The sequence below is a fragment of the Ramlibacter sp. bp-362 genome (assembly GCF_054956735.1).
In genome coordinates this window covers 218021-383571 of the sequence record NZ_JBUDXE010000003.1, presented here as the reverse complement: position 1 = coordinate 383571, position 165551 = coordinate 218021, and the positions used below count along the sequence as shown (strand labels likewise).

The window sequence follows — 165551 nt, the reverse complement described above, 5'->3', positions numbered from 1 at the left end:
CCCCCCCCCCCCCCCCCCCCCCCCCCCCCCCCCCCCCCCCCCCCCTCCCCCCCCCCCCCCCCCCCCCCCCCCCCCCCACCCCAGCAACTCAAAGATCCTCGTCCGCCGGCTCCACCGCCAGATCCGCATGCATCGCGATCATCTTCTTCAGCATCTGCTTCAGATCCTGCGACCGCGCCAGCCCGAACGGCTCCAGCACCCTGCGCTCGTGCTCCTGCGCCAGCTCGATCAGCCCCGACACCAGCTTGTCCCCTGAAGGCGTGATCGCGATCAGCGTGATGCGCCGGTCGCTGTCGTGCGGGATGCGCTTCACGTGGCCGCGCGCCTGCATGCGGTCGAGCACGCGCGTCACCGTCGGCTGCTTGAGCACCGCCAGCCGCGCCAGCGCGCCGATGCTCATCGGCTCCGCGCCCGCCAGGCTCGCCAGCACGCGCCATTCCGACACGGTGAAGCCCTTGGCCGTGACGATGCGGTGGAACTCGCCCGAGATCAGGTGGCTGGCCTGCGCCAGCAGCGCCGGCAGGTAGTCGTCGACGAATTGCCCGTCCGCGTTCTTGCCGCCCTTGGCCATGCTGTTCCTTCCCCCGGGACCCGCGCCCTGATTCTTGACAAATCAATATATGAAAAGTAATGTACCGGCGCAAGAGCGCGAACCCCCATGTAGCCGCGCCAGCCAAGGAGACAAGACCCCCATGAAGATCGCCATCCTGGGCGGCGGGCACGGCTGTTACGCCGCCGCCGCGGACCTGTCCGAAGCCGGCCACGAGGTCCGCCTCTGGCGCCGCGACGGCGCCGCCCTGCAGCCCGTCGTGGACACGGGCAGCATCATCCTGAAGGACGCCGACGGTCCGCGCGAGGTGCGCATCGCCCGCGCCACGGCCGACATCGCGCAGGCGCTCTCCGGCGCCCAGCTCATCGTGATTCCCTCGCCGGCGGTCGCGCAGGAAGACATCGCGCGCGCGATGGCGCCGCACCTGGTGGACGGGCAGGTGGTCTTCCTGCCGCCCGGCACCTTCGGCAGCTTCGTCATGGCGCGCATCGTGCGCCAGTCGGGCAACCGCGCCGACGTGGCCTGGGCCGAGACGGGCACGCTCCCCTATCTTGCCCGCAAGCACGGCGAGCGCGAGGTCAACGTCACGATCCGCGCCGTGCGCCTGCCCACCGGCGTGTACCCGGCGCGCAAGACCGACCATGCGCTGGCCGTGATCCGCCTCGCGTACCCCAGCGTGCACGGCTGCGGCGACGCGCTCTCGGGCGCGCTGATGAACGCGGGCCCCGTCATCCACCCGCCGCTGATGGTGATGAACGCGGCGCCGCTGCAGAACTTCGAGCGCTGGGACATCCACAACGAGGGCACGCAGCCGGCGGTGCGCGCCGTCACCGACCGCCTGGACCAGGAGCGCATCGCCGTGCGCGAATCCCTGGGCTACGCCGGCCCGCACTACCCGCTGGCCGACCACTACAACAACGACCGGTGGATGTACGGCGACGCCCACAAGAAGCTGGTGAAGTCGGGCGACTGGCGCGAGCACATCGACCTGCGCACGCACCGCTACATCACCGAGGACACGGAGCTGGGCCTCGCCTTCCTCGCCTCGGTCGCGCGCTGGTCGCAGTGCGACGCGCCGATCGCGCAGGGCCTGCTCGCCATCGTCGGCGGCTTCCTCGGGCGCGACCTGCGGCAGGGCCCCCGCACGCTGGAAGGCCTGGGCCTCGCGGGCCTCTCGCGCGCCCAGCTTCAGCAACTGCTGCACGAGGGGGAGTGACCATGGCGCGCTTCGCCGCCGTCGGCGCCGGCCGCATGGGACGCGGCATCGCGATCAGCTTCGCCTATGCCGGCCACCGCATCGCGCTCGTCGACCTGCGCCAGCGCACGCCGCAGGCCTGGCAGGAGCTGCGCGAACAGGCGATGGCCGAGATCCGGGGCGCGCTGCAGGGCCTCGCGCGCCTGGGCGCGCTGGACGAACGGCAGATCCCGGACATCGCCGCGCGCGTCGAGCTGGTCGATGCGGCCGGCGCGCCCGCCGCACTGGCGGAGGCCGAACTCGTGTTCGAGGGCGTGCCGGAAACCATGGAGGCCAAGCGCGACGCCTTCGCGCAGATCAACCGCCATTGCCGGCCCGACGCCATCCTGACCTCCACCACCAGCAGCATCCTCGTGACGCAGCTGGCGGAGATCGTGGAGAAGCCCGAGCGCTTCCTCAACATGCACTGGCTGAACCCCGCCTACGTCATCCCGGTGGTGGAGCTCAGCACGCACCCGGGCACCAGTCCCGAGGTGCTGGCGCGCACGCGCACGCTGATGGAGGGCATCGGCAAGCTGCCGGTCGTGTGCGGACCGGCGCCGGGCTACATCGTGCCGCGCCTGCAGGCGCTGGTCATGAACGAGGCGGCGCGCATGGTGGAAGAGGGCGTGGCCACCGCCGAGGAGATCGACAAGGCCACGCGCTACGGCATGGGCCTGCGCTTCGCCGCGCTGGGCGTGGTGGAGTTCATCGACTTCGGCGGCTGCGACATCCTCTTCCACGCCAGCCGCGAGATGGGCGGCAGCATCGACAAGGCGCGCTACGAGACGCCGAAGATCGTCGCGCGGATGATGGAAGACAACCGGCTCGGCCTGAAGACCGGCAGCGGCTTCTACGACTACGAAGGCCGCGACGTCGGCGCCTACCGCCTGGACGTGCTGTCGCGCACGCTCGGCATGCTGCGCCACGCCGGGCTGTGGAAGCCGCCGGCGGAACGGACGCTGTCATGAAGATCCGCAAGGCGTATGCCGATCTGCCGCACGGACAGGTGCACTACGCCGAATGTGGCGCGGCGGACGCGCCCGCGGTGCTGATGCTGCACCAGACGCCGCGCAGCTGGCGGGAGTACGAGCAGGTGCTGCCGCTGCTGGGCGCGCGCTGGCGCGCGATCGCGATGGACACGGCGGGCTTCGGCGCATCGGATCCGCCGGCCGGCGCGCCCTCGATCGAGTCCTGGGCCGCGATCGCCGCGCAGTTGCTCGATGCGCTGGGCATCGCTTCCGCGCACGTCGTCGGCCACCACACCGGCGGCGTGATCGCGATCGAGCTGGCGGCGCGGCACGGCCGCCTCGTGCGCTCGCTGGTGCTGTCCTCCACGCCCTACACGGATGCCGCCTTCCGCAAGGCGCGCGGCGAGCGGCCGCCCATCGACGAAGTGGAGCCGTCGCCCGACGGCGCCCACCTGGCGGCGCTGTGGCGCAAGCGCCAGGGCTTCTATCCCCCGGACCGGCCCGAGCTGCTGGAGGCCTTCGTGGCCGACGCGCTGAAGGTGCGCGGCGACGTCGAGGGCGGCCACCGCGCCGTCGCCTCCTATCGCATGGAGGAGCGCATCGCCGCCGTCACGCAGCCGGTGCTGGTGATCCGCGCCAGCCTCGACCCTTACGCCGGGCCGCATGCGGCCGAGTGGCTGCGCCACCTGCCGCAGGCGCAGCTCACCGGGATCGAAGGCGGCATGGTGCCGCTGCCCGACCAGATGCCCGAGGCTTTCGCGCAGGCGGTGCAGCGCTTCCTGGAGGCGCAGCCATGAAGGCCGTGCGCGTGCATGCCTGGAACGAGCCGCCGCGCGTCGATGAGGTGCCGGAGCCGGTCGCGGCGCCCGGCTTCAGCCTCGTGCGCATGCATGCGGCGACCGTCGGCCACATCGACCGCACGGTGTGGAGCGGCCAGTTCCTGCGCCATCCGCCGCTGCCCTACGTGCCGGGCGTGGAGGGCGCGGGGGTCGTCGTCGCGAGCGAGCGCTTCGCGCCGGGACAGCGTGTGTGGCTGCGCGGCGCCGGGCTGGGCATCCTGCGCGACGGCACCTGGCGCGAAGTGATCGCCGCGCCGGACGACGCGCTGGGCGTGCTGCCCGAGGGCGTGCCGATGGCGCTGGGCTCGGCGTTCTTCTCGCCGTGCACGTCGGCGTGGGTCGCGCTGCACGATGTCGGGCAGTTGCAGGCGGGTGAAGAGGTGCTGGTCTGCGGTGCGTCGGGCGCGGTGGGGTCCATCGCGTGCCAGTTGGCGCGCGAGGCGGGCGCGCGGGTGCGGGCGGTGGTGTTCGACGCGGCGCAGGCCGCGCGCTTGCCGGCCGGCGTGGACGCGGTCGCGGCGGAGGCGCTGAAGCCCGAAGCGCAACTGCTGCTGGACACGGTGGGCGGCACGGCCTTGCCGGCGGCGCTGCGCGGCGTCGCGCCGGGCGGGCGCGCCGTGCTGGTGGGCTATGCCGGCGGGACCGAGACGCAGCTCAGCTTGCCGGAGCTGCTGCAGAGGGATGTCGCGCTGCTGCCGTTGAACATGCTGCGGCGGGAGGCGGCGGGGCGCACGGCGGCGCCGGGGTTGCTGGAGCGGATCGCGCAGGGGAAGCTCGAGCTTGGCGTACGGGAGTTCGCGTTGGCACAGGCGGGCGAGGCGCTCGAGTGGATCGCGACCCGCGGACACGGTGGGCGGGCGGTGTTGACGGCCTGAGGCTCCGTGCTGGGGTTCGCTTCGCTCACCGCCAGCCTACGAGCGCGGTTGAATGCGAATTCGTAGGCTGGCGGTGAGCGCAGCGAACCCCAGCTTCATCGTAGGGTGGCGCGGCGCAGCCGCGGACGGTGAGCGACAGCGAACCCCACCGCTCCCACTTCCTTCCCCCTAGGGTATTCCCGCCCCCGAATAACCCATGACTTTTCATATGTTTCTGCTTAAACTAATCGCGCACCGGAGACCCCCATGGCCGAGAGATCATTCGTCGAGGAAGTGAAGAAGCTGCGCCTGGGCGCCGGCGAGCCGTTCCGCGGCGAAGGCATCCTGGCGGTGACCAAGGCGCTGCTGGAATCGGGCGTCTCCTACGTCGCCGGCTACCAGGGCGCGCCGATCTCGCACCTGATGGACGTGCTGGCCGATGCGCAGGACATCCTGGCCGAACAGGGCATCCGCTTCGAGAACAGCGCCAGCGAGGCCACCGCCGCCGCGACGCTCGCCGCGTCCGTCAACTACCCGCTGCGCGGCGCCGTCACCTTCAAGTCCACCGTCGGCACCAACGTCGCGTCCGACGCACTGGCCAACCTGGCTTCCGGCGGCGTCACCGGCGGCGCGCTGATCGTCGTCGGCGAGGACTACGGCGAAGGCTCCTCGATCATGCAGGAGCGCAGCCACGCCTTCGCGATGAAGTCGCAGATCTGGCTGCTGGACCCCAGGCCCAACCTGCCCAGCATCGTGCAGGCGGTCAAGCAGGGCTTCGAACTCTCCGAGGCCAGCCACACCCCGGTGATGCTGCAGCTGCGCATCCGCGCCTGCCACGTGCACGGCGAGTTCATCGCCGGCGAGAACCGCCGCCCCGACTTCACCATCGCGCAGGCGCTCGAGAATCCGCGGCGCGACGTGAGCCGCATCGTGCTGCCGCCGGCCAGCTTCGTGCACGAGCAGGAGAAGGTGCGCGAGCGCTGGCCCGCCGCCGTGCGCTTCATCGAGGAGCACCGGCTCAACGAATTCTTCGCCGAGGGCGCCGACGACATCGGCATCGTGGTGCAGGGCGGCAGCTACAACACCACCGTGCGGGTGCTGGAGCGCCTGGGCTTCGCCGACGTCTACGGCAACAGCCGCATCCCGCTGTACTGCATGAACGTGGCCTACCCCGTCATCGACAGCGAGGTGCTGCGCTTCTGCGAAGGCAAGCGCGCCGTGCTGATGGTGGAGGAGGGCCAGCCCAACTACATCGAGCAGAACATCGCGACCATCCTGCGCCAGGCCGGCTCGACGACGGCGCTGCACGGCAAGGACCTGCTGCCGGTGGCCGGCGAGTACACCGCCGCCGAGACGCTCAAGGGCGTGCGCGCCTTCCTGGAGCGCTACGGCCGCCTGCAGCCCGCGCCGGCCGCCACCGCGCCCAAGGTGATCCCGCTCAAGCCGCTGGCCGAGAGCGTGGCCGCACGCCCGCCCGGCTTCTGCACCGGCTGCCCGGAGCGCCCGATCTTCACCGCGATGAAGCTGGTCGAACGCGAGCTGGGCCCGCACCACGTCAGCGCCGACATCGGCTGCCACCTGTTCTCCATCCTGCCGCCCTTCAACATCGGCAACACGACGATGGGCTACGGCCTGGGCAGCGCCGGCGCCTCCGCGCTGAACGCGCCGGCCGGCAAGCGCGCGATCAGCGTGATGGGCGACGGCGGCTTCTGGCACAACGGCCTCACCAGCGGCGTCGCCAACGCGGTGTTCAACCAGAGCGACAACCTCACCATCGTCGTCGACAACAGCTACACCTCGGCCACCGGCGGCCAGGACATCCTGTCCTCGACGGCGCACAACAAGACGCGCAGCACCGGCCACGCGATCGAGAAGGCGGTCAAGGGCGTCGGCGTCAAGTGGGTCAAGACGATGCGACGCACCTACGACGTCGCCGGCATGCGCGACGCGCTGCGCGAGGCGCTCACCACCAAGGCCAAGGGCCCCAAGGTCCTGATCGCCCAGTCCGAGTGCATGCTGAACAAGCAGCGGCGCGAGAAACCCATCGTGCGCAAGAAGGCCGCCGCCGGCGAGCGCGTGGTGCGCGAGCGCTTCGGCATCGATGCCGACACCTGCACCGGCGACCACTCGTGCATCCGCCTCTCCGGCTGCCCGTCGCTTTCCATCAAGCCCAATCCCGATCCGCTGCGCACCGACCCCATCGCCACCGTGCTCGACTCCTGCGTCGGCTGCGGCCTGTGCGGCGAGGTCTCGCACGCCGCGGTGCTGTGCCCGTCCTTCTACAAGGCGCAGATCGTCACCAACCCGAGCCGCTGGGACCGCCTGCGCCAGCGCGTGCGCGGCGCCGTCATCGGCCACCTGCAGCGCCGCGACGCCCGCGCCCGCGAGCGCTACGCCTTCTGAGGACCCGCATGAACACGGTGCAGCCGATCAAGATCGCCATCCTCGCCATGGGCGGGGAGGGCGGCGGCGTGCTGGCCGACTGGATCGTCGACCTCGGCGAAGCCAACGGCTACATCGCGCAGACCACTTCCGTGCCGGGCGTCGCCCAGCGCACCGGCGCGACGATCTACTACGTCGAGATGTTCCCCCGCGCGCAGGCGGAGCAGGACGGCGGCCACCCGGTGCTGGCGCTGATGCCGCTGCCGGGCGACGTGGACGTGGTGCTGGCCTCCGAGCTGATGGAAGCCGGCCGCGCCGTGCAGCGGGGGCTGGTGACGCCGGACCGCACCACGCTGATCGCGTCGACCCACCGCGTGTACGCCATCGCGGAGAAGACGGCGATGGGCGACGGCCGCGCCGATAGCAACAACCTGCTCGCGCATGCGGAAGCGGCCGCGCGCCGCTTCGTGCGCTTCGACATGGCGCAGGCGGCGGAAGAGGCGGGCAGCGTGATCAGCGCCGTGCTGTTCGGCGCGCTCGCCGGCACCGGGGTGCTGCCCTTCAGCCGCGCGCAGTTCGAAGCGACCATCGAGCGCGGCGGCGTGGGCGTGAAGGCGAGCCTCGCCGCCTTCGGCGCCGCCTACGCCCGCGCCAGCGGACCGCAAACCAGCGAAGCACCCGCGCCGACGCCGGTGCAGCCCGTGGGCACGCCGCGCGACCCGCAGGTGCGCGCGCTGCTGGAGCGCGTGGCGAAGGAGTTCCCGGAGGCGGCGCGGCACGTGCTGGTCGAAGGCGTGCGCCGCCTGGTCGACTATCAGGACCCGGCCTACGCCGGCCTGTACCTGGACCGCCTCGCACGCGTGCAGCAGCTGCCGCAGGACGGCGAGGCGCACCTGCTGGTGGAGACCGCGCGCCACCTGGCGCTGTGGATGTCCTACGAGGACACGGTGCGCGTGGCCGAGCTGAAGACGCGCGAGGGCCGCTTCCGGCGCGTCGGGGAGGAAGTGCACCTGAAGCAGGACCAGCTGGTCGCGATCAGCGAATACATGCACCCGCGGGTGGAGGAGATCTGCGACACGCTGCCGGCCGGCCTGGGCCGCTGGCTGGCGGGTTCCGGTGCCCCGCGGCGCCTGCTGGAGCGCTTCACGCGCAAGGGCCGGGTCGTGAAGACCAGCTCGCTGGGCGGCTTCCTGCTGCTGTACACGCTGGCGGGCCTCAAGCGCTGGCGGCGCGGGTCGCTGCGCTACCAGGTCGAGAACGCCCGCATCGAGGACTGGCTGGCCCGCATCGCCGCGGCCGCCACCATCAACCCGCAGCTCGCGACCGAACTCGCCCAGTGCCAGCGCCTGGTCAAGGGCTACAGCGACACGCACGCGCGCGGCCTGCGCAATTACGAGACGCTGGTCGACGCCGTGCAGCGCGCCGGCGCCCGCATCGCGCCGGCGACCGTGCGCGAGCTGCGCGACGCGGCGCTGGCCGACGAGCACGGCGACAAGCTGCGCATCCTGCTGCAGCGGCATGCGCTCGCCGCGGCGGCCCAGCCCGCGCCGGCGGCGCAGCCGGCCCGCATCGAGGAAGCCGTCCAATGACGTTCGCGCTGCGGGTCGCCGAGGCGCGCGACCTGAATCCCCTCATCCGCCTGCTGCGCCTGCGCGCGCAAGACGGCGCCGTGCTGCCGGGCTACACCGCCGGCGCCCACGTGCGGGTGCAGGTGCGACTGCCGGAAGGCAAGACGGACTGGCGCCACTACTCGCTCGTGAGCCTCGCCACGGATGCCGACCTGGCCGCCCCGCGCGAGTACGTCATCGCCGTGCGGCGCGAGGATGAGGGCCGCGGCGGTTCGCGCTTCATGCACCAGGTGCAGGCGGGCGACACGCTCACCGTGGAGCCGCCGAAGAACGAATTCCCCCTGCACGCGGGTGGCGGCTGCGCCGTGCTGGTCGCCGGGGGCATCGGCATCACGCCGCTGGCCACGATGGCCGCGCGATGCAAGGCGGCCGGGCAGGCCGTGCGCCTGCACTACGCGGGCCGCAGCCGCGAGCTGATGGCCTTCCTGCCGGAACTGCAGGCGCTCCTGGGCGAGGACCTGCGCGTGCACGCCGACGCGGAAGCCGGCGCCCCGCTGGACGTCGACGCGCTGCTCGCCGGCTGCGGCGAAGCCGACCAGCTCCACGTCTGCGGCCCCAAGCCGCTGCTGGACGCGGTGCTGGCGAAGACGCAGGCGCGCGGCTGGACGCACGAGCGCGTGCACTTCGAGCTGTTCACCACCCCCGTGGCCGAGGCCGGCGACCGTCCGTTCGAGGTGGTGCTGTCGCAGTCCGGCCAGAGCTTCGAGGTGCCGGCGGACCAGACCCTGCTGGACTGCCTGATCGCGCACGGCTGCGACCCGATGTTCGACTGCAAGCGCGGCGAATGCGGCGTCTGCACCGCCACCGTGCTGGAAGGCGAGGTGGACCACCGCGACTACTTCCTGAGCGACGCCGAGAAGGCTTCCGGGAAGGTGATGCAGGTCTGCGTCTCGCGCGCGCGCGGGCCGCGGCTGGTCCTGGACATGTAAGGAGCGAATGGTGACGACGAACTACCGCGGCAATCCCGAGGCGGTGCGCGCCCTGGTCCAGCCGGACCGCGTGCACCGCGACCTGTACATCAGCCAGGAAGTGTTCGAGCTGGAGCAGGAGCACTTCTTCGCCAACACCTGGAACTACGTCGGCCACGACAGCCAGATCCCGAAGAACGGCGACTACATCACCAACGAGATCGGCGGCCGCCCGCTGATCATCGTGCGCCACACCGACGGCAGCGTGCGCGTCATGATGAACCGCTGCGCGCACAAGGGCTCGCGGCTGGTGAGCGACGCCTGCGGCAACACCGGCAAGTTCTTCCGCTGCCCCTACCACGCCTGGACCTTCAAGACCGACGGCGCGCTGCTGGCGATCCCGCTGAAGAACGGCTACGAGGGCACGCGCCTGTCGGAATGCGAGAGCGCCAAGGGCCTCGTGACCGTGCCCAACGTGCGCGTGTACCGCGGCTTCATCTTCGTGAAGCTCAACGACGCCGGCCCCGGCTTCGAGGAGTACTTCGGCGAGTCGCTCAGCTCCATCGACAACATGGCCGACCGCTCGCCCGAGGGCGAGCTGGAGATCGCCGGCGGTTGCCTGCGCTTCGTGCACCAGTGCAACTGGAAGATGTTCGTCGAGAACCTGAACGACACCATGCACCCCATGGTGGCGCACGAGTCCTCGGCAGGCACGGCCAAGAAGATGTGGGCCGACAAGCCCGCCGACCTGCCCAAGCCGATGGCGATCGAGCAGTTCGTCCCCTTCATGTCCGACTACAAGTTCTTCGAGGACATGGGCGTGCGGGTCTACGACAACGGCCACAGCTTCTCGGGCGTGAACTTCAGCATCCACAGCAAGTACTCCGGCATCCCGGCGTACGAGGAGGCGATGCTCAAGGCCTACGGCGAGGAACGCACGAAGCAGATCCTGGGCCTCACGCGCCACAACACGGTCTACTACCCCAACCTGACCATCAAGGGCGCGATCCAGGCCATCCGCGTGGTGAAGCCGATCGCGGCCGACAAGTGCGTGGTGGAAAGCTGGACCTTCCGCCTCAAGGGCGCGCCGCCGGAGCTGCTGCAGCGCACCACCATGTACAGCCGCCTGATCAACTCGCCGTTCTCGGTGGTGGGTCACGACGACCTGCAGGCCTATCGCGGCATCCAGGCCGGACTGCACGGCAGCGGCAACGACTGGATCAGCCTGCACCGCAACTACGACGAGAGCGAGATCGGCAAGGCGGAGGTGACCACCAACGGCACCAGCGAGATCTCCATGCGCAACCAGTACCGCGCCTGGGCGAAGTACATGACGCTGACGATGTGAGGATGGCCATGGAACCGACCCGCCAGGACCTGATCGACTTCGTGGTGCGCGAGGCGCGCCTGCTGGACGCCAAGAACTACGAGGCGTGGAACGCGCTGTTCACCGAGGACGGCATCTACTGGGTGCCGCTGGTGCCCGACCAGCCGGACGGCATCAACCACACCTCGCACCTGTACGAGGACAAGCTGCTGCGCGACCTGCGCGTCGAGCGCCTGAAGAGCCCGCGCGCCTTCTCGCAGCAGCCGCCCAGCCGCTGCCATCACCTGCTGCAAACCCCTACGGTCGAAACCTTCGACCCGGCGGCCAATCAGTACGTGGTGCGCACCGAGTTCCACTACACCGAGGCCCAGGGCGACGAACTGCAGTTCCTGGTGGGCCACTGCCTGCACCACCTGGTGGTGCAGGACGGCGCGCTGCGCATCCGGCTGAAGCGGGTGAACCTGCTCAACCCCGACGCCGCCCTGCAGGCGGTGCAGCTGTTCATCTGATGACGACCGTCCACCAGCGCTTCGCCGCCACCGCCGCGCGCGCGCCGGCGAGCGAGTTCCTGTTCGTCGACACGGTGACGGCGCAGGCCTACGGCATCGCCGCGAGACCCGTCACCTGGGGCGAAGCGGCGGCGGAAGTGGAGCGCCTGCGCGCAGGCTATGCGGCCGCCGGCTATGGCCATGGCCACCGCGTCGGCCTGCTGCTGGAGAACCGTCCGGCTTTCCTGTTCCACTGGTTCGCCCTCAACGCGCTGGGCGTGAGCGTGGTGCCGGTGAACGCGGAGATGCGCTCGGCCGAACTGGAATACCTGGTGGGGCACAGCGAAATCTGCCTGGCCGTGACGCTGCCGCAGCGGGCGGGGGATCTGCAGGCGGCCGCAAGGACCGCGGGCGTGGCGATGGGCACCTGGGATGCGGCGGAGATCGCTGCCTTGCCGAAGGCGCCGACCACGCCGCCGGTGGAGGGCCACCCCGGCCTCGCGACCGAGTGCGCGCTGCTCTACACCTCCGGCACCACCGGCCGGCCCAAGGGCTGCATCCTCTCCAACGAATACTTCCTCCGTGCGGGCGACTGGTACGCGGGCCTCGACGGCGTCTGCTCGGTGCGTCCCGATGCCGAGCGCATCATCACGCCGCTGCCGCTGAACCACGTGAACGCGATGGCCTTCTCCACCATGGTGGTGCTGACGGCGGGCGGCTGCCTGGTGCAGCTGGATCGCTTCCATCCCAGGAGCTGGTGGCAGAGCGTGCGCGACAGCCGCGCGACCATCGTGCATTACCTGGGCGTGATGCCGGCGATGCTGCTGTCCGCGCCCGCCTCGGAGGCCGACCGCGCGCACGCCGTGCGCTGGGGTTTCGGCGCCGGCGTGGACCGCAAGAACCATGGTGTCTTCGAGGAGCGCTTCGGCTTCCCCCTGGTGGAGGCCTGGGCGATGACCGAGACCGGCGCCGCCGCCTGCGTGATGGCCAACCACGAGCCGCGCCACATCGGCCAGAGCTGCTTCGGCAAGGCGGAGTCCTTCGTGGAGATCCGGCTGCTGGACGAGGCCGGCAACGAAGCCGCGCCCGGCGTCCCCGGCGAACTGCTGGTGCGCTCCAGCGGCCCCGATCCGCGCCGCTACTTCTTTTCCGGCTACCTGAAGGACGAAGCCGCGACGGCCGAGGCCTGGGCCGGCGGCTGGTTCCACACGGGCGACATGGTGAAGCGCGACGCGGCGGGCCACCTGTACTTCATCGACCGCAAGAAGAACGTGATCCGCCGCAGCGGCGAGAACATCTCCGCCGTGGAAGTCGAGAGCGTGCTGAACCAGCACCCGGCGGTCAAGAGCGCCGCCGTCGCCGCGACACCGGACGAACTGCGCGGCGACGAGGTGCTGGCCTGCATCATCCCGCGCGACCCGGTGCCCGCGGCCGAGCGCGAGGCGCTGGCCGCCAGCATCGTGCGGCACGCGCTGGCGCAGCTGGCCTACTACAAGGCGCCGGGATATGTCGCCTTCGTGCCCGAGGTGCCGCTCACGCCCTCGCAGAAGATCCAGCGCGGCCAGCTGCGCGAGCTCGCACGGGCGCTGCCCGGGCAGCCGCACTGCGTCGACACGCGCGGCCTGAAGAAGAGGGCGCCATGAGCCGACGCCAGTCCTACGAAGGCGTCGCCGTCGCCGTGCCGGTGACGGTGCCCTACGTGCGCTACTCCACGCACAACGCCCACTGGTTCATCGGCCAGGCACTGCAAGCGCTGGTCCGCGAGTCCGGCATCGCCAAGGAACAGATCGACGGCCTCACCATCAGCAGCTTCTCGCTGGTGCCCGACACGGCCGTCGGCGTGACGCAGCACATGGGCGTCTCGCCGCGCTGGCTGGACCACATCCCCACCGGCGGCGCCTCCGGCGTGATGTCGCTGCGCCGCGCCGCCCGCGCCGTGCAGGCGGGCGACGCCGACATCGTCGCCTGCGTGTCGGCGGACACCAACCACGTCGATTCCTTCCGGCTCACGCTGGGTTCCTTCAGCAACTTCGCGCGCGACGCCAGCTACCCCTACGGCTCGGGGGGCCCCAACTCGATCTTCGCCATGATCACGGCGAACTACATGCGCACCTACGGCGCGCGGCGCGAGGACTTCGGCCGCATCGCCGTGGCCCAGCGCCGCAACGCGCTGCTCAATCCCAATGCCCTGTTCAAGAAGCCGCTGACGCTGGAGGAGTACATGGGCGCGCGGCCGATCTCCGACCCGATCCACCTGTTCGACTGCGTGATGCCCTGCGCCGGCGCCGAGGCCTTCCTGGTCATGCGCGAGGAGCGCGCCCGCGAGCTGGGCTTGCCGCACGTGCTGGTGCGCGGCGCGATCGAGCGGCACAACGCCTACTCGGACGACCCGATCATGGTGCGCGGCGGCTGGCGCATGGACCGCGAGGACCTCTACGCGCAGGCCGGGGCGAAGCCGGACGACGTCGACTTCGTCCAGACCTACGACGACTACCCGGTCATCGTGATGATGCAGTTCGAGGACCTGGGCTTCTGCGAGAAGGGCGAGGGCCCGGCCTTCGTGCGCGCGAAGAGCACCACCTTCGACGGCGACTTCCCCAACAACACCAGCGGCGGCCAGCTCTCCTGCGGCCAGGCCGGCGCGGCCGGCGGCTTCCTGGGCATGACCGAGGCGATCCGCCAGCTCACCGGCCAGGCCGGCGAGCGCGCGGTGAAGGATGCCCGGCTGGGCCTGGTCACCGGCTTCGGCATGGTGACCTACGACCGGTGCCTGTGCACGGGCGCCGTGCTGCTCGGGAGATCGTCATGACCATGCCGCTGATGAAGCCGAAGCGCAAGAACCCGGTCCTGCGCACCCGGCAGATGAACCTGCCGCCCTGGGCGCGCGGCCGCGTCGCGCAGGGCATGACGGCGGCGGCCGCCGAGGGCCGCTTCGAGCTGCAGGTCTGCAAGGACTGCAGCGCCGTGCAGTACCCGCCGCGCGAGGCCTGCCACCAGTGCCTGTCGCCGCGGCTGCAGTGGAAGCCGCAGTCCGGCGCGGGCCAGCTGCTGGCGAGCACGACCCTGCACCACAGCAACGACCTGTTCTTCCGCGAGCGCCTGCCCTGGCGCCTGGGGCTGGTGCAGCTGGATGCGGGCCCTTCCATCATGGTGCACCTGCACGGCGAGGTGGGCGACGCGCCCACGCGCGTGCACGTCGGCGCCCGCCTGGACCGCGCCGGCCAGGCGGTGCTGATCGGATTTCCCCCCGACGGGAGCGAACACATGGCAGACGACAGGATGCTGCGAGAAATGACGAGCGACCCCAAGTTCCGCAAGGTGCTGGTCACAGACGGCAAGACCGCCGTGGGCCAGGCCATCGTGCAGGCGATGGTGAAGGCCGGCGCCGAGATCGTCTGGGTGGGCCACGCCGAGCCGTGGAAGAAGCTGCCCGGCTTCGACGACATCACCGCCCTGCCGCAGGTCACGCTGGTGCCGCTGGACCTCACCAACGGCAAGTCGGTGACCGAGCTGGCCGGCTCCATCGGCGGCAAGGTGGACATCGTGATCAACAACGCCGAGGTGCACCGCGCCTTCGGCATCTCCGGCCGCCGCGGCACCGACGTCGCGCGGATGGAGATGGACATCAACTACTTCGGCCTGCTGCGCCTGGCGCAGGAGTTCGGCCCGGCGCTGCGCGGGCGTTCGGCCGACGGCGTGACGCATGCGGCGGCCTGGGTGAACCTGCTGTCGATCTACGCGCTGTCGAACTTCCCGCCGCACGGCACCTTCTCCGCCTCCAAGGCCGCGGCGCTGTCGCTCGCGCAGTGCCTGCGCGCGGAGATGCGCCCGGCCGGCATCCGCGTGATCAACCTGTTCCCGGGCCCGATCGACGACGAGTGGAACCAGAACCTGCCGCCGCCCAAGGTGGCGCCGGCGGCGCTGGCCAGTGCCATCGTCAAGGCGCTGAAGGAAGGCATCGAGGACGTCTACCCCGGCGACGTCGCCCAGGAATGGCTGGAGCGCTGGCGCGACAACCCCAAGGTGCTGGAGCGCGAACTCGCTTCGGGCGGGAGCTGAACATGACACAGGCAACGAACACCGTGCTGGGCGCCGTCGCGATGGCGCTCGCCAGCGGCCGCATCCGCGTGGTGGACCTCACGCAGACGCTCACGCCGGAATTCCCGCAGATCGCGCTGCCGCCCGAGATGGGCCAGTGCTGGCCGTTCCGCATCGAGGAGGTTTCGAAGTACGACGACCGCGGCCCGGGCTGGTACTGGAACAACTTCTCCTGCGGCGAGCACACGGGCACGCACTTCGACGCGCCCATCCACTGGATCTCCGGCCGCGACCTGCCGAACAACTCGGTGGACACGATCCCCGTGCAGAACTTCGTGGCGCCGGCCTTCGTGATCGACTGCTCCGAGGAAGTGAAGAAGGACCCGGACTACCTGCTCACCGTGGAGGACATCGAGCGCTTCGAGCAGGCGCACGGCCGCATCACCCCCGGCGCCTGGGTGCTGATGCGCACCGACTGGTCCAAGCGCACCGACCCCGAGGCCTACCAGAACTTCGACGAGACCGGTCAGCACACGCCCGGCCCCAGCACCGAAGCCGTGCAGTTCCTGGTCGAACAGCGCCAGGTGCTGGGCTTCGGCTCCGAGGCGATCGGCACGGACGCGGGGCAGGGCTACCACCTGCGGCCGCCTTACCCCTGTCACTACTTCATGCACGGCGCCAACCGCTACGGGCTGCAGTGTTTGACGAACCTGGATCTGTTGCCGCCCACGGGGACGCTGCTGATCTGCCCGCCGCTCAAGATCGAAAAGGGTAGCGGCAGCCCCCTGCGGGTGCTGGCGCTGGTGGAGGACAAGCCATGAAGGTCAACAAGGTGGCCGCCGTCACGGGCGGCAGCGCGGGCATCGGCAAGGCGATCTGCGAATCGCTGCTGGCGCAGGACTACGAGGTGATCTCGCTGGCGCGGCGCAAGAGCGAAACGAGCCATCCGCGCCTGCACAGCATCGAAGTGGACCTGTCCGACCGCGCGGCGACGGCGCAGGCCGCGCGCGAGATGGCGCAGCGCTTCGAGGTGACGACGATCGTGCACAACGCCGGCGTGATCCGCCCGGCGCTGCTGCCGGAGGTCGAACTGGAAGACCTCGACGCGCTGATGAACCTGCACCTGGGCTCGGCCGTGCTGCTGGTGCAGGCGGCCCTGCCGACCATGCGCGCGCGCCAGTTCGGCCGCATCCTGCTGATGTCCTCGCGCGCGGCCCTCGGCGCCCAGACGCGCACGAGCTATTCCGCCACGAAGGCCGGCATGCTGGGCATGGCCCGCACCTGGGCGCTGGAACTCGCGCGCGACGGCATCACCGTCAACGTAGTGGCCCCCGGGCCCGTTCACACGGAGATGTTCTACGACGTGATCCCGGCCGGCAGCGAGCGCGAGCAGAAGCTCGCCGCCTCCATCCCGGTGGGCCGCGTCGGCGAACCGGGCGACGTCGCCCGCGCCGTGTCCTTCTTCATCCATCCCGAGGCCGGCTTCATCACCGGCCAGACCCTGTATGTCTGCGGAGGCGCGAGCCTCGGCAGCATCGCCCTCTGACCCGCAGGAGAACCATGCAAGCCGTGAAGACCATCGCCGCCGCCGTCCTGGGCGCGGGCCTCGCACTGAACGCGTTCGCCGCCGACCTCAAGGTCGGCTTCATCACCTCGCTGTCCGGGCCCGTGTCCTCGCTGGGCATCCCGTACGCGAAAGGCATCCAGGCCGGCGCCGCCCACCTGCCCACGGTGGCCGGCCGCAAGGTGCAGCTGATCCAGCTGGACGACGCCTCCGATCCTTCGACGGCCGCGCGCAACGCGCGCAAGCTGATCGCCGAGGACAAGGTGGACGTGATCATCGGCACGGCCGGCTCGCCCGGCGCGCTGGCGATCGCCGCCGTCGCCCGCGAGACGAAGACGCCGCTGATCTCCATCGCCAATGCCAACCTTCCCGGCCCCGACGGCGAGTGGATGGTGACGCTGCCGCAGCCCGCGCCGCTGATGATCAACGCCGTCGTCGAGCGCATGAAGGCGAGCGGCGTCAAGACCGTGGGCTACATCGGCTTCTCCGACGCCTGGGGCGACCTGGTGTACGACTCGCTGGTGCCCGCCGCCAAGGCCGCCGGCATCCAGGTGGTCGCGAACGAACGCTACGCCCGCGCCGACAGCTCGGTGACGGGGCAGGTGCTGAAGATCGTCGCGGCGCACCCGGACGCCGTGCTGACCGGCACCTCCGGCACGCCGGGCGCGCTGCCCTACCGTGCGCTCGCCGAGCGCGGCTGGAAGGGCCAGATCTACGGCACGCACGCGCTGATCAATCCCGACTTCGTGCGCGTGGGCGGTTCCTCCGTCGACGGCCTGCTGGCGCCCACCGGCCCGGTGATCGTCGCCGAGCAGCTGCCCGCATCGAACCCGATCCGCAAGGTGTCGATGGACTTCCGGGCCGCCTACCAGAAGGTCCACGGCGCCGTGCCGACGGACGCTTTCTCCGCCTACTCCTATGACGCCTGGCTGCTGTTCGCCGACGCGGCGCAGCGCGCGGCCGCCAAGACCGAACCGGGCACGCCGGCTTTCCGTACCGCGCTGCGCGACGCGATCGTGAACACCAAGGAGCTGGTGGGCACGCACGGCGTCTACAACTTCAAGCCCGACAACCGCTACGGCTCCGACGAGCGCTCGCGCGTGATCGTCAAGCTGGACAAGGGCCAATGGAAGCTGGTGCCCTGAGGAGCAGCCGGTGAAGCCCACGCGCAAGCAGATCCTGGCCCTGGTGCAGGAGGATCGCGTCCACCGCGACCTGTACCTGAGCGAGGAGCTGTTCGCGCTGGAGCAGCGCCATTTCTTCGCCAACACCTGGAACTTCGTCGGCCACGCGAGCCAGGTCCCCGAGCCGGGCGACTGGATCACCGTCGAGATCGCCGGCCAGCCGCTGCTGATGGTGCGGCAGGCCGACGGCGGCATCCGCGTGCTGAACAACCGCTGCGCGCACAAGGGCATGCCGCTCGCCACCGACGCGAGCGGCCACGCCGGCAAGTTCCTGCGCTGCCCCTACCACGCCTGGACCTACAAGCTGGACGGCTCGCCGCTGGCCGTCCCCATCAAGAACGGCTACGAGGGCACGCGCCTCGCGGACTGCGAGTCGGGCCAGGGCCTGGGCGCGCCGGCGCACGTGGCGGTCTACCGCGACTTCGTGTTCTGCAAGATCAACGAAGGCGGTCCGGATTTCCGCGCCTACTTCGGCGAGGTGCTGGGCGCGATCGACAACCTGGTGGACCGCTCGCCGGTCGGCCGGCTGAAGGTGGAAGGCGGCGTGCTGCGCAACGTCATCCACTGCAACTGGAAGATGTACCTGGAGAACATCAACGACACCGTGCACCCGCAGTCGGCGCACGAGTCCGCGACCCAGGCCGCCAACCGCCTGTGGCAGGGGAAACCGGCCGATGCGCCCAAGCCGATGGCAATGGAGCAGATCCTGCCCTTCGGCGCCGGCTACGACTTCTTCGATCGCATGGGCGGCCGCGTCTACCCCAACGGCCACAGCATGCTGGGGGTGAACTTCAGCATCCACTCGGGCTACGCCCAGGTGCCGGAATACGAGGCGGCGCTGGTCGCCGCGCACGGGGCGGAGCGCACGGCCGAGATCCTGCAGCGCTCGCCGCAGAACTCGGTGTGCTTCCCCAGCCTGTCGGTGAAGAGCTCGCCGCAGGCGATCCGCGTCATCCGGCCGCTGGCGGCGGACCGCACGCTGGTGGAGGCCTGGAGCCTGCGGGCCGAGGGTGCGCCCGACTTGCTGTTCGATCGTTCCCTGACGTACAACCGCCTGGTGTTCTCGCCGATGTCGGTGGTGGCGCACGACGACGTGCACCTGTTCGAGAGCATCCAGCAGGGCCTGAAGGCCGGACGCAACGACTGGGTGAGCCTGCACCGCGACTTCGACCGTGCCGAACTGGAAGGCGGCACACGGGAAGTGAACGGCACCAACGAGCTGCTGATGCGCAACCAGTTCCGCGCCTGGGCGCAGTACATGACCGCCGACCTGCCGGAGTAGCGCCACCATGTCACCGCAGGACTTCATCGCGCACGAGGCGCGCCTGATCGACGAGCAGCGCTTCGACGAATGGCTGGCGCTGTTCGCCGAGGACGGCCGCTACTGGGTGCCGCTGGCGGGCGCCGCGCAGGAAGAGGGCGCGGCGTACAACGCGCTCGCCGACGAGGACCGCCTGCTGCTGTCGCTGCGCGTCGAGCGGCTGAAGAACCCGAAGGCGCATTCGCAGCATCCGCGCAGCCGCTGCCAGCACGTGCTGCAGGCCTCGCGGCAGGTGGCCGGCGACGCGGATACGTGCGAGCTGCGCACGCCCTTCCTCTACATCGAATCGCGCGGCGCGCGCCAGCTGCTGCTGGCGGGCTCCGCGACCCACCGCCTCGTGCGGGTGGGCGACCAATGGCGCATCCGTCTCAAGCGGGTCGACCTGCTGGACGCCGGCGAACCCTTGCCGGCGATCCAGCTTTTTCCTTGAGTCTTTCCCGTGCACCAGACCAAACCAACAGGAGACACACGATGAATGCTCTCACCCGCCGCGCCCTCTTCGGCGCCGCCCTTGCCTTCGGCCTCGCGGCCGGGGCCGCCGCCGCCGACCTGAAGGTGGGCCTCAGCGTCTCGCTGTCCGGCCCGAACTCCTCGCTCGGCGTCCCGTATGCCAAGGGCATGCAGGCCGCCGTGGCCTACAAGCCCGAGATCAACGGCCGCAAGGTGCAGCTGATCGTGCTGGACGACAACTCCGACCCGACCACCGCCGGCCGCAACGCCCGCAAGCTGATCGAGGAGGACAAGGTCGACGTGATCATGGGCACGTCCGGCGTGCCCGCCGCCATCGCGATGGCGCAGGTCGCGCGCGAGCTGAAGACGCCCATGATCGGGCTCACGCCCATCATCCTGAAGGGCGCCGACCTCGACTGGACGGTCACCGTCGCCCAGCCCACGCAGCTGATGGTGGACGCGGTCGTCGAGCGCATGAAGAAGAACGGCGTCAAGACCGTCGCCTACATCGGCTTCTCCGACGGCTGGGGCGACCTGGTGTACGACGCGCTGATGAAGGCGACGGCGCCGGCCGGCATCAAGGTGCTGACCAACGAGCGCTATGCCCGCGCCGATTCCTCGGTGACGGGCCAGGTGCTGAAGATCATCGCCGCGCATCCCGACGCCGTGATGACCGGCGGCGCCGGCACGCCGGGCGCGCTGCCCTACCTGGCGCTGGCCGCGCGCGGCTACAAGGGCCCGATCTACGGCCAGCACGGCCTGATCAACTCGGACTTCATTCGCGTCGGCGGCGCCGCCGTCGAAGGCACGCAGGTGCCCACCGGCCCGATCATCGTCGCCGAGCAGCTGCCGGCGAACTATCCGACCAAGAAGGTGGCGCTGGACTTCCGCAACATCTTCCAGAAGGTGAACAACGCGCCGACCACCGACGCCTTCTCCGCCTATTCCTTCGACGGCTACCTGGTGTTCGCCGACGCCGCCGCCCGCGCGATGCAGGCGACCAAGGCCGAATCGGGCACGCCCGAGTTCCGCGCCGCGCTGCGCGACGCGATCATGTCCACCAAGGAAGTGGTGGGCACGCACGGCGTCTACAACTTCAAGCAAGGCCAGCTCTATGGAGTGGACGAACGCGCCCGCGTGATCGTCACGCTGGACAAGGGCCACTGGAAGCTGGTTCCGTAAATGAGCTGGGACGTCGCACTCATCCTGGGCATCGACGGCCTGGCCAACGGGGCGGTGTACCTGCTGGCCGGCCTGGGCCTGGTGCTCATCTTCTCGGTGACCCGGGTGGTGTTCGTCCCCTTCGGCGACGTCGCCGCGTTCTCGGCGTTGAGCCTGGCCGCGTTCGAAACCCATCGCGTGCCGCCCACGATCGGCCTGGTGCTGACGCTGGCGGTGCTCGCGGTCGCCGCCGAGAGCTACGCGCTGTGGCGGCGTGGCGAGGCCGCGGCCATTCCGCGCGCGGTGCTGGGCTGGGGCGTGCTGCCGGCCTTGCCCTGCGCGCTGGCCTGGGCCGTCTCGGGCCAGCAGCTGCCGCATGCCGTCTTCATCATCGTCGCGATCCTGCTGGTGGTGCCGATCACGCCGCTGGTGGCGCGGCTGGCGCTGCAGCCCATCGCCGATGCCTCGGTGCTGGTGCTGCTGATCGCCTCGCTGGCGCTGCACTTCCTGCTGTCCGGGCTGGGCCTGCTGTTCTTCGGGCCGGAAGGCTCGCGCACGGCGCCGCTCGCCGAGGGCGCGCTGGCGCTGGCCGGCGGCTTCTCGGTCAGCGCGCAGGTCCTGCTGATGCTGGCGGCGGCCGTGGTGCTGAGCGCCTTGTTCTTCCTCGCCTTCGAGCGCACCGTGGTCGGCAAGGCGCTGCGCGCCACCGCCGTCAACCGCGTGGGCGCGCGCCTCGTGGGCATCCGGCCGGCGCGCACGGCGCTGCTGGCCTACACCTTCGCCTCGCTGCTGGCCGGCCTGATCGGCGTGCTGGTGGCGCCGGTGACGACCATGTACTACGACTCCGGCTTCCTGATCGGCCTGAAGGCCTTCGTGGCGGCCATCATCGGCGGCCTCGTGAGCTATCCGCTCACCGCGCTGGGCGCGCTGGCCGTCGGCATCGTGGAGAGCTTCGGCTCCTTCTGGAGCGGCGCGCTGAAGGACGTGATCGTGTTCAGCCTGCTGATCCCGGTGCTGATGCTGCGCTCGGCCATGATGCGGCACCCCGAGGAAGAAGCCGAGGAGCTGGACCAATGACGCAGCGCCGCCGTCATTTTGCGCTGGTGGGTGCCGTGGTCGCACTGGTGGCCGTCGCGCCGGCCTTGCTGGGGAACTTCGGTGTCAGCCTCTTGAACGACATCGGCATCGGCGCGCTCGTCGCGCTCGGCCTGGTGCTGCTGACGGGCGTGGGCGGCGCGACGTCCTTCGGGCAGGCGGCCTTCGTCGGCATCGCGGCCTACGCGAGCGCCTGGCTCACCACCGTGCATGGCGCCTCGCCGTGGCTGGGCTTGCCCTTCGCCCTGCTGCTCACGGGCGGCGCCGCGCTCTGCATCGGCCTGCTGACGCTGCGCCTGGGCGGGCACTTCCTGCCGCTGTCCACCATCGCCTGGGGCCTGTCGATCGCCATGCTGTTCGGCAACATCGATGCGCTGGGCCGCCACACGGGCATGTCCAACGTGCCGGCGCTGAGCATCGGGCCGTGGTCGCTGGTCGATCCGCGCGCGATGTACTTCCTGATCTGGGCGATCGTGGGCTTGGCCTGCTGGTTCAGCTACAACGTGCTGGCTTCCCGCAGCGGCCGCGCGATCCGCAGCCTGCGCGGCGGCAACACGCTGCTGGCGAGCGTGGGCGCGGACGCCTTCCGCGTGCGCCTGTGGCTGTTCGTGCTGGCGGCGCTGCTGGCCGGCATCGCCGGCTGGCTGTACGCGCACAAGAACCGCTTCGTCAGTCCCTCGCCCTTCGACGTGCGCGCCAGCATCGAATACCTGCTGATGGTGGTGGCGGGCGGCCTGGGGCAGTTGAGCGGCGCTCTGGTGGGATCGGCTCTCGTGCTGATCATGAAGAACGCGCTGCAGGACGTGCTGCCGCTGCTGTCGCAGCGCGGCGGCCAGCTGGAGGCGGTGGGCTTCGCGCTGCTGTTCATCCTGCTGCTGCACCATGCGCGCGGCGGCCTCATGGGCTTCGTGACGCGCTGGACGCGCGGGCGCTTCGCGCCGGCGGTGGCGGTGCGCCCGCCGGAAGCGCCGCCGCTGCCGCGGCGCACGCTGCCGCCACGCGGCGAGAAGCTGCTGGCAGTGCGCAACGCGGTCAAGCGTTTCGGCGGCCTGGTGGCGGTGAACGACGTCAGCTTCGAGGTGCGCGCGGGCGAGATCGTCGGCCTGATCGGCCCGAACGGCGCCGGCAAGTCCACGATGTTCAACCTGCTCACGGGCACGCTGGCGATGACCAGCGGCCACGTGGAGTTCCTGGGCCAGGACGTCACCGGGCTGGCCCAGCGCACGATCGCCAACCGCGGCATGGCGCGCACCTTCCAGCACGTGAAGCTGCGCCCGCACATGAGCCTGCTGGACAACGTGGCGCTCGGCGCCCACGGCCGCACCCGCGCCGGCTTGCTGGCCGCGGGCCTGCGCCTGGACCGGCGCGAGGAAGCGCAGATCCTGGCCGAGGCCTGGCGGCAGCTGGAACGCATCGGCCTGGCCGGGCGCGCGCACGAACTCGCGGGCAGCCTGCCGCTGGGCACGCAGCGCATCCTGGAGATCGCCCGCGCGCTGGCGGCCGACCCGGTGTTGCTGGTGCTGGACGAGCCGGCCGCGGGCCTGCGCCGCAAGGAGAAGCAGGAACTGGGCGAGCTGCTGCGCAAGCTGCGCGCCGAGGGCGTGACCATCCTGATCGTCGAGCACGACATGGACTTCGTGATGAAACTGGTGGACCGCCTGGTGGTCATGAACTTCGGCTCCAAGCTGACCGAGGGCGAGCCGGCGATGGTGCGGGCGGATCCGGCGGTGCAGGCCGCTTACCTGGGCGGCGCCGTCGCCGCGCCGGCGGCGCCTGCGGAGCCGGCGCGCAAGGTCGCGGGGGCGCCGGCATGAGCGCGGCGATGCTGGAGATCCAGGACCTGCACGTTTCGTACGGGCAGGTCGATGCGGTGCGGGGCGTGTCGCTCACCTTGCAGCCGGGACAGATCGTCTCGGTGATCGGCCCCAACGGCGCCGGCAAGACGACGCTGCTGGCCGCCGCCATGGGCCTGCTGCCGTCCAAGGGGGGATTGCGCTTCGAGGGCGAGAGCCTCGATGGGCTCGACGTGGAAGCGCGCGTCGAGCGCGGCCTGTGCCTGGTGCCGGAGAAGCGCGAGCTGTTCGGCGAACTGACCGTGCTGGACAACCTGATGCTGGGCGCCTTCTCGAGGAAGCTGCGCGGCTCGGCGCTGAAGAGCCGGCTCGACTTCGTCTACGAGCGCTTCCCGCGCCTGGGTGAGCGCCGCGCGCAGCGCGCCGATACGCTCTCGGGCGGCGAGCGGCAGATGCTGGCGCTGGGGCGCGCGCTGATGTCCTCGCCGCGCCTGCTGATGCTGGACGAGCCGAGCCTGGGCCTCGCGCCGCTGATCGTGCAGGAGATCCTGGCGATCGTGCGCGGCCTGCGCGGCGAGGGCGTGTCCATCCTGCTCGTGGAGCAGAACGCGCGCGCGGCGCTGGACAGCTCGGACCATGGCTACGTGCTGGAGACCGGCGAGGTCGCCCTGAGCGGCGCCTCGGCCGACCTCGCGGGCGACCCGCGGGTGCAGGCCACCTACCTCGGCGGGGCCACCGATGAAGACTGAGTGGCTGCTGCCGCCGGGCGAGCGCACGGTGCCCGCCTTGCTGCAGCGGCAGGCGCAGCGGTTCGGCGACCGGCCCTTCCTGGAGATGCCGGGAGCGCAGTGGCGGCACAAGGATGCGGCGGAAGTGGCGGCGCGCCGCGGCGGCGCGTTGCGGGCCGCGGGCGTGGGGCGCGGGGATCGCGTGGCGATCATGTGCTCCAACCGCGTGGAGTTCCTCGAGACGGTGCTGGGGTGCGGGTGGATCGGCGCGGTGGCCGTGCCGGTGAACAGTGCGTCCATGGGGCCGCAGATCGGGTACCTGCTGGCGGACAGCGCGGCGCGGTTCATGGTGATCGAGGAGGGGTTTCTTCCGAGGTTGGAGACGGCGGAGCTGGGGCGGACGGCGTTGGAATGCATGTGGGTGGTCGGTGGGGTTCGCTTCGCTCACCGCCACCCTACGGGCGCCGCATTCGTAGGGCGGGGTGAGCGCAGCGAACCCCACCGACCGGCACCGCGCATCGAACCCTGGCCCGCTGCCGGCGAACCCATCCCCGCCGAACCCGTCCTGCCCTCCGACCCGCTCGCCATCCTCTACACCTCCGGCACCACCGGCCCGTCCAAGGGCGTGCTGTGCCCGCACGCGCAGTACTTCTGGTGGGGCGCCAACACGGCGAGCGTGCTGGGATTGCGCGAGGACGACGTGCTGTGCACGACGCTGCCGCTGTTCCACATCAACGCGCTCAACACCTTCGCGCAGGCCGCCGTCGTCGGCTGCCGCGTCACGTTCCTGGAGAAGTTCTCCGCCTCCGGCTTCTGGCCGGCGATGGCGCGCAGCGGCGCGACGGTGGTGTATCTCCTCGGCGCGATGGTCCCCATCCTGCTGGCGCAGCCGCCAGGCCCCGCGGAGCGCGACCACCGCGTGCGCATCGGCCTGGGCCCCGGCGTCCCCGCGTCGGCCGGCGCGGCGTTCCATGAGCGCACCGGCGTCACGCTGCTGGAAGGCTACGGTTCCACCGAGACGAACTTCGTGATCGCCACCGCGCCCGATGCGCCGCGGCGCGGCGTCATGGGCTGGCTGCGGCCCGGCTTCCATGCGCGCGTGGTGGACGAGGCCGACAACGAGCTGCCCGCCGGCGAGGCCGGCGAGCTGGTGCTGCGCGCCGACGAGCCCTTCGCCTTCGCGTCCGGCTACTTCGGCAAGCCGCAGCAGACGGTGGACGCCTGGCGCAACCTGTGGTTCCACACCGGCGACCGCGTGGTGCGCGAGGCCGACGGCGCCTTCCGCTTCGTCGACCGCATCAAGGACGCGATCCGCCGCCGCGGCGAGAACATCTCGTCCTGGGAAGTGGAGCAGGTGCTGCTGGCGCATCCCGCCGTCGCCGCCGTCGCGGTGTTCCCCGTGCGCTCCGAACTCGCGGAAGACGAGGTCATGGCCGCCGTGGTGCTGCGCGAGGGCGCCGTGCTGCAGGCGGCCGAACTCGCCGCCTTCTGCGACGCGCGCCTGCCGAAGTTCGCCGTGCCGCGCTACGTCGCCTTCGAGACCGAGCTGCCCCGCACCGAGAACGGCAAGGTGCAGAAATTCCGGCTGCGCGAGCGCGGCGTCCCGCCCGGGTGCTGGGACCGCGCCGCCGCGGCCCACTGAAAGGGATCATGCTGCTGAAGGGAAGACACGCCCTGGTGACCGGCGCCGCGCGCGGCATCGGCGCCGCCATCGCGCGCACGCTGGCCGAAGAGGGCGCCACGCTCACGCTGCTGGGGCGCCGGCGCGAGACGCTCGCCGCGCTGGCGCGCGAGCTGCCCGGCGCGCATGGCCTCGTCGTGGCCGACATCGCCGATCCGGCGCAGGTGCAGGCCGCCTTCGCCGAGGCGCGCGCGGCGCGCGGGCCGATCACCGTCCTCGTGAACAACGCCGGCCAGGCGGAGAGCGCGCCGTTCGCCAGAACCTCGCTGGAGCTGTGGCAGCGCATGCTGGGCGTCAACCTCACCGGCAGCTTCCTGTGCGCGCAGGCGGCGCTGCCCGACATGCTGGCGGCAGGGCAGGGCCGCATCGTCAACGTTGCCAGCACGGCGGCGCAGAAGGGCTACGCCTACGTGAGCGCCTATGTCGCGGCCAAGCACGGCGTGCTGGGGCTCACGCGTTCGCTCGCGCTGGAGGTGGCGCGCAAGGGCATCACGGTCAACGCCGTGTGCCCCGGCTACACCGAGACCGACATCCTGCGCGAGAGCATCGCGAACGTGGTGGCGAAGACGGGACGCAGCGAGGAAGAGGCCCGCGCCGGGTTCGCCTCGGGCAACCCGCAGCAGCGCATCGTGCAGCCGCAGGAAGTGGCCGACGCCGTGCGCTGGCTGTGCGGTTACGGCGCCGCGGCGATCACCGGGCAGGCGATCTCGGTTTCGGGCGGGGAGGTCATGTGAGCTTCCGCGTCGGATGGGCTGGCACTTGAGTGTTGCGCTTCCGCGGCGAGCCTCCATAATGGTCCGCGGAAGGAGGCAGCGGCCGTGCGCCTGAACGAGGAGTCCGCTTCGTGGTGGCCGAGCTCGGATCCGCGGGAGCACGCCGACGGCTTCGTCGAGGCGCACCGGCAGCGCATCTTCATGGGCCTGTCGGTGGCCGGCACGGTGCTGCTGGGCCCCTTCGCCGTCAACAACTTCTTCCAGGACCGCCCGATCCTCGGCGTGGTCACCAGCGCGTTCGTGATCGGGCTGCTGGTCAACGCCTTCGCCATCGCGCGCTCGGGCCGGCCGGTGGTCCCGGCCACCGCGATCTTCCTCGCCTCGCTGTTCGGGCTCGCCTTCGCGATGTACCACAACGGCCTGATCGGCGTGCTGTGGGTCTACCCGGGCATCCTGCTGTTCCACTTCATGCTGCCCCGGCGGCGGGCCAACCTGTTCAACGTGACGCTGATCCTGGTCACGATCCCGCTCGCCTGGATGCACCTGGGCGCTGCCCTCACGACGCGCGTGGCGGTCACGCTGCTGCTGCTGGTCGTCTTCGCCAACCTCTTCTCCCACATCGCCAACACCCAGCACGCCCGCGAGGCGAAGCAGCGCGACCGGCTGGACAACCTCGTGCGCCAGCTGGAGGACCAGAACACGGCCCTGCGCGAAGCCTTCCGCCTGCGCGAGGAAGTGGAGCGCATCGCCCGGCATGACCTGAAGACGCCGCTGGCCAGCATCGCCTCGGTCCCGCGGCTGCTGCGCGAGCGCCATCCGCTCTCGCCCGAGGACGACGAGCTGCTCGGCACGGTGGAGCGTGCCGCCCTGCGCGTGCTGAGCATGGTCAACCTCTCGCTGGACCTGTTCCGCATGGAGGAGGGCACCTACCGGCTGCGCGCGCAGGCGGTGGACCTGGCGGCGCTCGCGCACACGGTGCGGCGCGAGCTGCTGGCGCACGCGCGCTCCAAGGGCGTGCGGCTCGCGCTGGACCTGCCCGACGAACCCGTGTACGCGCAGGGCGAGGACCTGCTTTGCTACGCGATCCTCGCCAACCTGCTGAAGAACGCGCTGGAGGCCTCGCCCGAGGGCGCGGAGGTGAAGCTCACGCTGCGCCGGCAGTTCGACGGCAACGGCGACTGCGTCGCGCTGGACATCCACAACGAGGGCGAGGTGCCGCCGGGCGCGCGCGAACGCTTCTTCGAGAAGTACAACACGGCGGGCAAGCCGGACGGCAGCGGCCTGGGCGCGTACTCGGCGCGGCTGATGGCGCGGGTGCAGCGCGGCGCGCTGCGCATGGCATCGGGCCCGGAGGGCACCACGCTGTCCCTGCGCCTGCCGATCTGGCACGCGGCACCGCCGCTGCAGGTGACCGCGCCGGCGGTCCCGCGCGGCGTGCAGGCGCCGAGCCTGCCGCCGCTGTCGGTGCTGGTCGTGGACGACGACGAATACAACATCGTCGTGCTGAAGAGCCTGCTGCCCAGCCCGCCGCTCACCGTGCGCACCGCCGTCAACGGGCGCGCGGCGTTGCAGCTCGTGGAGCAGTCCCGGCCCGACGTGATCTTCCTGGACGTGGAGATGCCCGTCATGGGCGGGCTGGAAGCGGTGCGGCAGGTCCGCGCGCTGCAGGCGCAGCGCGGCGAGGCGCCCAGCCGCATCGCCGCCTTCTCCGCCCACGATGACGAAGGGACGCGCCGCCAGTGCCTGGACGCCGGCTTCGACCTCTACCTCGCCAAGCCCGCCTCGCGCGAGGAAGTCTTCGCCGTGCTCACGGGCCAGGACCCGGCCACCGTGGCCCCGGCCGCAGCGCCGGCCGACGACCGCATCTGGATCGATCCCGGCCTGCTGCCGCTGATGGACGAATTCCTCGCCTCCCGCCGGCAGATGGCGGAGGACCTCGCCGCGGCCGTCGCCGCCGGCGAGCGCGAGACCATCCGCGCCACGGCGCACAAGCTCGCGGGCAGCCTGGCCATGTACGGCTTCCGCGACGCGAGCCGGGCCAGCCGCGCGCTGGAGCAGGCGGCCGGCAGCGAGGACCTGGAAGCGCTGCGGCGGCGCTGCGACGCGCTCGGGACCCTGCTCGCCAGGGCGAAGCCGGCCGCCCGGCCGCTCGCGGCCTGAGCTGTTGGCGACATCGGCGCAAGCCCCGGCTTGCGCCCGCGCAACACCCCCGTGCCACCTGCACGCATCCCGCGCGCGGCCGGGAAGTTCCGAAACATTGCGTCGCTAGAATCGCGCCTTGCCGAAGAAGGAGTGGGAGTGACGATGACTGCAACGGCCACCGCGCGGGAGCCTGATTTTTCCTGCGACGTCCTGGTCATCGGGGGCGGCCCCGCCGGCGCCACGCTGGCGACGCTGCTGGCGCGCCGCGGACGCGCCGTCCACGTGCTGGAGAAGGCGCGCCACCCGCGCTTCCACATCGGCGAATCCCTGCTGCCGGCCAACGTGCCGCTGTTCGACGAACTGGGCGTGCGCGCCGAGGTGGAACGCATCGGCATGCCCAAGTGGGGCGTGGAGTTCATCTCGCCCGACCACGACCACCGCAGCCACGTCGAATTCCAGGACGCGATGGACAAGTCGCTGCCCTACGCCTGGCAGGTCCGCCGCTCCGAGCTGGACGAAGTCCTGTTCCGCAACGCCGCCGCGGCCGGCGCCCGCACCTTCGAGGGCCACCGCGTGCGCGACGTGGCGTTCGACGCAGAGGGTGCCACGGCCGAAGTCGAGCGCGAGGACGGCAGCCGGGCCCGCTGGCGCTGCCGCTACGTGGTGGACGCGAGCGGGCGCGACACGCTGCTGGCCAACAAGTTCAAGAGCAAGCTGAAGCACCCGGACCACAACAGCTCCGCGCTCTTCGGCCACTACCTGGGCGCCCGCCGCCTGGAGGGCAGGCAGGAAGGCAACATCACCATCTTCTGGTTCGCGCACGGCTGGTTCTGGTTCATCCCGCTGTCGGACGGCAGCACCAGCGTCGGCGCGGTGGTCTGGCCCTACTACCTGAAGTCGCGCGACAAGCCGGTCGTGGAGTTCTTCCGCGACACCATCGCCATGTGCCCCGAGCTGGCCGAGCGCCTGGAAGGCGCGACGCTGATCGGCGACCAGGTGCACGCCACCGGGAACTACGCCTACCTGGGCACCCACTGCACGGGCGAGCGCTTCGTGCTGCTGGGCGACGCCTTCGCCTTCGTCGACCCGGTGTTCTCCTCGGGCGTGTACCTCGCCATGAGCAGCGCCTTCGGCGCGGTGTCGCTGGTGGAGGCGACGCTGGAGCAGGGCCCGGCGCGCGCCGCCGGCGCGCGTGCCGCCTTCGAGCGCTTCACGCGCTCGGCGCCCAGGGAATTCAGCTGGTTCATCTACCGCATGACCAACCCGACGATGCGGGGCTTCTTCATGGAGCCGCGCAACCCGCTGCGGGTGAAGGAGGCGGTTCTGACGGTGCTGGCCGGCGACGTGCACCGCGGCACGCCCTTCCGGCTGCCCCTGAGCCTGTTCAAGGGCTTGTACTACGCCGTCTCGCTGGCGCATCCGCTGCGCACCTGGCGCGCGTGGCGCCGGCGCCGCCGCCACGTCCGCGAGATCGACCCGGCGCTGTCGTGAGCTCGCACTACGTCGACCTGTCCCAGGACGGCGCGCAGGAAGCGCCGCCCGCGGTCGCCGTGCGGCCGGCCCTGCTGCTGCGGCCGCTGCTGAGCGCCTGGCTGTTCGTGCTGCTCGCCTGGCTGGGCGTGATCTCGCTCACCTGGAACGCGATCGCCTTCCTGCTGCGCTTCGTGCTGCGCGGCGAGCGCGCCCAGCGCGTGGGCCGTGCGGGCATCGCCTACGGCTACCGCTTCTACTGGGCCTGCGCCCGCGCCAGCGGCCTCATGCGGCTGGAGGCCGAGTCGCTCGACGCGCTGCGCGACGTGCCCGGCGGCCTGGTGATCGCCGCCAACCATCCGAGCCTGCTGGACGCGCTGATGATCGTCGCGCGGCTGCCGCGCGGCACCTGCGTGATGAAGGGCTCGCTGATGCGCAATCCCTTCCTCGGCGCCGGCGCGCGGCTGGCGGGCTATGTCGTGAACGACTCGACGCGCACCATGATCCGCACGGGCGTGGAGCGGCTGGACGCGGGCTGCCAGCTGGTCGTGTTCCCCGAGGGCACGCGCAGCCCGTCGCCGCGCCAGATCCATCCCTTCAGCCGCAGCATCGCGCTGATCGCGCAGCGGGCGGGCGTGCCGGTGCAGACCGTCGTGATCGAGACCGACTCGCCCTACCTCGCCAAGGGCTGGCCGCTGTGGAAGCTGCCGCCGGTGCCGATCGTGTTCCGGGCGCGCCTGGGCGAGCGCTTCGAGATCGATGGCGACGTGGAGCAGGCCTCCGCGCGCATGGAGGAGTACTTCCGCCGGGAGCTGCGCCCGTGACGCCGCCCTCGCGCACGCACCTGGTCCTGATCCCCAGCTACGACACGGGTCCCCGGGTGTACGACACGGTGCGGGAAGCGCGCGCGCGCTGGGCGCCCGTGTGGGTCGTCGTGGACGGCAGCACCGACGGCACGGCCCAGGGCCTGCTGGCGATGGCGGCGGAGGATCCGCAGCTGAAGGTGATCGTGCTGCCGGTCAACCGCGGCAAGGGCAGCGCGGTGCTGAAGGGCCTGGAGGCCGCGGCGGACGCCGGCTTCACGCACGCGCTCACCATGGATTCCGACGGGCAGCATCCTGCCGGGCTCATCCCCGCCTTCATGCAGGCGTCGCAGGAGCGGCCGGACGCGATGATCCTGGGCAAGCCGGTGTTCGACGCCTCCGCGCCGCTGCTGCGCGTGCGCGGCCGGCGCGTGTCCAACGGCTGGACCGACCTGGAGACGCTGGGCGCGGGCGTCGGCGATTCGCTGTTCGGCTTCCGCGTGTACCCGATCGCCGAGCTGCTCGCCGTGATGCGGCGCCAGCCCTGGATGCGGCGCTTCGACTTCGACACCGAGGCCGCCGTGCGCCTCGCCTGGCGCGGCGTCGCGCCGGTCAACCTCGACGCGCCGGTGAAGTACCTGCGGCCGGAAGAGGGCGGCGTGTCGCACTTCCATTACGTGCGCGACAACGCGCTGCTCACGTGGATGCACACGAGGCTGGTGCTGGAGTTCGTGGTGCGGTTGCCGGGGCTGGCCTGGCGGCGCAGGAAGCGGAAGCCGCCGTTCCAGTATCTCCAGGGCCCTCACCCCGGCCCTCTCCCGCCAGCGGGAGAGGGGGAAAAACGCTAGGCCATTCCGCCGTTGATCGAGATCACCTGGCCGGAGATGTAGCCGGCTTCCTCGCCGGCGAGGAAGGCCACCAGCGCCGCCACTTCGTCGGCCTTGCCGGCACGCCTGGCGGGCACCATCTGCGCGATGGTCGCCGCGTCGAACACCTTGTCCGCCATCGCCGAGGCGATGATGCCCGGGGCGACGACGTTGACCGTGATGCCGCGGCTGGCGAGTTCCAGCGACAAGGCCTTGCTGGCCGAGTGCAGCGCGCCTTTCGCGGCGGCGTAGTTCACCTGGCCGCGGTTGCCCGCGACGGCCGCCACCGAGCTGATGCTGATGATGCGGCCCCAGCGCGTGCGCGCCATGGGCAGCGACAGCGGCTGCGTCACGTTGTAGAAGCCGTGCAGCGACACGTCGATGACGCGGTGCCACTGCTGCGGCCGCATGCCGGGGAAGACGGCGTCGTCGTGGATGCCTGCGTTGTTCACCAGCACCTGGACGGGGCCGACCTCGAGCAGCTTCGCCAGCGCCGCGCCGCAGGCTTCGCCATCGGTCACGTCGAAGGCCACCGCCTCGGCCGAGCCGCCGTCGGCGCGGATGCGCGCGGCCAGTTCCTCGGCGGCGGCGAGGCGCCCGTTGGCATGCACGATCACGTGCAGGCCGTCGCGTGCGAGGCGCCTGGCGATGGCGCTGCCCAGATCGCCGCTGCCGCCGGTGACGAGCGCGCGCTTCATGCGGCCAGCGGCGTGTCGAGCACGACGGCGAGGCGGCCGTCGGCGACGGGGGCGTCCTGGTGGGTCACGGTGAAGGCGTAGAGCAGCTGGCGGCCTTCGCCGGCCAGGTGCTCGGCTTCCACCGCCAGCTCGCCGGGCAGGTCATCCAGGCGCAGGCGGTGCAGCTGCACGCCGCGCGCGCTGGCGAGGAAGCCGGGGGCGGCGCTGCCGCCGGCGGCCCGCGCCTTCAGCGCGCCGTGCACGGCGGCGGCCTGGGCCGCGTATTCGATCGCCGCGCCGGCGAGCAGGCCGCTGCGGCTGCGAAGGGGATGGTCGGCGTCCGTGTGGCTCGTCGCGGTGCAGCGGATGCGCGTGCCGTCCCAGGAGCGCACGGTGTCCAGCAGGCACATGCGGCCGGCATGCGGGACCAGGGCCGCGATCGCTTCGTGGCCGAGCACGGTGCTCATTGCGGGAATTCCAGTTCGATGCGCAGCGCCAGCTGTGGCGAACCGGCCAGCACGACGCACGCTCCCTCGCGGCGCGCGACGGCTTCCAGCAGCGGCAGCGCGCGCGCGGCGGGAATGCGCTCGCGCAGGTCCTCCAGCGCGGCGTCGCGGCAGCGCGTGGGCGGGCCGGCTTCGGACTGCGGCAGCAGGCGCGCCGTCAGGCGCACCGCGCCCGCCGCGTGGCCGGGTGCCAGCACCAGCGCCACGCCCATCGTGTCGGGCAGCGGCCGCGTCGCGTGCAGCGGCTCGGGGTAGGGCGTGTCGCTCGCCACGAGCAGCAGGGGGGCGCGCAGCGCGGGCAGCTGCACGAGCGCGGCGACGAGGCCGGCGCTGAAGCTGTCGTCGTGCGCGCAGACGCTGGTGGACGCCTGCTGGCTCGCCACCGCGATGTGCCAGTAGCCGGCGGCGGCGTTGTGCACGGAGTTGGTGAAGCGCGTGGGCGAGACCAGCCGGTCGGCGCCGGGCGGATGCGCGAGCGTCTCGCACAGCGCGTGGCAGTTGGCGCCGTCGCCGCTGGAGGACGTGAACACCGTGGCCAGGCCGGCGGGGTCGAGCGCCGCGTCGGCGCAGGCGGCGTCGGCGACGGTCAGCGCCGCCTTGACCGAGGTGCCGGCGCGGCGCCGCTCCGCCGCGGGCAGGCGCTGCGGCGGCGGAACCACGGCAGGCGCGGGCACGTAGGACGCCTCGCCGCGCAGCACCGGCAGCGCCGCTTCCCAGGAAGCGAAGCCGGGCGCCAGCAGGCCCACGCCGAGCAGGTGCAGCTGCATGGCGGACATCAGGCGGCTCCCAGCACGAGGCTGGCGTTGGAACCGCCGAAGCCGAAGGAGTTGCTGATCGCGTGCGCGAAGCGCGCGACGCGGTTGGACGCGAGGTAGTTGACGCCCAGCGACGGGTCGCGCTCGCGCAGGTTCAGGCCGCCGGGCATCAGGCCGTGGCGCAGGCCGAGCAGGCTGATCACCGCTTCCACGCCGCCGGCCGCGCCCAGCGTGTGGCCGGTCGCGCCCTTGGTGGAACTGCAGGGGATGTCCTGGCCGAAGACGGACTGCACGGCGCGGTCTTCCGCCGCGTCGTTGCTGGGCGTGCCGGTGCCGTGCAGGTTGACGTAGCCGACCTGCGCCGGCTCCAGGCCCGCCTCGGCCAGCGCCTGGCGCATGGCCACGGCGGCGAGCGCGCCTTCCGGATGCGGCGAACTCATGTGGTAGCCGTCGCTGCTCTCGCCGTAGCCGAGCAGCGTGCCGAAGGGCGCTTCGCCCGCGACGGGCTCGCGCTGCAGCAGGGCGAAGGCCGCGCCTTCGCCGAGCGACACGCCGCTGCGCTGCGCGTCCCAGGGCCGGCACACGTCGGCGGCGAACAGCTGCAGCGAATGGAAGCCGTACAAGGTGGTGAGGCACAGGCTGTCGACGCCGCCGACCACGGCGGCATCGACCCAGCCGGAGGCGAGCAGGCGCGCGGCGTCGCCGTAGACCTTGGCGCTGGACGAGCAGGCGGTGGACACGACCCAGCGCGGGCCGCCCGCGCCGGTCGCCTCGGCCACGAAGCTGGCGAGCGAGGCCGTGCTGTGCGTCTGCGCGTAGCGAAAGTCCGCCGGCAGCGCTCCGTCGGGGCCGCGGCGGCGGTACGCGTGCTCGCTCTCGAGGATGCCCGAGGTGCTCGTGCCGAGCAGCACCGCGACGCGGTGCGCGCCCCAGCGGGCGCAGGCGGCGCGCACGGCCTCCAGGAAGCCGTCCTGTTGCAGCGCCTGCCAGGCGAGGCGGTTGTTGCGGCAGTCGTAGCCCCGCAGTCCGGACGGGAGGGCGACGGACTCCAGGCCTTCGGCCAGGCCGATCCAGCCGGGCAGGTCCACGTCGTCGAAGGCGCAGGGCCGCAGGCCGCTGCGTCGCGACTGCAGCGCAGCGACGTGCGCGGCGAGGCCGCTGCCGAGCGCGGTGGTCAGCGTGGCGTGCGTGATGGGCAGCGGGTTCATGCGGAAGGCAGCCTCGTTCAGGCGCGCTGGGCGACCAGCAGGACGTTGGCGAAGGGCGTGCCCTCGCTCATGGGGCGCGCGTCGACGTGCAGGCCCAGGGCCTGCAGCTGCGCGATCCAGGCGGCCAGCGGCCGGCCGTAGGTGGGCGGCACGGCGTGGCCGCGCACGCGCGTGACCAGCCGGTCGACCCACTGGCTGATGGCGAAGCCGCGGCGCGCGCCGGCGTCGCCCACGCGCAGCAGCAGGCGGCCCTCGGGGGCCAGCGCGTCGCGCACGCGGCGCAGCACCTGTTCCTGCTCGGCGTGGGTCACGTAGTGCAGCACGTCGAGGATCACCACGGCGTCGGATTCGGGGAAGGCGGCGCTGCGCATGTCGGCGCAGACGAAGCGCGCATCGGGCGCGTCGCCCAGGGCCGCGCGGGCGCGGTCCACGTCGCGCGGCATCAGCTCGATGCCGGTCACGCGCGCGCCGGCGGGAGGCGGCGGCCAGCAGCCGGGCCAGGCGCTGGCACCGTGCATGTCGCCGCAGGCGCGCAGCAGGCTCGCGAGCAGGCCCTGGCCGCAGCCGATGTCGAGGACGCGGGCGCCGGGCGCGATGAGGCCGCTGCCCAGGAGGTGGCGGAACACCGGGTCCATGCCCAGCTTGCCGCGCGCGAAGTGCCACGCGAAGCGGCCCGCGCGGCGATAGGGCGCGCTGGCGCGTTCCAGCAGCTCGCGCCAGGCAGCGGGATCGCGGGCGATCACGGCGCTCATGCCGCAGCTCCGGCGCGCAGCGCCTGCGGCAGCGTGACCGGGCGCAGTCCCTGCGCGCGCAGGCGTTCCAGCAGCGGCGGCAGCACGGCGAGGATCACGGGCCGGCCCTGCGCATCGCGGGCCGCGTTGCCGTCGTGCAGCAGCACGATGTCGCCGGCGGCGAGACCGCGCACGAGGCGCGCCAGCACGCGCCCCGGATCGCGTTCGCGCGTGTCGTAGCCGCGGCGCGTCCAGCTGGCGAGGGTGAGGCCCAGGCGGTGCAGCACCGGCGCCAGGAAGGGATTGCGCAGGCCCGCCGGCGCGCGGAAGAAGGCCGGCGCCTCGCCGGCGAGGGGCGCCAGCGCCGCCTGCGCGCGCCCGATCTCGCGGGCGAAGCCGCGCGGGCCCAGCAGCGAGAAGTCGTGGCGGTGCACGTGGGTGTGGTTCTGCACGCTGTGGCCGCGGCGCACGATCTCGCGCACCAGTTCCGGGTAGCGCAGCGCCCGTTCGGCGATGCAGAAGAAGGTGGCGCGCGCGCCGTGCGCATCCAGCAGGTCCAGCACCGCGGGCGTGACCTCCGGGTCGGGTCCGTCGTCGATCGTGAGCGCCACTTCGGCGCGCGCGGCCGCCGCGGCCGGCAGGCGCACGAGGTTCTCGCCCAGCCAGCGCGAACGCGGCCAGAGCCCGGCGAAGGTGAGCGCCGCGTGATTGAGCACCAGCGCGGCCAGCGGCCACGGCCACTGCGACGGCGAGGCGGCCAGGGCCAGCGCCGCACCCGCGTGCACGGCGGCCGTCGCGCGCAGCAGCGGCGGCAGCGGCCAGGGGCGGGCGGTCGGGGGGGAAACGGCGGCGGTCACGGGCGGTACGGCGGTGGCATGGGCCGCGGCGGGCGCAGCTCATGCATGCGTATTCATTGTGACACGCGCCCGCCCGTTCCCTGGAGGCCACGCCGGGAAAAAGCCGCAGCCAGCAGCAGCGAAAACAACGCTCCCGGCGCCACGGTCTGGCCGACGGCCGCCAGGGCGGGCACGTCCGCCGTCGCCAGCAGCCCGAAGGAGACCACCGTGGTGACGTTGGCGAACAGCAGCGAGGCCAGCGTGTCATGGTCGGCCGCGCCGCGCAGCTGCAGGTGCTCGAAGAAGAGCGCGTAGTTGGAGCCGATCGCCGCCACCAGCAGCAGGCCCACGAGGTGCAGCACGCCCAGCGCCGCGCCGGAGGCGGTCAGCCCCGCGAGCACCAGCAGCACGCTGGCGGCGAGCGGCACCAGCACGCGCACCAGGCGGCGCGCCGAGCGCAGGTGCGCCGCCAGCAGGGCGAGCACGGCCAGCGCGCCCAGCAGCGCCTGCCAGCGCGCCTGCCGCAGGTAGCCCGCGTAGATCGCATCGAGCTCGGGCTGGATCTGCACGATGCGGGCGCCGGGCACCTCGGCGATCGCGCGGCGCAGGGCGTCCAGCGGCAGCTCGCCGCCGGCGGCGGGCTGCAGCGACAGCAGCGCCGTCCAGGGTTCGCCGTCGTGGCCGGGCAGCAGTTGCGCGTCGACGGCGCTCGCGAGCGGCGTGCCCTGCAGGTCGGCCCGCGTGAGCACGGGGGCGCTGCGCTGCGCCTGCACGTCGGCCACGAAGGGCTCCAGCTTCGCGAGCGGCAGCGGGCCGTCGCGGGTGGCCTCGGCCAGCCGCGCGCGCAGCACGCCGGCCTCGGGCAGGATGGCGCGCCGGGCCAGCTGCGCCTGCGGGCTGGGCAGGATGCGCGCTGGCGACTGGTAGCCGGGCAGGCGCCCGTCGGCCACCAGCGCGTCGAGGCGCTCGCCGACCTGTTCGGCGGCCGCGAGCGCCGCGGCTTCGCTGCGCGCTTCCAGCGCCACCAGCACGCCCCCGTCGGCGGCGCCGAGGTCGGCACGCAGCGACGCGTCGAGTGCGAGCGCCTGCGGCGGCACGGGGCTGAGCGAGGCCAGCGTGCCGCGCCAGGGCGAGGGCAGCGCCAGCACCGCGATGGCCGCCGCGACGCTCAACGCGGCGAGCGGCCAGCGCGCGCGCTGCAACAGCGCCAGCAGCACGCCGGTGAAGCGGCCCAGGCGGTCGCGCAGGCCCGTGCCCGCCGCGCCCTGCGGCGCCAGCACCGGCAGCAGGTAGCGCGTCGTGAGGGCCGCGGCGAACAGCCCGCTGATCGCGAACACGCCCAGCTGCGCGAGCCCGCCGAAGCCGGAGAAGGCGAGCGCGGCGAATCCGGCCACCGAGGTCCACAGGCCCAGGCGCACCGTGGGCCAGTGCTCGCGCAGCCAGCCTTCGCGCCGCAGGCCGCGCGCCTGCACGAGGTAGTAGATGCCGTAGTCCACCGCCTCGCCGATCAGCGTGGTGCCGAAGCCCAGGGTGAGGCCGTGCACGCTGCCGGCCGTGAGGCTGACCGCCACGATGCCGGCGACCACGCCGCTCGCGACCGGCAGCACGGCGAGCCCGAGCGGCCGCAGCGAGCCGAAGGCCACCAGCAGCAACAGGACCATCGCGATCGTGCCCAGGGTCGCCAGCCGCTCCACTTCGGACTTGATCGTGGCGCGCGATTCGACCGAGAACACGCCGGGGCCGGAGAGCTCCAGCTGCATCCCCGGCGCGGCGACGGCCGCGAACTGCTGGCGCACGACGTCCTGCGCGGCCGCTTGGCCGTCGAGGTCGCCGCCGTCGGCGTGCGTCGTCGCGACCAGCACGGCGCGCGGCTGCGTGCGCGAGACCCACACCCCGTCTTCGGTGCGCGGCGCGGCGGCCGGGATCATGGCTTCGGCCATGCGCACCGTCTCGCCAGTGGGGTCGCGCCACAGGATGGGCTTGATGCGGCTGCCGACCGGCGTGCCCAGCAGGCTCACCGTTTCATCGATCGCGGCGCGCAGGCCTTCGGCCGTGAAGCGCTGCGCATCGACGCCGGGGCTCAGGAGATAGCGGCGGTCGAACAGCACGCGGCCCAGCGCCGCGTCCTCCTCGCCGGCGCCGTTGTGCACGGACTCGAAGGCGCCGCTCGCGCGCAGCGCCTCGCCCAGCTTGCGCGAGGCTTCCGTGCGCTGCGCGGGCTCGCCGCCGCGGAGGCCGATCATCAGCACGCGCGCCGTCGCGCCGTTCTTCAGCTGCGCGAGCAGCACGCGCTGTTCGGCCGTCGGCGCGGACGGCAGGAAGGCGGAGAGGTCGGCGACGTAGCTGGCGCGCGCGCACAGCCACAGGCCGATCGCCATGGCGACGAGCCACAGCCACGGCGCCGGCTGGCGCCACGCGGCGCGCCAGGGAGCCGTCAAGGCCGCGCGCCGGCGGCCACCGGCTCGATGCGCATCACCGAGGAGTCGCCGTCGGCCAGCGAGATGCGCACCTCGCGCACCTGGCCCTGGCGGCCGGACAGGCGCACCTGCGTGACCTGGCCGCGCAGGCGCGGGTCGCGCGGCATCAGCTGCAGCTGCCACTGCTCGGGGCTGCCCTGCAGGTTCATGTCGAAGTAGCGCTCCAGGATCGCGCGGTTGCCGGTGAGCGTGCCGCGGATCGCCTCGACGATCACCGCCGCCTCGGGCACCGCGTCGAGCAGCGCCGTGTGCGTGCGGTTGCCGCGGCTGACGGTGAGCTGGTTGCCCTGCACCGCGAGCTTCTCCTGCGTGGGCCGCAGCGTCTCGCGCACGAACACGTCGGGCGCGGCGAAGCGCAGGCGGCCGCTGGAGCGGATCGTGCGATCGAGCTGCAGCACCTGCCGGTCTTCCGTGAACACCGCTTCGCCGGAGCGCACCTGGGCCAGGCGCGCCATCAGCGCGTCGAGGTCGAATCCGGCGGCGCCGGCGGGCGCGGCGCAGGCCAGCGCCAGCAGCAGCAGGGCGCGGCGCGGCAGGAAGCGGGTGTGCGTCATGGCGCCCAGAAGTCGTAGAAGTTGAACCAGTTGGCGGGCGTTGCGCGGCACTGCTGCTCCAGCAGGCGGACGTAGGTGTGCAGCGCCGCCTCGGCCGCGGCTTCCTGCGCCGCGCGGTCGCCGCCGGCGCTGAAGTCCGCGATGGGGGCGAAGCGCAGCCGATAGCGGTTGCCACCCAGGTACAGGCCGGCCATGAAGACGGCCGGCCGGCGCAGCAGGCCCGCGAGCCGGAACGCGCCGTCCGAGAACGTCGCAGGCGCGCCGAGGAAGTCGATCGCGTGCGTGCGCGAGCGGCCGGCATTCGCGCCCGCGCCCTGCAGCGTGCGGTCCGCCAGCAGGCCGGCGACGCCGCCGTCCTCCAGCCAGTCGCGCAGTTCCAGCATCGCCTCCATGCGGCCCAGGCCGATCACGTGCAGTTCCGCCTCGGGCGCGATCGCGCGCAGCGTCTCGCCCACCAGCTTCGCGTTCTGTTCGTACATCAGCATCGCCACGCGCAGGCCGCGGCGCGCCTGGCCCAGCGCGCGCAGCGCCTCGAAGCTGCCCAGGTGGGCGCCGACCAGGAAGGCCCCGCGACCGGCCTGCAGCACCGCGTCCAGGTGCTCGACGCCCTCGAGCTCCACCTCGAACAGTTCGAAGTCGCCGCGCAGCAGGTACACGCGGTCGAGGATGGTCGCGGCGAAGTGGTGGATGTGCGCGTAGCGCTCGCGCCAGCGCGCCGGACGCCCGTGCACGCGGGCGAGGTAGTCGCGGGAGGCGCGCGCGGCGGCCCCGCCGAACAGCAGGAAGTACAGCGTGATCGGGTGCAGCACCCAGCGGGCGATGCGGCGCCCCAGCGTGACGGCGATCCAGCGCATCAGGCGCAGCACGCCCGCGGTGCTGCGCTCGCGCTGCGTCGCCCAGGCGGCGGAGGCTTGCTGCGCGGCGCTCATGCGGAGGCCTCGAACTGGCCGCTGGCCGCGAGCTGTCCCCGCGGCGCGTCGCCTTCGGCATGGCGCCACACCTCGAAGCGCACGCGCGGGGCCCCGGCGCTCCAGCGCACCTCGATGGCGGCGCCGGGGCGGACCGGGGCGAGGAACTTCACGCTGGCCAGGCGCGGCCGCGGGCCGAGCGTCGTGGCGGCCTCCGCATCCTCCAGCAGCGCCTCCATCGCTTCGGCCAGCAGCACCACGCCGGGCAGCAGCGGCTGCCCGGGGAAGTGTCCGGCGAACGAAGGATGCGTGGCCGGCACATCGATGGTCTTGCTGCGCATCTCAGGCATCGCCTGCCTCCGCCAGCAGCCGCGTCGCGAGTTCGGCGAGGCGGCGCGCCGGCAGCTTGCCGGTGGGATCGCGCGGCAGGGTGTCCACGCGCAGGATGCGGCGCGGCAGGAAGGCCGCGTCCACGCGCTCGCGCAGCGCGGCGAGCAGCTGTTCGCGGCTGACCTCCGGCGCGGCGACGACGGCGACCAGCCGCACGACCGAGGCATCGCCTTCGTCCGGCGGCAGCCAGAAGGCGCCGTCGCGCACGCCGGCGATGCTGTTCAGGTGGTGGTTGAGGTGGGCCAGCGAGCTGCGTTTGCCGGCGACGTTGATCAGGTCGTTGCTGCGTCCCAGCAGGCGGAAGCGCGTGGGCGAGAGAACCTCCAGCACGTCGGCGAGCGGCGTCGGCGTCGCGACATGGCCGCCGCTCACGCGCACCTGCTCGCCGTCGCCCGCGAGCACCAGGCCCGGGAAGGCCTCCCATTCGGGGCCCTCGGTCGTGCGGCGCGTCGCCACCTGGCCGGCTTCGGTGCAGCCGTAGATCTCCACCAGCGGCGCGCCCAGCTCCTTTTCGCTCCGGTCGGCCAGCTGCGGCGGCAGCGGCGCGGTGGCGCTCACGACCAGGTCCAGCGGCGGGACTGCGATGCCGGCGTCGAGCAGCGTCTTCAGGTGCAGCGGCGTCGTGACCAGCACGCGCGGCCGCGGCACGGCGGCGAGTGTCGCGGCGATGTCCTGCGCGAAGAAGGGGCGCTCCGCCGCGAAGGCCGCGCCGCCCAGCGCGGCGATCAGCACCGTGGACTCGAAGCCGTACATGTGGTGGGCCGGCACGGTGCCGACCACGGTGACGCCCGTGAGGTCCGGCCGCTGCAGGTACTCGGCGATGCGGGCGGCGGCGCCGCGCACGTTGGCCACCAGCAGGTCCCAGCGCTTGCCGTGCGGCATGGGGTCGCCGGTGGAGCCGGAGGTGAGCACGTGGGCGACCTCGCGGTCGGCTTCGATCATGGGCAGCGGCGCGGGGTCGGAGGGCGCCGGCCGCAGGTCCGGAAAGGGCAGGGTGGGCAGGGCGAGCGCCGGCTGGCCCTCGTCGGACAGCACGTAGGCGGAAGGAAACAGCGTGCGCAGCCGCCGCACCATGTCCGGCGTGTGGTTGGGCGGCATCAGCGCGGCCTGTCCGCGCACGGCGGCCGCCGCCAGCGCCAGCGTGAACAGGTAGCGGTCGGCGGTCATCGCCAGCACCGGGCCGCCCTGGGGCAGCGTCGCCGCCAGGGCCTGCACTTCCTGCAGGAAACGCTGGCGCGAGACCGGCCGGCCGCCACGCCAGCACAGGGGACTGTCCAGGGCGGCGCCGCCCTGGAGGAAGGCCAGGCGGGCGTCGCTCACGGCTCGACCACGCCTGCCGCGCCATGGGCGCGGTATGCGCGCACGGCCTGGACCAGGCCCACGCGCTCGAATTCGGGGTGCAGGCGGTAGCGCACGAGGTATTCGCCGATGAACATCGCCGCGGTCAGCAGCGGCGTCAGCAGGTTGGCCAGCAGCGACCAGGCGGCGAAGTCCCCGGCGAGGAACAGCGACACCGACGTGGCCGCCATGGCGACGAAGTAGAGCGTCCAGGCGCGGGTGACGTTGCGGGTGTAGGCCGCCATCGCCGGCGTCAGGCCGCCGTGCACGCGCCGCGCGAGCGTGCTCACGAGCGGCTCGGCGCCTGCGCGCAGCGTGCCGCCGAACCAGGCGCCCAGCGCCAGGTGGACGCCGGCATGCTGCGCCAGGTAGAGCCAGCGGCTGGAGAAACCGGCGCCCGCCGCCCGCAGCGCCAGCAGCAGCACCGCGGCCAGGGCCGCGAGCGCCAGCGCGCGCTGGCGGGCGCGCCAGAGCGACGCGATGCCGACGACGGCCAGCGGGCCCAGCACGAAGCCGAGCGTCCAGGCCGAGTCCTGGGCGTGCGTCATCATCCAGTGGGAGCCCAGCGCGTACGCCAGGGCCGCGGCGGCACCCGCCAGGAAGCGCATGCGGCGGGCGGCAGGGCCGGCGGGCATCAGGTGGTCCGGTGGGCGGCGATGTGGTCGGCCAGGCTGGCCAGGGAGCCGAAGATCTTCTCGTTGTTGTCGTCGTCGGCGCGCAGCTGCACGCCATAGCGCCTGGACACGACCAGCGACACCTCCAGCATGTCGATCGAGTCCAGCCCGAGGCCGTCGCCGTACAGGGGCTCGTTCGGGTCGATCGCCTCGGGCGCGACCTCCAGGTGGAGAGCTTCGACCAGCAGGCTGGCCACTTCCTGAAGCAGTTGTTTGTCGGCAGTCATCGTGTTGCCCGGGGGCAGCGGCGGCTTGAAAAGCGTGGATTTTATGCGACGGCCATGCGCGACAATGGAGCCGTGTGCCGGCGCGAGGACATCATCACGCCGGCGTGCATCGTCCGCCACGACCCGCAGTCCCCATGCCGTCCACGCCTCCCGCACCTTCACCGGCCTCCGTGCGCCTGCCGCACGCGCCCCTGCCGTCCTACTACCGCGGCGACGACCCCGCCGCGCGCGAAGCCTTCCTGCGCCGCACCTTCGACGACACCGCCGTCGACTACGACCGGCTCGAGAAGATCCTGGGCCTGGGCACCGGCTCCTGGTACCGGCGCCAGGCGCTGCTGCGCGCCGGCCTCGCGCCGGGCATGCAGGTGGTGGACGTGGGGATGGGCACGGGCCTCGTGAGCAAGGAGATCCTGAGGATCACCGGCGAGCCCCGGTGCCTGGTCGGCGTCGATCCCAGCGCGGGGATGATGAAGGAAGCGCACCTGCCCGCGGGCGTGGCGTGCCGCCTGGGCCGCGCCGAGGACATCCCGGTGGCGACGGCCAGCGCGGACTTCCTGGTGATGGGGTACGCGCTGCGCCACATCGCGGACTTCGGCGCCGCGGCGGCGGAATTCCGCCGCGTGCTGAAGCCGGGCGGCCGCCTGCTGGTGCTGGAGATCACGCGGGCGCGGACGCGCTGGGGCAACCGGCTGCTGAAGGCCTACATGCGGGGCGCGGTGCCTCTGCTGGCGCGCTTCGTGGCGAAGTCGGCGACGACGCCCATGCTGTGGCGCTACTACTGGGACACGATCGAGGCCTGCGTGCCGCCGGCGCAGGTGCTGGAGACGCTCGCGAACGCGGGGCTGGCCGACGTGGAACGGCACGTGGAGCTGGGCATCTTTTCCGAATACCGCGCGCGGGGAGTGGCGCGATGAGGCTGCGGAGGACTCTTCGTCGCTGCGCGCTCGTCGCGGCGGCCGTGCTGTGGGGCGCTTCGGCGCAGGCGCAACTGCGGCATCCGGCGGACCAGTGGGAGTTCGCGTTTGAGGGCGGCTACCTGGCGAAGGTGCGCGACAACTCGCCGCACGACTACCGGATCGCACCGCTGCAACTGGCGTGGCGCAGCCCGGCGATGTTCAACCTGTGGGAAGGCCGGGGCGGTGCGCGCCTGACGGTGCGCAACCGCGTCGCCCTGGTGGGCGAGGCGATCGTGCGCGGGCCGGAGGACCACTACTTCGCCGTGGCGGGCGCGCCTTCCTTCGAGCTTTGGTCGGCGGATCGCCGCACGGCGGGCTTTTTCGAGGTCGGCGGGGGCGCCGGATTCATCAACTCCAAGGGCGTGGAAGGCGGCCAGGGGCAGGACCTGGCCTTCAACTGGTTCACGCAGCTGGGCCTGCGCCGGCAGATCGGCGAGGGCATCGGCCTCACCGCCGCGGCGTACTTCACCCACCACTCCAACCTGGGCATGACCCGGCCGAACCCCGGCATCGACGTGCTGGGGTTGAACTTCGGAGTGGTCTGGACGCTGGATTAGGGCAAGGCTCCCTCTCCCGCTTGCGGGAGAGGGCTGGGGTGAGGGCCTAAGCCGCCAGCAGCATCGCCTCCGGCGTGTCGTTCACCGTCGTGCGGCGCAGCTCGCGGCGCTCGCTCACGTCGTAGCGGCGGCCGCGGTGCAGGGTGCTGCGGTTGTCCCACATCACCAGGTCGCCGGGCGTCCACTCGTGGCGGTACACGCGCTCGCGCTGCGTCGCGTGTTCCAGCAGGTCCTGCAGGTACATGCGGCTTTCCGCCGTGGGCCAGCCGAGGATCTGCCGCGCGTGCACGCCGACGAACAGCACCTTGCGGCCGGAGCCCGGGTGCGTGTCGGCCAGCGGCCAGACGGCGGGCGGGATCTCCTTCTTCTGTTCGTCCGTGTACGCGTCGTCGCCGAGCAGCAGGCGCGTGTGCAGCGCGAAGTGCTCCGCCTTCAGGTCCTGGATCTCCACCTTGGTGCGCTCGTCCAGCGTGTCGTAGGCGTCGCGCAGGTCGGCGAACTCGGTGTTGCCGCCCCAGCTGGGCGTGATCACGCAATGCAGCATCGAGTAGGCCGCGCGCGGGTTCATGAAGGAGCTGTCGGAGTGCCACAGCTGGTTGGCGAAGTTCGACAGGTTCTTCGGCGAGTCGCGCCGGGCGACGTTGCCCTGCGCGTCGACGTTGGAGATGTCGATCAGGCGCTCGTCCTCCAGGCGCTCGGGGCGCTTGAACACGCGCTTGAGGCCGATGTCCAGCGGGCCGAAGGACTTCGCGAAGTCCAGCTGCTGCTGCGCGGTGAGCGGCTGGCCGCGCCACACGAGCACGGCGTACTGGTTCATCGCGGCGTTGATGGCGCGCACGTCGGCCGGCGCCAGCGGGCGGGTCAGGTCGATGCCGCTCGCCTCGGCGACGAAGACGGGATGGAGGGGCTTGAGTTGCAGGCTCATGTCTGTGCTGTGGAGGTCAGTCGATGCGGATGTGCGCCTCGGTGACCACGCGGCCCCAGCGCTTCATCTCCCTGGCGAGGAAGGCGTCGAATTCCTCGGGCTTGCTGCCCACGATCGCGAGGCCGTACTCCTGGGCGCGCTTCTTCACCTCGGGGCTGGCCAGCGCCTTGGCGGTGTCGGCCTGGATCTTCTGCAGCACCGGCTTGGGCGTGCCGGCGGGGGCGACGAAGCCGAGCAGGGCACCGACGTCGAAGCCGGGGATGACCTCGGCCACGGTCGGGTAGTCGTGGCCGGCGACGCGCTTGGCGCCGAGGGTCGCGATCATCTTCATCTTGCCGGCCTGCACGTAGGGCAGGATGGACAGGAAGGGATCGACCACGAGGTCCAGTCGCCCGCCCATCAGCTCGGTGTGCGCCGGGGCGCTGCCCTTCATGGCGATGTGCTGCATCTCGAAGCCGGCTTCGCGCTTGAGCAGCTCGGCGCCCAGATGCGTGGTGCTGCCGGCGCCCGGCGTGCCGTAATTGAGCTTGCCGGGGTTCTTTCGGGCGTAGGCGATCAGCTCCTTCAGGTTGTTGAAGGGCGCATCGGGACGGGCGACCAGGGCCAGCTGCATGTCGAACAGCTGCGTGATGCCGGCGAGGTCCTTCTGCGTATCGTAGGGGAGCTTGCCGCGCAGCGTCGGGTTGACGGCCAGCGAGGAGTTCACCATCCCGATGGTCAGGCCGTCCGGCGCGGACTTGGCGACGTAGTCGGCCCCGATCACCGTGCCGGCGCCCGGCTTGTAGTCGATGATCACCGGCTGGCCCCAGGTCTCCTGCAGCTTCTGCGCCAGGATGCGGCCGATGGTGTCGGTCGGGCCCCCCGGCGGGAAGGGGATGATGATCTTCACGGGGCCGGTGGGATAGGTTTCGGCAGTCGGCGTGGCGGCGGGGGCGGCGAAAGCCATCGTGCCGGCCAGCAGGCCGGCACAGAGATTGATCCAGCGCAAGCTTTGTCTCCTCAGTTGGGGATAAAATGAAACGGCGTTCCGGAATGTTATCCGAAACTCTAGAAAAAATGAAACTGGGTTCCATGAATATGGCGGATGCGATCGGTGGCGGGTCGGAAGCGGGCCCCAGGGACGAGGTCAGCGCCCTCGCGCGCGGGCTGAGCCTGCTGCGCATCGTCGCGGACGCGAACGAGCCGCTGTCCAACCGCGACCTGGCGGAACGCGCCGGCATTCCCAAGGCGACGGTGTCGCGGCTGGTCGCCACGCTGCAGTCGGCCGGCTTCCTGCGCCTGGCGCCGGGCGAGCGTTATGCGCTCGGCCCGGCCGCCCTGCACCTGGGTGAGGCCTACCTGCGCAGCTTCGATTTCCGCCAGCAGGCGCGCGTGCACCTGGCCGAACTCGCGGAGGCGTCGGGCGCCAACGTCCACCTGGGCGTGCGCGACGGCCTGGACCTCGTGCTCATCGACACGCTGCGTCCGCGCACGGCGCTGATCCTCTCGCGCATGGACGTCGGATCGCGCATGCGCATCGCGACGTCGTCCATGGGACGCGCCTACTACGCGGCGCTGCCGCCGGAGCAGCGCGCCTCGCTGCTGCAGGAGGTGGTGGCGGCCGCGGGCGATGCCGCGCCGCAGGTACAGGAGAAGATGCATGCGGCTCTCGCCGACTACGCCCGCGACGGCTTCTGCACGTCCTTCGGCGAGTGGCATCCCGACATCAACGCGCTGGGCTTCGCGCTGCACGGGCCGCGCGGGGAGTTGTATGGCGTGAGCGTGGGCGGCCCGGCCTACGTGCTGCCGCCGCAGATGATGCTGGAGAAGATCGCGCCGCTGCTGCTGGCGGCGAAGGGAGCGATCGAGCGGGAATCCGGGGTCCGCTAGGCGGCCGCTTCCAGCCCGTTGCGGAAGTGCTCCTGCATCCGCTCGCGCGCGCGCTCGGCGTCTCGCTTCGCCAGCGCCTCCATCACGCGCGCGTGTTCGTCCAGCGACTCCTGGATGCGTCCGGACTTCAGCAGCGAGTTGTGGCGGTGCAGCTTCATCACCTTGCGCAGGTCGGCCACCATCTGGTTGCGCCACTTGTTGCCGGCGATCTCCAGCAGTCGCATGTGGAAGCGCTCGTTCAGCGCGAAGAAGCGCTCGCGGTCCTTCACGGCCGCCTCCAGGTCCTTGTGCAGCTTCTGCAGTTCCTTGAGCTGTGGCGCCGTCGCGCGCTCGGCGACCACCGCGGCGGCATCGCTTTCCAGCAGCGCGAGCAGGTGGTAGACCTCGGCGAGGTCCTGCTCGGAGACCTCGGTGACGTAGGCGCCGCGCCGCACCTTCATGGTCACCAGGCCCTCGGCCGCGAGCACCTTCAGCGCCTCGCGCAGGGGCGTGCGGCTGATGCCGTACTCCTGCGCCAGCTTCACCTCGTCGATCCAGCTGCCGGGCTCCAGCTCGCGGCGGAAGATCCGCTGGCGCAGCAGCTCCGCCACCTCCTCGTAGAGGGCGCGCGGGGCGAGGGACAGGGCGGACATGGAGCGGATTCTAGGCCGTCATGCATTCTTTATCAATAATTATGAATCATGTAAGATCGGCGTCCGCCGCCGGCAAGCCGCCCGCGGCACGACAGGAAGACGCCATGAGCACGACGCCCAAGCCCGCACCGAACGCCTCGCTCGAGGACTGGAAGAAAGCCGCCGCCAGGTCCGCCCCCGGCGGCAACCTGCAAGCGCTGGAGTGGGTCACGCCCGACGGCATCACGGTCAAGCCCCTGTACACGGCCGCCGACCTGCAGGGCCTGCAACACGCCGACACGCTGCCCGGCTTCGCGCCCTTCCTGCGCGGGCCGCAGGCGACCATGTATGCGTCGCGCCCCTGGACGATCCGCCAGTACGCCGGCTTCTCCACCGCGGAGGAATCCAACGCCTTCTACCGCAAGGGCCTGGCCGGCGGCGGCCAGGGCGTCAGCGTCGCCTTCGACCTGGCCACGCACCGCGGCTACGACAGCGACCATCCGCGCGTGGTGGGCGATGTCGGCAAGGCGGGGGTGGCGATCGACTCCGTCGAGGACATGAAGATCCTGTTCGACGGCATCCCGCTCGACAAGGTGTCGGTGTCCATGACCATGAACGGCGCCGTGCTGCCGGTGCTGGCCGGCTACGTGGTGGCGGCCGAGGAACAGGGCGTGAAGCAGGAGCAGCTGTCGGGGACCATCCAGAACGACATCCTCAAGGAGTTCATGGTCCGCAACACCTACATCTATCCGCCGGAGCCCTCGATGCGGATCGTGGGCGACATCATCGAGTACACGGCGAAGCACATGCCGAAGTTCAACTCGATCTCGATCTCCGGCTACCACATGCAGGAGGCGGGCGCGAACCAGGCGCTGGAGCTGGCCTTCACGCTGGCCGACGGCAAGGAGTACGTGAAGACGGCGCTGGCCAAGGGGCTGGACGTCGACGCGTTCGCGGGGCGCCTGTCCTTCTTCTGGGCGATCGGGATGAACTTCTATCTCGAGATCGCCAAGATGCGGGCGGCGCGGCTGCTGTGGTCGCGCATCATGCAGGGCTTCGGCGCGAAGAACCCCAAGAGCCTGATGCTGCGCACGCACTGCCAGACCTCGGGCTGGTCGCTCACCGAGCAGGACCCGTACAACAACATCGTGCGCACGACGATCGAGGCGATGGCCGCGGTGTTCGGCGGCACGCAGTCGCTGCACACCAACAGCTTCGACGAGGCCATCGCGCTGCCCACGGAGTTCAGCTCGCGCATCGCGCGCAACACGCAGCTGATCCTGCAGGAAGAGACGCACATCACGAACGTGATCGACCCCTGGGCCGGCAGCTACATGATGGAGAAGCTGACGCAGGACATGGCCGATGCCGCCTGGAAGATCATCGAGGAGGTCGAGGCGCTGGGCGGCATGACGCGCGCCGTCGATTCGGGCTGGGCCAAGCTGAAGATCGAGGCGGCCGCGGCGGAGAAGCAGGCGCGCATCGACTCGGGGCGCGACGTGATCGTCGGCGTCAACAAGTACCGGCTGGAGAAGGAAGAGCCGGTCGAGATCCTGGAAGTGGACAATGTGCGCGTGCGCGAGCAGCAGATCGCGCGCCTGCAGAAGATCCGCGCGTCGCGCGACGGCGCCAGGGTGCAGGCGGCACTGGAGGCGCTGACCACCGCCGCGCGCACGGGGCAGGGCAACCTGCTGGACCTGAGCATCCAGGCGATCCGCCTGCGGGCCACCGTGGGCGAGGTCAGCGATGCGCTGGAGAAGGTGTTCGGGCGCCACCGCGCCGATACGCAGAAGGTGACCGGTGTGTACGCAGCTGCCTACGACTCGGCCGAGGGCTGGGAAAGACTGAAGGGCGAGATCGCGCAGTTCGCGCAGGAGCAGGGCCGCCGCCCGCGCGTGATGATCGCCAAGCTGGGCCAGGACGGCCACGACCGCGGCGCCAAGGTGGTGGCCACCGCCTATGCCGACCTGGGCTTCGACGTCGACATCGGCCCGCTGTTCCAGACGCCGGAAGAGTGCGCCCGCCAGGCGATCGAGAACGACGTGCACGCCGTGGGCATCAGCACGCTCGCCGCCGGTCACAAGACGCTCGTCCCCGCCATCATCTCCGAGCTGGAAAAGCAGGGCGCCGGCGACATCATCGTCTTCGTCGGCGGCGTCATCCCGCAGCAGGACTACGAGTTCCTCTACAACGCGGGCGTCAAGGGCATCTACGGCCCCGGCACGCCGATCCCCGCCAGCGCGAAGGACGTGCTGGAGCAGATCCGCAAGGCGATCAGCTAATTGGGGTCAGATTCCAATTTCATGGCTCCCAGAAGCGCGACCGCGGCGAAGAATTGGAATCTGACCCCAATTCTCGATGCTGACCGGCGCGCGGTCGCCAAGGCGATCACGCTGCTGGAGTCCACGCGGGCGGACCACCGCGCGCAGGCGGATGCGCTGCTGACGGAACTACTGCCGCACACGGGCAAGTCGTTCCGGCTCGGCATCAGCGGCGTGCCGGGCGTGGGCAAGAGCACGTTCATCGAGACGCTGGGGCTCGCGCTGATCGCGCAGGGGCATCGCGTCGCGGTGCTGGCGATCGATCCTTCGTCCAGCGTGTCGGGGGGATCCATCCTCGGCGACAAGACGCGCATGGAACAGCTGTCCGTGCGGCCCGAGGCCTACATCCGGCCGAGTCCCTCCAGCGGCACGCTGGGCGGGGTGGCGGCGAAGACGCGCGAGGCGATGCTGGTGTGCGAGGCCGCGGGCTACGACGTCGTGATCGTCGAGACGGTCGGCGTGGGCCAGAGCGAGACGGCGGTCGCGGGCATGACCGACATGTTCGTGCTGCTGCAGCTGCCCAACGCCGGCGACGACCTGCAGGCGATCAAGAAGGGCGTGATGGAGATCGCCGACCTCATCGTGATCAACAAGGCCGACCTCGACCCCGATGCGGCCACGCGCGCCCGCGCGCAGATCACCAGCGCGCTGCGCATCCTGGGCCAGCACGGCAACCCCGGCCACGCGCAGCACGACGCGGCGCTGTGGCATCCCCAGGTGCTGCAGCTGAGCGCGCTCCAGGGCGAGGGCGTCGACCGCTTCTGGGAAGCCGTGACGCGCTTCCGGCAACTCCAGGAGGCCAGCGGCCGCCTGCAGTCGCGCCGGCGCCAGCAGTCGCTCGCCTGGATGTGGGAGCGCATCGAGAGCGGCCTCAAGCAGGACTTCCGGCAGCACCCCGCCGTGCAGGCGCTGCTGCCGCGGATGACGACGGACGTGGAGCAGGGGCGCATCGCGGCATCGACCGCCGCGCGCCAGCTGCTGCACGCGATGAAGACGAACGGAGAACGAGATGCATGACATCCTGGAACAGCTCGAGAAGAAGCGCGAGGCGGCCCGCCAGGGCGGCGGCGCGCGGCGCATCGAGGCACAGCACAAGAAGGGCAAGCTGACGGCGCGCGAGCGGCTGGAGCTGCTGCTGGACGAGGGCACCTTCGAGGAATGGGACATGTTCGTGGAGCACCGCTGCACGGACTTCGGCATGGCCGACAACAAGGTCCCCGGCGACGGCGTCGTCACCGGCTACGGCATGATCAACGGCCGCCTGGTGTTCGTCTTCAGCCAGGACTTCACCGTCTTCGGCGGCGCGCTGTCGGAAGCGCACGCCGAGAAGATCTGCAAGGTGATGGACCAGGCGATGAAGGTCGGCGCGCCGGTGATCGGCCTGAACGACTCGGGCGGCGCCCGCATCCAGGAAGGCGTCGCTTCCCTCGGCGGCTACGCCGACGTGTTCCAGCGCAACGTGATGGCCTCGGGCGTCGTGCCGCAGATCAGCATGATCATGGGCCCGTGCGCGGGCGGCGCCGTGTACTCGCCGGCCATGACCGACTTCATCTTCATGGTCAAGGACAGCTCCTACATGTTCGTGACCGGCCCCGAGGTGGTGAAGACGGTGACGCACGAGGAAGTGAGCGCCGAGGAACTCGGCGGCGCGACCACGCACACCACGAAGAGCGGCGTCGCCGACCTGGCGTTCGAGAACGACGTCGAGGCGCTGATCATGCTGCGGCGTCTCTACAACTACCTGCCGCTGAACAACCGCGAGAAGCCGCCGCTGCGCCCGAGCAACGACCCGGCCGACCGCCTGGACTACTCGCTCGACACGCTGGTGCCCGACCACCCGAACAAGCCCTACGACATGAAGGAGCTGATCGTGAAGGTGGTGGACGACGGCGACTTCTTCGAGCTGCAGTCCGAGAACGCCAGGAACATCGTGATCGGCTTCGCCCGCATGGAAGGCCAGACGGTGGGCATCGTCGCCAACAACCCGATGGTGCTGGCCGGCTGCCTGGACATCCGAAGCTCGATCAAGGCGGCGCGCTTCGTGCGCTTCTGCGACGCCTTCAACATCCCGGTCGTGACCTTCGTGGACGTACCCGGCTTCCTGCCCGGCACGGCGCAGGAGTACGGCGGGATCATCAAGCACGGCGCCAAGCTGCTGTTCGCCTATGCCGAGTGCACCGTGCCCAAGATCACGGTGATCACGCGCAAGGCCTACGGCGGCGCCTACGACGTGATGAGCTCCAAGCACCTGCGCGGCGACGTCAACTTCGCCTGGCCCAATGCCGAGATCGCGGTGATGGGCGCCAAGGGGGCGGTGGAGATCATCTTCCGCGAGGACAAGAACGACCCGGCCAAGCTGGCCGCCCGCGAGGCCGAATACAAGGCCCGCTTCGCCAACCCCTTCGTCGCCGGCGCCCGCGGCTTCATCGACGACGTGATCCTCCCGCACGAAACCCGCAAGCGCATCTGCCGCTCGCTCGTGATGCTGCGCGACAAGAAGCTGGAGAACCCGTGGCGCAAGCACGGGAACATTCCGCTCTGAACAGCCGATACGGACAGCCGGACGCAAAGGTCGCAAAGGTACGCAAAGGTCGCAAAAGAATTCAATGAATATTCCTTGCGGTCTTTTTGCGACTTTTGCGAAACCTTTGCGACCTTTGCGTCCTTGCCCCCGCATTAAGGACCCCGCATGTTCACCAAGATCCTGATCGCCAACCGCGGCGAAATCGCCTGCCGCGTGATCGCCACCGCGAAGAAGATGGGCATCCGGACGGTCGCCGTCTATTCCGATGCCGACCGCGACGCCCGCCACGTGGCGCTCGCCGACGAGGCCGTGCACATCGGCGCGCCGCCCTCCCGCGAGAGCTATCTCGCCGCCGACAAGATCATCGCCGCCTGCAAGCAGACCGGCGCGCAGGCCATCCACCCCGGCTACGGCTTCCTGTCGGAGAACGAGGACTTCGCGCGCCGCGTGGAGGAAGAGGGCATCGTCTTCATCGGGCCCAAGCACCACTCGATCGCGGCGATGGGCGACAAGATCGCCTCCAAGAAGCTGGCGAAGGAAGCGCGCGTCAACACCATCCCCGGCTACAACGACGCGATCGAGACCGCCGAGCAGGCCGTGCAGATCGCCAGGGACATCGGCTACCCGGTGATGATCAAGGCCAGCGCCGGGGGCGGCGGCAAGGGCCTGCGCGTCGCGTACGACGACAAGGAAGCCTTCGAGGGCTTCACCTCCTGCCGCAACGAGGCGCGCAACAGCTTCGGCGACGACCGCGTGTTCATCGAGAAGTTCGTCGAGGAGCCGCGCCACATCGAGATCCAGGTGCTGGGCGACGCGCACGGCAACGTGATCTACCTGAACGAGCGCGAATGCTCGATCCAGCGCCGCCACCAGAAGGTGATCGAGGAGGCGCCGTCGCCCTTCATCAGCGACGCGACGCGCAAGGCGATGGGCGAGCAGGCGGTGGCGCTGGCGAAGGCCGTGGACTACCAGAGCGCCGGCACCGTGGAGTTCGTGGTCGGCAAGGACCAGTCCTTCTACTTCCTGGAGATGAACACCCGCCTGCAGGTGGAGCACCCGGTCACCGAGTGCATCACCGGCCTGGACCTGGTGGAACTGATGATCCGCATCGCCGCCGGCGAGAAGCTGCCGCTGGCGCAGGCCGACGTGAAGCGCGAGGGCTGGGCGATCGAGTGCCGCATCAACGCGGAGGATCCGTTCCGCAACTTCCTGCCTTCGACGGGGCGGCTGGTGCGCTTCCAGCCGCCGAAGACGGGCATGTGGGCCTCGGACGTGGAGCATCGCTACGGCGTGCGCGTGGACACCGGCGTGGCCGAAGGCGGCGAGATCCCGATGTACTACGACTCGATGATCGCCAAGCTGATCGTGCACGGCACGGACCGGGCCGACGCGATCGCGAAGATGCGCGAAGCCCTCAACGGCTTCGTGATCCGCGGCATCGCCAGCAACATCCCCTTCCAGGCGGCGCTGCTGGCGCACCCGGACTTCGTCGCCGGCAACTTCAACACGGGCTTCATCGCCGAGCACTATGCCGGTGGCTTCCGCGCCGAGGAGGTGCCGCATGCCGATCCCGACTTCCTGGTGGCGCTCGCCGCCTGGGTGAACCGCCGTGCGCTGGAACGCTCGGCCGGCATCAGCGGGCAACTGCGCGGCCACGAGTTCAAGGTGGACGAGGATTTCGTCGTGGTGAAGCTCGACCCGCAGGGCAAGCACGTGCAGCAGGCCGCGAAGGTGCGCGACTTCGAGGCGCAGTCCGGCTCCAGCGTGGTCGAGACCGGGGGCAAGCAGTACACCATCTGCAGCCGCTGGCACCTGGGTGCGGCGCGCATCCGCGGCACGGTGGACGGAAAGGCCTTCACGGCGCAGGTCGTGCGCGGGCTGCCGGGCAAGCCGCTGGCCCTGCGCATCGAGCACGACGGCAGCCGCCTGGACGCCCTGGTGCTGACGCCGCGCACGGCCGAACTGCACGCGCTGATGCCCTTCAAGGCGCCGCCGGACATGAGCCGCTTCCTGCTCTCGCCCATGCCGGGCCTGCTGGTCGACGTGGCGGTGCAGCCGGGGCAGAAGGTGCAGGCGGGCGAGCGCCTCGCCGTGATCGAGGCGATGAAGATGGAGAATGTGCTCTTCGCCGCCACCGACGGCATCGTCGGCAAGGTGCTGGCCGCCAAGGGCGAGTCCCTCGCCGTGGACCAGCCGATCGTGGAGTTCGAATGACGAGACCCTTCAAGGTGCTGGGCATCCAGCAGATCGCCATCGGCGGTCCCGACAAGCTGAGGCTGCAGAAGCTCTGGGTGGAGCTGTTCGGCCTGGAGGTCACGGGCACCTTCAAGAGCGAGCGCGAGAACGTCGACGAGGACATATGCGCGCTGGGCACGGGCCCGCTGCGCGTCGAGGTGGACCTGATGCAGCCGCTGGACCCGGAGCAGAAGCCCGCCGTGCACCAGACGCCCCTGAACCACGTGGGCCTGTGGATCGACGACCTGCCCAAGGCGGTCGACTGGCTCACGGCGAAGGGCGTGCGCTTCGCCCCTGGGGGCATCCGCCGCGGCGGCGCCGGCTTCGACATCTGCTTCGTCCATCCCAAGGGCAACGAGCAGTTCCCGGTCGGCGGCGAGGGCGTCCTGATCGAGCTGGTCCAGGCGCCGCCCGAGGTGGTGCGCGCCTTCGCGGCCCTCGCAGCCACGCCCTCCTGAGGCCCGGCGCGTCGTTGCGCCGACGCCGCGTGTAACGGAAGGATTTGCCGCTGGGACGCCGGGAATGCCCGGCCGGCGGCCGGACCGTTCGTTTCATCTTGTAACGAGCGCGCGGACTCCACAGAATCCGGGACCACCCCGCATTCCATGGACAAGGCCCCGCCCCAATTGCTCGTCGCCGCCGCCCGCGGCCTGGCGCCGCAGGACGCGGTGCTGCGCTGCCAGGGGGCGCTGCTGGCGCGCGGGCCGCTCGCCGAGGCGGCGACGGCGCTGGCCGCCGAACTCGCCGAGATCCTGCGCTGCCAGCGCGTCACGGTGGGCCTGCTGCACGGGGAGGACCTGCGCATCGCCGGCAGCTCGCAGCCCGGCGACATCGACCCGCGCCACGCGGCCGCCGCGGCGATCACCGCGGCGATGCACGAAGCCCTGGACCAGCAGCGCACGGTGGCCTGGCCGCCCTTCGCGGGCCACCCGGCCGTCACGCTGGCGCAGCGCCAGCTGGCGGGCGCCGGCCAGGCCTGCAGCATCCCCATCGTCGTGGACGCGCGCACCATCGGCGCCCTGACGCTGGAGCGCGGGCCGGAGCTGCCGCTGGCCGCGGAGGACATCGCGCTCGCCGAGGACGTCGCCAGCTTCGCCGCGCCCGTCCTGCGGATGAAGCAGGCGGCCGAAACGCCCTGGCATGCACGCTGGGCGGCAGCGCTGCGCGCGCGCCTGGACACGCCGCCGCGCAAGCGCCTCGCCTGGGGCGGCGGCATCGCGCTGCTGCTGGTCGCGCTGGCCTTGCCGCTGCCCTGGCGCGTGAGCGCCCCGGCGCGGCTGGAGGGCTCCGTGCAGCGCGCAGTCGTGGCGGCCGCCGACGGCTTCCTGCAGCAGGCCAGCGTGCGGCCCGGCGACCGCGTGAAGGCCGGCCAGCTGCTGGCCCAGCTCTCCTCGCACGACCTGGAGCTGGAGCGCCAGCGGCGCGAAAGCGAGCTGCGCCAGCACGAGAACGCCTACCGCGCCGCGCAGGCGCGCAACGACCGCACGCAGATGGTGGTGAGCCAGGCGCGCGCCGCCGAAGCGCAGGCGCTGCTGACGCTGGCCGAGACGCAGCTGCAGCGCAGCCAGCTCACCGCGCCCTTCGACGGCGTCGTGATCAAGGGCGACCTCGCGCAGAACCTGGGCGCGCCGGTGCACAAGGGGGAGGTGCTGATGCTGCTCTCGCCGAGCGACAGCTTCCGCCTGATCGTGGAGGTGGACGAGGCGGACATCGCCGCCGTGCGGCCGGGGCAGGCCGGCCAGCTCGCGCTGGCGGCGCGGCCCGAGCAGGCGCTGCGCTTCACCACGCGGCGCATCGTGCCGCTGGCCACCGCCGCCGACGGCCGCAACTATTTCGAGGTCGAGGGCGCGCTCGAGCAGCGCCTGCCCGAGCTGCGTCCCGGCCTGAGCGGCATCGCCAAGATCGAGGTGGGGCGACGTTCGCTCGCGTGGCTGCTGTTCCACCGGACGGCGGCCTGGCTGCGGCTGGCGCTCTGGACCGTGCTGCCGTGACGCAGCCGCTGGTCAGCGATTCCTGGTACCGGGTCGCGCCCCTCAAGCCCAGCCTCGTGGGCGGCCTGAAGATCGTGCGGCAGCGCGTGCGCGACCAGCTCTGGCACGTGCTCGTGGAGCCGGGCTCGGGACGGCAGCTGCGGCTCAACCCGGCCGCCTATGCCTTCGTCGGGCGCTGCGACGGCCGCGCCAGCGTGGAGGCGGTGTGGCAGCAGCTGCTGCAGGAGCAGGGCGATGCCGCCCCGGGGCAGGACGACGTCCTGCGCCTGCTGGCCCAGCTCTTTCGCGCCGGCATGCTGCAGTTCGACGCCGCGCCGCACCTGTCGCTGCTGTTCGCGCGCCGGGGCGAGGACGAGGAGCGGCGCCGCCGCGCCTTCATCAACCCCCTGATGCTGCGCGTGCGCCTGTTCGATCCCACGCGCCTGCTGGACCGGCTGGCCCCGGCGGTCGCGCGGCTGCCGGGCTGGCCGCTGTTCCTGCTGTGGGCGGCGGCGTTCCTGCTGGCCCTGCTCGCCGCGGCGGTCGGCTTCCCCCAGCTGAAGGCCGACGCCTTGCGCGTGCTGGCCACGCCTTCCAGCTATGCGATCGCGTGGTTCGCGTATCCCGTCGTCAAGTCGCTGCACGAGCTGGGGCACGCGCTCGCGGTGCGGCGCTTCGGCGGGGCGGTGCACGAAGTGGGCGTGTCGCTGCTGCTGCTGACGCCCGCGCCCTACGTGGATGCGAGCGCGGCGAGCGCCTTCCCGGAGGCCCGCCAGCGCGCGCTGGTGAGCGCCGCCGGCATCCTGGTGGAACTGGCGCTGGCGTCGCTCGCCGTCTTCGCGTGGACGCTGCTCGCGCCGGGGCTGCTGCGCGATGCCGCCACGGTGGTCGTCCTGATCTGCTCGGTGTCGACGATCCTGTTCAACGCCAATCCGCTCGTGCGCCTGGACGGCTACCACCTGCTGTGCGACCTGCTGCAGTTGCCGAACCTGGCCCTGCGCAGCCAGGCCTGGTGGGCGTCGGCCTGGCGCCGCCTGATCGGCGCCGAGCCGGGGCTGCCCGCGGGCGCGCTCGCGGCCGGCGAGAGCAAGTGGCTGGTGGCGTACGCGCCGGCCTCGTGGGCCTGGCGCGTCGTGCTGCTGTTCGCGCTGGTGCTCTGGATCGGGCAGCACTCCTGGTTCCTCGGCTGGGCCGCCGGCGTCGCGCTGCTCGCGTGGCTGCTGGCGGGGACCGCGGGCCGCCTGATGCGTTCCGCCGCGGCCGCGCCGGACCCCGGCGCGCGGCGCCGCGCCATCGCGATCGCGGGCGGCGCCTGCCTCGCCTTGCTGCTGGCGCTGTTCGTCGTGCCGGCGCCGTCGAGCGTCATCGCGCAGGGCGTGGTCTGGCCGCCGGAACGCGCGCAGCTGCGCCCCGAGGCGGGCGGGTTCGTGCAGGCGCTGGTGGTGCGCGACGGCGCGGGCGTGCAGCGCGACCAGGTGGTGCTGAAGCTCGCCGATGCCGACCTCGTGGCGCAGCGCGACAAGGCCGCGAGCGAGCGCACCGGCCTGTACGCGCAGCAGTACCAGGCCCTGCTGCAGGATCCCGCGCGTGCCGGCGACCTGAACCAGCAGCTGGCCCGCAACGAGGCGGAACTGCGCTTCGCGGAACAGCAGCTGGCCGGGCTCGAGGTGCGCGCGCCCAGCACCGGCCACGCGGTCTGGCCGCGCCAGGACGACCTGCTCGGCGCGTACGCGCAGCGCGGCGCCATGCTGGGCTACGTGCTGGGGCCCGACCCGGCGCAGGTGCGCCTCGTCCTGCGCGACGAGGACCTGCTGCGGGTGCGCGCACGCGTGCGCGCCGTCGAAGTGCGGCTGGCCGAAGCGCCGTGGACGCCGCACGCCGCGCAGCTGCGCCAGGAAACACCGGCGGCCACGCGCCAGCTGCCCAGCGCGGCGCTCGGCGACCGCCTCGGCGGACCGGTGCCGGTGGACCCGGCCGATGCGGACGGCCTGCGCACGCAACTCCCCGTGTTCCTGCTGGACGTCGTCATCCCCGGCCTCCCCGCGGGCCACGTGGGCGGCCGCGCCTGGGTGAAGCTGGTGCTGCCGGCGGAACCCCTCGGCTGGCAGCTGCTGCGCACGGCGAGGCAACTGCTGCTGCGCCAGTTCAGCCCCACCGGACAGGCATGAGCGCAGACCTCGCGCTCGCCGCCTGGCCCTTTCCGGGCGTGGTCTGGGGCGAGTACCCCGAACAAGCCGCGGCGCCCGGCACGCCGCGCCGGCAGAAACGGCTGGGGCTGGTGCGCCTGGAGCGCTTCGCGCAGGACGTGCTCGCGCGCGGCACGGCCGGGGCCGACGCGTTGCCGCAGCGTCTGCACGCGCTGCCCGCCCTGGCCCGCGACCCGGACGCCTGGGTGCTGGAGGCCACGGTGCTGGCCGCGAGCGCGCTGTCGCACACCGCCGGCTACGTTCCGCACGCGCAGCAGCTGATGGCCACCCGCGTGCTGCTGGACGACCGGCTCGCCGAAATGGCCACGGGGGAGGGCAAGACCGCCGCCATCGCCATGGCCGCCGCCGTCGCCGCCCTGGGCGGCGCGCCGGTGCACGTGGTGACCGCCAACGACTACCTCGCGCAACGCGACGCCGACGCGCAGCGGCCGTTCTTCGCGCGCCTGGGCTTGCGGGTGGACTGCGTGACGCAACCCATGCAGGCGGCGCAACGCCGCCTGGCCTACGGCGCCGACGTCACCTACTGCACGGCCAAGGAACTGGCCTTCGACTACCTGCGCGACGGCGTGCAGCGCGCGGCCGACCTGTCGCCGCTGGAGCGGCGCGCGCGCCGGCTCGGGGGCGCGGACGGCGCGCAGCCGCCGGTGCTGCGCGGCCTGTGCATGGCGATCCTGGACGAAGCGGACACGGTGCTGGTCGACGAGGCGCGGGTGCCGCTGGTGCTCGCGCAGGCGGAGGGCTCGCCGGCGGAGGCGGGCTTCTACCGCGGCGCGCTGGAGGTGGCGGCGCGGCTCGCGCCCGGCGCCGACTACCTGCCGCAGGGCAACGGCCGGCGTTTCGAGCTCACGGCGCAGGGACGCCGGCGCCTCGCGGCCTGGCCCGTGGCCGACCATCCGCTGCTGGGACACCGCGCCCATCGCGAAGCCGCGGTGGAGATGGCGCTGGTGGCGCTGCACGTCCTGCGCCGCGACCACGACTACGTGGTGCGCGACGGCGAGGTCCTGCTGGTGGACGAGACGACGGGCCGCGCGGCGCAGGGGCGGGCCTGGTCCGCGGGCCTGCACCAGCTGGTGGAGTGGAAGGAAGGCCTGCAGGCGTCGCGCCGCAACGGCACCCTGACGCAGATCACGTTCCAGCGCTTCTTCCCGCGCTACCTGCGCCTCGCCGGCGCCAGCGGAACGCTGCGGGAGGCGCGCCGCGAGCTGCGGCAGGTCTATGGCCTGGAGCTGGTGCTGATCCCGCGGCGGCTGCCCTGGCGCGTGCAGGCCTGGCGCCCGTCCCTGGCGCCCGACAGCGCCGCGCTGTGGCAGCAGGTCGCCGACGAAGCGCAGGCGCTGGCCGCGCAGGGCCGGGCGGTGCTGGTCGGCACGGAAACCGTGGCGCAGTCGGAGGCGCTCTCCGCGGTGCTGGCGGGCCGCGGCCTGGCGCACCGCGTGTTGAACGCGCGACAGGACCGCGAGGAGAGCGAGCTGATCGCGGCGGCTGGCCAGGCCGGCCGGATCACCGTGGCGACCAGCATGGCGGGCCGCGGCACCGACATCCTTTGCGAGCCGCAGGTGCTGGAGCGCGGCGGGCTGCACGTGATCCTCTGCCAGGTGAACGCATCGGCGCGCATCGACCGCCAATTCCTCGGGCGCGCGGGCCGCCAGGGCCAGCCGGGAAGCGTCCGGCGGATGGTGGCTGCCGATTTCCCGCTGCTGCGCCGCTGGTGGCCGGCCGCCTGGCTGGCTTGGCTGGCCCGCCGGCCGGCCGCGGGAGGGCTGGCAAAGATCACGGTCGACGTCGCCCAGCGACGCGAATCCTTTACTCATCGTTACGAGCGTGTGAAACTCAGCCGTGCCACCGAATCCGCGGAGCGCGAGCTGACGTTCAGCAGGCAGGTGCAACATGAATAGAACGAGTCGTTGGGCGACCCTCCTGGTGTCGCTGGCCCCGGCCGCCGCGCTGGCGCAGGCGCTCGGCTGCCTGATCGAACCCTTCCAGGTGTCCGACGTGGGCAGCCCGATCATCGGCGTGATCGACAGCATGGCCGTGGAACGCGGCGAGCGCGTGCGCGCCGGCCAGGTGCTCGCCACCCTGCGCTCCGACGTCGAGCGCCAGTCGCTCGCGGTGGCCCAGAGCAAGGCGCAGGCCGTGGGCGAACTGCGCGCCGCCGAAGCCAATGCCGAACTGGCGCGCCAGAAGCTGGCGCGGGCGAAGAACCTGGCCGACCAGCAGTTCATCTCCGGCCAGGCGCTGGAGCAGGCGCGCGCCGAGGCGCTCGTGGCCGAGAACCGGCTCGCGCAGGCGCGCGAGCAGCGCGACGTGTACGCGCGCGAGCACGAGCTCGCGCAGGCGCAGCTGGGCCTGCGCACGATCCGCAGCCCCATCGCCGGCGTGGTGGTGGAACGCTACCTCGCGGCCGGCGAGCGGGTGGAGGAAAAGCCGATCTACCGCATCGCCATGGTCAACCCGCTGCGCGTGGAGGTGGTGCTGCCGGCGGCTGCGTACGCGAGCGTGCGCGCCGGCATGAACGCCGCCGTGACGCCGGAGTTTCCCGGCGCCGGCACGCGCCAGGCGAAGGTGACCGTGGTGGACGGCGTCATCGACGGGGCCAGCAACACGTTCCGTGTGCGGCTCGAGCTGCCCAATCCGGATTTCGCGCTGCCGGCCGGATTGCGCTGCCGGACCGACCTGGGCGGCGTCGCGCCGCGGCCCTAGGAACCGGGGCGACGCCGTGCGCTGGCTCTCCCGTCTCCGCCCCGACCGGCCCGGCCCCGCCGCTGCCGTGGCGGAATGGATGGAGCCGCGCCTGCTGTTCTCCGCCGACCTGACCGGGGGCCTGCTGCTGGCCCACGATGCGGCCGATGCGGGCAGCGAAGTGCGCACGCTGGGGGCCGACGGCGAGTACACGGCGGCCGGCGCGGCGCCGGCAGCGACGTCTTCCGCCAACAGCCCGCAGCAGGGCGGCGCGGCGAGCTACGCCGCCACCGGCATCGCCTTCGAGGCCAACGAGGGACAGGCGCCCGCCGGGGTGGACTTCAGCGCCTGGGGCAGCGGCTACGGCCTGACGCTGCAGGATGGCCACGCCGCGATCACGCTGGCGACGCCCGAGGGCACGCGCGAGGTCCGGCTGCAGCTCGTGGACGCCGCGGCCGACGCCCAGGGGGAGGGCGAGGACCTGCTGGCCGCACGCAGCAACTCCTTCGTGGGCCACGATGCGTCGCAGTGGCGCTCGGGGATCGCGAACTACGGAGCCGTGCGCTACCGCGACGTCTACGACGGCATCGACGTGCGCTACTACGGCAACCAGCGGCAGCTGGAGTACGACTTCATCGTCGCGGCCGGCGCCGACGCGAGCGCGATCGGCCTGCGCTTCGAGGGCGTGGCCGGCGCGGCCATCGCCGCCAACGGCGACCTGGTGCTGCAGGTGGAGGGGAGCGACCAGGCGTTGCGCTTCCACGCGCCCCTCAGCTACCAGCGCGGCGCCGGCGGGCTGGAGACGGTGGCCAGCCGCTACGAGATCCGCGCCGACGGCAGCATCGGCTTCGTGCTGGGGAACTACGACCACGCGCGCGAGCTGGTGATCGACCCGGTGCTGGACTACGCCACCTACCTCGGCGCGTCCGGTGGCGAGTCCGCCGTGGCGGTGGCCACCGATGCGGCGGGCTATGTCTACGTGACGGGCCGCACCACCAGCAGCGGCGCGCCTTTCTCCGGCTCGATCGGTTCGCCGGGCGGCGCCGGCGACATCTTCGTCGCCAAGCTGAAGCCGGACCTCTCGGAGGTGGTGTGGGCGTCGCGCATCGGCGGCGGCAACGACGAGCAGGCCAATGCGATCGCCGTGGACGCCACCGGCAACTACATCGCGGTCACCGGCTGGAGCAAGTCGTCCAACTTCCCCACGCTGAACGCCGACGACGACACCCGTGCAGGCCTGCTGTCCGGACAGGACGCGGTGGTGTTCGAGCTGAACGCCGGCGGCGCGCTGCGCTTCAGCACCTATTTCGGCGGCGACGCCGCCGACAGCGGCAATGCGGTGGCCGTCGACAGCGCCGGCAGCGTCTACGCCGCCGGCGAGGTGACGCCGACCGGCCTGCTGACCGGGCTGCTGTCCCCGCTGCTGGGCAGCTCGGTCAACGTGTTCGTCAACAAGTACCTGGCCGATGGCTCGGTGGGCTGGCAGCAGCAGCTGGGCGGCAACGGTGACGATTCCGCCACCGGCATCGCCGTGGGCAGCGGCGGCGAGGCCTACGTGGTCGGCACCACGCGTTCGGGCTCCTGGGCGATCGGCGGCGACGACCTCGCCATGAACGGCGCGCAGGCCACGCTCTCCGGCGCGGCCGACGGCTTCCTCGTGCGCCTCGGCGCCTCCGGGGGCAGCGCCTCCTACGCCACCTTCATCGGCGGCAACGCCGTGGACAGCGCTGCGGCCGTGGCGGTCGACGGCACGGGCAAGGCCTACGTGGTGGGCGAGACGCGTACGGGCAGCGCGTTCGCCACCAGCACGGGCGCGTTCATCACCAGCCTGGCGGGCAGCAACCGCGACACCGGCTTCCTGCGCGTGTACGACACGACGCAGACGGGTTCGGGTTCGCTGCGCTATTCCAGCTTCATCGGCGCCTCGGGGGTGGACCATCCCACCGGCGTCGCCATCGCGGGCTCGCGGGTGGTGATCACCGGCGACGCCGGCTCGACCGACCTTCCGCTCACGGGCGACGCCGCCCAGTCCGTCAACCCCGGGACGGCGCTGTTCCTGCTGGTGCTCAACCCCGTGGGCACGGGGGCTTCCGACCTGATGTACGGCACGTACTACGGGGCCACGGCCACGCCGGGTGGCGTCGCCGTCACGGGCAACCAGGCCGTCATCGCCGGGGGGACGAGCAGCACGGGCTACGGGACGGCGGGAACGGCGCAATCCGCCAAGTCCACGGGACAGGACGCCCTGATCGCGAGCTTCACCCTGCCCAACACCGCGCCGGTGCTCGGCGGCCTGGTGCAGCCCGGCGCCATCCTGGAGGACAGCAGCGGCGGCCCGGGCTTCCTGGTGGATGCGCTGCTGGCCGGGAAGGTGCTCGACCTCGATGCGGGCGCCGTGCAGGGCATCGCCATCACCGGCCAGGACAGCAGCAACGGCGCCTGGCAGTACTCCACCGACGGCAGCACCTGGAGCGTCATCGCCGGGACTTCGGTGAGCAGCGCGCTGCTGCTCGCCGCCGATGGCCAGACGCGGATCCGTTTCGTGCCGGCGGCGAATTTCAATGGCACGGCGACGCTGACGGTCCGCGCCTGGGACCGCACTTCCGGCAGCGCCGGCGGCCGGGCCGACACCACCGGCAACGGCGGCACGACCGCGTTCAGCAGCGCGACGCAGACGCTGGACCTCACCGTGACCTCGGTGAACGACCTCCCCACCACGAGCAACGTGGTGTTGAGTGCTTCGAACGAGGACGCGGTGCGCACGATCACGGCGGCCGAACTGCTGGCGAATGCCGCCGACGTGGACGGCGACATGCTCACGGTCGGCAATCTCTCGGCCAGCAGCGGCACGCTGCTGGACCTGGGCGGTGGCACCTGGACCTTCACGCCGGCGGCGAACGACGACACCGCCGTGAGCTTCACCTACGACATCGGCGACGGCACGGTGACGGTCGCCGGCACGGCGACCCTGGACCTGCTGCCGGTGAACGACGCCCCGACGGCGCAGCCCGACACCGTGCAGGCCACGCTGAACACCCCCGTGACCTACGCCGCCGCGACGCTGCTCGCCAACGACACCGACGTCGAAGGCAGCACGCTCACCATCTCCGGCGTGACCAGCATCAGCGGGGGCACGGCGGTGCTCAATGCCAACGGCACCGTCACCTTCACGCCCAGCGCCGGCTTCGCGGGCAACGCGAGCTTCAGCTACGTGGTTTCGGACGGCACGCTGCAGTCGGCGCCCGCCACGGTGACGGTGGACATCAACGCGCCGCCGGTGGCGAACGCGGACACGCTGGCCGCGACCGAGGACACGCCCGTCACGTACACCGCGGCGGCGCTGCTCGGCAACGACACGGACGCGGACGGCGACCCGCTCACCATCGCGAGCGTCACGAGCGGCAGCGGCGGGACGGTGGTCCGCAACGCGGACGGGACCGTCACCTTCACGCCCAACGCCAACTTCAACGGCACCGCGCAGTTCAGCTACGTCGCGAGCGACGACCGCGCCGTGTCTTCGCCGGCGACCGTGACCGTGACCGTCGCGGCGGTGAACGACGCGCCGGTGGCCAAGGCCGACAGCTTCACGATCGACGAAGACGAGGTCGTCAACTTCAACCTGAGCCTGCTGCTGGCCAACGACACGGACGTGGAGTCGCCCCTCAGCGCGCTGAGCGTGGTCAGCGTCGGCAACGCCGTCAACGGAACGGTGGGCCTCAATGGCAACGGCACCTTCCGCTTCACGCCGGCCGCGAACTTCTCCGGCACCGCCAGCTTCACCTACGTCGTCACCGACGGCGTGAACCTCTCGGCGCCGGGCACCGTCACCATCACGGTGCGGCCGATCAACGACGCGCCGGATGCACGGGACGACGCCTTCGCCGGCGTGGAGGACACGCCGATCACCATCGACGTGGCGGACCTGCTGGCCAACGACAGCGATGCGGAGGGCAGCCCGATCAGCATCGCGGGCGTGTCCGGGATCGGGGCGGTGCTCAACGGCGACGGCACCATCACCTTCACGCCGCCCTCCAACCTGGCCGGGCCGGCGACTTTCAAGTACACGATCACCGACGGCACGCTGGTGTCGAAGGAGGCCCGGGTCACGATCAACCTGACCGCCGTGAACGACGCGCCGGTGGCCGTGGCCGACAGCCTGGTCGCCATCCAGGACACGCCGGTGGTCTTCACGGCGGGACAGCTGCTCGGCAACGACACGGACGTGGACGGCGACGCGCTCACGATCGGCAGCGTCACGAGCGGCACGGGCGGCACGGCGACGCTCAACGCGGACGGCTCCGTCAGCTTCGCCCCTGCCGCCGGCTTCGTCGGCAACGCCAGCTTCACCTACACGGCCCGGGACGGCAGCCTGTCCTCGGCGCCCGTGACCGTGACAGTGCTCGTGAACGACGTGCCGCAGGCGCGCGACGACGCACTGGTGGCCACCGAGGACACGACGGCGACCTACAGCGCGGCGGACCTGCTGGGCAACGATCTCGACACGGTGGGGAGCCCGCTGGTGATCACGGGGGTGGGCAACGCCAGCGGCGGCAGCGTCGTCCTGAACGCCGACGGCACGGTGACCTTCACGCCGCTGGCGAACTTCGCCGGCACGGCCAGCTTCACCTACACGGTGAGCGACGGCATCTCCACCTCGGCGGTGGCCACGGTGACGATCGCCATGGTGCCGGTGAACGACGCGCCGGCCGGGGCGGACCGGGCGCTCACGATAGCCGAGGACGCCACGCACATCTTCGTGGCGGCGGACTTCGGCTTCACCGACGCGGCCGATGGCAACGGTCTTGCCGCCGTGCGGATCACCTCGGTGCCGACGGCGGGGACGCTGACCCACGACGGCGTCGCGGTGGCGGCCGGCACGGTGGTCTCCGCGGCCGACATCGCGGCGGGCAAGCTGGTCTTCACGCCGGCGGCCAACGCGAACGGGGCTTCCTACGCGAGCTTCACTTTCCAGGTGCAGGACGATGGCGGAACGGCCGGGGGCGGGGTGGACCTCGATCCGGTGGCCAACACGATCACCTTCCACGTCACGGCCGTGAACGATGCACCGGTCGCGGCCGACGTGGCGGCGAACGGCAGCGAGGATGCGGCATCGATTCCGGTCAGCCTGGGTGGCATGGACGTGGAGGACGGCACGGGCCTGACGTTCACGCTGCAGGGCTTGCCGGCGAACGGGACCCTGTATGCCGACCCGACGCTCACGACGCTGGCCGTTGCCGGAACCGCATACGCCAGCGGGAGCTTCTACTTCGTCCCGGCGGCGAATTTCAACGGCACCGCCAGCTTCAAGTACACCGTGACCGACAGCGGAGGCCTGGCCGATGCCACGCCCGCGACGGCGACGATCGTCGTGGCCGCGGTGAACGACGCGCCGGCAGGGGCGGACCAGGCATTGACGATCGACGAGGACGGATCCCACGTCTTCGTGGCGGGGGACTTCGGCTTCACCGATGCGGCAGAGGGCGATGCCTTCGCCGGCGTGCGGATCACCACCTTGCCGACGGCGGGCGTGTTGAGCGTCGACGGCGTGGCGGTGACGGCCGGGACCTTCGTCTCTGTCGCCGACATCGCGGCGGGCAAGCTGGTCTTCACGCCGGTGGCCGACGCGAACGGGGCGGGCTACGCCAGCTTCACGTTCCAGGTGCAGGACGACGGCGGCACGGCCGGCGGCGGGGTGGACCTCGATCCGGTGGCCAACACCATCACGTTCGATGTGATGCCGGTGAACGATGCCCCGGCCGGAACGGATGCGACCCTCACCGTCACCGAGGATGGCTCGCACGTCTTCGTCACAGCCGACTTCGGCTTCAGCGACGCGGCGGACGGCGACAGCCTCGCCGCCGTGCGGATCACCTCGGTGCCGGCGGCGGGCTCCTTGAGCATCGACGGCGTGGCCGTGACGGCCGGCACGCTGGTCTCCCTGGCCGACATCGCGGCGGGCAAGCTGGTCTTCACGCCGGTAGTCGACGCGAACGGGGCGGGCTACGCCAGCTTCACGTTCCAGGTGCAGGACGATGGCGGCACGGCCGGTGGTGGTGTCGACCTCGATCCGGTGGCCAATACGATCACGTTCGACGTGACGCCGGTGAACGACGCACCCGCGGGCACGGACAAGACCCTCACGCTGGCCGAGGACGGTTCGCACACGTTCGTGGCCGCGGATTTCGGCTTCAGCGACCTTGCGGAGGGCAACAACTTCTCCGCGGTGCGGATTACCTCGCTGTTGACGGCGGGCACCCTGGCGGTCGACGGCGTGGCCGTGACGGCGGGCACGTTCGTGTCCCTGGCCGACATCGTGGCGGGCAAGCTGGTCTTCACGCCGGCGGCGAATGCGAACGGCCTGGCCTACGCCAGCTTCCAGTTCCAGGTGCGGGACGACGGCGGCACGGCCGGGGGCGGGCTGGATGTCGATCCCGTCGCGAACACCATCACGTTCAATGTGACGGAGGTGAACGACGCCCCCTCCGGGACGGACGCGACCATCACGCTCGACGAGGACGGCTCCCACACTTTCGCGGCGTCGGACTTCGGTTTCACGGATGCAGTGGACGGGCACGGTTTCGCCGCCGTGCGGATCACCTCGCTGCCGACGGCGGGGATGTTGTCCCTCGACGGTGTGGCCGTCGCGGCCGGCACGCTGGTGTCCGTGGCCGACATCACCGCGGGCAAGCTGGTCTTCACGCCGACGGCCAACGCGAAGGGTGCGGGCTACGCCAGCTTCGGCTTCCAGGTGCAGGACGACGGCGGCACGGCCGGTGGCGGCGCGGATCTCGACCCGGTCGCCAACACCATCACGTTCGACGTGACACCGGTGAACGACGCGCCTGCCGGAGCGGACGCGACCCTCGCCGTCGACGAGGACGGATCCCACATCTTCGTGGCAGGCGACTTCGGCTTCACCGACGCAGCGGATGGCCACGGTCTCGCGGCCGTGCGGATCACCTCCTTGCCGACGGCGGGCGTGCTCACGCTCGACGGCCTGGCCGTGACCGCCGGCACGCTGGTTTCCCTCGCGGACATCTCCGCCGGCAAGCTGGTGTTCACGCCGGCGTCGAATGCGAACGGCCTGGCCTACGCCAGCTTCCGTTTCCAGGTGCAGGACGATGGCGGAACCGCCGGCGGCGGCGTGGATCTGGATCCGGTGGCGAACACCATCACCTTCGACGTGACGCCGGTGAACGACGCTCCGGCCGGAGCGGACGCGACCCTCACCTTCGCCGAGGATGGCTCCCACATCTTCGTGGCAGGCGACTTCGGCTTCACCGACGTGGCCGACGGCCACGCCCTCGCCGCCGTGCGGATCACCGCCTTGCCCACGGCTGGCGCGTTGACGCTCAACGGCCTGGCCGTGGCGGCCGGCACCTGGGTCTCCGCGGCCGACATCGCGGCGGGCAGGCTCGTCTTCACGCCCGCGGTGAACGCCAACGGCACGGCGTACGCCAGCTTCACCTTCCAGGTGCGGGACGAGGGTGGCACGGCCGACGGCGGCGTGGACGTCGATCCGGTCGCCAACACCATCACGTTCGACGTGACGCCGGTGAACGACCCGCCGACGGGCGCCGACGCCACCATCGCGCTCGCCGAGGATGGTTCCCACGTCTTCGTGGCAGCCGACTTCGGCTTCAGCGACGCCGCGGACGGCGACGATCTCGCCGCCGTGCGGATCACCACGGTCCCGACGGCGGGCAGGTTGACGATCAACGGCGTGGCCGTGACGGCCGGCACGCTGGTGTCCCTGGCCGACATCGCCGCGGGCAAGCTGGTGTTCATGCCAGCGGCCAACGCGAATGGAGCAACTTACGCCAGCTTCCGCTTCCAGGTGCAGGACGATGGCGGAACGGCCGGCGGCGGCGTGGATCTCGATCCGGTCGCCAACACGATCACGCTCCAGGTCACCGCGGTCAACGATGCGCCCGCGGGCGCCGACAAGACGCTCACCATCGACGAGGACGGCTCCCACACCTTCGCCGCGGCGGACTTCGGCTTCGCCGACGTGGCGGATGGCAACAGCTTCTCCGCCGTGCGGATCACCTCGCTGCCGACGGCGGGGACGTTGACGGTCAACGGCGTGGCCGTGACCGCCGGGACGCGGGTCTCGCTGGCCGACATCGCGGGCGGCAAGCTGGTCTTCACGCCGGTGGCCAACGCGAACGGCACCGGCTACGCCAGCTTCACCTTCCAGGTGCAGGACGACGGCGGCACGGCGGGCGGTGGCGTCGACCTCGATCCGGTGGCCGACACGATCACGTTCGACGTGACACCCGTGAACGACGCGCCGGCGGGTACCGACACCACCATCGCCCTGAACGAGGATGGTTCCCACGTCTTCGCGGCAGCGGATTTCGGTTTCACGGACGCCGCGGACGGCGACGATCTCGCCGCCGTGCGGATCACCACGGTCCCGACGGCGGGCGCTTTGACCGTCAACGGCGTCGCCGTGACGGCTGGCACATTCGTGTCCCTGGCCGACATCGTTGCAGGCAAGCTTGTCTTCACGCCGGCTGCCGACGCGAACGGCACGGGCTACGCGAGCTTCCGCTTCCAGGTGCAGGACGATGGCGGCACGGCGGGCGGCGGCGTCGAGCTCGATCCGGTGGCCAACACCATCACGTTCGACGTGACCCCGGTGAACGATGCTCCCTCCGGGGCAGATGGGACCGTCACGATCGACGAAGACGGTTCCCATGCGTTCGCGGCAGCGGACTTCGGCTTCACGGACGCGGTGGATGGGAACGACTTCGCCGCCGTGCGGATCACCTCGGTGCCCGCGGCGGGCCTGTTGACGATCGACGGCGTGGCGGTGACCGCGGGCACCCTGGTCTCCGTGGCGGATATCGCGGCGGGCAAGCTGGTCTTCACCCCTGTGGCCGACGCGAATGGCAGCGGCTACGCCAGCTTCCGTTTCCAGGTGCGGGACGATGGCGGAACGGCCGGCGGCGGCGTGGATCTGGATCCGGTGGCGAAGACCATCACGCTCGACGTGACGCCGGTGAACGACGCGCCGGCCGGAACGGACGCCACCATCACCATGGACGAGGACGGCATCCACACCTTCGTGGCGGCGGACTTCGGCTTCAGCGACGCGGCCGATGGCAACGCTTTCGCCGCCGTGCGGATCACATCGCTCCCGGCGGCAGGCACGTTGACGGTCGACGGCGTGGCCGTGGCGGCCGGCACGCTGGTGTCCCTCGCCGACATCGCCGCAGGCAAGCTGGCCTTCACGCCCGCAGCGAATGCGAACGGCCTGGCCTGCGCCAGCTTCCAGTTCCAGGTGCAGGACAACGGTGGCACGGCCGGCGGCGGAGCGGACCTCGACCCCGTGGCCAGGACAATCACGTTCGACGTGACGCCGGTGAACGACGCGCCGACGGGAACGGATGCCACCGTCACGGTGGACGAGGACGGTTCGCACACCTTCACGGCGGCGGACTTCGGCTTCACGGATGCGATCGACGGCGACGCCATGGCGGCCGTGCGGATCACGACGGTGCCGACGGCGGGCCTGTTGACCCTCGACGGCGTGGCCGTGACCGCCGGCACGCTCGTTTCGCTGGCGGATCTCGCGGCAGGCAAGCTGGTCTTCACGCCGCTTGCCGACGCGAACGGCAGCGGCTACGCGAGCTTCGGCTTCCAGGTGCAGGACGACGGCGGCACGGCCGGAGGTGGGGTCGACCTCGACCCGGCCGCGAACACCATCACGATCGAAGTGACCTCGGTCAACGATGCCCCGACGGGAACGGATGCCACCATCAGCCTGCAGGAGGATGGCTCCCGTGCGCTCGCGCTGGCGGATTTCGGCTTCGCGGATGGCGATGGCAACAACTTCGCCGCCGTGCGGATCACCTCCTTGCCGGCGGCGGGCACCTTGACGATCGACGGCGCGGCCGTGACCGCCGGAACCCTGGTCTCCGTCACGGACATCGCGGCGGGCAAGCTGGTGTTCAGGCCGACAGCCGACGCGAATGGCGCCGCCTACGCCAGCTTCCGATTCCAGGTGCAGGACGACGGCGGCACGGACCGCGGCGGCGTGGACCTCGATGGCGTGGTCCACACGATCACGTTCGACGTGACGCCGGTGAACGACGCGCCGACGGGTGCCGACACCGCGGTCACGCTCGTCGAGGATGGCTCCCACACGTTCGCCGCGGCGGACTTCGGCTTCATGGACGCGGCGGACCGCAACGATCTCGCGGCCGTGCGGATCACCTCCGTGCCCACGGCGGGCGTGTTGACCGTCAACGGCGTGGCGGTGACCGCGGGCACCCTGGTCACCGTGGCCGACATCGTGGCGGGCAAGCTGGTCTTCACGCCGGCAGCCGACGCGAATGGCGCCGCCTACGCCAGCTTCCGATTCCAGGTGCAGGACGACGGCGGGACGGCGGGAGGCGGGGAGGATCTCGATCCGGTCGCGAACACCATCACCTTCAACGTGACCGCGGTGAACGACGCCCCCACCGGGGCGGATGCGACCATCACCATCAGGGAAGACGGCTCGCACACCTTCGCGGCCGCGGACTTCGGCTTCACGGATACGGCGGACGGCGACAGCCTCGCCGCCGTGCGGATCACCTCCATGCCCACGGCTGGCACCTTGACGCTCGACGGCGTGGCCGTGACGGCCGGCACGCTGGTGTCCCTCGCCGACATCGCCGCCGGCAAGCTGGTCTTCACGCCCGGCGCCAACGCGAACGGCACGGCCTACGCCGGCTTCCGTTTCCAGGTGCAGGACGATGGCGGAACGGCCGGCGGCGGCGTGGATCTGGATCCGGTGGCGAACACCATCACGTTCGACGTGACGCCGGTGAATGACGCCCCGGCCGGAACGGATGCGACCCTCACGCTTGTCGAGGATGGATCCCGCACCCTGGCCGCAGCGGACTTCGGCTTCACCGACGCGGCGGACGGCAACAGTCTCGCCGCGGTGCGGATCACCTCCGTGCCCACGGCGGGGCTGTTGACCATCGACGGCGTGGCCGTGACCGCCGGCACCCTGGTCCACCTGGCCGACATCGCGGCGGGCAAGCTGGTCTTCACGCCGGCGGCCAACGCGACCGGGGCTTCGTACGCGAGCTTCACGTTCCAGGTGCAGGACGACGGCGGCACGGCCGGCGGCGGGGTGGACCTCGATCCGGTGGCGAACAGGATCACCTTCCACGTCACGGCCGTGAACGATGCACCGGTCGCGGCCGACGTGACGGCGAGCGGCAGCGAGGATGCGGCATCGATTCCCGTCACCCTGGGCGGCACGGACGTGGAGGACGGCGCCCGACTGACATTCACGCTGCAGGGCTTGCCCGCGAATGGCATGCTGTACTCCGACGCGGCGCTCACGACGCTGGCCGTTGCCGGAACCGCATACGCCAGCGGGAGCTTCTACTTCGTCCCGGCGGCGGAGTTCAACGGCACGGCCACCTTCAGGTACACCGTGACCGACAGCGCGGGCCTGGGCGGCGCCGCGCCCGCCACCGTGACGATCGCCGTCGCTGCCGTCAACGACGCCCCCGTCGCCGCCCCCGTCGTGCTGCCCGCGATCGCCGAAGACAGCGGCCCGATCGTCCTCGCACCGGCGCAGCTGCTGCAAGGCGCGAGCGACATCGACGGTCCCGCGCTCGCCGTGACGAACCTGGTCGCCAGCAGCGGCACGCTGGTGGCGCGCTCCGACGGCACCTGGACCTACACGGCCGACGCGGACTTCAACGGTGTGGTGACCTTCACGTACTCGGTGGGCGATGGCCTGGCCAGCGTGGCCGGCAGCGCGAGCCTGGTCGTGACGGCGGTGAACGACGCGCCGGTGATCACCAGCCTGGACGGCGCCCCGGCCTCCACGGTGACGGTGAGCGAGAACGGCACCCCGGTCGTCACCGTCGATGCGAGCGACGTGGACGACCGGCTGCAGGACCTGGCCTACACCATCGCGGGCGGGGCCGACGCGGGCCTGTTCACGATCGACCCGGCCACGGGCGCGCTCTCCTTCGTGCGCGCCCCCGATTTCGAGGCGCCCGCGGACACCGACCGCGACAACCTCTACGAAGTCATCGTGCAGGTGAGCGACGGCCGCCTTTCCGACCAGCAGGTGCTCTCGGTCCGCGTGGCGGATGCGGGCGAGGCCGGACCGGAACCGGCGCCGCCCGTGACGCCGCCGCCCGCGCCCACGCCGCCGGCCGAACCCCCCGTCCACCCGGTGCCGCCGGCCCCGGCGCCCCAGCCTCCCGCGCCGCCGCCGCCCGCGCCGCCTCCGCCGGCCCCCGGGCACACCTCGCAATCCCTGCAGGACGCGCTGGGACCCACTCCCGACATCCCGGTGGTGCGCCGGGACGACGGTACGCTGTCGTTCCCCGCGCCGGTGGCCCGGCTGCTCGCCGAGGCCGACGCGGGCCGCATCCTGCGCACCATCGTGTTCGACCGCGGGGGCCTGGAGCTGATCTCGGGCCAGGGGCAGGGCGAACTGCTGCTCTCGCGCTTCGCCACGGCGCTGGGCAGCGACGGGGCGGGCCTCGCGGACCTGCAGCGCTCGCTGCGCTCGACGACCTTCACCGGCGAGCTCGATCGCCTGCGCCAGTCCGTGCGCGAGGAGCTGGACCTCGACCAGTCCCTGGCCGTTTCCGTGGCCAGCGTGTCCTTCGGGCTGTCGCTGGTCTACATCCTGTGGCTGATCCGCGGCGGCGTGCTCGTGGGCAGCTACCTGTCCGCGCTGCCGGCGTGGCGCATCCTCGACCCGCTGCCCGTGCTGTCGCGCGCGGACGAGGAGGATGAATCCGAGGAGGAGCCCTTGCACGACGATGGCCCCAGCGGCCGCAACACCTTGCGGGGCTTCGGATGAAGCTGCTCGACACCCGCACCTACATCTCCCTGGGCCTGGTCTCGCTCGCCAGCACGGTGCTGCTGGCCGCCTCCTTCTTCGGCCTCGTGCCGGACCGCAACGGCGCGATCCGCGAGGGGCGGGTCGCGCTGGCCGAGTCGCTGGCGGCGAGCAGCACCGCCATCCTGGGCAGCGGGGACCCGCGACCGCTCGAGGACGTGTTGCGCTTCGTGCAGAAGCGCAACCCCGAGCTGCTCTCCGCCGGCCTGCGCACGCACGAGGGCAAGCTGGTGGTCGCCGTGGGCGACCATGCGCGGCGCTGGGCGCCGATCGACAGCGACGCGGCGCACGACGCGCAGATCCAGGTGAACCTGGAGGCCGGGCACCGGCCCTGGGGGCAGCTGGAACTGCGCTTCGAGCGGATCGCCCCGGCCGGCCCTGCGGGCCTGCTGCACACGCCGCTGATCCCGCTGCTGGCGTTCTGCTCCGCGCTGTGCTTCCTCGGCTTCCGCGTGTACCTCACGCGCGTGCTGCGGCACCTCGACCCTTCGCGGGCGATCCCGGGCCGCGTGCGTTCGGCGCTGGATTCGCTCACCGAGGGCCTGCTGGTCATCGACCAGAAGCAGGCGGTGGTGCTGGCCAACGAGGCCATCGTCAAGCTGCTGGGGAAGACCAACGACGAACTGATGGGCACGCCGGTGTCGGCGATCGCCTGGCTCGATGGCGACGGCATGCCGCTGCAGCCGCATGCCGCCCCCTGGGCCACGGCGCTGGCGCAGGGCGTCGTCCAGCGCGACCTGCAGTTCAAGCTGAAGGACCGAGGCGGCCACCTGCGCAGCTTCGTCGTCAACTGCTCGCCCGTGCTGTCCACCGGCGGCCGCGCCTCCGGCGTCCTCATCAGCCTCGAGGACATCACCCTGCTCGAACAGAGCCGCGTCGAGCTCCGCTCGGCCAAGGAGGAGGCCGAAGCCGCCAACCGCGCCAAGAGCGAGTTCCTCGCCAACATGAGCCACGAGATCCGCACCCCGATGAACGCCATCCTCGGCTTCACCGAGCTGCTGCGGCGCGGCTTCGGCAAGAGCGAGCGCGAGTCCTCGCGCTACCTGGACACCATCCACCACAGCGGCCGGCACCTCCTGGGCCTGATCAACGACATCCTGGACCTCTCGAAGGTGGAGGCCGGGCAGCTGACGGTGGAGAAGATCGCCTGCGCGCCGCACCAGGTGATCCAGGGCGCGCTCGCGGAACTCGGGCTGAAGGCGCAGGAAAAGGGCATCCAGCTGTCGCTGCGCCTGCTGACGCCGGTGCCCGAACGCGTGCAGTCGGACCCGGCGCGCATCCGCCAGGTGGTGCTCAACCTCCTGAGCAACGCCGTCAAGTTCACCGAACGTGGCGGCGTCGAGGTGGTCCTGGCCTGCAGCGGCCAGGCCTATACGGTGGAAGTCAACGACACCGGCATCGGCATGGACCCGGCGAAGGTGGAGGCCATGTTCGACCCCTTCACGCAGGCGGACGTGTCGATCACCCGGCGCTTCGGCGGCACCGGCCTGGGGCTGGCGATCAGCCGCCGGCTGGCGCGCGCGCTCGGCGGCGACCTCACCGCCACCAGCCAGCCCGGCGTGGGCACCACGATGCTCTTCAGCTTCGCCACCGGCGCGCTGGAGGGCGTGCGCCTGCTGGACGCCGGCGCGCTCGCGGCGGCGGAGGCGGCCGGCGCCGCCGCGCCCCGCACCCGCTGGCGCATCCCTTCGGCGCGGGTGCTGGTGGTGGACGACGGCCCCGAGAACCGGGAGCTGATCTCGCTGGTGCTCACGGAGCAGGGACTGTGGGTCGAGGAGGCGGAGAACGGCCAGGTCGCCCTGGACAAGCTGGCCGCCGGCAGCTACGACCTCGTGCTGATGGACATGCAGATGCCGGTGCTCGACGGCCATGCGGCCACCCGCGCGCTGCGCGCGCGCGGGGCGACGTTGCCCGTCGTGGCGCTCACCGCCCATGCGATGAAGGGCTTCGAGGAGGAGGTGCTGGCCGACGGCTGCACGTCCTACCTGACCAAGCCGGTGGACATCGACGCGCTGCTGCAGCAGGTGGCGCAACTGCTGGGCGGATCGGCGGAGGAGGCGCCGGCGACGCCGGTGCCGTCGGTGTTCGGCGACCTCGAGCCGGAGCCCGCGGAAGGCCCGATCCGCTCTCGCTTCGCCGGCAATCCGAAGCTGGTCCCCATCGTGCGCAAGTTCGCCGCCCGCCTGCACGAGCAGCTGGGGAACGCGCGCCAGGCCGCCGGGGACGGCGACCTGCCGGAAGTGGCGCGGCTCGCGCACTGGCTGGCGGGCGCCGCCGGCACGGTGGGCTACGACGCCTTCACCCGGCCGGCGCGCGAATTGGAAGCGGCGGCCAAGGCCGGCGATGGCGCCGCCGCGGCGTCGGTGCTGCAGCGGCTGGCGCGGATGGCGCAGCAGCTCGAGCTGCCGGAGGCGGCCATCGGCTGAGGCCGGTGCACAATGACGATGACGGAACGGGACTCGAGGCCGGGGGAAGCGATGCAGCAGGATGACAGCGGTTTCGAGCGCGAGACGCTCATCAGCGCACCGACGGTGTTCGCGCCCGGCGAGGACCGGCTGAGCGAGCAGGACCTGCGCGCGCTGTCGCCGCAGCAGATGCTGTGGCGCCATCGCTCGGTGACGGGGCTGTCGAAGGCGTTGATCATGATGGTCGACGACGAGATGCTGAACATCGAGATGACGCAGGCCTTCCTGGCGGAAGCGGGCTACCGTCGTTTCGTGCACACCGACCAGCCCGAGCAGGCCGTCGCCATGATGCGCAGCCAGCCGCCCGGCGTGCTGCTGCTGGACCTGAGCATGCCACGCGTGGGCGGCCTCGACATCCTGGCGGCCCTGCGCGACGACGCGCAGCTGCGCCATGTCCCGGTGATCGTGCTCACCAGCAGCACCGACCCCCAGGTCAAGCTCAAGGCCCTGGCGTTGGGCGCCATGGACTTCCTTTCCAAGCCGGTGGACCCCAGCGAGCTGGGCCTGCGCATCCGCAACACCCTGGCCGCGAGCGCCTACCGCGAGTACCTGGGCCAGCACGACGCGCTCACGGGCCTGCCGAACAAGCAACGCTACCGCGAGGCGGTGGCGGAAGCGCTGAAGGCGGCGCAGGCGGGCGGCAACGACGGCGCGCTGCTGCACGTGGGCGTCGATGCGCTGGGCCGCATCAATGACGCCCTGGGCCGCACCGTGGGCGACCAGCTGCTGCAGCGCATCGCCAAGCGCCTGGCCAGCTGCGTGCAGACCGAGGCCGGCGGCGAGCTCGCGTCCGAGCAGGCCGATCCCACGCTCTACCGCTTCGACGGCGACGAGTTCGCGATCGTCGTGCCCTTCATGGACGGCGTGCACAGCGCCGCCGCGTTCATCAGCAAGCTGCTGGAGGACTCCACCATCAGCTACCAGCGCCCGGACCTGCCGGAGGTGTTCCTCACCTGCAGCGTGGGCGTGTCGGTGTTCCCCACCGACGGCGTGGACCCGGACGTGCTGATCCGCAACGCGGGCCTGGCGCTGCGCCATGCCAAGCAGGCCGGGCCGCACCGCTACGAGTTCTTCTCGCCGCGCTTCAACGAGCAGGCGCAAAGCCGGCTGGACTTGAGCGCCGAACTGCGGCACGCCGTCGGCCGCGACGAGATCGAGCTGCTGTACGAGCCGGTGGTGGAGCTCGCCACCGGGCGGGTCGTCGGCGCGCAGACGGTGGTGCGCTGGAAGCACGCCTCCGGCCGCGTCATCGAGGGCGACGAGCTGATGGAGCTGGCGGGCAGCTCCGAGATGGACGTCGCGCTGACCGAGTGGGTGTTCGAGCAGATGCACGTCAACGTGCGCAACTGGCGCGGCGCCGGCCTGCAGCCGGTGCCCGTCGGCGTCCAGGCCTCGCTCGCCCACATGCGGCCCAGCGACCTGGGCCACCTGGCCAGCGCCGCGATGGCCGGCGGCATGGATCCGCGCCACCTCACGCTGGAACTGCTGCACGCCGGCGCGCTCGATGCGCTGGGGCCGAAGGAGGCCACCGTGCTGTCCGGGCTGCGCAAGCGCGGCGTGCGCCTGTCCATGGTGCGCTTCGGCGCCAGCGCCTCGGTGGCGAGCCTGCGCCGGCTGATGTGCGACGAGATCAAGATCGACGCCTCCTTCATGCACGACCTGGAGCGCGACCCGGCGGCGCAGGCCATGCTGCTGGGGATGGGCGACCTCGCCCGGCGCCTGCGCCTGAACTTCGTCGCATGCGGCGTCGACACCGCGGCGCAGCTCGCCTTCCTCCGGAAGAACGGCTGGGACCAGGGGCAGGGCCGCCTGTTCGGCGAGCCGATGACGGGACTGGCCTTCGCCGCGAAGTGGCTCACGCGCGGCGGCAAGGCGCAACGGTCGGCCCTGCCGGAAGGCTGATTCCGCCAGCCTAGTGGAATCCACCGAGTCCCGCTGCGGGCCCGGGCGGCGTAGACTGGACCGCGGCCCATGGCGGCCATCCGCGTTCAGGAGGGCTTCTTGCAGCCGACGAACATCGCCGACCCGGCGTATTTCCACAAGGTGGTGGACTGCCAGTGGGCCTGTCCCGCGCACACCCCGGTTCCCGAATACATCCGACTGATCGCGCAGCGCCGCTACGGCGACGCGTACATGGTCAACTGGGTGTCCAACGTCTTCCCGGGCATCCTGGGCCGCACCTGCGACCGCCCCTGCGAGCCGGCCTGCCGGCGCGGGCGGGTCGAGCAGAACAATGGCGGCGACCCGGAACCGGTGGCGATCTGCCGGCTCAAGCGCGTGGCCGCCGACATGAAGGAGGACGTGCGCGGGCGCATGCCGCAGCGCGCGCCCCGCAACGGGCTGCGCGTGGCCTGCGTCGGCGCCGGACCGTCCTCGCTGACGGTCGCGCGCGACCTGGCCCCGCTGGGCTACGAGGTCACCGTCTTCGAGGGCGAGGCGCGCCCCGGCGGCTTCATGCGCACGCAGGTGCCGCGCTTCCGCCTGCCCGAGGAGATCATCGACGAGGAGTGCGGCTACATCCTGGACCTCGGCGTGGAGTTCGTCGCCGGCCGCCGCATCGAGTCGATGCGCGCGCTGATGGGAGAGGGCTACGACGCGATCTTCGTGGGCTGCGGCGCCCCGCGCGGGCGCGACCTCGACCTGCCGGGACGGCGCGAGGCGGCGGCGCAGATCCACATCGGCATCGACTGGCTGGCTTCCGTGTCCTTCGGGCACGTGGACAGCGTCGGCCGGCGCGTCATCGTCCTCGGGGGCGGCAACACCGCGATGGACTGCTGCCGCTCCGCCCGCCGCCTGGGCGGCGAGGACGTCAAGGTGATCGTGCGCAGCGGCTTCGAGGAGATGAAGGCCTCGCCCTGGGAGAAGGAGGATGCCATGCACGAGGGCATCCCCATCATCAACTTCCACGTGCCCAAGGCCTTCGTGCACGAGGCCGGGCGCCTGACCGGCATGCTGTTCGAGGTGGTGCGCGCCGAGTACGACGCGCAGGGCCGCCGCACGCTGGTGCCCACGGGCGAGCCCGATCCCTTCTTCCCGTGCGACGAGGTGCTGATCGCCGTCGGCCAGGAGAACGCCTTCCCCTGGATCGAGCGCGAGACCGGCATCGTGTTCGACCGCTGGGGGCTGCCGCAGCTGGACCCGCTGACCTTCCAGTCCACCGTGCCCAACGTGTTCTTCGGCGGCGACGCGGCGCTGGGCCCCAAGAACATCATCACGGCGGTGGCGCACGGCCACGAGGCCGCGATCTCGATCGACCGCCTGCTGCACGGCGAGGATCCCCGCGCGCGTCCCGCGCCCACGGTCAACCTGCTGTCGCAGAAGATGGGCATCCACGAGTGGAGCTACGACAACCAGACCTCGCTGGACGCGCGCTTCCGCGTGCCCTGGGCCAAGGCGGAACAGGCGCTGGCCAGCATCCGGGTGGAGGTGGAGCTGGGCTTCGACGCGCCCACCGCCTTCCGCGAGGCGCAGCGCTGCCTCAACTGCGACGTGCAGACCGTGTTCAACCAGGCGACCTGCATCGAGTGCGACGCCTGCGTGGACATCTGCCCGATGGACTGCATCAGCTTCACGCCGCCGGGCGAGGAGGCGGACCTGAGGCAGCGGCTGAAGGCGCCGGCGCTGAACCTCGCGCAGGACCTGTACGTCTCCGGCCAGCTCAAGACGGGCCGCGTGATGGTGAAGGACGAGGACGTCTGCCTGCACTGCGGCCTGTGCGCCGAGCGCTGCCCCACGGGCGCCTGGGACATGCAGAAGTTCCTGTTCAAGACCGCGATGGCCGGGCAGCGCCAGCCGGCGGCGCAACGCAGGGAGGCCCTCGCATGAGCCGCATCGAAGCCGTCAACGACTTCGTCGTCAAGTTCGCCAACGTCAACGGCTCGGGCTCCGCCTCGGCCAACGAGCTGTTCGCCAAGTCCATCCTGCGCATGGGCGTGCCGGTGAGCCCGCGCAACATCTTCCCGAGCAACATCCAGGGCCTGCCGACCTGGTACGAGGTGCGCGTGAACGAGCAGGGCTGGCTGGGGCGGCGCGGCGGCGTGGACCTGATGGTCGCCATGAACCCGCAGACCTGGGACGCCGACGTCGCGGAGCTGGCGCCGGGCGGCTACCTGTTCTACGACAACACGCGGCCGCTGCCCCCGGCGGCCTTCCGAGACGACGTGCACGTGATCGGGATGCCGCTCACCGAGATCTGCAACGCGGTCTACTCCGACCCGCGCCAGCGCCAGCTGTTCAAGAACATCGTGTACGTCGGCGCGCTGTCGGTGCTGCTGGAGATCGACCCGGCGGAGATCGAGAAGCTGTTCGGCGAGCAGTACCGCGGCAAGGAGAAGCTGCTGGCCTCCAACGTGCAGGCCCTGCACCTCGGGCGCGAGTTCGCGCACGAGCACCTGCAGTGGCCGCTGGGCATCCGCGTGCAGCGCGCCGACCGCGTCGGCAGCCGCATCTTCGTCGATGGCAACAGCGCCGCGGCGCTGGGCTGCGTCTATGGGGGCGCGACCGTCGCGGCCTGGTACCCGATCACGCCTTCGTCCTCGGTGGCGGAAGCCTTCCAGCGCTACTGCGGGAAGTTCCGCGTCGACCCGGACACGGGCCAGAACCGCTACGCGATCGTGCAGGCCGAGGACGAGATCGCCTCCATCGGCATGGTGGTCGGCGCCGGCTGGAATGGCGCACGCGCCTTCACCGCCACGTCGGGCCCGGGCATTTCGCTGATGACCGAGTTCATCGGCCTGGCCTACTTCGCCGAGATCCCGGTGACCATCATCGACGTGCAGCGCGGGGGCCCCTCCACCGGGATGCCCACGCGCACGCAGCAGGCGGACATCCTGGCCTGCGCCTACGCCTCGCACGGCGACACCAAGCACGTGCTGCTGTTCCCGGAGGATCCCCACGAGTGCTTCGAGCACGCGGCGCGGGCGCTGGACCTCGCCGACCGCCTGCAGACGCCGGTGTTCGTGATGACCGACCTCGACATCGGCATGAACCAGCGCCTGTGCCGCCCGTTCGAGTGGAAGGAAGGCGCCGCGTACGACCGCGGCAAGGTCATGAGCGCGGAGGAGCTGGAAGCCGGCAAGGACTTCGGCCGCTACAAGGACGTGGACGGCGACGGCATCCCCTGGCGCACGCTTCCCGGCACCCACCCGACGCGCGGCTCCTACTTCACCCGCGGCACCAGCCGCGACCCCTACGCGCGCTACTCCGAGCGCGGGCCGGACTACCTGTACAACATGGAGCGGCTGCTGCAGAAGTCGCGCACGGCGGCGACGCTGCTGCCGCAGCCGGTGCTGCGCAACGCGGATGCGGAGACGCCCCTGGGCGTCATCTACTACGGCTCCACCAGCCCGGCGATGGAGGAGGCGCTGGCGCTGCTCGCGGCCGAGGGCGTCCACCTCGATGCTCTGCGGCTGCGCGGCTTTCCCTTCGCCGACAGCGTGGCGGACTTCATCGCCAAGCACGAGCGGGTGTTCGTCGTCGAGCAGAACCGCGACGCCCAGATGCGCACGCTGCTGGTGAACGAGCTGGAGATCGCCCCCGCGCGGCTGGTGAAGGTGCTGCACTACGACGGCACGCCGATCACCGCCCGCTTCATCACCCAGGCCATCGCCGCGCACGCGCAGGCGCTGCGGGAGAACGTCGAATGACCTACATCGCGAAGCCCAGGCTGCACCACCCGACGCTGGAGAAGAACAACGTCGGCTACACGCGGCGCGACTACGAGGGCAAGATCTCCACGCTGTGCGCCGGCTGCGGCCACGACTCGATCTCGGCGGCCATCATCCAGGCCTGCTGGGAGCTGGACATCGAGCCGCACCGTGTCGCCAAGCTCTCCGGCATCGGCTGCAGCTCGAAGACGCCCGACTACTTCCTGGGCGCCTCGCACGGCTTCAACACCGTGCACGGCCGCATGCCCTCGGTGCTGACCGGCGCCAACCTGGCCAACCGCGAGCTGCTGTACCTGGGCGTCTCGGGCGACGGCGACTCCGCCTCCATCGGCCTGGGCCAGTTCGCCCATGCGATGCGGCGCGGCGTGCGCATGGCCTACATCGTGGAGAACAACGGCGTCTACGGCCTCACCAAGGGCCAGTTCTCCGCCACCGCCGACAGCGGCAGCAAGAGCAAGAAGGGCGTGGTCAACAGCGACAGCCCGGTGGACCTGGTCGGCATGGCGCTGCAGCTGGGCGCCACCTACGTCGGGCGCGGCTTCTCCGGCAACAAGGCGCAGCTGGTGCCCCTGATCAAGGGCGCCATGGCGCACGGCGGCGCCGCCTTCATCGACGTGATCAGCCCCTGCGTGGCCTTCAACAACCACCCGGGCAGCACCAAGAGCTACGACTACGTGCGCGAGCACAACGAGGCGGTGAGCCGCATCGACTTCATCAGCCCGCGCGAGGAGATCACGGCCCAGGCCGCGCCGGGCGAGGTGGTGGACGTGCGCCAGCACGACGGCACGCTGCTGCGCCTGCGCAGCCTGCACCCGGACTACGACCCCACCGACCGCTACGCCGCCATGGCCTACATGCACGCGCACCAGGCCCGCGGCGAGATCGCGACCGGGCTGCTGTACGTCGACCCGCTCGCCACGGACCTGCACACCGCGCTGAACACCAGCGCCCGGCCGCTCAACGCCCTGGACGCCGGGGACCTGTGCCCGGGGACTGGCGCGCTGGCGAAGATCAACGCATCATTGCGCTGAAGCGAATCCAGGCACAGGGAGGCCGCCGTAGTCCACCGCGAAGGAGGGCGCCATGGCCGAACGCACCGTTTTCCAGTCCGTCCCCAACAAGCACGTGCTGAGCCTGGGGCCGCAGGCGAGCGTCTGGGACGCCGCCTGCGTGATGACGCGGGCCAACTGCGGCAGCATCCTGGTGATGGAGCCGCCCGACCGGCTGCTGGGCATCGTCACCGAGCGCGACCTGATGACCCGCGTGCTGGCCCGCGCGCTCGACCCGAAGCGCACCAGCCTGCAGCAGGTGATGACGCCGCAGCCGCAGTGCGTGGCGCCCGAGACGCGCGTGTCGGACGCCGTGGTGATCATGCTGGAGCGCGGCTTCCGCCACCTGCCGATCGTCGGGCCGGAACGCAAGGTCCTGGGCGTGTTCTCCATCCGCGACGCGCTGCCGCGCGAGATCGGCAACGCGCTGAGCCAGGCGGAGTTCAACGAGCAGGTGAACGACGCGCTGGGCTAGGAGCGGCGGGCCCGCGCGCGGGCCAGGGCCGCCTCGATGACCGACATCTTGTTCGCCGGTGCCGCGGTTTCCGCCGCGGGTTGCACGGCTTCGCCTGCCTTGCGCGCCTTCCGCGCCTCGTAGCGCGCCAGCGCCTCGTCCGCCTGCGGCTGCGACCACGCATCCCAGCCGGTGCGCTCCCCGCTCGCGTTCTCCAGCGCGATGCAGTCCACGGGGCAGACCGGCACGCACAGCTCGCAGCCGGTGCAGTACGCCTCGATCACCGTGTGCATGCGCTTGTTGCCGCCGACGATCGCGTCGGTGGGGCAGGCGTCCAGGCACAGCGTGCAGCCGATGCACCAGGCTTCGTCGATCACGGCGAGCTGGCGCGGAGCTTCGATACCGTTTTCCGGATTCAGCGGCAACGCGGGCCGGCCGGTGATCTCCGCCAGCCGCACGACGCCCTGCGCGCCGCCCGGCGGGCACTGGTTGACCTGCGCTTCCCCGGCCGCGATGGCCTCGGCGTAGCCCGCGCAATCGGGATAGCCGCAGCGCGTGCACTGGGTCTGGGGCAGGGCGGCGTGCAGGCGCGCCGCCAGCGGGTTCACGTGCGGCGGGCGCGCGCCGGCTTCGCCGCGGGCGCCGGCTCGTTGAACTGCCGGATGAAGTCGCGCACCTGGGGATAGACGACCTCGCGCCAGCGCCGGCCGCTGAAGATGCCGTAGTGGCCGGCGCCCTTCACCTCCAGGTGCTTCTGGCGCGCCTTGGGCACGCCGGTGCACAGCGCGTGCGCGGCCTCGGTCTGGCCGCTGCCGGAGATGTCGTCCAGCTCGCCCTCGATCGTGAAGTGGGCCGTGGTGCGGATGTCCTGCGGGCGCACGCGTTCCAGCTCGCCTTCGGGGTTGCGGACTTCCCAGGTGCCGTGCACCAGGCGGAATTCCTGGAACACCACGCGGATCGTGTCGAGGTAGTAGTCGGCGTCCATGTCCAGGACGGCGTTGTACTCGTCGTAGAACTTGCGGTGCGCCTCGGCCGAAGCGTCGTCGCCCGCCATCAGGTGCTTGAAGTAGTCGTAGTGGCTGGAGACATGGCGGTCGGGGTTCATCGCCACGAAGCCCGAATGCTGCAGGAAGCCGGGATACACCCGGCGCCCGGCACCCGGGAAGCTGGGCGGCACCGGGTAGATCACGTTGTTCTCGAACCAGGCGTAGCTCTTGTTCATCGCCAGGTTGTTCACCGCGGTCGGCGATTTCCGCGCGTCGATCGGGCCGCCCATCATGGTCATGCTCAGGGGCGTGGTCTCGCCGCGGCTGGCCATCAGCGACACGGCCGCCAGCACCGGCACGGTCGGCTGGCAGACGCTGATCACGTGGCAGTTGCCGTGCTCCTTCTGCAGGGCGCGGATGAAGTCTTCGATGTAGTTGACGTAGTCGTCGAGGTGGAAGGGTCCCTGGTCCACCGGGACCATGCGGGCGTTGCGCCAGTCCGTGATGTAGACCTTGTGGTCGCCCAGCATGGACCGCACCGTATCGCGCAGCAGCGTCGCGTAGTGGCCGGACAGCGGCGCCACCACCAGAACGGCCGGCTGCCCGAGCAGCGTTTGCAGGGTCCTGGGGTTGTCCGAGAAGCGCTTGAACCGGCGCAGCTCGCAGAAGGGCTTGTCGACCACGACGCGCTCGTGCACGGCGACGTCCACGCCCTCGACGGCGACGGTCTTGATGCCGAACTCCGGCTTCTCGTAGTCCTTGCCCAGCCGGTAGAGCAGGTCGTAGCCGGCGGACAGGCGCTGCGCCAGCGGCAGCTGCGCGAAGGGGGAGAGCGGATTGCTGTAGAGCTTGGACGCCGCCTGCGCGAAGTCGGCGAACGGCTCCATCAGGGAGCGCTGCGCCTCGTAGATCTGGTAGAGCATGGCGTGGTCCTTGTTGTTGCAGTGCAATATATCAGGGCGCGAGCCGCATGGCACAAGGGAAAAGTACGGATGAGCCAAGGATTTGGCGTTCGTGCCAGACTCCGCACCGGCCGCGGGGCGGCCACGAGATGGAAACGATGAAACGACGCAACTGGATTGCCGCCGCCGGCGCGGCGATCGCCGGAGGGAGCCTGATGACGAACGATGACGGCGCGGCGCTGGCCGCGGCCGCCGGCCTGCGGTCGCTCGCGAAGAGCCCGCGCCTGCCTGTGCTGTTCCTGGGCCATGGCAGCCCGATGAACGCGATCGAGGACAACGCGTTCCGCCGCAGTTGGCAGGCGCTGGGCGCCGAGTTCGGCAAGGCGTGGCCGAAGCCGCAGCTGATCCTGTGCGTCTCGGCGCACTGGATCACGCGCGGCTGGCACCTGACGGCGATGGCGAAGCCCAGGACGATCCACGATTTCGGCGGCTTTCCGCAGGCCTTGTTCGACCAGCAGTACCCCGCGCCCGGCGCGCCTGCCATCGCGCGGGAGATCGCCGCGGGCATCCGCGAGCCGAAGCTCGGGCTGGACGAGGAGGAGTGGGGCTACGACCACGGGACCTGGTCGGTGCTGAAGCCGATGTTCCCGGAAGCGGACATCCCGGTGATCCAGCTGAGCCTGGACTATGGGCGTCCGCCCTCGGAACACTTCGCGCTGGGAGAGCAGCTGCGATCGCTGCGCGAGCGCGGCGTGCTGGTCGTGGGCAGCGGCAACATCGTGCACAACCTGCGCGCGGTGCGCCGCGAGGCCAACGCGATGCAGGCCTATCCCTGGGCGTTCGAGTTCGACGCGAAGACGGCGTCCCTGCTGGAGCAGGGCAGGCTGGCGGAACTGGCGGATTTCCGGAAGCTGGGCGAGCTGGCGCAGCTCGCCCATCCCTCCTGCGACCACTACCTGCCGCTGTTGCACGCGGCCGGCGCGGCGCATCCCGGGGAGAAGATGCGCTTCTTCAACGACCGCTTCCAGGCGGCGTCGATCTCGATGCGGTCGGTGGTGTGGGGCTAGGCCTCAGACCACCTTCGCGATGCACTCCGCCACGTAGTCGATGTTCTTGCTGTTGAGGGCAGCCACGCAGATGCGGCCGCTCTCGATGCCGTACACGCCGAACTCGTTTCGCAGGCGGACCATCTGCTCCTTGGTCAGGCCGGAGTAGCTGAACATGCCGACCTGCTGCGTGATGAAGCTGAAGTCGCGCTGCACGCCGGCGGCCTTGAGCTTCTCGACCAGGGCACCTCGCATCTGCTTGATGCGCACGCGCATGGCGGCGAGCTCGTCTTCCCACAGCTTGCGCAGTTCCGGCGTGTTGAGGATGGTCGCCGCCACCTGGCCGCCGTGCGTGGGCGGGTTGCTGTAGTTCGTGCGGATCACGATCTTCAGCTGCGACAGCACGCGGCCGGCTTCCTCCTTGTCCTGGCACAGGACGGACAGGGCGCCCACGCGCTCGCCGTAGAGGCTGAGGCTCTTGGAGAAGGAGGTCGAGACGAAGAAGTTCTCGCCCGAGGCCAGGAATTTCTGCACGGCCTGGCCGTCCTCGGCCAGGCCCTGGGCGAAGCCCTGGTAGGCCATGTCCAGGAAGGCCACCAGCTTGCGCGCCTTGACGGCCGCGACCACCTGGTCCCACTGGGCGGGCGTGAGGTCGTAGCCGGTCGGGTTGTGGCAGCAGGCGTGCAGCACGACGATCGTGCCGGCCTCGGCCGTGTCGAGCGCGGTCAGCATGCCGTCGAAGTTGATCCCCCGCCTGGTCGCGTCGTAGTAGGGATAGGTCCCCACCTCGAAGCCGGCGTTGGTGAAGATGCCGCGGTGGTTCTCCCAGCTCGGGTCGCTGATCAGGACCTTCGCCTTGGGGTTGAGCTTCTTCAGGAAGTCCGCGCCGATCTTCAGGCCGCCGGTGCCGCCCAGGGCCTGGACGGTCGCCACCCGCGCGGCCTTGACCGGCTCGGAATCGGCCCCAAATACCAGGCTCTTGATCGCGGCGTCATAGGCCGCGATGCCATCGATCGGCAGGTAGCCGCGGGCCGCATGGGCGGCCATCATCTTCTCTTCCGCCTTCTGGACGCAGGCGAGCAGCGGCAGCTTGCCGTTGTCGTCGTAGTACACCCCCACGCCGAGGTTCACCTTCTTGGGGTTGGGGTCGGCGACAAACTGCTCGGTCAGGCCCAGGATCGGGTCGCGGGGCGCCATTTCGACGGCGGTGAAGAGGGACATGGGGTTCCTTGGGATGCGATGGCAAAGACGGCCGGCCTGTTGTACGCTGGCCGGCTGCCCGCAATTTTAATGGGGTCGACCCCGTAGTTACCCGAATGAGTGCAATCCCCCAGTCCGACGAGGCCCAGCAGCAGGATAAAAAGGGCACGTTCGTCACGTTCCCCGACTCCCCCTTCGAGCTGTTCCAGCCCTATCCGCCGGCGGGCGACCAGCCGCAGGCGATCGAGAAGCTGGTGGAAGGCGTGCAGGACGGCGAGGTCTTCCAGACCCTCCTGGGCGTGACCGGCTCCGGCAAGACCTTCACCATGGCCAACGTGATCGCCCGGCTCGGACGGCCGGCGATCGTGTTCGCGCCCAACAAGACGCTGGCGGCGCAGCTCTATAGCGAGTTCCGCGAGTTCTTCCCGAAGAACGCGGTGGAGTACTTCGTCAGCTACTACGACTACTACCAGCCGGAGGCCTACGTCCCCCAGCGCGACCTGTTCATCGAGAAGGACAGCTCGATCAACGAGCACATCGAACAGATGCGGCTGTCGGCCACCAAGAGCGTGCTGGAGCGGCGCGACACGGTGATCGTCGCGACGGTGTCGGCCATCTACGGCATCGGCGCCCCCGAGGACTACACGCAGATGCGCTTCATCATGCGGGTGGGCGACAGGATCGGCCAGCGCGACATCATCGGCCAGCTGATCCGCATGCAGTACAACCGCAACGAGCAGGACTTCGCCCGCGGCACCTTCCGCGTGCGCGGCGACACCATCGACATCTTCCCGGCGGAACACTCGGAACTGGCGATCCGCATCGAGCTGTTCGACGACGAGATCGAGTCGCTGCAGCTGTTCGACCCGCTCACCGGCCGCATCCGCCAGAAGGTGCCGCGCTTCACGGTCTATCCCTCCAGCCACTACGTGACGCCGCGCGAGAAGGTGGTGTCCGCCGTGGAGTCGATCAAGGAGGAGCTGAAGGAGCGCCTGGACTTCTTCGTGAAGGAAGGCAAGCTGGTCGAGGCGCAGCGCCTGGAGCAGCGCACCCGATTCGACCTGGAGATGCTCTCCGAGCTGGGGCACTGCAAGGGGATCGAGAACTACACGCGCCACCTCTCGGGCGCGCCGCCGGGAGCGCCGCCGTCGACGCTGACGGACTACCTGCCCAAGGACGCGCTGATGTTCCTGGACGAGAGCCACCAGATGATCGGCCAGCTGGGCGGCATGTACAACGGCGACCGCGCGCGCAAGCTGACGCTGGTGGAGTACGGCTTCCGGCTGCCGTCGGCGCTGGACAACCGGCCGCTCAAGTTCGAGGAGTTCGAGGCGCGCATGCGCCAGGTGATCTTCGTCTCCGCCACCCCGGCGGACTACGAGAAGACGCACGCCGGCCAGGTGGTGGAGCAGCTGGTGCGCCCCACCGGCCTGATCGACCCCGAGGTGGAAGTGCGCCCGGCGACGCACCAGGTCGACGACGTGCTGCAGGAGATCCGCATCCGCGTGGAGAAGAACGAGCGCGTGCTGATCACGACGCTGACCAAGCGGATGGCCGAGCAGCTGACCGACTACCTGAGCGACAACGGCGTGAAGGTTCGCTACCTGCACAGCGACGTGGACACGGTGGAGCGCGTCGAGATCATCCGCGACCTGCGCCTGGGCCAGTTCGACGTGCTGGTGGGCATCAACCTGCTGCGCGAGGGCCTGGACATCCCCGAGGTGTCGCTGGTGGCGATCCTCGACGCCGACAAGGAAGGCTTCCTGCGCGCCGAGCGCTCGCTGATCCAGACGATCGGCCGGGCGGCGCGCAACCTGAACGGCCGCGCGATCCTGTACGCCGACAACATGACCGACTCGATGAAGAAGGCCATCGGCGAGACGGAGCGGCGGCGCGAGAAGCAGATCGCGCACAACCTGGCGCACGGCATCACGCCGCGCAGCATCCAGAAGCAGATCCGCGACCTGATCGACGGCGTCTACAGCGAGAAGGCCAGCAAGGAGCAGGAGAAGCAGGAACTGCAGCGCGCGATGGTCGAGGACATGTCCGAGAAGGACATCTCGAAGAAGATCAAGCAGCTGGAGAAGCAGATGCTGGAGCACGCGCGGAACCTGGAGTTCGAGAAGGCTGCGCGGGTGCGGGACCAACTGGCGCTTCTCAAGGAGCAGGCGTTTGGGGCGTCGGTGCATGACAACGTGGTGCCGATCGACGCGGGGAAGAAGAAGTAGTCGGTGCCTTCGTCGTCCGGGCTTGGTTATCGGAGAGGTGCCCTCCGACCGGCCCGGGGCGGGGCTGCCCGTCCCTGCGAATGTCCCCCGTCGCGGCCTGCGCCTGCGGCTCGGCCGCTACCTCCTCCTTGATTTCGCCGGGACGGGCAGCCCCGCCCCGGGCCTTGACGTAGTTCCGCTCAAAGATGAAGACATACAACATCCTCATGGTCTGCACCGGCAACATCTGCCGCAGCCCCACCGCCGAATTCGTTCTGCGCCACAAACTCGGGCAAGCCGGACTGCAGGATCACGTCGGTGTTTCTTCGGCCGGAACGCATGACTATCACGTCGGCGCGCCAGCAGACGAGCGCAGCACCGAGCACGCCCGCAACCGCGGCTACGACCTGACGCCGCATCGGGCCCAACAGGTGAAGCCCGTTGACTTCGAGCGCTACGACCTCATCCTGGCGATGGACGGTGGCCACCTGGAACTGCTCGAGGACGACTGTCCGCCGCAGCACCGCCACAAGCTGAGGCGGTTCATGTCCTTCGCGCCCGCCGGCCTGCCGCGGGATGTGGCTGATCCGTATTACGGCGGCCGGCAGGGCTTCGAGCTGGTGCTCGACCACATCGAGGCGGCCTGTGAAGGCCTGCTGACGCATGTGCGGGCGGTGCTGCAGAGCGGAAAGACCTGAGTACCCGACGGCGGTGCGGGGTTTCTGGTATACTTGACGGAAACAGTCAGGAAACCCAGGAGAGAGTCCAACACTGCCGGGCGCGCGCTCGGTCCGAGGGCCGGCACCAAGCCGGAGCATGGGTGGAGACGGCCTGGCGCGGCAGGGTGCCGCGCAGGCAGGTAAAGCAAGCCAGCAACAAGGAGCTAGCGATGCGTCTCACGACCAAAGGCCGCTTTGCGGTCACCGCGATGATCGATTTGGCACTGCGCCAGAACAATGGCCCCGTCACCCTGGCGGCCATCAGCCAGCGCCAGCAGATCTCGCTGTCCTACCTGGAGCAGCTCTTCGGCAAGCTGCGCCGGCACGAACTCGTCGAATCCACCCGCGGCCCGGGCGGCGGGTACACGCTCGGCCGCAAGGCCGCCGAGATCACCGTCGCCGACATCATCGTGTCTGTGGACGAGCCGATCGACGCGACGCAGTGCGGCGGCAAGGAAAACTGCAACGACGGCGGCCGCTGCATGACGCACGAGCTGTGGTCGCAGCTGAACCAGCGCATGGTGGAGTTCCTGGATTCGGTCACGCTGCAGAAGCTGGTGGACGACCAGCTCGCCAAGGGCGTGCAGATCGAGGACAAGCCCATGCCCAAGCGCGCGATTTCCAGCGCCCCCGTGGTCAAGCCGATCCGCGTGAACGCGCCGAACTCGGTGTTCGCGCTCGGCAGCTCGATGGCCAAGCAATAACGAAAACACGACGCCCCCTACGACGATGGACATGACCCCGCATTTCCCGATCTACATGGACTACGGCGCGACGACGCCGGTCGACCCGCGCGTGGTCGACGCCATGATCCCCTGGTTGCGCGAACACTTCGGCAACCCCGCTTCCCGCAGCCACGCCTGGGGCTGGGAAGCGGAAGAGGCGGTGGAGAAGGCGCGCCAGCAGGTGGCCGACCTGATCGGGGCCGACCCGCGCGAGATCGTCTGGACCTCCGGTGCCACCGAGTCCGACAACCTCGCGCTCAAGGGCGCCGCGCACTTCTACAAGACGCGCGGCAAGCACCTGATCACGGTGAAGACCGAGCACAAGGCCGTGCTGGACACCATGCGCGAGCTGGAGCGCCAGGGCTTCGAGGTCACCTACCTCGACGTGCAGGAAGACGGCATGCTGGACCTGGAGCAGTTCAAGGCGGCCATCCGCCCGGACACCATCCTGGCCTCGGTCATGTTCGTGAACAACGAGATCGGCGTCATCCAGGACATCGCCGCCATCGGCGCGATCTGCCGCGAGAAGAACGTGATCTTCCACGTGGACGCGGCGCAGGCCACGGGCAAGGTCGAGATCGACGTGAAGAAACTGCCCGTCGACCTGATGAGCCTCGCTTCGCACAAGACGTACGGGCCCAAGGGCATCGGCGCGCTGTACGTGCGCCGCAAGCCGCGCGTGCGCCTGGAAGCGCAGATGCACGGCGGCGGCCACGAGCGCGGCATGCGTTCGGGCACGCTGCCCACGCACCAGATCGTGGGCATGGGCGAGGCCTTCCGGATCGCGAAGGAAGAGATGGCGAAGGATCTCGAGCACGCCCGCCGCCTGCAGAAGCGCCTGCTGGACGGCCTGAAGGACGTCGAGCAGGTCTTCATCAACGGCAACCTGGAGCACCGGGTGCCGCAGAACCTGAACATGAGCTTCAACTTCGTGGAAGGCGAGTCGCTGATCATGGGCATCAAGGGCCTGGCGGTGTCGTCCGGCTCGGCGTGCACCTCGGCCTCGCTGGAGCCCAGCTACGTGCTGCGCGCGCTCGGCCGCAGCGACGAGCTGGCGCACAGCAGCCTGCGCATGACCATCGGCCGCTTCACGACGGAAGAGGAAATCGACTACGCCGTCGCGACCATCAAGCAGAACGTCGCCAAGCTGCGCGAGCTGAGCCCGCTGTGGGAGATGTACCAGGACGGCATCGACCTGAACACGATCCAGTGGACCGCGCACTGACGCAGAGAGAACCAGGAGTACAGAAATGGCCTATTCGCAGAAAGTCGTCGAACACTACGAGAACCCGCGCAACGTCGGCTCCTTCGAGAAGGGGGACGCCAGCGTCGGCACCGGCATGGTGGGCGCGCCCGCCTGCGGCGACGTGATGAAGCTGCAGATCAAGGTGAACCCCAGCACCGGCGTCATCGAGGACGCGCGCTTCAAGACCTACGGCTGTGGCTCCGCCATCGCCTCCAGCTCGCTCGTCACCGAATGGGTGAAGGGCAAGACGCTGGACGAGGCGGCGTCGATCAAGAACGCGCAGATCGCCGAGGAACTGGCACTGCCGCCGGTGAAGATCCACTGCTCGATCCTGGCCGAGGACGCGATCAAGGCGGCCGTGGCCGACTACAAGCAGAAGCACGCGAACTGACGGCCATGGCAGTCTCCCTGACCGAAGCCGCCGCCCGCCACGTCAGCCGCTACATCGAACGCCGCGGCAAGGGCGTGGGCGTGCGCCTGGGCGTGAAGACCACGGGCTGCTCGGGCCTCGCGTACAAGCTGGAGTACGTGGACGAGGTCGCGCCGGAGGACGTCGTGTTCGAGCAGCACGGCGTCAAGCTGATGATCGACCCCAAGAGCCTGGCCTACATCGACGGCACGGAGCTCGACTTCGTGCGCGAGGGCCTGAACGAAGGCTTCAAGTTCAACAACCCGAACGAACGCGACCGCTGCGGTTGCGGCGAGAGTTTCCGCGTCTGAACTTGAAGCTGCAGCAAGACGATTTCGAGCTGTTCGGCCTGCCGCAGCGGTTCGCCCAGGAGCGCCCGGAGATCGACCGGCGGTGGAAGGACCTCCAGCGCGAGGCGCACCCCGACAAGTTCGCCTCGCAGGGCGCGGCCGCCCAGCGCGTGGCGCTGCAGTGGTCCGTGCGCATCAACGAGGCCTACCAGCGCCTGAAGGATCCGCTCAAGCGGGCCGCCTACCTCTGCGAGCTGCGCGGCGCGCCGATCGAGGCGCACAGCAACACGGCCATGCCCTCCGCCTTCCTGATGGAGCAGATGGAGTGGCGGGAGGCGCTCGACGAGGCCGGCGGCGAGGACGAACTCGACGAACTGGCTCAGCGCGTGCAATCGCGGCGGCGCGAGATGCTGGAGCGCATCGGGCAGCTGCTCGATCGCGACGGCGACGCCGCCGCGGCGGCCCGGCAGGTGAGAGCCCTCATGTTCATCGAGCGCTTTGCCGAGGACATCGAGTCGCGCCTCGCCCAGCTGGGACAATAGCGGGTTCACCATGTCCCTGCTGCAGATTTCCGAACCCGGCGCCTCGCCGGACCCGCACCAGCGCCGCATCGCGATCGGCATCGACCTGGGCACCACGCATTCGCTGGTCGCCGCGGTCCGCAACGGCGTGGCCGAATGCCTGCCCGACGCCGAAGGCCGCGTGCTGCTGCCCTCCGTCGTGCGCTACCTGGGCAAGGGCCGCCGCCAGATCGGCTACGACGCGCACGGCGCGCAATCCGAGGACGCCGAGAACACCATCGCCTCGGTCAAGCGCTTCATGGGCCGCGGCCTGGCCGACATCGCCGGCCGCGAGAAGCTGCCCTACCGCTTCGCCGAACACCCCGGCATGGTCACGCTGCACACGCGCGAGGGCGAGAAGTCGCCCGTGGAAGTCAGCGCCGAGATCCTGGCGACGCTGCGCCAGCGCGCCGAGGACACCTTCGACGCCGACCTCTACGGCGCCGTCATCACGGTGCCGGCCTACTTCGACGATGCGCAGCGGCAGGCCACCAAGGACGCCGCGCAGCTCGCGGGCCTGAACGTGCTGCGCCTGATCAACGAGCCCACGGCCGCGGCCATCGCCTACGGGCTGGACAACGGCAGCGAAGGCCTCTACGCCGTGTACGACCTGGGCGGCGGCACCTTCGACATCTCCATCCTGCGCCTGTCGCAGGGCGTGTTCGAGGTCGTCGCCACCGGCGGCGACTCGGCCCTGGGCGGCGACGACTATGACCGCTGCCTGGCCGACTGGCTGCTGCGCCAGGCCGGCCTGGAAGCGGTGACGCCCGGCGAGAAGGCGGCGATCCGCATGCTCGCGCGGCGCGTCAAAGAGCAGTTGTCGCAGCAGGACGTGGCGACGGCGGCCGTCGCCGTGGGTGGCCGTTCCGTGGACGTGCGCGTGGCACGCGAGGACTTCGACCGCGAGACGCGCGCGTTGACGGACCGCACGCTGGCTGCCGTGCGCAAGGCGCTGCGCGACGCGAAGCTGGCGCGCGACGAGGTCAAGGGCGTGGTGCTGGTGGGCGGTTCCACCCGCATGCCGCAGGTGCGCCAGGCCGTCGGCGAGTTCTTCGGCCGCGAACCGCTGACCAACCTGGACCCGGACGAAGTGGTGGCGCTGGGCGCCGCCGTGCAGGCCAACCAGCTGGCCGGCAACAACCCGAAGGGCGAGCTGCTGCTGCTGGACGTGATCCCGCTGTCGCTGGGCATCGAGACCATGGGCGGCCTGGTCGAGCGCATCGTGCCGCGCAACGAGACCATCCCGACCGCCAAGGCGCAGGACTTCACCACCTTCAAGGACGGCCAGACCGCGATGGCGATCCACGTGGTGCAGGGCGAACGCGACCTCGTGGCCGACTGCCGCAGCCTGGCGCGCTTCGAGCTGCGCGGCATCCCGCCGATGGCCGCGGGCGCCGCGCGCATCCGCGTCACCTTCACCGTCGATGCCGACGGCCTGCTGAGCGTGTCCGCGCGCGAGCAGGGCAGCGGCGTCGAGGCGCGCGTGGAAGTCAAGCCCTCCTACGGCCTCTCGGACGAACAGATCGCGCGCATGCTCCAGGACAGCTTCGCCACGGCCGAGGCCGACGTGAAGGCCCGCGCGCTGACCGAGGCGCGGGTGGAAGCCGAGCGCATGATCCTGGCGACCGAAAGCGCGCTGGCGGCCGACGGCGGATTGCTGGAGGCCGGCGAGCGGCAGGTGATCGACACGCTGGTGGCCGGCCTGCGCGCGACGGCGCAGGGCGACGATGCCGCCGCGATCGACGCGGCGGTGCAGGCGCTGGCCAAGGGCACGGAAGCCTTCGCCGCCCGCCGCATGAACGAGGGCATCCGCAAGGCCCTCGCCGGCAAGAACCTCGAGGCCCTCTGACACCCATGCCCCAGATCAAGATCCTGCCCCACCCCGAGTACTGCCCCGAGGGCGCGCAGGTGGAGGCGCCCGCCGGCACCTCGATCTGCGAGGCGCTGCTGGACAACGGCATCGCCATCGAGCACGCCTGCGACATGAGCTGCGCCTGCACGACCTGCCACGTGGTCGTGCGCGAGGGCTTCCCCTCGCTCAACGAGATGGACGAGAACGAGGAAGACCTCCTGGACCGCGCCTGGGGCCTGGAGCCCAACTCGCGCCTGTCCTGCCAGGCCATCCTGGCGCAGAAGGACCTGGTGGTGGAGATCCCGAAGTACTCCATCAACCACGCGAAGGAAAAGCACTGACGGGATGTGCGGGTCGGGCATCATCCGGGCCCATGGGGAAGCGCATCATCTCCGGCCCGTCGTCGCCCACCCGCCGCCGCCTGCTGCAAGCCGCGGCGGCCTGGCCGCTGGCCGCGCCTGCGGCTCCTGCCCCCTTCACCCGCGTGCGCCCCGGCGAACCCGGCTGGCCTTCCGCCGAAGCCTGGCAGCACTTGGCGTCGCAGGTGCAGGGCGCGCTGGTGTCCGTGCGCTCGCCGTGGAAGGCCTGCGCATCCGCGCCCGCCAGCGCCCAATGCGCGCATCTCTTCCAGCAAGCGAAGAACCCTTTCTTCCTCGGCGATGAAGCCGCGCTCACCCAGACCTTCGGCTGGGTCGATGCCTGGCAGTCCTCTCCCAGCGCGTACGCCGTGGCAGCCCGCAACACCGCCGACGTCGCCGCGGCCGTGCGCTTCGCCCGGGCGCACCGCTTGCGCCTGGTCGTGAAGGGCGGCGGCCACAGCTACCAGGGCACTTCCAACGCGCCGGATTCGCTGCTGGTGTGGACGCGGCAGATGAAGGACGTGACGCTGCACGACGCGTTCGTGCCGCAGGGCTGCGCGGGACAGGTGGCGCCTTCGCGCGCCGTGAGCCTGGGCGCTGGCGCGCTCTGGGTGCATGCCTACGATGCCGTCACCACGCGCGGCGGCGGTTACGTGCAGGGCGGCGGCTGCACGACGGTCGGGGTCGCGGGGCTGGTGCAGAGCGGCGGCTTCGGCAGCTTCTCCAAGCGCTTCGGCCTGGCGGCCGCAAGCCTGCTGGAGGCGGAGGTCGTCACCGCCGATGGCGTCGCGCGCATCGCCAACGCGTGCACGCATCCTGACCTGTTCTGGGGCCTGAAAGGTGGCGGTGGCGGCAGCCTGGGCGTGGTCACGCGGCTCACGCTGCGCGTGCATGCGCTGCCGGAGACCTTCGGGGCCGTCAACTTCAAGGTGCGCGCCGGTTCGCCGGCGGCCTTCCGCCGCCTGGTCGGCCTCGCGATGGACTTCTGCGCGCGCTCGCTGATGAACCCGCACTGGGGCGAGCAGATCCGCTTCTTCCCGGGCCACGTGCTGGAGGTCTCCATGGTGTTCCAGGGCCTGGACCGCGGGGAGGCGGTGCGCGTCTGGGAACCCTTCTTCGATGCGCTGGACCGCGCGCCGCAGGACTTCTCGGTCGACTTCAACCCATTCAGGATCGTGACGACCCCGGCCCGCACCTTCTGGTCGCCGACGCTCATGAAGAGGGCGCTCGGCTTCGTGCGGCGCGATGGCCGCGAAGGCGCGCCGGAAGGCAACTTCTTCTGGTCCGGTGACGAGGGGCAGGTGGGGCAGTACCTGCACGCGTTCCAGTCGACGTGGTTGCCGGCGTCGCTGCTGCAGGAGGGGCAGCGTTCGGCGCTGTGCGATGCGCTCGTGGCTGGCGCGGCCCACCGCGGCATCTCGCTGCACTTCAACAAGGGCCTGGCCGGGGCACCGGCGGACGCGATCGCGGCGGCGCGCGACACGGCGACGAACCCGGCCGTGCTGGACGCCTTCGCGCTCGCGATCAGCGCTGCGAACGAACAGCCGGCGTACCCGGGTGTCGCGGGGCACGAGCCGCATGTGGCGCAGGCGCGCCGCAATGCCCGTGCCGTGGCGGACGCGATGGCGCCGTTGCGCAGACTGGTGCCGGCGTACGGCTCCTATGTCTCGGAAAGCGACTACTTCGAGCGGGACTGGCAGCGGTCGTTCTGGGGTGCGAACTATCCGCGGCTGCTGGCGGTGAAGCGGAAGTACGACCCGGAAGGCATATTCTTCGTGCACCACGGCGTGGGAAGCGAAGACTGGAGCGCGGACGGATTCACAAGGTTGTCATCCCGGGCCTGACCCGGGATCCACGGTGGAGTGCCACTCACACCATGGATTGCGGCGCAAGGCAGCGGTGACAATTCATTTCTCGTAGCGCTTCCCCGCCGCGAGCAGGTCCGGCGTCCCGATCAAGCGATTGATCCCGTCGAAATCCAGCATCTCGGCCCGCAGCGCCGCCGTCGTCCCGTCGTTCTTCAGCGTCCCGTAGTAGCGCTGCAAGGTGTGCGCCACCGCGCGGGCCGTGCCTCCCGGGAAGATGACGATGCGAAACCCGAGCTCGCCCAGCGTCGCTACATCCAGCACCGGCGTCTTTCCGCCCTCCACCATGTTCGCCAGCAGCGGAACCCGCGACGCGAAGCGCTCGCAGGCCGCGCGCATCTGCTCGGGCGAGCGCAGCGCCTCGATGAAGAGCGCATCGACGCCGCATTCCAGGTAGCGCTCGGCCCGCTCGAGCGCCGCGTCCAGTCCTTCCACCGCCACCGCGTCCGTGCGCGCCAGCACCAGCGTCTCGTCGCTGCGCCGCGCGTCCAGCGCCGCGCGCAGCTTGCCGCACATCTCCGCCACCGGCACCACGGTCTTGCCGTCGAGGTGGCCGCAGCGCTTGGGAAAGCCCTGGTCCTCCAGCTGGATCATGGCGGCGCCGGCCCGCTCGAAATCGCGCACCGTGCGCTGCACGTTGAGTGCATTGCCGAAGCCCGTGTCGCCATCGACGATCACCGGCAGGCGCACGCGATCGGTGATGTGCGCCAGCGTCTGCGCGACCTCGGTCGCCGTCGTCAGGCCGACGTCCGAGCGCCCGAGCCGCGTGTAGGCGATCGACGCGCCCGACAGGTACAGCGCCTCGAAGCCGGCCTGTTCCGCGACCAGCGCGCTGAGCGCGTCGTACACGCCGGGCGCGAGCAACGGCTGCGGCCGCGCCAGCAGGGCCTTCAGGGTCATGTGAGCCTTTCCGGTGCGAGCTGCGCCACCGCCGTGCGCGCCGCGATCCATCCGCCGGCCACGGCGCTCAGCAGGCCGTTGCCGGAGAGGTAACCCCAGACCGCGTTGCCGCTGACGCCGCGGGCGGCGCCGCCCGCGGCGAGCAGGTTGGGGAAGAGCGAGCCGCCCGGCCGGCGCACGCGGCAGCGCGCATCGATATCGAGCCCGCCCTGGGTGTGGAACAGGGCGCCGGTCACGCGCACGGCGTGGAAGGGTGGGCCGAAGCGGGCGATCTCCGGGGCGAGGTCCTGCGGGGCGCAGCCGATGATGCCGGCCAGGCCGCCGCGATCGGCCGCCGTGCGCAGCGCGCCCGCCGCTTCCGCCGCCAGGAAGTCGGGAAACTCGCGCGCCAGCGCCAGCTGCGCGTCGCCGAACACGTTCCACGCGATGCCGCCCGGCTGCGCGAGCACTTCCACGGCCGCTTCCGAGTAGCCCTGCCTTTCGTCATGGAAGCGCCGCCCCTGCGCGTTCAGCTGCACGCCGCCTTCCATCATCACGGCCCAGGTCATCAGGGCGCCCTGCGGCAGCACCCAGGAGCCGTGGCCCTGGTAGCCGCCCAGGTCCGCCAGCGCCGCGCCCAGCTCACGGCCCCACAGGATCGCGCTGCCGTCGTTGCCCGCATGGCCGGCGAAGGTCGCTTCGCGCATCTGCGGCAGCAGCTCGCGCACGAGCGCCGCGTTGCCGCCGAAGCCGTTGCAGGCAAGCAGAAGCGTGTCGCAGGCCAGGCGCTCGATGCTGCCGTCCGGGCGCTCGTAGCCCACGCCCAGCACGCGGTCCTGCGCGTCGGCCCACAGTTCCACGACGCGCGCCGACACCAGCAGGTCCGCGCCCGCATGCGCGGCCGCGCGCTGCATGGCGGCCACCAGCGCGGCGCCGGTGCGCTCGCGCAGGCTGTGCATGCGGTGCACGCGATGGCCCGGATAGAGGAAGTTCGTCAGCACCTCGAAGCGCAGGCCGTGCTCGCCGAGCGCGTCGATGGCGGGCGCCACGGCTTCCGTGTAGGCGCGCACCAGGTGCGGCGCGGCCGTCGCCTTGCTCTTGCGTTCGATGTCCGCGGCGAACACCTCCACGCTGTCCGCGATGCCTTGCGCGGCCTGCACGCGCGTGCAGGCGGCGGGGATGAAGCCGGAGGAGAGCGCCGTCGATCCGCTGGGCGTCGCGTCGCGCTCCAGCAGCACGCAGTCCACGCCCGCGTCGCGCAGCGCGATCGCCGCCATGAGCCCGCAGGCGCCGGCGCCGACGATCGCCACCGGCACGTGCACGGCCGCGTCCAGGCGGTCGGCCCGGGCGATGCGGGGAGTGCTGGCCGCGGGCATGGCCTCAGGCGGTCGGACGGAACAGGTACTGGCCGCGCGGCTTGCCGATCACACCGCGGTCGTTGGCGTAGACCTGCTCGCCGCGCAGGTACGTCGCCTCCACCCGCGCCGACAGCTCCAGTCCTTCGAAGGGCGTGTAGCCCTGCGTGGAGGGCGACTCCGACGCGCGGATGGTCCAGGTCTTCGCCGGATCGACCAGGGCCAGGTCGGCGTCGTAGCCCTCGGCGATGTCGCCCTTGCGGTTGAGGCCGAAGCGCTGCGCGGGCGTCCAGCTGGTCACGCGCGCCATGTGGTTGTAGCCCATGCCGCGGCGCGTGCCTTCGCTCACCAGGGACGGAAGCAGGTACTCGGTGCCGCCGAAGCCGCTCTTGGCCATCCAGATGTTGCCGAAGTAGTGCCTGGGCACCTTCGTCTCGTGCCGGCAGCAGGCGTGGTCGGAGACGACCCAGTCGAGCTCGCCGGCCAGCAACGCGTCCCAGAGGTATTCCACGTCCTCGCGCGGCCGGATCGGCGGGTTCACCTTCGCCAGTTCGGCCGCCTTGGAGTTGATGTCCAGCATCAGGTGGCCGATGGTCACCTCGCGCTTGAAGTCGATGTGGGGGAAGACGTCGGCCATCATCAGCGCCGCCTGCACCGCCTTGCGCGAGCTCAGGTGCAGCAGGTTGATGTTGGGCAGCGCCGTCTCGTTGGCCAGGTAGCTCGCGATGAACACCGCCAGGCCTTCGGAATGCTGCGGCCGCGAGGCGCTGTAGGCCGCGAGGCCCGAGAGCGACTTGTCCTTCTCCACGATCTTCGTGTACGCCGTCATGATCTCGGCCGTCTCGCAGTGCAGCGACAGCGAGATCTGGTGCGCCCGTTCGGGGAAGCGCTCGCGCGCCGCCTGGATGCCGCGCATGATGAACTCGAAGTGCGCGTAGTCGTAGCGCTGGTCTTCGCCGATCATCAGGAACTGGCGCTGCGAGTCGCTGGCGCCGTGCAGGCCGTGCGAGCCGTAGAACATGAAGATCTTGAAGCTGGCGACGCCGTGCTTCTCGATCAGCATCGGGATCTCCTCGATGTGCTTCGCGTCCATGGGCGCCAGGTGGTAGCCGTAGTCCACGTGGAAGCGGTTCCTGCTGATCTCCAGCACCTCGGGATAGAAGTCGGCGTAGGGCCCTCCCTTGTTCAGGTAGTACTGGCCCGTGCGGAAGTAGTTCAGGCTGGAGGTGACCCCGCCCATGGCGGCCGCCTTGGACTCGCTCACCGCGTCCTCGGCCAGCGGTGAGTAGATGCCCGCGTGCATGTGGGCGTCGACCACGCCGGGGAAGGCGAGCAGGCCGCGGCCGTCCTGCACTTCCTTCGCCTCGGTCGGCGCGATGCCGGGCGCGATGCGCGCGAACTTGCCGTCGCGGATGGCGATGTCGCCTTCGTGCACGACGTTGCCGTGCGGGCGCACCACGCGCACGTTCTTGATCAGCAGGTCGTAGGCCGGAGCGTTCATGGGAGGGTCCTCGTCTGGAAGCGTCTTTGCAACTGCGGGAGCAGGCCGCCCGCCTCGACCATGTCGAGCAGGAAGCCGGGGATGGGTTCGGTCGCCAGCACCGCGCCGCCGGCGCGCGTGACGGTGCGGGCCTGGGCGTCGAAGGCGATGCGTTCGCCTTCCACGATCGCCTCGCAGCCGGGACAGGTGAGCAGCAGCAGGCCCAGGTTGAAGGCATTGCGGAAGAACAGGCCCGCGAAAGAGGGCGCGATCACGGCGGCCACGCCCAGGTGGCGCAGCGCCGCGGCCGCCTGCTCGCGCGAGGAGCCGATCCCGAAGTCGGGGCCGGCCACGATCACGTCGCCCGGCCGCACGCCCGCCGCGAAATCGGGCCGCAGGCCTTCCAGGCAGTGCTGCGCGATCACCTCGACGCCATGCTGCATCCAGGCGCCGGGCGCGAGCGCGTCGGTGTCGACTTCGGCGCCGAGGCGCCAGACGCGGTGCGTCGCGTTCATGCGAGCACCTCGCGCGGATCGGCGATGCGCCCGGCCAGCGCCGACGCGGCGACGGTGTAGGCGGAGGCCAGGTACACGCGCGTGCTGGGAGGGCCCATGCGGCCCTTGAAGTTGCGGGCCGTGCTGGAGATGACGGTCTCGTCGGCGGCGAGGCTGTCGCCGTAGCCGGCGCAGACGCCGCAGGCGCTGGGCAGCAACTGCGCGCCTGCCTCCTGCAGCACCTGCAGCGTGCCTTCGCCGATGGCGGCATCGCGGTCGGCGTGACTCGCCGGCGCGACCAGCAGGCGCACGCCGGGCGCGACCCGCTTGCCGCGCAGCACCTGCGCGGCGAAGCGCAGGTCCTCCAGCTTGGCGCCGGTGCAGGCACCGATGTAGGCGGCGTGGATGGCCGTGCCGCCGAAATCGGAGACCGGCGCGCCGTTGGCGGGGCTGAAGGGCGCGGCGACCTGCGGCGCGAGCGTCGTCGCGTCGAAGCCGTGTTCCTCGTCGGCGCTGCCCGGGTCCGAGTGCCAGGGCGCGATCTCCACGTCCGGCGCGCCGTGCGCGGCCAGCCACTCGCGCGTGACCTCGTCCGGCGCGACCAGGCCGACCTGCGCGCCGAGCTCCGCGCTCATGTTCGACAGCGTCATGCGCTCGTGCATGGGCAGGGCCCGAACCGCTTCGCCGGCGAACTCCACCGCCTGCCAGGCGCCGCCGTTCATGCCGAAGCGCGCGATCAGCGCCAGCATCATGTCCTTGGCCGCCACCCCGGGCGCGAGGCGTCCGTCCCAGCGCATGCGGATCGTGCGCGGCACCTGCACCCAGATCTCCCCGGTCGCCACCACGCCCAGCATCTCGGTGCTGCCGACGCCGAACATGTAGGCACCGAAGGCGCCGCCCGTGGGCGAGTGCGAGTCGCCGCCGACGCAGAACATGCCGGGCCGGATGTGCCCGTGCTGCGGCACGACCACGTGGCAGATGCCCACGGAGTCGTACACGTGCGGCAGCTGCTGGTCGCGCGCCCAGTCGCGGGCGATGCGCACGATGCGGCGCGCGTCCTCGCTGCGCTCGGGAACGTAGTGGTCCATCACCAGCACGACGCGCGACTTGTCCCAGATGGGGGCGCCCAGCTGCTCCAGCATGGGCTTCAGCCGGCGCGGGCCCGAGGAGTCGTGGAACATCGCCAGGTCGGCGCGGCAGGTCACGATCTCGCCGGTGCGGACGCTTTCGCGGCCGGCGGCGCGGGCGATCAGCTTCTGCGCGAGCGTGGGCATCGTTCAGACCCCCAGATACGCCTGCCGCAGGCGGTCGGTCGCCAGCAGCTCGGCGCTGCTGCCGGAGAACTGGATCGCGCCGTTCTCCATCACGTAGGCGCGCTGCGCGATCTCCAGCGACTGCGCGACGTTCTGCTCCACCAGCAGGATGCCCAGGCCTTGCGCGTGCAGCCGCCCGACCAGGCCGAACAAGTCCTCCACCAGCAGCGGCGACAGCCCCAGCGACGGCTCGTCCAGCACCAGCAGGCGCGGCTCGCCCATCAGCCCGCGGCCGATGGCCAGCATCTGCTGCTCGCCGCCGCTCATGGTGCCGGCGAGCTGGGCGCTGCGCTCCTTCAGGCGCGGGAAGAGCTCGTATACGCGCTCCAGGTTGGCGGCGCGCCTCGCGCGGGCTCGTGCGAAGGAGCCGAGCTCCAGGTTCTCCAGCACGGAAAGGTTGGGAAAGATGCGCCGGCCCTCCGGCACGTGGATCAGGCCCAGGCCGACCACGTCGCGGTAGTGCGCCCGCGTGATGTCCTGGCCGTCGAAGCGGATCGCTCCGGCCCGGGCGGCGAGCAGGGCGCTCACGGTGTGGTTGAAGGTGGTCTTGCCGGCGCCGTTGCTCCCCAGCAGGGCGACGATCTCGCCCGGCCCCACCTCGAGGTCGATGCCGCGCAGCACCTCGACGGGCCCGTAGCCGCTGCGCAGGCCGCGTACGGAAAGCAGCGCCTCGCTCATGCGGCGGCTCCGGCGAGGCGCCGCGCCGTGCCGCGCCCGAGGTAGGCCTCGATCACGCGCGCGTCGCGCGTCACCTCGGCCGGCGTGCCGGCGGCGATCAGCTGGCCCTGCGCCAGCACCCACACGTGCGCCGCGAGGTGCATCACCGCCTGCATCACGTGCTCGATCATCAGCACCGTCACGCCGGTGCCGGCGATCTCGCGCACGACGGGCAGCATCTCCGCCACCTCCTGCGGATTGAGGCCCGCGAGCACCTCGTCCAGCAGCAGCAGGCGCGGACGCGTCGCCAGGGCCCGCGCGAGCTCCAGCCGCTTGCGCCCGGCCACCGTCAGCTCGCCGGCGGGGCGGTCGAGTTGCGGCGCGAGGCCGACACGCTGCGCGACCGCCGCCGCCTGCTGCAGCGCCTCGGCGCGGCCCGCGCAGTGCAGGTGGGCGCCCGCCGCGATGTTCTCGCGCACGCTCTGTGCCGCGAAGGGCTGCACGACCTGGAAGGTGCGCGCCATGCCGTCGCGCGCATTGAGGTGCGGCGGCCGGCCGGTGATCTCGCGGCCGTCCAGTTCGATGCGGCCGGCGTCGGGCACGATGAAGCCCGAGGCCAGCGCGAACAGCGTCGTCTTGCCGGCGCCGTTGGGCCCGATCAGCGCGCTGATGCTGCCGGCCGGCACGTCCAGCGAGACGTCGCGCACGGCGGCCAGGCCGCCGAAGGACTTGCGGACGCCCTGCAGCCGCAGCAGCGGGCTAGCCATGGACGCGCTCCTCGCGCGGCTCGGCCGGCGGCGCGACGGCGCCCTGGCGTGACCACAGCCCGCGCACCGACTGGCCGATGCCCAGGATGCCGCGCGGCGCGAACATCACGATGGCGATCAGCACGACGCCGTAGATGATCATGTTGATGCCGGGCAGCTCGCCGAACAGGTTGCGCGTGAAGTCCGCCAGGAGGTGCAGCACCAGCGCGCCCAGCACCGGGCCCCACAGCGTGCCGAGGCCGCCGACGATCGCCGCCACCAGCGCCTCGATGGAGGTGTGCGGGCCGTAGGCGATGCCCGGGTCGATGTACTGGAACACCTGCAGGTAGAAGGCCCCGGCCGCGCCCATGAGCGCGCCCGACAGGCCGATCGCGCCCAGCTTCACGCGCAGCGGGTCGACGCCGATCGCCCGCGCCGCATCCTCGTTGTCGCGCACGGCCTGCAGCCAGGCGCCGAAGCGCGAGTGCCGCAGCCACGTCGTGGCGAGCAGGCCCAGCACGACCAGCGCCAGCATCAGCAGGACGAAGCCGTTGCGTTGCGTGAACTGCATCTGGGCCGCGCCGGCGCGCAGCGGCAGCATCAGGCCGACGCCCGCGCCGGTGAAGGGCACCGACAGCGCCACGATGCGGAACACCTCCGCGAAGGCCAGCGTCACCAGCGCGAAGTAGGAGCCGCGCAGGCCGTAGCGGAAGGAGAGCGCCCCGAAGAACAGGCCCACCAGCGCCGCCGCCGCGATCGCGAGAGGCAGCGCGATCCAGGCGTTCAGGCCGCCCTGCACCTGCGCGATGACCTGCACGTAGGCCCCGGTCCCGAAGAAGAGGGCATGGCCGAAGGAGAACTGCCCGCCGTAGCCACCCAGCACGTTCCAGGCCTGCGCCATCAGGCAGCCGTAGAGCGCCATCATCGTGAAGTTCAGGACCACGCCCGATCGCGTCGTGAACGCGAGCACGAGCACGGCCAGCGCGAACACGGCCACCTGCAGCAGGTCGCGGCGCGGCGTCATGTGCGCGCCCCGAACAGGCCCTGCGGCCGGAACAGCAGCACCGCGATGAACAGCAGGAAGATCCCGACCTGGCCGAGCGACTCGCCGAACCACAGCCCGCCGAGCGACTCCACCACGCCGATCAGCAGCCCGCCCAGAAGCGCGCCCGCGAAGCTGCCCATGCCGCCCAGCACCACGATGGTGAACGCTACCAGCACGAAGCCGTTGCCGACCTGCGGGTTGACGTAGTAGGCCGGCAGCAGGAAGCAGGCGGCCGCGCCGAGCGAGGCCAGGCCGATGCCGAAGCTCATGGCATACACGTGGTCGACGTCGATCCCGACCAGGCGTGCGCCCTGCTTCTCGCGGGCGACGGCGCGGATCGCGCGTCCCAGGTCGGTGCGGCGCACGATCCACAGCAGGAGGCCCGCCGAGACCAGGGCACCGAAGAAGGCGACGATCTTGGGCACCGAGATCATGGCCGGCCCGATGGCCACCGTCGCCAGCGTGTAGGGCGTGTCGATGGTGCGCGTGTCGGAGTGGAAGGCGAGCAGCGCCACGTTCTCCAGGACGATCGCCAGCCCCAGCGTGACGAGCAGGATGTTCTCGTCCTTGCCGTGGCTCGCGCGGTTGATCACGCCGCGCTGGATCGCGTAGCCGGCCACGAACATCACCGCCACCATGGGGACCAGCGCCAGGTAGGGGTCGATGCCCAGCTTCTTGAGGAAGTACACGCCGTACAGCGCCATCATCAGCGCCGCGCCGTGCGCGAAGTTGATGATGTGCAGCACCCCGTAGATCAGCGTCAGGCCCAGCGCCACCAGCGCGTACACCGCGCCGGTGGTCAGGCCGTTCAGGACCGCCGGGAACAGGATGCCGAATTCGAACACGGCGTGCGCCCGCGCTTCAGGCCTTCAGCGGGAAGACCGGCTCCGCCTGGCGGTACTCGCGCGGGATGATCACCTTGATGTCCTTGTCCAGCACCTGCGTCATGAGCGGCTGCGCGCCCTGGTTCTGGCCGTTCACGAACTTCGTCGGGCCGTAGGGCAGGAAGTGGTCGGAGAAGGTGCTGGTTTCCAGCGCGTTGATGATGGCCGCGCGGTCGCTGGACTTCGCCCGCTCCAGCGCATCGGCGAGCAGCTTGACCGCCGTGTAGGTGAGGAAGACCTCGTAGCTGTAGAAGCGGTCCTTGGCCTCGGTGCGCTTCTTCAGCTCGAAGCTGCGCTTGTCCTTGGGGTTGAACCAGTGGTTGCAGTCGATGATGCCGTTGGCGGCGTCCGGGAATTCCTTGACGAACTTGTAGCTGGAGGCGGCCCCGCCCAGCACGGAGAAGATCGCCTTGGGCCGCACGCGCTGCTGCTGCATGGTGCGCACGAGCAGGGCGTACTCGTTGTAGTAGTTGGCCGGGATGACGATGTCGGGGTTGACCGCCTTCATCCGCAGCACGATGTTGTTGAAGTCGCGCGTCGGGTTGGCGTGCTTGATGATCTCCTTGACCTCGTAGCCGTAGCCCGGGAGCTCGCGCGCCAGCAGGTTGGCCGTGCCGGTGCCGAAGAGCGACTCCTCGTGCACGATCATCACCGTGCGCGCCGGCTTGCCGGCCGCGGTGTTCAGCACGGCGAGGTTGGCCAGCGCGATCTCGGTGCACTTCTTGTAGCCGGGGGCGAAGCGGAAGGTGTTCTTCAGCCCGCGCTCCACGATCTGGTCGGCCACGCCCACGTCGACGACGTGCGGCAGGTTGTACTTGGCCGCGGCCTGCGTCGTGGCCAGGCAGATCGCCGAGGCATAGGCGCCGACGACGGCGCTCACGCCCGCCTCGTTCATCTTCTCGATTTCCGCGGTGCCGGCGGCCGGCGTGGACTGCGCGTCCCCGAGCAGCGCGTCGATCTTCGCGCCGCCGAGCGAGCGGATGCCGCCCGCCTTGTTGATGTCGTCGATCGCCATGAGCGCGCCTTCGCGGCACTGCTGGCCGGAGTAGGCGAGGGCGCCGGTCACCGGATGCAGCACGCCGATGCGCACGGAGCGCGGCTGCGCGCCGCCCACGAGGGGGAAGGCCAGCGCCGAGGCGGCGGCGCCGGCGCCCGCCAGGATGCGGCGGCGGCTGGGAAGGGATGCACTCATGGTCGTTCTCCTTTGCGTTTCAGTGGAACTGCGCGGACAACTCTCGGCTGACCCAGACCTTGGCGGCGATGTCGCCGACGCGGGACAGCTGCATCTGGTACTCGTAGCGGTCAGGGCGGTACAGGCCGTGCAGCCACTGCACCGGGCGGCCCTCCTCGTCGTGGATCAGGCGGCGCACGGCGAGCAGCGCCGAGCCCACCGCGACGCCCAGCAGCGGCGCGACCTGCGCGTCGGCCAGGCGCGCCGAGATCGTCTGGCGGGCGCCGCCGAGGCGCACGCCGGCTTCCTCCAGCAGCACGAGGATCGGCTTCTTCGCCAGCTCGCGCTTGCCGAAGCTGCGCGCCAGCGAGCCGGGCACCCAGGTGGTGATGTGCGACAGCGGCCCTTCGCGCGTGGAGCGCACGCGCACTGCCTTCTGCACCGTGGCGCCGGGGGCGAGGCCGAGCGCCTGCGCGACCTCCGGGGGCGCGGCGACGCTGGCCACCTCCAGCACCCGCACGCTGGTGTTGAGGCTGGTGCTGATCAGGTTCTCCAGCAGGCCGTTGAGGCGGCTGGTCTTCGTGGCGGCGGCGCGCGTGGCGCGTGCGGCCGCTTCCGCCGCCGCGATGGGCCGGGTGCCGCGCCCGCGTTCGCGCGTGATCAGGCCCTCGCCCGACAGCTGCTCCAGCGCCCGGCGCACGGTGACGCGCGCAACGCCGAACTGCTGCATCAGCGCGAGTTCACCCGGCAGGCCGTGCGCGAAGCGCCCCTCGTGCAGCTGCTCGCGCAGCACGAGGTACACCTGGTGGTACTTGGGCAGGGGCAGGGCATCCGCCATGGCTGCGCATGGTCTGCCCCGCGTGTTGTCCTGTCAATGGGACATTCGGTGGGACAACTGGACGCCCTGGGTTCCCGCCTCCGCGGGAATGACGGTCAGGAAACCGAGTAGCCGCCGTCGACCGGGATCGCCGCCCCCGTCACGAAGTCGCTGGCGCGGCTCGCCAGGAACACCGCGATGCCCGCGAGGTCCTGCGGCTGGCCCCAGCGGCCCGCGGCCGTCCGCGCCAGCACGCGCTCGTTCAGCCCCGGCACCTCGGCGCGCGCGCTGCGCGTCAGCTCGGTGTCGATCCACCCGGGCAGCACGGTGTTGGCCTGGATGTTGTCCTTCGCCCAGGCCAGCGCCAGCGAGCGCGTGAGCTGCACGATGCCGCCCTTGCTGGCGCAGTAGGGCAGCGCGTAGGGCGCGCCGAGGAAGGACAGGACCGAGCCGATGTTGATCACCTTGCCGCCACCGGCCTTCACCATCAGCGGGTGGGCGGCGCGCGAGCACAGGAAGGCGCTGGTCAGGTTGACGTCCATCACGGCATTCCATTCGTCCAGCGTGAAGTCCTGCGGCGCCCGGCGCACGGTGCTGCCGGCGTTGTTCACGAGGATGTCCAGCCGCCCGTGCCTTTGCCGCACGTCCGCGAACAGGCGCTGCACCGCGGCCTCGTCGGCCACGTCGCAGGGCAGCGACTCGGCGCGCACGCCGGCCGACTGCAGCTCGCGCAACGCCGCCGCGGATTTTTCCGCGTTGCGGCCCACGATGATGACCGTGGCGCCGGCCTCGCCCAGGCCGCGTGCCATCCCCAGGCCGATACCGCCGTTGCCGCCGGTGACCAGCGCGATCCTGTCGGTGAGGTCGAACATGCGCTCAAGCATAATCCCGTGCCATGCGACAGATCGTCCTCGACACGGAAACCACGGGTTTGTCCGCAGAAGCCGGCGACCGGATCATCGAGATCGGCTGCGTCGAGCTGGTGGCCCGCAAGCTGACGGGCAACAACAAGCACTGGTACCTGAACCCGGAGCGCGACTCGCACGAGGACGCGCTGAAGGTCCACGGCATCAGCAACGAGTTCCTGCGCGACAAGCCCAAGTTCGCCGCCATCGCCGACGAACTGATGGAGTACGTGGCGGGCGCCGAGATCATCATCCACAACGCCGCCTTCGACATCGGCTTCCTGAACAAGGAACTGGAGCTCCTGGGGCGCGCGGCCTTCACCGGCCACGTGGCCAAGGTGACCGACACCCTGGCCATGGCGAAGGAGATGTACCCCGGCAAGCGCAACAGCCTCGACGCGCTGTGCGACCGCCTCGGCGTGGACAACTCGGGCCGCACGCTGCACGGCGCGCTGCTGGACGCGGAGCTGCTGGCGGACGTCTACTTCAACCTCACGCGCGGCCAGGACGCCCTGCTGATCGACGAGGCCGACGCCGGCGCCATCGGCGCGATCGTCACGCGCGTGGACCTGCGCCAGTTCACCCTGCCGGTGCTGGTCGCCAGCGAGCAGGAGGCCGCGGCGCACGAGGAAGTGCTGAAGCAGTTGGACAAGGCTTCCGGCGGCAAGACCGTGTGGCGGCTGAACCCGGTTTCTCCTGTGGCATAATCGCGCTCTTGCCACACGGCAGCGGGTGATTAGCTCAGCGGTAGAGCACTGCCTTCACACGGCAGGGGTCACATGTTCGATCCATGTATCACCCACCAATTCCAGACGCCACCTTCGGGTGGCGTTTTCGCTGATGGAAACGAGCGCCGCGAGCACGACTGAACCGACCGGCACCCGCCCCGGCTCGCCCTGGGAGGTCTTCGCCTGCTTCCTGAAGCTGGGCGTCAGCTCCTTCGGCGGGCCGATAGCGCACCTGGGCTACTTCCGCACGGAGTTCGTCGCGCGCCGGCGCTGGCTGGACGACCGCGACTACTCGGACCTGGTCGCCCTGTGCCAGTTCCTGCCCGGGCCCACCAGCAGCCAGGTCGGCATGGCCCTCGGCCTGGGCCGCGCGGGCTGGACCGGTGCGCTGATGGCGTGGCTGGGGTTCACACTGCCTTCGGCCATCGCCCTGATCCTGTTCGCCTTCGGCGTGGCGCAGTGGTCGGCCATCGCGTCTTCCGGCGTGGTTCACGGCCTGAAAGTCGCCGCCGTCGCCGTCGTCGCGCAAGCGGTGTGGGGCATGGCCAAGACCCTGTGCCCGGACCGCCTCCGTGCGATGGTCGCCATCGGCGCGACCCTCCTCGTCGTCGCCGTTCCGTCGGCGCTGGGGCAGGTCGCCGCCATCGCGCTCGGTGCGATCGCCGGGCGGCTCTGGGTGCAGTCCGCCGGCCTGCCGGCCGCGGAGCACCGCGCCTCGCGCGTGGGCCGGCGCGCCGGCGTGGCCTTGCTGGCGACCTTCGCGGTGCTCCTGTTCGCGCTGCCCGCCTGGGCCGCGGTGTCCGGGTCGCTGGTGGCCCAGGCGGCCGCGGTGTTCTACAAGGCCGGCGCGCTGGTCTTCGGCGGCGGCCACGTCGTGCTGCCGCTGCTGCAGGCCGGCGTCGTTCCCCCCGGCTGGATCTCCAATGACGGCTTCCTCGCCGGCTACGGCGCGGCGCAGGCCGTCCCGGGACCGCTCTTCACCTTCGCGGCGTATCTCGGTGCGGCCATGCCGGCGCCGCTCGGTGGCTGGGTCGGCGGCCTCGCGATGCTGCTGGCGATCTTCCTGCCGGCCTTCCTGCTGGTCGCCGGCGCGCTGCCGTTCTGGGAGGCGCTGCGCCGGCGCGCGGGCGTGCAGCGGGCGCTGGCCGGGGTCAATGCCGCCGTCGTCGGCGTGCTGGGCGCGGCGCTCTACGACCCGGTGTGGACCAATTCCATCCATTCGCACGCGGACTTCGCGCTGGCCCTGGCCGCCTTCGGCCTCCTGGTGCACGGGCGGCTCTCGCCGGTGGTCGTCGTCGCGCTGGCGGCGGTGGCGGGCGTGTTCCTGCCGCGCTAAGCGGCTCGGCGCTCAGTCGCCGTAGGTGCTCCAGGGATTCTGGCGCTCGCGCGCGTCCTGGAGCCATTGCAGGTGCGCGTCGCAGCACGGCAGGCAGTCGGGCCGCTCGCTGCAGACGGTCCGCTGTTGCGGGGTGAAGGCTCGGGCCATGGGCGCCTCCGGGCAGGGCGGAAAAAACGGGCGCATTGTCGATCCGATCCCGCGCGCTGCCAACCGGCCCCCGGCCGCGCGCGGCGATGCTATCTTGCGCACATGCGATCCGACTCCGATGCGCATGACCGCGACAGCCGCTTCATCCGCGGCCTGGGCCGCGCCATCGCCGGCGCCATCATCTTCGGCCTGCCGCTGCTGATGACCATGGAGATGTGGCGCCTGGGCGTGTACATGCCCGCGTGGAAGCTGGCGCTGCTGCTGGTGCTGTTCTTCCCCTTCCTGGTGGTGCTGTCCTGGCACTCGGGGTTCGAGCCCACCTTCAGCTGGCGCGACGACGTGGTCGATGCGCTGGTGGCCTACGCCGTCGGCTTCGTCGCGTCGGCCCTCGTGCTGTGGCTGCTGGGACTGCTGGCGCCCGGCATGTCGCTGCGCGAGATCGCGGGCAAGGTGGTGCTGCAGGCGCTGCCGGCCAGCATCGGTGCGCTGCTGGCGCAAAGCCAGCTCGGCGAGCGCGAGGAAACGCAGGTCACGCGCGGCGGCGTCGCCAGCTATGGCAGCGAGCTGTTCGTGATGGCCGTGGGTGCGCTGTTCCTCGCCTTCAACCTGGCGCCGACCGAGGAGATGCTGCTGCTGGCCGTGAGCATGCCGGCCTGGACGGCGGCGCTGCTGATGGGGATCTCGCTGATGGCCATGCACGCCTTCGTCTACGGCGTCGCGTTCCGCGGCCGGCCCGACCCGCGGGGACGTCCCAGCGGCTGGCACCTGTGGCTGCGCTTCACGCTGGTCGGCTACGGCATCGCCTTGCTCCTGAGCGCCTTCATGCTCTGGGCCTTCGGCCGCTTCGACGGCGCCTCGCTCGCCATGGGCTTGCAGGCCGTCGCGGTCCTCGGCTTCCCGGCGGCCATCGGCGCGGCGGCCGCGCGCCTGATCCTCTGACGGCCATGGCGGACCAGTCGCACCGTCGTGAGGACCCGGACCGGGCCGGCGAAGAGCAGGGCGGCCCTGACGACCAGGCGCCCAGCTTCTGGGAATGGGTGCTCGCGGGCGTCGGGCTCCTGCTGCTCGTGGCGAGCGTGGGCTACCTGCTGTACTACCAGTGGAGCTCCAGCGACGCGCCGCCCGACCCGGCGATCGAGGTGATCGCCGTCCACCGGCAGCAAGGGCGCTTCCTCGTGCGCGTGCGCGTGACCAACCGCAGCCACACGACAGCGGCCGACCTGCGCGTGACCGGCGAGCTGCGGCAGGGCGACGCGGTGGTGGAGCGCAGCGAGACGGAGTTCCCCTATCTCGCGGCGGAGTCGTCGCACGAGGGCGGGCTGTTCTTCACGCACGATCCGCGGACGCTGAGGCTGGAGCTGGGGGTGGAGAGCTACCAGGTGCCGTGAGGCGCATGAACCCGCGGCGGACGTTGGCGCGCGCTAGGGGTCACGGCTGCTCGCGTTTCGGCGATGACGGAGGGGCGGGCGCGACTCCAGATGGAAGGCAAGCCGGCTGAATTGGCCGCGCTGCTGATTCGCGCCTACCAGTCGCTCGATCTGCTGGTCGGGTTCGACGCGGAAGCGCGCTCTCTCTGGATGCGGTCGGAGAATCGCGCGTTCAACGCAGTGCCCAAGGATGCCGTGCTGACCGCGGAAGGGCTTGTGCGGGTCGTGACGTACCTCGAAGCAACTGCTTCGGCGGGATGAGCCCTTGCTGACACGGCCTCACCACCTGTGAAAACGCCACCCGAAGGTGGCGTTTTTCATTCCACGCTGAGCCCGGCCTCAGGCCATCAGGTCCTCGGCCAGGTCCGAGGCCCGCTCGGCGCCGCGGCGCACGTTCTTGATGTGGCGCTGCGTCTCGATCGGCAGCTTGGCCGTGTTGACGCCGTTCCACTTGTTGCGGCCCTTGACCGACAGGTTGTAGTAGATCGACACGCCTTCGCGGATCTTGGCGGCGCGCTGCTCGGGGTCGAGCTTCAGGTGCGCGATCTTGTCCTCGGCCCACTCGGCGCCGTGCTTCATGTTCACCGCCGCGGCCGTGACGGCCTGCACCGGGTCGTGCGGGTTCTTCAGGCCCAGGCCGCGCGCGGTGCGCGGCTCGAACTGCGCCAGGCCCATGCTGGACACGCCGTTCTTGCCCATGCCGTCGCGCGGGATCCAGGAGGTCTCGGCATAGATCACGCCGTACACGTCCTCGAAGGTCAGGCCGACCTCGTCGAGGCCGGCGCGCTCGGCGGCGGCCTGCGCCAGCAGCAGGCGCGAGGCTTCGTCCAGGGTCTTGGTCTTCTCGCCGGCGTAGCGCACGGGCACCCAGTTCATGTGGGCGCGCAGCTCGGCGTCCGAGCTGAATTTCAGCGTCATCCTGGCCGGGGAGGCCGCGGCGACGGCCGCCACGGCTTCGGCCGCCGTCGTGCGCTTGGCGGGCGCCGTGGCCGCGGCGACGGAGCGGGGCGCCGCCGCGCTGGACACGGAAGGAACCATCTGGCTCGTCAGGCCTCCGACGAGGCCGAAAACGGCGACGTAGGAGAAGGCGCGGAAGGTGGAGGCTTTCGTGAAGTGCATGTGTCTGGGGTTTCTTACGTTCCTGTAGGAGGCTTCTGATGGACCTGTAGGACGCGGCGAAGTTCGAAGCTCGTCCGGGCACTATTCCAGCGTTAAGCTCCCTGTGTCATGCGAATCCTGCTGGTGGAAGACGACGCGATGATCGGCAAGGCCGTGCTGGACGTCCTGCGCTCCGAGCACTACGCGGCCGACTGGGTGCGCGATGGTTCGGCGGCGGACGCCGCGCTCCTGGCTGAGCCGTACGACCTGGTGGTACTGGACCTGGGCCTGCCGAAGGCCGACGGCCTCTCCGTCCTGCGCGCCCTGCGGGGCCGCCGGGATGCCGTGCCCGTGCTGGTAGCGACCGCCCGCGACGCAGTGGGGGACCGCGTGGCCGGGCTCGACGCCGGCGCGGACGACTACATCGTCAAGCCCTACGACACCGACGAACTCCTGGCCCGCGTGCGCGCGCTGCTGAGGCGCAGCGCCGGGCGGGGCGAGCCGGTGATCAGCCACAAGGGCGTGGAACTGCATCCGGCCACGCGCGAGGCCACGCTGAACGGGCAGCCGCTGAACCTCTCGCCGCGCGAATGGGCGCTGCTGGAACCCATGCTGCAGCGCCCCGGCGCGGTGTTCTCGCGCGCGCAGCTCGAGCGCAAGCTCTACGGCTGGAAGGACGAGGTGAGCAGCAACGCGGTGGAGGTCTACGTCCACGGGCTGCGCCGCAAGCTCGGTGCCGATTTCATCCGCACGGTGCGCGGGCTGGGCTACGTCGTGCCGCGGGATTGAGGATGGCCGATTCCCCTGCATCCTCCTGGTCGCTGCGCCGCCGCCTGCTGACGCTGGTGCTGGTCGCCATCGGCCTGGTCACGGCGCTGCAGGCCGCCACGGCCTACCGCTCCGCCCTGCGCGAAGCGGACCGCATGTTCGACTTCCACCTGCAGGAGGTGGCGCGCTCGGTGCACGGCGGCGTTCCGATCGTGCCGGGCGAAAGTTCCGAATACTCCGTGCAGATCTGGGGGCCCGACGGCACGACGCTGTACCGCTCGCATCGCTGGCAGCTGCCGGCGCAGGCGGTGCTGGGCTTCTCGGATTCGCTCGTCGACGGCGTGCGCCTGCGCATCTACACGCTGCAGACGCCCGAGAACACCATCCAGATCGCGCAGGACCTGGACGCGCGCGAGGCGCGGGCGCGCTCGCTGGCGCTGCGGGCCGTGATGCCGGTCCTGCTGCTCGCGCCCCTTCTCATGCTGGCCGTCGGCGCGGTCATCAGCGGCTCGCTCGCGCCGCTCGCGCGCATGCGCCGGCAGGTCGCTGCGCGCGCGGCGCGCGACCTCTCGCCGCTCACGCCATCCGGCGTGCCCGCCGAAGTCCAGCCGCTGGTCACGGAGCTCAATGCGCTGTTCGCGCGCGTGCGCGAAAGCGTCGAGGCGCAGCAGCACTTCGTGGCCGACGCGGCCCATGAATTGCGTTCCCCGCTCACCGCGCTCAAGCTGCAGCTGCAGGCCGCGCAACGCGCGCGCGACGACGCCACCCGTGCCGCGGCCGTGGCCGAACTGCGCTCCGGCATCGAGCGTGCCATCGGCCTCGTGGAACAGCTGCTCGCACTGGCGCGGCAGGAGGGCTCCGCGCCTGCCGCCGGTGAATCGGTCGACCTGGAGGACCTGGCGCGGCAGGTCGTGTCGGAACTGCTGCCCGCGGCGCACGCGAGCCGGCTCGACCTGGGCCTCGCGAGCGGCACGCCGGTGCAGGTGGGCGCCAGCCGCGAGTCGCTGCACCTGATCCTGCGCAACCTCGTCGACAACGCCATCAAGTACACCCCGGCCGGCGGCCGCGTGGACATCGCGCTCGGCCGCGATCCCCAGGGCGCGTGGCTGGCCGTGGAGGACAGCGGCCCGGGCATCCCGGAGGCCGAGCGGCAGCGCGTGTTCGACCGCTTCTACCGCCTGCCGGGCAGCGCGGGCGCGGGCAGCGGGCTGGGGCTGGCCATCGTGAAGACCGTGGCCGAGCGGCTCGGGGCGCAGGTGCGGCTCGGCCACTCGGAAGCATTGGGCGGCCTGCGCGCCGAGGTGCGCTTCGCCCCCACGGACCAGGCACCTTAAGCGTGGTCTAAGGCTGGGGGCGCACATTCACGGGGTCCAACCTTGGAGGAACCCCGAACATGAGGAACATGAACCTGAAGTCCGCCCCGCTCGTGCTGGCCCTGCTGGGCGCCGGCATCCTCGGTGGCGCGGCGGTCGAATCGATGCACCAGATCCCGGCGACCGCGGCCGTGCTGCCGCCCATGCCCGCGGCCACGGTGCGGTCGCCGGCGGGGGGCGACGCCGTCGTCATGCCGGATTTCCCGCTGATCACGCAGCGCTACGGCCCCGCCGTCGTCAACATCAGCGTGACGGGCCACACCCGCGCTTCCATGCCGGACATGAGCGACCCGTTCGAATTCTTCCGCCGCTTCCAGGGCGGCGCGCCCATGGTGCCGCGCGAAGTGCCGGTGCGCGGCATGGGCTCCGGCTTCATCGTCGGCGCCGACGGCATCATCCTGACCAACGCGCACGTCGTGAAGGATGCGACGGAGGTGATGGTCAAGCTGACCGACCGGCGCGAGTTCAAGGCCAAGGTGCTGGGCAGCGATCCCAAGACCGACATCGCGGTGCTGAAGATCGACGCCAGCAACCTGCCGGTGGTGACGCTGGGCAACAGCGAGAACCTGCGCGTGGGCGAATGGGTGCTGGCCATCGGCGCGCCCTTCGGCTTCGAGAACACGGTGACGGCCGGCGTCGTGAGCGCCAAGGGCCGCTCGCTGCCCGACGACAGCGCGGTGCCCTTCATCCAGACCGACGTGGCGGTCAACCCCGGCAACTCCGGCGGCCCGCTGTTCAACGCGCGCGGCGAGGTGATCGGCATCAACTCGCAGATCTACAGCCAGTCCGGCGGCTACCAGGGCGTGTCGTTCGCGATCCCGATCAACCTGGCCTCGCGCATCAAGGACCAGATCGTCGCCCACGGCAAGGTCGAACACGCCAAGCTCGGCGTCGCGGTCCAGGAAGTGAACCAGACGCTGGCGGACTCCTTCGGCCTCGACCGGCCGGAAGGCGCGCTGGTCGCGAGCGTGGAGAAGGGCAGCCCTGCCGATCGCGCAGGCCTGAAGTCCGGCGACGTGATCCGCTCGGCCAACGGCAAGCCCATCGTGTCCTCCGGCGACCTGCCGGCCGTCGTCGGCATGTCCCGGCCGGGCGACAAGCTGGCCATGGACGTGTGGCGGCAGGGCAAGGAAGTGCACCTGACGGCGGAACTCGCGCGCAGCGGCGACAAGGCCTCGGTCGCCAGCAGCGGCGGCGACGCGGAGCAGGGCGCGCGCCTGGGCCTCGCGCTGCGCCCGCTGGAGCCGCAGGAGCGGCAGGAAGCCGGCGTGAAGGGCGGCGTCATCGTCGAGGACGTGGCCGGTCCCGCGCAGCTCGCCGGTGTCGAGCCGGGCGACGTGGTGCTCGCCGTCAACGGCACGCCGGTTGCGAGCGTCGACCAGGTGAAGGACGCCGTCTCGAAGTCGAAGAAGTCCGTGGCGCTGCTGATCCAGCGCGGCGGCGACAAGATCTTCGTGCCGATCCGCCTGGGCTGATCGCGAAGCGCCCGCGGCTTCAGCTGCTGGAGCCGCCGGGCGCCGCCGCGAAGCTCTGGCGCACGCGCCCCTTGCGATCCTCCTGCTTGCCGGCCGCGACGGCCGTCTTGCCGGAGGATTTCTTCGTGGGCGCCTTGTGGGCCACGGCGGTCTTGCGCCGCGCCTGCTTGCGGGCCGCGGACTTCTTCTGCGGCGCCGCGTCCTGCTTCGCCTCGGCCACCGTCGTGTCGGGCACGCCCAGCTCGGCGACGACCCAGCGGCGCATGCGCTGCGCGTCGTTCATGCGCGCGCCGTTGCTGTCGGCGTCCAGCAGCACCATGATCAGCTCGTGGCCTCCCACGTCGGTGAGCATGGTGAGGCAGCGCCCTGCCTCCACGATGTAGCCGGTCTTCTGCAGCTCGATGTCCCAGCCGGACTTGCTGTTGCGCACCAGCCGGTTGGAGTTGATGTACTGCAGCGAGCGCTTGCCGAAGTCGGCCACGTGCCGCCGGGTGGTGGAGAACTCGCGCAGGATCGGCTGGTTCGCCACGACGTTCACCAGCACGGCGAGGTCGCGCGCGGTCGACTGGTTGCGGTTCGACAGCCCCGTGGGGTCGACGTAGGTCGTGTTCTTCATGCCCAATGCCTTGGCCTTGGCGTTCATCGCCTGCACGAGCGCGGGCAGCCCGCCGGGATAGGCGCGGCCCAGCGCGTGCGCGGCGCGGTTCTCGCTGGACATCAGCGCCAGGCGCAGCGCCTCCTCGCGCGTGAGCTGCGTGCCCACGCGCAGGCGCGAGCGGCTGTGCCGCACGTTGTCCACGTCGTCCTCGGTGATGGTCAGCACCTCGTTCATCGGCTGCTTCGCCTCCACCACCAGCAGCGTCGTCATGAGCTTGGTGAGCGAGGCGATCGGCAGCACGGCCTGGTCGTTCTTGCGCAGCAGCACTTCGCCGGTGCCGCGGTCCACGACCAGCGCCACGCTGGAGTTGAGGTGCAGCGGGTCGGGCGTGCGGTGCAGGCCCGCGGCGCGCGCGAACGAGAGCGTGGGCCCGGCCGGCGTGGCCGAGGCCGGGCCGCGGTCGGTTTCCGACTCCTCGGGCGGCACCGCCTCGGTGCCGGGCGGCGGCGGCGCCGCTTCGGTCTCGGGCGGAGCCGCCGGCAGCGGGGCCGGCGATGGCACGGCGGCGATCCGGGTGTCGGCTTCGGGAGCGTGCCTGTGCCGGTAGGCGAGGGGCAGCAGCGACCCGGCCGCGACGAGGGCGACGAGGAGGGCGGCCAGGCTGAGGTTTCTTTTGCTGGAAGAGCGCATGGGCGGGTCCTTCCCGGGGGACTCTACCCAGCCGCCCCGGCCCGGACCGCAGCGAAACGGACGAAGCTTCTGTAGTCCTCCGACGACGGCAAAGGCGGGCACGGTAACATCGCGGCCTCCGATGCCCGGGCGCTTTCCCCCTTCCGACCCCCACCATCCCGCCGCACCGCTGCGCCTGATCCTCCTGCTGACGGTGTGCCATGCCAGCTTCGGCGGCGCCCGCCTCGCGATCTCCCTGCAAGCGCTGCACCTGCAGGCCTCGCCCCTGGTGGTCGGACTGCTGATGAGCCTGATGATGTTCGTGCCGACCTTCGTGGCGGTGCAGGTCGGCCGCTGGGTGGACCGCAGCGGCTACCGCGTCCCCACGGGCCTGGCGCTGGCGGGTGTCGCGGCCGGCGAACTCACGGCGGCGCTGCTGCCCTCGCTGCCGGGACTCGCGCTCGCGAGCGTGCTGGTGGGCACGTCCTTCATGCTGGCGCACGTCGCCGTGAACAACGCCATCGGCCACCTCGCCGGCGCCGAGGGCCGCACCCGCGCCTTCGGGCTCATGGCCGTGGGCTTCTCCGCGTCGGCGCTCGTGGGTCCGCTGCTCGCCGGCGCCGCCATCGACGGCATCGGCTATCGCCGCGCCTTCCTGCAGCTCGCGCTCCTGCCGGCCGCCGCCGCGGCCCTGCTGCGCGGCGCGCCCGTGTTGCGGCGCGCGGCGGGCGCTGCGCCGGCCTTCGGGCGCGGTGTCGCCGACCTGCTGCGGCTGCCGCCGCTGCGGGCCGTGCTGATCGTGAGCGGGCTGATCTCCGCGGGCTGGGACCTCTTCACCTTCCTCGTGCCGCTGCACGGCGCCCGCAGCGGTTTGTCCGCGACGGCGATCGGCATGGTGGCGGGCGCCTTCGGCATCGGCAGCGCCACCGTGCGCCTGGCGCTGCCCTGGATCTCGCGCCGCGTGCCGGAATGGAAGCTGCTCGGCACGGCGCTCGTGCTGGCGGGCGCCGGCTACGCGGCCTTTCCCTTCTGCGACACCGTCGGCACGATGCTGCCGCTGGGCCTGGTCCTCGGCATGGTGCTGCGATGCGGGCAGCCGGTGGTCATGAGCCTGCTGCACGTCACGGCGCCGCCGCAACGCACGGGCGAGGCCGTGGGCCTGCGCGCCGCGATCACGAGCCTGAGCCAGACCGTGCTGCCACTGGCCTTCGGCGCGTTCGGCACGGCGGCAGGCATGCTGCCGCTGTTCTGGGCGGCGGCGGCCATGCTGGGGCTCGGTGGCGGCTACGCCGCGCGGCGCCGGCAGCTCACGTAAGGCCTGTTGCGCGGCCGCGCCCGCTGTGCGAGATTGCCGGCTCCATCCGAGGAGACCGCATGCTGTTCCCCACCACGATCGTCGGCAGCTACCCGCAGCCCGACTGGCTGATCGACCGCGCGAAGCTCGCCGGCCGCTTCCCGCCGCGCGTGCGCGCCCGCGAACTGTGGCGCGTCGCCGAGCCCTGGCTCGCGCAGGCACAGGACGACGCGACGCTGCTGGCGATCCGCGCCCAGGAGGACGCCGGCCTGGACATCGTCTCCGACGGCGAGATCCGGCGCGAGAGCTACTCCAACCGCTTCGCCACGGCGCTGGAAGGCGTGGACCTGGACAACCCCGGCACGGCGCTGGACCGCTCGGGCCATCCGAACCCCGTGCCGCGCATCGTGGGCCGCATCCGCCGCATGCGGCCCGTGGAGGTGGACGACCTGAAGTTCCTGAAGGCGCACACCACGCGCAAGACCAAGATCACGGTTCCCGGCCCGTTCACCATGCTGCAGCAGGCGCAGAACGACTTCTACGCCAGCGAGGAAGAAGCGGCGATGGACTATGCGGCCGCGGTCAACGAGGAGATCCGCGACCTGTTCGCCGCCGGCGCGGACGTGGTGCAGGTCGACGAGCCCTACATGCAGGCGCGGCCCGAGAAGGCGCGGCAGTACGGACTGCAGGCGCTCAACCGCGCGCTGGAAGGCGTGCAGGGCACGACCTGCGTGCACATCTGCTTCGGCTACGCGGCGGTGATCCATGCGCGGCCGAGCGGCTATTCCTTCCTGCCGGAGCTCGCCGGCTGCCGCTGCCGCCAGGTGTCCATCGAGACGGCGCAGTCGCGCCTGGACACGCGGGTGCTGCGCGAACTCGACGGCAAGCAGGTGCTGGTCGGCTGCCTCGACCTGAACGACCTGGAGGTGGAGACGCCCGAGGTGGTGGCCGACCGCATCCGGCGGGCCCTGGAGCACATCGCACCCGAGCAGGTCATCCTGGCGCCAGACTGCGGCATGAAGTACCTGCCGCGCGAAGTCTCGCAGGGCAAGCTCGCCGCCATGGTCGAGGCAGCGAAGCAACTGCGGCGCGAATACAGCTGAGGCGGCATCGTCCGACACGCGTGTCGGATCACTCCGACACGCTTTCCGTGCCGTTTTCACGGCTTTGCGAAGGGCTGGGCCAGAACCTTCCGGCGCTGCGCTGTCAGACAGCGCAGCATGAGAAAAAGAAGCCGCTTCCAGCCCCGCCCCCGCCACTTCGTCGTCCTGGCCTGCTTCGCGGCCCAGCCGCTGCTGGCGGCCGCCGCGCCGTCGGCGTCCGCCGAGAAGGCCTACTACGACAGCTTGCGCGCGCAACTGAAATGGGTGCCCGTGCAGGTGGACGGGCGCGAGCGGCGGACGCCGGACCCGAAGTCGCGCCTGCTGCTGGCGCGCTCGGCCGCGGAACGCGCGGGCCTGTCCGAAGTGGGACTCGATTTCCGCGACGTCTACGGCGTGATCAATGCCGAGACGAGCTGGGTGCCGCGCACCGGCATGGGACGCAACGGCGTGGCGAGCCACGGCCTGGCGCAGTTCGAGCCGGCGACGGCGCGCGCCCTGGGCGTCGCGAACGCCAACGATCCCGTCGAGGCGGTGCACGCGGCGGCCACGCTGCTGAAGGAAGCGGCGCAGTGGAGCGCGCGACGCATCGCCGGCCTGGGGCTCAGCGGGGCGGACTACGCGAAGCGGCTGCGCGAAGGCGTGTCGATCTACTACAACCTGTCGAGCCGCGCCCGCGAACGCTGGAACGGCACGAGCACCGCGGCGCTGCCCGTGGAGACGCAGCGCCACATCGCGAACGTGCGCGTGGGCGCGCGGCAGGCCGAACTGCTGCAGGGCGGCCGCACCGACCTGCCGGCCGTGGTCGCGCAGGCTGCCGCGGCGGCGAAGACGGCGCCGGCGGTGAAGCTCGCGTCGGCGGGCAAGTCCTCCCCCGCGGCGAAGGTCCTGCTGGCGTCCGCCGAGGGCGCGAAGCCGGCCAGGCCCGTGCCGCTCGGCACGATCGCCTGGTCGGGCCAGGGCGGCGACGCCGACGCGGCCCCGGGCCGGCGCGGCGAGCACGTGGTGTGGTCCGACGGCACCGTCACCCGCGGCAGTGACGGCCGCGTGCGCTGGACCAGCAGCACCCCGGGCTGAACGCTCCCGCCCCGCGCGGCTGGGCGACAATCGCGGGATGTCATCGCTGATCCGCTACATCCCGGGCAGCGCCCCCCTGGTGCTCGATTCGCCGCACAGCGGCGTGGACTATCCCGAAGATTTCCGTCCCGCGGTGGACCTCGCCGTGCTGCGGCGCGCCGAGGACACGCACGTCGAGAAGCTGTACGACTTCGCGCCCTCGCTGGACGTCGCCTGGATCGAGGCGCTGTTCCCGCGCAGCTACCTCGACGCCAACCGCGACCTCACCGAACTGGACGTCGGCCTGCTGGCCGACGACTGGCCCGAGCCGCTCGCGACCGACCCGGTGGTGCTGTCCAAGGTGCGCCTGGGCAAGGGCCTGGTCTGGCGCTGCACCGACGAGGGCCTGCCGATCTACGACCGCCAGCTCACCGCGGGCGAGGTGCGCCAGCGCATCGAACGCTGCTGGCGCCCCTATCATGCGGCCGTCGCGCAGGCCATCGAGGCCGCGCATGCGCGCCACGGCTACAGCATCCACCTGAACTGCCACTCCATGCCGGCCGTGGCGGCCAGCCACGCGACCGAGTTCCCGGGGCTCGTGCACGCCGACTTCGTCATCGGCGACCGCGACGGCACGAGCGCGGCGCCCGCGCTGTCGCAGCTGGTGTGCGAGGTGCTGCGCGGCTTCGGCTACGACGTCGCCTACAACCATCCCTACAAGGGCGTCGAGCTGGTGCGGCGCTACGGCGACCCGGCGCGCCAGCGCCACGGCATCCAGGTCGAGGTGAACCGCAAGCTGTACATGGACGAGGAGACGCTGGAGCCGAACGCCGGTTTCGCGACACTGCGCGGACACCTGCGGCAGCTCGTGCAGCGGCTGCTGGCCACGGACCCGCGGACGCTGGCCTGATGGAGCGGGTCGCCGCCGTCGTGGTCGGCGCCGGGGCCGTGGGCCTGGCGGCGGCGCGGGCGCTGGCGCAGTCCGGCGGCGAAACCATCGTCGTCGAGGCGCAGGACGGCATCGGCCAGGGCGTCAGTTCGCGCAACAGCGAGGTGATCCACGCCGGCCTGTACTACGCGCCGGGTTCGCTGAAGGCCAGGCTCTGCGTGCGTGGCAAGGAGCTGCTGTACGCCCTGTGCGCTTCGCACGGCGTCGACCATCGCCGCTGCGGCAAGCTGACGGTAGCCAACACCGAAGCGGAAGTGCAGGCCCTGCGCGGGCTGCAGGACCGTGCCGCCGCGAATGGCGTGCCCGTGGAGTTCCTGGAAGGCACGCAGGCGCGCGCGCTGGAGCCGGCGCTGCAGTGCATCGCCGCGCTGCATTCGCCCAGCACCGGCATCGTCGACAGCCACGGCTTCATGCTGGCGCTGCAGGGCGACCTGGAGCGCGCCGGCGGCATGGTGGCCTTCGCCACGCAGGCGACCGGCGCGACGCTGGCCGCGCGCGCCGGCGAGCCGCACGTGCTGCGCTTCGCCGACGGCAGCGAGCTCGCCTGCGACCTGCTCGTGAACGCCGCCTCGCTGCATGCCTGCGCGCTGGCGCGGCGCTTCGAAGGCCTGGACGCGCGCTTCGTGCCGCGCGAGTGGTTCGCCAAGGGCAACTACTACGCGCTGTCGGGCCGCTCGCCTTTCACGCACCTGGTCTATCCGGCGCCGGCCGACGCCTGGCTGGGCGTGCACCTCACGCTGGACCTCGGGGGCCAGGCGAAGTTCGGCCCCGACATCGAGTGGCTGGACGTGCGCACGCCCGAGGAGATCGACTACCGCGTGGACCCGGCCCGCGCGGAAGGCTTCTATGCGGAGGTGCGGCGCTACTGGCCGGACCTGCCCGATGGCGCGCTCGCGCCCAGCTACAGCGGCGTGCGCCCCAAGATCCACGGCCCGCACGAGAAGGCGCCGGACTTCCGCATCGACGGCCCGGCGCTGCACGGCGTGCCGGGGCTGGTGAACCTGTTCGGGATCGAGTCGCCGGGCCTCACGAGCGCGCTGGCGATCGCCGAGGAGGTCACGCGCGCGATCGCGCCTTGAAGGCCCGCGCGATCTCGTCCACCAGCGCAGGGCCGCGGTAGATCAGGCCGGTGTAGATCTGCACCACGTCGGCGCCCGCGCGCAGCTTGGACAGCGCATCGTCCGCGCTGAGCACCCCGCCGACACCGATGATGGGAAAGCCGCTGCCCAGCGCGGCGCGCAGCTGCGCGATGACGCAGTTGCTGGCCGCGAGCACCGGGGCGCCGCTCAGGCCGCCGGCCTCCTGCGCATGCGGCAGGCCCTGCACCTGGTCGCGGGCGATCGTGGTGTTGGTGGCGATCACGCCGTCCATGCCGTGGCGGCGCAGGGTCGCCGCGATCACCGCGACCTGCTGCTCGTCGAGGTCGGGCGCGATCTTCACGAACACCGGCACGCGCCGGTTGTGTTCCGCGGCGAGCTGCTCGCGCCGCGCGGCGATCGCCGCGAGCAGGGCGTCCAGCGCCTCGTCGGACTGCAGCGCCCGCAGGTTCTTCGTGTTGGGGCTGGAGATGTTGACGGTGACGTAGTCGGCGTGCGGATAGACGCCGGCCAGGCAGGCCAGATAGTCGCCGGTCGCCTCCTCGATCGGCGTGACGGCGTTCTTGCCGATGTTGAGCCCGAGCAGCCGGCCCTGCTGGCGGAAGCGGGAGCGCTTCACGTTGGCGATGAAGGCATCCAGGCCTTCGTTGTTGAAGCCCAGGCGGTTGATCAGCGCGTTGGCCTGGGGCAGGCGGAACATGCGCGGGCGCGGGTTGCCCGGCTGCGCCCTGGGCGTGACGGTGCCGACCTCGACGAAGCCGAAGCCCATGGCGCCCAGCGCATCGATGCAGCGCGCGTTCTTGTCCAGGCCCGCCGCGAGGCCCACGCGGTTGGGGAAGCGCAGGCCGGCCAGCTCCACCGGGTCCGGCACGAAGCCGTTGCAGTACGCCCATTGCAGGGGCGTGCCCTGGGCGCGCGCCAGCGAGGCGAGCGTCAGCTCGTGCGCGGTTTCCGGGTCCAGCCCGAACAGGAAGGGGCGGGCGAAGGCGTAGGGCAGCAGGGACATCCGATAATTCCGGCTTCGAACAGCAAACCGGGGATTGTCGCGTGACGCAGGATGAACTCAAAGCGCTGGTGGGCCAGGCCGCGCTCCAGTATGTGGTGCCGGGGGAGATCGTCGGGGTCGGCACCGGCTCCACGGTCAACAAGTTCATCGAGGCGCTGGCCACGATGAAGGACAAGGTGCCTGGCGCCGTCTCGAGCTCGAACGCCTCCACCGAGCGCCTGCGGGCGATCGGCATCCGCGTGTTCGACGCCAACGAGGTCGGCGAGCTGGCCGTCTACATCGACGGCGCCGACGAGATCGACGGCCGCGGCCACATGGTCAAGGGCGGGGGCGCCGCGCTCACGCGCGAGAAGATCGTCGCCGCGCAGTCGCGCCGCTTCGTGTGCATCGCCGACGCGTCCAAGCGGGTCGAGGTGCTGGGACGCTTCCCGCTGCCGGTGGAGGTGGTCCCGATGGCGACGCAGCGCATCGTGCGGCAGTTCCGCGCGCTGGGCGGCGCGGCGCAGGTGCGCATGAAGGACGGCCAGCCGCTGGTGACCGACAACGGCCAGCACATCCTCGACGTCACGGGCCTGCAGATCCGCGATCCGCTGGCCTTCGAGAGCGAGGTCAACCAGTGGCCCGGCGTGGTGACGGTGGGCGTGTTCGCGCACCAGAAGGCCGCCGTGTGCCTGCTGGCCACGGCGGCGGGTGTCGAGACGCTGGAGTTCTAGAAGCGGATGCCGGCCGGGTTCGACGGCGGCGGCTCGTCGCTGAACGGGTCGGCCTCGGCTCGCTGCGGCTGGGGCGCCGGAGCCGGACGGGCGCTGGTCGTCGCCGGCTGCGCCGCGGCAACCAGGGGTTGCGGGTCCGGGTTGCGCCAGCTGGCCGGCAGCCGGGACGTCCTGGGATAGCCCGCCGCGTCGAGGTACTGCGACCACTCCAGGTCGGAGAAGCCGCGGATGTGCTGGCCGCCGATGGTCGCGAAGGGCAGGCTGGTCGCGCCCGAGAGCCGCTGCAGTGCCGCCACGTCCTCGGCGGTCGTGATCGTGCGCTCGGTGAAGGGGACGCCGCGCGTCAGCAGCAGGTTGCGGGCCGACAGGCAGGGCGTGCAGTCGGCGCCGGTATAGAGCGTCACCGGGAAGCGGCTGGCGGCGGCGCGGACGTCCGCCGGCAGCGAGGCGGTGGGGCTGCCGCCTCCGCCGCCGGGGAGGGCCAGCGCCGCGGCCGGCGCCGCGCGCGTGTCGGCGGGCGGACGGTCCGAGAAGGTGACGCGTCCGTCCGGGCCGACGATGCGGTAGACCTGTGCCTGGGCCCCGGCGCCCCAGCCTGCGGCGCAGGCCACGAACGCGGCCAGGGCCGCCAGACGGTAAGAACTCATACCCGATCCCCCATGGTCTTTGCCCGATTGTGTCAGGCCATTCCCTGGTGGCGCAACAAGGCGTCGAGGCTCGGCTCGCGGCCCCGGAAGGCCTTGAAGGACTCCATGGCCGGCCGGCTGCCCCCCGCTTCGAGGATGGCCTGCCGGTACTTGCGGCCCGTCTCGACGCTGGGCATCCCGTCGGCGCCCGCGGTCTCCTCGAAGGCGGCGTAGGCGTCGGCGCTGAGCACTTCGGCCCATTTGTAGCTGTAGTAGCCCGCCGCGTACCCACCCGCGAAGATGTGGCTGAAGGTGTGCGCCATGCGGTTGAAGGTCGGCGGGTGCAGGACCGCAACCTCGTCGCGAACCTGTTGCAAAAGGGGCATGAAATCGGCGGCCGGATCGTGTTGCGAATGCAACAACATGTCGAACAGGGCGAACTCGATCTGCCGCAGCGTGGCCAGGCCGCTCTGGAAATTGCGGGCGGCCAGCATCTTGTCGAACAGCTCCCGCGGCAGCGGCGCGCCCGTGTCCACGTGGGCCGTCATGTGCTCCAGCACGCCCCATTCCCAGCAGAAGTTCTCCATGAACTGGCTGGGGAGTTCCACGGCGTCCCACTCGACGCCGCTGATGCCGGAGACGTCGCGCTCGTTCACCTGCGTGAGCATGTGGTGCAGGCCGTGGCCGCATTCGTGGAACAGCGTGATCACGTCGTCGTGCGTCAGCAGCGGCGGCTTGCCGTCGACGCCCTCGGCGAAGTTGCACACCAGGTGCGCCACGGGCGTCTGCAGGCGGCCCGTGTCGGGCCGCAGCCAGCGGGCGCGCACGTCGTCCATCCAGGCGCCGCCGCGCTTGCCGGTGCGCGCCGCCGGGTCCAGGTAGAACTGGCCCACCAGCTGGCCGCCGCGCTCCATGCGGTAGAACTCCACGCCCGGGTTCCACACGGGGGCGTGGTCGCGCCGGATCTCCACCTCGAACAGGGTCTCGACGATCTTGAACAGGCCCGCGAGCACCTTGGGGGCGGTGAAGTACTGCTTGACCTCCTGTTCGCTGAAGGCGTAGCGCGCCTCCTTCAGCTTCTCGCCGATGTACGGCCAGTCCCAGGCCTGCGGGTCGGCGAGGCCCAGGTGCTCCGCGGCGAAGCGGCGCATGTCCTCCAGGTCCTTCTCGGCGTACGGGCGGGCGCGCCGCGCGAGGTCGCGCAGGAACTTCACGACCTCGTCGGGCGAAGCGGCCATCTTGGGCACCACGGACACCTCGGCGAAGTTGGGGTAGCCGAGCAGCTTCGCTTCCTCCTGGCGCAGCGCGAGGATCTCGCGAACGAGGGGCGTGTTGTCGTACTTCGGGTCGCCCTGGTCGCTGGCGCGCGTCACGTAGGCGCGGTACAGGCGCTCGCGCAGCGCGCGATTGCGCCCGAACTGCATCACCGGCAGGTAGCTGGGCATCTTCAGCGTGAGCTTGAAGCCTTCCTTGCCCTCGGCCTGCGCGGCGGCGCGCGCCGCCTGCACCACGTCCGGCGGCACGCCTTCCAGCTCGCCCTCGCTCGCGTAGTACGCGAAGGCGTCCGTCGCGTCGAGCGCGTTCTCGCTGAACTTCTGGCTCAGTTCCGCCTGCCGTTCCTGGATCTGCGCGAAGCGCTCCTTCGCCGCGCCCGTGAGCTCCGCGCCCGAAAGCCGGAAGTTGCGCAGCGCGTTGTGCAGCGCCTGGCGCTGCTCGGGCGAGAGCCCGGCGGGATCGATCGCCTTGTACTTGGCATAGAGCTTCTCGTCGGAGCCCAGGCGCGTCCAGAACTCGGTGACGCGGGGCAGCGCCTCGTTGTAGGCCGCGCGCAGTTCCGGCGTGTCCGCGACGGCGTTCAGGTGGCCGACCACGCCCCAGGCGCGGCCCAGGTTTTCGGTGGCGACATCGAGCACGCGGGCGATCGCGTTCCAGTCGGCGGGAAACGCGGGCTGCGTCACCTCGGCCAGCGCGCGGTCCGCCTGGCCCAGCAGTTCGTCCATCGCCGGCGCCACGTGCTCCGGGCGCACCTGGTCGAACAGCGGGAGGTCGTCGAAATCGAGGAGGGGATTGCTCATCCCGCCCATTTTGCGGCAGTCGCCGGCTCTTCAACGTCCGCCGCGATCGTCATTCGCGATCGCGGCGATGGCTTTCGCTAGACGCCGAGGTAGCGCTGGAGGATCTCCGGCTGCGCCTTGAGCTCGGCGGCCGTGCCTTCGTGGGCCATGTGGCCGTTGTTGATGATGTAGACGCGCTGCGCCAGCGCGAGCGTCGCGGCGAGGTTCTGCTCCACCAGCACGATGGTCTGGCCGGCCTCGGCGAGGTTGCGGCAGGCGGCCATGAGGTCGTGCACGATCACCGGGGCCAGGCCCTCGAAGGGCTCGTCCAGCAGCACGATCTTGGGGTCGCGGATCAGCGCGCGGCCGATGGCGAGCATCTGCTGCTCGCCGCCCGAGAGGTCGGTGCCGCGGCTGGTGCGGCGCTCCTTCAGGCGCGGGAACATCTCGTAGACGCGGGCGATCGGCCAGCGGTTCGGGGCCGTGAGGCCCGCGAGCACCAGGTTCTCCTCGACGCTGAGGCTGCCGAAGATGCGGCGGTCCTCGTGCACGAGCTGCATGCCGGCCTTGGCGATGGCGTGGCTCTTCTTGCCGGCGAGCTCCACGCCATCGAGCATGACGGAGCCGCTGCGGGGCGTCACCACGCCCATCAGGCTCTTGAGCGTGGTGCTCTTGCCGGCGCCGTTGCGCCCGAGCAGGGCCACCACCTCGTTCTTCTTCACGTGCAGCGACACGTCGAAGAGGATGTGGGAGTCCCCGTAGAAGCTGTTGATGCCCTTGACTTCGAGAAGGTTCATGCGACCGCCACCGCTTCGTGCACGCCGCCCAGGTAGGCTTCCTGCACCTGCGCGTTGCCCTTGATTTCCTCCGGGGTGCCCTCGACGAGGATCCGCCCTTCCTGCAGCACCGTGATGCGCTCGGCCAGCTCGAACAGCGCGTCCATGTCGTGGTCGATCACGATCATGGTGCGGCCCTTCGCGATGGACTTCAGCAGCGCCACCGTCTCGACCCGCTCGCTCGGGCTCATGCCGGCCAGCGGCTCGTCGAGCAGCAGCAGCGTGGGCGAGGAGGCGAGGGCGAGGCCGATCTCGAGCCGGCGCTTCTCGCCGTAGGCGAGCTCGGCGACGGGCGCATCGGCGCGATCGGTGAGGTTGACGAGCGCCAGGGTGTGGTCCACCTGTTCGGCGAGGCCGGGGACCTTGTGCACGCCGCGCAGCAGGTCGAGGCGGAACTTGCCGCGCAGTTCGGCCAGCGCCGCGATCGTGACGTTCTGGCGCACGGTGAGCCGGTTGAACAGCTGGTTGACCTGGTAGCTCTTGGTGAGCCCCAGCTGGCAGACGTCGGTGACGCCCATGCCGGTGATGTCGCGGCCCTCGAACACGATCTTGCCGGAGGTCGGCTCGATCTCGCAGGTGAGCATCTTGAAGAAGGTGGACTTGCCGGCGCCATTGGGGCCGATGATCCCGCGCAGTTCGCCCGCGCGGATCGAGAAGTCGATGCCTTCGTTGGCCACGACGCCGCCGAAACGCTTGGTGAGGCCCGTGGCCTGCAGCACGGGGCCCGCGTAGTCGGCGTTGGCATGGTGGGTGCTCCGCGCGACGGTCGCCGGTTTCTGCACCGGGGCCGCGACCGGCGCGGCCTTCGGGGTTGCGCCGGCGGGCTGCTTGCGCCGTCCCGTGGCGAGCGCGAACAGGTCGCGCAGGCCGCCGATGATGCCCTGCCGCAGGAAGCACACCAGCAGCACGAACACCACGCCGAGCACCAGCTTCCAGGTGGCGCCGAGCTTCAGCACCGCCTGCAGGAAGTCCTGCAGGAACAGCCACACGGCCGCGCCCACCAGCGGGCCGATCAGGGTGCCGCGCCCGCCGATGGCCGTCTGCATGATCAGCTGGCCGGAGGTCTCGAACATGAAGGCGTCCGGCGGCATGAAACCCTGCAGCACGCCCAGGAGCCCGCCCGCCAGGCCGGCGTAAGCGGCGGCGATCACGAAGGCCGTGCGCTTGTACGACAGCACGTTGTGGCCGACGGCCGCCGCGCGCAGCGGGTTCTCGCGGATCGCGGCGAACACGGCACCGACCGGCGAGTGCACGATGCGCAGCGCGATCACCAGCCCGACGAAGTAGCAGAACGCGAGGAACGGGTAGAGCGACCAGCCGGAGGCGAAGCGCAGCGTGGTGAAGCCCAGGTTCAGCACCGGCGTCGGCACGCCCGGCAGGCCGTTCTCGCCGCCGGTCCAGTCCGCGAGCGGGTTGAACTCGACGAAGAAGAAGATCTCGGCGATGGCCACCGTGATCATCGCGAAGTAGATGCCGGTGCGCTTCAGCGCCAGCAGGCCGATCAGGTAGCCGACGATCGCGGCGACCACCATGCCGATGATCAGCGCGACGATCACGGAGGGGAAGCCGGCGCGCGTGAGCAGGTAGGCGGCGACGAAGCCGCCGGTGCCGTAGAACGCGGATTGGCCGAAGGACAGCAGGCCCGTGTAGCCGAACAGGATGTCGAAGCCCAGGCCGAACAGGCCCCAGACCAGCACGCGATTGACGGTGTTGGGGGCCGCGCCCAGCGCCGGCAGCACGAAGGGCACGGCGATCAGGCACAGCGCGGCGAGCGCTTCCAGCAGGAGGCGGCGTTTCGGGTTCATTCGCGCCCCCGAACACCGAGCAGGCCGTGCGGTCGCACGAGCAGGACCAGCGTCATGGCGGCGAACAGCATGATGTAGGCGTAGCCGGGATTGACCATGGAAGTGAGGCTGATGATCTCGCCCGCGATCAGGCCGCCCAGCACCGCGCCGGGGAAGGAGCCCACGCCGCCGATCACGACGACCACGAAGGTCTGCACGAGGATCGCTTCGCCGACCTCCGGCGTGAGCGAGACCACGGGTGCGTTGACGATACCGGCGAAGCCGGCGGCCATGGCGCCGATGCCGAAGACGACCATGAAGATGCGGTAGACATTGATGCCCAGCGAGTCGACCATGACGGCGTCGTCGATGCCGGCGCGCACGATCATGCCGAGCCGGGTGCGGTACAGCACGATGTACAGCGCGAGGAGGGCCACGGCGCAGATGCCGACCACCGCCAGGCGGTAGGTCGGATAGACCATGACGCCGAGGTTGGTGATGCCCGTGAACATCGAGGGTGGCGGAACCGTCTTGCTCAGGCTCGCGAAGATGAAGCGCACGGCCTCGACGAACACGATCGCCAGTCCGAAGGTCACGAGCAGCTGGTCTTCCGGTTCCCGCTTGTAGAAGTGGCGGATGATCAGCCGCTCCATCAGGAGGCCCAGCAGCCCGACGAACAGGGTGCCGGCGAGCACGGCGACGATGAAGGAGCCGGTGGCCTGGTAGGCCGCGTAGCCGGCGTAGCCGCCGAGCATGAACATGGCGCCGTGCGCCAGGTTCAGCACGCCCAGCGTGCCGTAGATGATGGTGAGTCCCGAGCTGATCAGCGCGAGCAGCGCGCCGAGCGCGAGGCCGTTGAACAGCTGGGAGAGGAAGTTGGACCAGGTGAGCATGTTGGAGGCAGGCGTGGGCAGCGGGGCGGCCCGTGCCGCCCGCGCTGCCCGGTGTCAAGCGCCGATCAGGTGTACGGGCCGAGCTTGCAGCCGAACTCGTCGGGCTTCTGCATCAGGCCGGCGCCCGGGATGACGTCGACGACCTCCCAGTAGTCTTCCTTGTTGCGCATGGCGCTCGGCTTCTTGCCGCGCACGATGATCACCGGCCGGATCAGCTGGTGGTCTTCGGGACGCCACTGCACCTCGCCCACCACCGAGTTCAGCTTGCGCGGCGACTCGTAGGACTTGATGACGTCGGGCGGATAGAAGGTGCCGGCGTGCTCCACGGCCTCCGCCCAGAGGGCGAATTCCATGTACGCGTTCTCGGCGCCCCATTCGGGCTTGTAGCCGAACTTCTTCTCGAAGGCCTCGACGAACTGCTTGGCGAGCGGGTACTTGTCCTCCAGCGTCCACCAGAAGTCGGTGGCGGCGTACACGCCCTCCGTGATGTCGGCGCCGACCTCGCGCGCCAGGAAGGGGATCTGGTAGGGGATCACCAGCTTCATCTTGGGCAGCAGGCCGAACTGCTTGGCCTGCTGGGTGGACAGCACGGCGTCGTGGCCCCAGTTCACGTTGATCAGGAACTCGGCGCCCGAGTTGGCGATGTTGGTGAGGTAGGAGCTGTAGTCGGGGGCGCCCAGCGGCGAGACCTGGTTGGTCACCATCTGCCAGCCGCCGTTCTTGATCAGGTATTCGCTGACCGACTTGGTGACGGTGTGGCCGTACGTGTAGTCGGGCGTCATGAACGCCATCTTCTTGTTCTTGCCGTAGGCCTTCAGCAGCGCCGGGCCGATGGCGTTGGCCGCCGTCTGCCCGTAGAAGTTCTGGCGCACGCCGTAGCGCACGCAGTCCTTGCCGGTGGTGTCGTTGGAGCCCGAGATGCCGCAGACGAACAGCACCTTCTCGCGCTGCGCCAGCTTGTTCAGCGCCACGGCCACGGCGCTGGAGGTGCCGCCGGTGATCATGATCGCCTTGTTCTCGGTGATGAAGCGCTGCTGCGCCTGCACCGCGTCGTTCGGCTTGGCGGCCGAGTCGGCGACGCCGTATTTCAGCTGCTTGCCCAGCACGCCCTTCTTGGTCTTGGGCGAGATGGCCTTGATCAGCGGATGGCCTTCGTTGATGTGCTCGATCGCGAGCTGGTAGCCCTTGAGCTCGTCCTCGCCCTGCACCGCGTAGGTGCCGGTGCGCGGCACGCTGATGCCGATGAACACCGAGTCGCCCTGGACGCCGGCAGGCCAGGTGCCGATGGGCGGGTGCTGTTCGGCCGCGAAGGCCGGGGAAACCATCCCGGCCGGAAGGGCAATGCCTCCGGCGGCTCCGAGGCCGACGCGAATGAAATCGCGCCGGCTGGGGGTGGAGGAATCAGACGCATGTTTCTTCATCGCGAATCTCCTGGTGTCGACTCCCGCAGACAGATATATCTTGAGCCGATACTTCCGGAGTGTATCGGTGTAAGATATTCCCTTCATCGGCGATAACCCCTATGCGCGGCGAACGGGCCGCTGGAGACCGCAAGTGCAAAGCAGCCCGGCACGCAGCCGGCCTCCCCTGACCGACGGCGACTACGCGAGGCTCGCGGCCTTCCGCCATGCGCTGCGCGCGTTCCTGCGCTTCAGCGACGGCGTCTCCGCGCAGGCGGGGCTCACGGGGACGCACTACCAGGCCCTGCTCATCCTGCGGGCATGGCCTGGGGACGCGCCTTGCACCATCAACGACCTCGCGCAGCAGCTCTTCCTGAAGCACAACAGCACGGTGGGCCTCGTCGACCGCCTGGCCACCGGCGGACTGCTGGTGCGCGAGCCCTCGCAGGTGGACCGGCGCAAGGTCGAACTGCGCCTCACGCCGCGCGGCGCGCGCGCCGTCGCGAAGCTCGCCGAGGCGCACCGCGACGAGCTCGAACAGCTGCGTCCGGTGCTCGAAATTTTTTTCGGCGGCCTGTCGCGTCAGGCCCGTGTCAGCAAGAAGGTGTTGGCGGCGCCGCGCAAGCGCAGCGCCGCCTGAGCGCGCTGCGCCGCGCAAGCGCAGCGCCACCTGAGCGCGTTCAGCCGCCGGCGCGTTCCGCGGCGGCGATGGTGTTCACGAGCAGCATCGCGCGCGTCATCGGGCCGACGCCGCCCGGCACCGGCGTGATCCAGCCGGCGACTTCCTTCACGCCCGCGAAGTCGACGTCGCCGCACAGCTTGCCTTCCTCGTTGCGGTTCATGCCGACGTCGATCACGACGGCGCCCGGCTTGACCATGTCGGCGGTGAGCACGTTGCGCTTGCCGACCGCGGCGACGACCACGTCGGCCTGCAGCGTCAGCGCCTTCAGGTCGCGCGTGCGGCTGTGGCAGATGGTGACGGTGGCATCGCGCGCGAGCAGCATCATCGCCATCGGCTTGCCGACGATGTTGCTGCGGCCGATCACCACCGCGTGCTTGCCCCGCAGGTCGCAGCCGATCGCATCGAGCATCTTCAGGCAGCCGTAGGGCGTGCAGGGCCAGAAGCCCGGCTGGCCGACCATCAGCGCGCCGGCGCTCGCCACGTGGAAGCCGTCGACGTCCTTGGCGGGCGAGATCGCCTCGATCACCTTGTGGCTGTCCATGTGCTTCGGCAGCGGCAGCTGCACCAGGATGCCGTGCACGGAAGCGTCGGCGTTGAGCGCGCGGATGCGTTCGAGCAGGGCGGCTTCGGTCATCGTCGCCGGATGGCGCTCCAGCGTGGCCTTCAGGCCGGTCTGCTCGCTGTCCGCGACCTTGTGCTTCACGTACACCTGGCTCGCCGGGTCCTCGCCGACCAGGAGGATGGCGAGATGCGGCTGGATGCCGCGGGCCTTCAGGGCTTCGGTGCGGCCGGCGACTTCGGCGCGCACCTGCTTCGCAAGCGCGTTGCCGTCGATGAGTTGTGCTGTCATTTTGGGGGGAGGGCTGAGAGAGGAACGCAGAGGACGCAAAGGCTACGCAGAGGACGCAGAAGAAAGCCTTTTCAGGTCTTCTCTGCGTTCTCTGCGTGTCCTCTGCGCCCTCTGCGTTGAAAAGTCTGCGAAGACCTATGCCTTTGGAGGCGTCTGCCCCAGCGCGATCTTCAGCAGGTCGGCGACCGTGTTGGCGTTCAGCTTTTCCATGATGTTGGCGCGGTGCGCCTCCACCGTCTTGATGCTGATGCCCAGGTCGTCGGCGATCTGCTTGTTCAGGCGGCCGGCGACGATGCGTTCGAGCACCTGCGCCTCGCGCGAGGTCAGCTTGGAGAGCAGGGCGTCGCGGCTGGCGGCGCTCTGGTATTCGGCGAAGGTCTCGCGCGCGCGCTCCAGCATGCGCTCGACCAGGCTCACGAGCTCGTCTTCCTTGAAGGGCTTCTGGATGAAGTCCATCGCGCCCTTCTTCATGGTGTTCACCGCCATGGGCACGTCGCCGTGGCCGGTGATGAAGACCACGGGCAGGGGCGACTTGCGCTCCACCAGCCGGTCCTGCAGCTCCAGGCCCGTCATGCCGCCCATGCGGATGTCGACGATCACGCAGGCGACCTCGCGCGGGTCGTAGCGGGCGAGGAAGGACTCGGCGGAGTCGAAGCAGCGGACGCGGTAGTCCTTGCCTTCCAGCAGCCACTGCAGCGAATCGCGCACCGCCTCGTCGTCGTCGACGACGTACACGGTGCCCTTCTTGGGAATCAAGCTCATGCTGTTGTCACCCCCGCGTCCTTGCCTACTATCGGACTTGTAGCACCCGACACCGGTATCCAGAAGGAGAACCGGCAGCCGGTGACCTCGTTGCCATTGTAGATGTTCTCCGCCTGCATCCTTCCCTGGTGCGACTCGACGATCGAGCGGCACAGGTTCAGGCCGATGCCCATGCCTTCGGCCTTGGTGGAGAAGAAGGCTTCGTAGAGGCGTTCCATCACCTCCGGCGCCAGGCCCTGGCCGGAATCGACCACGGAGAATTCCACCACGGGCTGCTCGCCCACCGACTTGGGCAGCACGCGCAGTTCCACGCTGCGCCGCCCCGCGGGGCGCCCCGCCTGCTCGATCGACTCGGCGGCGTTGCGCAGCAGGTTCACCAGCACCTGCTCGATCAGGATCGGGTCCACCATCAGCTGCGGCAGGCGGGCCGCGACGTAGTGCGACAGGCGCACGTTGCGCCGGCGCAGTTCGATCTCGCCGAGTTCCAGCGCCTCGCTCACCATCACGCTCACGTCCGAGAGCGTGCGGTTCGGCTCGCTGCGCTTCACGAAGCTGCGGATGCGCTGGATGATCTGGCCGGCGCGCTGCGCCTGCCGCGCGGTCTTGTCCAGCGCCGCCAGCACGTCGTCGTCGCTGATCTGGCGCCCGCGGATGCGCGACATGAGGCCGTTGCAGTAGTTCGTGATGGCCGTCAGCGGCTGGTTCAGCTCGTGGGCGACGCTCGATGCCATCTCGCCCATGGTGATCAGGCGGCTCGCGGACTGCGCGCGCTCCGCCTGCGCGGCCGCCTCTTCCTCCGCGTTGCGCCGCGTCGTGATGTCGGTGGCGATCACCATCTGGGCCAGGCGGCCGTCCACCCAGTTCAGGTAGCGCGAGCGCACTTCGAGCCACTTGCCCAGCTCGGGCACCAGGATCTCGGCGTTCTCGGAGCTCGCCGACGTGAGCGTGTTGGTCGGCAGGCCGACGAAGGAGTCGACTTCGTCCAGGTGCTCGTCGTTCGTGCGCGCGGCCGGCGACATGCCGGCCTGCGCCACCATCTGCAGGTGGCCCGCGGCGCGGCCGCCGAACCAGAGCCGGTACAGCTTGTTGGCGAACAGCAGTTCCTCGCTGCCCAGCGGCGCCACCGACACCGAGGCGTCGAGCGCCTCCAGCACCGTGGTGAAGCGCTCGTGCGAGGCCTGCAGCTGCTCGCGGATGCGGGTCGGCTCGGTGATGTCGGTCATCGACGTCATCCAGCCGGTCTGGTGGCCCTTGGCGTCCACCAGCGGCGACACGTAGAGGCGCGCGTCGAACAGGCTGCCGTCCTTGCGCTTCACGCGCACCTGGAAGCCGCCCTGGATGGTGCGGCCCTTCAGTTCGTCCTCCAGCCGCGCGGCCAGCAGCTCGCGGTCTTCCTCCGGCCAGTAGGGGAAGGGCGGCGTGCGGCCCACCAGCTCCGCCTCGCTCCATCCCGTCATCTGGCAGAACGCGGCGTTGACGTAGGTGATGCGGCCGTGCAGGTCCAGCGCCCGCATGCCGGTCAGCATGGAGTTCTCCATGGCGCGGCGGAAGTTGGTCTCCGCCATCAGCGCCTGCTGCGCCTGCATGCGCCGGCGCGTGTGGCGCCAGTTGGCGATCAGCATCCACGCCGTCATCGCGGAGAGCGCGCCGACCAGCCAGAACAGGCCGCTGCCGATCACGCCCAGGCCGGTGCGGTAGGCCTGCGCGCGCACGATCAGGCCGTTGCCCACCGGCGAGACCGGCACTTCGTATTCGTTCGGCTGCGCCGCCCAGGGCAGGAACTGCGTCGCCGGGTTGCGGGGCGGCACCGAGGTGCCCGCGAGCACGCGGCCCTTGGCATCGAGCAGGGCGACCGCGTACTTGGCCAGGATCTCGGCCGGCACGCCGTAGCGCAGCAGGCTGTCGATGGAGTATTCGCCCAGGATCACGCCGCCGAACTTGCCCTGCTCGGTGAGCGGCACGTGCAGCTGCAGCAGGCCCGAGCTGTCCGGGCCCGCGACGGGCTGCGAGTAGACCGGCTGCTGCAGGTCGCGCGCCAGGCTGTACATGGTTTCCGTCTCGCCCGGGCGCAGCACCTCGCCCTTGCTGCGCACCTGCGCGACGCTCAGGCTCGGGGCGGCGTAGCTGGCGACGATGCGGCGGCGCTCGTCGATCCAGGTGAGCATGAGCAGCTCGGGGTACTGTGCGATCATCGACTCGGCGCGGCCGACGAACTCCTGCGGGTCCACCTCCTTGTTGGAGATGTCGCGCGCGATACGCATCAGCTGTTCCTGCCGTTCGAGCAGGCGCAGGCGCATCCGCTGCTGGCCGTACTCGACGTCCCGCCGGACCGCCTCCTGCTCGCGGTCCATCTCTTCCAGCCGCAGGTAGGAGAAGGCGGAGACGATCGCGGCGAGGAACAGCAGCACGGCCGCGAGCGGCGCGAGCATCGCGAAGCGGTCCTGCCGGGTGGGCGTCTGCCGGCGCCACCAGTGGCGCCACCAGTCGGGGATGGGGCCTTCGGAGGGCAGCTCCGAAGCGGGAGAGTCATGCATGGGTGGCGTAGTGTAGGTGCGCCCAAGGATGGACCCAAGCGTGGCGCGAAGGTGCCGCCATCGAGGGAAAAATCATATCGTGAAATCGATACGCATAATTTGAAATCGCTTCGGAGTTGTGCGACACTCACCGCGTGCGGCCAGCCCGTACTAAATTCACTCGCACGCATCAAGGAGACAACATGTCCGCACAGCCCGACCGCCTGTTCGGCTCGGCCGCCAACGACGCAGACGCGCAGGAGACGCGCGAATGGGTGGAGGCCCTCGCGGCGGTCATCGACAAGGAAGGCCGCGATCGCGGGCACTTCCTGCTGGAACAGCTGCTCGAGGAGGCGCGCCAGCAAGGCATCGACATGCCGTTCTCGGCCACCACCGGCTACGTGAACACGATCGAGCCGCAGGACGAGGAACGCTGCCCCGGCAACCTGGAGATCGAGGAGCGCCTGCGCGCCTACATGCGCTGGAACGCCATGGCCATGGTCGTCCGCGCGAACCGCCTGCACCCGGAAGATGGCGGCGACCTGGGCGGCCACATCAGCTCCTTCGCCTCGCTGGCCACCATGCTGGGCGCCGGCTTCAACCACTTCTGGCACGCCGAGAGCCCCGACCACGGCGGCGACTGCCTCTATATCCAGGGCCACAGCTCGCCGGGCATCTACGCCCGCGCCTTCCTGGAAGGCCGCCTGACCGAGGAGCAGCTGGTGAACTTCCGCCAGGAGGTCGACGGCCACGGCCTTTCCAGCTACCCGCACCCGAAGCTGATGCCGGACTTCTGGCAGTTCCCGACGGTGTCGATGGGCCTGGGCCCGCTGATGGCGATCTACCAGGCGCGCTTCCTGAAGTACCTGCATGCCCGCGGCATCGCGGACACCTCGAAGCGCAAGGTCTGGGCCTTCCTGGGCGACGGCGAGATGGACGAAGTGGAGTCCATGGGCGCCATCGGGGTGGCCACGCGCGAGAAGCTGGACAACCTGATCTTCGTGGTGAACTGCAACCTGCAGCGCCTGGACGGCCCGGTGCGCGGCAACGGCAAGATCATCCAGGAGCTCGAAGGCGAATTCCGCGGCGCCGGCTGGAACGTGATCAAGCTGATCTGGGGCAGCTACTGGGACCCGCTGCTGGCGCGCGACAAGGAAGGCGTGCTGCGCAAGATCATGATGGACGTGGTCGACGGCGACTACCAGGCCATGAAGGCCAACGACGGCGCCTTCGTGCGCAAGAACTTCTTCGGCCGCGATCCCCGCGCGCTGGAGATGGTCGCCAAGATGAGCGACGAGGACGTGTGGCGCCTGAACCGCGGCGGCCACGACCCGCAGAAGGTCTATGCGGCCTTCCACCGCGCGGCCAACCACAAGGGCCAGCCGACGGTGCTGCTGGTGAAGACCGTCAAGGGCTTCGGCATGGGCAAGGCCGGCGAGGGCAAGAACATCGCCCACCAGGCCAAGAAGCTCGGCGACGAGGACATCCGCGCCTTCCGCGACCGCTTCAACATCCCGATCCCCGACGACAAGCTGGCCGAGCTGCCGTTCTACAAGCCGGCCGACAACACGCCGGAGATGGAGTACCTGCACGCGCGCCGCAAGGCGCTGGGCGGCTACCTGCCCAAGCGCCGCGCGAAGGCCGACGAGCAGCTGCACGTGCCGGGCCTGGACGCCTTCAAGGCCGTGACGGACCCGACGGCCGAGGGCCGCGAGATCTCGACCACCCAGGCCTACGTGCGCTTCCTCACGCAGCTGCTGCGCGACAAGGAGATCGGCCCCCGCGTGGTGCCCATCCTGGTGGACGAGGCGCGCACCTTCGGCATGGAGGGCCTGTTCCGCCAGATCGGCATCTACAACCACGAAGGCCAGAAGTACACGCCGCAGGACCGCGACCAGGTCTCGTACTACAAGGAAGTGCAGAACGGGCAGATCCTGCAGGAAGGCATCAACGAGGCGGGCGGCATGGCCAGCTGGATCGCGGCGGCGACGAGCTACAGCACCAGCAACCGCATCATGATCCCGTTCTACATCTACTACTCGATGTTCGGGCTGCAGCGCGTGGGCGACCTGGTCTGGGCCGCCGGCGACATGCAGGCGCGCGGCTTCCTGCTGGGCGGCACCTCCGGGCGCACCACGCTCAACGGCGAGGGCCTGCAGCACGAGGACGGCCACAGCCACGTGCTGGCGCAGACCATCCCCAACTGCCGCAGCTACGACCCGACGTTCGCGCACGAGGTCGCCGTGATCATGCAGGACGGCCTCAAGCGCATGGTGGAGAAGCAGGAGAACGTCTTCTACTACATCACCCTGCTGAACGAGAACTACGCGATGCCGGGCCTCACCGCCGGCACCGAGGAGCAGATCGTCAAGGGCATGTACCTGTGCAAGGCGGGCGGCGCCGGCAAGGTGCGCGTGCAGCTGCTCGGCTCGGGCACCATCCTGCGCGAGTCGCTGGCCGCGCAGGAGCTGCTGGCCAGGGACTGGGGCGTGAACGCCGACGTGTGGAGCTGCCCGAGCTTCAACGAGCTGGCGCGCGACGGCCTGGACTGCGAGCGCCACAACATGCTGCACCCCACGGCCACGCCGCGCGTGCCCTTCGTGACGCAGCAGCTGGAGAAGCACGGCGGCCCGGTGGTGGCGTCCACCGACTACATCAAGGCCTACGTGGACCAGATCCGCGCCTTCGTGCCGAAGGGCCGCGCGTACAAGGTGCTGGGCACGGACGGCTTCGGCCGCAGCGACTTCCGCAGCAAGCTGCGCGAGCACTTCGAGGTCAACCGCCACTACATCGTGGTGGCGGCGCTCAAGGCGCTGGCGGAAGAGGGCACCGTGCCGGTGGCGAAGGTGGCCGAGGCCATCCACCGCTACGGCATCAAGGCCGACAAGCCCAACCCGCTGCACGCCTGACGCATCCCCAGGCTCCCGACAACGAGAAGGCCCGCGATCGGGCCGCGGAGAACAAGAAACATGGCAATGGTCGAAGTGAAGGTCCCCGACATCGGGGACTTCAAGGAAGTGGCCGTCATCGAACTGCTGGTGAAGCCCGGCGACACCATCGCGGCGGAGCAGTCGCTCGTGACCGTGGAATCGGACAAGGCGTCCATGGAGATCCCGTCCAGCCATGCGGGCGTGGTGAAGGAACTGAAGGTGAAGCTCGGCGACAAGGTCGCCGAGGGAAGCGTGATCGCGGTGGTGGAGGCGCAGGAAGCGGCTTCGGCGGGCAGCCCCGCGCCCCAGGCCGCCCCCGCAGCCTCTCCGGCTCCCGCTCCCTCTCCCGCCCCGGCGGGAGAGGGCCGGGGTGAGGGCGGCGGCCGCGTCGAGGTCAAGGTCCCCGACATCGGTGACTTCAAGGACGTCGCCGTCATCGAACTCCTCGCCAAGCCCGGCGACACCATCAAGGTCGAACAGTCCCTGATCACCGTCGAATCCGACAAGGCCTCGATGGAGATCCCTTCTTCCGCCGCCGGCGTGCTGCAGGAGATGAAGGTGAAGGTCGGCGACAAGGTGAACGTGGGGGACCTGATCGCCGTGCTGCAGGGCAGTGCCGCGGCGGCGCCCAGCCCCTCACCCCAGCCCGCTCCTGCCTCTCCTGCTCCCTCTCCCGCGGCAGCGGCAGAGGGCCGGGGTGAGGGCGGTGGCGTACCGACCCCTCCCCACGACCCCACCGCCCCCTCCACCAACCTCCCGCACGCCTCGCCCTCCGTGCGCAAGTTCGCCCGGGAACTCGGCGTCCCACTGGAGGAAGTGAAGGGCAGCGGCCCCAAGGGCCGCATCACGCAGGAAGACGTCCAGGCCTTCACCAAGTCGGTGATGGCGGGCGCCACGCAGACGCGCGCCGCGGCGGCCAAGGCGCCGGCCGGCGGCGGCGCGGCGCTCGGCCTGCTGCCCTGGCCGCAGGTGGACTTCGCGAAGTTCGGCCCGGTGGAACGCAAGCCGGTGCCGCGCATCAAGAAGATCAGCGCGGCCAACCTGCACCGCAACTGGGTGATGATCCCGCACGTCACCAACCATGACGACGCCGACATCACCGAGCTCGAGGCCTTCCGCGTCCAGCTGAACAAGGAAAACGAGAAGGCCGGCATCAAGATCACGATGCTCGCGTTCCTGGTGAAGGCCTGCGTCGCCGCGCTCAAGAAATATCCCGAGTTCAACAGCTCGCTGGACGGCGAAGAGCTGGTGCACAAGAACTATTGGCATATCGGCTTCGCCGCGGATACGCCGAATGGCCTCATGGTCCCCGTCATCAAGGACGCGGACCGGAAGGGCGTCGTGCAGATCGCGCAGGAGACCGCCGAGCTGGCGAAGAAGGCGCGCGACGGGAAGCTGGGTCCCGCGGACATGAGCGGCGCCACTTTCACGATTTCCTCGCTCGGCGGTATCGGCGGTCGTTACTTCACGCCCATCATCAATGCGCCGGAAGTCGCTATCCTTGGGGTGTCCCGGAGCCAGATGGAGCCCGTGTGGGACGGCAAGCAGTTCCAGCCGAGGCTGATGCTGCCCCTGTCGCTCGCGTGGGACCACCGCGTGGTCGACGGCGCCGCCGCCGCCCGCTTCAACGCCTACCTGGGACAGATCCTGGCGGACTTCCGCCGCGTCCTTCTCTAAGAACAAGAAAGCCCGATGACAACAGTTGTGGTGGTGAAGAAAGCCGGGCAGATCGCGATCGCAGCCGACACGCTGGTGACCTTCGGCGACACCCGCCTCGCGCACCGCTTCGAGGACAACACCAAGATCTTCAAGGTCGACACCGACGACGGCCCGAGCTTCATCGGCATGGCCGGCACGGTCGCGCATTTCCCGGTGCTGCGCAAGGCCATGAGTTCGATGCCGCGCGAGATCCTCAAGCTGGGGAGCAAGGACGAGGTGTTCGACACCTTCACCAAGCTGCACCCCTACCTCAAGGACAACTTCTTCCTGCAGACGAAGGAAGAGGACAGCGACCCGTACGAGTCGAGCCAGTTCAGCGTGGTGATCGCCAACGCGAGCGGCATCTACGGCCTGTACAGCTACCGCGAGGTGTTCGAGTTCAAGGAGTTCTGGGGCATCGGTTCCGGGCGCAGCTTCGCCCTGGGCGCGATGCACGGCGTGTATGCGCGGGCCAAGACCGCGCGTGAAGTGGCGGAAGCCGGCATCGCCGCGGGTTGCGAGTTCGACCGCAACTCCGAGCTGCCCTGCGACATCTTCACCGTGAAAGCGAAAGAAAAACAATGAGTTCCCTGACGGAAGTGAAGGTCCCCGACATCGGGGACTTCAAGGACGTGGCCGTGATCGAGGTGCTGGTGCAGCCCGGCGACACGGTGAAGGTCGAGCAGTCGCTGGTGACGGTGGAAAGCGACAAGGCCTCCATGGAGATCCCGTCCTCGCATGCGGGGGTGGTGAAGGAAGTCCGGGTCAAGCTGGGGGATCGCGTCGCCGAAGGCAGCGTGCTGGTGACGCTGGAGGCTTCGGCTTCGGCGGCCAGCCCCTCACCCCAGCCCGCTCCCGCTCCCTCTCCCGCCCCCGCGGGAGAGGGCCGGGGTGAGGGCGCTGGCGCACCCACCCCTTCCTCCTACAACGCCGGCGTCGACCTCGAATGCGACATGCTGGTCCTCGGCGCCGGCCCCGGCGGCTATTCCGCCGCGTTCCGGTCCGCCGACCTGGGCATGAAGACGGTGATCGTGGAGCGCTACGCCACCCTCGGCGGCGTCTGCCTCAACGTCGGCTGCATCCCGTCCAAGGCGCTGCTGCACGTCGCGGCCGTCATGGACGAAGTGAGCCACTTCGAATCGCTGGGCGTGTCCTTCGGCAAGCCGACGGTCGACCGCGCGAAGCTCAAGGCGCACAAGGACAAGGTGGTGGGCAAGCTCACCGGCGGCCTCGCCGCGATGGCGAAGATGCGCAAGGTGACCGTCGTGCGCGGCACCGGCACCTTCCTCGACCCGCACCACCTGCAGGTGGAAGAGACCACCGGCAGCGGTTCGCAGACGACGGGCAGGAAGCAGGTCATCCGCTTCCGCAACGCGATCATCGCGGCCGGCTCGCAGGCGGTGCGGCTTCCCTTCATGCCGCAGGACCCGCGCGTGGTGGACTCCACCGGCGCGCTGGAACTCGCCACCGACCCGAAGCGCATGCTGATCCTCGGCGGCGGCATCATCGGCCTGGAGATGGGCACCGTGTATTCCACGCTGGGCGCGCGCCTGGACGTGGTGGAGATGCTCGACGGCCTGATGCAGGGCGCCGACCGCGACCTGGTGCGCGTGTGGCAGAAGATGAACGCGCCGCGCTTCGACAACATCATGCTGAAGACGAAGACGGTTGGCGCGGAAGCGACGAAGGACGGCATCCTCGTGCGCTTCGAAGGCGAGCAGGCGCCCAGGGAACCGCAGCTGTACGACCTCGTGCTGCAGGCCGTCGGCCGTTCGCCCAACGGGAAGAAGATCGGCGCCGAGAAGGCCGGCGTGAACGTCAGCGAGCGCGGCTTCATCCCCGTGGACATCCAGATGCGCACCAACGTGCCGCACATCTTCGCCATCGGCGACATCGTGGGCCAGCCGATGCTGGCGCACAAGGCGGTGCACGAGGCGCACGTGGCCGCCGAGGTCGCCGCAGGCGAGAAGGCCGCGTTCAACGCGCGCGTGATCCCCAGCGTCGCCTACACCGACCCCGAGGTCGCGTGGGTCGGCCTCACCGAGGACCAGGCGAAGGCGCAGGGCGTCGCGGTGAAGAAGGGCCTGTTCCCCTGGAGCGCCTCCGGCCGCGCCATCGCCAACACGCGCGACGAGGGCTTCACCAAGCTGCTGTTCGACGCGCAGACGCACCGCATCGTCGGAGGCGGCATCGTCGGCACGCATGCGGGCGACATGATCGGCGAGGTCGCCCTGGCGATCGAGATGGGCGCCGACGAGATCGACATCGGCAAGACCATCCATCCGCACCCCACCCTGGGCGAGAGCATCGGCATGGCCGCGGAAGTCGCGCACGGCACGTGCACCGACGTGCCGCCGCAGAAGCGCTAGTCGTCCTGCGAGATCACCCGCCGCGCGCCGTCGAAGCGCGTGGACCAGTAGGGCACGCCCATGTCCTCCACGCGCACCTGCGCGCCGGGCTTGGGCGAGTGGATGAACTTGTTGTCGCCGATGTAGATGCCCACGTGGCTGAAGGCGCGGCGCAGCGTGTTGAAGAACACCAGGTCGCCCGGCTTCAGGTCCTGCCGGTCGATCTTCTGCGTGGCCGCGGCCTGCTCGTTGGCGCGGCGCGGCAGGATGCGGCCGACCGACTGCTCGTACATCGCCTTCACGAAGCCGCTGCAGTCGAAGCCGGTCTCCGCCGAGTTGCCGCCGCGTCGGTACGGCACGCCCAGGAAGCCCATCGCGGTGACCACGAGCTCGGAGGCGCGGTTCGCCACGCGGTTGGCGCCATCGCTCACCCGGTCGGCCATGTTCAGGCGCACGTCCTCCAGCCGGTCCACCAGCCGCTTTTCGGCCATGAAGCGGCCGATGTCGTCCTCGGCGGACGCGGGCGGCGCCGCGTGCGCCGCCGTGGCGGCCGCGAACGCGATGATGCCGAGCCAGCGGGTCATGGGCGGGCAGCGTAGCCTGCTCCGCCCTCGCAAGTCAAGCGAAGTGTTCATTCCAAGTTCTTGATTCGCTTCGGTTTTGGCCGCCGCCGGGGACGCATCCCACGGCGGGCCGCGCCTGGGGAACAATGCATCCACCATGCGCGCAAGCCATCCGAACCTCGCCCTCCGCCGGCTCTGGGGCCGGCTGGCAGGCGCCTGCACGGGCGCCATTGTCGCAGCCTGCGCCCTCCTTGCGGGGCCCGCCTGGGGCGTCGAGGCGCAGACCGTCGCCGCGGGCCTGGAGCATCCCTGGGCCGTGGCCTTCCTGCCACAGGGCCGCTTCCTCGTGACCGAGCGTCCGGGGCGCATGCGCGTCGTGGATGCGCAGGGGCGGCTGGGTCGGCCGCTGGCGGGCGTGCCTTCGGTGGCGGCGCGAGGGCAGGGCGGGCTGCTGGATGTGGTCACCGATTCCGGCTTCGCCTCCAACCGCACGATCTTCTTCTGCTTCTCCGAGCCGGGCGGCGGCGGCAACAGCACGGCGCTCGCCCGCGCGCGCCTCGCGGACGACGAGCGCAGCCTGCAGGACGTGCGCGTGATCTTCAGCCAGAAGCCCAAGGTGGCGAGTTCGGCGCACTTCGGCTGCCGGATCGTGGAGGCGCGCGACGGCACGCTGTTCCTCACGCTGGGCGAGCGCTTCTCGCGCAAGGAGGACGCGCAGAAACTGGACAACCATCTCGGGAAGATCGTGCGCGTGCAGAAGGACGGCGGCATCCCCAAGGACAATCCCTTCGTGGGCCGCGCCGGCGCGCTGCCCGAGATCTGGAGCTACGGCCACCGCAACGCGCAGGGCGCGACGCTGGCGCCCGACGGCCGCTTCTGGATGCACGAGCACGGGCCCCAGGGCGGCGACGAGATCAACCTGCCGCAGGCGGGGCGCAACTATGGCTGGCCCGTGATCACGTACGGCGAGAACTACGGCGGCGGGCCGATCGGCGAAGGGATCACGCAGAAGGCGGGGATGGAGCAGCCGCTGCACTACTGGGTGCCGTCGATCGCGCCTTCGGGGATGGCGTTCCTCACCAGCGACCGGTATGGGGACGCGTGGAAGGGCGACCTGTTCGTCGGGTCCTTGAAGTTCGGCTACCTCGATCGCATCGAGCTCGAAGGCGGCAAGGTGAAGCGCGAGGAGAAGCTGCTGCAGGGCATCGGGCGGGTGCGGGACGTGCGGCAGGGGCCGGATGGGCTGCTGTACCTGGTGACGGACGAGAGCGACGGGAAGCTGGTGCGGGTGGTGCCCTGAGGGTGAAGCTGGGGTTCGCTGCGCTCACCACCAGCCTACCGGGAGGTTCGCGTGCCCGTAGGCTGGCGGTGAGCCGCAGGCGAACCCCAGCAGCGATTCATGCTTTCACCAACCCCTTGCGCACCGCGTAGCGCGTCAGGCTCGCGATGTCGTTCAGCCGCAGGCGCTCCATGATGCGCGCGCGGTGCACGTCGACCGTCTTCGGGCTCAGCCCCAGTTCGAACGCGATTTCCTTGGCCGACTTGCCTTGCGCGATCAGCGTGAGGATCTCCACCTGGCGCGTGGTCAGTTCGTCGTCGACGGTCGGCTCCGAGGGCTGCAGCAGGCGCTGGGCCACCGCGGCGCTGAAGTAGCTGCCGGTGGCCATCACGCTGCGCAGCGCCTGTTCCAGCTCGAAGGGCGGCGCGTCCTTCATCAGGTAGCCGCAGGCGCCGTTGGCGACGGCGCGCTTGACGAAGTCCACCGTGTCGTACATCGACAGGACGATCACCCGCACGTCGGGGAAGCGGGAGTGGATCTCCGCGATGGCCGTGATGCCGTCCATGCCGGGCATGGAAATGTCGGTCATCACCACGTCGGGCTTCACCGATTCCAGCAGCGCCAGCAGCTCGTTGCCGTTGCGGGCCTCGGCGATCACCTGGACGCCGTCCACGGTGGAGAGCAGGGCCTTGATGCCGGAGCGCACGAGGTCGTGGTCGTCCGCCAGGACGACCTGGATCGGGAGGGGCGCGTTGCTGTTCTTCTGCATCATGGATTGGTTTCGTCGTTCACAGGACCGCGCGGATGGCCACGCCGCGCCCTTCGCGGGTCCGGATGTGCAGGCGGCCGCCCGCGAGTTCCGTCCGCTCGATCATGCCGTAGAGGCCGATGTTCCTCTCGGTCTGATGGCCGTTGAGCACGGCCGCCTTGTCGAACCCGATGCCGTCGTCCAGCATCAGGACACTGATGCGGCCGCGCGGCAGGAAGCGCAGCCGCACCCGCACCTTCGAGGCCTGCGCGTGGCGCACCGTGTTGGTCAGCGCCTCCTGCACCAGCCGCACGGCGACGGCCGCATTCTCCTCCAGCGTCCGCGGCTCCTGCCCGCGCGTGCTGAGCTCGCAGCGCAGGCCGGCGGGTTCGGCGATCCGCTGCATCGCGGACTGCACGGCCGGCACCAGCCCCAGCAGGTCCAGCTGCGCCGGGCGCAGCGAGAACGACAGCGTCTTCAGCTGCTGCAGCGCGCCGTTGGCGAGCTCCGCCGCCGTGTCGCTGTGCTTGCGCTTCACCTCCGGGTCGGGCGTGCGCTCCGCCGCGTGCAGGTGGATCACCACCGCCGTGAGCGTCTGCCCCAGCTGGTCGTGCAGTTCGCGCGAGATGTGCGAGCGTTCCCGCTCCTGGGCCAGCACGAAGCGGGCCGACAGTTCCTTCAGGCGCGCATAGGCGGACTGCAGTTCGGCGTCGAGCCGCTCCTTCTCCTCCGCGCGCCGGCGCTCCTCGAGCACCCGGCCGATGATCTGCGGCAGGGTCCCCAGCTTGTCCTTGGTCAGGTAGTCCTTGGCGCCGCAGCGCAGGACGTGCACGGCCGCCTCCTCGCCGATCGCGCGCGTCAGCACGATCAGCGGCAGGCTGGAGCGCCGCGTCACCAGGATCTGGAGCGCGGCGTAGGGCGAGAAGCGGGGCAGGTTGAAGTCGCAGAGGATGGCGTCCCAGTGGCCCTGCAGGGCGGCCACGAAGCTGGCGGCGTTGTCGACCCGGTGCAGCTCGTAGCGGCGCGCCGGGTCGGCGCGCTCCAGCGCGATGCCCATCAGCTCGACGTCGTCCGGGTTGTCCTCCACGCACAGCAGCCGGATGGGGGGGGAGTCGTGAACTGCGCTGCTGGCCATGGGAAGTGCGCGGCAAGTTTACCGTCGCGCTCGGCACGGCTCGCTTAGGCAAGTTCCCTAGGCTCAGGCCACCGAGATTCGATCTGCGCCTGCAGGTAGTCCACCACGCGCTCGAACGGGTCGAAGCCGAAGGCCTCGCCGATCGAGGGCCGCAGGTTGGAGTTGGCGTTGATGTCGTAGAAGACCCGGCGGCCGTCGGTGGTTTCCAGGTACTCGATGCCGCCCACGTCCAGGCCCACGGCCCGCACGATGCGCTTCGCCGTGGCGACGGCCTCGGCCGGCACCTCGGGGAAGGGATGGAATTCCACCGGCGGCGCGTCCACGTCCTGCGCAGCGGGGATCTCGCACACGCCTTCGCCGTCGTCGGGATTGCACACCGGCGAGGGGCACAGGTTGAAGCGGCCGTGGGTCTGCACGCGCATCGCGTAGAGCAGTTCGCCGCCCACGAACTCCAGGCGCACGATGCCTTGCTCCGGGTCGTGCGGCAGGTATTCCTGCAGCAGGAACAGGTTGTCGGGCAGCCAGTACGAGGGGTCGCGCCGGAAGATCGCCTCGACCTCCGCGATCGACTCGACGACCTGGATGCGGGCGCCGCTGCCGCCCTGGTCCGGCTTCAGCACGGCCGGCCAGGTGAGCTCGCCGGCGCGCGCATGCAGCGCGGCGGCGTCGTTGAAAGTCACCGATCGCGGCGTGGGAATGCCCAGCGTGCGCAGCAGCGTGGCCTGCACGCTCTTGCTCAGCTCCAGCGCGAACACGTCCGCGCCGTTGAGCACGCGTGCCCCCAGCCGCTCCAGGGTGCGCATGCAGGCCAAGGCCAGCGGCACGGCGCGCGCGTTGCCGCGGAGGTAGGCACTGGGACTGGCCTGGTTGAAGTAGAGGCGCGCCCGCGGGGTGTCGGTGTTGGCGAAGGCGGCGTGCGTGACGTCGAAGGGCTCGAAGGCCACGCCGCGGCGCTCCAGGGCCGCGAACAGCGGCTTCTGCCACTCGGGGTGCTCGTGCAGGACGACGAGGTCGGGATGACGGGTCATGGAACCATGCTAGCCGCCAGTGAATAATCGGGAGGAAAGGAATGCCATGCTGCTGGACGCCGAAGACTCCCAACTCGTGCTGGTCGACTACCAGCAGCGCCTGATGCCCGCCATCCACGAAGGCGAGCTCGTCCTGGCCAACGCGGCGCGGCTGGCCAGCATCGCGCAACTGCTGCAGGTGCCGCTGTGGGCCACCGAGGAGAACCCGGACGGGCTGGGCCGCACGGTCGAGGCGCTGCAGCCGCTGGTGGCCGGGCGGGTGCTGTCCAAGATGACCTTCGACGCGACCAGCGTGCTGCTGCCCCGGCTGAAGCCCGCCGCGCGCGCGCAGCAGGGCGGCAACGCGCGCAGCCTGCCGAAGCACCTGCAGAAGGCCGCCCCGCCCGCGGAGGCGCGCGAGAGCATCGTCGTGGCGGGCTGCGAGGCGCACGTGTGCCTGATGCAGACGGCGCTGGGCCTGCTGGAGGAGGAACTGGAGGTCTGGGTCGTCACCGACGCCTGCAGTTCGCGCAGCGAACGCAGCCGCGACGCCGCCTTCGACCGCCTGGCCGGCGCCGGCGCGGAGCTGGTGACGACCGAGATGGTCGCCTTCGAGTGGCTCAGGGATGCGGGACATCCCCGTTTCAGGGAAGTGCTGGCGCTGCTCAAATGAGGGCATGAGCCAAGCCACCACCTACGCGGAGTTCTACCGGCGCTCGATCGAGGAGCGCGATGCCTTCTGGGCCGAGCAGGCGCAGCTGATCGACTGGCACGTGCAGCCGAAGCAGGTCTGCGACGCCAGCCATCCGCCGTTCTACCGCTGGTTCGCGGGCGGGCAGACCAACCTGTGCCACAACGCGGTGGACCGGCACCTGGGCGAGCGCGCGCAGCAGCCGGCGCTGATCTACGTCTCCACCGAGACGGGCCAGGAGCGCACCTGGACCTTCGCCGAGCTGCACCGGGAGGTGCAGCGCATGGCGGCCGTGCTGCAGTCGCTGGGCGTGGGCAAGGGCGACCGCGTGCTGCTCTACATGCCCATGATCCCGGAAGCGGCTTTCGCCATGCTGGCCTGCGCGCGCATCGGCGCGATCCACGCGGTGGTGTTCGGCGGCTTCGCCTCGGTGTCGCTGGCGGCGCGGATCGACAATGCCGCGCCCAAGGTGGTGGTCAGCGCCGACGCCGGCTCGCGCGGCGGCAAGGTCGCGCCGTACAAGCCCCTGCTGGACGAAGGGATCCGCCTGGCCAAGCACAAGCCCGAGGCGGTGCTGCTGGTCGACCGCGGGCTCGCGCCCATGGAAAAGGTGGCCGGGCGCGACCACGACTGGGCCACGCTGGCCGACCGCCATGCGCACGCGCAGGTGCCCTGCACCTGGCTGGACGCCACGGACATCAGCTACACGCTCTACACCAGCGGCACCACCGGCAGCCCGAAGGGCGTGCAGCGCGACGTCGGCGGCTACGCCGTGGCCCTGGCGGCCAGCATGAAGCACATCTTCCTGGGCCAGCCCGGCGAGACCTATTTCTCCACGAGCGACATCGGCTGGGTCGTGGGCCACAGCTACATCGTGTACGGGCCGCTGATCGCGGGCATGGCCACGATCATGTACGAAGGCCTGCCGATCCGGCCCGACGCCGGCATCTGGTGGAGCCTGGTCGAGAAGTACAAGGTGACGTCGATGTTCAGCGCGCCGACGGCGGTGCGCGTGCTGAAGAAGCAGGATCCGGCCTTCCTGAAGAAGTACGACCTGTCCAGCCTGCGCGCGCTGTTCCTGGCCGGCGAGCCGCTGGACGCGCCGACGGCGCAGTGGATCCACGAGGGCCTGGGCGTGCCCGTGATCGACAACTACTGGCAGACCGAGAGCGGCTGGCCCATCCTCACCGTCGCCAACGGCGTCCAGGCCATGCCCAGCAAGTTCGGCAGCCCCGGCGTGCCCATGTACGGCTACGACGTGCGCATCGTCCACGAATCCACGGGCGAGGAACTGACGGGCCCCGACCAGAAGGGTGTCGTGGTGATCAAGGGCCCGACGCCGCCCGGCTTCATGCAGACGGTGTGGCAGGACGACGAGCGCTACGTGCAGACCTACTGGTCCAGCATTCCGGGGACGCAGGTGTACAGCACCTTCGACTGGGGCATCCGCGACGAGGACGGCTACTTCTACATCCTCGGCCGCACCGACGACGTGATCAACGTGGCCGGCCACCGGCTGGGCACGCGCGAGATCGAGGAGAGCATCTCCAGCCACCCGAACATCGCGGAAGTGGCGGTGGTGGGCGTGGCCGACCAGCTCAAGGGGCAGGTCGCCATGGCCTTCGCCGTGCCGCGCGATGCCTCCGGGCTGGTGGACGAGAAGGCCCGCCTCAAGCTGGAAGGCGAGGTGATGAAGGTCGTCGACGAGCGCCTGGGCCCCGTCGCGCGGCCGGCCCGCGTGCGCTTCGTGACGGCGCTGCCCAAGACGCGCAGCGGAAAGATGCTGCGCCGCGCGATCCAGGCCGTGTGCGAAGGCCGCGACCCCGGCGACCTGACGACCATCGAGGACCCGACGGCGCTGCAGCAGATCCGGGACCTCATGTCCTGATCTTGGTGCAAACCCTGATTCGGTGGCACAATCCCCATCGCAACCAGGGCCCTTCCACCCACAGTCGCATCCGCCAACCGGTAAAGCCGTGCAGCGGAAGGTTCACCAACCAGCTCAGGCCTCCTGAAGGGAGGCGGAAAGTAGCGCACAGGATATGAGCGACCAAAGCTCGGTCTATTCGGCCTTCCGGGGCAATTCCTACCTCTTCGGCGGCAACGCCCCGTACGTCGAGGAGATGTACGAGAACTACCTCGCCAACCCGGGCAGCGTGCCCGACCACTGGCGCGATTACTTCGACGCCCTGCAGCACGTCCCCGCGGTGGACGGCAGCAACGCCAAGGACGTCCCCCACCTCCCCGTCGTCAACGCCTTCGCGCAGCGCGCCAAGCAGGGCGGCACGCGCGTGGTCGGTGCGCGCGGCGCGGACTCGGAAATGGCGCGCAAGCGCACGGCGGTCCAGCAGCTGATCGCCGCCTACCGCAACGTCGGCGCGCGCTGGGCCGACGTCGACCCGCTCAAGCGCGCCGAGCGCGAGAACATCCCCGAGCTGGAGCCCTCCTTCTACGGCTTCAGCGACGCCGACCAGGAAGCGGTGTTCAACACCAGCAACACCTTCTTCGGCAAGGACAGCATGCCGCTGCGCGAGCTGCTGAACGCGCTGCGCGAAACCTACTGCGGCACCATCGGCGCCGAGTACATGTACATCAGCGACCAGAGCCACAAGCGCTGGTGGCAGCAGAAGCTGGAATCCATCCGCAGCAAGCCGGCCTTCGACGCCGAGAAGAAGCGCCACATCCTGGACCGCCTCACGGCCGCCGAGGGCCTGGAACGCTTCCTGCACACCAAGTACGTGGGCCAGAAGCGCTTCTCGCTGGAAGGCGGCGAGAGCTTCATCGCCTCGATGGACGAACTGATCCAGCGCGCCGGCGAGAAGGGCGTGCAGGAGATCGTGATCGGCATGGCCCACCGCGGCCGCCTGAACGTGCTGGTGAACACCCTGGGCAAGATGCCCAAGGACCTGTTCGCCGAGTTCGACCACACCGCGCCGGAAGACCTGCCGGCCGGCGACGTGAAGTACCACCAGGGCTTCAGCTCCGACGTCAGCACGCCTGGCGGCCCGGTGCACCTGAGCCTGGCCTTCAACCCCTCGCACCTGGAGATCGTGAACCCGGTGGTGGAGGGCTCGGTGCGCGCCCGCATGGACCGCCGCGCCGACGCGCAGGGCAAGCAGGTGCTGCCGGTGCTGGTGCACGGCGATGCCGCCTTCGCCGGCCAGGGCGTGGTGATGGAGACGCTGGCGCTGGCCGAGACGCGCGGCTACTTCACCGGCGGCACGGTGCACATCGTCATCAACAACCAGATCGGCTTCACCACCTCCGACCCGCGCGACGCCCGTTCCACCCTGTACTGCACCGACGTCGTCAAGATGATCGAGGCGCCGGTGCTGCACGTGAACGGCGACGATCCCGAGGCCGTCGTGCTGGCGACCCAGCTGGCCCTCGAGTACCGCATGGAGTTCGCCAAGGACGTGGTGGTGGACATCGTCTGCTTCCGCAAGCTGGGCCACAACGAGCAGGACACGCCCTCGCTGACCCAGCCGCTCATGTACAAGAAGATCGCGGCCCACCCCGGCACGCGCAAGCTGTACGCCGACAAGCTGGCCGCGCAGGGCCTGGGCGAGTCGCTGGGCGACGACATGGTCAAGGCGTACCGCGCCGCCATGGACGCGGGCAAGCACACGGTGGATCCGGTGCTGTCCAACTTCAAGAGCAAGTACGCGGTGGACTGGTCGCCCTTCCTGGGCAAGAAGTGGACCGACGCCGCCGACACGGCGATCCCGCTGGCCGAGTGGAAGCGCCTGGCCGAGCGCATCACGACGGTGCCGGAGAACTTCAACGTGCACCCGCTGGTGCGCAAGGTGCTGGAAGACCGCGCCGCCATGGGCCGCGGCGAGGTCAACGTGGACTGGGGCATGGGCGAGCACATGGCCTACGCCTCGCTCGTCGCCTCCGGCTACCCGGTGCGCCTGTCGGGCGAGGACGTCGGCCGCGGCACCTTCGTGCACCGCCACGCCGTCCTGCACGACCAGGGCCGCGAGCGTTGGGACACCGGCACCTACGTGCCGCTGGAGAACGTCGCCGACAACCAGGCGCCCTTCGTCGTCATCGACTCCATCCTGTCGGAAGAGGCGGTGCTGGGCTTCGAGTACGGCTACGCGTCCAACGACCCCAACACGCTGGTGATCTGGGAAGCGCAGTTCGGCGACTTCGCCAATGGCGCGCAGGTCGTGATCGACCAGTTCATCGCCTCGGGCGAGGTGAAGTGGGGCCGCGTCAACGGCATCACGCTGCTGCTGCCGCACGGCTACGAAGGGCAGGGCCCCGAGCACAGCTCGGCGCGCCTGGAGCGCTTCATGCAGCTGTCGGCCGACACCAACATCCAGGTCTGCCAGCCCACGACGGCCAGCCAGATCTTCCACCTGCTGCGCCGGCAGATGATCCGCAGCCTGCGCAAGCCCCTGGTGATCATGACGCCCAAGTCGCTGCTGCGGAACAAGGACGCCACCTCGCCGCTGTCGGAGTTCACCAAGGGCGCGTTCCAGACGGTGATCCCGGAGCACAAGGAGCTCAAGGCCGACAAGGTCAGGCGCGTGATCGTCTGCTCGGGCAAGGTCTACTACGACCTCGCGAAGAAGCGCGACGAGAAGGGCGACGACGTGGCCATCATCCGCGTCGAGCAGCTGTATCCCTTCCCGCACAAGGCCTTCGCCGCGGAGCTGAAGAAGTACCCCAACGCGACCGAGCTCGTGTGGTGCCAGGACGAGCCGCAGAACCAGGGCGCGTGGTTCTTCATCCAGCACAACATCCACGAGAACATGAGCGAAGGCCAGAAGCTGGGTTATGCCGGCCGCGCCGCCTCCGCCTCGCCCGCCGTGGGCTATTCGCACCTGCATGCCGAGCAGCAGAAGGCGCTCGTGGATGCGGCGTTCGCGAAGCTGAAGGGGTTCGTCCTCTCGAAATAGCGGCTTTCGTCATCCCCGCGAAGGCGGGGACCCAGCGCTCCCGCGTTCCACCTGCCGCTGCGCGGCAGGTCTCAAAGCCCTGGGTTCCCGCCTCCGCGGGAATGACGGCCATCTCCAGAACACCAGAAAGACAATCAAATGGCTATCGTTGAAGTGAAGGTCCCGCAGCTGTCCGAATCGGTTGCGGAGGCGACCCTCCTGCAGTGGAAGAAGAAGGCGGGCGAGGCCGTCGCGCAGGACGAGATCCTGATCGAGATCGAGACCGACAAGGTCGTGCTCGAAGTGCCGGCCCCCAACGCCGGCGTGCTGGCCGAGATCGTCGTGGCCGACGGCGGCACCGTCACCTCCGACCAGGTGATCGCGAAGATCGACACCGAAGGCAAGGCCGGCGCCGCCGCGCCTGCCGCCGCGCCCGCGGCTGCCAAGCCGGCGCAGGCCACGCCCAGCGCCGTCGCCAGCGCACCGGCCCCCGCGGGCGGCGGCGCGAAGTCGGACATTGCCATGCCTGCCGCGCAGAAGATGATGGCGGACAACAACCTGCCGGCCGGCTCCGTGGCCGGCACGGGCCGCGACGGCCGCGTCACCAAGGGCGACGTGATCGGCGCCCTGGCCGGCGGCACCGCCGCCAAGGCGGCCCCCGCGGCCGTGCCCGCCGCGCCGGCCCGCGCGCCGCTGCCCAGCGCCCCCTCCGTCTCCTCGCCCGATTTGGGCGACCGCCCCGAGCAGCGCGTGCCCATGAGCCGCCTGCGCGCCCGCGTCGCCGAGCGCCTGCTGCAGTCGCAGTCCACCAATGCCATCCTGACCACCTTCAACGAGGTGAACATGGCGCCCGTGATGGAGATGCGCAAGCGCTTCCAGGAGAAGTTCGAGAAGGAACACGGCGTCAAGATCGGCTTCATGTCCTTCTTCGTGAAGGCGGCCGTGCACGCGCTCAAGAAGTACCCGGTGATCAACGCCTCCGTGGACGGCAACGACATCGTGTACCACGGCTACTTCGACATCGGCATCGCGGTGGGCTCGCCGCGCGGCCTGGTGGTGCCGATCCTGCGCAACGCCGACCAGATGTCCTTCGCCGACATCGAGAAGAAGATCGCCGAGTTCGGCCAGAAGGCGCGCGACGGCAAGCTCGGGCTGGAAGAGCTCACCGGCGGCACCTTCTCGATCTCCAACGGCGGCGTGTTCGGCTCGATGCTCTCCACGCCCATCATCAACCCGCCGCAGTCGGCCATCCTGGGCGTGCACGCGACCAAGGACCGCGCCGTGGTGGAGAACGGCCAGATCGTGGTCCGGCCGATGAACTACCTGGCCATGTCCTACGACCACCGCATCATCGACGGCCGCGAGGCCGTGCTGGGCCTGGTCGCCATGAAGGAAGCGCTGGAAGACCCGGCCCGCCTCCTCTTCGACATCTGAGGAGGACGGCATGGCAAGGCAATTCGACGTGATCGTCATCGGCGGCGGTCCCGGCGGCTACATCGCCGCCATCCGCGCCGCGCAGCTGGGCTTCAACACCGCCTGCATCGACGAGTGGAAGAACAAGGCGGGCGGCCCCGCGCCGGGCGGCACCTGCACGAACGTGGGCTGCATCCCGTCCAAGGCGCTGCTGCAGTCCTCCGAGAACTACGAGCACGCGGCGAAGCACTTCGGCGACCACGGCATCCAGGTGAGCGGCCTGTCGCTGGACGTGCAGAAGATGCTCGCCCGCAAGGACGCCGTCGTGAAGCAGAACAACGACGGCATCCTGTACCTGTTCAAGAAGAACAAGGTCAGCTTCTTCCACGGCCGCGGCTCGTTCGTGAAGGGCTCCGCCGAGGGCTACGAAATCAAGGTCGGCGACGAGACGCTGACCGGCAAGCACGTGATCGTCGCCACGGGTTCCAACCCGCGTGCGCTGCCGGGCGTGCCCTTCGACGAGGAGAAGATCCTGTCGAACGACGGCGCGCTGCGCATCCCGGCCGTGCCGAAGAAGCTGGTGCTGATCGGCTCCGGCGTGATCGGCCTGGAGATGGGTTCCGTCTGGCGCCGCGCCGGCGCCGACGTGACGGTGCTGGAAGCGCTGCCCACGTTCCTGGGCGCGGTGGACGAGCAGATCGCCAAGGAAGCGCACAAGGCCTTCACGAAGCAGGGCCTCAAGATCGAGCTGGGCGTGAAGGTCGGCGAGATCCAGCCCGGCACCTCGGTGGCCTACACCAACGCCAAGGGCGAGGCGCAGAAGATCCCCGCCGACGTGGTGATCGTCTCCATCGGCCGCGTGCCCAACACGAACGGGCTGAACCCCGAAGCCGTGGGCCTGAAGCTCGACGAGCGCGGCGCCATCGTGGTGGACGGCGACTGCCGCACCAACCTGCCCAACGTGTGGGCGGTGGGCGACGTGGTGCGCGGCCCGATGCTGGCGCACAAGGCGGAGGAAGAGGGCGTCGCCGTGGCCGAGCGCATCGCCGGCCAGCACGGGCACGTCAATTTCAACACCATCCCCTGGGTGATCTATACCAGCCCGGAGATCGCGTGGGTGGGCCGCACCGAGCAGCAGCTCAAGGCCGACGGCGTGCAGTACAAGGCCGGCACCTTCCCCTTCATGGCGAACGGCCGCGCCCGCGCCCTGGGCGACACGACCGGCATGGTGAAGTTCCTGGCCGACGCGAAGACCGACGAGATCCTGGGCGTGCACATCGTGGGCCCCATGGCCAGCGAGCTGATCTCCGAAGCCGTCGTCGCGATGGAATTCCGCGCCTCCAGCGAAGACATCGCCCGCATCTGCCACGCCCACCCGTCGCTCTCCGAAGCGACCAAGGAAGCGGCGCTGGCGGTGGACAAGCGGACGCTCAACTTCTGAAATCGGACAGCCGGACGCAAAAGTCGCGAAGATGACGCAAAGGTCGCAAAAGAAATCCATTGAAGGTTTTCTTTGCGACTTTTGCGAAACCTTCGCGACCTTTGCGTCCTTGCATTCAGGTATTCGATGAGCGTCCGCGAAGTCTACGAAGCGGAGCTCCAGGCCCGTGGTTACCAGAGCGACCCGGCGCAGCTGCGCGGGGTCGCTGCGCTGGAGCGCTGCGCGACGGAATGGTCGCACTACAAGGCGCAGCGGTCCAATGCGCTCAAGAAGCTGATCCACCGCCCCGCCATCCCGCGGGGCGTCTACATGTACGGCGGGGTGGGGCGCGGCAAGAGCTTCCTGATGGACTGCTTCTTCCAGGCGGTGCCGGTGGTGCGCAAGACGCGCCTGCACTTCCACGAGTTCATGCGCGAGGTGCACCGCCAGCTCGCCGAGCTGCAGGGCACCGTCAACCCGCTGGACGCGCTCGGCGCGCGCATGGCCAGGCGTTACCGGCTGATCTGCTTCGACGAGTTCCACGTCGCCGACATCACCGATGCGATGATCCTGCACCGCCTGCTCGATGCGCTGTTCGAGCACGGCGTCGGCTTCGTCACCACGTCCAACTTCAAGCCCGACGACCTGTACCCCAACGGCCTGCACCGCGACCGCATCCTGCCCGCGATCGCGCTGCTGAACGAGAAGCTGGAGGTGATCAGCGTCGACAACGGCACCGACTACCGGCGCCGCACCATGGAGCAGGTGAAGCTCTATCACACGCCGCTGGGCCCGCAGGCCGACGCCGAGATGAATGAGGCCTTCACCCGCCTGGCCGAGTCGCGGGACGAGGACCCGGTGCTGCTGATCGAGCACCGCGAGATCCGCGCCCGGCGCAAGGCCGGCGGCGTCGTCTGGTTCGACTTCCGCACGCTGTGCGGCGGCCCGCGCTCGCAGAACGACTACCTGGAGATCGCCAGCCAGTTCCATACCGTGCTGCTGAGCGACGTGCCGCGCATGGCTGCGCGCAATGCCTCGGAAGCACGAAGATTTACCTGGCTGGTGGACGTCCTTTACGATCGCCGTGTCAAACTGATCGTGTCGGCCGAGGTGCCGCCCGAGGCGTTGTACACCGAGGGCGCGCTGGCCCACGAGTTCCCGCGCACGGTCTCGCGCCTCAACGAGATGCAGTCCGCCGACTTCCTCGCCCTCGAACACCGCACCGTCGACACGCGCCTCACATGAAGCACCACCTCCTCCTCGCCCTGGCCCTGCTGGCCGCCGGCTCCGCGCTGGCGCAGCCGCGGGACGCCGACGCGGAGCGCGAGCGCATCCGCGCGGAGCGCTCGGCCGCCGATGCGCGCTACGCGCAGGAGCAGAAGGCCTGCCGCGCGAAGTTCGCCGTCAACGACTGCCTGGCCCAGGTCCGGCGCGCGCACAACGCGACGCTCGCCACGCTGCGCCGGCAGGAACGCGTGCTGGACCAGGCGGAGCGCCAGCGCCGCGCCGCCGAGCGCCGGCGCGAACTGGAGGAGCGCAACTCGCCCGAACGCCAGGCCGCCGAGGCGCAGCAGCGCGCCCGGGCCATCGCGGCGCAGCAGCAGCGTGAGGCGCAGGCCGCGGAGAAGGCCGCCCGCCGCGCCGAAGCCGAGGCGAACAAGGCGCAGCGCGCGCCCCGCACGCCGAAGGCCTCCGCCCCCCACGGCCCGCAAGGCACGCCGCGCGCGCCCGCCGAGGCGCACCGCGGCAACGCGCCCACGCCGGAAGAGGCCGCGAAGAACCGCGCCGCCTACGAGGAAAAGCTGCGGGAGGCCGAGCGCCACAAGGCCGAGGTCGAAGCCCGCGCGGCCCGGCGCAAGAAACCCAAGGCGCCGGACCTGCCCGACCCGCAGTGAACGCGGCGCGCGGGCCGCGCCCGCTCACTCGTCCAGCGGCTCGAGCTTGACGATCAGCAGCGAGAGGTTGTCGCCGCCGCCGTGGGCGCGGGAGCGCGCCTTCTCGATCAGGAACTCGGTCGCCTCGCGCGGCGACAGCGAGGACAGGACCGAACCGAGCTCCTCGGCGCTGAAGTAGTGCCAGACGCCGTCGCTGCAGGCGAGCAGTGTGTCGCCGGGGCGCAGCTGCTCGATGAAGTGCAGTTCCGCCGGCGGGTCGTCCTCCGCGCCCAGGCACCCCATCAGGATGTTGGACTGCGGGTGCACGTTCGCTTCCTCCTCGGTCAGCTCGCCGCGGTCCACCAGCGTCTGCACGTAGGAGTGGTCCATGGTCCGCTTGACCAGGCGGTTGCTGTGGAAGTGGTAGATCCGCGAATCGCCCGCATGCACCCAGTGGCATTCGCCGTTGGGGTTGATGATGAAGGCGGCGATGGTGCTGTGCGGCTCCTGCTCCGAGGAGATCGCCGTGAGCTTGATCACCAGGTGCGACTCCTGCACCATCTGCTTCAGCAGGGCGGGCGGGTCGTCGTGGTCGGGCGAGTAGCGGTCGAACAGCTGCTTGCAGGTCATCATGACCTGGTCGGAAGCCTTGCGGCCGCCGCTGCGGCCGCCCATGCCGTCGGCCACCACGCCGAGCACGCAGCCGTTGACCCGGGGGTGCGCCACCAGGGCGATCTGGTCCTGCTGGTACTCGCGGTCTCCCTTGTGGATGCCGGTGGAGGCGGTGAGTCGGTAACCTTTGCTGCTCATGGGCGAGAAACGATGCGCTGGCGCGCGATCGCTCGATTATTGCGTGCGAAGGTCGTATTATCGAGTGAACCTGCAGCGGCGCCCCGCTTCTTTTCACCTTGGACTCCAACCTGCACTCTCCCGAAAGGCGCCTGATCGAGCTGCGCATGGAGCACGCCGACCTCGACGCGATGATCGACCGCGCGTCCGAACAGGCCCCGATCGACGAACTGATGATGCGCCGGCTCAAGAAGCGCCGCCTGGCGCTGCGCGACCAGATCGCCCGCCTGGAACTGGCGCTCGACCCCAAAGAACCGGCGTGAGCGGGCTGGAGCAGCTCGCGCGCGAAGCCTTCGTGCCCGGCGGCGTGCTGGCGCGCGCGGCCGAGGCCTTCCTGCCCCGCGCCGGCCAGACCGAGATGGCGGCCGCCGTGGCCCGCACCATCACCGAGGGCGGGGCGCTGGTCGTCGAGGCCGGCACCGGGGTCGGCAAGACCTTCTCCTACCTCGTGCCGGCGCTCCTGAGCGGCGAACGCGTGCTGCTCTCCACCGCCACCAAGACGCTGCAGGACCAGCTGTTCGCGCGCGACCTGCCGCGCCTGGCCGAAGCCCTGGGCCTGCCCGTGCGCATGGCCTTGCTGAAGGGCCGCGGCAGCTACCTGTGCGCGCACCGGCTCGAACTGGCGCGCCGCGACGCGAGCCTGCCGGACCGCACCGCCGTGCGGACGCTGGCCAGGATCGAGGAGTGGGCGCAGGGCACGCGCACCGGCGACCTCGCGGAGATGCCGGGCCTGGACGAACGCTCACCGGTGTTGCCGCTGGTGACGTCCACGCGCGAGAACTGCCTCGGCTCGCAGTGCCCCAAGTTCCGCGGCTGCCACGTCAACGCGGCGCGGCGCGAGGCGCTCGCGGCGGATGTCTTGGTGATCAACCACCACCTGTTCTTCGCCGACCTCGCCGTGCGCGAGTCCGGCATGGCCGAACTGCTGCCGACGGTGCGCGTCGTGGTGTTCGACGAGGCGCACCAGCTCAATGAAACGGGCGTGCAGTTCCTCGGCCGCCAGCTGGGGACGGGGCAGGTGCTGGACTTCACGCGCGACCTGCTGGGCGCCGGCCTGCAGTTCGCCCGCGGGCTGGTGGACTGGCAGCAGCTGGCCGCCGCCACCGAGCGCGCCGCGCGCGACCTGCGCCTGGCCGTCGGCCGCACGCCGCCGGGCGCGCGCCTGCGCTGGCAGGACGAAGCGCCGGAAGGCGTGTCCCCCGAGGCCTGGGCGCAGGCGCTGGACACGCTGGCGCAGGCCCTCGAGGACGCGGCCGAAGGCCTGGCCACCGTCAGCGAGATCGCGCCGGACTTCGTGCGCCTGCACGAGCGCGCGGCGCTGCTGGCGCAGCGCGTGCGCGCCTTCGGGCTGCCGGCGGAGCCGGGCTCGGTGCGTTGGCTGGACGCCGGCACGCACCTGCGCCTGGTGGAGTCGCCGCTGGACATCGCCGAGGCCGTGCAGCAGAAGCTGCTGAAGGCCGGCGCCGATCCGGAGGCGGAGGGCGCGCGCCGCGCCTGGATCTTCACCTCGGCGACGCTGGGCGACGACGCGCGCCTGTCCTGGTTCACCGAGCCCTGTGGCCTGGGCGAGGCCGAGGTGCTGCGCGTCGCGAGCCCCTTCGACTATCCCGCGCAGGCGGCGCTGTACGTGCCGCGCAGCCTGCCGCGGCCCAACGCCCCGGGCCACAGCGGCGCCGTCGCGGCGCTGGCGCAGCGCGCGGCGCGCCGCATCGGCGGCCGCACCATGGTCCTGACCACCACGCTGCGGGCGCTGCGCGCGATCGGCGAGCAGCTGCAGGCGCGCTTCGAGGGCTCGGGCGAGATCGAGGTGCTGGTGCAGGGCCAGTGGCCCAAGCGGCGCCTGATCGAGCGCTTCCGCGAGGGGGCGGGCCACGGCCGCCCGGGGTGCATCCTGGTCGCTTCCGCCTCGTTCTGGGAGGGCGTGGACGTGCCCGGCGACGCGTTGCAGCTGGTGATCATCGACAAGCTGCCCTTCCCGCCGCCGGGCGACCCGCTGGTGGAAGCGCGCGGCCAGCGGCTGGAGGCGCAGGGCCGCAGCCCGTTCAACGACTACTTCGTGCCGGAAGCGGCGGTGGCGCTGAAGCAGGGCGCCGGCCGCCTGATCCGCCGCGAGACCGACCGCGGCCTGCTGGTCGTGTGCGACACGCGCCTGGTGCAGATGGGCTACGGCCGCCGCCTGCTGGCGGCCCTGCCGCCGATGCGGCGGCTGAACGACGAGGCGGAATTCGACGAGGCGCTGGACAGCCTCGCGGGCTAGGTCACCAGAACTGCCACCAGCGCTTGCCGGCCGGCCGCGTCGAGCCCGTGAGATAGGGGCTCGCGGGGTAGTTCTTCTCCAGCACGCGGCGCGTGTCGTCGCGCAGCTGCGCCATCCCCAGCGCATCGTAGGAACGCATCAGGATGAACAGCGCCTCCTCCAGCGCCGGCACGTCGCGGTAGTCCGCCAGCGCCGCCTGCGCCCGGTTGATCGCCGCCACGTAGGCGCCGCGCTGGTAGTAGTAGCGCGCCACGTGCACCTCGTA

General features: G+C 70.8%; 137 protein-coding genes and 1 tRNA gene (1 of these 138 cut by a window edge). 87 read left to right on the top strand and 51 right to left on the bottom strand.

What is annotated here, in order from left to right; all coding sequences use genetic code 11:
• Window positions 1-88: 88 nt before the first annotated feature.
• On the bottom strand, window positions 89-571 hold the full coding sequence (locus tag ACY0MJ_RS06225) for a MarR family winged helix-turn-helix transcriptional regulator (RefSeq protein WP_462637466.1): 483 nt from the start codon (window positions 569-571) through the stop codon (window positions 89-91).
• Window positions 572-692: 121 nt separating this feature from the next.
• Here ACY0MJ_RS06225 and ACY0MJ_RS06220 point away from each other — a divergent pair, with 121 nt between their 5' ends.
• From ACY0MJ_RS06220 to ACY0MJ_RS06090, 27 genes are all read left to right on the top strand, one after another.
• A complete protein-coding gene (locus ACY0MJ_RS06220) occupies window positions 693-1766 on the top strand; it encodes an NAD/NADP octopine/nopaline dehydrogenase family protein (protein ID WP_462637465.1) in 1074 nt (357 codons plus the stop codon).
• A gap of 2 nt (window positions 1767-1768) precedes the next feature.
• Complete coding sequence (locus ACY0MJ_RS06215; RefSeq protein WP_462637464.1) at window positions 1769-2755, top strand: 3-hydroxybutyryl-CoA dehydrogenase; 987 nt, start codon at window positions 1769-1771, stop codon at window positions 2753-2755.
• Window positions 2752-3552: an alpha/beta fold hydrolase gene (locus ACY0MJ_RS06210; protein WP_462637463.1), complete on the top strand. Its 801-nt coding sequence runs from the start codon at window positions 2752-2754 to the stop codon at window positions 3550-3552. Before ACY0MJ_RS06215 ends, ACY0MJ_RS06210 begins: the two co-directional genes overlap by 4 nt.
• The gene (locus ACY0MJ_RS06205) at window positions 3549-4469 is read left to right on the top strand and encodes a quinone oxidoreductase family protein (RefSeq protein ID WP_462637462.1); all 921 of its coding nucleotides are present in this window, start codon (window positions 3549-3551) and stop codon (window positions 4467-4469) included. The genes ACY0MJ_RS06210 and ACY0MJ_RS06205 overlap by 4 nt, the downstream gene beginning before the upstream one ends.
• 246 nt (window positions 4470-4715) lie before the next feature.
• Window positions 4716-6851, top strand: a complete 2136-nt coding sequence (locus ACY0MJ_RS06200; protein WP_462637461.1) for a thiamine pyrophosphate-dependent enzyme — start codon at window positions 4716-4718, stop codon at window positions 6849-6851.
• 8 nt (window positions 6852-6859) lie between these two features.
• Window positions 6860-8419 carry an indolepyruvate oxidoreductase subunit beta family protein gene (locus ACY0MJ_RS06195; protein WP_462637460.1) on the top strand — a complete coding sequence of 520 codons (1560 nt, stop codon included), beginning with the start codon at window positions 6860-6862 and terminating at the stop codon, window positions 8417-8419.
• Window positions 8416-9387, top strand: coding sequence for a PDR/VanB family oxidoreductase (locus ACY0MJ_RS06190; RefSeq protein WP_462637459.1), 972 nt, complete (start codon window positions 8416-8418; stop codon window positions 9385-9387). The genes ACY0MJ_RS06195 and ACY0MJ_RS06190 overlap by 4 nt, the downstream gene beginning before the upstream one ends.
• 10 nt (window positions 9388-9397) lie before the next feature.
• Window positions 9398-10714 (top strand): aromatic ring-hydroxylating dioxygenase subunit alpha, encoded by a 1317-nt coding sequence (locus ACY0MJ_RS06185; RefSeq protein ID WP_462637458.1) that lies wholly within the window; start codon window positions 9398-9400, stop codon window positions 10712-10714.
• A gap of 8 nt (window positions 10715-10722) precedes the next feature.
• Complete coding sequence (locus ACY0MJ_RS06180; RefSeq protein WP_462637457.1) at window positions 10723-11202, top strand: aromatic-ring-hydroxylating dioxygenase subunit beta; 480 nt, start codon at window positions 10723-10725, stop codon at window positions 11200-11202.
• Window positions 11202-12824 (top strand): AMP-binding protein, encoded by a 1623-nt coding sequence (locus tag ACY0MJ_RS06175; RefSeq protein ID WP_462637456.1) that lies wholly within the window; start codon window positions 11202-11204, stop codon window positions 12822-12824. Before ACY0MJ_RS06180 ends, ACY0MJ_RS06175 begins: the two co-directional genes overlap by 1 nt.
• Window positions 12821-13990 carry a thiolase family protein gene (locus ACY0MJ_RS06170; RefSeq protein WP_462637455.1) on the top strand — a complete coding sequence of 390 codons (1170 nt, stop codon included), beginning with the start codon at window positions 12821-12823 and terminating at the stop codon, window positions 13988-13990. Before ACY0MJ_RS06175 ends, ACY0MJ_RS06170 begins: the two co-directional genes overlap by 4 nt.
• Window positions 13987-15240: an SDR family NAD(P)-dependent oxidoreductase gene (locus ACY0MJ_RS06165; protein WP_462637454.1), complete on the top strand. Its 1254-nt coding sequence runs from the start codon at window positions 13987-13989 to the stop codon at window positions 15238-15240. Before ACY0MJ_RS06170 ends, ACY0MJ_RS06165 begins: the two co-directional genes overlap by 4 nt.
• Window positions 15241-15242: 2 nt before the next feature.
• On the top strand, window positions 15243-16040 hold the full coding sequence (locus ACY0MJ_RS06160) for a cyclase family protein (protein WP_462637453.1): 798 nt from the start codon (window positions 15243-15245) through the stop codon (window positions 16038-16040).
• Entirely contained in the window at window positions 16037-16765 is a 729-nt protein-coding gene (locus tag ACY0MJ_RS06155) for an SDR family oxidoreductase (RefSeq protein WP_462637452.1), read from the top strand. Before ACY0MJ_RS06160 ends, ACY0MJ_RS06155 begins: the two co-directional genes overlap by 4 nt.
• 14 nt (window positions 16766-16779) lie before the next feature.
• Entirely contained in the window at window positions 16780-17928 is a 1149-nt protein-coding gene (locus ACY0MJ_RS06150; RefSeq protein ID WP_462637451.1) for an ABC transporter substrate-binding protein, read from the top strand.
• 10 nt (window positions 17929-17938) lie between these two features.
• Window positions 17939-19249, top strand: a complete 1311-nt coding sequence (locus tag ACY0MJ_RS06145) for an aromatic ring-hydroxylating dioxygenase subunit alpha (protein ID WP_462637450.1) — start codon at window positions 17939-17941, stop codon at window positions 19247-19249.
• Between the two features lie 7 nt (window positions 19250-19256).
• A complete protein-coding gene (locus ACY0MJ_RS06140; protein ID WP_462637449.1) occupies window positions 19257-19718 on the top strand; it encodes an aromatic-ring-hydroxylating dioxygenase subunit beta in 462 nt (153 codons plus the stop codon).
• A gap of 41 nt (window positions 19719-19759) precedes the next feature.
• Entirely contained in the window at window positions 19760-20920 is a 1161-nt protein-coding gene (locus ACY0MJ_RS06135; RefSeq protein WP_462637448.1) for an ABC transporter substrate-binding protein, read from the top strand.
• Window positions 20921-21976 (top strand): branched-chain amino acid ABC transporter permease, encoded by a 1056-nt coding sequence (locus tag ACY0MJ_RS06130; RefSeq protein ID WP_462637447.1) that lies wholly within the window; start codon window positions 20921-20923, stop codon window positions 21974-21976.
• Window positions 21973-23808 (top strand): branched-chain amino acid ABC transporter ATP-binding protein/permease, encoded by a 1836-nt coding sequence (locus ACY0MJ_RS06125; RefSeq protein WP_462637446.1) that lies wholly within the window; start codon window positions 21973-21975, stop codon window positions 23806-23808. Before ACY0MJ_RS06130 ends, ACY0MJ_RS06125 begins: the two co-directional genes overlap by 4 nt.
• Window positions 23805-24536: an ABC transporter ATP-binding protein gene (locus tag ACY0MJ_RS06120; protein WP_462637445.1), complete on the top strand. Its 732-nt coding sequence runs from the start codon at window positions 23805-23807 to the stop codon at window positions 24534-24536. Before ACY0MJ_RS06125 ends, ACY0MJ_RS06120 begins: the two co-directional genes overlap by 4 nt.
• Window positions 24526-26157, top strand: coding sequence for an ATP-dependent acyl-CoA ligase (locus ACY0MJ_RS06115; RefSeq protein WP_462637444.1), 1632 nt, complete (start codon window positions 24526-24528; stop codon window positions 26155-26157). Before ACY0MJ_RS06120 ends, ACY0MJ_RS06115 begins: the two co-directional genes overlap by 11 nt.
• Window positions 26158-26165: 8 nt before the next feature.
• Window positions 26166-26930 (top strand): SDR family NAD(P)-dependent oxidoreductase, encoded by a 765-nt coding sequence (locus ACY0MJ_RS06110; RefSeq protein WP_462637443.1) that lies wholly within the window; start codon window positions 26166-26168, stop codon window positions 26928-26930.
• 84 nt (window positions 26931-27014) lie between these two features.
• Window positions 27015-29069: a response regulator gene (locus ACY0MJ_RS06105; RefSeq protein ID WP_462637442.1), complete on the top strand. Its 2055-nt coding sequence runs from the start codon at window positions 27015-27017 to the stop codon at window positions 29067-29069.
• Window positions 29070-29213: 144 nt separating this feature from the next.
• On the top strand, window positions 29214-30542 hold the full coding sequence (locus ACY0MJ_RS06100) for an NAD(P)/FAD-dependent oxidoreductase (protein WP_462637476.1): 1329 nt from the start codon (window positions 29214-29216) through the stop codon (window positions 30540-30542).
• The gene (locus ACY0MJ_RS06095) at window positions 30539-31345 is read left to right on the top strand and encodes a lysophospholipid acyltransferase family protein (protein WP_462637441.1); all 807 of its coding nucleotides are present in this window, start codon (window positions 30539-30541) and stop codon (window positions 31343-31345) included. The genes ACY0MJ_RS06100 and ACY0MJ_RS06095 overlap by 4 nt, the downstream gene beginning before the upstream one ends.
• The gene (locus ACY0MJ_RS06090) at window positions 31342-32172 is read left to right on the top strand and encodes a glycosyltransferase family 2 protein (protein ID WP_462637440.1); all 831 of its coding nucleotides are present in this window, start codon (window positions 31342-31344) and stop codon (window positions 32170-32172) included. Before ACY0MJ_RS06095 ends, ACY0MJ_RS06090 begins: the two co-directional genes overlap by 4 nt.
• Here ACY0MJ_RS06090 and fabG read toward each other — a convergent pair.
• The 13 genes from fabG to ACY0MJ_RS06025 are packed head-to-tail and all read right to left on the bottom strand — an operon-like array spanning window position 32169 to window position 43471.
• A complete protein-coding gene (gene fabG / locus ACY0MJ_RS06085) occupies window positions 32169-32888 on the bottom strand; it encodes a 3-oxoacyl-ACP reductase FabG (protein ID WP_462637439.1) in 720 nt (239 codons plus the stop codon). The genes ACY0MJ_RS06090 and fabG overlap by 4 nt on opposite strands.
• The gene (locus ACY0MJ_RS06080) at window positions 32885-33334 is read right to left on the bottom strand and encodes a hydroxymyristoyl-ACP dehydratase (protein WP_462637438.1); all 450 of its coding nucleotides are present in this window, start codon (window positions 33332-33334) and stop codon (window positions 32885-32887) included. The genes fabG and ACY0MJ_RS06080 overlap by 4 nt, the downstream gene beginning before the upstream one ends.
• Window positions 33331-34149, bottom strand: coding sequence for a beta-ketoacyl synthase chain length factor (locus tag ACY0MJ_RS06075; protein ID WP_462637436.1), 819 nt, complete (start codon window positions 34147-34149; stop codon window positions 33331-33333). Before ACY0MJ_RS06075 ends, ACY0MJ_RS06080 begins: the two co-directional genes overlap by 4 nt.
• A complete protein-coding gene (locus ACY0MJ_RS06070) occupies window positions 34149-35336 on the bottom strand; it encodes a beta-ketoacyl-[acyl-carrier-protein] synthase family protein (RefSeq protein ID WP_462637435.1) in 1188 nt (395 codons plus the stop codon). Before ACY0MJ_RS06070 ends, ACY0MJ_RS06075 begins: the two co-directional genes overlap by 1 nt.
• A gap of 17 nt (window positions 35337-35353) precedes the next feature.
• Window positions 35354-36088 carry an SAM-dependent methyltransferase gene (locus ACY0MJ_RS06065; protein ID WP_462637434.1) on the bottom strand — a complete coding sequence of 245 codons (735 nt, stop codon included), beginning with the start codon at window positions 36086-36088 and terminating at the stop codon, window positions 35354-35356.
• Window positions 36085-36924, bottom strand: a complete 840-nt coding sequence (locus ACY0MJ_RS06060; protein ID WP_462637433.1) for a polysaccharide deacetylase family protein — start codon at window positions 36922-36924, stop codon at window positions 36085-36087. The genes ACY0MJ_RS06065 and ACY0MJ_RS06060 overlap by 4 nt, the downstream gene beginning before the upstream one ends.
• Window positions 36925-36977: 53 nt before the next feature.
• Window positions 36978-39341 (bottom strand): MMPL family transporter, encoded by a 2364-nt coding sequence (locus ACY0MJ_RS06055; RefSeq protein WP_462637432.1) that lies wholly within the window; start codon window positions 39339-39341, stop codon window positions 36978-36980.
• Window positions 39338-39934 carry a LolA-related protein gene (locus ACY0MJ_RS06050; protein ID WP_462637431.1) on the bottom strand — a complete coding sequence of 199 codons (597 nt, stop codon included), beginning with the start codon at window positions 39932-39934 and terminating at the stop codon, window positions 39338-39340. Before ACY0MJ_RS06050 ends, ACY0MJ_RS06055 begins: the two co-directional genes overlap by 4 nt.
• On the bottom strand, window positions 39931-40863 hold the full coding sequence (locus ACY0MJ_RS06045; protein WP_462637430.1) for an LpxL/LpxP family acyltransferase: 933 nt from the start codon (window positions 40861-40863) through the stop codon (window positions 39931-39933). Before ACY0MJ_RS06045 ends, ACY0MJ_RS06050 begins: the two co-directional genes overlap by 4 nt.
• Window positions 40860-41192, bottom strand: a complete 333-nt coding sequence (locus tag ACY0MJ_RS06040) for a 3-hydroxyacyl-ACP dehydratase FabZ family protein (RefSeq protein WP_462637429.1) — start codon at window positions 41190-41192, stop codon at window positions 40860-40862. Before ACY0MJ_RS06040 ends, ACY0MJ_RS06045 begins: the two co-directional genes overlap by 4 nt.
• On the bottom strand, window positions 41185-42552 hold the full coding sequence (locus ACY0MJ_RS06035) for an AMP-binding protein (RefSeq protein WP_462637427.1): 1368 nt from the start codon (window positions 42550-42552) through the stop codon (window positions 41185-41187). Before ACY0MJ_RS06035 ends, ACY0MJ_RS06040 begins: the two co-directional genes overlap by 8 nt.
• Complete coding sequence (locus ACY0MJ_RS06030) at window positions 42549-43205, bottom strand: COG4648 family protein (protein WP_462637426.1); 657 nt, start codon at window positions 43203-43205, stop codon at window positions 42549-42551. Before ACY0MJ_RS06030 ends, ACY0MJ_RS06035 begins: the two co-directional genes overlap by 4 nt.
• Window positions 43205-43471 (bottom strand): phosphopantetheine-binding protein, encoded by a 267-nt coding sequence (locus tag ACY0MJ_RS06025; RefSeq protein ID WP_462637425.1) that lies wholly within the window; start codon window positions 43469-43471, stop codon window positions 43205-43207. The genes ACY0MJ_RS06030 and ACY0MJ_RS06025 overlap by 1 nt, the downstream gene beginning before the upstream one ends.
• Before the next feature lie 134 nt (window positions 43472-43605).
• Between ACY0MJ_RS06025 and ACY0MJ_RS06020 the strand changes: the two genes are divergently transcribed.
• Both ACY0MJ_RS06020 and ACY0MJ_RS06015 read left to right on the top strand, forming a co-directional pair.
• Entirely contained in the window at window positions 43606-44385 is a 780-nt protein-coding gene (locus ACY0MJ_RS06020) for a class I SAM-dependent methyltransferase (RefSeq protein WP_462637424.1), read from the top strand.
• Entirely contained in the window at window positions 44382-44984 is a 603-nt protein-coding gene (locus tag ACY0MJ_RS06015; RefSeq protein ID WP_462637423.1) for an acyloxyacyl hydrolase, read from the top strand. Before ACY0MJ_RS06020 ends, ACY0MJ_RS06015 begins: the two co-directional genes overlap by 4 nt.
• Before the next feature lie 46 nt (window positions 44985-45030).
• Here the strand turns inward: ACY0MJ_RS06015 and ACY0MJ_RS06010 are convergent, their stop codons facing one another.
• Window positions 45031-45909 carry a TauD/TfdA dioxygenase family protein gene (locus ACY0MJ_RS06010; protein WP_462637421.1) on the bottom strand — a complete coding sequence of 293 codons (879 nt, stop codon included), beginning with the start codon at window positions 45907-45909 and terminating at the stop codon, window positions 45031-45033.
• Between the two features lie 16 nt (window positions 45910-45925).
• Window positions 45926-46897 carry a tripartite tricarboxylate transporter substrate binding protein gene (locus ACY0MJ_RS06005; protein ID WP_462637420.1) on the bottom strand — a complete coding sequence of 324 codons (972 nt, stop codon included), beginning with the start codon at window positions 46895-46897 and terminating at the stop codon, window positions 45926-45928.
• Window positions 46898-46980: 83 nt separating this feature from the next.
• Between ACY0MJ_RS06005 and ACY0MJ_RS06000 the strand changes: the two genes are divergently transcribed.
• The gene (locus ACY0MJ_RS06000) at window positions 46981-47778 is read left to right on the top strand and encodes an IclR family transcriptional regulator (RefSeq protein WP_462637419.1); all 798 of its coding nucleotides are present in this window, start codon (window positions 46981-46983) and stop codon (window positions 47776-47778) included.
• Here the strand turns inward: ACY0MJ_RS06000 and ACY0MJ_RS05995 are convergent.
• Entirely contained in the window at window positions 47775-48410 is a 636-nt protein-coding gene (locus ACY0MJ_RS05995) for a GntR family transcriptional regulator (protein WP_462637418.1), read from the bottom strand. The two genes, ACY0MJ_RS06000 and ACY0MJ_RS05995, sit on opposite strands and share 4 nt — an antisense overlap.
• A 104-nt stretch (window positions 48411-48514) precedes the next feature.
• On the opposite strand from ACY0MJ_RS05995, the gene scpA reads away from it, so the two are divergent.
• The 16 genes from scpA to ACY0MJ_RS05915 all read left to right on the top strand — a co-directional run bounded on the left by scpA (window position 48515) and on the right by ACY0MJ_RS05915 (window position 84857).
• Window positions 48515-50671: a methylmalonyl-CoA mutase gene (scpA, locus tag ACY0MJ_RS05990; protein WP_462637417.1), complete on the top strand. Its 2157-nt coding sequence runs from the start codon at window positions 48515-48517 to the stop codon at window positions 50669-50671.
• Window positions 50672-50692: 21 nt separating this feature from the next.
• Window positions 50693-51727, top strand: a complete 1035-nt coding sequence (gene meaB, locus ACY0MJ_RS05985; RefSeq protein WP_462637416.1) for a methylmalonyl Co-A mutase-associated GTPase MeaB — start codon at window positions 50693-50695, stop codon at window positions 51725-51727.
• Window positions 51720-53252, top strand: coding sequence for an acyl-CoA carboxylase subunit beta (locus ACY0MJ_RS05980; RefSeq protein ID WP_462637415.1), 1533 nt, complete (start codon window positions 51720-51722; stop codon window positions 53250-53252). Before meaB ends, ACY0MJ_RS05980 begins: the two co-directional genes overlap by 8 nt.
• A 147-nt stretch (window positions 53253-53399) precedes the next feature.
• Complete coding sequence (locus ACY0MJ_RS05975) at window positions 53400-55448, top strand: acetyl-CoA carboxylase biotin carboxylase subunit (RefSeq protein ID WP_462637414.1); 2049 nt, start codon at window positions 53400-53402, stop codon at window positions 55446-55448.
• Entirely contained in the window at window positions 55445-55927 is a 483-nt protein-coding gene (locus ACY0MJ_RS05970; RefSeq protein WP_462637413.1) for a VOC family protein, read from the top strand. The genes ACY0MJ_RS05975 and ACY0MJ_RS05970 overlap by 4 nt, the downstream gene beginning before the upstream one ends.
• A 147-nt stretch (window positions 55928-56074) precedes the next feature.
• Entirely contained in the window at window positions 56075-57460 is a 1386-nt protein-coding gene (locus ACY0MJ_RS05965) for an HlyD family efflux transporter periplasmic adaptor subunit (protein ID WP_462637412.1), read from the top strand.
• Window positions 57457-59607: a PqqD family peptide modification chaperone gene (locus ACY0MJ_RS05960; RefSeq protein WP_462637411.1), complete on the top strand. Its 2151-nt coding sequence runs from the start codon at window positions 57457-57459 to the stop codon at window positions 59605-59607. The genes ACY0MJ_RS05965 and ACY0MJ_RS05960 overlap by 4 nt, the downstream gene beginning before the upstream one ends.
• Window positions 59604-61541 (top strand): preprotein translocase subunit SecA, encoded by a 1938-nt coding sequence (locus ACY0MJ_RS05955; RefSeq protein WP_462637410.1) that lies wholly within the window; start codon window positions 59604-59606, stop codon window positions 61539-61541. The genes ACY0MJ_RS05960 and ACY0MJ_RS05955 overlap by 4 nt, the downstream gene beginning before the upstream one ends.
• A complete protein-coding gene (locus ACY0MJ_RS05950; RefSeq protein ID WP_462637409.1) occupies window positions 61534-62346 on the top strand; it encodes an efflux RND transporter periplasmic adaptor subunit in 813 nt (270 codons plus the stop codon). Before ACY0MJ_RS05955 ends, ACY0MJ_RS05950 begins: the two co-directional genes overlap by 8 nt.
• Before the next feature lie 79 nt (window positions 62347-62425).
• A complete protein-coding gene (locus tag ACY0MJ_RS05945) occupies window positions 62426-75163 on the top strand; it encodes a tandem-95 repeat protein (RefSeq protein ID WP_462637408.1) in 12738 nt (4245 codons plus the stop codon).
• Entirely contained in the window at window positions 75160-77628 is a 2469-nt protein-coding gene (locus tag ACY0MJ_RS05940; protein WP_462637407.1) for an ATP-binding protein, read from the top strand. Before ACY0MJ_RS05945 ends, ACY0MJ_RS05940 begins: the two co-directional genes overlap by 4 nt.
• Before the next feature lie 51 nt (window positions 77629-77679).
• Window positions 77680-79569 (top strand): putative bifunctional diguanylate cyclase/phosphodiesterase, encoded by a 1890-nt coding sequence (locus ACY0MJ_RS05935; RefSeq protein WP_462637406.1) that lies wholly within the window; start codon window positions 77680-77682, stop codon window positions 79567-79569.
• 99 nt (window positions 79570-79668) lie between these two features.
• The gene (locus ACY0MJ_RS05930) at window positions 79669-81492 is read left to right on the top strand and encodes an FAD-dependent oxidoreductase (RefSeq protein ID WP_462637405.1); all 1824 of its coding nucleotides are present in this window, start codon (window positions 79669-79671) and stop codon (window positions 81490-81492) included.
• A complete protein-coding gene (locus ACY0MJ_RS05925) occupies window positions 81489-83312 on the top strand; it encodes a 2-oxoacid:acceptor oxidoreductase subunit alpha (protein WP_462637404.1) in 1824 nt (607 codons plus the stop codon). Before ACY0MJ_RS05930 ends, ACY0MJ_RS05925 begins: the two co-directional genes overlap by 4 nt.
• Window positions 83309-84364, top strand: coding sequence for a 2-oxoacid:ferredoxin oxidoreductase subunit beta (locus ACY0MJ_RS05920; RefSeq protein ID WP_462637403.1), 1056 nt, complete (start codon window positions 83309-83311; stop codon window positions 84362-84364). Before ACY0MJ_RS05925 ends, ACY0MJ_RS05920 begins: the two co-directional genes overlap by 4 nt.
• Before the next feature lie 52 nt (window positions 84365-84416).
• Window positions 84417-84857, top strand: coding sequence for a CBS domain-containing protein (locus ACY0MJ_RS05915; protein ID WP_462637402.1), 441 nt, complete (start codon window positions 84417-84419; stop codon window positions 84855-84857).
• Here ACY0MJ_RS05915 and ACY0MJ_RS05910 read toward each other — a convergent pair.
• Together ACY0MJ_RS05910 and ACY0MJ_RS05905 are read right to left on the bottom strand one after the other, a co-directional pair.
• Window positions 84854-85444: an RnfABCDGE type electron transport complex subunit B gene (locus tag ACY0MJ_RS05910; RefSeq protein WP_462637401.1), complete on the bottom strand. Its 591-nt coding sequence runs from the start codon at window positions 85442-85444 to the stop codon at window positions 84854-84856. The two genes, ACY0MJ_RS05915 and ACY0MJ_RS05910, sit on opposite strands and share 4 nt — an antisense overlap.
• Window positions 85441-86745 carry a polyhydroxyalkanoate depolymerase gene (locus ACY0MJ_RS05905; RefSeq protein ID WP_462637400.1) on the bottom strand — a complete coding sequence of 435 codons (1305 nt, stop codon included), beginning with the start codon at window positions 86743-86745 and terminating at the stop codon, window positions 85441-85443. Before ACY0MJ_RS05905 ends, ACY0MJ_RS05910 begins: the two co-directional genes overlap by 4 nt.
• Before the next feature lie 137 nt (window positions 86746-86882).
• Here ACY0MJ_RS05905 and ygiD point away from each other — a divergent pair, with 137 nt between their 5' ends.
• The gene (gene ygiD, locus ACY0MJ_RS05900; RefSeq protein WP_462637399.1) at window positions 86883-87791 is read left to right on the top strand and encodes a 4,5-DOPA-extradiol-dioxygenase; all 909 of its coding nucleotides are present in this window, start codon (window positions 86883-86885) and stop codon (window positions 87789-87791) included.
• Window positions 87792-87794: 3 nt separating this feature from the next.
• Here ygiD and ACY0MJ_RS05895 read toward each other — a convergent pair whose 3' ends face one another.
• Complete coding sequence (locus tag ACY0MJ_RS05895) at window positions 87795-88991, bottom strand: amino acid aminotransferase (RefSeq protein WP_462637398.1); 1197 nt, start codon at window positions 88989-88991, stop codon at window positions 87795-87797.
• Between the two features lie 95 nt (window positions 88992-89086).
• On the opposite strand from ACY0MJ_RS05895, the gene uvrB reads away from it, so the two are divergent.
• The 10 genes from uvrB to ACY0MJ_RS05845 all read left to right on the top strand — a co-directional run bounded on the left by uvrB (window position 89087) and on the right by ACY0MJ_RS05845 (window position 99181).
• Window positions 89087-91198 (top strand): excinuclease ABC subunit UvrB, encoded by a 2112-nt coding sequence (gene uvrB / locus ACY0MJ_RS05890; protein WP_462637397.1) that lies wholly within the window; start codon window positions 89087-89089, stop codon window positions 91196-91198.
• A 185-nt stretch (window positions 91199-91383) separates the two neighbouring features.
• Complete coding sequence (locus ACY0MJ_RS05885; protein WP_462637396.1) at window positions 91384-91875, top strand: low molecular weight protein-tyrosine-phosphatase; 492 nt, start codon at window positions 91384-91386, stop codon at window positions 91873-91875.
• A gap of 191 nt (window positions 91876-92066) precedes the next feature.
• On the top strand, window positions 92067-92600 hold the full coding sequence (gene iscR, locus ACY0MJ_RS05880; RefSeq protein WP_462637395.1) for a Fe-S cluster assembly transcriptional regulator IscR: 534 nt from the start codon (window positions 92067-92069) through the stop codon (window positions 92598-92600).
• 25 nt (window positions 92601-92625) lie between these two features.
• Window positions 92626-93846, top strand: coding sequence for an IscS subfamily cysteine desulfurase (locus ACY0MJ_RS05875; protein ID WP_462637394.1), 1221 nt, complete (start codon window positions 92626-92628; stop codon window positions 93844-93846).
• A 25-nt stretch (window positions 93847-93871) separates the two neighbouring features.
• Window positions 93872-94258, top strand: coding sequence for a Fe-S cluster assembly scaffold IscU (gene iscU / locus ACY0MJ_RS05870; RefSeq protein ID WP_462637393.1), 387 nt, complete (start codon window positions 93872-93874; stop codon window positions 94256-94258).
• Between the two features lie 5 nt (window positions 94259-94263).
• Window positions 94264-94587, top strand: a complete 324-nt coding sequence (gene iscA, locus ACY0MJ_RS05865) for an iron-sulfur cluster assembly protein IscA (RefSeq protein ID WP_462637392.1) — start codon at window positions 94264-94266, stop codon at window positions 94585-94587.
• Between the two features lie 2 nt (window positions 94588-94589).
• The gene (gene hscB, locus ACY0MJ_RS05860; RefSeq protein WP_462637391.1) at window positions 94590-95108 is read left to right on the top strand and encodes a Fe-S protein assembly co-chaperone HscB; all 519 of its coding nucleotides are present in this window, start codon (window positions 94590-94592) and stop codon (window positions 95106-95108) included.
• Window positions 95109-95118: 10 nt separating this feature from the next.
• Window positions 95119-96975, top strand: a complete 1857-nt coding sequence (hscA, locus tag ACY0MJ_RS05855) for a Fe-S protein assembly chaperone HscA (protein WP_462637390.1) — start codon at window positions 95119-95121, stop codon at window positions 96973-96975.
• A gap of 5 nt (window positions 96976-96980) precedes the next feature.
• Window positions 96981-97319, top strand: coding sequence for an ISC system 2Fe-2S type ferredoxin (fdx, locus tag ACY0MJ_RS05850; protein ID WP_462637389.1), 339 nt, complete (start codon window positions 96981-96983; stop codon window positions 97317-97319).
• A gap of 32 nt (window positions 97320-97351) precedes the next feature.
• Window positions 97352-99181, top strand: a complete 1830-nt coding sequence (locus tag ACY0MJ_RS05845) for an FAD-binding oxidoreductase (RefSeq protein ID WP_462637388.1) — start codon at window positions 97352-97354, stop codon at window positions 99179-99181.
• Between the two features lie 63 nt (window positions 99182-99244).
• Here the strand turns inward: ACY0MJ_RS05845 and ACY0MJ_RS05840 are convergent, their stop codons facing one another.
• From ACY0MJ_RS05840 to ACY0MJ_RS05785, 12 genes are all read right to left on the bottom strand, one after another.
• Window positions 99245-100102, bottom strand: a complete 858-nt coding sequence (locus ACY0MJ_RS05840; RefSeq protein WP_462637387.1) for an isocitrate lyase/PEP mutase family protein — start codon at window positions 100100-100102, stop codon at window positions 99245-99247.
• Window positions 100099-101457 carry an FAD-dependent oxidoreductase gene (locus ACY0MJ_RS05835; RefSeq protein WP_462637386.1) on the bottom strand — a complete coding sequence of 453 codons (1359 nt, stop codon included), beginning with the start codon at window positions 101455-101457 and terminating at the stop codon, window positions 100099-100101. Before ACY0MJ_RS05835 ends, ACY0MJ_RS05840 begins: the two co-directional genes overlap by 4 nt.
• Window positions 101458-101461: 4 nt before the next feature.
• Entirely contained in the window at window positions 101462-102937 is a 1476-nt protein-coding gene (locus tag ACY0MJ_RS05830; protein ID WP_462637385.1) for a dihydroorotase, read from the bottom strand.
• The gene (locus tag ACY0MJ_RS05825; RefSeq protein ID WP_462637384.1) at window positions 102934-103431 is read right to left on the bottom strand and encodes a LeuD/DmdB family oxidoreductase small subunit; all 498 of its coding nucleotides are present in this window, start codon (window positions 103429-103431) and stop codon (window positions 102934-102936) included. Before ACY0MJ_RS05825 ends, ACY0MJ_RS05830 begins: the two co-directional genes overlap by 4 nt.
• Window positions 103428-104684 (bottom strand): 3-isopropylmalate dehydratase large subunit, encoded by a 1257-nt coding sequence (locus ACY0MJ_RS05820; protein WP_462637383.1) that lies wholly within the window; start codon window positions 104682-104684, stop codon window positions 103428-103430. Before ACY0MJ_RS05820 ends, ACY0MJ_RS05825 begins: the two co-directional genes overlap by 4 nt.
• 3 nt (window positions 104685-104687) lie before the next feature.
• Window positions 104688-105401: an ABC transporter ATP-binding protein gene (locus ACY0MJ_RS05815; RefSeq protein ID WP_462637382.1), complete on the bottom strand. Its 714-nt coding sequence runs from the start codon at window positions 105399-105401 to the stop codon at window positions 104688-104690.
• On the bottom strand, window positions 105398-106147 hold the full coding sequence (locus ACY0MJ_RS05810) for an ABC transporter ATP-binding protein (RefSeq protein WP_462637381.1): 750 nt from the start codon (window positions 106145-106147) through the stop codon (window positions 105398-105400). Before ACY0MJ_RS05810 ends, ACY0MJ_RS05815 begins: the two co-directional genes overlap by 4 nt.
• Window positions 106140-107150, bottom strand: coding sequence for a branched-chain amino acid ABC transporter permease (locus ACY0MJ_RS05805; protein ID WP_462637380.1), 1011 nt, complete (start codon window positions 107148-107150; stop codon window positions 106140-106142). The genes ACY0MJ_RS05810 and ACY0MJ_RS05805 overlap by 8 nt, the downstream gene beginning before the upstream one ends.
• Complete coding sequence (locus ACY0MJ_RS05800) at window positions 107147-108016, bottom strand: branched-chain amino acid ABC transporter permease (RefSeq protein WP_462637379.1); 870 nt, start codon at window positions 108014-108016, stop codon at window positions 107147-107149. Before ACY0MJ_RS05800 ends, ACY0MJ_RS05805 begins: the two co-directional genes overlap by 4 nt.
• Window positions 108017-108032: 16 nt before the next feature.
• Window positions 108033-109247, bottom strand: a complete 1215-nt coding sequence (locus tag ACY0MJ_RS05795) for an ABC transporter substrate-binding protein (RefSeq protein ID WP_462637378.1) — start codon at window positions 109245-109247, stop codon at window positions 108033-108035.
• A 19-nt stretch (window positions 109248-109266) separates the two neighbouring features.
• The gene (locus ACY0MJ_RS05790) at window positions 109267-110064 is read right to left on the bottom strand and encodes a GntR family transcriptional regulator (RefSeq protein ID WP_462637377.1); all 798 of its coding nucleotides are present in this window, start codon (window positions 110062-110064) and stop codon (window positions 109267-109269) included.
• A 95-nt stretch (window positions 110065-110159) separates the two neighbouring features.
• A complete protein-coding gene (locus ACY0MJ_RS05785) occupies window positions 110160-110915 on the bottom strand; it encodes an SDR family NAD(P)-dependent oxidoreductase (RefSeq protein WP_462637376.1) in 756 nt (251 codons plus the stop codon).
• Window positions 110916-110938: 23 nt separating this feature from the next.
• Between ACY0MJ_RS05785 and dnaQ the strand changes: the two genes are divergently transcribed.
• The 3 genes from dnaQ (at window position 110939) to chrA (ending at window position 113012) form a co-directional block, all read left to right on the top strand.
• Window positions 110939-111655 (top strand): DNA polymerase III subunit epsilon, encoded by a 717-nt coding sequence (dnaQ, locus tag ACY0MJ_RS05780; protein ID WP_462637375.1) that lies wholly within the window; start codon window positions 110939-110941, stop codon window positions 111653-111655.
• Between the two features lie 23 nt (window positions 111656-111678).
• Window positions 111679-111753: transfer RNA gene (locus ACY0MJ_RS05775), tRNA-Val, on the top strand.
• A 35-nt stretch (window positions 111754-111788) separates the two neighbouring features.
• Complete coding sequence (gene chrA / locus ACY0MJ_RS05770; RefSeq protein WP_462637374.1) at window positions 111789-113012, top strand: chromate efflux transporter; 1224 nt, start codon at window positions 111789-111791, stop codon at window positions 113010-113012.
• A 12-nt stretch (window positions 113013-113024) separates the two neighbouring features.
• On the opposite strand, the gene ACY0MJ_RS05765 is transcribed toward chrA, so the two are convergent.
• A complete protein-coding gene (locus ACY0MJ_RS05765) occupies window positions 113025-113162 on the bottom strand; it encodes a hypothetical protein (RefSeq protein WP_462637373.1) in 138 nt (45 codons plus the stop codon).
• Between the two features lie 102 nt (window positions 113163-113264).
• Between ACY0MJ_RS05765 and ACY0MJ_RS05760 the strand changes: the two genes are divergently transcribed.
• The 3 genes from ACY0MJ_RS05760 (at window position 113265) to ACY0MJ_RS05750 (ending at window position 114850) form a co-directional block, all read left to right on the top strand.
• A complete protein-coding gene (locus ACY0MJ_RS05760) occupies window positions 113265-114101 on the top strand; it encodes a TIGR02587 family membrane protein (RefSeq protein ID WP_462637372.1) in 837 nt (278 codons plus the stop codon).
• Window positions 114102-114106: 5 nt separating this feature from the next.
• A complete protein-coding gene (locus ACY0MJ_RS05755) occupies window positions 114107-114550 on the top strand; it encodes a TIGR02588 family protein (protein WP_462637371.1) in 444 nt (147 codons plus the stop codon).
• A gap of 90 nt (window positions 114551-114640) precedes the next feature.
• Complete coding sequence (locus ACY0MJ_RS05750; protein ID WP_462637370.1) at window positions 114641-114850, top strand: MbcA/ParS/Xre antitoxin family protein; 210 nt, start codon at window positions 114641-114643, stop codon at window positions 114848-114850.
• A 78-nt stretch (window positions 114851-114928) separates the two neighbouring features.
• Here the strand turns inward: ACY0MJ_RS05750 and ACY0MJ_RS05745 are convergent, their stop codons facing one another.
• Window positions 114929-115708, bottom strand: coding sequence for a hypothetical protein (locus ACY0MJ_RS05745; protein ID WP_462637369.1), 780 nt, complete (start codon window positions 115706-115708; stop codon window positions 114929-114931).
• Window positions 115709-115816: 108 nt separating this feature from the next.
• Here ACY0MJ_RS05745 and ACY0MJ_RS05740 point away from each other — a divergent pair, with 108 nt between their 5' ends.
• The 3 genes from ACY0MJ_RS05740 to ACY0MJ_RS05730 are packed head-to-tail and all read left to right on the top strand — an operon-like array spanning window position 115817 to window position 119303.
• A complete protein-coding gene (locus ACY0MJ_RS05740; RefSeq protein WP_462637368.1) occupies window positions 115817-116476 on the top strand; it encodes a response regulator in 660 nt (219 codons plus the stop codon).
• Between the two features lie 2 nt (window positions 116477-116478).
• A complete protein-coding gene (locus tag ACY0MJ_RS05735; protein WP_462637366.1) occupies window positions 116479-117789 on the top strand; it encodes an ATP-binding protein in 1311 nt (436 codons plus the stop codon).
• 59 nt (window positions 117790-117848) lie between these two features.
• The gene (locus tag ACY0MJ_RS05730; protein WP_462637365.1) at window positions 117849-119303 is read left to right on the top strand and encodes a DegQ family serine endoprotease; all 1455 of its coding nucleotides are present in this window, start codon (window positions 117849-117851) and stop codon (window positions 119301-119303) included.
• A gap of 19 nt (window positions 119304-119322) precedes the next feature.
• On the opposite strand, the gene ACY0MJ_RS05725 is transcribed toward ACY0MJ_RS05730, so the two are convergent.
• Window positions 119323-120591 (bottom strand): serine hydrolase, encoded by a 1269-nt coding sequence (locus ACY0MJ_RS05725; protein WP_462637364.1) that lies wholly within the window; start codon window positions 120589-120591, stop codon window positions 119323-119325.
• A 121-nt stretch (window positions 120592-120712) separates the two neighbouring features.
• On the opposite strand from ACY0MJ_RS05725, the gene ACY0MJ_RS05720 reads away from it, so the two are divergent.
• From ACY0MJ_RS05720 to ACY0MJ_RS05700, 5 genes are all read left to right on the top strand, one after another.
• The gene (locus ACY0MJ_RS05720; protein WP_462637363.1) at window positions 120713-121885 is read left to right on the top strand and encodes an MFS transporter; all 1173 of its coding nucleotides are present in this window, start codon (window positions 120713-120715) and stop codon (window positions 121883-121885) included.
• A gap of 59 nt (window positions 121886-121944) precedes the next feature.
• The gene (locus tag ACY0MJ_RS05715) at window positions 121945-122967 is read left to right on the top strand and encodes a uroporphyrinogen decarboxylase family protein (protein WP_462637362.1); all 1023 of its coding nucleotides are present in this window, start codon (window positions 121945-121947) and stop codon (window positions 122965-122967) included.
• A gap of 117 nt (window positions 122968-123084) precedes the next feature.
• Window positions 123085-124041: a lysozyme family protein gene (locus tag ACY0MJ_RS05710; protein WP_462637361.1), complete on the top strand. Its 957-nt coding sequence runs from the start codon at window positions 123085-123087 to the stop codon at window positions 124039-124041.
• Between the two features lie 37 nt (window positions 124042-124078).
• Entirely contained in the window at window positions 124079-124930 is an 852-nt protein-coding gene (locus ACY0MJ_RS05705; protein ID WP_462637360.1) for an N-formylglutamate amidohydrolase, read from the top strand.
• A complete protein-coding gene (locus ACY0MJ_RS05700) occupies window positions 124930-126048 on the top strand; it encodes an NAD(P)/FAD-dependent oxidoreductase (RefSeq protein WP_462637359.1) in 1119 nt (372 codons plus the stop codon). The genes ACY0MJ_RS05705 and ACY0MJ_RS05700 overlap by 1 nt, the downstream gene beginning before the upstream one ends.
• Here the strand turns inward: ACY0MJ_RS05700 and ACY0MJ_RS05695 are convergent.
• Window positions 126026-127072: a quinone-dependent dihydroorotate dehydrogenase gene (locus ACY0MJ_RS05695; protein WP_462637358.1), complete on the bottom strand. Its 1047-nt coding sequence runs from the start codon at window positions 127070-127072 to the stop codon at window positions 126026-126028. The two genes, ACY0MJ_RS05700 and ACY0MJ_RS05695, sit on opposite strands and share 23 nt — an antisense overlap.
• Window positions 127073-127113: 41 nt before the next feature.
• On the opposite strand from ACY0MJ_RS05695, the gene rpiA reads away from it, so the two are divergent.
• Entirely contained in the window at window positions 127114-127785 is a 672-nt protein-coding gene (gene rpiA, locus ACY0MJ_RS05690) for a ribose-5-phosphate isomerase RpiA (protein ID WP_462637357.1), read from the top strand.
• Here the strand turns inward: rpiA and ACY0MJ_RS05685 are convergent.
• The 6 genes from ACY0MJ_RS05685 to ACY0MJ_RS05660 form a co-directional block, all read right to left on the bottom strand.
• Entirely contained in the window at window positions 127782-128432 is a 651-nt protein-coding gene (locus ACY0MJ_RS05685) for a glutaredoxin family protein (RefSeq protein WP_462637356.1), read from the bottom strand. The two genes, rpiA and ACY0MJ_RS05685, sit on opposite strands and share 4 nt — an antisense overlap.
• A 32-nt stretch (window positions 128433-128464) precedes the next feature.
• On the bottom strand, window positions 128465-130486 hold the full coding sequence (locus tag ACY0MJ_RS05680) for a M3 family metallopeptidase (RefSeq protein WP_462637355.1): 2022 nt from the start codon (window positions 130484-130486) through the stop codon (window positions 128465-128467).
• Between the two features lie 77 nt (window positions 130487-130563).
• A complete protein-coding gene (locus ACY0MJ_RS05675; protein WP_462637354.1) occupies window positions 130564-131262 on the bottom strand; it encodes an ABC transporter ATP-binding protein in 699 nt (232 codons plus the stop codon).
• Window positions 131259-133106, bottom strand: coding sequence for a branched-chain amino acid ABC transporter ATP-binding protein/permease (locus ACY0MJ_RS05670; protein WP_462637353.1), 1848 nt, complete (start codon window positions 133104-133106; stop codon window positions 131259-131261). Before ACY0MJ_RS05670 ends, ACY0MJ_RS05675 begins: the two co-directional genes overlap by 4 nt.
• The gene (locus tag ACY0MJ_RS05665; protein WP_462637352.1) at window positions 133103-133978 is read right to left on the bottom strand and encodes a branched-chain amino acid ABC transporter permease; all 876 of its coding nucleotides are present in this window, start codon (window positions 133976-133978) and stop codon (window positions 133103-133105) included. The genes ACY0MJ_RS05670 and ACY0MJ_RS05665 overlap by 4 nt, the downstream gene beginning before the upstream one ends.
• Window positions 133979-134043: 65 nt before the next feature.
• The gene (locus ACY0MJ_RS05660) at window positions 134044-135303 is read right to left on the bottom strand and encodes a substrate-binding protein (protein ID WP_462637351.1); all 1260 of its coding nucleotides are present in this window, start codon (window positions 135301-135303) and stop codon (window positions 134044-134046) included.
• A 229-nt stretch (window positions 135304-135532) separates the two neighbouring features.
• Here ACY0MJ_RS05660 and ACY0MJ_RS05655 point away from each other — a divergent pair, with 229 nt between their 5' ends.
• Window positions 135533-136018 (top strand): MarR family winged helix-turn-helix transcriptional regulator, encoded by a 486-nt coding sequence (locus ACY0MJ_RS05655; RefSeq protein ID WP_462637350.1) that lies wholly within the window; start codon window positions 135533-135535, stop codon window positions 136016-136018.
• Window positions 136019-136058: 40 nt separating this feature from the next.
• Here ACY0MJ_RS05655 and folD read toward each other — a convergent pair whose 3' ends face one another.
• From folD to ACY0MJ_RS05640, 3 genes are all read right to left on the bottom strand, one after another.
• Window positions 136059-136910 (bottom strand): bifunctional methylenetetrahydrofolate dehydrogenase/methenyltetrahydrofolate cyclohydrolase FolD, encoded by an 852-nt coding sequence (gene folD, locus ACY0MJ_RS05650; protein WP_462637349.1) that lies wholly within the window; start codon window positions 136908-136910, stop codon window positions 136059-136061.
• Between the two features lie 135 nt (window positions 136911-137045).
• Window positions 137046-137672, bottom strand: coding sequence for a response regulator transcription factor (locus ACY0MJ_RS05645; protein ID WP_462637348.1), 627 nt, complete (start codon window positions 137670-137672; stop codon window positions 137046-137048).
• Window positions 137669-140206 (bottom strand): PAS domain S-box protein, encoded by a 2538-nt coding sequence (locus ACY0MJ_RS05640; protein WP_462637347.1) that lies wholly within the window; start codon window positions 140204-140206, stop codon window positions 137669-137671. The genes ACY0MJ_RS05645 and ACY0MJ_RS05640 overlap by 4 nt, the downstream gene beginning before the upstream one ends.
• 182 nt (window positions 140207-140388) lie before the next feature.
• Between ACY0MJ_RS05640 and aceE the strand changes: the two genes are divergently transcribed.
• From aceE to lpdA (ACY0MJ_RS05620), 4 genes are read left to right on the top strand one after another with little or no spacing between them, the layout of a single operon-like run.
• The gene (gene aceE / locus ACY0MJ_RS05635; RefSeq protein ID WP_462637346.1) at window positions 140389-143094 is read left to right on the top strand and encodes a pyruvate dehydrogenase (acetyl-transferring), homodimeric type; all 2706 of its coding nucleotides are present in this window, start codon (window positions 140389-140391) and stop codon (window positions 143092-143094) included.
• Window positions 143095-143154: 60 nt separating this feature from the next.
• Entirely contained in the window at window positions 143155-144792 is a 1638-nt protein-coding gene (gene aceF / locus ACY0MJ_RS05630; protein WP_462637345.1) for a dihydrolipoyllysine-residue acetyltransferase, read from the top strand.
• 15 nt (window positions 144793-144807) lie between these two features.
• Entirely contained in the window at window positions 144808-145398 is a 591-nt protein-coding gene (locus ACY0MJ_RS05625) for an MFS transporter (protein ID WP_462637344.1), read from the top strand.
• Window positions 145395-147182 carry a dihydrolipoyl dehydrogenase gene (gene lpdA / locus ACY0MJ_RS05620; RefSeq protein ID WP_462637343.1) on the top strand — a complete coding sequence of 596 codons (1788 nt, stop codon included), beginning with the start codon at window positions 145395-145397 and terminating at the stop codon, window positions 147180-147182. The genes ACY0MJ_RS05625 and lpdA (ACY0MJ_RS05620) overlap by 4 nt, the downstream gene beginning before the upstream one ends.
• Here the strand turns inward: lpdA (ACY0MJ_RS05620) and ACY0MJ_RS05615 are convergent.
• Window positions 147179-147745, bottom strand: a complete 567-nt coding sequence (locus ACY0MJ_RS05615; RefSeq protein WP_462637342.1) for a C40 family peptidase — start codon at window positions 147743-147745, stop codon at window positions 147179-147181. The genes lpdA (ACY0MJ_RS05620) and ACY0MJ_RS05615 overlap by 4 nt on opposite strands.
• Window positions 147746-147881: 136 nt before the next feature.
• Between ACY0MJ_RS05615 and ACY0MJ_RS05610 the strand changes: the two genes are divergently transcribed.
• Window positions 147882-149024, top strand: coding sequence for a PQQ-dependent sugar dehydrogenase (locus ACY0MJ_RS05610; protein WP_462637341.1), 1143 nt, complete (start codon window positions 147882-147884; stop codon window positions 149022-149024).
• 97 nt (window positions 149025-149121) lie between these two features.
• Here ACY0MJ_RS05610 and ACY0MJ_RS05605 read toward each other — a convergent pair whose 3' ends face one another.
• From ACY0MJ_RS05605 to ACY0MJ_RS05595, 3 genes are read right to left on the bottom strand one after another with little or no spacing between them, the layout of a single operon-like run.
• Window positions 149122-149775: a response regulator transcription factor gene (locus tag ACY0MJ_RS05605; RefSeq protein ID WP_462637340.1), complete on the bottom strand. Its 654-nt coding sequence runs from the start codon at window positions 149773-149775 to the stop codon at window positions 149122-149124.
• A gap of 16 nt (window positions 149776-149791) precedes the next feature.
• Window positions 149792-150886 (bottom strand): ATP-binding response regulator, encoded by a 1095-nt coding sequence (locus tag ACY0MJ_RS05600; RefSeq protein ID WP_462637338.1) that lies wholly within the window; start codon window positions 150884-150886, stop codon window positions 149792-149794.
• A gap of 44 nt (window positions 150887-150930) precedes the next feature.
• A complete protein-coding gene (locus ACY0MJ_RS05595) occupies window positions 150931-151914 on the bottom strand; it encodes an ATP-grasp domain-containing protein (RefSeq protein WP_462637337.1) in 984 nt (327 codons plus the stop codon).
• A gap of 46 nt (window positions 151915-151960) precedes the next feature.
• Here ACY0MJ_RS05595 and ACY0MJ_RS05590 point away from each other — a divergent pair, with 46 nt between their 5' ends.
• From ACY0MJ_RS05590 to ACY0MJ_RS05560, 7 genes are all read left to right on the top strand, one after another.
• Window positions 151961-152566 (top strand): isochorismatase family protein, encoded by a 606-nt coding sequence (locus tag ACY0MJ_RS05590; RefSeq protein ID WP_462637336.1) that lies wholly within the window; start codon window positions 151961-151963, stop codon window positions 152564-152566.
• A gap of 4 nt (window positions 152567-152570) precedes the next feature.
• Window positions 152571-154472 (top strand): propionate--CoA ligase, encoded by a 1902-nt coding sequence (locus ACY0MJ_RS05585; RefSeq protein WP_462637335.1) that lies wholly within the window; start codon window positions 152571-152573, stop codon window positions 154470-154472.
• A 154-nt stretch (window positions 154473-154626) separates the two neighbouring features.
• The gene (locus ACY0MJ_RS05580) at window positions 154627-157494 is read left to right on the top strand and encodes a 2-oxoglutarate dehydrogenase E1 component (RefSeq protein WP_462637334.1); all 2868 of its coding nucleotides are present in this window, start codon (window positions 154627-154629) and stop codon (window positions 157492-157494) included.
• Between the two features lie 138 nt (window positions 157495-157632).
• Window positions 157633-158907 (top strand): 2-oxoglutarate dehydrogenase complex dihydrolipoyllysine-residue succinyltransferase, encoded by a 1275-nt coding sequence (gene odhB / locus ACY0MJ_RS05575; protein ID WP_462637332.1) that lies wholly within the window; start codon window positions 157633-157635, stop codon window positions 158905-158907.
• 10 nt (window positions 158908-158917) lie between these two features.
• Window positions 158918-160327, top strand: a complete 1410-nt coding sequence (gene lpdA, locus ACY0MJ_RS05570) for a dihydrolipoyl dehydrogenase (protein WP_462637331.1) — start codon at window positions 158918-158920, stop codon at window positions 160325-160327.
• 126 nt (window positions 160328-160453) lie between these two features.
• A complete protein-coding gene (gene zapE / locus ACY0MJ_RS05565) occupies window positions 160454-161551 on the top strand; it encodes a cell division protein ZapE (RefSeq protein WP_462637330.1) in 1098 nt (365 codons plus the stop codon).
• Complete coding sequence (locus ACY0MJ_RS05560; RefSeq protein ID WP_462637329.1) at window positions 161548-162201, top strand: hypothetical protein; 654 nt, start codon at window positions 161548-161550, stop codon at window positions 162199-162201. The genes zapE and ACY0MJ_RS05560 overlap by 4 nt, the downstream gene beginning before the upstream one ends.
• Window positions 162202-162225: 24 nt before the next feature.
• Here ACY0MJ_RS05560 and ACY0MJ_RS05555 read toward each other — a convergent pair whose 3' ends face one another.
• Window positions 162226-162990 (bottom strand): PP2C family protein-serine/threonine phosphatase, encoded by a 765-nt coding sequence (locus tag ACY0MJ_RS05555; RefSeq protein WP_462637328.1) that lies wholly within the window; start codon window positions 162988-162990, stop codon window positions 162226-162228.
• A 98-nt stretch (window positions 162991-163088) separates the two neighbouring features.
• Here ACY0MJ_RS05555 and ACY0MJ_RS05550 point away from each other — a divergent pair, with 98 nt between their 5' ends.
• Window positions 163089-163292: a YdcH family protein gene (locus ACY0MJ_RS05550; RefSeq protein WP_462637327.1), complete on the top strand. Its 204-nt coding sequence runs from the start codon at window positions 163089-163091 to the stop codon at window positions 163290-163292.
• Between the two features lie 95 nt (window positions 163293-163387).
• Window positions 163388-165286 carry an ATP-dependent DNA helicase gene (locus tag ACY0MJ_RS05545; protein WP_462637475.1) on the top strand — a complete coding sequence of 633 codons (1899 nt, stop codon included), beginning with the start codon at window positions 163388-163390 and terminating at the stop codon, window positions 165284-165286.
• Between the two features lies 1 nt (window position 165287).
• Here the strand turns inward: ACY0MJ_RS05545 and ACY0MJ_RS05540 are convergent, their stop codons facing one another.
• On the bottom strand, window positions 165288-165551 hold the end of the coding sequence (locus ACY0MJ_RS05540) for an outer membrane protein assembly factor BamD (RefSeq protein WP_462637326.1). The gene runs 540 nt beyond the window's last position; the window shows 264 of its 804 coding nt (coding positions 541-804); the start codon falls outside the window, past its right edge; the stop codon is at window positions 165288-165290.

Coding starts and splice junctions, on each gene's coding strand:
- odhB (WP_462637332.1), top strand. CDS start 157,633: ATGGCTATCGTTGAAGTGAAGGTCCCGCAGCTGTCCGAATCGGTTGCG.
- lpdA (WP_462637343.1), top strand. CDS start 145,395: ATGAGTTCCCTGACGGAAGTGAAGGTCCCCGACATCGGGGACTTCAAG.
- ACY0MJ_RS05725 (WP_462637364.1), bottom strand. CDS start 120,591: ATGCGCTCTTCCAGCAAAAGAAACCTCAGCCTGGCCGCCCTCCTCGTC.
- ACY0MJ_RS06125 (WP_462637446.1), top strand. CDS start 21,973: ATGACGCAGCGCCGCCGTCATTTTGCGCTGGTGGGTGCCGTGGTCGCA.
- ACY0MJ_RS06140 (WP_462637449.1), top strand. CDS start 19,257: ATGTCACCGCAGGACTTCATCGCGCACGAGGCGCGCCTGATCGACGAG.
- ACY0MJ_RS05675 (WP_462637354.1), bottom strand. CDS start 131,262: ATGAACCTTCTCGAAGTCAAGGGCATCAACAGCTTCTACGGGGACTCC.
- ACY0MJ_RS05730 (WP_462637365.1), top strand. CDS start 117,849: ATGAGGAACATGAACCTGAAGTCCGCCCCGCTCGTGCTGGCCCTGCTG.
- ACY0MJ_RS06205 (WP_462637462.1), top strand. CDS start 3,549: ATGAAGGCCGTGCGCGTGCATGCCTGGAACGAGCCGCCGCGCGTCGAT.
- ACY0MJ_RS06080 (WP_462637438.1), bottom strand. CDS start 33,334: ATGAGCACCGTGCTCGGCCACGAAGCGATCGCGGCCCTGGTCCCGCAT.
- ACY0MJ_RS05685 (WP_462637356.1), bottom strand. CDS start 128,432: ATGAGTTCTTACCGTCTGGCGGCCCTGGCCGCGTTCGTGGCCTGCGCC.
- ygiD (WP_462637399.1), top strand. CDS start 86,883: ATGAAACGACGCAACTGGATTGCCGCCGCCGGCGCGGCGATCGCCGGA.
- ACY0MJ_RS06050 (WP_462637431.1), bottom strand. CDS start 39,934: ATGACGCACACCCGCTTCCTGCCGCGCCGCGCCCTGCTGCTGCTGGCG.
- ACY0MJ_RS05955 (WP_462637410.1), top strand. CDS start 59,604: ATGAGCGCAGACCTCGCGCTCGCCGCCTGGCCCTTTCCGGGCGTGGTC.
- ACY0MJ_RS06110 (WP_462637443.1), top strand. CDS start 26,166: ATGCTGCTGAAGGGAAGACACGCCCTGGTGACCGGCGCCGCGCGCGGC.
- ACY0MJ_RS06220 (WP_462637465.1), top strand. CDS start 693: ATGAAGATCGCCATCCTGGGCGGCGGGCACGGCTGTTACGCCGCCGCC.
- ACY0MJ_RS06030 (WP_462637426.1), bottom strand. CDS start 43,205: ATGCCCGCCGGCCCTGCCGCCCGCCGCATGCGCTTCCTGGCGGGTGCC.
- ACY0MJ_RS05810 (WP_462637381.1), bottom strand. CDS start 106,147: ATGGCTAGCCCGCTGCTGCGGCTGCAGGGCGTCCGCAAGTCCTTCGGC.
- ACY0MJ_RS05760 (WP_462637372.1), top strand. CDS start 113,265: ATGCGATCCGACTCCGATGCGCATGACCGCGACAGCCGCTTCATCCGC.
- ACY0MJ_RS06025 (WP_462637425.1), bottom strand. CDS start 43,471: ATGACTGCCGACAAACAACTGCTTCAGGAAGTGGCCAGCCTGCTGGTC.
- ACY0MJ_RS05885 (WP_462637396.1), top strand. CDS start 91,384: ATGAAGACATACAACATCCTCATGGTCTGCACCGGCAACATCTGCCGC.
- scpA (WP_462637417.1), top strand. CDS start 48,515: ATGAGCACGACGCCCAAGCCCGCACCGAACGCCTCGCTCGAGGACTGG.
- ACY0MJ_RS06195 (WP_462637460.1), top strand. CDS start 6,860: ATGAACACGGTGCAGCCGATCAAGATCGCCATCCTCGCCATGGGCGGG.
- ACY0MJ_RS05615 (WP_462637342.1), bottom strand. CDS start 147,745: ATGACCCGCTGGCTCGGCATCATCGCGTTCGCGGCCGCCACGGCGGCG.
- ACY0MJ_RS06100 (WP_462637476.1), top strand. CDS start 29,214: ATGACTGCAACGGCCACCGCGCGGGAGCCTGATTTTTCCTGCGACGTC.
- iscU (WP_462637393.1), top strand. CDS start 93,872: ATGGCCTATTCGCAGAAAGTCGTCGAACACTACGAGAACCCGCGCAAC.
- ACY0MJ_RS06120 (WP_462637445.1), top strand. CDS start 23,805: ATGAGCGCGGCGATGCTGGAGATCCAGGACCTGCACGTTTCGTACGGG.
- ACY0MJ_RS06200 (WP_462637461.1), top strand. CDS start 4,716: ATGGCCGAGAGATCATTCGTCGAGGAAGTGAAGAAGCTGCGCCTGGGC.
- ACY0MJ_RS05755 (WP_462637371.1), top strand. CDS start 114,107: ATGGCGGACCAGTCGCACCGTCGTGAGGACCCGGACCGGGCCGGCGAA.
- ACY0MJ_RS05735 (WP_462637366.1), top strand. CDS start 116,479: ATGGCCGATTCCCCTGCATCCTCCTGGTCGCTGCGCCGCCGCCTGCTG.
- ACY0MJ_RS05820 (WP_462637383.1), bottom strand. CDS start 104,684: ATGCCCACGCTCGCGCAGAAGCTGATCGCCCGCGCCGCCGGCCGCGAA.
- ACY0MJ_RS06040 (WP_462637429.1), bottom strand. CDS start 41,192: ATGCCTGAGATGCGCAGCAAGACCATCGATGTGCCGGCCACGCATCCT.
- ACY0MJ_RS05660 (WP_462637351.1), bottom strand. CDS start 135,303: ATGGTTTCCCCGGCCTTCGCGGCCGAACAGCACCCGCCCATCGGCACC.
- ACY0MJ_RS05745 (WP_462637369.1), bottom strand. CDS start 115,708: ATGCACTTCACGAAAGCCTCCACCTTCCGCGCCTTCTCCTACGTCGCC.
- ACY0MJ_RS06210 (WP_462637463.1), top strand. CDS start 2,752: ATGAAGATCCGCAAGGCGTATGCCGATCTGCCGCACGGACAGGTGCAC.
- ACY0MJ_RS05625 (WP_462637344.1), top strand. CDS start 144,808: ATGACAACAGTTGTGGTGGTGAAGAAAGCCGGGCAGATCGCGATCGCA.
- hscA (WP_462637390.1), top strand. CDS start 95,119: ATGTCCCTGCTGCAGATTTCCGAACCCGGCGCCTCGCCGGACCCGCAC.
- ACY0MJ_RS06020 (WP_462637424.1), top strand. CDS start 43,606: ATGCCGTCCACGCCTCCCGCACCTTCACCGGCCTCCGTGCGCCTGCCG.
- aceF (WP_462637345.1), top strand. CDS start 143,155: ATGGCAATGGTCGAAGTGAAGGTCCCCGACATCGGGGACTTCAAGGAA.
- ACY0MJ_RS05740 (WP_462637368.1), top strand. CDS start 115,817: ATGCGAATCCTGCTGGTGGAAGACGACGCGATGATCGGCAAGGCCGTG.
- ACY0MJ_RS06155 (WP_462637452.1), top strand. CDS start 16,037: ATGAAGGTCAACAAGGTGGCCGCCGTCACGGGCGGCAGCGCGGGCATC.
- ACY0MJ_RS06215 (WP_462637464.1), top strand. CDS start 1,769: ATGGCGCGCTTCGCCGCCGTCGGCGCCGGCCGCATGGGACGCGGCATC.
- ACY0MJ_RS05945 (WP_462637408.1), top strand. CDS start 62,426: ATGGAGCCGCGCCTGCTGTTCTCCGCCGACCTGACCGGGGGCCTGCTG.
- ACY0MJ_RS05700 (WP_462637359.1), top strand. CDS start 124,930: ATGGAGCGGGTCGCCGCCGTCGTGGTCGGCGCCGGGGCCGTGGGCCTG.
- ACY0MJ_RS06045 (WP_462637430.1), bottom strand. CDS start 40,863: ATGAGCGCCGCGCAGCAAGCCTCCGCCGCCTGGGCGACGCAGCGCGAG.
- ACY0MJ_RS06165 (WP_462637454.1), top strand. CDS start 13,987: ATGACCATGCCGCTGATGAAGCCGAAGCGCAAGAACCCGGTCCTGCGC.
- ACY0MJ_RS05920 (WP_462637403.1), top strand. CDS start 83,309: ATGACCTACATCGCGAAGCCCAGGCTGCACCACCCGACGCTGGAGAAG.
- ACY0MJ_RS05585 (WP_462637335.1), top strand. CDS start 152,571: ATGAGCCAAGCCACCACCTACGCGGAGTTCTACCGGCGCTCGATCGAG.
- ACY0MJ_RS06135 (WP_462637448.1), top strand. CDS start 19,760: ATGAATGCTCTCACCCGCCGCGCCCTCTTCGGCGCCGCCCTTGCCTTC.
- zapE (WP_462637330.1), top strand. CDS start 160,454: ATGAGCGTCCGCGAAGTCTACGAAGCGGAGCTCCAGGCCCGTGGTTAC.
- ACY0MJ_RS05815 (WP_462637382.1), bottom strand. CDS start 105,401: ATGAGCGAGGCGCTGCTTTCCGTACGCGGCCTGCGCAGCGGCTACGGG.
- ACY0MJ_RS05905 (WP_462637400.1), bottom strand. CDS start 86,745: ATGCTCTACCAGATCTACGAGGCGCAGCGCTCCCTGATGGAGCCGTTC.
- ACY0MJ_RS05710 (WP_462637361.1), top strand. CDS start 123,085: ATGAGAAAAAGAAGCCGCTTCCAGCCCCGCCCCCGCCACTTCGTCGTC.
- ACY0MJ_RS06150 (WP_462637451.1), top strand. CDS start 16,780: ATGCAAGCCGTGAAGACCATCGCCGCCGCCGTCCTGGGCGCGGGCCTC.
- ACY0MJ_RS06130 (WP_462637447.1), top strand. CDS start 20,921: ATGAGCTGGGACGTCGCACTCATCCTGGGCATCGACGGCCTGGCCAAC.
- ACY0MJ_RS05640 (WP_462637347.1), bottom strand. CDS start 140,206: ATGCATGACTCTCCCGCTTCGGAGCTGCCCTCCGAAGGCCCCATCCCC.
- dnaQ (WP_462637375.1), top strand. CDS start 110,939: ATGCGACAGATCGTCCTCGACACGGAAACCACGGGTTTGTCCGCAGAA.
- ACY0MJ_RS05720 (WP_462637363.1), top strand. CDS start 120,713: ATGCCCGGGCGCTTTCCCCCTTCCGACCCCCACCATCCCGCCGCACCG.
- ACY0MJ_RS05965 (WP_462637412.1), top strand. CDS start 56,075: ATGGACAAGGCCCCGCCCCAATTGCTCGTCGCCGCCGCCCGCGGCCTG.
- uvrB (WP_462637397.1), top strand. CDS start 89,087: ATGAGTGCAATCCCCCAGTCCGACGAGGCCCAGCAGCAGGATAAAAAG.
- ACY0MJ_RS05765 (WP_462637373.1), bottom strand. CDS start 113,162: ATGGCCCGAGCCTTCACCCCGCAACAGCGGACCGTCTGCAGCGAGCGG.
- ACY0MJ_RS05790 (WP_462637377.1), bottom strand. CDS start 110,064: ATGGCGGATGCCCTGCCCCTGCCCAAGTACCACCAGGTGTACCTCGTG.
- ACY0MJ_RS05605 (WP_462637340.1), bottom strand. CDS start 149,775: ATGATGCAGAAGAACAGCAACGCGCCCCTCCCGATCCAGGTCGTCCTG.
- ACY0MJ_RS06175 (WP_462637456.1), top strand. CDS start 11,202: ATGACGACCGTCCACCAGCGCTTCGCCGCCACCGCCGCGCGCGCGCCG.
- ACY0MJ_RS06065 (WP_462637434.1), bottom strand. CDS start 36,088: ATGAGCGCCGTGATCGCCCGCGATCCCGCTGCCTGGCGCGAGCTGCTG.
- folD (WP_462637349.1), bottom strand. CDS start 136,910: ATGACAGCACAACTCATCGACGGCAACGCGCTTGCGAAGCAGGTGCGC.
- ACY0MJ_RS05610 (WP_462637341.1), top strand. CDS start 147,882: ATGCGCGCAAGCCATCCGAACCTCGCCCTCCGCCGGCTCTGGGGCCGG.
- ACY0MJ_RS05915 (WP_462637402.1), top strand. CDS start 84,417: ATGGCCGAACGCACCGTTTTCCAGTCCGTCCCCAACAAGCACGTGCTG.
- ACY0MJ_RS06160 (WP_462637453.1), top strand. CDS start 15,243: ATGACACAGGCAACGAACACCGTGCTGGGCGCCGTCGCGATGGCGCTC.
- ACY0MJ_RS05555 (WP_462637328.1), bottom strand. CDS start 162,990: ATGAGCAGCAAAGGTTACCGACTCACCGCCTCCACCGGCATCCACAAG.
- ACY0MJ_RS06010 (WP_462637421.1), bottom strand. CDS start 45,909: ATGAGCCTGCAACTCAAGCCCCTCCATCCCGTCTTCGTCGCCGAGGCG.
- ACY0MJ_RS05670 (WP_462637353.1), bottom strand. CDS start 133,106: ATGAACCCGAAACGCCGCCTCCTGCTGGAAGCGCTCGCCGCGCTGTGC.
- ACY0MJ_RS06000 (WP_462637419.1), top strand. CDS start 46,981: ATGAATATGGCGGATGCGATCGGTGGCGGGTCGGAAGCGGGCCCCAGG.
- iscR (WP_462637395.1), top strand. CDS start 92,067: ATGCGTCTCACGACCAAAGGCCGCTTTGCGGTCACCGCGATGATCGAT.
- ACY0MJ_RS05950 (WP_462637409.1), top strand. CDS start 61,534: ATGAATAGAACGAGTCGTTGGGCGACCCTCCTGGTGTCGCTGGCCCCG.
- meaB (WP_462637416.1), top strand. CDS start 50,693: ATGGCTCCCAGAAGCGCGACCGCGGCGAAGAATTGGAATCTGACCCCA.
- ACY0MJ_RS05875 (WP_462637394.1), top strand. CDS start 92,626: ATGGACATGACCCCGCATTTCCCGATCTACATGGACTACGGCGCGACG.
- ACY0MJ_RS05545 (WP_462637475.1), top strand. CDS start 163,388: ATGGCGGCCGCCGTGGCCCGCACCATCACCGAGGGCGGGGCGCTGGTC.
- ACY0MJ_RS06015 (WP_462637423.1), top strand. CDS start 44,382: ATGAGGCTGCGGAGGACTCTTCGTCGCTGCGCGCTCGTCGCGGCGGCC.
- ACY0MJ_RS05795 (WP_462637378.1), bottom strand. CDS start 109,247: ATGAGTGCATCCCTTCCCAGCCGCCGCCGCATCCTGGCGGGCGCCGGC.
- fabG (WP_462637439.1), bottom strand. CDS start 32,888: ATGAAGCGCGCGCTCGTCACCGGCGGCAGCGGCGATCTGGGCAGCGCC.
- ACY0MJ_RS05695 (WP_462637358.1), bottom strand. CDS start 127,072: ATGTCCCTGCTGCCCTACGCCTTCGCCCGCCCCTTCCTGTTCGGGCTG.
- ACY0MJ_RS05560 (WP_462637329.1), top strand. CDS start 161,548: ATGAAGCACCACCTCCTCCTCGCCCTGGCCCTGCTGGCCGCCGGCTCC.
- chrA (WP_462637374.1), top strand. CDS start 111,789: ATGGAAACGAGCGCCGCGAGCACGACTGAACCGACCGGCACCCGCCCC.
- ACY0MJ_RS05705 (WP_462637360.1), top strand. CDS start 124,079: ATGTCATCGCTGATCCGCTACATCCCGGGCAGCGCCCCCCTGGTGCTC.
- ACY0MJ_RS06115 (WP_462637444.1), top strand. CDS start 24,526: ATGAAGACTGAGTGGCTGCTGCCGCCGGGCGAGCGCACGGTGCCCGCC.
- ACY0MJ_RS05935 (WP_462637406.1), top strand. CDS start 77,680: ATGCAGCAGGATGACAGCGGTTTCGAGCGCGAGACGCTCATCAGCGCA.
- ACY0MJ_RS06190 (WP_462637459.1), top strand. CDS start 8,416: ATGACGTTCGCGCTGCGGGTCGCCGAGGCGCGCGACCTGAATCCCCTC.
- ACY0MJ_RS06180 (WP_462637457.1), top strand. CDS start 10,723: ATGGAACCGACCCGCCAGGACCTGATCGACTTCGTGGTGCGCGAGGCG.
- ACY0MJ_RS06225 (WP_462637466.1), bottom strand. CDS start 571: ATGGCCAAGGGCGGCAAGAACGCGGACGGGCAATTCGTCGACGACTAC.
- ACY0MJ_RS05805 (WP_462637380.1), bottom strand. CDS start 107,150: ATGACGCCGCGCCGCGACCTGCTGCAGGTGGCCGTGTTCGCGCTGGCC.
- ACY0MJ_RS05845 (WP_462637388.1), top strand. CDS start 97,352: ATGGGGAAGCGCATCATCTCCGGCCCGTCGTCGCCCACCCGCCGCCGC.
- ACY0MJ_RS05895 (WP_462637398.1), bottom strand. CDS start 88,991: ATGTCCCTCTTCACCGCCGTCGAAATGGCGCCCCGCGACCCGATCCTG.
- ACY0MJ_RS05715 (WP_462637362.1), top strand. CDS start 121,945: ATGCTGTTCCCCACCACGATCGTCGGCAGCTACCCGCAGCCCGACTGG.
- ACY0MJ_RS05825 (WP_462637384.1), bottom strand. CDS start 103,431: ATGAACGCGACGCACCGCGTCTGGCGCCTCGGCGCCGAAGTCGACACC.
- ACY0MJ_RS05970 (WP_462637413.1), top strand. CDS start 55,445: ATGACGAGACCCTTCAAGGTGCTGGGCATCCAGCAGATCGCCATCGGC.
- ACY0MJ_RS06070 (WP_462637435.1), bottom strand. CDS start 35,336: ATGAACCCGCTGCCCATCACGCACGCCACGCTGACCACCGCGCTCGGC.
- ACY0MJ_RS05645 (WP_462637348.1), bottom strand. CDS start 137,672: ATGAGCTTGATTCCCAAGAAGGGCACCGTGTACGTCGTCGACGACGAC.
- iscA (WP_462637392.1), top strand. CDS start 94,264: ATGGCAGTCTCCCTGACCGAAGCCGCCGCCCGCCACGTCAGCCGCTAC.
- ACY0MJ_RS05980 (WP_462637415.1), top strand. CDS start 51,720: ATGCATGACATCCTGGAACAGCTCGAGAAGAAGCGCGAGGCGGCCCGC.
- ACY0MJ_RS05925 (WP_462637404.1), top strand. CDS start 81,489: ATGAGCCGCATCGAAGCCGTCAACGACTTCGTCGTCAAGTTCGCCAAC.
- ACY0MJ_RS05840 (WP_462637387.1), bottom strand. CDS start 100,102: ATGACCCTGAAGGCCCTGCTGGCGCGGCCGCAGCCGTTGCTCGCGCCC.
- ACY0MJ_RS05665 (WP_462637352.1), bottom strand. CDS start 133,978: ATGCTCACCTGGTCCAACTTCCTCTCCCAGCTGTTCAACGGCCTCGCG.
- lpdA (WP_462637331.1), top strand. CDS start 158,918: ATGGCAAGGCAATTCGACGTGATCGTCATCGGCGGCGGTCCCGGCGGC.
- ACY0MJ_RS05785 (WP_462637376.1), bottom strand. CDS start 110,915: ATGTTCGACCTCACCGACAGGATCGCGCTGGTCACCGGCGGCAACGGC.
- ACY0MJ_RS06170 (WP_462637455.1), top strand. CDS start 12,821: ATGAGCCGACGCCAGTCCTACGAAGGCGTCGCCGTCGCCGTGCCGGTG.
- ACY0MJ_RS06075 (WP_462637436.1), bottom strand. CDS start 34,149: ATGTCCGCCATGCAGCTGCACCTGCTCGGCGTGGGCCTGCTGGCGCCC.
- ACY0MJ_RS05835 (WP_462637386.1), bottom strand. CDS start 101,457: ATGCCCGCGGCCAGCACTCCCCGCATCGCCCGGGCCGACCGCCTGGAC.
- fdx (WP_462637389.1), top strand. CDS start 96,981: ATGCCCCAGATCAAGATCCTGCCCCACCCCGAGTACTGCCCCGAGGGC.
- ACY0MJ_RS05600 (WP_462637338.1), bottom strand. CDS start 150,886: ATGGCCAGCAGCGCAGTTCACGACTCCCCCCCCATCCGGCTGCTGTGC.
- ACY0MJ_RS05590 (WP_462637336.1), top strand. CDS start 151,961: ATGCTGCTGGACGCCGAAGACTCCCAACTCGTGCTGGTCGACTACCAG.
- aceE (WP_462637346.1), top strand. CDS start 140,389: ATGTCCGCACAGCCCGACCGCCTGTTCGGCTCGGCCGCCAACGACGCA.
- ACY0MJ_RS05750 (WP_462637370.1), top strand. CDS start 114,641: ATGGAAGGCAAGCCGGCTGAATTGGCCGCGCTGCTGATTCGCGCCTAC.
- ACY0MJ_RS05595 (WP_462637337.1), bottom strand. CDS start 151,914: ATGACCCGTCATCCCGACCTCGTCGTCCTGCACGAGCACCCCGAGTGG.
- ACY0MJ_RS05580 (WP_462637334.1), top strand. CDS start 154,627: ATGAGCGACCAAAGCTCGGTCTATTCGGCCTTCCGGGGCAATTCCTAC.
- ACY0MJ_RS05830 (WP_462637385.1), bottom strand. CDS start 102,937: ATGAACGCTCCGGCCTACGACCTGCTGATCAAGAACGTGCGCGTGGTG.
- ACY0MJ_RS05995 (WP_462637418.1), bottom strand. CDS start 48,410: ATGTCCGCCCTGTCCCTCGCCCCGCGCGCCCTCTACGAGGAGGTGGCG.
- ACY0MJ_RS05975 (WP_462637414.1), top strand. CDS start 53,400: ATGTTCACCAAGATCCTGATCGCCAACCGCGGCGAAATCGCCTGCCGC.
- ACY0MJ_RS05680 (WP_462637355.1), bottom strand. CDS start 130,486: ATGAGCAATCCCCTCCTCGATTTCGACGACCTCCCGCTGTTCGACCAG.
- ACY0MJ_RS05940 (WP_462637407.1), top strand. CDS start 75,160: ATGAAGCTGCTCGACACCCGCACCTACATCTCCCTGGGCCTGGTCTCG.